This is a genomic window from Streptomyces sp. NPDC101166 (genome assembly GCF_044768125.1).
GTDB lineage: Bacteria > Actinomycetota > Actinomycetes > Streptomycetales > Streptomycetaceae > Streptomyces.
Genome location: NZ_JBIWPF010000015.1, coordinates 57303 through 249198 on the forward strand (window position 1 = coordinate 57303; position 191896 = coordinate 249198).

Here is a 191896-nt window from a genome sequence, read left to right on the forward strand (position 1 = left end):
GAAGCTGGGCGAGGGCGTCGACTTCGTCGACTACTTCACCGCCGGCACCGCCGTCTACGTGAAGAAGGGCAACCCGAAGGGCATCAAGTCCATCGAGGACCTCTGCGGCCAGACGGCGGCCGTGCAGCGGGGCACCACCTACGAGGAGGCCCTGAAGGCGCAGTCCAAGAAGTGCACCGACGGTGGCAAGAAGGCCATCACGATCGAGTCGTTCGAGAACGACACCGAGGCCCAGACCCGGGTGAAGTCGGGCGGCGCCGTGGCCGGCGTCAACGACTACCCGGTCGCCGTGGACATGGCCCGCAAGGCCGACGGCGGCAACGCCTTCGAGGTCGTCGGCGAGCAGTACGACGCCGGACCCTTCGGCATCGTCGTCGACAAGCAGAACACCCAGCTGCGCGACGCCCTCAAGGAGGCCGTCGACGGGATCATCAAGGATGGTTCGTACCAGAAGGTGCTGGACAAGTGGGGTGCCCAGAGCGGCGCGATCAAGGCCGCTCAGGTCAACGGCGGCAAGTAAGACCCCCAGCACCACTGAAGGGCAGTCCCCATGACTGACAAGCTCGACAAGTCCGGCGCGGGCGCGCCGCCGGCCGACCAGCCTCCTGTGACGAAGGACTCTGCGTTCGCCGGTCCGCCGGAGGCCATCAAGGCCGTCCCGGTGCGCCACTACGGGCGCTGGGTCAGCGCCGTCGTCGTCCTCGCGCTCCTGGCGCTGCTGGTCAACGCCTTCGCGCACGGCGACATCCGCTGGCAGTCGGTGTCCGACAAGCTGTTCGACTCGACCGTGATCGCGGGCGCCGGCCGGACGCTGCTGATCAGCCTCCTGTCCATGGTGCTCGGCGTCGTGCTGGGCGTGCTGCTGGCCGTGATGCGGCTGTCGAAGAACCCGGTCACCAACAGCGTGGCCTGGCTGTACATCTGGTTCTTCCGCGGCACCCCGGTCTACGTCCAGCTGCTGATGTGGTTCAACCTGGCGCTGATCTTCCCGATCCTGAACCTCGGTCCGATCTACAAGGACGAGATGACGGACGTCATGACCCCGTTCATGTGCGCCCTGCTGGGCCTCGGCCTGAACGAGGCCGCGTACATGGCCGAGATCTGCCGCGCCGGCCTGCTGGCCGTCGACGAGGGGCAGACGGAGGCGGCCCACGCCCTGGGCATGAGCCACGGCAAGACGCTGCGCCGGATCGTGATCCCGCAGGCCATGCGGGTGATCGTGCCGCCGACCGGCAACGAGTTCATCAACATGCTGAAGACCTCGGCGCTGGTGTACGCGGTGACCTACAACGAGCTGCTGCGCTCGACCTCGGTGATCGGTTCCCAGTCGTACGCCGTGATGGAGATGCTCTTCGTCGCCTCGATCTGGTACCTGGTCATGACCAGCGTGTTCAGCGTCTTCCAGTACTACCTGGAGCGCTACTACGCGCGGGGTTCCAGCCGGAGCCTGCCGCCGACGGTCTTCCAGAAGATCAAGGCGAACCTGTTCGGATCGAGGAGCGTGGCATGACCGCGATGGTGAAGGCCGAGGGCGTCCACAAGTCCTTCGGCGCGGTCGAGGTCCTCAAGGGCATCGACCTGGAGGTCCAGTCCGGCGAGGTGTTCTGCCTGATCGGCCCGTCCGGTTCCGGCAAGTCGACCTTCCTGAGGTGCATCAACCACCTGGAGAAGATCAACGCCGGCCGTCTGTACGTCGACGGGAACCTGGTCGGCTACCGGCAGAAGGGCGACAAGCTCCACGAGCTCAAGGACAGCGAGGTCGCGCTGCAGCGCCGGGACATCGGCATGGTGTTCCAGCGGTTCAACCTCTTCCCGCACATGACGGCGGTGGAGAACGTGATGGAGGCCCCGATCCAGGTCAAGGGCACGAGCAGGGCCCAGGCCAAGGAGCGCGCGACGCAGCTCCTGGACCGGGTGGGCCTGGCCGACAAGGCCGGGAACTACCCCTCGCAGCTCTCCGGCGGCCAGCAGCAGCGGGTGGCCATCGCCCGCGCGCTGGCGATGGACCCGAAGCTGATGCTGTTCGACGAGCCGACCTCGGCCCTCGACCCGGAGCTGGTCGGTGACGTCCTCGACGTCATGCGCGACCTCGCCGAGTCCGGGATGACGATGGTCGTCGTCACCCACGAGATGGGCTTCGCCCGCGAGGTCGGCGACAGCCTGGTGTTCATGGACGGCGGTGTGGTCGTCGAGTCCGGCAACCCGCGCGACGTCCTGACGGACCCGCAGCACGAGCGGACGAAGGCGTTCCTGTCCAAGGTGCTGTGACCCGGCCCGGGTGAGGGGGCGGTACGAGATCCTTCGTACCGCCCCCTCCGCGTGCGCGGGTGCTACTTGAGGGCGAGCAGCAGGGTGTCCGAGGGCGAGCACCACACCGGCCGGGCCTCGGCGAAGCCCTTCTCGCGCAGTACGCGCGCGTGCCAGGCGGCGGAGGGCATGTCGCCGTCGGCGTGCTCGCCGTAGATCTCGAAGCGGCGGGCGGTGGGTCCGGCGAGGACGGGGTCGGCGGCGGCGAGCTGCCACCACTGGGCCCAGTCGACGGCGCCGGCCGTCCTGGCCCGGTCCATGTGAGCGTGCCGGAGCGCCCGTTCGGCGGCGTTGATCCGGGGCGTGGTGTCGTCGATCATGTGGTCCGCGTTCATGAAGACGCCGCCGTCGCGGACGAGTCCGGCGATCTGGCCGTAGAGGGCCGCGAGGGGTTCGCTGTGCAGCCAGTGCAGAGCCGTGGCGGTCAGCACGGCGTCGTAGGAGTCGTACGGCAGCTTCGCCGGCCAGTGCGGGTCCTTGAGGTCCGCGGTGACGAGGCGGACCCGGTCGTCGCCGGCGAAGGTGCCCTCGGCGATGGTGAGCAGGGCCGGGTCGAGGTCGACGCCGGTGCTGGTGGCGTCGGGGAAGCGGGCGAGCAGCCGGGCGGTGATGGTGCCGGTGCCGCAGGCGAGGTCCAGGACGCGCGGGGCGGCGCCGACGAGCGCCTCCACCATGTCGAGCATGACGCGGAAGCGGTCCTCCCGGTCCGGCATGTACCACTCCTGCTGCCGGTCCCAGCTCTGCTGCCAGCGCTGCCAGTCGGTCCCGGTGTCCATGGCCATGAGAGCCCCCTCGTCGGTCGACACGTAATACCCTGAAAGCACGATCAGTCGTTACCTGACCGCACCACGACCATAGAGCCCTCCCGTAAGGACTACAAGTGGAACTGGCCCATTACTCGGACTACGCCGTCCGTCTCGTCAACAGCGAGGCGCCGACACAGGGCAAGGACTCGCTGACCTCGGTCCAGGCCGTCCGGGACCTCTTCGGCCCCAACGGGTCGGCGGCCCGCCGGGCCACCGACGCGGACGTGACCCGCTTCCGCGCGGTGCGGGGCCGGCTGCGGGCGGTGTTCGAGGCGGCCGACGCGGGCGACGAGACCCTCGCGGTCGACCTGCTCAACTCGCTCCTGCTGGAGTTCCCGGTCAGTCCGCAGATCTCCGGCCACGACACCCGGGACGAGGACGACCGCCCGCTGTGGCACATGCACCTCGCCGACCACCCCTCCAACGCGACCGCCGGCTACGCCGCCATCGCCGCGATGGGTCTGGCCTTCCACCTGACCGAGTACGGCGTCGACCGGCTCGGCCTGTGCGAGGCCGCGCCCTGCCGCAACGCCTACCTCGACACCTCCACCAACCGCTCCCGCCGCTACTGCTCCGACCGCTGCGCCACCCGCGCCAACGTGGCCGCCTACCGCGCCCGCAAGCGCCTGGAGGCCGACCGGTCGGCCGGCACCGGTCTGGCCGCGGAGAGCGCCCAGCGCACCAGCGCCAGCGGCGAGCGCTGATCCGGCCCGAGCGGCCGGTAGCGGAACCGCACCCTGCCCAGGATCAGCTCGTCGGGCACGGCGCCGTAGTCGGTGCTGTCACCGCCGGCGTAGGCGTTGTCCCCGAGCACCCACCAGCCGCCCGCGCGGCGCTCGACGGCCCGCTTGACCACCAGCAGGTCCTGCTGGAAGGGATGCCTCAGCACGACGACGTCACCGGCCCGGACCCTGGCCCCGTACCGGACCAGCAGCTGGTCGCCGTGGCGCAGCGTGGGCACCATCGACGGGCCGGTCACCTCCGCCAGCCCGAAGGGCGCTGCCGCCCTGGTGCGCTCGGTCTCACGCGACGACTCCGGCATCCCGGCACCTCCCCTGGTTGTTCCCCCACCAGTCTCGGTCCCGCCTCCTACTTTTGTCCCAAGCCCTAGGGGGCACTCGCGAAAACCTGTCCGGCGAGGAGTAATGTCCCACCTGAGAAGACGATCACGAGGAAGGAACGCTCCATGCTTTCCCGCCTGTTTGCCCCCAAGGTGAAGGTCAGCGCCCACTGCGACCTGCCCTGCGGCGTGTACGACCCGGCCCAGGCCCGCATCGAGGCGGAGTCGGTGAAGGCCGTGCAGGAGAAGATGGCCGCCAACGACGACCCGCACTTCCAGGCGCGTGCCACCGTCATCAAGGAGCAGCGCGCCGAACTCGCGAAGCACCACGTCTCCGTGCTGTGGAGCGACTACTTCAAGCCCCCGCACTTCGAGAAGTACCCCCAGCTGCACGAGCTGGTGAACGAGACCCTGAAGGCCCTGTCGGCCGCCAAGGGCTCCACGGACCCGAAGACCGGCGAGAAGGCCCTGGAGCTGATCGCCGAGATCGACCGCATCTTCTGGGAGACCAAGAAGGCCTGATCCCCGATCACGCCGTTCGACCTGCGCTCGGCCACCGTCGTCGCAGTGTCTTCGTGACCGCACCCGGTCCGCGGGGCGCCGATCCGGCGTCCGTCGCGGTCCGGGTGCGGTCTTGTGGGGGCCGGTCAAGTGCCGATCTACGATCGGTGGATGAGTTCACCTGCTCCTGCCGCCCTCGTCCGCTGGACGTACGCCTTCGTCGACCGGCCCGCCGGGGGCTTCGAGCGGGCCTGTGCCTTCTGGGCCGCCGTCACGGACACACGGGTGTCCTCGCCCCGGGGCGAGGACGGCGAGTTCGTCACCTTGCTCGCGGAGGACGCCGACGCGTGTGTGAAGGCGCAGGGCGTCGCCGGCGGCGCCGGTGGGGCGCATCTCGACTTCTGCGTGGTGGACGTGCCCGCGTTCACGGCAGCGGCGTGCGCCTCGGGCGCGGACACGGTCGCGGCGCACGACGGGTGGACCGTACTGCGGTCGCCCGCAGGGCAGTTGTTCTGCGCGGTGCCCTGGCACGGGGAGTCCGCGCGGCCGCCCGTGGTGGCCGGCAGCCGTCTGGACCAGGTCTGCGTCGACGTCCCGCCGTCCGCCTACGACGCCGAAATCGCCTTCTGGGGCGGCCTCCTCGCCGACGAGGGGTGGACGTCCCGGCCGGGCTCGCTGCCCGGGTTCCATGTGGTCGCCCCGCCCGCGGGGCTGCCGATCAGGATCCTGCTCCAGCGGCTCGGCGAGGAGCGGGGCGTGTCCGCCCACCTCGACCTGGCGTGCGGCGGCGGGATCGACGACGTGCGCGCCCGTCATGAGGCGCTCGGCGCGACCCTCGTCGCCGTCCACCCGCACTGGACGGTGCTGCGCGACCCGGTCGGCGGGCTGTACTGCCTGACCGGCCGCGCCCCTCAGGGGTGAGGGCGGCACCCGTGCACGACGGTCGCCGAGCCCGCGTGAACGCGAGCCCGGCGGTGGTCGGAGGTGACGGATATCCGGGTCAGGTCGTGGGGGCCGTTGGAGTGTCGGCCGGGTCCGGTTCGGAGGTGGGGTGGGTGTTCTCGGGGTGACCGTGCAGTTCGACGCCTCCCTCGTTGTACGCCGCGCAGCTGGGGTTGTGGCACGGACCCGCTACCCATCGCGGGACCCAGGCGCCCAGCGTCTTATGACGCCGGACGACGGTGTCTACGGCCTGCCCGCAGTCGGGACAGACGTGGTTTTCCCTGTCCATGTCCTCAGAGTAGGACGGTTCCCGCCGGCGTGAGTAGGTGTCGGCGGGCACCGCTCCCGCGTCAGGTGCTGCGCCGGGTGACGAACTCCGCCAGGGACAGCAGACCCGTCGCGGACTCCGGTTCCGGGACCGCCCGGGCCAGCTCGGACATCGCCCGGGCCATCCGGTCGGCCGCCTGTTCCTGCGCCCACTCGCGCCCGCCGGCCCCCTCCACGGCCCGCGTGGTGCGCTCCAGGTCCGCCGGGTCGTACGGCCGCTGGTACAGCTCGGCCAGTTCCGCGGCGGCCGGGGTGCCCGAGGTGAGCGCGGCGACCACGGGCAGGGACTTCTTGCGGGCGGCCAGGTCCGCGCCGGCCGGCTTGCCGGTGCGCCGGGGGTCGCCCCACAGGCCGATCACGTCGTCGATGAGCTGGAAGGCGAGCCCGGCCTGCCGGCCGAAGGCGTCCAGCGCCTCGACGTCCTCCCCGGACGCCCCCGCGTACAGCGCGCCCATCGCGCAGGCGCAGCCGAGCAGCGCGCCCGTCTTCGCCTCGGCCATGACGAGCACCTCGTCGAGCGTGACCTCGGCGGGGTGCCGCTTCTCCAGGGCCGTGTCCGCCTGCTGCCCGGCGCACAGTTCGACCACGCAGGCCGCGAGCCGGGCGGCGGCCGCCGGTGACGCCGGGTGCCGGTCCTCGGCGAGCATGCCGAGGGCGAGCGCCTGGAGGGCGTCCCCGCCGAGGATCGCGTCGGCGTCGCCGAACACGGTCCAGGCGGTGGGGCGGTGCCGGCGCGTGGCGTCCCGGTCCATCACGTCGTCGTGCAGCAGCGTGAAGTTGTGGACCAGTTCCACCGCGGCGGCCGCGCGGACCGCCGCCGTACGGGCCGCCGGACCGCCGAGCGCGGCGGCCGCGGCGAGGACCAGCGCGGGGCGGATCGCCTTGCCGGCGTTGCCCGCGGCCGGGGAGCCGTCCGCGTGCTCCCAGCCGAAGTGGTAGAGCGCGATACGGCGCATCGAGCCGGGCAGCGATTCCAGTGCCGTGCGCAGGGCGGGATCGACGACGGCGCGCGCGTCCTCCAGGATCGCCGCCGCCTCCTGCCCCTCGGCGGCGGCCGGCGCGGCGCCGGGCCCGCCCGGGGGGCCGCCGTCAGCACGGCTCGCGGCGGAGGAGCGCCGCCGCCGTGGCCCGCCCGGATGGGGCCTGGTCTCCGTCACTTCGGTCATGAGGCCCCCCTGCCCCTCGGACGCGCCCGCCCCCGACGCGTCAGGGCCGGCGTGGTCACCGCCAGCGACCGATCTCGACGTTCTCCAGGACGCCCAGCGCGTCCGGCACCAGTACCGCGGCCGAGTAGTAGGCCGTGACCAGGTACTTGATGATCGCCTGTTCGTTGATGCCCATGAACCGCACGGACAGGCTGGGCTCGATCTCGTCCGGGATGCCGGACTGGCGCAGCCCGATCACGCCCTGATCCTGCTCGCCGAGACGCAGCGCGATGATCGAGCTGGTCCGGGCCTCGGTGACGGGGATCTTGTTGCACGGGTAGATCGGCACCCCGCGCCAGGTCGGAATCCGGTTGCCGGCGATGTCGATCGTCTCGGGGACGAGCCCCCGCTTGTTCAGCTCGCGTCCGATCGCGGAGATCGTGCGCGGGTGGGCGAGGAGCATCTTCGTTCCTCGCCGCCTGCTGAGCAGTTCGTCCAGGTCGTCCGGGCTCGGCACGCCGTCGTGCGGCTGGAGCCGCTGGTCGTACTCGCAGTTGTGCAGGAGCCCGAACTCCCGGTTGTTGACGAGCTCGTGCTCCTGGCGTTCCTTGAGCGCCTCGACCGTCAGCCGCAGTTGCTGCTCGGTCTGGTTCATGGGCTGGTTGTAGAGGTCGGCCACTCGCGTGTGGATGCGCAACACCGTCTGGGCGATGCTCAGTTCGTACTCGCGCGGCCGGGCGTCGTAGTCGACGAAGGTGTGCGGGATGTCGGCCTCTCCCGCGTGGCCGGCGGCGAGGTCGACGGACTTCTCGCCGTAGCGGTTGGTCTGCTGCGCGGGGATCGACAGCAGCGAACGCAGGTGCGCGCGCAGGGAGTCGGCGCGTTCGGCGACCTGCTCGAAGTCGGCGCGGGACAGCGTCAGCACCGTGCAGGTGGTGTCGGCGCGCGCGGTGTACTCCCAGATGGACTCGCCGTCCAGGAGCGCCTGGTCGCCGAAGTACGCGCCGTCGGCGAGGACGCCGAGGACCTGGTCGTCGCCGTAGGGGCCGGTGCCGATTTTCTCCACCCTGCCGTGCGCCAGCAGATGGACCTCGTCGGTCTGGCTGCCGAAGGAGGCGATGACCTCACCCGGGGCGTACTCGCGCTGGCGGCAGCGCTGGGCCAGCTCGCCGAGCACCTGCTCGTCCTCGTAGGAGCGCAGCGCCGGCAGTTCGCCCAGTTCGGCGGGGATGACCTCGACGCGGTCGCCGGTCTTGAGGAACGTGACCCGGCCGTCGCCGACCGCGTACGTCAGTCGTCTGTTCACCCGGTACGTGCCACCCTGCACGTCCACCCAGGGCAGCGTCCTCAGCAGCCAGCGGGAGCTGATCTCCTGCATCTGCGGTGCGGACTTGGTCGTGGTGGCCAGGTTCCGCGCGGCCGCGGTGCCGAGGCTCTGCTGCGGCTTGCCCTGCTCGGCGCGGACCTCTTCGCCTACCGACATAAGGAATTGCCCTCCCAGTCATGCACGGACGCCGTGGTGCGCCGATGCACTGTTTCGTGGGCAAGCCTTCCATCACGCAGGGTGCTCGTGCTATTACACGAACGAGGGGGAATGGATCACCGAGCGCTTGGGAAGAGCGCTTTCCCCGCCCGAACGATGTTCGACAATGGGCTGGTGACCAGCTCCCTTCCGTTCGATCCCGTCGCGCTGCGCCCCCGGCTGCCCTCGCCCGTGCAGGAGGTGTCCGACGAGCGATTCACCCGGCGCGGAGTGCGGCTGAGGCTCAAGCGGGACGACCTGATCCATCCGGAGCTGATCGGCAACAAGTGGCGCAAGCTGGCCCCGAACCTGGCCGCGGCGCGGGGGCGGACGGTGGTGACGTTCGGCGGCGCGTACTCCAACCATCTGCGGGCCACGGCCGCCGCCGGCCGGCTCCTCGGCCTGCCCACGGTGGGGGTGGTGCGCGGGGACGAGCTGGCCGACCGGCCGCTGAACCCCTCCCTGGCCCGCTGTGCCGCCGACGGGATGCGACTGCACTTCGTCGACCGGGCGGCCTACCGTCGCAAGAGCGAGCCGGAGACTCTGGCGGCCCTTCTGCGCGCCGCCGACGCCGAGGACGCGTACGTCGTCCCCGAGGGCGGCAGCAACGCGGCGGCCGTCCGCGGCTGCCGGGCGCTGGGCGAGGAACTGCGGGGGCGCGGCGACGTCGTCGCCCTGGCCTGCGGCACCGGCGGCACCCTCGCCGGGCTGGCCGCCGGCCTCGGCCCCGGCCAGTCCGCGCTGGGCATACCCGTCCTGAAGGGGGGCTTCCTCGGCGACGACGTCAGGGCCCTTCAAGCAGAAGCGTTCGGCGGGCCGCGCGGCCGGTGGCGGCTCGACGAGCGCTTCCACTTCGGCGGGTACGCGCGCGTGCCCGAGGCCCTCGACGCCTTCGCCGACGACTTCGAGCGACGGCACGCCCTGCCCGTCGAACGCCTCTACGTCGCCAAGGTGCTGTACGCCCTGGCCGCTCTGGCGGAGGAGGGCGCGTTCCCGCGTGGCGCCCAGGTCACGGCGGTGATCACGGGCTCCCCGTTCCCCGCCTGACGTCACCCCGCTTCGCGGAAGGCGGCCGCCTCCTCCAGGTCCAGTCTGCGCAGCAGCGTGCGCAGCATCTCGTCGTCGATGTGGCGGCCGTCGCGGAGGCGGACGAACACCTCGCGTTCGGCGCTGATCATCTCGCGGGACAGCCGGCGGTAGGTGTCGTCCACGCTCTCTCCGGTGACCTCGTTGACCTGGCCGAGTCGCTCCCAGACGGCGTTGCGGCGGCGCTCCATGACCATGCGCAGACGGTCGGCGAGGGGTGGGGGCAGGGTGTTGCGCTCGTCGTCGAGGAGGGCGTCCAGGCGTTCCTCGGCGACCCGGGAGGCCTGCGCCTGAGCGTTGGCCTCGGCGAGCGTGGCCGCCCGCGGGTCGGCCCCGGGGAACTTCAGCAGCCGGATCAGCGGGGGCAGGGTCAGCCCCTGCACGACCAGGGTGCCGATGACGGTGGTGAAGGTCAGGAAGAGGATCAGGTTACGGTGCGGGAAGGGCTCCGCCCCGTCGTCGATGGTGAGCGGGACGGAGAAGGCGATGGCGAGCGAGACCACGCCGCGCATGCCGGCCCAGGCGACGACGATCGGCCCCCTCCAGGTCGGGTTCTCCTCACGCGCGCGGATGCGGGCCGACAGCAGCCGCGGCAGGAAGGTCGCCGGGTAGACCCACAGGAAGCGGACCGCGACGACGACGAGGAAGAGGGCGACGGCGTACCAGGCGGCGTCCAGGCCCTCGTACGCGCCCAGCCCCTTCAGGACGACCTGGAGCTGCAGGCCGATCAGCGCGAAGACCGCCGACTCCAGGATGAAGGCGACCATCTTCCAGACCGCTTCCTCCTGGAGGCGGGTGGCGAAGTCGACCTCCCACGCGCGGTGGCCGAGGTACAGGGCGACGACGACCACGGCGATGACGCCGGAGGCGTGGAACTGCTCGGCGGCGGCGTACGCGACGAAGGGGATCAGCAGGGACAGCGTGTTCTGCAGCAGCGGCTCCTTCAGGCGTGTGCGCAGCCAGTGCAGCGGCGCCATCAGGACGATGCCCACGGCGGTGCCGCCGACCGACGCGACCAGGAACTCCTCGACGCCGCCGACCCAGGACGCGCCCGTGCCGACGACGACCGCGAGGGCCACCTTGTAGGCGGTGATCGCGGTGGCGTCGTTCAGCAGGGACTCGCCCTGGAGGATGGTGGTGATCCGCGAGGGCAGTCCGACCCGGCGGGCCACCGCGGTCGCCGCGACCGCGTCCGGCGGGGCCACCACCGCGCCCAGCACCAGCGCGGCGGTCAGCGGCAGGCCGGGGACGAGCAGGTGGGCGGCGTAGCCGACGGCGACCGTGGCGAACAGGACGTACCCGACCGAGAGCAGCGCCACCGGTCGCAGCTGCGCGCGCAGGTCAAGGTAGGAGCTGTCGGTGGCGGAGGTGTACAGCAGCGGGGGCAGCAGCAGCGGCAGGACGATGTGCGGGTCGAGGGTGTAGTCGGGGACGCCCGGCACGTACGACGCGGCCAGGCCGACCGCCACGAGGAGCAGCGGGGCGGGCACCGGGGTGCGCCGGGCCGCCCCGGCGATCGCCGCACTGCCCGCCACCAGCAACAGCAGTGGCATCACGTCCATGTCGTCCCGCCCTCGATTTTCCGCGCGGTCGTCCGCGCGCGCGTCGTAACCTGGCAATCATGAAACAGTGCACGCACGCCGACGCGCTGCCGCACCCCCCACCGGACCCGCTCGGCGAGACCTGTCCGGAGTGCCTGCGCAACGGCACCCACCCGGTGCAGTTGCGGCTGTGCCTGACGTGCGGCCACGTCGGTTGCTGCGACTCCTCGCCGGGCCGCCATGCCACAGAGCACCACAAGGAGTCGGGCCACCCGGTCATGCGCACGTTCGAACCGGGTGAGAACTGGCGCTGGTGCTTCGTCGACCACGTCCTGGTGTGAGCGTCGCATGTTCGGCGAACTCCGCAGGTCGTGGTCCGAACCGCCCCTCGGCGGTCCGGCGGTCCAGCGGGTACGGTTCGAGCATCTGACGCCTGGGTACGTCAACCCGGCGCGCCCTGTTCCCATTTGGGCCGGCAGACCTCTAGACACGGAGCGTATTCACAGCTTTACTGTGAGTGACGCCATGGGGTTGGGGGTCCGGGGACAGGAGACTTGAGAGCGCGATAGCGTCACCGCTGCACCACACACGCGTTACCCCGGGGGGTGACCCTCGGCCCTGAAAAGCTTGTACCACCTTGGAGGTGAGGGTGTCCCAGATCGCAGGCGAGCCCGCGACCCAGGACTTCGTGGAAGTCCGGCTGCCGGCTGCGGGTGCCTACCTGTCGGTGCTGCGGACGGCCACGGCCGGCCTCGCGGCCCGTTTGGACTTCACCCTGGACGAGATCGAGGACCTGCGCATCGCGGTGGACGAGGCGTGCGCGATCCTGCTCCAGCAGGCCGTGCCAGGTTCCGTCCTCAGCTGTGTCTTCCGCCTGGTCGACGACTCACTGGAGGTCACCGTCTCGGCCCCGACCACGGACGGCCACGCCCCCTCGCGGGACACCTTCGCCTGGACCGTGCTGTCCGCCCTCGCGGGCAAGGTCTCCTCCGCCGTGGACGAGGACAAGACCGTTTCGATCAGCCTCTACAAACAACGCGGCGCGGGACCCGGGCCGGCGTGAGGAACGGGGACGGGCCGGTGCGGGACGAAGAGCGCGGCACACGGGGGCGGCCTGCCGAGAGCGCCGGGGCGCCGGTCTCCTCGGACGACTCCCGGCGCATGGGTGTCGACGGCATTCCCGAGCAGGCGCGGCCGCATCCGGAGGACGAGTCGGCCTCCGTGGGGGCCGTCCCGGCGGGCAGTGCCGTGCAGGAGCCGTCTCGGGAGAGGCGGATCGGGGGTACCCCCGGCCGGGCTGAGACAAAGGCTCGACAGAGGGCGACGGGCGGGACGATGAGCGAGCACGAGCGAGACGACGAACAGGGCGTGCCAGGCGCGCGGCACGAGCCTCAGCGCCGCGAGCCCCACCAGCGCGAGCCGCAGGACCGCAGCGGCGCGCGGGCGCTCTTCGTCGAGCTGCGCGGACTGAAGGACGGCAGCCCCGAGTACGCGGAGCTGCGCAACCGGCTGGTCCGCATGCACCTGCCGCTCGTCGAGCACCTCGCCCGCCGCTTCCGCAACCGCGGCGAGCCGCTGGACGACCTCACCCAGGTCGCCACCATCGGCCTGATCAAGTCGGTCGACCGCTTCGACCCGGACCGCGGTGTGGAGTTCTCCACGTACGCGACCCCGACGGTGGTCGGCGAGATCAAGCGGCACTTCCGCGACAAGGGCTGGGCGGTGCGGGTGCCGCGCCGGCTCCAGGAGCTGCGCCTCGCGCTGACGACGGCGACCGCGGAGCTGTCGCAACTGCACGGCCGCTCCCCCACCGTCCACGAGCTGGCCGAGAAGCTGGCGATCTCGGAGGAGGAGGTGCTGGAGGGCCTGGAGTCCGCCAACGCCTACTCCACGCTGTCGCTGGACGTCCCCGACACCGACGACGAGTCCCCGGCGGTCGCCGACACGCTCGGCGCGGAGGACGAGGCGCTGGAGGGCGTGGAGTACCGGGAGTCGCTGAAGCCGCTCCTGGAGGACCTCCCGCCCCGCGAGAAGCGGATCCTGCTGCTGCGCTTCTTCGGCAACATGACCCAGTCGCAGATCGCGCAGGAGGTCGGCATCTCGCAGATGCACGTCTCGCGTCTGCTGGCGCGCACACTGGCCCAGCTGCGGGAGAAGCTCCTCGTCGAGGAGTAAGGGCTACTTCTCCTCGTCACCGGGGCCGCGAGCGTCACGGGTGCCGCCCGCACGCCCCCCGTCGCCGCGGTCGGCGTTGCCGGGCCCCCGGATCCCGAGGGCCCGGGTCGTCTCGGGGTTGACGAGCAGGACGAGAGCGCAGACGGCGACGACCGCGAGGGCGATGCCCGCCGGGATCGCCATGCTGTCGGCCTGGAGCAGGTTGTAGGCGACGGGCAGCGCCAGGATCTGCGTGATCACGGCCGGGCCCCGGCTCCAGCCGCGGCGGCCCAGCAGCCCGCGGGCGGCCAGCAGCGGCAGCAGTGCGAGCACCGCCAGGGTCACCCCGCCGGTGACGGCCTGCCGCCGGTCGTCGGGATCGCCCGCCACCCCGAGGACGAGGATCCACACCCCGCCGACGAGCAGCGCCAATCCCTCCAGGGCGACGAGGCCGGCGGCATACGTCAGACGACGCGGGCGCGGGCCTGCGGTTTCCGGCACGACGGGCTTCTGCTCACCACTCACCCCCGAAGCGTATCCGCCGGCCCCGCGCGGCCCCCGGCGGCACCCGTGGCCACCGGCGGGCGCGGGCCCGTGGTGAGGGTCACGGCGGGAACTCTTACCTATCCCTTGATCGGCCTGTGCCCCGGTACCACCCAGTAGGTACGCTGCGGACCATGCGTGCACTCCTCGTCGTCAATCCGGCTGCAACGACCACCAGTGCACGGACGCGTGACGTCCTCATCCACGCGCTCGCCAGCGAGATGAAGCTCGACGCCGTCACCACCGAGTACCGCGGGCACGCCCGCGATCTGGGACGGCAGGCGGCACAGAGCGAGGACATAGACATGGTCGTCGCCCTGGGCGGCGACGGCACGATCAACGAAGTGGTCAACGGCCTGCTGCACGACGGGCCCGCCCCCGAGCGGCTGCCCGGCCTCGCCGTGGTCCCCGGCGGCTCCACCAACGTCTTCGCCCGCGCCCTCGGCCTGCCCAACGACCCGGTGGAGGCCACCGGCGCACTGCTGGACGCGCTGCGCGAGGGCAGGGAGCGCACGGTCGGCCTGGGCCTGACCTCCGGCACCCCTGGCACCGAGGACGAGGCGGTGCCGGCCCGCTGGTTCACCTTCAACGCCGGGCTCGGATTCGACGCGGGGGTCGTCGGCCGGGTGGAACAGCACCGCGAACGCGGCAAGAAATCCACACACGCTCTTTACGTGCGCCAGGCCGCGCGCCAGCTTTTCGGCGAACCGCAGCGCCGGCACGGAACGATCACTCTGGAACGTCCGGGCGCGGACCCGGTGACCGATTTGGTGCTGTCCATCGTCTGCAACACGGCTCCGTGGACCTATCTGGGCAATCGCCCGGTGTACGCGTCACCTAAGGCTTCGTTCGACAGCGGGCTCGACGTATTCGGTCTCAGCCGTCTGTCCACCGCCGCGGTTGTCCGGTATGGCACCCAGTTGCTCACTTCGTCCCCCGAGCGGGGACCCCATGGCAAGCACGCTGTCTCATTGCACGATCTGGACCGCTTCACCTTGCATTCGAAGGTCCCTTTGCCCCTCCAGATGGACGGTGACCACCTGGGGCTGCGAACCAGCGTGACGTTCACAGGCGTACGCCGTGCACTGCGTGTGATTGTGTGAGCAGAACTGGCTAAAGTCCTTTCACTCGAACGTTTAGGCCAGGATCCACCCCATGGAAGTACGGCTGTGACCTAGTCGACACCGAGGAATCAAAAAAAACTTTCCGGAAGGGGTTGTATCCGCCGCTGAGGTTTGCGAGTCTCTACGTGGCGATCGGGACAGCCCGCAACACCGGCATCCACTGATCACCGGAACCCCTCTACAAACACCAGGACCCACGCCAGGGAAACCCGGCTGGTGGCCCTTCACTTGTTGAGGGATTCGTGAAAGCGTTCACATTCACAAGCAACCTGCACGTAATACCAAGGAGAGGTAGCAGCCATGGACTGGCGTCACAACGCCGTTTGCCGCGAGGAAGACCCCGAGCTGTTCTTCCCCATCGGCAACACCGGTCCTGCGCTGCTGCAGATCGAGGAAGCCAAGGCCGTCTGCCGTCGCTGCCCCGTTATCGAGCAGTGTCTGCAGTGGGCGCTCGAGTCCGGCCAGGACTCCGGCGTCTGGGGTGGTCTCAGCGAGGACGAGCGCCGTGCCATGAAGCGCCGCGCCGCCCGCAACCGGGCCCGTCAGGCCTCCGCCTGACAACACCCGCCCCGCACAGCCTGAGCTTGGCGGCGCGTACACCGCGTACGCTTCTCCCGCCCCCGAGCCGCAGCGCGCAGTACCCCCGATGCGCAGCACAAGCTGGCAACGAGCATTCGAGCCCCGGACCCCTGAACGGTCCGGGGCTTCTTGCTGTGCACGGGGCTGAGCACGGGCCGATCGCTCACACTCCGTCAGCAACGCCCGCACCCACCGGACTTCACCCCCGGCAGCAGCTCACTTCTGCGCCCGCACCGGGATGTCCAGGATCACCTGCGTGCCGCGCTCCGGCGCCGGGACCATGTCGAAGGCGCCGCCCAACTCCCCCTCCACCAGCGTCCGCACGATCTGCAGTCCGAGGTTGCCCGAGGTGTGCGGGTCGAATCCGGCGGGCAGGCCCACGCCGTCGTCCTGGACGGTGACCAGGAGGCGGGCCTCCTTGGTGGAGCCGCCGCGGACCGCGGCGACCTCGACCGTGCCGGTCTCGCCCTCGCGGAAGCCGTGCTCCAGGGCGTTCTGGAGGATCTCGGTGAGCACCATGGACAGCGGGGTGGCGACCTCCGCGTCCAGGATGCCGAAACGCCCGGTACGCCGGCCGACGACCTTGCCCGGCGAGATCTCCGCGACCATCGCGAGGACGCGGTCGGCGATCTCGTCGAACTCCACGCGCTCGTCCAGGTTCTGGGACAACGTCTCGTGGACGATGGCGATCGAGCCGACGCGGCGGACCGCTTCCTCCAGGGCTTCCCTCCCCCGTTCCGACTCGATGCGCCGGGCCTGGAGCCGCAACAGGGCCGCGACCGTCTGGAGGTTGTTCTTCACCCGGTGGTGGATCTCCCGGATGGTCGCGTCCTTGGTGATCAACTCGCGTTCGCGCCGGCGCAGTTCGGTGACGTCCCGGAGCAGGACCAGTGAACCGATGCGCGTGCCCTTGGGCTTGAGGGGGATCGCGCGGAACTGGATGACGCCGTCGTGGGCCTCGATCTCGAACTCGCGGGGCGCCCAGCCGCTGGCCACCTTGGCGAGCGCCTCGTCCACCGGGCCCCGGGTGGGGGCGAGTTCGGCGGTGGTCAGGCCGAGGTGCTGGCCGACCAGGTCGGAGGCGAGGCCCATCCGGTGGTAGGCGGAGAGCGCGTTCGGGGAGGCGTACTGGACGATGCCGTCGGCGTCGAGGCGGATCAGCCCGTCGCCGACCCGGGGTGCGGCGTCCATGTCCATCTGCTGGTCGGGGAAGGGGAACGCGCCGGCCGCGATCATCTGGGCGAGGTCGGAGGCGCTCTGGAGGTAGGTGAGCTCCAGCCGGCTCGGGGTGCGCACGGTGAGCAGGTTGGTGTTGCGGGCGATGACGCCGAGGACGCGGCCGTCGCGCCGGACGGGGATCGACTCGACGCGGACGGGGACCTCCTCGCGCCACTCCGGGTCGCCCTCGCGCACGATCCGGCCCTCGTCGAGGGCGGCGTCCAGCAGAGGGCGGCGGCCCCGGGGGACGAGGTGGCCGACCATGTCGTCCTGGTAGGAGGTGGGCCCGGTGTTGGGGCGCATCTGGGCGACGGAGACGTAGCGGGTGCCGTCGCGGGTGGGGACCCACAGGACCAGGTCGGCGAAGGAGAGGTCGGAGAGCAGCTGCCACTCCGAGACCAGCAGGTGGAGCCACTCGAGGTCGGAGTCGTCGAGTGCGGTGTGCTGGCGTACGAGTTCGTTCATGGAGGGCACGTGTGCGAGCGTACCCGCGGGGGCGGAGGGCCCGGAAAACACCCGCGGGCCGCGGCGCCTGAGAGGGACCCTCAACCCTCCCGGCACCGCAGCCCGGAGCAATCTCGGCCGCTGGGGTGTGCGGTCCCGGTCGGCCGAAGGTGAGGACCCGGGGCAGTCAGGGCAGAGAGCTCCGGTCCTCGGTCCGCCTTCCTGTGCGGGGAAGGCGGAAGCTGTGGCAATGGTGTGCCCACCCCGCAGCCTAGCCTGTGCGGGTTCCCGAGCGGGCCGGATGGGCGGGGCAATTTCTCCGGACGCACACCTCGCGGCCATGTCGCGCGGGCCACCCCTCTGCTAAATTGGTCTAAACCACATATCGCACCCTTGCCCTCCAGTCCCCCGCGGTCCCTTCCAGCCCCTCTCAGGTCTCCCCCGGACCGTCAGATCTCCCCAGAACGGCAGGCCCAGCGTGGAAGTAGTCATCGTTCCGGACGCCGCTTCGGGCGGCGAGCTCATCGCCGAGGCCATGGCGCGACTCCTGCGGCGCAAGCCCGAAGCCCTGCTGGGCGTGGCCACCGGTTCCACCCCGCTGCCGGTCTACCAGGCGTTGACGGCGCGGGTGCGCGCGGGAGCCGTGGACGTCTCGCGGGCCCGGATCGCCCAGCTCGACGAGTACGTGGGGCTGCCCGCCGAGCACCCGGAGTCCTACCGTTCGGTGGTGCGCCGGGAAGTGCTGGAACCTCTCGGCATCACGATGGACGCGTTCCTCGGCCCCGACGGCACGGCCGAGGACGTACCGGGGGCGTGCGAGGCCTACGACCGGGCGCTCGCCGAGGCCGGCGGGGTCGATCTGCAGTTGCTCGGGATCGGCACCGACGGGCACATCGGCTTCAACGAGCCGTGCTCCTCGCTGGCCTCGCGCACCCGGATCAAGACGCTGACCCAGCAGACCCGGATCGACAACGCGCGCTTCTTCGACGGTGACGTCGAGCAGGTCCCGCACCATGTGATCACCCAGGGCATCGGGACGATCCTGGAGGCACGGCATCTGGTGCTGCTGGCCACGGGCGAGGGCAAGGCGGACGCGGTGGCGGCGACCGTCGAGGGCCCGCTCGCGGCGGTGTGCCCGGCCTCCGCGCTGCAACTCCACCCGCACGCCACGGTGGTCGTGGACGAGCCCGCGGCGTCCAAGCTGAAACTGGCGGACTACTTCCGCCACACCTACGCCGACAAGCCGTCCTGGCAGGGAATCTGACCCTGGCCCCCGGTCAGCGGGGGCCAGTCAGGGCCTCGGCTGCCGCCTGGGCGCACACCCTCGCCGCTCCGTGGGTGGCCACGTGCAGGGCTCCCCTCGGCGGGGACTGGGGGACGCCCATCTCCACCACGATCGTGTCGGGGCGGTCGGTCAGAAGGGCGTCCAGGGCCTTCGCCATCCAGGGGTGGCGGTGTTCGTCGCGGACCACGGCGACGATCCGGCTCTCCCCCGCCGCCGCCGACGCCGCCCGCCCCGCGTCCTCCCCGGTGAAGCCGCCCGTCCGAGTGCCGGGCAGCAGCCGGGCCAGTTCCGCGGCCAGGCCCCAGGGCGTCTCGTCGCCGACGGCGATGTTGGCGACCGGGGTGAGGGCGGCGACGTAGGGGGCTTCGGTGAGCGGGGTGAAGCACTCCGCCCCGGTGACGCTGAGCGCGCGGCGGGCCGCGTCCAGGCCGACGCCGGCGCACGTCGCCTCCCGCGGGGACGGGGGGACGGCCCGCGCCGAACCCGTCCAGCGGGCCAGCGCCCGCACCCGCTCCGCCGCGTCCGCGAGGCGTTCCTCGGGCAGCTCCCCCGAGCGGACGGCCGTGACGAGGGCGTCGCGCAGGCGTCGTACCGTCGCGTCGTCGGCGAGGCCGCCGCCCACGCAGATCGCGTCCGCGCCGGCCGCGACCGCGAGGACGCTGCCGCGCTCGACGCCGTACGTCGCGGCGACGGCCCGCATCTCCATGCCGTCGGTGACGATCAGGCCGTCGTAGCCGAGTTCGCCGCGCAGCAGATCGGTCAGGACGCGCCGGGACAGCGTCGCCGGGCGGTCCGGGTCCAGGGCGGGGACGAGGATGTGGGCGCTCATCACGGCCCGGCTGCCCGCGGCGACGGCCGCGTGGAAGGGGGCCAGCTCACGCCCGGCCAGCACCTCGGGACCGGCGTCGACGCGGGGCAGGGCCAGGTGGGAGTCGACGGCCGTGTCGCCGTGGCCGGGGAAGTGCTTGGCGCAGGCGGCGACGCCCGCTGACTGCAGGCCGGTGACATAGGCGGAGGTGTGCCGGGCGACCAGGTCGGGGTCGGCGCCGAAGGAGCGGACGCCGATGACCGGGTTGCGGGGGTCGGAGTTCACGTCCGCCGACGGGGCCCAGTTGAGGGTGACCCCGCAGTCGGCGAGCCGGCGACCGAGCTCCCGGGCCACCTCCCGGGTCAGCTCCACGTCGTCGACCGTGCCCAGCGCGAGGTTGCCGGGGAAGCTGGAGCCGGTCCGCACTTCCAGGCGGGTGACGTCGCCGCCCTCCTCGTCGATCGCGACGATCACGTCCTCACGTTCGGCGCGCAACCGCGCGGTCAGCGAGGCCAGTTGCTCGGGCGAGGCGACGTTGCGGCCGAACAGGCCGACCGAGGCGAGGCCTTCGCCGAGGCGGCGCAGCAGCCAGTCGGGGGCGGTGGTCCCGGGGAAGCCGGGCTGCAGGACGGTGAGCGCGTCCCGGGTGAGGGCGTCGGAGCCGCTCGCACGTGTCGTCATCGGGGGCGTCATCCCTTCACGGCGCCCGCGGTCAGACCCGCGGCCATCTTGCGCTGGACGAGGAGGAACAGGACGACGATGGGGACGGCCATCATGGTGGCGCCGGCCATCATCGGGGCGTACTCGGTGCCGTGCTTGGTGGTGAAGTTGCCGAGCCAGACGGTCGCGGTCTGGTTCTTCTGGCTGAGGAGCATCAGGGCGTAGAGGTACTCGTTCCAGGCCTGGATGAAGGCGTAGACCGAGGTGGCGACCATGCCGGGGGCGAGCAGCGGGAAGACGACGCGCAGGAAGGCGCCGGTGCGGGAGCAGCCGTCGACCATCGCGGCCTCCTCGAGCTCCTTGGGGATGTTGACGATGAAGCCGCGCAGCGTCCACACCGTGAAGGGGAGGACGAAGGTCAGGTAGGTGACGACCAGCCCGGTCAGCCGGTCGTACTGGCCGAGGTCGTTCAGCAGCAGGAAGACCGGGATGATCATGGCGACCAGCGGGATCGTCTGCACGGCGAGGATGCCGACGATCACGATCTTGCGGCCCCGGAAGGCGAACCGCGAGAGGGCGAGGGCGGCCAGCGTGCCGACGACGACGCCGATCGCCACGACGGCCAGCGAGACGGCCAGGCTGCGGCCGACCGGGCCCCAGAAGTCGGCGACGTCCAGCGCCCGGCCGAAGTTGGCGAGCGTGAGCCCGGTCGGCAGCAGGCTCGGGTCGGGGTCGATGGCGTCCTTGGCGGGCTTGAACGCCGTGTTGAGCATCCAGTAGACGGGGAAGCCGGCGATGACGAAGACCAGCAGGCCGAGGAGGTTCCAGCCGAGCCTTGACTTGTGGCGCCCGGCGGCGGGCGCGCTCACGCTGCTGATGCCGCTCACTCGACGTCTCCGATCTTCAGCATCTGGCGCATGTACACGGCGACCACGCCGAGCAGGAGCAGCACGGTGATCAGGGCGATCGCCGAGCCCTGTCCGTAGTCGTTGACGACGAAGGCGCGGTCGTAGGAGTAGGTCGTCAGGATCTGGAACTCGGGCTCGGGGTGGCCGCCCCGCATCACGAAGACCTGGGGGAAGACGCCCATGTCCCAGATGACCGACAGCGTGGTGAGCATGACGAGGACCGGCTTGAGGACGGGCAAGGTGACGTACCGCAGGACGCCCCAGGAGCCGGCGCCGTCCAGCCGTGCCGCCTCCTCGAGTTCCCTGGGCACCTGGGTGAGACCGGCGCCGAGCGTGATCACCACGAAGGGGACGGCTCCCCAGACCACCAGGAGCATGATGACGGCGAGTCCCTGCGGGCCGTCGGCGAACCAGTTGTGGCCGACGAGGTCGACGCCTGGGAGTTCGCTGAGGAGCGCGTTGAGGACGCCGTAGTCGGTGTCGAAGAGCCATTTGAAGACGGTGGTGGCGACGATGACGGGCATGCCCCAGCTCGCCACCAGGGCGACGTGGACCAGCGTCCGCACCCAGCCGGAGACCCGCTGGAGCAGCAGCGCGATCAGCATGCCGATGACCATCGTGAGGATCACGCAGCCTGCGGCGAAGACGATCGTGCGCAGGACGACCGTCCAGAACTCGCCGTCGCCCAGCACCCCGGCGAAGTTGTCGAAGCCGACCGACTCGGCCGGCTGGAAGCCCCAGAGCTGGGACTGGCCGAACTTCTGGAAGGAGAGGGTGACCAGCCGGACCAGCGGATAGCCCATCACCAGCAGCAGCACCAGCAGACAGGGGGCGAGCAGCAGCCAGGGGGCGCCGGCCGTGGCGGGCGTCCGCCGCGCGCGCGGCCGTCCTGGCGCGGGCGGTGGAGGCGCCGGCCTCGGCGGCGGCGCCTTGGCGGTGGTGGTCGTGTCTGCGGCACTCATCGGCGCGCTCCTCAGCGGTCCCTCGGTCGTACGGGAGGCGGGGCCCCGCCCGCTGCCCGGCGGCGGGGCCCCGCTCTCGCCGGTCACTTCGTGTTGATGACCTTGTCGATCGCGGCGTCCGCCTCCTTGGCGGCCTCCTCGACCGTCTTCTTGCCGGTGCCGATGCTCTGCAGCATGGTCTGGAGGATCTGCGCCTTCTCGACCTGGCCCCAGCCGGGGGCCATCGGGACGAACCAGTTGGACTCGGCGGCGGTGGCCGGGACGGCCGTGGCCGCGTCGTTCTTCAGCGTGGCGAGGTCGGTCTTGTTGTTGGGCAGGTTGCCCTTGGCCATCAGGGCCTTCTGGCCGGCGGGTCCGGTGAACGCGTCGATCCACTCGGCGGCGAGGGCCCGCGCGTCGGACTTCACCGGCACGGCGAGGTCGGAGCCGCCCAGGAAGACGGGGAGGTTCTTCCCGGACGGGCCGGGCATCACGAAGTTCTCGAGGTTGCCCTTGAGCTTGCCGCTCTTGTCGTTCTCGGGGGCCTCGGCGGTCGCGCCCTCCCAGGCCGCGCCGAAGATCATGCCGGACTTGCCCTGGCCGTAGACGATGTAGCGGTCGGACTCGTCCTTGGTCTTGTCGCCGTGCATGTACTTGTCGACGACGTTCTTGAACTCGGTGAGGCCCTTCACGGACTCGGGAGAGGACAGGTTCGCCTTCCATTCGCCGCCCGACTCCACGGCGATCGAGCCGCCGGCGTCGTGGACGAAGGACATGGCCGCGTACCAGTCGCGGGTGGGCTGGTACCAGGCGCTGAACTTGCCGCCCTCCTTCTTCTGCAGCTTGTCCAGGGCGGCGGTCAGCTCGGCGTAGGTCTTCGGGGCGGCCTTGACGCCGACGGAGGCGAAGAGGTCCTTGCGCCAGTTGCCGACGCGGCCGCCGGCGTAGTACGGGACGCCGTAGATCTTGCCCTCGTACGAGACCGAGGCCTTGAGGCCGTCCAGCCAGGCGGAGGAGCCCGCGAACGCGGAGGCGTCGAGCGGGGCGAAGGCTCCCTTGACCATGTAGCCGAGCATCTCGGTGTTGCCCATCTCGACCACGTCGGGGGCCTTGTCGGTGGCCAGGACCGCGTCGAGCTTGGCGTTCTTGTCGGGCCAGCCGTAGTACTCGTGGGTGATCTTCACGCCGGGGTGCTTCTTCGCCACCGCGGCGTCGGCGGCCTTCACCAGGTCCGGCCAGTTGTTCTGGGCGTCGACCGTCAGCCAGACCGTCAGTTCGCCGGCCCCGGAGGCCTTGTCCGCCCCGCCGTCCTTGCCGCCCCCGCACGCCGCGACGGAGACCGTCATGCCCGCGATGCAGATCGCGGCTGCCAGCTTGCGCTTCACGCCACCCTCCTCAGGGATGCTGCGAACCCCCCTGCCTCCCGTGGTGAACGTGGGGCCGGGACCTGGACCAATGGTGTAGACCAGTGCGCAGAGCCTGACCCAGGCCAACAGTGCTGTCAAGGGTGGCGGAAACCGCTTTGACCAGCCGTTATGGGACCTACATATGAAGGAACCTTTAAGTAAGAAGCCCTCGAAAACACGGCTCGCATGGCATGCTGGGCCGCTAGACCACTTGCCTTATGGACTAGACCAGCAAGGGTCGCGACGGTATACAGAGGGATCACGGCTCGACGCGGCGTACGGCGTCCGTCGCCGTACCACGATGCGATCCGCATCCGGAGCCGGAAGGCAGGCCATGAGCACCGACGTCAGCAGTGCGGAGAACGAGGGTGGGGCGACCGTCCGCACCGCGCGCGTGCCCAAGTACTACCGCCTGAAGAAGCACCTGCTCGACATGACGCAGACGCAGGAGCCCGGCACGCCCGTGCCGCCCGAGCGGACGCTGGCGGCGGAGTTCGACACCTCGCGCACGACCGTGCGCCAGGCCCTGCAGGAACTGGTCGTCGAGGGCCGGCTGGAGCGCATCCAGGGCAAGGGCACGTTCGTCGCCAAGCCGAAGGTCTCTCAGGCGCTCCAGCTCACCTCCTACACCGAGGACATGCGCGCCCAGGGGCTCGAACCCACCTCGCAGCTCCTCGACCTCGGCTACATCACCGCCGACGACACCCTCGCCGGCCTGCTCGACATCAGCGCGGGCGGGCGCGTGCTGCGCATCGAGCGGCTGCGCATGGCCAACGGCGAGCCGATGGCGATCGAGACGACCCATCTGAGCGCGAAGCGCTTCCCGGCCCTGCGCCGCTCGCTCGTGAAGTACACGTCCCTGTACACCGCGCTCGCCGAGGTCTACGACGTCCGTCTCGCCGAGGCCGAGGAGACCATCGAGACCTCGCTCGCCACACCGCGCGAGGCCGGTCTGCTCGGCACCGACGTGGGACTGCCCATGCTGATGCTCTCCCGGCACTCCCTGGACAAGGAGGGCGAACCGGTGGAATGGGTGCGCTCGGTGTACCGGGGGGACCGCTACAAGTTCGTCGCACGGCTGAAGCGGCCGCAGGACTGACCGCGGACGCCGGGTGAAGACTGCGGACCGATATCCGGACGGGGTCTTCCGCTGGGCTTTATCCGTCACCTACATTGCCTGCGCGTTTGCACAGGTGATCAACAAGGGGACGGAGTCGCCTGAATGTCTGAAGCCCCAGAGGTGTCGAGAGGTCCGGTGGTGACGCCCATGCGCGTCGTCATCGGCCTCTGCTTGTTCGCGCCCTTCGTGGCGATGCTGTGGGTCGGTTCGTACGCCAAGGTGGAACCGGCGGTCGCCGGCATCCCCTTCTTCTACTGGTACCAGATGCTGTGGGTGCTGATCTCCACCGCGCTCACGATGACCGCGTACAAGCTGTGGCAGCGTGACCAGCGCTCCCGCGGAGCCGGCGAGGGCCGGGACGGGGGTGCGGCGAAGTGAACGACGGCGTGAACGGCGTCGCGCTCGCCGTCTTCATCTTCTTCTTCCTGGCCGTCACGGTCATGGGCTTCCTGGCCGCGCGCTGGCGCAAGGCGGAGAACGAGCACAGCCTCGACGAATGGGGCCTGGGCGGCCGGTCGTTCGGAACCTGGGTCACCTGGTTCCTGCTGGGCGGCGACCTGTACACCGCGTACACCTTCGTCGCCGTCCCGGCGGCGATCTACGCGGCGGGCGCGGCGGGCTTCTTCGCGGTGCCCTACACGATCCTGGTGTACCCGCTGATCTTCACCTTCCTGCCGCGGCTGTGGTCGGTGTCCCACAAGCACGGGTATGTGACGACCTCGGACTTCGTGCGCGGCCGCTTCGGCTCGAAGGGGCTGTCGCTGGCGGTCGCCCTGACCGGCATCCTCGCCACGATGCCGTACATCGCGCTCCAACTCGTCGGCATCCAGGCCGTGCTGGACGTGATGGGCGTCGGCGGCGGCGAGGACACCAACTGGTTCGTCAAGGACCTGCCCCTGCTGATCGCGTTCGGCGTGCTGGCCGCGTACACCTACTCGTCGGGACTGCGGGCCCCGGCTCTCATCGCGTTCGTGAAAGACACGCTGATCTACATCGTCATCGCGGTGGCGATCATCTACATCCCGATCAAACTCGGCGGTTTCGACGAGGTGTTCGCCAAGGCGAGCGACGCGTTCAGCCAGACCAACCCCGCGACCGGAAAGCCGCGCGGGGCCCTGGTGCCTGCCGAGGCGGGCCAGTGGACGTACGCCACGCTGGCGCTCGGCTCCGCGCTGGCGCTGTTCATGTACCCGCACTCGATCACCGCGACGCTGTCCTCGCGCAGCCGTGAGGTGATCCGCCGCAACACCACGATCCTGCCGCTGTACTCCCTGATGCTGGGGCTGCTCGCGCTGCTGGGCTTCATGGCCATCGCGGCCGGCGTCAAGGTCACCAACGGGCAGCTGGCGATCCCGCAGTTGTTCGAGAACATGTTCCCCGACTGGTTCGCGGGCGTGGCCTTCGCGGCGATCGGCATCGGTGCGCTGGTGCCGGCGGCGATCATGTCGATCGCGGCGGCGAACCTGTTCACCCGCAACATCTACAAGGACTTCATCAAGCCGGACGCCACACCGAAGGAGGAGACGCGGGTCTCCAAGATCGTGTCCCTGCTGGTGAAGGTGGGCGCGCTGGTCTTCGTCCTCACCATGGACAAGACGGTCGCCATCAACTTCCAGCTGCTGGGCGGCATCTGGATCCTGCAGACCTTCCCGGCCCTGGTCGGCGGTCTGTTCTCCCGCTGGTTCCACCGGTGGGCGCTGCTCGCCGGCTGGGCGGTGGGCATGGTCTACGGCACATTCGCCGCGTACGGCGTCGCCTCCCCGACGCAGAAGCACTTCGGCGGCTCCGCCAAGGAGATCCCCGGCATCGGCGAGATCGGCTACATCGGTCTGACGGCGTTCGTGCTCAACGTCGTGGTCACGGTGGTCCTGACGTTCGCCCTGAAGGCCGCGAAGGCCCCGGACGGCGTCGACGAGACGTCCCCGACGGACTACACGGCCGACGCGGGCGACCCGGGCGTACAGGTGGAGCTCCCGCCGGCGACGGCGGGGACGAGCCACTGAGGCGAGGCGAGCGCCCCCGTCCCGACGCCGCTGTCGGGGCGGGGGCGCTCGCCTTCGCCGGCCGCGCCGGAATCCGCGCGCCATCCGGACCGGATCACTCTCCTCACCTGCCGGCTGACGCTCTGAAGCCGCCACGACACAACATCTGGGGGTGGCGTGGCGGGTGAGCACAAGATGTATGCTCGTGCTCGCTGTCGCCGCAGGGGAATCCGGTGCGAATCCGGAACTGTCCCGCAACGGTGTACTCGTGCTCACCGCACGCCAGTCCAGTCCGAGGACCTGCCGGCAGCGCGTCCGGCCCATCCGGTCCGGACGCCCGACGTCCGGGCCTCGCGGAGTGGGCCGGTGGACGCGACGCCGTGCGCGCTCGTGTGCTGCCCGCTGCCCTCCGCCAGGCTCCCGCCGAGCGAGGGAGAGCCCCACGTGACCATCGCGCCAGCCGATCCGGCTTCAGCAGTCACCCCCGTGGAGGACGACGGTCCCGGTGCCGCACTGCTGCGGACCCTGACCGAGCTGACCGCCGACCTGCCCGCCGCCGACCCCGGACGGGTCGCCGCCGCCGCGCTGCGCGGCCGCTCCTCCCGGGGCAGCCACGAGGAGGTCCTCGCGGAGCTGCGCGAACTGGCCACGGAGGCGGCCGCGGGCCTGATCTCCGAGGACCCCGCCTACTCCCGGCTGGCCGCCCGACTGCTGACCATCGGCATCCGCGCGGAGGCCGCCTCCCAGGGCGTCACCTCGTTCACCGAGTCCATCGCCGTGGGCCACCGCGAGGGCCTCATCGCCGACCGCACCGCAGAGTTCGCCCGCCTCCACGGCCGCCGCCTCGACGCGCTGGTCGACACCGGCGCCGACGACCGCTTCGGCTACTTCGGGCTGCGCACCCTGCACAGCCGCTACCTGCTGCGCCACCCGATCACCCGCAAGGTCGTCGAGACGCCCCAGCACTTCCTGCTGCGCGTCGCCGCTGGTCTCGCCGAGGACGACACCCCACGCTCGGTCGACGAAGTCGCCGCGCTGTACGGCCTGATGAGCCGCCTGGACTACCTCCCGTCCTCCCCCACCCTCTTCAACTCCGGTACGCGGCACCCCCAGATGTCGTCCTGCTACCTCCTCGACTCCCCGCTGGACGAGCTGGACTCCATCTACGACCGGTACCACCAGGTCGCCCGCCTGTCCAAGCACGCCGGCGGCATCGGGCTGTCGTACTCCCGCATCCGCTCCCGGGGTTCGCTGATCCGCGGCACCAACGGGCACTCCAACGGCATCGTCCCGTTCCTGAAGACCCTGGATGCCTCGGTCGCCGCCGTGAACCAGGGCGGCCGGCGCAAGGGCGCGGCGGCGGTCTACCTGGAGACCTGGCACTCCGACATCGAGGAGTTCCTGGAGCTGCGGGACAACACCGGTGAGGACGCCCGCCGTACGCACAACCTCAACCTGGCGCACTGGATCCCGGACGAGTTCATGCGCCGCGTGAACGCCGACGCGCAGTGGTCGCTGTTCTCCCCCGCCGACGTGCCCGAGCTGGTCGACCTGTGGGGCGAGGAGTTCGACGCGGCCTACCGCAAGGCCGAGGCGGACGGCCTGGCGAAGAAGACCATCCCCGCCCGTGAGCTGTACGGCCGGATGATGCGCACCCTCGCCCAGACCGGCAACGGATGGATGACCTTCAAGGACGCCGCCAACCGCACCGCCAACCAGACGGCCGAGCCGGGGCACGTCGTGCACTCCTCGAACCTCTGCACGGAGATCCTCGAGGTCACCGACGACGGGGAGACGGCGGTCTGCAACCTGGGGTCGGTCAACCTGGGCGCGTTCGTCGACACTGCCACCGGCGACATCGACTGGGAGCGGCTGGACGACACCGTCCGCACGGCGGTCACCTTCCTCGACCGCGTCGTCGACATCAACTTCTACCCCACCGAGCAGGCGGGCCGCTCCAACGCCCGCTGGCGTCCGGTGGGCCTGGGCGCGATGGGCCTCCAGGACGTCTTCTTCAAGCTGCGGCTGCCCTTCGACTCCCCCGAGGCCAAGGCGCTTTCCACGCGCGTGGCCGAGCGGATCATGCTCGCCGCGTACGAGGCCTCCGCCGACCTCGCCGAGCGGAACGGCCCGCTGCCCGCCTGGGACAAGACCCGCGCCGCACGAGGGGTGCTGCACCCCGACCACTACGGCGTGGAGTTCACCTGGCCGGAGCGCTGGGCGGCCCTGCGCGAGCGGATCGCCTCCGTCGGCATGCGCAACTCCCTGCTGCTGGCCATCGCGCCGACCGCGACGATCGCCTCGATCGCGGGCGTCTACGAGTGCATCGAGCCTCAGGTGTCCAACCTGTTCAAGCGCGAGACGCTGTCCGGCGAGTTCCTCCAGGTCAACTCCTACCTGGTGCAGGACCTCAAGGCGCTGGGCGTCTGGGACGCCCGCACGCGTGAGGCACTGCGCGAGTCGGGCGGCTCGGTGCAGGACTTCGCGTGGATCCCGGCCGACGTGCGCGCCCTGTACCGCACGGCGTGGGAGATCCCTCAGCGCGGTCTGATCGACATGGCCGCCGCCCGCACCCCGTACCTGGACCAGGCGCAGTCGCTGAACCTGTTCCTGGAGACGCCGACGATCGGCAAGCTCTCCTCGATGTACGCGTACGCGTGGAAGTCGGGCCTGAAGACCACGTACTACCTGCGCTCGCGCCCGGCGACCCGCATCGCCCGCGCGGCCGGCTCCCAGTCCCAGCCCGCGAAGACCGTCCCCGTCCAGCAGACGCCCGCCGAAGACGCCGTCGCCTGCTCCCTGGAAAACCCCGAGTCCTGCGAGGCCTGCCAGTGATGACCACCCAGAACCTTCTCGACCCCGGCTTCGAGCTGACTCTGCGCCCCATGCGCTACCCGGACTTCTACGAGCGCTACCGGGACGCCATCAAGAACACCTGGACCGTGGAGGAGGTCGACCTCCACTCGGACGTGGCCGACCTCGCGAAGCTGTCGCCGGCCGAGCAGCACCTCATCGGCCGGCTGGTCGCCTTCTTCGCGACGGGCGACTCGATCGTGGCGAACAACCTGGTGCTGACGCTCTACAAGCACATCAACTCCCCCGAGGCGCGCCTGTACCTGTCGCGCCAGCTCTTCGAGGAGGCCGTGCACGTCCAGTTCTATCTGACGCTGCTGGACACCTACCTCCCCGACCCGGAGGACCGCACGGCCGCCTTCGCCGCCGTGGAGAACATCCCCTCCATCCGGGAGAAGGCCGAGTTCTGCTTCAAGTGGATGGACTCGGTGGAGAAGCTGGACCGGCTGGAGACCCAGGCCGACCGCCGCCGCTTCCTGCTGAACCTGATCTGCTTCGCCGCGTGCATCGAGGGCCTGTTCTTCTACGGCGCCTTCGCGTACGTCTACTGGTTCCGCAGCCGGGGTCTGCTGCACGGTCTGGCCACCGGCACCAACTGGGTGTTCCGGGACGAGACCATGCACATGAGCTTCGCGTTCGAGGTGGTCGACACGGTCCGCAAGGAGGAGCCAGAGCTCTTCGACGACCAGCTGAGGCAGCAGGTCACCGACATGCTGTCGGAGGCCGTCGAGGCCGAGCTGCAGTTCGCGCGCGACCTGTGCGGCGACGGCCTGCCGGGCATGAACACCGAGTCGATGCGCCAGTACCTGGAGTGCGTCGCCGACCAGCGGCTGGTCCGGCTCGGCTTCGCCCCGGTGTACGGCTCGGAGAACCCCTTCTCCTTCATGGAGCTCCAGGGCGTTCAGGAGCTGACCAACTTCTTCGAGCGCCGGGCCTCGGCGTACCAGGTGGCCGTGGAGGGCTCGGTCGACCTGAACGAAGACTTCTGAGCCTTCTGAGCCTTCTGAGCCGTCCCCTTCAGCTGGCGGTCGATCCGGCGTTCGTGGGCCAGTCCCACGAGCGCCGGACCCGCCAGGAGGAGGAAGAGGACGAGGACCGGGAGGTAAGCGGTGAGTGCGTTCATGAGGTAAGCATCGTGCGCGGCTGACACTCCTGACAGTGGCAGGACTGCCGCATGACTTCGATTTCCTGCCACTTCCCCTCCCTTCCGGCCCGGTTCCGGGGCACACTGGCCGCATGCTGAAGAACGTGGCCGCGGTCCTTCTCGACGGCGTGCACCCCTTCGAACTCGGCGTGGTCTGCGAGGTGTTCGGCATCGACCGCAGCGACGAGGGGCTGCCGGTCTACGACTTCGCGGTCGCCTCCGCCGAGGGGCCGACGCTGTCGACCCACGCGGGCTTCACCCTGCGGACCGAACACGGCCTGGAGCGGCTGGAGAGCGCCGACCTGATCGCCGTGCCGGCCGGGGACACCTACACGGCACGGGAGTTCCCGCCCGAGCTGCTCGACGCGCTGCGCCGGGCCGTCGACCGGGGCACCCGGGTGCTCAGCGTCTGCTCGGGCGCGTTCGTCCTGGCCGCGGCCGGGCTCCTGGACGGCCGGCGGTGCGCGGTGCACTGGCGGCACGCGGAGCAGCTGGCCCGGCAGTACCCGCGCACGGTCGTCGAGCCGGACGTGCTCTACGTCGACGACGACCCGGTCGTCACCTCGGCCGGCACGGCCGCCGGCATCGACGCCTGTCTGCACCTCGTGCGCAAGGAGCAGGGCCCCGAGGTCGCCAACAAGATCGCCCGCCGGATGGTCGTGCCGCCGCACCGGGACGGCGGCCAGGCCCAGTACATCGAACGGCCGCTGCCCCGCTCGTCCTGCGACACCGTCGGCGAGGTGCTGGTCTGGATGGAGCGGCACCTCGACGAGGACGTCACGGTCGAGCAGCTCGCGGCCCGCGCGCACATGTCGCCGCGCACCTTCGCCCGCCGCTTCCAGCAGGAGACCGGCACCACCCCCTACCGCTGGATCCTGCGGCAGCGGGTGCTGCTCGCCCAGCGTCTGCTGGAGGGTACGGACGACACGGTCGACGCGATCGCCTGGCGCACCGGCTTCGGCACGGCGGCCGCGCTGCGGCACCAGTTCGTGCGGGCGCTGGGCACCACCCCCAACGCCTACCGGCGCACGTTCCGCGGCCCCGAGGCCGCGTGAGCGCACGCCGGCGGCGCGCGGTGCCCTGGGCGGGCCCTCAGCGGGGCACGGCCCTCAGCCGCAGGCCCTGGGGGCGCAGGGTGATGCCGACCCGGGGCTGGGGCCGGGACCCGGGGACCTGCTCGAACCGGAACGCCGTCGCGAGCGCCGCGGTGACCAGAGTGAGCAGGGCCATCGAGAAGTGGTCGCTGGGGCACTTGCGGTTGCCCACACTGAACGGCCGCATCGCGTACTTGGGGATGTCCTTCGACCGCTGCGGAAGCCAGCGGTCGGGATCGAACTCCTGGTGCCGTTCGTAGGAGCGCGGGTCGTGCTGGATCGCGTAGGGGCTGTACACGATGTCCGCCCCGGCCGGAATGCGATACCCGCCGAGTTCGGTGTCGGTGACCGCCCGCCGCGTCAAAATCCATACGGCCGGAAGCAAACGCATGGTCTCGACGACGACGTTGTTGGTGTGCGTCAGCTTGCGTACGTCGCCGAATGCGACCGGCCTGCCTCCGGTTACGGCATGGACCTCCGCGCGTACTTTGTCCGCGTGTTCCGGATGGTCGGCGAGGACCAGCAGCAGCGACATGATCGTGGCCGCGATGGTTTCGCTGCCCGGGGTGAGTATCGCGACGACCTGGTCGTGGATCTCCTGTTCCCCGATGGGGTCCCCATTGTCGTCCTTCGCTTCGAGCAATGCCGTCAGCAAATCGTCCGGCCTTTGACCCGACGCCCGGCGTTCGGCGATGATCTCGTCCACCAGGAGATGTAAATCGGCCAGGGCGCGGTTGAATTCGCGGTTGGCCGGAAGCGGCAGCCGGTACAGGGGGCCGAGAGGCACCACCATGCGGTGGTACATCCCTTGGAAGACGCTGGCGAGCGCCCCGCACAGCCGCTCGGCCCGCTCGTCCATGTAGTGCCCGTGCAGCAGGCAGCGGGCGGCGACGCGCACCGCGACGCGGAAGGACTCCGTGGTGCAGTCGATCGTCCCGCCCGCGCCCCCGTCCCGCCAGCGCCCGGCCAGTCCGTGCGTCTCCTCCTCCATGATCGGCCCGTAGCCCGGGATGGCGTCGAGCCGGAACGCGGGCTGGATGGTGCGCCGCTGACGGCGGTGGAGCGGGCCGTTGGCGGTGGCCACGCCCTCCTTGCCGAGCAGGCCTTCCAGGGACTCCCACAGGGGCCCGGCGATGATGTAGTCGGGGCTGAGGGCGAGGGCGCCGGTGAGGGCGGGCGCGGTGACGGCGTACACCGTCTTGGGGCCGAGCCTGAGGCGGACGACGTCGCCGTGGTCGCGCAGCCGGCTCATGAAGGCCAGCGGGTCGCGGGCGAGCCGCCAGCCGTGGCCGAGGAGCGGGATCCCGCCGCCGGCGAGCGGCGGCTTCCTCGGTGCGGACACCTCGTCCGTCCCGGTCGTCCCGGCCGCCTCCGGGGTCTCGGGTTTCATCGATTCGACGGTCATTTCTCACCTGCCGCTTCGTTGTTGACGTACGGGGGCGTGGACCGGTCGTCCCAGCTGTCGACCCGGTACCGGCCGGACTCGTGGTGGAACCAGTAGACGGAACTGAACCAGTTCCTCATGTTTGCCAGACAGGCCAGGACGGCGACGCTCGATTCCTTCCCGTGAACCGTCCCGTCGGCGAGCCCGTCGGCGAGGATCAAGACCTCCCGTTCGGCGTCGAGGAACTCGGACACGCTTTCCTCGACGCGTCGCCTGAGTTCTTCCACCGCCTCTTCCAGAGTCAGCCCCTCATGGGTGATGAGACTGATTCCGAGATTGTGGACCTCATCTCCGGCTATTTCCTTGGGAAGTGAGCAGAGGTCGTTGTACAAGGCGGCGAATTCCTGACTCAGCAGGGCCGCCCGGCGAAATGCGGGGTGTTTGCGCACATGCTCCGGGAGTTCACGGCCCGCGGCGAGTTCCAGCAGATCCGTCCAGATCCAGTGGGCGAAGGTGAGGCGGCGCAGCGCGAGATATTCGTCGACCGTGGGGACACGCCCTTCGACGCGGTTGCGGAATTCCCGGTCGTACGCCTCGATCACGGTGTGGAAGTGCCGGGTGAACCGCGCGTTCCATGTGTCGGGCAGGAACGCGAAGAGCCGGCCCGCGCTGTCCGCGAGTCCGGCGACCAGAGGGTCCTCGTGGTGCAGGTGACGGGCAGGGGAGTCCAGAGCGGCGTGCAGCCGGGTCCGTAACTTCCGCCAGCCGTCGGCCCGGTCGTGGACGACGTCGCGGTCGTGCCGGTCGTCCCAGACGAAGAACCAGGCGCTGTAGTCGGCTATGGCCTGGAGCACCTCGTCGGAGGCCCCGAGGTAGTAGCCCGCCATCAGATCCGTGTAGCACAGGCCGTCGGCATATTCCGCGACCTTGTCGGCCGGCATCAGCCGCTTTTCCAGCAGCCATGAGCGGGTCTTCTCCTGCAGCCGGGGCCAATACGGGTGCAGCCGCCGCGAAAACTCCTCCTCGACGACCGGTAGGAAGAGCGACGGCGGAACCGCGACGGCGGTCCCCGTCGCTGCGGTGCGGTTTGTGGTGCTGTATGGGAAAGCTGGCACGAACAACCCCTCTCAGCCGCCGGTGACGCACACCCCTCCCGCCGTGCCGGGCGTGCGCCGTTGCGTATCCCCGCACTCCCCATTCAGCACTACGACTGACCGTTCTGGGAACGGATTTGCTTCATTCACTCCCCCAACCTGCCGCGTATACGCCCCGGCGTGACTGGTTATGGATCAGCGGATGTGCATAAGCGATCGAACGTCCGACGTACATACGAACGACGCCTGACCGGGAGAAGATCTCGGCCAGGCGTCTCGTGCGGGGCGGGTCCGCTCAGTCGTTGGCGACCACGGGGTAGCGGGGCTCGTTCTCGGCCATCTGCCGCAGGGCGTCCTTGCGTTCACGCTTGGAGAGACGGTCGATGTACAGGTACCCGTACAGGTGGTCGGTCTCGTGCTGCAAACACCGAGCGAAGTATCCGGTGCCGCGCACCTTGATCGGGTTGCCCTTCTCGTCCTGACCGGTCACCTCGGCGTAGTCCGGCCGCGCCAGCGGCGCGTACGCGGTGGGCACCGACAGACAGCCCTCGTTGCTGTCGTCCAACCGGCGGCTGTCGGCGGGCAGTTCGACGAGCCGGGGGTTGCACACCACGCCGGTGTGCCGCACTCCCTCGTCGTCGGGGCAGTCGTAGACGAAGACCTTCAGGTCGACGCCGATCTGGTTGGCCGCCAGGCCCACGCCCTCGGCGGTGCGCTGCGAGGCGAACATGTCCGCCACCAACTGCTGGAGCTCCTCGCCGAACTCCGTGACGTCCTTGCACTCCTTGTGCAGCACCGGATTGCCGACGACGGTGATCGGCCGCGAGGTGCCCGCCTCGCACCAGGCCCGCTCACGCTCCTCCGGCTCCTCGGTGTCGATGACGAAGCCCTCGTCGTCCACGGGGAGCACGCCCGTGTGCTGCTGATCGGTGTCCTGCTGCGCCATGACCGACGATGCCTTCCTCAAAAAACCGGGGTGAAGTTGCGAATACAGGGTACGTGGACGCGCCCCGGGAGGGGCGCGTCCCCAGGGAGCGCGGGGCTGGGTCGAAGTACGGCTCCGCCGCGCGGGCGCGATGCGGCCACACGCGACCCGCAGCCGGGACACGAGGTCAGCAGACCTCTTCCAGATCCCGCCAGTCCCGGGAGTCGGGGCTGTCGGCGACCCACCCGTCCAGCAATCCCTTCACCAGCCCGGCCGGCGCAGCCACTCCGCACTCCCGCTCCGGCACCCACAGCTGCCCGTCCGTGCGGTGTCCCAGCGGCCCGGGGTGCCCCGGCTCGCTGTGGTCGTGCGGGTCCAGGTGCTCGCCGTCGCCCTCGTCCGACGGCATCCGGGACTCCGAGCACGTCCGGCACAACAGCCGCACCGACGACGACCAGTCCTCCGCGGCGAACCCCGCGTCGGCGGCGAGCTGCTCCAGCGCGTCGCGGTCGGCCTCCGTCGCCGCCTCCAGCAGCACCACCCAGGTGGGCACCGGGGAGGGCGCCCACAGCTCGATCTCGTCGAACACCGGGTACGCGTGGCCCGTGGACGTGGTGCGCTCCCCGTGCGGGACGCCGTCGTGCAGCACCACCTCGCCCCAGCGCCGCCCGGAGGACGGCAGCGGGATCGACAGCACCTCGATCCGGGCGGGGTCCAGCCGGCGCCCCCACACCACCTCCGCCTCGCCCTCGGGCGAGAGCCGTACGGCGGCGCTGCCCAGCTCCATGCCGACCGGCTCGCCGGAGCCGGTCAGGTCGCCCGGTACGCGCAACCCGTAGGCCTGCCAGGCGCGCCGGGCCAGCGGCCAGTCCTGGAGCGCGGTGGCCGCGATGCCGACGTTCCACCAGTCGGGGGCCCCGGTCTCCCGGTCGAGCAGGGCGACCGCGCGCAGACCGGCCGTGCGGGCCTGCTCCCAGTCGTGCCGGAACTTGTGCAGCAGGGCGAGGTTGAACCAGGACTCCGACAGCCAGGGCTCCAGGTCGGCGGCACGTGTCAGCAACGCGCCCGCGTCCTCGTAGCGGCCGTCGCCGATGAGCGTGAACGCCCGGTCGGTGGCCTGCCGCCAGGAGGCGGAGGGCCGGTGCCGTCCCTTGCCGAAGATCCTCACGATTCCCGCCTGCCAGTTCCGTGGTGTGGGCTGGCCGGTGCCCCCGGACACCCTGTCCCTCGCATCCAACCACGTGTGGCTGCGAGGACGCTCATTACCCATGGGTTACCCCGGGACGGGCAAGGTCAGACAGCCCTTGGACAGCACTCTGGCCAGCGCTTCGACCACTTCGGGGGCGTACTCCCCGCCCGTCCCCAGCCTCAGTTCCTCCAGCGCGGACAGCGGGCCGCCCGGCCCGGCGTCGCGCACCTTCTCCTCGTAGGCGTTGACCACCCGGACGATCCGGGCGGCCGGCGGCTGCTCGGGGTAGGGGTCGGCCTGCCGCTCCACGACCGTCGCGACCTGCTCGCCCGCCCCGGTCTGGCGGACGACGGCCCCGCCGAGCAGCGCGATCCGCCGCTGCCGGTCCGGCGGCAGACCGGCCGTGGCCCCCGCCGGGACCGGATCGACGAGGCTGAGCTGCCCGATGTCGTGCATCAGCGCCGCGTACTCCAGGACGGTCAGCTCGGGCTCGGTCAGCCCCAGGTCCCGGCCCACGGCCTGGCTGAGGGCGGCGACCCGGCGGGCGTGCCCGGGCGGGGTGCAGCCGGCGATCTCGGTGGCGCGGGCGAGGGAGGCGATGGTCTGCCGGTAGGTGGCGCGCACGGCGGCGTACCGGCGCAGGGACAGCTGGGTGAGCAGCAGCGGCACGCAGAACACGGGCAGCGCCCACAGTCCGACGACGGCGACCGCGAGTGCCATGACCGCGCCGGTCGCGCACACGGCGGTCCCGATCCCGGGCAGGCCTCGCAGTTCGTCGTGCAGCAGCGGGGCGAGGGGCCAGCCGGTGCGGGAGTGGGCGAGCACCGCGGCGAGGAGCGCCTCGCACAGGGCGGTGAGGACGAGCAGCGCGAGCAGCAGCAGCGCGTAGGCCGGGCCGCTCCAGGTGTCGAACGCCCCTCGGTTGTAGAGGGGTTGGAAGCAGGCGGCGGCGAACCCGACGGCCAGCACGCGCCGGACGAGGTGGTCGAGGACCGGCCCCTCCCCGCGCGCGATGTGCGGCACGCTGCCGAGCAGGGAAGCGGCGGCCACCACCGAGACGGCCTGCGCGAGCCCGTGGTGCGTGGCGTGCCCGGCATGCTCCCCGAGCAGCGCGTACGACAGCGAGCCGGCGGCCCCGAGCGGCGCGGCCTCCCGCAGCCCCGGCGAGCGCGGCCGGCACCGGGGCAGCGCCGACTCCCCCACGGCGACGAGCGCCCCGAACGCGAGCGCGACGCCCCGCTCCTCGACGCCGGCGCGCAGGGTGACGAGCAGGGAGCCCGCCACGAGCAGCGCGGCCCCGGTCCGCACGACCGCCAGACACCACCGGGCCCCCTTCACCTCGGCTCCGCGTGAGGTGCGCCGGGACGGCCGGGGGACGGGACGGGAGCGGGGGGTGTGGTCGTGGTGGCGGGGGTGCCGGCTGCGGAGGACGGCGGCGACGGCTGCTGCGGCGGGTGGGGTGTGTCGGCGGTGACCACCGGGCGCCAGCCCTCGCGGGTGATCACGTCGGTCAGGGCGGACACCATCCGGGGGTCGAAGTGCGCGCCCGCGCAGCGGTTCAGCTCCTCCAGGGCCGCTTCGACCGGCCTGGCCCGGCTGTAGCTGCGGGTGGAGGTCATCGCGTCGAAGGCGTCCGCGACGGCCACCACCCGGGCCGACTCGGGGATCTGAGCACCCGTCAGCCCGTAGGGGTAGCCGTTGCCGTCCATCCGTTCGTGGTGATGGAGGATGGCCGAGCGGGCCTCGCGGAGGAAGGCGATGCCCCGGGTGATCTCGTGCCCGTACTCGGGGTGGAGTTCGATGACACGGCGCTCCTCGGGCGTCAGCGGCCCGTTCTTGCGCAGCAGCCGGGTGGGGACGCCGAGCTTGCCGACGTCGTGCAGGATTCCGGCGAACCGCAGGGTCTCCACGCGCCGTTCGTCCATCCCCAGCTCGCGCGCGATCATCATCGAGGCCTGTCCGACGCGTTCGCTGTGGCCGCGGGTGTAGCCGTCCTTGATGTCGACGGCCTGCACCAGCGCGCGGATGGTCGCCTGGTGGGCGGTCCGCTCCTGGTGGTACTGGGCGAACACCCACCAGGACACGCCCATCGGGAACAGCACGAGCAGCGCGGCGACCGGCCCGTAGGGGCTGCGCCACAGCAGGGCCATCATCAGCCCGGCGAGCCCGTGCACCCCTACGGGGGCGAGCGAGCGCAGGAACAGCCCCCGTGTCAGCGGGCGCGGCGGCAGCCTTTCGGCGGGCGCGGACATTCTGCCGTCCGAAGCGGCGAGCAGCAGGCAGAACACGAACACGGCGGCCCCGGTCGGGGCGAGGGCCGCGGCGAGGTTCGAGTCCACGACCGCGTCCCCTCCGCCGAGCGCCCGGTGGACCCAGGCGGCGGCCCATACGGCGGTCGCGAGGTGGGCGGCCCGCCGGATCCGCCGCAGCGGGAAGGGGCGCTGCCCGGCCGGGGAGCACAGCGCCCCGGGCAGCGGCACGAGCGCGGCCGCTGACGGCGGCAGCAGGAAGGCCCCGGCGAGCAGTACGGGGTAGAAGGCGCCGGCGAACCGGCGGCGGGCGATCCGCTCCCCGCCGGCGTACAGCCCGGCGAGCGGCAGGACCGTCCACCAGGGCGTCCACGCCAGGGGCGGCGGCGTCAGACAGAGCAGGGCGCCGAAGGCGGCGCAGACGACGTAGCCGCGCGCCCGCGCCGGAACTGCCTCCATGTCGCCCTCCCCCGACCACACCTTGGTCCGGGCACCGGAGCCTAGGGGGGCGAGGGACGGCAACGTGGGCTCATCACCCGTGGATTAGCACATTCGGGTGACGGCACGGCCCCCTCGCGGGAGGCGGCGCAGGGTCAGGAGTCCTGGGGCGTGACCGTCACGTCGTGCTCGGGCACGGCCTGGCCGGAGCGGATCAGTTCGATCCGGCCCATGACCTTGGAGCGCAGGTCGGTCGGCACGTCGTCATGGCCGCAGCACCGCTTGACCAGCTTCTTCACGGCCTCTTCGAGCCCGTACTTCTCCAGGCACGGCGAGCACTCGCTGAAGTGCTGCTTGAACTTGTCGCGGTCGAGGTCGGGCATCTCGCTGTCGAGGAACTCGTAGAGATGGTCGAGGACCTCACCGCAGTCCGTCTCGTGCGGCTCTCCGCAGCTCATGAGCCCGAACCTTTCACTTCGTCCGACTCTCCGGCGCCGGCCGGGACCAGTCCGCGCTCACGGGCGTAGTCCTCGAGCATGCCGCGCAGTTGACGGCGGCCCCGGTGCAGCCGGGACATCACCGTACCGATGGGGGTCCCCATGATGTCCGCGATCTCCTTGTAGGCAAAGCCCTCGACATCCGCGAGATACACGGCGATGCGGAACTCCTCGGGGATGGCCTGGAGCGCTTCCTTCACGTCCGAGTCGGGCAGGTGGTCCAGCGCCTGCGACTCGGCCGAGCGCAGACCGGTCGACATGTGCGACTCGGCGCGCGCCAGCTGCCAGTCCTCGATCTCCTCGGCCGCGCTGCGCTGGGGCTCGCGCTGCTTCTTGCGGTACGAGTTGATGAAGGTGTTGGTCAGGATCCGGTACAGCCAGGCCTTGAGGTTGGTGCCCTCACGGAACTGGTGGAAGGACGCGTACGCCTTGGCGTACGTCTCCTGCACCAGGTCCTCGGCGTCGGCCGGGTTGCGCGTCATGCGCAGCGCGGCCGAGTACATCTGGTCGAGGAACTCGAGCGCGTCCCGCTCGAAGCGCGCGCTGCGCTCCGCGGCCGTCTCCGCGCCCGCGCCGCCCTGGCCCTCGGGCTGCTCCGCCTGGCCGTGTTCGGTCCCTGCGTCGGTCCCAGTGACCGGACCCACCTCCTCAAGTGTTCTCGTGAGACCGAGAGCGGTCTCACTCGAATCGGAGGATAGACGACGATCCGGTCCGCCCGCCGCCCGAACCGGGGCGGTCCTGGCCGCGTGCAGCACCGTCCAGTCCAGGTCAGTGCGGCTGCTGCGGGTCGGGCAGGTGGTCGAACCCATGCGGCGGACTTCCTCTCCTACGACGTCGGTGCTGGTCTCCAGCACGTACGTCCCGCACAACAGCGTCCGCCGCCCGCGCATTCCCGAAGCTTTACCCGAGTGAGCCGATCCACTTCACGACCGCCTCCGTGACGACCGCCACGGCCTCGTCCTGTGAGATCTCCGCCCGCTTGGGCACGGCGAAGCCGTGATCCGCGTACGGGACCTCCACCAGCTCGTACGCGCCCGCGGGGAACTCCGACGGCTTCCCGAACGGATCGTTGCCGCCCTGGACGACCAGGGTGGGCACCTGGGAGCCGAGCAGCTCCCGCGCGCGGGACTTCTCCGGCCGGCCCGGCGGGTGGAGCGGGAAGCTGAGGGCGAGCACGGCGTGCGCGCCGAGCTCGGCGGCGGTACGGCAGGCCACCCGGGCCCCGGCACTGCGCCCCGCGGAGACCACCGGCAGTCCGGGCGCGGCCAGCGCGGGCCAGATGCCTCGCCAGCCGGTGTCCAGGGTCTTCGGCGCGGGCGCGACCTTCTTGCCGGCCACCCTCCAGGGCTGCTCGACGAGCGCGACGGTGACCCCGTGCGCGGGGAGGGCGGCCGCGAGGGCCTTGAGGTCGCGCGCCTCGATGCCGCCGCCGGCACCGTGGCTCACAGCGAGCACGAGGCGCGCGTTCTCGGCGTGGCGCCAGGTGATGCGGGCCTCGCCCGCGTCGGTGGGGACGGTCTCGGTCGTCTGCCGGCGGATCGTCTCGTCGCTCGTCTCGTCACTCGTCACGTCAGAAGAGTGTGCCCTCCTCGGGCCCCTCCAGCTCCTTCAGCAGCTCCGGTCCGTTGTTGCGGACGTTGCTGACGGCCGTGGCGACGGGGTAGGCGCGCATCAGCCCGGTGGGCGGGGGCGCGAGGAGCGCGCGCAGGTCCTCGACGTCCGTGCGGGCGGGGTCCAGCCAGGCGTCCCAGCGGTCGGGGGTGAGCATCAGGGGCATCCGGGGGTGGATGTCGGACAGGGAGCCGGGCCCGTCGGCCGGGGCGACGGCCAGCGGTCCGCTCTCGGCCTCGGTGGTGATCACCGAGCAGGTCGCCCACCAGGCCAACGGGTGCTCGTCCGGCAGGGTGCGGTCCCGCCAGAACTCGTAGAGCCCGGCCATCGCGAAGACCGAGCCGTCGGCCGGCAGCACGAAGTAGGGCTGCTTGCGGGGCCGCTTCTTCTTCCCCTCGACCTCGAGGTCGCGTTCCTGCTGCCCGGTGACCCACTCGTAGTAGCCGTCGGCGGGGAGGATGCAGCGCCGGGAGGAGAAGGCGCGGCGGTAGGACGGCTTCTCGTGGACGGTCTCCGCGCGCGCGTTGATCATCCGGGCGGCGCCCTCGGGCGTCTTCGACCAGGACGGGACCAGGCCCCACTTCAGCTTGCGCAGCTGGCGAACCGGGCGCGGGTCGGCCACGTCCTTCAGGGGGCGGTCCAGGACGGCGTAGACCTCCTTGGTGGGGGCCACGTTGTAGTCGGGCTCCAGGGTCTCCTCCGGTTCCCACTTCTCGATCTCGAAGATCCCCGCCAGATCCTCCGGCCCGCGACTGGCCGCATACCGTCCGCACATCTCGAAGCACCCCTCCGTCAGCCACCCGGACACCTCCAAGAGTGGCAGACCGTCACTGACCGCCGACGGACGCCCGCCCCCGCCCCGTCGAAGATCAAGAGGGGCACAGCGTGCATCGACGGTCGTGGACGAGGGTGGACCGGGCGCCCGCCCCCGCCTCTTCACCGACGCGCCGGCCTCTCGGATGCCGCCCGCACACACGTGCCACACTGCCAGACTCCGATGACGACAGGGAGCCAGCAGGGGACATGGACGACACCGCCAGCATTGCCACCGCCACCGCCGCGCTGCCCGATCTGTGGGACCGGCTCACCGGCACCCAGCCCGACCCCGATCTGTGGGTGGTGCTGGCCACCATGGGCGCGGCCCTCGCCATAGTCGTCCCCCACGCTCTGTGGCGTGTCTCCCGCAGCGCCATCACGATCGCCCACGAGGGCGGCCACGGGCTGGTCGCGCTGCTGACCGGCCGGACGCTGACCGGCATACGCCTGCACTCGGACACCAGCGGTCTGACCGTCAGCCGGGGCAAGCCGCACGGCATCGGCATGATCCTCACCGCCGCCGCCGGCTACACCGCTCCCCCGCTGCTCGGCCTGGGCGGCGCGGCGCTGCTGGGCGCGGGCCGCATCACGCTGCTGCTGTGGGCGGCGACGGCGCTGCTGCTGGTGATGCTGGTGATGATCCGCAACGCGTACGGGGCCCTGACGGTGATCGTCACGGGCGGCACGTTCCTGGTGGTCTCCTGGCTGGCGGGCCCCCAGGTGCAGGCGGCTTTCGCGTACGCGGTGGTGTGGTTCCTGCTGCTGGGCGGCGTCCGGCCGGCATTCGAGCTGCAGGCGAAGCGGGCGCGCGGCGGGGCGGGCGACTCGGACGCCGACCAGTTGTCCCGGCTGACGCATGTGCCGGCAGCCCTGTGGTTCTTCCTCTTCCACGCGGTGAGCCTGTGCTCCCTGCTGGGCGGCGGACGGTGGCTGCTCGGGCTTTAGGCGCTCGCGGAAGCCGTGGCGCCGCGACGGCGGACATCGGCCCGGCCCCGCGGAGACTAAAGTGGGCGCATGCCCGTGAACTCCGCCCACACCGCCCTCTGGCCCGCCCCGCACGCGAGCGGAGCCGTCGACGCGACGGTCCAGGTGCCGGGGTCCAAGTCGGTCACCAACCGCGCGCTCGTCCTGGCCGCCCTCGCCTCCGAGCCGGGCTGGCTGCGCCGCCCCCTGCGCTCCCGCGACACGCTGCTGATGGCGGGCGCCCTGCGCGCGATGGGCGTCGGCATCGAGGAGACGGTGTCCTCCAGCTCCTCCGTCGGCGGCGGTCCCGGCGGCAGCGGCGAGGCCTGGCGCGTCCTGCCCGCGGGCCTGCGCGGTCCGGCCACGGTCGACGTCGGCAACGCCGGCACGGTGATGCGGTTCCTGCCGCCGGTCGCCACGCTCGCCGACGGCCCCGTCCGCTTCGACGGCGACCCCCGCTCCTACGAGCGCCCGCTGAACGGCGTCATCGACGCGCTGCGCGTGCTCGGGGCCCGGATCGACGACGACGGGCGCGGCGCGCTGCCGCTGACGGTGCACGGCTCGGGCGGGCTGGACGGCGGCCCGGTGGAGATCGACGCGTCGTCGTCCTCGCAGTTCGTCTCGGCGCTGCTGCTGTCCTCACCGCGCTTCAACCAGGGCGTGGAGGTCCGGCACACGGGCGGCTCCCTCCCGTCCATGCCGCACATCCGGATGACCGTGGACATGCTGCGCGCGGTCGGCGCCCAGGTGGACACCCCGGAGTCGGGCGGTGAGCCGAACGTCTGGCGGGTCACGCCGGGCGCGCTGCTCGGCCGGGACCTCACGATCGAGCCGGACCTGTCCAACGCCCAGCCGTTCCTGGCGGCGGCGCTGGTGACCGGGGGCCGGGTGCTGATCCCGGACTGGCCGTCCCGCACCACCCAGCCGGGTGACCGGCTGCGGGAGATCTTCACCGAGATGGGCGGTTCCTGCGAACTGACCGAGTACGGGCTGGTCTTCACCGGCACGGGCTCGGTGCACGGCATCGACGTCGACCTGAGCGACGTCGGTGAGCTGACGCCCGGCATCGCCGCGGTCGCCGCCCTCGCGGACTCCCCCTCCACCCTGCGGGGCGTCGCCCATCTGCGTCTGCACGAGACGGACCGGCTGGCCGCGCTGACGAAGGAGATCAACGAGCTCGGCGGCGACGTCACCGAGACCGCCGACGGCCTCCACATCCGCCCGCGCCGACTGCACGGCGGGGTGTTCCACACCTACGACGACCACCGGATGGCGACGGCCGGCGCGGTCATCGGGCTGGCGGTGGACGGCGTGCAGATCGAGAACGTGGCGACGACGGCGAAGACCCTGCCGGACTTCCCGCAGCTGTGGGCCGGGATGCTCGGGGTATAGGGGCTTCCGCCATGCGCCGCTACGGCAAGCACACCGACGAGGACGACATCCGCAGCCGCCCGAACCGCAAGGGCAACCGGCCCCGGACCAACATCCGGCCCAAGCACGAGGACGCCGCCGAGGGCATGGTCCTCACCGTCGACCGCGGACGCCTCACGTGTCTCGTCGGCGACCGGATCGTGATGGCGATGAAGGCCCGTGAGCTGGGCCGCAAGGCGGCCGTGGTCGGCGACCGGGTGGCCCTCGTCGGTGACATGTCCGGCAAGAAGGACACTCTCGCGCGCATCGTCCGCATCGAGGAGCGCACCTCGGTGCTGCGCCGCACCGCGGACGACGACGACCCGTACGAGCGGGTGGTGGTCGCCAACGCCGACCAGCTCGCGATCGTCACCGCCCTGGCCGACCCGGAGCCCCGGCCGCGGCTGATCGACCGCTGCCTGGTCGCCGCGTACGACGGCGGCCTGGAACCGCTGCTGGTCATGACGAAGTCGGACCTCGCCGCTCCGGACAAGCTGCTGGAGCTGTACGGCGACCTCGACATCCCCTACGTGGTCACCAGCCGCGAGGAGCTGGAGAACGGCGACGCGGCGGACCGGGTGCGCGAGTATCTGGCCGGGCGGATCACGGCGTTCGTGGGCCACTCGGGCGTCGGCAAGACGACCCTGGTCAACGCGCTGGTCCCGCAGGACCGACGGCGTCTGACGGGGCACGTCAACGCGGTGACCGGCCGCGGCCGCCACACCACGACGTCGGCCCTCGCCCTGCCGCTCGAGGGCACGGACGACTGGGCCATCGACACCCCGGGCGTCCGCTCCTTCGGGCTGGCCCACGTCGACCCGTCCCGGGTGATCCACGCCTTCCCCGACCTTGAGCCGGGGACGATGGGCTGCCCGCGCGCGTGCAGTCACGACGAGCAGGACTGCGCGCTGGACGCGTGGGTCGCCGACGGCCACGCGGACCAGGCACGGCTGTACTCGCTGCGCCGGCTGCTGTCGACGCGGGAGCGCACGGAGGGCGACTGACCTCCGCGTTGTTTGTCGGCGTGCGAGTCCGGTAAGTGCATAATCGCACCGAGCCGCACACACGGGAGGACAGCACATGGCGTGGCTGCTGGTCATCGTCGCAGGAGTGCTCGAGACCGGCTTCGCCGTCTGTCTGAAGCTGTCGCACGGCTTCACCCGGCTCTGGCCGACGATCGCATTCTGCGTGTTCGCGCTCGGCAGCTTCGGTCTGCTCACCCTGTCGCTGCGGAAACTGGACGTCGGTCCGGCGTACGCGGTGTGGACGGGCATCGGCGCGGCGGGGACCGCGATCTACGGCATGGTCTTCCTCGGCGACCTGGTGTCGGTTCTGAAGATCGTCTCGATCAGCCTGGTGATCACCGGGGTGATCGGCCTGCAGCTGTCGGGGTCGGCGCACTAGACGCGGCGAGCGCCCCGTGCGACGCGGGGATCGGACCGTGCTTCGCGGTGTTCGTGCCGGGAGCCGCGGCGGTCTTGGTGGTCGTCCCGGGAGCCGCGGTGCCCGGCCCGTGGGTCGCGGTGTTCACCCCGTCGGTCGCGGTGATCACACCGCGCACCAGTTCCGCGACCCCGCCCTCCCCCGGCGGGACCGCCACGCACGACACCGCCAGTCGTACGGCCAGTTCGCAGGTGCGGGAGAGGTCGGCGGTGTCCCGGGTCGCGCCGGGGCCGGCGAGGGCTGTCACGGCACGGTCGCGGACGCCCGCCAGGAGGTCCGCGGGCGAGGGCAGCGGCCCGTCCGCCCGCCGCTGCGCGGGCACGGCGGAGGAGGAGGGCACCGCGGCGAGCGTCGGGGCCGGCAGGCGCTCGCTCCAGCAGCCGGTGAGCAGGGCCCGTACGAGCGGGTTCCCGCGGGCGACGTTCGTCGTCCACTCGGCTGCCGCGGTGAGCCGCTCACGGGTGTCGCCGTGCGCGGACAGCGCCCGTTCGACGCCGGCGAGATAGCCATCGGCCTCCCGCCGGACGAGCGCCCTGGCCAGGCCGTCCTTGCTGCCGAACTCGTTGTAGAGGGTCTGCCGGGACACCCCGGCCGCCGCGGCGACGTCCACCATGCGCACCACGGCCCACGACCGTCGCGCGAGCGCCGTGAAAGCGGCGTCGAGTAGGCATTCCCGGGCAGCAGGCATCATCGCCTCCCTGGGGGTAGCGGCTCTGCGCCCAGGTTTGACGCGCGCCCGCGCACTGTCAAGAGTCCGCGGAGGGGGTGATGGTGAGTGCCGGCCATGAGTACCGAAGGGGTAGACGACGAGAAACATCTGAAGTACCCACCTCCGCGCTCCTCACTCCCCCCGAGCCCCCGTTGGCTCCGTCGCCACCTCGGCAGATAGGTTCGAGTCATGCCGGACTACCTCGACGACCTCCGCCTCGCGCACGTCCTCGCGGACGCCGCTGACGCCGCGACCATGGACCGCTTCAAGGCCCTCGACCTCAAGGTGGAGACCAAACCGGACATGACGCCGGTGACCGAGGCCGACAAGGCGGCCGAGGAACTCATCCGCGGCCAGCTCCAGCGCGCCCGCCCCCGCGACGCGATCCTCGGCGAGGAGTACGGCGTCGAGGGCACCGGCCCACGCCGCTGGGTGATCGACCCGATCGACGGGACCAAGAACTACGTACGCGGCGTCCCCGTCTGGGCCACCCTGATCTCGCTCATGGAGGCCGCCGAGGGCGGCTACCAGCCCGTCGTCGGCGTGGTCTCCGCCCCCGCACTCAACCGCCGCTGGTGGGCCGCGAAGGGCCACGGCGCGTTCGCCGGCCGCAGCCTGTCCCGGGCCACGCGCCTGCAGGTCTCCCATGTCTCGGAGCTCTCCGACGCCTCGTTCGCGTACTCCTCGCTGGGCGGCTGGGAGGAGCAGGGACGGTTCGACGGCTTCCTCGACCTCACCCGCGAGGTGTGGCGCACGCGCGCGTACGGCGACTTCTGGCCGTACATGATGGTCGCCGAGGGCTCGGTGGACCTGTGCGCCGAGCCGGAGCTGTCCCTCTGGGACATGGCGGCGCCCTCGATCGTGGTGACGGAGGCCGGCGGCTCGTTCACCGGTCTCGACGGCCGGCCCGGCCCGCACAGCGGGAACGCGGCCGCGTCGAACGGCCTGCTCCACGACGAGCTGCTGACGTATCTGAACCCGCGTCAGTAGGACGCGTCACCCGCCCGTCCGGGAGAGCCGCCCCCGCCCGGTGAGCACAGATGAGCGCGTGCGCCCTCAATTGACTGCGCGCGCCCCCTTGTTGACCCGCGCTTTACCTGCCACGCTGACAGCACCCCCACTTGTGAACATGTGAACCCTTGTTTCGGGGGTTCTTAGGAGGTGGCTCCAGCCCATGCTCGTCCGCGACGCCATGAGCACCGTGGTCCTCACCATCGGCCCCGCACACACCCTCCGCCAAGCCGCCGCCCTGATGTCCGCACGCCGCGTCGGCGCGGCGATCGTCCTCGACCCGGACGCCGGCGGCATCGGCATCCTCACCGAGCGGGACATCCTCAACTCCCTGGGTCTGGGCCAGAACCCGGACGCCGAGCCCGCCCACGGCCACACCACCGGCGACGTCGTCTTCGCCGCTCCGACCTGGACGCTGGAGGAAGCGGCGCGGGCGATGGCGCACGGCGGCTTCCGCCACCTCGTGGTCCTCGACCGCGGCGAACCGGCCGGCATCGTCTCGGTCCGCGACATCATCCGCTGCTGGGCCCCCGCCCGCCACCAGGTGCCTGCCTGAGCGCCGGCCCGGGCGACGGCGTCCGGGCACGCGGACGGGCCGGACCCCCCGAAGGGGACCCGGCCCGTCCGTTCACGCCGGCCCGTCCGCTCAGACGAGGTCGAACCGGTCCAGGTTCGAGACCTTGACCCAGGCGGCGACGAAGTCGTCGACGAACTTCGCCTTGGCGTCGTCGCTGGCGTAGACCTCGGCGAGGGCGCGCAGCTCGGAGTTGGAGCCGAAGACGAGGTCGGCACGCGTGCCGGTCCACTTCAGCTCGCCGGTGGCCGCGTCACGGCCCTCGAAGGTGTGCTGGTCCTCGGAGGTGGACTTCCAGGTCGTGCCCAGGTCGAGCAGATTGACGAAGAAGTCGTTGGTCAGCGTGCCCGGCTTGTCGGTGAGGACGCCGTGCGAGGACTGGCCGTGGTTGGCGCCCAGGACGCGCAGTCCGCCGACGAGGGCGGTCATCTCGGGGGCGCTCAGCGTGAGCAGGTTCGCCTTGTCGAGCAGCAGGTACTCGGCCGGCAGCCGGGTGCCCTTGCCCACGTAGTTGCGGAAGCCGTCCCAGAACGGCTCCAGCGCGGCGAACGACTCGGCGTCCGTCTGCTCCTCGGTCGCGTCCACGCGGCCCGGCGTGAAGGGCACCTCCACCTCGAAGCCCGCGTCCCCGGCGGCCTTCTCCACCGCGGCGGCGCCGCCGAGCACGATCAGGTCGGCCAGGGAGACCTTCTTGGCGCCGGAGTTGAACTCCGCCTGCACGCCCTCGAGGACGCTCAGGACGTGACGCAGCTGGTCGGGCTCGTTGACCTCCCAGCCGCGCTGCGGTTCCAGGCGGATGCGGGCGCCGTTGGCGCCGCCGCGCTTGTCGCTGCCGCGGAAGGTGGACGCCGAGGCCCACGCGGTGGAGACGAGCTGCGAGACGGTCAGACCCGAGTCGAGCAGCTTGGCCTTCAGGGCCGCGACGTCGGCCGCGTCGATGGTCTCGCCCTCGGCCTCGGGCAGCGGGTCCTGCCACAGCAGGGTCTCCTGCGGGACCTCCGGGCCGAGGTAGAGCGACTTCGGGCCCATGTCACGGTGCGTCAGCTTGTACCAGGCGCGAGCGAAGGCGTCGGCGAACTGGTCGGGGTTCTCGTAGAAGCGGCGCGAGATCTGCTCGTAGACGGGGTCGAAGCGCAGCGACAGGTCGGTGGTGAGCATCGTGGGCAGGCGCTTCTTCGACGGGTCGTGCGCGTCCGGGATGATCGCCTCGGCGTTCTTGGCGACCCACTGCTTGGCGCCGGCCGGGGACTCCGTCAGCTCGTACTCGTACTCGAAGAGGTTCTTGAAGAAGCCGTTGCTCCACTGCGTCGGCGTGGCGGTCCAGGTGACCTCCAGGCCGGACGTGATGGCGTCGCCGCCCTTGCCGGTGCCGTACGTGCTCTTCCAGCCCAGGCCCTGCTCCTCCAGGGAAGCGGCCTCGGGGTCGTCGCCGACATGGTCGGCCGGGCCGGCGCCGTGGGTCTTGCCGAAGGTGTGACCGCCCGCGATCAGGGCGACCGTCTCCTCGTCGTTCATCGCCATCCGGCGGAACGTCTCGCGGATGTCGCGGGCCGCGGCGATCGGGTCCGGGTTGCCGTTGGGGCCCTCGGGGTTGACGTAGATGAGGCCCATCTGGACCGCGCCGAGCGGGTTCTCCAGCTGGCGGTCGCCGGAGTAGCGCTGGTCGTCGAGCCAGGTGGTCTCAGGACCCCAGTAGACGTCCTCCTCGGCCTCCCAGACGTCGGCGCGGCCGCCGCCGAAGCCGAAGGTCTCGAAGCCCATCTGCTCCAGCGCCACGTTGCCGGTGAGGACCATGAGGTCGGCCCAGGAGATGCTCTGGCCGTACTTCTTCTTGACCGGCCACAGCAGACGGCGGGCCTTGTCCAGGTTGGCGTTGTCGGGCCAGCTGTTGAGCGGGGCGAAGCGCTGCTGACCGGCGCCGGCGCCGCCGCGACCGTCGCTGATCCGGTAGGTGCCGGCGCTGTGCCAGGCCATACGGATCATCAGCGGGCCGTAGTTGCCGAAGTCGGCGGGCCACCAGTCCTGCGAGGTGGTGAGCACCTCGGCGATGTCCTGCTTCACGGCCGCGAGGTCAAGGTTCTTGAACGCCTCGGCGTAGTCGAAGTCCGCGCCGAGCGGGTTCGCCACCGCGGGGTTCTTGGCGAGGATCTTCAGATTGAGCCGGTCCGGCCACCACTGGCGGTTCCCGCCACCCTGCGTGGGGTGCGCGGCGCGCCCGTGCGCGACCGGGCAGCCGCCCGTCTGAGCCGGCTTCTCGTCGGTGACGATCGCGTCGTGGTTCTCAGCCATGAAAATCCTCCGGGACTAGGCGGTTCACGGTGCTCAGGAACGACGGGGGCGGTCGTTCCCGCGGGCGGCAGTCGCTCGGGGGTCACTCAGGTCACCGACGTCACTTCTGCTGCTCCTGTCGCTTGGCCAAAGCCGAGACAGATCCTACAATGGACAATGTCTAAGTCAAGTGACACTCCAAAGTCACACACGTTCGGGACCTGGTCCCCTTACTGTTAGGCTGATCAGCATGAGTGACCTTCTTGAACGGCTGCGCGGACGCGGCTGGCGGATGACCGCACAGCGGCGCGTCGTGGCCGAGGTCCTCGACGGCGATCACGTCCATCTGACGGCCGACGAGGTCCACGCGCGGGCCGTCGCCAGGCTGCCCGAGATCTCCCGCGCGACCGTGTACAACACGCTGGGTGAGCTGGTCACGCTCGGCGAGGTGCTCGAAGTCGCCACGGACAGGCGCGCCAAGCGGTACGACCCCAACGCCCACCGGCCCCACCACCACCTGGTGTGCGGGCAGTGCGGCGCGATCCGCGACGTCCACCCGAGCGGCAACCCGCTCGCCGACCTGCCCGACTCCGAGCGCTTCGGCTTCGCCGTCTCCGACGTCGAGGTGACCTACCGCGGCATCTGTCCCAACTGCGCGGCGCTCTGATACACCCCCGCGCGGACCTGCCTTCACGAAGGCCGCGCGGGCTCGGCTTCGTGCAGGCTCGCTTCGCGCCGTTTCGCACAGTGAAAAACACCGAGGGCCGGAATCCCATGGATTCCGGCCCTCGGCCTTCAGTAGCGGGGACAGGATTTGAACCTGCGACCTCTGGGTTATGAGCCCAGCGAGCTACCGAGCTGCTCCACCCCGCGTCGATGAATGCAACGTTACGCGACCCCCTGCCGCAGAAGCAAATCCCTTGATCCCGGCCCGTGCAGCTTGCGGCGGCCGGGATTGAGGGGGGAGCCCTCTCGTCGGCACGGGCAAGCACCCCACACCCCCGCCCGCACCCGGGCAGGCGCGCAGGCACCGCTCTTGCGCCGCAGGTCGGGCGGACAGCACCTGACGCAACGCATCCCGCGACCGCGCCACCTGCGGCAGTCGCGCCGCTGCGGCGGCCGGGCGTGCCCTGGGCGGGCGCGGGCGGCACACCGCCGGAGCGGGGGACGCACACACCCCGCGCGGCGCTCCACCGATGCCGCCGATGCCGCCGATGCCGCCGATGCCGCCGATGCCGCCGATCCAGGCTTGCGGGCGCGCGCCCGGCACCGACACCGCACCGGCGCAGGCGCGACGGGTGTTCGCGTCGCAGATCAGATGGACCACGCCTCACGCAACTCGTCCCGCGACCGCGCCGCCTGCGGCAGTCGCGCCGCTGCGGCGGCCGGGCGGGCCCTGGACGGGCGCGGGCGACACACCGCCGGAGCGGGCGAACGCACACACCCCGCCCGGCGCTCCACCGGGGCCGCCGGGGCCGCCGGGGCCGCCGGGCCAGGCTTGCTGGCGCGCGCAGGGTGCCGTCGGCGCAGCCCCGCAGGCCGGCGTGGTGTCGGCGTCGTAGGTCAGGCCGACAGTTCCTGGCGGAGCGCGTCCCGCAGGCGGGCCGCTCGTTCGGCGACCTCCGCCGGTCCCAGGGATACCGCCCGGTCCGCCCACCGCTGGCCCTCGGCCAGCTCGCCCCGACGCGCGTAGACGAGGGCCAGCCGCAGCGCCGCCCGCCCGTGCCCGTCGTCGGCGGCCCGGGTCCACCACACCACCGCCTCCGGCTCGCTCCCCTCCCGGGCCAGCAGCAGTCCCAGATTGAAGGCCCCGTTGCGCGACCCCGCCTCCGCGGCCTCCCGGTACCAGCGCGCCGCCTCCACCACGTCACCGCGGGCGGCGGCCAGCATCCCGACCCGCACCTGCGCCCGCCGGTGCCCCTGGGAGGCCGCCCGCTCGTACCACTCCTCGCACTCGGTCTTCTCGTGCACGGTCTCCCCGAGCTCGTGCGCCGGCTGCGGCGGCCGGCGCGCGTCCAGCACGGCCGCCAGCCGGTACGCGGCCTCCGCGCTCCCCCCGCCCGCGGCGCACCGCAGATGCCGTTCGGCCCCCTGCTCGTCCCCGTCCCGCAGCCGGGCCATGCCCACCTGCAACGCCGCTTCGGTGTGCCCGGCGGCCGCGGCCCGCTCGTACCAGCGCAGCGCGACGACGTCCTCGCCCCGCCCGGCGAACAGGATCCCCAGGTTGAACGCGGCGTCGACGCTCCCCGCCTCCGCGGCCTTGGAGAACCACGGCTCGGCGCCCGCGGTGTCCCCGCCCTGGAGCAGCAGGATGGCCAGCGCGTTCGCCGCCTCCCGGTGCCCGGCGTACGCGGCGCGCCGGTACCACTGCTCGGCCTGCGCGACCCGCCCCTGCTCGGCGCAGAGCAGCCCGAGGTTGTAGGCGCCGTTGTCGTCGCCGGCGTCCATCGCGGTGCGGTACCAGCGCTCCGCGGTCTGGGTCTGGCCGCGCTCGGCGTAGAGCGCGCCCAGTGCGTTGGCCGCGTTGCCGTCGCCGTCCTGGGCGGCCCGCAGCCACCACACGGCGGCGTTCTCGGTGTCGCCGGCGTCGCGCAGCAGGAACCCCAGCGCGCAGGCGGCGCGCGGTTCGCCGTCCTTGGCGGAGGTCAGGTACCAGCGCCCGGCCTCCTTGAGGTCGCCCCGCTTCTCCAGGATCGTCCCGAGGTGCAGCGCGGCCCGCCGGTGGCCGCGCGCGGCTGCCTGCCGGTACCACTGCTCGGCCTCCGGCGACGCGGGGCCGCCGGTGTCGCTCACGCCGAGCTCGTCGTCGGTGGCGCGGGCGTCCCTGCGGTCGAGGGCGCGCGCGAGGCGGTACGACGCCTCCCGGTGCCCCCGCTCGGCGGCGGCCCGCATCCAGCGCTCGGCGGCGGGGTCCCCGCGGTGCTCCAGCAGGTCGGCGAGGGCGTAGGCGCCCAGCACGTGTCCCTGTTCCGCGGACTGGCGCAGCCAGTACTCGGCGGCCGGCTCGTCGCCGCGCTCACGGTGGTGGCGGCCGAGCGCGTGCGCGGCGGCCGCGGAGCCGGCGACGGCGGCGACCCGCCACCAGCCGGCGGCGTCGTCGGGGTAGCCGCGCTGGTGGAGGAGGACGCCCAGGTTGTTGGCGGCGGCACGGTCGCCGGCCGCGGTGGCGGCACGCAGATGAGGTTCGGCTCCGTCGAGCTCGCCGCGGCGCAGCAACAGGGCCCCGAGGACGCTCATCGCCTCGACGTCACCGGCCTCGGCGGCCAGCCGTCGGCGTGCTTCCTCGACGGCCTCCACCGTCTCGTCCCGCTGTTCGTCGCGGTGGTCGTCCTTCTCGTCCCGGTGTTCGTCGCGGTGGTCGTCGTCGTACTCGACCCGGTACCCGCCCCGGCTCGCGTCCGGGGTGGCCTTCTCGTCGGAAGGCTGCACAAATCGCCCTGTCTCGAACAGAGTTGCCTTGTCCCCCATAACGTCCATCGTCGCACCACCCGCAACCCGGATACACCTGGTATACCGCAGCCCGTAAGGTCACTTCAGCGTTTTGTCGACATGCCCACAGAGAGACAAGTCAAACACAGACACCCCCAACTCCCCGAGGCGGCGCGGCGATAGAAGCCGCGATTACCTGTGCCCGCACACCACGAAGGCCCGGATCCTCTGGAGGATCCGGGCCTTCGCTTTCAGTAGCGGGGACAGGATTTGAACCTGCGACCTCTGGGTTATGAGCCCAGCGAGCTACCGAGCTGCTCCACCCCGCGCCGTGTTCCACAACCGTATCACGGCGCGAGGTGAGCTTTTCCGATCAGCCGCTGGGGCTGGGACTCGGCTGCGCGCCGGCGCTGCCCGCCGGACTGCCGCCGGGCTTGGCGGCGGCGCTCGGAGTGCTGCCAGGTTTCGGGCTGCTGCCGGGGGTCGGCTTGGAGCCGCCGGCGGCTCCCGCCTTCTTGTCCGCCTCGGCCTGCGCCGCCTCGGCCCGCTTCAGCGCGTCCTCAAGGTCCTTCTGCGCCTTGGCGTACGCCTCCCAGTCGGGCTTCTTCAAAGCCTCCTGGCCGGCGGTGAAGGCCTCCTGGGCGTCCTTCAACGCCTCCTGGACCGTGGCGTTCTGGGACGTCGGCGGCGGCTTGGTGCCCTCGTCCGCGGGCGGCGGCGTCGTGCCCTCCGTGCCGAAGACCTTGTTGAGAGCCTCGTCGAGGGTGTCCTCGAAGGCGGTGTTGCCGCCGTAGGTCACCAACACCTTGCGCAGCAGCGGGTACTTGAGCCCTCCGCCACGCACGTACACGGGCTCCACGTAGAGCAGTCCTCCATCGAGCGGCACCGTCAGCAGGTTGCCGTACTCGACCTCGGAGTCACCGCCTCTGAGCAGCCTGATGGACTCGGCGATGTCCTGCTCGGAGTTGAACTGGCTCTGGACCTGCTTGGGTCCGTCGACCGTCGTGCTCGTCGGCAGCTTCAGGACTCTGATCTTGCCGTAGTCCGGTGTGCCGGCCTCGGAGTCGACCGCCATGAACGCGCTCAGGTTGTCCCGGCCGTTGGGCGTGAACGTCGTCGTCAGCGAGAACGCCTGCGCCTGCTGGTCGGGCATCTTCATGCTCAGGTAGTACGGCGGCACCGCGTCGCCCGACTTGTTGGTCGGGTCGTCCGGCACCTGCCACACCTCGCTGCCGCTGAGGAACGTCGTGGCGTCCTTCACGTGGTAGCGGGTGAGCAGTTCACGCTGGACCTTGAACAGGTCCTGCGGGTACCGGAGATGGGCCATCAGGTCGGGGGAGATCTCCGACTTCTTCTCCACCGTCCCCGGGAACGCCTTCATCCAGGTCTTGAGGACCGGGTCCTTGGTGTCCCACTGGTAGAGCTTGACCTCGCCGGTGTACGCGTCGACCGTCGCCTTCACCGAGTTGCGGATGTAGTTGACCTGGTTCTGCTGGGCCACCACCGCGCGGTTGTTGTTGGTGGCGGTCAGCGAGTCGGCGGTCGTGTCGCCGAGGGTCGTTCGCGAGGCGTACGGGTAGCCGTTGGTGGTGGTGTACGCGTCGACGATCCACTGGATCCGGTTGCCGACGACCGCCGGGTAGGCGTCGCCGTCGATGGTCAGCCACGGGGCGACCGCCTCGACGCGCTCCTTGGGCGTGCGGTTGTACAGGACCCGCGAACCCTCCCCGATCGCTCCGGAGTAGAGGATCTGCGGCTCGCCGAACGCGACCGCGTACGCCGCCCGGTTCAGCGGGCTGGAGAGGTTGACCCCGCTGTCGCCGGTGTAGCTGGTGGTCTTCTCACCGTCGTCGTCGGAGTAGTCGATCTCCTTCTGGGGACCGCCGACGATCGAGTACGTGGTCGTCTTCTCGCCGTAGTAGACACGCTGCTCGTACTTCCCGAGGACACCCTGCGAGGGCAGGTCGGACTCGGTGAACGCCGGACGGCCCTCGGGGTCGGCGGTGGTGCCCTTGGCGGCGACCACGCCGTAACCGTGGGTGTAACGGAAGTGGTTGTTGATCCAGTTCTGCTTGTCGACGCCCGCCAGGTTCAGCTCGCGCAGACCGATGACCGTGTCCTGGTCCTCGCCGTTGACCTTGTAGCGGTCGACGTCCAGGTTGGTGGGGAAGGCGTAGTACTTCCGCATCTGCTGGAGCTGCTGGAACGTGGGCGACACGATGTTCGGGTCGAGGACTCGGATGCTCGCCGTGGCCCCGACGTCGTCGCGCAGCGTCGTCTTGTCCTCGGTCTTGCTGACGCCCGAGTACTCGGTGACCTGCGTGCCGTCGATGCCGTACGCCTCACGCGTCGCCTTGAGGTTCTTCTCGACGTACGGCGCTTCCTTGGCCTGCTCGTTCGGCTGGACCTGGAACTTCTGGACGATCGCCGGGTACAGGCCGCCGATGAGGATCGCGGAGAGCACCATCAGACCGAAGCCGATCACCGGCAGCTGCCAGGTGCGCCGCCACAGGGTGGCGAAGAACAGCAGGGCGCAGATGACGGCGATGCAGAACAGGATCGTCTTGGCCGGCAGATAGGCGTTGGCGTCGACGTACCGCAGGCCCGTCCAGTTGTCCGTGGCCTTGAAGTCGCTGGACTTCACGGCCAGGCCGTACCGGTCGAGCCAGTAGGCGACCGCCTTCAGCGCGACGAAGACGCCCAGCAGCACCGACAGGTGGCCGGTGGCCGCCGCGGTGGCGCGCGCGCCGGGGCTGGTGACGCGCAGCCCGCCGTACAGGTAGTGGGTGAGCGCGGCCGCGATCAGGGACAGGATCGTGGCGGCGAAGCCGAAGCCGAGCAGGAACCGGTACCAGGGCAGGTCGAAGGCGTAGAAGGCCACGTCGAGCTTGAACTGCGGGTCCTTCTCGCCGAAGGGCACGCCGTTGACCCACATCAGCCAGGTGCGCCACTGGCTCGACGCCGAGGCGCCCGCGATCAGCCCCACCAGCGCGGTGATGCCGAGCAGCAGCCACTTCTTGTACGGCGCGATGCCCATGCGGTAGCGGTCGAGACTCTGCTGCTCCATCGACATGGCGCTCAGCGGCGGGCGGAGCCGGTGGGCCAGCCAGATGTTGAGGCCGACGGCGAACGCCATGAGCAGGCCGAAGACGAAGAACAGCCCGATCTTGGTCGACAGCGTGGTCGTGAACACGGAGGAGTAGTTCACCGACCGGTACCAGAGCCAGTCCGTCCAGAACCCGGCGAACATGGTGAACGCCATGCCGAGAACGGCAAGGACGCCCAGCGTCATGAGCAGGGTCCGGACGCGCCGGGACGGGCGGCCCACTCTGATCCGCGGTCCCGTCGGGCCTCCGCCGCGGTCCGGCATCTGGAAAGCCAAGGTGCGCACCTCGAAAGTCGCTGTTGTCGATTCGTCAGGTCCGCGTGTTCGTGGACCGTGTGGGGCGCCCCGTGATCGCGGGCCCCCACCTATGCAACTTACTCACCCTTTACTCGGTTCCCGATTCCGGCCAGGAACGAGGCAGGATTGTGACCATGTCCAACACTCCTATGGCAGCGAGCCCTCTCACCCGGGCCGTACTCGAGATCGACGAGTACGCCTCCGGCCTCGGCTGGGACCAGCCCGCCCGCCTCTTCGCCCTCGTAGACACCGCACGGTTGCGGACGCAGGAACCCTCGCTCGCCGCCCAGCTCGGTCTGGACGACGAGTCCGCCACGACCGGTCTCACTCCGATCGAGCAGGACGAAGTGCCAACGGACAAGCCGCTCGACGAGTTCCTCGCCACGATCGCCTGGCCGGACGCGGTGGTCGGCTGCGCGCTGACCGTGGAGCGTCTGATGCTGCCGCCCTCCGCCGAGGCCCAGGTCCCCCAGGGGCTGAGCGGGGCGAAGCTGACGCGGTGGGTGGCCGACCACCCCGACCGTCAGGAGGTGCGGATGACGGTGGCGGTCCTGCGCGACGGCACGCGTGAGTCGGCCCTGCGGCTGCGTGAGAAGGACGCCCCGTCGGAGGTCCTCACGGGCGCCAAACTGGTCCCGGGTCTCGCGGAGGCCCTGTCGGCGACCTTCGAGGAGTAGGAAGGGGCCCGCCCCGGCCCCGCGAGGCTCACCCGGTCGTGCACTTCGGCAGGCCGGCCGTGTCGCCGCCGCGGATGTCCGCCAAAGCGCCGAGGGCGTCGCCGATGGTGTCCACCTTGACGAGCGTCAGCCCGCCGGGGACGTCCTCGGCGGCCTCCGCGCAGTTGTCGGCGGGCGTCAGGAAGTACTGGGCGCCCTTGGCGCGCGCGCCGACCGTCTTCATCTGGATGCCACCGATCGGCCCGACCTTGCCGTCGTCGTCGATGGTCCCGGTGCCGGCGACGAACTTGCCGCCGGTCAGGCTTCCCGGAGTGAGCTTGTCGTAGATGCCGAGCGCGAACATCAGGCCGGCGCTCGGGCCGCCGACGTCGGCGAGCTTGATGTCGATGGTGAACGGGAAGGTGTGGTCGGTCCCGGCGGTGATCCCGACGATCGCGCGCTGCTGCCCCTTGTCGCCGGACCTGGCGGTGGTGATGGAGACCGTCTCCACCTTGTTCGGCGTCCGCTTCTCCTTCTCGGCGGCCGCCTGCTCCTTGGCCGGCACGATCCCGAAGGCGACCTTCTCTCCCGGCTTGTGCTTGGTGACCAGCTTCGCCACGTCCCCGGGCGCCTTCACGTCCGTGCCGTCGACGGTCTTGATGACGTCGCCGGCGTGCAGCCTGCCTTCGGCGGGCGAGCCCTTCACCACGGTGGAGACGATCACCCAGGACCGCACCGGCACGTCCAGTTCCTTCAGGGCGGCGACCTTGGCGCTCTCCTGGGACTGGCTGAACTCCTCGGCGTTCTCCTGGGTGGACTGCTCCTCGGTCTTGCCGTCCGGGTAGAGCGTGTCGTGCGGCACGACCTTGTAGTCGTGCGCGAGCCAGCCGTAGACCGTCTCGACGAGGTTCATCCGGTACTCGGCGCCGGTGACCCGCACGGTGGTCATGTTCAGGTGACCGGTCGACTCGTAGGTCTTGCGCCCGGAGATCTGCAGCACCGGCTCGCCGTCGTGCTCGCCGAGGGTGTTCACCGTGGGCCCCGGGGACATCTCCGAATACGGCACGGGGATGAGCACTCCCGCGCACAGAAGCGCGATCAGCATCAGGGTGGAGGCGAGCATCGTCGCGGTGCGGCGTGGCATGCCTCGACAGTACGGGACGCCTCTGTCAGCGCACCGTCAGGGCCAGTTGCCGGATCATGAACCGGTGTGGGACCTCTCCATGGCCGCCCGGAAGCGCGCGTAGCCGTCGAGTTCCGGCCCGTCGCCGCGGACCCTGCGGGTCCGGTTGGCCCAGCTGCCCCACAGACCGGCGCCGACCCCGGCCACCAGCGGAATCAACAACCAGGCGAGCACCGCCATGCCGACCTCCCGACCTGAAGTGAGCCCACAGCAACTGACTGATCAGCAGATTAACCATCCGCACTGACAACGCTCACGGCAGGGGTCGGGTTACGCAACCGGAAGATGATCGAGGCGTGGGCGTGCGTCGGCGGGCGGCCGTCAGCAGGCGCCGACCCATTCGTCCGTCCCGTCGGAGAACCTCTGGTGCTTCCAGATGGGCACCTCGTGCTTGAGGTCGTCGATCAGCTTCCGGCAGGCTTCGAACGCCTCGCCCCGGTGCGGGCACGACACGGCGACGACGACGGCCAGGTCGCCCACCTTCAGCTCCCCGACCCGATGCACGGCGGCCAGCGCCCGCACCGGGTAGCCGGCGACGACCTTCTCGGCGATCCGCCGCATCTCCGCCTCCGCGGTGGGGTGGGCGGAGTACGCGAGCGCGTCGACGTCGGCGCCCCCGTCGTGGTCGCGCACGGTCCCCACGAACAGGGCGGTGCCACCGGCCGCGTCGTCCCCGACGGCCCGGAAGACCTCGTCCAGGGAGAGCGCGGTGTCACGGACGGCGATCAACTTGAGCGGGTCGGAAGAGCCCTGCTCACCCGGGTGATCGTTGCTGGAAGCCATACTCCCCATACTGCCGCACCTGGGCCGGGCGCCCTCAGCCCGCTACCGCCGCCGGGCCTTCCGGGCCCGCCGCACCACGGCCGCCGCACCCAGCAGAGCGACCGTCGCCCCCGCCGCGCCCGCCGCCGTCGCGTCCTTGCGCCCCAGCCGACGCCCGGCCACCGTATGCCGCCCGGACACCTCCTCCAGCAGCTCCGCCAGGACCTCCTCGTTGGTCCACCCGGGCCGCCACCCCGCGTCGTGCAGCCGGCTCCCGCTCACCACCCACGGGTACATCGTGTACGCCAGGTCCCCCGCCGGGGACGGCGTCAGACCGATCCGGTGCAGCCGGGCGGCGGCCCCCAGCGCGACCGCCGACGGCAGCTCCATCCGCCGGATCCCGCTGAGCTCCTCCACCTCCTCCTGCTCCAGCCATCCGTCGCAGCCCACGGCCAGCTCCCCGTCCACCTTCTCCAGGACGGCGTACTCCAGCGCACCGCACAGGTCCTCGACATGGCAGAACTGCCACGCGGGCCGTGACCCGGCGACGACGAGCAGCCGGGGCGACTCGAAGTACCGGGTCAGAGCGGTGTCCGTGCCTCCCACCAGCACCGCCGGCCGCACCACGGTGACGTTCAGACCCGGATGCGCGCGTGGGGCGCGCCGCGCCAGCCGCTCGATCTCCAGCAGGTCCCCGACGCCGGTCGCCTCCGCCGTCGCCTTCAGCTCCGCGTCCTCCGACAGCGGCAGCTCGTTGTCGGGCAGCGCCCCGTAGACCATCGCGGAGGTGCACAGCACCACGCGGTGCACCCCGGCCGCCGCGGCGGCGGTGAGCACGGTCTGAGTACCGCGCACGTTGTACGCCGTCCGGGCGGCGGAGTCGCTCCCCAGGTCCAGGTCGAGCGCCAGGTGGACCACCACGTCCGCGCCGCGCAGCTTGTCGGCGATGGCCGGGTCCCGGACGTCGAGGATGTGCCACTGCGCCGCGTCGCACTCGCCGCGCCGCTCGTCGATGGCGACGACCTGCTTGATCTCGTCCGACGCGGCGAGCCGCTCGGTGAGGAGCGCGCCCACTCCCGTCGCGGCGCCGGTGACGGCGACGACGGGCCCGCGCCCCGCGGACGGGGCCGAGTGGTTTCGCGCTGCGCGAACCTGCGGATCTGGGGAACTCACCAGGTGTCTCCAGCGGTTGTTTTCCATACGAGCGCGAGTGGCGCGTACGTACCAAGTGGCATCCATCCTGCCGCAGGCCGAGAGTCGGCGAAGCACCGAGGCCCGATCGAGCCGGGGTGTCTACGCTGGGTGGTGTTGCAGGGCAGCCGCGCCGCCGGCCGAGAGCCGGTGGCCTTACCAGCCGAGGAACCCCGTGAGTGACACCCCATTCGGATTCGGCCTTCCGCCGGAGGAGCCGGAAGACGGCGACGAGGGCAAGAAGAAGGACCCGCAGAGCGGCGGTGGGCAGGGACCGGCCAACCCGTTCGGTTTCGGGCTGTCCGGCCCCGGCGGCTTCGGCGGCCCGGGAGGCCCGGGTGCCGACAATCCGCTCGCCGCCATGTTCGGTTCGCTGAACCCCAGCGACCTGGGCGCCGCGTTCCAGCAGCTCGGCCAGATGCTCTCCTACGAGGGCGGCCCGGTGAACTGGGACATGGCCCAGCAGATCGCCCGTCAGACGGTCGCCCAGGGCACCTCCGACGGCGTCAAGGACGCCAGTGTCGGCCCCGCCGAGCACTCCGCCGTGCAGGAAGCGGTCCGTCTGGCCGACCTGTGGCTGGACGACGCGACCTCCCTGCCGTCCGGCGCCGGATCGGCCGTGGCGTGGTCGCGCGCGGAGTGGGTCGAGGCGACGCTGCCGGCGTGGAAGGAACTGGTGAACCCGGTCGCCGAGCGCGTCGGCACGGCCATGGGCGACGTCCTGCCGGAGGAGATGCAGGCCATGGCCGGCCCGCTGATCGGCATGATGCGTTCGATGGGCGGCGCCATGTTCGGCTCGCAGATCGGGCAGGCCGTCGGCGTCCTCGCGGGCGAGGTCGTCGGCTCGACCGACATCGGCCTGCCGCTCGGCCCGGCCGGCAAGGCCGCGCTGCTGCCGGCGAACGTCGAGGCGTTCGGCAAGGACCTCGGCGTCCCGAAGGACGAGGTGCGGCTGTATCTCGCCCTGCGCGAGGCCGCCCACCAGCGTCTCTTCGCGCACGTGCCGTGGTTGCGCTCGCATCTGTTCGGCGCGGTCGACGGCTACGCGCGCGGGATCAAGGTCGACACCGCCAAGCTGGAGGACGTGGTCGGCCAGTTCGACCCGCAGAACCCCGAGCAGCTTCAGGACGCGCTCCAGCAGGGCATGTTCCAGCCGGAGGACACCCCCGAGCAGAAGGCCGCCCTGGCCCGTCTGGAGACGGCCCTGGCGCTGGTCGAGGGTTGGGTGGACGCGGTGGTGCACGCGGCGGCCAAGCCGCGTCTGTCCTCCGCGGACGCGCTGCGTGAGACCCTGCGCCGCCGTCGCGCCTCGGGCGGTCCGGCGGAGCAGACGTTCGCCACCCTGATCGGTCTGGAGCTGCGCCCGCGCCGGCTGCGCGACGCGTCCCGGCTGTGGGCGTCGCTGACCGACGCGCGCGGTGTCGACGGCCGTGACGGCTTGTGGGCCCACCCCGACATGCTGCCGACCGCCGCCGATCTGGACGACCCGGACGGCTTCGTCCACCGCGAGCAGCTGGACTTCTCCGAGCTGGACAAGATCCTCGGCGAGGCGGCGAGCGGCTCGACCGGCGGGAAGCCGGACCTGGACAAGGGGCCGGAGAAGCCGGAAGCGGGCAAGCCGGAGCCGGACGCGAAGGACGACGACACCGAGTGAGCCTGCACGACGAAGCGGTCCTCGTCCTGAAGGAGTACGAGGACCAGGAAGAGCTGCGCCAGACGTACCTGGAGCATCTCCAGACCCACCCGGACGGCATGTGGAAGGCCTGCGGGGCCGGCCACATCACCGCCAGCGCCCTGGTGATCGATCCCGCGCGCGGGCGGGTGCTGCTGACGCTGCACCGGAAGCTGCGGATGTGGCTCCAGATGGGCGGCCACTGCGAGCCGGGCGACGCGACGCTCGCGGCCGCCGCCCTGCGCGAGGCCACCGAGGAGTCGGGCATCGCCGGCCTGACCCTGCTCCCGGGCGGCCCGGTGCGCCTGGACCGGCACCACACGCCGTGCGCCTGGCACCTCGACGTCCAGTACGCGGCACTCGCTCCCGCCGGCGCCCTGGAGGCCATCAGCGACGAGTCCCTGGACCTGCGCTGGTTCCCCTACGAGGAGGTCGCGGACGTGGCGGACGACTCGGTCGTACGCCTGGTGGAGGCGACGCGCGCACGACTGTGAACGCGAACGTGTAAGGGGCGGCCACTCGGGTGGCCGCCCCTTACACGTTCGTCTTCCGGGACCGTCAGCTCCAGACGTTGCCCTGGTTCTGTGCCCGCGCCCCCTGCTGTCCCATGCCGTACTGCGCGGCGAGCCCGGAGCCGATCTGGGCGTTCTGCGGAGGCAGCAGTTCACTCGGCTGGACCAGTGCGAAGCCGGTGCCCATGAAGCTCAGCTCCCAGCCCTCGCCGGTGTTGCCGCGCCGCCGCCACACCCCTGAGGAATGCGTCTGGGCCTGCATCTGCACCCGCAGCCCGGTGGACCAGGCGACGATCGCGTCCGCGTCGCAGTTGACGTACTTGTCGGGCGTGACCTGCATCATCAGCGGGGCGCCGGACGTCATCAGGGCGACCCGGCCCCGGCCGGTGATGTTGAGCTGGTACTTCCCCGAGCCGGAGATGCCGTAGAGGCTGTCGACGGCGATCACCTCGTGGTGCAGCGAGGAGTCCATGGCGAGGACGTAGCTGCTGTCGACGGTGAGGCCGTCCTGTTCCACGTCCACGAGGTGGATGTGCTGGGCCAGGTTGGCGAGGTAGACGGTGCCCTGCCCATGACAGCGCATCAGGTCCAGGCCCTCGCCGGTGCGCGCACGCGCGCGTGCCTGGTTGCCGCTCCGGTACTCGGCGTCGAACTCCACGAGCCCCTGGTAGGCGACCATGGTGCCCTTGCGGGCGAGGATGTCGTCGTGGCCCTCCAGGGCGACGCGGAGCATCTGCTTGTTCTGCAGGCTCCAGCGCTCCTGGGTGGGCTGGTCGTTGTAGGCGAAAAGCGAACTCTGCATGGTGGCTCTGGCTCCCCCTCAGCCCCGGACCCGGAGACGGTCGGTGCTGTCCTCGCTGGGCTGGACGACGACGATGCCCTCACCGGAGAAGGCCATCTGGTAGGCCTCGCCGCTGCCCCGGCCGATGAGCGACTGCGCCTTGAAGCTGCGCTTGCCCTTGACCTTGAGGTTCGGCGACCAGGCGACCAGCGCGTCCGGGTCGACGTACGTCTCGTTCTCGCCGCCGCCGCAGTCCACGACGATCGGCTTGCCCCGGGAGGTCAGCGCGACCCAGCCCTGCCCGGAGATCCTCGTGTTCCACAGGCCCTGACCGGCGAACTTCGCCAGCCCCTTGACCCGCTCCACGCCCCAGGTGAGATGGGCGTCGAAGGCGAGCAGGTTGGTGGCGTTGACGGAGATGCCGTCGCCGTTGAGGTTGATCACGACCACGTCGGCGCCGTAGTCGGCGAGGTAGAGCAGACCGTCGCCGGAGCACTTCATCAGCGGCGCGCCCTCCCCGGTCATCCAGTCGCGCGCGATCTGGCGCACGGCCGGCGGGTTGGGCTCGTACTGGATGAAGCCCTCGTAGGCGATCATCGAGCCCACCCGCGCGAGGAGGTCGTTCCCGGTCTGGAGGGCGACCTTCAGCATGTGGTTGCCGTGGTTCTCCATACGGGCGGTGACGGGTGCGGGGGCGAAGCCCGCGAGCGGCTGGTTCATGACGGGCTCCCTCAGACCTCGTACGGCTGGACGACGATGAAGTTGCCGGGCGCACCCCGGAACTGGAGGTTGACGCTCTCGCCGGTGTCGCCGGGGTATGCGTTGCGGCGCATCCGCACCTGGCTGGAGACGACGACCTGGGAGGCAGCCGACCAGGCGACGACGGCGTTGCAGTCGGCGAAGGTAGTGGGCGTGACCGGCAGCACGACGGGGGTGCCGTGCGTCTTCACGACGATCGTCCCGGTGCCGGTGAACTGCATGGTGAACAGGGCGCCGCCGGGGATGCCGTGCCCCTCGACGCGGCGGACCTCGTACTGGAGGCTCTCGTCGAAGGCGAGGACGTTCTCGGCGGAGACGCAGAGGCCGTCTCCCTGGAGTTCGATGGGGTGCAGCATCGTGGAGTTGTCGGCGAGGAACACCTGTCCCTGGCCGGTGCAGCGCATCAGCTGCATCTCCTGGCCGGTCGCGTTGCCCACGATCCGGCCGGCGAACCCGGCGCCCTTGTAGCTGAAGTCGACCTTGCCCTGGTAGAGCACCATGCTGCCCTGGCGGGCCAGCACGGGCTGGCCGCCGACGCCGAGGTCGACGCGGATCAGCTTCTTGTTCTGCTGCGTCCAGCGCTGACCGGTGGGCGTCTCCTTGAACCGCTGGAGCGCGGCGGACACCCCGGCGCCGCCCTGGGGCGCGCCCTGCGGCACACCGTAGGGCTGCTGCTGGCCGTAACCGGTGGGGGCCTGAGGGGCCTGAGGAGGCTGGGCGTAACCGGGGGGCAGCGGTGCGGTCGGGGCGCTGGGGACGGCCTGGCCGTAGGACTGCTGGTGGGGCGGCTGGCCGTACGGCGGCTGCTGGCCCGGCTGGCCGTACGGCGCGGGGGCCGGGGCGGGCGGCGGGACGGGTGCGCCGCCCGGCGGGGTCAGCGGCGCGACGATGGTCGGTGCGGCGTGCATCGAAGGCGCCGGCGCGGGGGGCGGGGCCTGCGCCGGCGGTGTCGCGGCGGGCGGCGCGAAGCTCTGCGGGGCGGGATGGTGCGGGGCGGAGGGCGCGGCGGAGGGGGCGCCGAACGCGGGCGGCTCGCCGGCCTGGGCCGGCGGGGCGAAGCCGGGAACGGCGCCGGTCTGCGGCTGCTGGGGGGCGGCGGGCGCCTCCTCCTCCATGACCTCGCCGCCGAAGTTCTTCAGCAGCGCGTCCAGACCGCCGTCGAAGCCCTGACCGACCGCCGCGAAACGCCAGACGTCCTTCAGGTAGAAGTCACCGAGCATCACGGCTCGCTCGGTGGAGAACTCCGAACCGTCGAACGCGTACCGGGCCACCTCCTCGCCGCCCGCCACGATCCGGAGGTAGCCGGGGCCGATCTGCGACATCTGCCCGGCGCCGTCGACGGTCGCCGTGAAGGACAGCTTCTGGATCTGCGGCGGGATCCGGTCGAGGGTGACGCGGAAGGACTCCGTGTCACCCGCCTGGGCGCCCAGGAGCTGGATGGACTCCTCTGGGGACTTCGGCTGGTTGAAGAAGACGAAGTACCGGTCGTCGGAGAGCCGCTCGTCGGCGTCGAGGCCGAAGCAGCTGATGTCGAAGGTCAGGCCCGGACCGGAGATCTGCACACCGACGTACAGATCCGTGCCCGCGGTGAGGTCACTGATCCTGGCCTTGTGGCCGCGCTGGAATTGCCTGGTCATGCGTAACGACCGTCCCCCATCCCGATTCGAAGTGCGTCGCGCCAGGCTAACGGCAAACTCCGACATCGGACGATGTCGGTACAGACCCGGTACACAACGGGCTCAGTCCTCGCGCGGGCCGGGATCCTTGGGCAGCCGGGCGGCGGCCGCCACTCCTTCCAGATAGCCGCGGGCCCGCTCGGTGCGCGGATAGGCCTCCAGGAGCCGCCAGAAGTCGGCGCCGTGGCCGGGTACGAGCAGATGCGCGAGCTCGTGCAGCAGGACGTAGTCGATGACGTACTCCGGCATGCCCTTGAGCCGGTGCGACAGACGGATGCTGCCCTCGGCCGGGGTGCAGGAGCCCCAGCGGGTGTTCTGGTTGGTCACCCAGCGCACGGAGGCGGCCCGCGCCCGGCCGGCGAAGTACTGCGCCGACAGCCGCTCGGCACGCTCGGCCAGCTCGGCGTCGCCGGGGACGCGCCGGCTCTCCTGGGCGGCCAGCTTGTCGAGCATGACGCTCACCCAGCGCTGCTCCTCAGCCGCGGACATCCGGGCGGGGATGAGCACGATGGTGCGATCGCCCTCGCGGTACGCGGAGACCGTCCGGCGTCGGCGGGCGCTTCTGCGGACCTCGATCGCGCTCGCCCCCGAACCGCTCGGCGGCTGGTTCGTCGTGCTGTGCTGTGGCTTTTTGGCGCGGTGCAGTGGGTCGGCGGGCACGCCCAGACGTTACCCGCTGCACATGGCGGAAGTCCCGACTCCGGGGCGGTCGGGTTCCGAGCGCCGCCCGCTGCCCTGCCTCGTACGACGGATCAGTACGACGGATCAGTACGACGAACCTGTCCGCCTGTGGACAACTTTCGGCACCGATCGGCGAGGCCCCGGCATGCTGGCACGAGCCGGCGGAGCGAGGTCGTCCCCACGCCTGAAGCTCCGCCGGTGCGATGAGTTGCGGGCTGATCCCGGCGGGGGCCGTGATCTCAGGCTGACGGGGGTTTTCGATGCATCCGATGGTGAAGCCCGCGCTGCGGCGCGGCTGGCGCGATCTCAACACCGTGCAGTTCGGGATGACTCCGGCGCACGCGTTGACGCTCGGCCCGATGGACACCGCGACGGGGAGTTTCCTGGACCTGCTGGACGGCACCCGTGGTCTGCCGCTCCTGCGTCAGGAGGGCAGGCGGATGGACCTGCCCGACGATCATGTGGACCTGCTGGTGAAGCGGCTGGCCCGGGCTGGACTGCTGGACGACGCGCGCGGCGGTGGACCGGACGCCGACGCGTTGCGGGAGAAGAAGGACGTCATGGAGCGGCTGCGTCCCGACCTCGCCTCGCTCTCGCTGACCGTCTCCGAACCGGGTGAAGCGCTCGGCCGCCTGGCGGCGCGGCGGCGGATGCGGGTGCAGGTACGCGGGGCGGGACGGGTCGGCTCGGTCCTGGCTTCGCTCCTGTCGGGAGCCGGGGTGGGCGAGGTGGACGTGCGCGACGGCGGCCGGGTGGAGCCGGGGGACGTCGCACCGGGCGGGCTGGCCGTGGAAGCGGTGGGCGAACGCCGGGACGAGGCCGCCGGGCGCGCGGCCCGCGGGGCGGCTCCGGACCGCCCGCCGCGCAGAAGCCCGCGCTCCCCGGCCGAGACGGACTCGCCCGGCTTCTCCTTGGTCGTCCTCGCCCCTCGGGACGACGTGTCCGTGCACGCGCCCGCGCCTTCGGCGGCCGAGCCTCTGATCGCCTCGGGCACACCCCACCTGTACGCCGGGGTGGTGGAGGCGACGGGTGTCGTGGGCCCCCTGGTCCTCCCGGGGGAGACGGCGTGCGCCGGCTGTCTGCACCACGGGCGCACCGATCGTGATCCGGCCTGGCCGCGCCTGGTCGCGCAGTGGCACTCCGGGGGACGGCGGCGCCCGGCCCGCGCCTGCGATCTGACGCTGGCCGCGACCGTCGCCGGCCTGGCGGCGGCACACGCGGTCGCCTTCCTCGACGGCGGTCTCCCGTCGAGCGCGGGCGCGCGCTGGGAGGTCGCCCTGCCGACGCTCCAGTGGCACGCGCGACCGGTGTGGGCACACTCGGGGTGCTCGTGCGGGTCGGCGGAGAAAGGTAAGGAGGAACACACTCCCTCCGAGGAAGGGGTGTCGCGCGCGACAATGGCGGAGCAACGGCAGTCGACCGAGTTGGGCCGTACGCCACAAGCGACGCGGCCGGCTGGGACTTGGAGGGCGCATGTCTGATCTTCCCCGGAAGGCGGTCACCCGGACCGCCAAGCTCGCCGCGCTCCCGCTCGGCTTCGCCGGCCGGGCGACCTGGGGCCTGGGCAAGCGCATCGTGGGCGAGTCCGCGGAGATCGTCGGCCGCGAGCTGCAGCAGCGCACCGCTGAGCAACTGTTCAAGGTCCTCGGCGAGTTGAAGGGTGGTGCGATGAAGTTCGGGCAGGCCCTGTCCGTCTTCGAGTCGGCCCTGCCCGAGGAGATCGCCGGCCCCTACCGAGCGGCCCTCACCAAGCTCCAGGAGGCGGCGCCGCCGATGCCGACCCGCACGGTGCACGCCGCGCTCGCCGAGCGGCTCGGCGAGGACTGGGCGGACCTGTTCCTGGAGTTCGACGACAAACCGGCCGCCGCCGCCTCGATCGGCCAGGTGCACCGGGCGGTGTGGCATGACGGACGTGAGGTCGCGGTCAAAGTGCAGTACCCCGGGGCGGGCGAGGCCCTACTGTCCGACCTGACCCAACTCAGCCGATTCGCCCGTCTGTTGGGCCCTCTCGTCCCCGGTATGGACGTCAAGCCCTTGATCACCGAGCTGCGGGACCGGGTCTCCGAGGAACTGGACTACGCCCTGGAGGCGCAGGCCCAGCAGGCTCACGCCGAGGAGTTCGCCGACGATCCCGACGTCGTGGTCCCGGCAGTGGTCCACCAGGGCGACCAGGTGCTGATCACCGAGTGGATCGACGGAGTGCCGCTGTCCGAGGTGATCTCCGACGGCACCCAGGAGCAGCGGGACCGCGCCGGTCAGCTGCTGTCCCGCTTCCTGTTCTCCGGCCCGGCCCGCACCGGTCTGCTGCACGCCGACCCGCACCCCGGCAATTTCCGTCTGCTGCCCGGCGGCCCCGACGGCGAGGACGACTGGCGGCTGGGCGTACTGGACTTCGGCACCGTGGACCGGCTCCCGGGCGGCCTGCCCGAGCCCATCGGCGAATCCCTGCGGATGACACTGGACGGCGAGGCCGCCGCGGTCTACGAACTGCTGCGCAGGGAGGGCTTCGTCAAGGAGTCCATAGAGCTGGACCCCGACGCCGTCCTGGACTACCTCCTGCCGATCATCGAGCCGGCGCGGGTGGAGGAGTTCACGTTCACCCGTGACTGGATGCGCAGCCAGGCCGCGCGGATCGCCGACCCCCGCTCCCCCGCCCACCAACTGGGCAAGCAGCTCAACCTCCCCCCGGCGTACCTGCTGATCCACCGGGTGACGCTCAGCACGATCGGTGTGCTGTGCCAGCTCGGCGCGGCGGTGCGACTGCGCGAGGAACTGGAGGCGTGGCTCCCGGGGTTCGTCGTCGAGGCGGACACGGAGGAAGGGCTCGAAGAAGGACTCGAGGACGGCCTCGGGGCCGGCCCGGAGGAGGACGAGGAGGACACAGCGGCGGAGGCGTGAGGCGGCCGGCAGGTCGGCCTCGCGGCCGGGGCCGGGACCGGGACCGGCCGCCGCGGACAACGCACCGCGGGGGCCGGTCCGTTCGGACGGACCGGCCCCCGCGGGGAGAGCTTCGCCTCCCTCACCGGGAGGCCACCGCTTCAGGCGGGAAGGGCTACTGCATCACGGCCATCGCGAGCGCCCGGCGAGCGCGCAGCGAGGCGCGCTCGGCCCGGCGCTGCATCCGGCGGGCGGTCGCCAGGCGCATGGCCCGGCGTTCCCGCTCGGCCTCGTGCAGCCGGTCGTGCATATGCGCACGTGCCAGGGCTTCTGGGATGAGTTGCATCTCTCGGGTCCTGTTCTGACGCGAGTCGTTCGCGCCGGTGGTGGTGACGTCTTCGGTCGCGGAGCCTGCGGGCTCGCTGGTGGACGGCTTCATCGGGGCCTGCTTCTTGGGGTCGTGCGTGAGGGGACGGTCGATGGTTCCTGTGGTGTTCATGCTGTGACCGGGTTCTTGCGCGGGCGGCCACGCGGCCGCTTCCGGGCGACGACGACACCCTGGACGAACAGCTCGCCACCCCAGACACCCCAGGGCTCACGCCGCTCCTTGGCGCCGGCGAGGCAGGCCTCCATCAGCGGGCAGGTCCGGCAGAGGGACTTGGCGTACTCGACGTCCGCGGGCGACTCGGCGAAGAAGACCTCCGGGTCGTAGGAACGGCAGGGGACGGGTACGCCCAGGTTCTCGATGGCGTCGTCGAGCGCGGTGAGCGCGGTGAGCGGGGTCAAGGCGGAGTCCTCCGTGAGGCCGGGCGGGGGGATCGTTTCGGAAGGCGGTACGGACGGGGCGTGCGCTTCGAGTTGCACGGTTCGTCTTCCTCGTCTGGTCGGTCGGCCCTGTGGGGCCGGTGGCGGCTGGTACCGGGTTCTTTTCTTGTCCCGAGGCCCCTTCGCTTCGTCGTCCCCGTTGGAGGACAAACAGAAGGGCCGCGGATCCCGGATGGGGTTCCGCGGCCCTGAAGGCGCCGGCCTGATCGAAGATCAGGCTGGATCACTCCAGGGTTCTGGCCCACGGAAGGCCCACATCTGGTGGTGCTGCGTCGTCTGCTTCCGGAATCCGGCACCGGTCGCCGTAAAGGCATAGGCCTTCGCCTGTGCCACTACTGCCGCTTCCAGTGCCTTGGTCGGTCGCTCGCTGCGCTCGCGGACAGGGAGGCCCGCAAGAGCGACGGAGGACGCCGGCCGATCGGCACGAATGCCGGACAGACCGGTGCCCAGGTTGGAGGCGCCGAGCATGCACATGGAGACGATGGAGCGATCGGTCAGTTTGGCGGTGCTGATGGTGCTGGCGTTGTTGATGATCACTGGAATCGCCTCCTCTCGGCGTCTCGGGGGACCAGGGGTGAACCCGGTCCGGCGGATATGCAAGTACAGCACGGGATCAGGGCCTTCGAGAAGGCCTCTGTTCTCGTGCCTAAGAACCTATGGGGATTGCCGGGGCATGCGCAAACTATTTTTTCGACGAGTTCGGATCAGTCTCATTCGGCCTCTCCAGCCGGGTCCTGGCCTGCGCAGATGGCCAGTACATCGGCCCCGTAGCGGTGGAACTTGCGCATACCGACCCCGGGGATGCGCGCCAGCTCGGCCGCCTCCTCGGGGACGGCCTCGGCGATCGCGATGAGGGTCTTGTCCGTGAAGACGCAGTACGCGGGCTGACCGTTGCGCCCCGCCTGGATCGCGCGCCAGTCGCGCAACCGCTCGTAGAGCCCTTCGTCCATGTCCGAAGGGCAGTCCTCGCAGCGCATCAGCTTCATCTCCCCGGCGTCGGTGAGGCCGCGCCCGCAGACCCGGCAGCGGGCCGGGGTGCGCTGCGTCCGCCGCGGCACCGCGGAGACTCCCGCCGCCCGGCTCGTCGCACCGCGCTCGACGCCTCCCGAGGCGGCGGACCAGCCCCGCCCCGCCGCGACGCCGGAGCCGGGCCGCAGCCCGTCGAGGAAGCGGCTGGGGCGGCGGCTGGACCGTCCGCCGGGCGAGCGGGACAGCGCCCAGGAGATGTGGAGACGCTCGCGGGCGCGGGTGACCCCGACGTAGAGGAGACGGCGCTCCTCCTCGATCTGCTCGTCGGTCTTCGCGTAGGTGATCGGCATCATGCCCTCGGCGACACCGACCAGGAAGACGACGTCCCACTCCAGGCCCTTCGCCGAATGCAGGGAGGCGAGGGTGACGCCCTGCACGGTCGGCGCGTGCTGGGCGTTGGCCCGCTCGTCGAGTTCGGCGACCAGGTCGGCGAGGGTGACGCCGGGCCTGGCGGCACCGAAGTCCTGCGCCAGGTGGACCAGGGCGGCCAGCGACTCCCAGCGCTCTCTGACAGCGCCGGAACCGGCGGGCGGCTTGGGCGTCCAGCCCTCGCCGGAGAGCACGGCACGCACCTGGGAGGGCAGGTCGTCGGCGTCGTCGAGGACGGTGTCGTTGCCGCTGAAACGGGCTGAGCCGCGCAGGGAGACGATGGCCTTGCGCACCTCGGGCCGGTCGAAGAACCGCTCGGCGCCGCGCAGCTGGTAGGGGATGCCGGCGTCGGCGAGTGCCTGTTCGTAGGTCTCGGACTGGCCGTTGGTGCGGAACAGGACGGCGATCTCGGCGGCCGGGACGCCGGCGTCGAGCAGTTCGCGGATGCGGCGGGCGGCTCCCTCGGCTTCGGCGGGCTCGTCGGTGTACTCGCAGTACGCGGGTTCCGGTCCCGCGGCGCGCTGGGAGATCAGCTCCAGCCGGTGGTCGGCGGCGCGGCCACGAGCCTGGGCGAGCAGACCGTTGGCGAGATGGACGACCTGGGGCGTGGAACGGTAGTCACGGACCAGCTTGACGACGGTGGCACCGGGATGGCGGGTGCGGAAGTCCAGAAGGTGGTCGGGGGTGGCTCCGGTGAACGAGTAGATCGTCTGGCTGGCGTCGCCCACCACGCACAGGTCGTCCCGGTCGCCGAGCCACAGCTCCAGCAGGCGCTGCTGGAGGGGGCTGACGTCCTGGTACTCGTCGACGACGAAGTGCTGGTACTGGGCGCGGACCTGGTCGGCGATGTCGCGCCGGTCCTGGAGGACGGCGACGGTCAGCAGCAGCACGTCCTCGAAGTCGATGACGGCGCGCTGCCGCTTGATGTCCTCGTAGGCGGCGTAGAGCTGGGCGATCTCTGCGGGATCGCGGGGGGCGTCGCGGCCCGCCACGGCAGCGGCGGCCGGGTAGTCGGCGGGGACGGTCTGGGTGACCTTGGACCACTCGATCTCGGCGGTGGCGTCGCGCAGCTCCCCCCGGTCGAGTCGGATGCGGCAGGCGGCCGCCGCGTCGGCGACGAGCTGTATCTTGCGGTCGACTAGCCGGGGCAGGGAGCCGCCGACGGCTTTCGGCCAGAAGTACTGGAGCTGGCGCAGGGCGGCGGAGTGGAAGGTGCGGGCCTGGACGCCCTGGGCGCCGAGCTGGCGCAGCCGGCCGCGCATCTCGCCGGCGGCGCGGTTGGTGAACGTGACGGCGAGCACGCTGGAGGGCTGCAGGACGCCGGCGCGGACTCCGTAGGCGATGCGGTGGGTGATCGCCCGGGTCTTGCCCGTTCCGGCTCCCGCCAGCACGCACACCGGACCGCGCAGGGTGGTGGCCACCTCGCGCTGCTCGGGGTCGAGCCCTTCGAGCACCGCGTCGGCCGAGTCCGGTACCTGCGGGAAGAGGGGGGAATGCGTTGCTGCTGTCACACAGCCATGCTGCCAGGTCGCCGGAGACGGGCGGGACGGTTGTCCACAGGCGGGCCGCCGCAGTCGTACCAATGCGGCGGGCGTCACGCCGTGAGGGGCTCCCCGGGGGAATGACGGCGCGTGCCCGGACGTTCCTCCACTGCGACCAGACGTCCCCGAGCCCTTGAAGGAGCGCGACCGACATGCCGGGCACCGTGACGATGTACAGCACCACGTGGTGCGGCTACTGCCGCCGGCTGAAGAGCCAGATGGACCGCGAGGGCATCACGTACGACGAGATCAACATCGAGCAGGACCCGGAGTCCGCGGCATTCGTGGAAAAGGCGAACGGCGGGAACCAGACGGTGCCGACCGTGCTGTTCCCCGACGGTTCGACGCTGACGAATCCTTCGCTCGCTCAGGTCAAGCAGAAGATCGGCGCGTGACTCACCGCGGCGTGAGCGTGCGGCTCACGGCGGTGTGAGGAGGGCGGTCCCCGGCGGTTCGGGGGCCGCCCTCCTCTGTGTCGCGTCAGCCGGTGAAGCGCGTCACGTCGTGTCGGGTCGTGTCGTGTCGTGTCGCGTCACAGGAAACCGCGGGTCGGCAGGGGCTTGGCGTACCAGAGTTCGATCAGGCGGGCCGCGATGGAGATGCCGTAGGGCGGCAGGACCTCGCCGGATTCGAAGGCGGCGCCGAGTTCGTCGCGGGAGAACCAGCGGGCCTCGTGGATCTCGTCGCCGTCGACCTCGATGTCGGTGGAGGTGGCGCGGGCCGTGAAGCCCAGCATCAGGCTGGAGGGGAACGGCCAGGGCTGGCTGGCGATGTAGTCGACCCGGCCGACGCTGACGCCGACCTCCTCGAAGACCTCTCGGCGCACCGCCTGCTCTATGGACTCGCCGGGCTCGACGAAACCGGCGAGGGTCGAGAAGCGGCCCTCGGGCCAGTGAACCTGGCGGCCGAGCAGGATGCGGTCCTCCTCGTCCGTCACGGCCATGATCACCGCGGGGTCGGTGCGCGGGTAGTGCTCGGCGCCGCACGCCGGGCAGCGGCGGATGTGGCCGGCGGCGGCGATGACCGTGCGCTCCCCGCAGCGCGAGCAGAAGCGATGGGTGCGCTGCCAGTTCTCCAGGCCGACGGCGTGCACCATCAGGCCGACGTCCCGCGGGGACAGCAGCAGTCCGGCCTCGCGCAGGCCGGCCGGGCGGGCGGACTGGTCGATGCGGCCGGGCAGCGCGTCCTTCTGGAGAGCGAAGTAGCTGACGCCGTCCTCGTCAGTGCCGAGGAAGTACCGGTGGGCCTCGGTGAGGGGTGCTTCGAAGGACGGGGTCATGACGAGTTCGGTGCGCCCGTCGGACGTCTCGTCGATGAGGACCTGGCCGCCGGAGACGACGAAGCAGCGCGTCGTGGGGTGGCTCCACGCCGCGGCGAGCCAGGCCTCGTCGAGCCGGTGGTGGGCGGCCCGGTCGATGCCGCTCGGCGCTGTGAGTGAGACGGGCCGGTCGGCGTTCTGGTCGGTCCAGGTGGTCACTGGTGCTTCCAACTCCCCCGTTGAGCGGTGGTGTGGGCGGGCGATTCAGCAGGACGTGCGGCGGGCGACCGGGCCGGGAGCGGTGGAGCGGGACGGTTTTCCCGGTGTGCCCCGCGCGGCGCCGCTCCGGATCGGGCGGCGTCGTCAGGGTGCACGGCGCCAGGTCTCGGCGAGGTCGCCCCAGAGGTGTGCGGCGGTCTCGACGCCCTTGAGGAGGAGGCTCAGCTCGACCTTCTCGTTCGGGGCGTGCCAGCCGTCGGACGGGACGGAGATGCCCAGGAAGAGCACGGGAGCGCCGAGGACTTCCTGGAGGTCGGCGGCGGGGCCTGAGCCGCCCTCGCGGGTGAAGCGGACGGGGCTTTCGAAGGCGCGGCCCATGGCGCGGACCACGGCCTGCAGTGCGGGGTGGTCCAGCGGGGTCAGACACGGCCGGGTGGCGGGGCTGAAGGTGATCTCGTGCCGGATCCCGGCGGGCACCTGTGCGTCGGCCCAGGCGCGTACAGCCTTTTCGACCTGGTCGGGGTCCTGTCCGGCGACCAGCCGGAAGGACAGCTTCACGAAGGCGGAGGACGGGATGATCGTCTTGCTGCCGGGGCCCTGGTAGCCGCCGCCGATGCCGTTGACCTCGGCCGTGGGGCGGGCCCAGACGCGCTCCAGGGTGGTGTGTCCGGCCTCGCCGTGGGCGGCGTGGGACTTGGCGGTGCGCAGCCATCGCCGCTCGTCGAAGGGCAGCTCGGCGAAGAGGTCGCGTTCGCGGTCGGTGAGTTCGACGATTCCGTCGTAGAAGCCGGGGACGGCCACGCGTGCGTGTTCGTCGTGGAGGGCTGCGACGAGGCGGGCGACGGCGGTGGCCGGGTTGGGCACGGCGCCGCCGAAGGAGCCGGAGTGGATGTCCTGGTCGGGGCCGAAGAGCTGGATCTCGCACTCGGCGAGACCGCGCATGCCGGTGCACACCGTGGGTGTGTCCTCGGACCACATGCCGGTGTCCGAGACGATGACGGCGTCGGCGGCGAGCCGTGCGGCCTTGTCCTCGACGAGGGCGCGGAAGTTCGGGGAGCCGGACTCCTCCTCGCCCTCGATCAGCAGCTTGAGGTTGACGGCGGGGGCGGTGCGGCCGGTGGCGGCGAGGTGGGCGCGTACGCCCAGGGTGTGGAAGAAGACCTGTCCCTTGTCGTCGGCGGCCCCGCGCGCGTAGAGGCGGTCGTCGCGGACGACGGGTTCGAAGGGGTCGCTGTCCCAGCCGTCCTCACGGGCCGCGGGCTGCACGTCGTGGTGGCCGTAGACGAGGACCGTGGGCGCCTGGGGGTCGCCGGAGGGCCACTCGGCGTAGACGGCGGGGGCGCCGGGCGTGGGCCATACCTCGGCGGTGGGGAAGCCCGTCTCCTTGAGTTTCGCGGCGAGCCAGTCCGCGCTGCGCCGTACGTCGGGTGCGTGGTCGGGCTGGGCCGACACCGACGGGATGCGCAGCCACTCGGCGAGGTCGTCGAGGAAGGCGGCACGGTGCCGCTCGACGTGCGTGCGGACGGCGCTGACGGCACTGTCAACGGGATGGCTCATGGTCACGAGCCTATCGGCCCGCGCCGACATCCTCTCCGGGCGGTTGCGCTCACCTCTCGCGCGCGGCGGGCTGCCCCGGGGGGTCCTCGGCGGCCTCGTCCTGCGTCAACAGGCGCTCCAGCGCGGCTCGGTCCGGCAGCCCTTCGGGGTGTACGACCTCTCCGGTGCGCACGTACACGAAGGCCGCTGTGACGGATTCCACGGGCACGCCCTGCTGCTCGGCCCAGGCGAGCCGGTACAGCGCGAGCTGGAGGGGGTCGGCGGTGCGGCCCCGGTTGGTCTTCCAGTCGACGATCTCGTAGGTGGCCGTCTCGTCGTCGCCGTCTTTGTAGACGGCGTCGATGCGGCCCCGGACGACCCGGCCGGCGAGGGTGAGCTGGAAGGGCGCTTCGACGCGGTGGGGGGTGCGGCGGGCGTACTCGGTGCGTTCGAAGGCGTCCTTGAGTGCCTCCAGGTCTCGTTCGTCGGCGATCTCGGCGTCCTCGCCGGGCAGTTCGTCGGGTTCGAGCAGGGGGAGGGTGAGCTCCTCGAAGCGGGCTTCGACCCAGGCGTGGAAGCGGGTGCCGCGGCGGGCGGCGGGTTGCGGGGGCAGGGGCATGGGGCGGGCGAGTTCCTGGGCGAAGCCGTCCGGGTCGGCTGCGAGGCGCAGCAGTTGGGAGGCACTCAGTGTGGCGGGCAGGGGGACGTCGGTGACGCTCTGCCGGGCGCGCAGGAGTTCTCCTGTGAGCGCGTCGAGGTCGCGGTCCCAGGAAGCGATGGTGCGGGCTTCCTCGGGGGTGAGGGGAGTGTGCCGGGGCTCGGGCGGGTGGGGGCGTGCGGCGGGCGGTTCGGGGGGCGGGGCCTGGTGCGGGACGGTGGGGCGGGCCGGGGCCCACTCGTCCTCCCAGTGGACGGGGGCTTCGCCCGAGCCGTCGGGCCCTTCGTCGTCGAAGGGGTCGCCGGCTTCGTCGTACGGCGGTTCGTCGTAGAGGGTTTCCTCGTGGGGCGGTTCGTCGTGGGCGGGCGAATCCTCGTCCGGCGGGGGCCACTCCGGGTGGTCGGTGGTCTCGGGGCCGGGCGCGGCGGTGTCGCGCCGGTCGTCGGTCGCGGCGCCCGGCTGGTGGTCTGTGTGGGCGGCGAGGGCGTCCAGGTGGGCGAGGACGGTCGCGGCGGCGGCGCGGCGGTGGGCCAGGGCGTCGGCGTCCAGGGGCAGCGGCCAGGCGTGGTCGGCGGCGCCGTGGTGGAAAGCGGGGTTCTCGGTGTCGTCCTCGGGTTCGTCGGCCCAGACCTCGATCTCGCCGTGGCCGGCCGCGCAGTGGTCGTGGAGGGCCTGGAGGAAGGCGGAGGGTCCGCGGGGCTTCTTCTGGGTGGGGCCCCACCAGTGGCCGGATCCCAGGAGCAGCGAGCGGGGGCGGGTGAAGGTGACGTAGCCGAGGCGGAGTTCCTCGGTGTGCTGGTGGTCCTTCATGGCCTCGTGGAAGGCCTTCATGCCGCGCGAGTCCCAGTCCTGGATGTCGGGGAGCGTGTCGGCGTCGCCGCGCAGCGCGTGCGGCAGCACCTTGGCCTGGGCGGTCCACTTCTCGCGGCCCTGGCCGCTGGGGAAGGCGCCGTCGACCAGGCCGGGGACGGCGACGACGTCCCATTCCAGGCCCTTGGACTTGTGCGCGGTGAGGACCTTGACGGTGTTCTCGCCGCCGGGCAGGGCGTTGTCGAGGCCCTTCTCGTACTGGGCGGCGGTGCGCAGGAAGCCGAGGAAGGCGAGGAGGCTCGCCTCGTTCTCGCCGGCGGCGAAGGAGGCGGCGATGTCCAGGAAGTTGGACAGGGTCTCGCGTCGGCGGGCGGCGAGGGCGTGCGGGGAGGCCGACAGTTCCACTTCGAGGCCGGTGACGGCGAGGACGCGGTGCAGGACGTCCATCAGGGGGTCGGCCAGGGATCGGCGCAGGTCGCGCAGTTCGGCGGCGAGCCGGGCGAAGCGTACGCGCGCGTCCGGCGAGAAGGGCAGCCCGTCGTCGTCGCCGGTGCCCGCGGTGTTGTGGAGGGGTGAGTCCAGGAAGGTGTCGAGGGCGTCGGCGAGCGAGACCACTTCAAAGGGGTCGACGCCTTCGACGGCTTGGGCGAGGCGTCGGTCGGGGTCGTCCGCGTCGTCCCCGCGCGCATGGGTCACCAGCAGCCGGGCCCGCCGCCCGAGGAGGGCGAGGTCGCGTGGGCCGATGCGCCAGCGCGGGCCGGTGAGCAGCCGCACCAGTGAGGCATTGGCGCCGGGGTCCTGGAGGACCTCGCAGACGGCGACGAGGTCGGCGACCTCCGGCAGGTGCAGCAGCCCGGAGAGGCCTACGACTTCCACGGGCACGTCCCGGGCGACGAGTGCGCCCTGGATCTCCGCGAAGTCGGTGGCGGTGCGGCACAGGACGGCGATCTCGCCGGGCGCCTTGCCGGTGGCGACCAGGTGGGCGACGGAGTCGGCGATCCAGGCGATCTCCTCGGCGTGGGTGGCCAAGAGGGCGCAGCGCACGAGTCCGTCGCGTTCGGCTCCTGGGGCGGGGCGCAGGGCTTCCACGCCCGCGTGCATGGCGCGCAGGGGCTCGGCGAGGCCGTTGGCGAGGTCGAGCAGACGGCCGCCGCTGCGGCGGTTCTCGCTGAGGGCCTGGCGGGCGGCGGGGCGGCCGTCGGCGCGGGCGAAGTGCTCGGGGAAGTCGTCGAGGTTGGCGACGGAGGCGCCGCGCCAGCCGTAGATGGCCTGGCAGGGGTCGCCCACGGCGGTGACGGGGTGGCCGGTGCCGCCGCCGAAGAGGCCGGCGAGCAGGATGCGCTGGGCCACGGAGGTGTCCTGGTACTCGTCCAGGAGGACGACGCGGAACTCCTCCCGCAGGAGCCGGCCGACTTCGGGCACCTGGGCGAGTCGCGCCGCCAGGGCGATCTGGTCGCCGAAGTCGAGCAGGTCGCGTTCGCGCTTGGCGGCTCGGTAGCGGCGCACGAGGTCGGTGAGTTCGCGCCGGGCCGCCGCGGTGTCGGGCGCCTTGCGCAGGTCGGCGTTGCTGAGTTTCGCGCCCTCCAGGGTGTGCAGGAGTTCGGCGTCCCACGCGCGCAGGTCCTCGGGGGCGACGAGGTGCTCGGCGAGTTCGGCGTCGAGGGCGAGGAGGTCGCTGACCAGGTCGGCGAAGGAGCGGGTGAGCGCCGGGTAGGGGCCGGGTGCCTCGCGCAGCACGCGGGCGGCGAGCTGGTAGCGGGTGGCGTCGGCGAGCAGTCGGGAGGTCGGCTCCAGGCCGATGCGCAGGCCGTGGTCGGTGAGCAGCCGGCCGGCGAAGGAGTGGTAGGTGGAGATCACCGGCTCACCCGGCGGGTTGTCCGGGTCGATGACGTCCGGGTCGGTGACGCCGGCTTTGACCAGCGCCTTGCGGACGCGTTCGGCGAGTTCGCCGGCGGCCTTGTTGGTGAAGGTCAGGCCGAGGACCTGTTCGGGGGCGACCTGTCCGGTGCCGACGAGCCACACCACGCGCGCAGCCATCACCGTCGTCTTGCCGGAGCCGGCGCCGGCCACGATCACCTGCGGGGCGGGCGGCGCGGTGATGCAGGCCGTCTGCTCCGGGGTGAAGGGGATGCCGAGGAGCTCTTTGAGCTGCTCGGGGTCGGTGATGCGGGCGGGCATGGGGCAGAGGCTAGCGGCGGGCACTGACAGTCGATGGCAAATCGCCCGCCGTCGCGCCGGAAAGCGCAGGTCAGCGTGTGCGGTGCGGTCCGTCACACCGGGTCCGTCACACCGGGTCCGTCACACCGGTGTGCTCACTCCACGACGTGGCGTCCTTCCGGGCGTGCGCTGCACGACGCCCGGAAGGCGCAGTGGGTGCAGTGCTGCCCCGCGGTGGGCGTGAACCGCTCGTCGAGGACCTTTCCGGCAGCGGTGGCGAGCAGGTCGCCGACCCACTCCCCCGCGGTTCCTTCGAGGGCTTCCTGGGCCTGGACCTTGGGCAGGCTGTCGCCGCCGTCCCGTTTGGCGGCTCCTTGGCGCAGGTGGACGAGTTCGGCGCCGCCGGGCTCGGGGCGCGCCCCGTCGAAGGCGTCGTCGACGGCGCCCTCTCGGACGGCGAGCTGGTAGACGGCGAGCTGAGGGTGGCGTTCCACCTCGCGCGCGGTGGGCGCCTGTTTGCCGGTCTTGAAGTCGACGACGTAGGCGCGGCCTTCGCCGTCGGTCTCGACGCGGTCCATCTGGCCGCGGATGCGGACCTCGTACTCGCCCGCCTCCAGGGTGACGTCGAAGTCGTGCTCGCTGACCACCGGTGTGCGGCCGGCGCGCAGGCCCCCGGAGTCGACGTGCCAGGTCAGGAAGCGTTCGAGGGCCGCGCGCGCGTTGGCCTTCTCCTGGTCCGACTTCCAGGGCGCGTCGAAGGCGAGCGCGTTCCACACCGACTCCAGGCGCTCCATGAGGACGGCGAGATCGGCCGGGGTGTGCCCGGAGGCGACCTCGTCGGCGAGGACGTGCACGACGTTGCCGAAGCCCTGGGCGGCGGTGGCGGGGGCGTCGGCCTTCACCTCACGGCCCAGGAACCACTGGAGGGCGCAGGTGTTGGCGAGCTGGTCCAGCGCGCTGCCGGAGAGGGCCACGGGCCGGTCGCGGTCGCGCAGCGGCACCTTGCTCTCGGTGGGGTCGAACATGCCCCACCAGCGGTAGGGGTGCGCTGACGGAGCCAGCGGCCGGCCGTCCTCGTCGCTGAGCGCTGCGAGGCGGGCCAGGCGGCGGGCGGCGGCCTCCCTGAGGGCGGCGGACGCGCGCGGGTCGACCGTCGTGGCGCGCAGTTCGGCGACCAGCGCGGCGACGGACAGGGGGCGGCGGGGGCGGCCCGTGACGTCCTTGGGTTCGACGCCGAGTTCGGTGAGGAAGCGGGAGGGCTGGTCGCCGTCGTCGGCGGGGGCCTTCACCGCGGTGACGACGAGGCGGTCACGCGCGCGGGTGGCGGCCACGTAGAAGAGGCGGCGTTCTTCGGCGAGCAGGGCGCCGGGGGTGAGCGGTTCGGCGAGTCCGTCGCGGCCGATGCGGTCGGCCTCCAGGAGGGAGCCGCGGCGGCGCAGGTCCGGCCACAGCCCCTCCTGGACGCCGGCCACGACGACCAGGCTCCATTCCAGGCCCTTGGCACGGTGCGCGGTCATCAGGCGGACGGCGTCGGGGCGTACGGCGCGCCGGGTGAGCGTGTCGGCGGCGATGTCCTCCGCCTCGATCTCGGCGAGGAAGTTCAGGGCTCCCCGCCCTCCGGTGCGTTCCTCCGCACGCGCGGCGGTGGCGAACAGGGCGCACACGGCGTCCAGGTCACGGTCGGCGTTACGGCCGGCCGCGCCGCCGCGCCGGACCGCCCGTTCCAGGCGGGTGGGCCAGGGGGTGCCCTCCCACAGGTCCCACAGCGCCTCCTCGGCGGTGCCGCCGCCGGCGAGCCGCTCGCGTGCCTTGCGCAGCAGCGCGCCGAGGCGCTGCGCCCCGCGCGCGTAGGCGGGGTCGTGCGTGATCAGCCGTTCCGGCTCGGCGAGAGCCCGCGCGAGCAGTTCGTCGGAGGGCGGCGGCAGCGGGTCGCCGGCGGCGCGCTCCTCCTCGCGCAGGGCGCGTCCGAGGCGGCGCAGGTCGGCGGCGTCCATGCCGGCGAGGGGGGAGGCGAGGAGCGTGAGGGCGGTCTCGACGTCGAGCCAGTCCGGGGCGGCGCCGCCCTGGGGCGCGACTGCCCCGTCGTCGGTCCCGCCCCCGGGCGGCGCGGTGGTCTCCCGCGTCGCCGTGGCGCCCGCCTCCGCCATGGCCACCGCGCGCAGTGCCGTGAGCAGGGGGGCGACCGCCGGTTCGTGGCGCAGGGGGAGGTCGTCGCCGTCGATGTCGAGGGGGACGCCGGCGGCCGTGAGGGCGCGGCGGACCGTGGGGATGGTGCGTGCGCCCGCGCGCACGAGGACGGCCATCTCGCCCCAGGGGACGCCGTCCTCCAGGTGCGCGCGGCGCAGGATGTCGGCGATGTTGTCCAGCTCGGTGCCGGCCGTCGGGTACGTGTAGACCTCGACGCGGCCGCCCTCGCGCACGGGGGCGAGTTCGCGGTGGGCGCGGACCTTCTGGGCGGGGAGCCGCGTCAGGGGCATCCGCTGGGTGAGCAGCCGGGTGGCCGCCAGCAGGGCGGCGCCGGAGCGTCGGGAGGTCCGCAGGACCTCGACGGGGGCCGGGCGGCCGTCGGGGCGCGGGAAGGCCTGGGGGAAGTCGAGGATGCCGTTCACGTCGGCGCCCCGGAAAGCGTAGATCGACTGGTCGGGGTCGCCGAGGGCGACGAGGGTGCGGCCGCCGCCGGCGAGGGCGTCCAGCAGCCGCACCTGGGCGGGGTCGGTGTCCTGGTACTCGTCGACGTAGACGGCGTCGTACTGGGCGGCGAGCCGCTGGGCGACCTCGGGGCGGTGGGCGAGGAGGACCGCGCGGTGGACGAGTTCGGCGTAGTCGATCACGCCGTGCAGGTCGAGGACGTCGAGGTACTCGGCGAGGAAGGCCGCCGCGGCCTGCCAGTCGGGCCGGCCGGTGCGGCCCGCGAAGGCGTCCAGGGCGTCGGGCCCGAGGCCGAGCTCGCGGGTGCGGGCGAGCACCGCGCGGACCTCGTCGGCGAAGCCGCGTGTGGTGAGGCACGCGCGCAGCTCGTCCGGCCAGCGCACGTGCGTGAGGCCGAGGCGTTGCAGGTCGATCTGGCCCTCGAGCAGCTGGCGCACGGCCACGTCCTGCTCCGGGCCGGACAGCAGCCGCAGCGGCTCGGCGAACAGGTCGCTGTCCTGGTGGGCGCGGACGAGGGCGTAGCAGTACGAGTGGAACGTGGTCGCCTGGGGGGCGCGGGCGGCGCCCATGCGCAGCGCCATGCGGTCGCGCAGTTCGACGGCGGCCTTGCGGCTGAAGGTGAGCACCAGGATGCGCGCGGGGTCCGCGCCGCGGGCGACGCGGGCGGCGACGGACTCGACGAGGGTGGTGGTCTTGCCGGTGCCCGGCCCCGCGAGGACGAGCAGCGGACCGGTGCTGTGGTCAACCACGGAGCGCTGGGCGGCGTCAAGACGAGGGGGATCGACGAGGGCCGGCGGGGTACGTACCAGTCGGTAAGCGCCACGACTCCCCTGCCGCACCGGAGAGTGCGACAGGCGCCTGGTGGAGGAAGAGGAGCTCACGTGGTTCGCCGGTCCTGGTGGTTGTGCTGGTCGGAGCGCCGCTCGGGGAGAGCGGTGGTCGAGGGATGAGGGGCACGCGCGCGGGCGACGCTACGCCGGAAGGTCGCCCGGAGGGGTTACTTCCGCTTCGCCCCTCGTGCCCCGCACGGCCCGCGGGCCACGCAGGTCCCACACCCGTCGAACGTACGCCATGCCGGCGACGTGCCCCGATTCCCCCGAACGGGCCACAGGCTCCCGCACGGCGCGGTTCATGGCGGAAGCTGTCAGGTGTGACCCTCCGCACGTTCGCCGCCGTCCCATCGCGCGCGTCTCATGTCGAGGCGCGGCAGATGCCCCTGCGCGGTTCTGCCCGCCTCCTTCAGCGGCGTGCCCTCCGCGCGGTAGTGGTCCAGGGCCCGCAGTTCATGACCCGGCAGCAGCACCCCGTCGGCGCGCACCACACGCCACCACGGGACGGCGCCGCCGTAGAGGGCCATCACCCGGCCGACCTGCCGGGGACCGCCCTCCCCCAGCCACTCCGCGACGTCCCCGTACGTCATGACCCGGGCGGGTGGGATCGACTCGGCCACTTCGAGAACGCGCTCGGCGTACTCGGGCAGCGCGTCGTCCGGGTACTCCCCGCGGGTGGCTTCGTACTCCGCGCGGGCGTCGTCCGGAAGGCTCAGCTCGCTCACCCCTCCCATCCTGCCGCACGCCACCGACAACGCGACCGGCGATCGACGGTGAGTGACCCTCGCCCGAAGGCGACGCTTCGGGCAGACTGTGCGATCCCGCATTTGCACCCTGATGCCCCCGTGTGTCGGTGCGGCATGCCACCATCGTGCGGGCGGTGACCGGTGATACGAGACCAAGAAGAGACGATGAAGCAGCAGGGTGTGCGTCCCGAGGGAGCGGAGGGCACCTCTGACGCTGCGTCGCGCCCGGACCCCGCGCGAAAGGCGGAGCAGAACGCGAAAGCGCTCGCGGAGCAGACGGCGGGCCAGGACCCCGAGCTCGTCGAAGTGACGCACATCGACGAGGTCGAGGGCGACGAGCCGCTGCTCCCCGCGCGCGTGCACCGCCCTTCCGACCTCATGCGGCTTTTGGTGGGCGTCCTCGGCGTGATCGTCCTGATCGCCATCGCCGCCTTCGCCCACGGGACGACCTCCGGCCTCGAACAGGACATCAACAAGGGCACGGGGCAGGCCCCCGATCTCCTCATCAAGATCGCCGGCCTGGCGTCCAGCATCGCGATCCTGCTGGTCCCGGTCGCCTTCGCCATCGAACGGCTGATCAAACGGGACGGGCTGCGCATCGCCGACGGCGTGCTCGCGGCCGTCCTCGCGCACGGGGTCACCCTCGCCACCGACCTGTGGGTGGCCAAGGCCGCCCCTGAATCGATCCAGGAGGCGCTCACCCAGCCCTCCCCCGGCGACATCACCGCCCTCACCGACCCCGTGCACGGCTATCTCGCGCCCGTCATCGCGTACATGACGGCCGTCGGCATGTCGCGCCGGCCGCGCTGGCGGGCCGTGCTGTGGATCGTGCTGCTCCTCGACGCCTTCTCGATGCTGGTCACCGGCTACACCACGCCGTTCTCGATCATCCTGACGGTGCTGATCGGCTGGACGGTGGCGTACGGCACCCTGTACGCGGTCGGCTCGCCGAACGTCCGCCCCACCGGCCGGACCCTGATGGCGGGGCTGCGGCACGTCGGCTTCCGCCCGGTCAGCGCGGCCCGCCAGGAGGTGGCCGACACGCCGGAGACCGGCGACCGGGGACGGCGCTACTTCGTCACCCTGGAGGACGGCCCGCCGCTGGACGTCACGGTGGTCGACCGTGAGCAGCAGGCGCAGGGCTTCTTCTACCGCGCGTGGCGCAATCTGACCCTGCGCGGTTTCGCCACCCGCAGCAGCCTTCAGTCGCTGCGCCAGGCGCTGGAGCAGGAAGCCCTGCTCGCCTACGCGGCCATCGCGGCCGGCGCCAACGCGCCCAAGCTGATCGCGACCTCCGAGCTGGGCCCGGACGCCGTCATGCTCATCTACGAGCACACCGGCGGCCGCACCCTGGACTCGCTGCCGGACGAGGAGATCACCGACGACCTGCTGCGCGACGCCTGGTACCAGGTGCGCGCCCTGCAGTCCCGGCGCATCGCGCACCGCAGGCTGGTGGGCGACGCGATCCTGGTGGATCGTTCCGGCACGGTGATCCTCACCGACCTCCGGGTCGGCGAGATCGCGGCCGGCGATCTCCTGCTGCGCATGGACACCTCACAGCTGCTGGTCACGCTCGGCCTCCGGGTGGGCGCGGAGCGCGCGGTCGCCTCTGCGGTGGGCGTGCTCGGTCCCGACGCCGTCGCCGACTGCCTGCCGATGCTCCAGCCCATCGCGCTCAGCCGCTCCACGCGCGCGACGTTGCGCAGACTCGCCCGGGAGCGGGCGCAGCGCGAGCGTGACGCCGTGCTGGAGGCGTCCCAGCAGGCCAAGCTGGCCCGCCAGGAGGCCGCAGGCGACGCTCCCGCGGTGACCCTGGAGAAGTCCCCCAAGAAGGTCGAGCGCGCGGAGGCGCGGGCCGAGAAGCGGGCCATCGACGAGGCGCTGGAGGAGGCCCGCGAGGAGGACCTGCTGACGCAGATCCGGCACCAGGTGCTGCGGATCCGGCCCCAGGCGCCGGTCGAGCCGGCCCGGCTGGAGCGGGTGCGTCCGCGCACCCTGATCAGCTTCATCGCCGGCGCCATCGGTGCGTACTTCCTGCTGACGCAGCTCACGCACATCGAGTTCGGCCCACTCGTCGCCAACGCGGAGTGGGGCTGGGTCGCCGCGGCGGTGCTGTTCTCCGCGCTGAGCTACGTCGCCGCGGCGATGAGCCTGCTGGGGTTCGTGCCGGAGCGGGTGCCGTTCCCGCGCACGGTGGCGGCGCAGGTCGCCGGGTCCTTCGTGAAGATCGTGGCCCCGGCGGCCGTCGGCGGGGTCGCCCTGAACACGCGCTTCCTGCAGCGGGCGGGCGTGCGGCCGGGGCTCGCCGTGGCGAGCGTGGGCGCCTCGCAGCTGTTCGGGCTCGGCTGCCACATCCTGATGCTGCTGTCGTTCGGCTATCTGACCGGCACCGAGAAGACGCCGTCGCTGTCGCCGTCCCGCACCGTGATCGCGGGTCTGCTGACGGTGGCGGTGCTGGTGCTCGTGGTCACCTCCGTGCCGTTCCTGCGGAAGTTCGTCGCCACCCGCGTGAGGTCGCTGTTCGCGGGAGTGGTGCCCCGCATGCTGGACGTGCTCCAGCGACCGCAGAAGCTCGTCACCGGCATCGGCGGCATGCTGCTGCTCACCGCCTGCTTCGTGATGTGCCTGGATGCGTCGATCCGCGCGTTCGGCGACCAGAACGCCTCGATCAGCATCGCCAGCGTCGCCGTCGTCTTCCTCGCGGGCAACGCGCTCGGCTCGGCCGCGCCGACGCCGGGCGGTGTCGGCGCGGTCGAGGCGACCCTCACCGTCGGTCTCATCGCGGTCGGCCTGCCCAAGGAGGTCGCCGCGCCGGCCGTCCTGCTGTTCCGGCTGCTCACGCTGTGGATCCCGGTGCTGCCGGGCTGGCTGGCCTTCAACCACCTGACCCGCAAGGGCGCCCTCTGAGCGACGCGACGGCATGAGGGCGTCGCGGACCACGACGCCACCGGCGACCCGTACCTCGTACGGACCGCGTCCCGCGCGCGTGCTTCCGCGCGACCTCAGGATGGGAGCATGCCGACTCCCACCCGTGTGCGCGCCGCCGCCCTGACCGTCGCCGTCCTCGTGTCGTCCTGCCTGGTGGCGGGCTGCGGCGGCGACTCCCCGCAGGCGGACCTGACGACGCAGGAACTGCGGTGGGAGGACTGCCCGGCTCCGTCGCCGGCGGAGGGCGGCGGCAGCGCGCCGTCCCCGCTGCCCGACGGCGACGCGTGGCAGTGCGCCACGATGCGGGCGCCATTGGACTGGGCGAAGCCGAAGGGCGACACGATCGGCATCGCGCTGATCCGGGCCCGGGCCAGCGGCGAGGCGAGCCGGCGGATCGGCTCCCTGGTGTTCAACTTCGGCGGCCCCGGCGGCTCCGGCGTCGCCACCCTGCCCGCGTTCGGCGAGGACTACGCGACCCTGCGCACCCGCTACGACCTGGTCAGCTTCGACCCCCGAGGAGTCGGGCGCAGCGCCGGCGTGCGCTGCGAGAACGACCAGCAGCTCGACGCCTACTTCCAGCAGGACATGACACCGGACGACGCCGCCGAGCGCACCGCATACGTCGACAACGTCCAGGCGTTCAACGGCGCCTGCGAGAAGAACTCGAAGACGATGCTGCCGCACGTGCGCACCACCGACGCGGCCCGCGACATGGACCTGATGCGCCAGGTCCTCGGCGACGACAAGCTGCACTACTTCGGCATCTCCTACGGCACCGAACTCGGCGGCGTCTACGCCCACCTCTTCCCCCAGCGGGTCGGGCGGGCCGTCTTCGACGCGGTCGTGGATCCGACGCAGACGCCCGAGCAGGGCTCGCTGGGGCAGGCCAGGGGCTTCCAGCTCGCACTGGACAACTTCGCCGAGGACTGCACGTCGAAGGTCGAGGACTGTCCCGTCGGGGACACCGCGCAGGACGTCAAGGACAGGATCGCCCGCCTGCTGAAGGACCTCGACAGCAAGCCGATCCCGGGAATCTTCCCGCGCGAACTGACCCAGAGCGCAGCGACCAACGGCATCGCGCAGGCGCTGTACTCGAAGGACTTCTGGGAGTACCTGACCGAAGGGCTGGAGCAGGCCTACGACGGGGACGGCAGGACCTTGATGCTGCTGTCCGACTCGATGAACGGCCGCAGCGAGAACGGCGAGTACAGCAACATCACAGCCGCCAACGTGTCGATCAACTGCGCCGACGACAAGCCGCGTTACTCGCCCGGCTTCGTGCAGGGCAAGCTGCCGCAGTTCCGCGCCGCCTCCCCTCTGTTCGGGGACTTCCTGGCCTGGAGCATGCTCAGCTGTACGGACTGGGCGGTGCCGGGCGCGGCCGACCATCCCGACGTCAGCGCTCCCGGGTCGGCCCCGATCCTCGTCGTGGGCAACACCGGTGACCCGGCCACTCCGTACGAGGGGGCTCGGAAGATGGTGGACGCGCTGGGCAAGGGCGTCGGCGTGGAGCTGACCTACCGGGGGCAGGGGCACGGCGCCTACGACAGCAAGAACAAATGCGTGCAGACGGCCGTCGACGGCTACCTGCTGGACGGACGGGTGCCGCCGGCGGGAACCGTCTGCGCCTAGCAAAAGCGCAGGCCAGAGAGTTATCCACAGGCTCCGACGGGCTGGCGGTGATCCGCCTACCATGGCATGACCGCCGTTCGCGGACGCAGTCGGACGGCTTGTGAGGGGGGAAGAGACATGAGGCTTTTCGCACGGTGGACGGCGCTGGGGGCGGCGACCGCACTGCTGGTGACGGGCTGCGGCGACGGCTCGCCGTCCGACGGCAAGGGAGGTGACGGCGGGAAGGGAAAGGACTCCACCCGCCCGACTGCCACCGCGCCCTCCGGCGGCGCCGCTCCGGCCTCGGCGCTGCCCACGTCCCTCACCTCGCAGAAACCCGACTGGGTCCGATGCCGTTCCACCGGGGACGCCCCCGCACCGGGCGACGACTGGCAGTGCGCGACGCTGAAGGTGCCCCTGGACTGGGCCCGGCCCGGCGGCGAGACGATCGGCGTCGCCCTGATCCGGTCCAAGGCCAAGGGGAAGGACCGCATCGGCTCGCTGCTCTTCAACTTCGGCGGCCCGGGCGGATCGGGTGTGTCGACGATGCCGTCCTACGCCTCCACGGTCTCCTCGCTGCACGAGCGCTACGACCTGGTCAGCTGGGACCCGCGCGGTGTCGGCGCGCAGGGCGGGGTCCGCTGCCGCGACGACAAGGCGATCCAGGCCGCCGAAGCCGTCGACTCCACCCCCGACGACGCGGCCGAGGAGCGGGCGTTCCTGAAGGACGCCTCCGACTTCGCCGAGGGATGCCGGAAGGCCGCCGGGAAGAAGACGGCTCATGTCTCCACCACCGACACGGCCCGCGACATGGACCTGATGCGACAGGTCCTCGGCGACGACGAGCTGCACTACTTCGGCATCTCCTACGGCACCGAACTGGGCGGTGTATACGCTCACTTGTTCCCGAAGAACGTGGGGCGCGTGGTCCTCGACGCTGTGGTCGACCCGACCGCCGACACCGTGGGCCACGCCAAGAACCAGGCCAGGGGTTTCCAGCTGGCGCTCGACAACTACCTCAGGTCGACCGGCCAGGACCCGAAGCGGGGCAGTGAGAAGATCGCCGCGCTCTTGAAGCGGATCGACTCAAAGCCGCTGCCGACCTCGTCCGGACGCACGCTCAGCCAGACGCTCGCGGTCATCGGCATCGTGGTGCCGCTGTACAGCGAGGCGGCCTGGCCCAGTCTGACCAGCGCCCTCAAGTCGGCGTACCAGGGCGACGGTTCCGAGCTGCTGCGCCTCGCCGACGCCTACAACGACCGCGACTCCGACGGGCACTACGGCACGTCGAACCACGCGCAACGGCTCATATCGTGCTTGGACGACAAGCAGCGGCCGACGGTCGGGGAGACCAAGAGGCTGCTGCCGGAGTTCGAGAGGATCTCCCCTGTGTTCGGCTCGTTCCTCGGCTGGGACACGGCCGGGTGGTGCCACGACTGGCCGGTGGCAGGCCAGTTCGACACACCGGAGGTGAGCGCGGCGGGCTCGGCGCCGATCCTGCTGGTCGGCAACACCGGGGACCCGGCGACGCCGTACGAGGGCGCGCGCAGGATGGCGGACGAACTCGGCCGGGGCGTCGGGGTGTTGCTCACCTGGAAGGGCGAGGGACACGGCGCCTACGGGAGCGGGAGCAACTGTGTCGACTCGGCGGTGGACGGCTATCTGCTGAACGGCACGACGCCGAAGGACGGCACGGTCTGCTCATGACGACGGCGGGGGTTCCACACACCCGTGGTGCGCGAAACCCCCGCCGTCAAAGCCGGTGGGCCGGATCGGCCGGCCGGTCAGTAGACCGGCTTGTCCGGCTCGATCTGGTTGACCCAGCCGATCACGCCGCCGCCGACGTGCACCGCGTCCGCGAAGCCCGCGGACTTCAGGACCGCGAGGACTTCCGCACTGCGGACACCCGTCTTGCAGTGCAAGACGATCTTCTTGTCCTGGGGCAGGCTCTGCAGGGCGGCGCCCATGACGAACTCGTTCTTCGGGATCAGCTTGGCGCCCGGGATGGAGACGATCTCGTACTCGTTCGGCTCGCGGACGTCGATGATCTCGATGTTCTCGCCGTCGTCGATCCACTCCTTGAGCTGCTTGGGAGTGATCGTCGAGCCGGCGGCCGCCTCCTGGGCCTCCTCGGAGACGACGCCGCAGAAGGCCTCGTAGTCGATGAGCTCGGTGACGGTGGCGTTCTCGCCGCAGACCGCGCAGTCCGGGTCCTTGCGGACCTTGACCTGGCGGTACTGCATCTCCAGGGCGTCGTAGATCATCAGGCGGCCGACCAGCGGCTCGCCGATGCCCGCGAGGAGCTTGATGGCCTCGTTGACCTGGATGGAGCCGATGGACGCGCACAGCACGCCGAGCACGCCGCCCTCGGCGCAGGAGGGGACCATGCCGGGGGGCGGGGGCTCCGGGTAGAGGCAGCGGTAGCAGGGGCCGTGCTCCGACCAGAACACGGACGCCTGACCGTCGAAGCGGTAGATCGAGCCCCAGACGTACGGCTTGTTCAGCAGCACGCACGCGTCGTTGACCAGGTAGCGGGTCGCGAAGTTGTCCGTGCCGTCGACGATCAGGTCGTACTGGCCGAAGATGTCCATCACGTTGTCGGCCTCGAGCCGCTCCTCGTGAAGGACCACGTTCACGTACGGGTTGATGCCGAGGACGGAGTCGCGTGCGGACTCGGCCTTGGAGCGGCCGATGTCGGCCTGGCTGTGGATGATCTGACGCTGCAGGTTGGACTCGTCCACCTCGTCGAACTCCACGATGCCGAGCGTGCCCACGCCCGCCGCGGCCAGGTACATCAGCGCCGGCGAGCCCAGGCCGCCGGCGCCGACACACAGCACCTTGGCGTTCTTCAGCCGCTTCTGCCCGTCCATCCCGACGTCGGGGATGATCAGGTGGCGGGAGTACCGGCGGACCTCGTCTACGGTGAGCTCGGCGGCCGGCTCGACCAGGGGTGGCAGCGACACGGGGACTCCGTTGGTCGGTCAATCACTACGGTTGTTCTTCTCGTAACACTGCCATGGGCTTCTTCATTCCGAGACACCTGTTCCGATCCGCGAGACGATCTCGTCCCAGTAGCCGGGCATGGTCTCCCAGGGGTCGGCCAGTCCGCCGCCGTCGCCGCGGTCGGTGAACCAGATGGTCGCCGCGCCGTGCCAGCGGGCGATGCGCAGCGCCTCCTCCAGATGCGCGCCGGGCACGCCGTGGACGAAGTGGCAGAAACGCTCGGGCGGGTAGGCGGCGGTCCACTCGGCCGCCTGGGACCAGCGGTAGTCGCTCCACGCGCCGGAGAAGGTGACGAGCTGGTCGGCGTTCTCGGCGTAGCCCGGGTAGGGGTGGATGCCGTGGCCGAGGACGATGTGGGGGCTGTCGCGGAGCGTGCGCAGGGTGCTGACCGTGCGGCGGATCCCGGGGAGCGCCGTGCGGTCGGCCGGGCAGCGGTCCAGGAGGAAGCCGTCGACCTGGTACCAGTCGACGTGCCGTTGCGCGTCGGAGACGACCTCGGGCAGGGCACGGGCGCCGTGGGCGAGGTCGAGGTGGCCCAGGACGCGGACGCCGGCGTTGCGGAGCCGGCCGGCGGCTTCGAGGCAGTGCGGGTCGGGGCGGACGCCGGGGCCGCCGGCGACGTCGAGGACGACCCAGTGCAGGCTTCTGCCGGGGCGGGTGAGTTCGCCCCACTCGGCCTGCGCGAGGAGGGGATGCGCGATGCCGGGCACGCCGAAGCCCGTGCGCACGTCGGTGTCCGCGGCGCCCGCCCGGGCGCCGGTCAGATACGACACGCGGCCTCCATCCAGATGTCGGCGAGGGACTCCTCCAGGTTGATCCGGGGCCGCCAGCCGAGCCGGTCGCGGGCGGTGCGCACATCGGCCTGCTGCCAGCTGCCGCAGCCGTCGGGGTACGGGTACGCGACCGGGACCGCGTGGTCGGCGTCGGCGCGGGGGTGGCCGATGGGCGGCCGGAAGTGGCCGCCGGGCGGGCCGTCGAGTTCGTGGAGGGCGCCGCCGTACCCGGCCACGCGGGCGAGGATCGCGGCGGCGTCCCGCAGCCGGACGGCCCGGCCGGAGCCGATGTTGATGACGCCTTGCGCGGCGGAGAGGGAGGCGGCGTGCACCGCGCGGGCGACGTCGCGGACGTCGACGAAGTCGCGCTGGGCTCCGAGTCCGCCGAGTTTGAGCTCCCCGTCGCCGGACTGCATGGCACGGCGCATGGCTTCGGCGAGCCGGCCGAGCGGCGAGCCGGCGGGGGTGCCGGGCCCGGCGGGCGAGAAGACCCGGAGCACCACCGCGTCCAGGCCCGAGCCGAGGACGAGTTCGGTGGCGGCGAGCTTGCTGACGCCGTACGGGCCGCCGGGCCGGGGGACGGCGTCCTCGGCCGTGGAGGAGCCGGGCTGGCTCGGGCCGTACTCGGCGCCGCAGCCGATCTGGACGAGCCGGGCTCCGCAGCCGCTGCGGCGCAGGGCCTCGCAGACGGTGGCGACGGCGACGGTGTTGTGGCGGGTGAGTTCGCGGGCGCCGCCGCGGGTGGCGCCCGCGCAGTTGACGACGACCTGGGGGTGGACCGCGTCGAGGAAGCGGGTGAGCGCGCCGGGGCTGCCGGACGCCAGGTCGAAGCGGACGTCCGCGTCGTCGCCGCGGCCGAGCGCGGTGAGCTGGACGGCCGGGTCGGCGAGCAGACGGTCGGCGACGAAGCGCCCGACGTAGCCGTTGGCTCCGATCAGCAGGACTCTCATCGTGCGGCTCCCGGGGTGTGCGCTCCGGTCGTTCCCGTGGCCGCGAGGGCGCCTGCGGCCGCCGGGGCCCCGGCGGTCCCGGTCGCTCCGGATCGGGAGGTGGTCATCTGGTCTCTCCTTCGGGTGTCGCGTGGATGGAGGAGCGCGTGCGTCGTGCGGTCCGTGCACGGTGGGGGTGGCGCTGCGCGCGGAGGTCGTGGGACGGCCGGGGCCGGGAGGGCGCCGCGACCGGCGCGGTTCGGTCTCAGCACGGCTGGTCCGTTCGCGCGTGGGCGGACGCTCTGGGAAGCGTGTGGCTCGCGTGGATCAGCAGGGCCAGCGCGGCCGCACCGCAGATAAGGGTCGGCACGCCGGCCGGCCCCCAGGCGGCGACGAGGGTCTCGACAGGTACGGCGAGGAAACCACAGCCGGGCAGACGGCCCGCGAAGACCGTGGCCACGGCGATCGTCTCGGCGGCGGCAGCGGCGCCGAGGAGGAGCGCCGGGGCCCGGGGCGAGCCGTGCACGACGAGGAGACGGGCGAGGAAGAGCAGCATGCCGAGGGTGAGGGTCCGGGCGTGGTCGGCGGTCTCGCCGAGGGCCTTCGCGCAGAGTCCGGTCAGAAGGGTGAGGGCGCACAGGAACAGGGCGAACACGCCGAACACCAGGGGGCGCACGGAGGCGGTGAACTCCTCGAGGCCCCGGCTGGCCTCCAGACGGCGGCGGGCGCGCACGGCGAGGAGGTGCGCGCTCCAGGCGGCGGGGGCGCAGGCCAGGGCGAGGGTCAGCGGGGGTGCGACGGAGAGCGGCCAGGGACCGTCGGTCGCCCCGGTGGGCAGGCCGTCGGGACCGCCGTTCATGGCGGCGCGCAGAAGGCCGTCGCCGAGGGCCGCGTAGGCGAGCAGCGCGCAGGTCCAGCCGGCGGCGCCGAGTGTGCCGGGGTGCGCGTGGCCGTGCGGGCTCAGCGGGCCGCGGCGCAGCGCCGCGCACAGGGCGAGGAGGACGGCGAGGACGCCCGCGGTCGTCAGGCAGAGGCGCGTCTGGCCGTCGGTCAGGCGCAGTCCGGTGACGGTCGCGGCGCACAGGGCGCCGGGCATGAGGGTGAGCAGCGCCCAGTCCGAGCGTGCGCGGGGGGCGGCGGTGAGGGCGGGGCGTGCGGGGCGGTCGCCGTCGCGTGGGACGCGGGCGTACATCTCCTCCGCGAGGGAGAAGACGTCCCGGTGCCGGAAGCGGGCGGCGGTCCGGTCGGTCATCCCGTGCGCCTCGAGACCGGCGGCGATCTCCAGAGGGTCGACGGCGCGCTCGCAGAGGTCACGGTGACGGTGCATCAGCGCCTTGACGGGGTCGCCGGCGCTGCGACGGGGGACGGGTGCCGACGCAGGGGCGGATGCGGGCTCGGATAAGGGCGGTTCCCCCGCCGCGCCCGTGTCGTCGGCGTGCCGCTCGAGGCGCGGTTCAGCATCGTCCTGCGGGGTCGTGCCCTCGGAGGGCGCGTCCTGCGGGGCCGCTTCGAAGGCCGCGTCCTCGGGGGCGAGCCACTCCTCCGATCGGTCGTCCCATGCTCCTGGGCTCGCCGGTGTGCCGGGGCGGTCCAGTTCACCGAGGTCGCTCATCGTGCCCCCTCCGCCGCGGCGACCCGCCCCGTGGCCGCGTCCCGCTTGCGTGCCCCCGTCCACGGGCCCGCCAGTCGGGCCTCGGCCGGGACGGCGAACGGCCGGGGCTCACCGGAGCCGTCGAACGCGGGGCGGTGCACGGGGGTGCGGGAGACGGTCTCCAGGTAGATGTCGTGGAACGCCGTGACGTTCTGTTCGACCGTGAACAGTTCGAGGGCGCGTGCGCGGGCGGCCGCGCCCAGGCGCGCACGGCGCTCGGGATCGCGCAGCAGCGCGACGCAGGCATCGGCGAGCGCCCTCGGATTGCGCGGCGGCACCACCAGCCCCGTGCCGCCGATGATCTCGACCACCGCGCCGACGTCCGTCGACACGGTCGCCCGCCCGCAGAACATGGCCTCGACCAGGCCGGCGGGGAAGCCCTCGACGACGCTGGAGAGAACGACGACCGCGCCCGCCGCGTACGTCTCGGCGAGGCCGGGCGCCCCCGGCCGGCCGATGTCCTCGAAGGTCACCGGGTTGTCGCCGATGCAGTGCGGCCCCTCTGCCTCGTCCGGGAAGAGCTGTGCTGCCAGCGCGCGGCAGTGGCCGAGATACGCCCGGCCCTCCGATGAGCTCGACGCGCCGATGATCCGCAGGCGTGTCCCGGGCTCCTCCCGGCGCACCTCAGCGAACGCGTGCAGCAGGGACACCAGGTCCTTCGCCGGCTCCACGCGGCCGACCCAGACCAGGGTGCGCGGATCGGCGGTGTCCGGGGAGTCGCCCACCTCGGCGAAGGGGGCGGCGTCCATGCCGGGGTGGACGGTGCGCAGCTTGGCCCGGTCGGCGCCGCAGCGCTCCTGCCAGCGCCGGGCGTGCGCGTTGCCCGCCGTGAGACAGGTGGCACGGCGGTACACCTCGGCGGCGAGCCGCCCGTGGAAGGCGGTGACGAGCGTCCGTACGGCGGGGGACGCCTCCCCGGAGGCGAGTGCGTCACCCCTTGCGTGCGTGCCGCTCTCCCCTGACGCCTCCACCGTCGCGAAGCCCAGATAGTGCGACCGCAGCCGCACACCGTACTCCGTGACGATCAGTGGCACCCCGAAGAAGTGCCGCGCCAGCAGCCCCACCAGGGCGGCCGCTCCCCCGGAGGTCGCGTGGCACAGGTCGACCGCACCGAGACCGCCCCCGCCACGGCCCCCATGACCCCGTTCACCGCGCGTCCCGTCGCCCTCCTCCTCGTACCAGCCGAGCGAAAGAGGCCGCAGGAGGCGTTCCACATGGGCCGCCACCGCGAGCAGTTCGGGCACGCGCGCCTCGCGCGCGGCGCGGGTCGCGCCGGGGGCGTGGCAGGCGCGCTCCAGGGCGCGCAGCGCGTCCTCCGAGCGGAGCGCGCGCACCAGTGAGCCCTCGTCGCGGGCCAGCTCGGCGAGCCCGTACAGCGCGCTGCCGAAACGGTCCGCCTGAACGTCCGGGGCACTTCCTCCGGAGATCCCGGCCGCCAGTTCGCCGTAGCACTCGGTGAACCGCCGGCGCGCACGGCGGCCGTACGCGACCCCGTCGTCCTCGGTCGTCCACAGTCGGGCCGTGCGCACGCTGCGGACCTGGGCGGGCAGTTCGACCCGGCCGGCGGCGTCCTGCCGTTCGCTGCGGCTGAGTGCGAACAGGGCGAACTCGTGCTGTCCGAGCCCCTGCACGAGCCGGTCGCACCAGGGTCCGTTGTCACCGCCCACATACGGATAGCCACCCTCCGTAAGCAGTCCGATGCGCACGTGTGCACCCCCGATCTCCCGTTTGAGGAGCTGCCGTTGTCGGCGGCTCGCAGCGGGACGAAGGTATGCGGACGAGGGCGTGGCGCGACGGACGGTTGTCCGTCGCACCACCAAAAGGGGTGAACGCTCGTAACTTTCCCGCGCGGCTCGCGTTGCGCCGCGCTAGGGACGGCCTACCGGGCCGGGTACGGCCACGGGTTGGGCAGACAGCGGATCCCGTCGTGATCCAGGAACTTCGTCTGCTGCTGCATCACCGGTGCGAGGTCGCCGTTCTTGTCGCAGGTCACATGGCTGTAGCCGAGCCGGTGGCCGACCTCGTGATTGATGAGCATCTGCCGGTAGGCGTACATCTGGTCGCCGTAGGTCTGCGAGCCCTGCGCCCACCGGTAGGCGTTGATCATCACGCGTTCGGTGGAGGCCGAGTCGCAGGAGACGTTGTCGACGGTGGTGTCCAGACCGGACTTCGCGCACCAGTCGGCGGTGGTGCCCGGGCTGGCGAGGGTGATGACGAAGTCGGGCTCGCCGGAGTGGATGCGTTCGAAGGTGCGCGCGCCGTTGTGCGCCCAGCTGCGCTGGTCGTTCAGCGTCTTCTGCACGGCCTGCGCAAAGAGCGCGGCGTCGAGGCCCAGTCCCTGTTCGACGTCCACGCGGTAGGTGTACTTGCGCCCCTTGCCGGGCGCCTTGTCGATGCCGGGCACGGCGTCGAACTCGCCCGAGCCGGTGAGGGTGGCGCCGAGGGGGTATTTCTGGTCCATCTGCTGCGCGTACGTCAGCGGCGCCGCCTCGGGGGCCGCGGCGGAGGGGCCCGGGCGGCCGCCGCCCCGGCCGGTGGAGTCCCGGGTGTCGCGCGCGGACTGGCCGGCGGCGGACTGCGTCCGGGCTGAGTCCTCGTCACGCGCGTCGGTGACCTGTCCGGCCACGACGATCGCCAGCACGGTGGTGACGGCGGCGGCCGCGATACCGGTGAAGGCGCGTCCCTTGCCGCCCCTGGCGGCCGCGGGCGTGCCGGAGGGCGGCACGTCGTCCTCGCCCTCGTCGGCCGAACGGGGTTCCGGGTCCCGTTCGGTGACGGAGGCGTACGGGTCGCCGCTCGTGTGCGAGGAGGCGGCGCCGGACAGGGGCCTGCGGCGGGCGAAGACGTCGTCCTCCTCAAATGCGTCGAGGTAGTCCTGCCGGGGGCCGCCCGGGGACGCCGGTCGCTGACGGGGGATCAGCGGCCCGGCACCCTGCGCCGGACGCCCCGTCAACTCACCCCATGCTCCCCCGGCTTCCCGCTGCTCGGGGTGACCGCCACGAGCCACCCGGGGGAAACCGTGCGCGGGAGTGCCTTCGGGCAGCATGGGCGAGCCGTGGGCAGGGGGTCTGTCGGAAAGCTTGGGAAAGCCGTGGGCGGGGGTTCCGCCGTCGGGCCGACCCGCCGCTTCTTGATCGCGGCTGCCCCGCGCGCCCGCCTTCGAAACCCCTCCGGGCGCACCCGCAGGAGCGCCCCCTTCGGCGCTCGTGGTCGTTCCTCGCGGCGCGCTGCTCTGCGCCGGCCCCCGTCGGCTGTGCCGTCCCACGTCCCCCCTCAGCTCCCCGCGTCCACGGACCCGGCGCGGTCGACGGCCGTCCCCGTCCCGGTTCCCGCGCCCGGGGCGCGGGTCTGCGCCAGCAGTTCCCGGAACGCCGTGGCCACCGTCTCCGGGTATTCCATCATCGCCACGTGTCCGGCGTCCGGCAGGGTGAGCAGCCGGGAGTCGCGGAAGGCGCGCGCGGACCGCTGCGCCATGCGGAAGCCGACGAGTTGGTCGCGGCCGCCGTAGACGAGGAGGGTGGGAGCGAGGACGCGTTCGGCCTGGCGCCACAGTGAGTGCTGGCCGCCCAGTGTGTAGGCGTTGACCAGCCCGCGCGCGGAACGTGTCATGGCGTCCCAGAAGTACGGCAGCCGCAGCCGCCGTTCCATCTCCTCCACCGCGTGCGCGAAGGACTCCGGCGCGACCCGCCCGGGGTCGCCGTAGCAGAGGGCGGTGACGCCGCGGACGCGCTGTTCGGCCGTCCACTCCCGGGTGAACCTGCTGAACAGCGCGGCGACTCCGGGGACGCCGAGCAGTCCCGTGGGCACCGCGGTGCGCTGTATGCGCAGCTCCGGCAGTGCGGGCGAGACGAGCGTGAGGGTGCGCACGAGGTCGGGCCGTACGGCGGCGACGCGCGTGGACACCGCCCCGCCGAGGGAGTTGCCGAGGAGGTGGACGGGTCCGCGGGCCGAGGCGTCCAGGTAGCGGATGACGGCACGCGCGTGTGCGGTGACGGAGTAGTCGCCGTCGTCCGGGGGCGGGGAGTCGCCGAAGCCGGGCAGGTCGACGGCCTCGCTGTCGACGACGCCGTCGAGCAGGGCCATCAGCGCGGACCAGTTCTGCGAGGAGCCGCCGAGACCGTGCACGTACAGCGCCGGTTCCAGCCCCTCGCGCGCGGGCGGCCTGGAACGGATCTTCAGCGTGACGCCCGGCAGTCCGACCGACCGCAGCCGCTCGCCCTCGGCGACCCTGACGGACACCGCCTTCGGCAGCACACTGGCGGGCGGCACGGAGGGCAGCTCGGTCGAAGACATGCCGCAATGTTACGAGACGATCACGCCGCGACTTGTGTGTTCGCCGTCACAGCCGGCGGTACGGGGACCGCGCAGATGAGGGCACGATTCGTGGGCACATCGCATAGCGTCCGAAAAGGGTGTCTCCTAGGCTCGTAGAGAGGGCACCCGCGTGTGGCCCCTGCATTCTCAGGGACGTTCGTAGGAAGGGAGCCCGCCATGGCCGTCGACCCCACCGACCCCGAGACGTTCGTGAACGACGACGAGGTCTCGGAGTTCGACGTCGAGGCGCCGGAGAACGACGCCGCGGAACAGCACGCGGACGTCACGCCGCACCGTGACGATCCCCTGGAGGGCGTCGACCCCGCCCGGGCGAACGAGGCCGACCTCGTCGAACAGGCCCGCGTCGTCTCGCTCGACGAGGACGACTACCGCTGACACGCACCGCCGACGGACCTCCCGCCGGCGCAGGGCGAGACGGAGGCGCAGTCTGCCCACTGCATACCGGTAGCAAACGTTCTGTACTGCTTTTACCATCGTCCGGTCCGTGAAATTCTGCGCTCGCACCGCGCGCGCCACGGTTACCGAAAAGTACGATGGCCGCGCGGCGGCACACCGCATGAGGACGACATTGGGAGGCGGCGTGACAGCCATCGAGCAAACTGAGGCGGCGCGCCCGCGAGGCACGCGCTTGCCGCGCCGTGCCCGACGGAACCAGCTGCTGGGCGCCGCCCAGGAGGTCTTTGTCGCGCAGGGCTATCACGCTGCCGCGATGGACGACATCGCCGAGCGCGCCGGCGTCAGCAAGCCGGTGCTCTACCAGCACTTTCCAGGCAAGCTCGACCTCTATCTGGCGCTGCTGGACCAGCACTGCGAGTCGCTCATCCAGGCGGTCCGGGGCGCGCTCGCCTCGACGACCGACAACAAGCAGCGCGTGCGCGCCACGATGGACGCTTACTTCGCGTACGTGGAGGACGACGGCGGCGCGTTCCGGCTGGTCTTCGAGTCGGACCTGACGAACGAGCCGGCGGTGCGCGAGCGCGTCGACAAGGTGACCAACGAGTGCGCCGAGGCGATCTGCGACGTGATCGCCGAGGACACCGGCCTCTCGCGGGCAGAGTCGATGCTGCTGGCTTCGGGACTGGGCGGTCTGGCCCAGGTGGTGGCCCGCTCCTGGCTGCACAGCGACCGTACCGTCCCGCGTGACCAGGCGGTGCAGTTGCTGGCCTCGCTGGCCTGGCGGGGCATCGCCGGTTTCCCGCTGCACGGCATCGAGCAGCACTGAGCGCACACGCCCGCGTGCGGGCCGTCGGCTCTTTGTTCCCGTCCGCTGTTCGCTCCTGGCGTGGACGGCCGCGGCTTACCCGTCCCCTCACCGGGCTAATGTGTGCAGCGTACGGCGCGGACGCCCGCGCACCACTGACCGTCGGAGGGACATAGCCGTGGAGGTCAAGATCGGCGTGCAGCACGCGCCCCGCGAGATCGTTCTGGAGAGCGGTCAGAGCGCCGAGGAGGTCGAGCGCCTCGTCTCCGAGGCGCTGGCGGGGAAGTCGCAGCTGCTCAGCCTCGTGGACGAGAAGGGCCGCAGGGTCCTGGTCCCGGCCGACCGCCTGGCCTACATCGAGCTGGGCGAGCCCGCCCCGCGCAAGGTGGGCTTCGGCACCCTGTAGGCGGCGCGTGACGAGGGGCCCGGCAGCCGATTCCGATTCGGCGGCCGGGCCCCTCGTCGTGCACTGCGGCCGGGCCCTCGCCCGTCGGCGGCGACGGCTGCCGGGCCGTGACCGCCGGGCGGCGGCCGGTTCTCCACGGATGGAGCACGACTTCCTCACAGAGGAGGATTGCCTTTCGCAGGTCACGGGTAAGACGGGCTACGACCTTGATGCACAGCCCGCCGCCTGGGAGGGACCCGCATGATCTTGGAAGCGCTCGGCTCCGCTGTGCTCGGTCTCGTGCTCGCGTGGACGGCGTTCCACCGCCTGTCCCACCGACTGCCCGCACCCACCATGGTGTTCGCGACGGGCGTCGCAGGAGCCCTGTTCGGCGACTTCGTCACCCACAGCGCGCTCGGCCCCGGCACCGCGCTGCTGAGCCTGCTCGGAGCGGCGGTCGTCTCCGCCGCCTCGCTGTCCCTGCTTCTGCGTCCCACGGGCCGGGGCCTCCGCCGATCAGCCCCCGCATAGCCGACGCGACGGCAACACCCCGAAGGGGCGCGGGGAACCGCGCGACCAGCCTCCACGGGCCGGCAGCCGAAGCGGCCTCCCCCGCCCCCGCGGCGCCCGACGGCGCCATTCGGCGGAGCGCTACGCGGCGAGTCCCAGAGCCGCCATCCGCTTGGTGTGGGCCTCCGTGATGCGGGAGAACATCCGGCCGACCTCGGCGAGGTCGAAGCCGTCCGCGACCCCGCCGACCAGCATCGTCGACAGCGCGTCGCGGTCCGCGACCACGCGCTGCGACTGGGACAGCGCCTCGCCCATCAGCCGCCGCGCCCACAGCGCGAGCCGTCCGCCCACGCGCGGGTCGGCGTCGATCGCCGCGCGCACCCGGTCGACGGCGAAGCCCGCGTGGCCGGTGTCGTCGAGGACGGCGAGCACCAGTGCGCGGGTGTCGGCGTCCAGACGCACGGCGACCTCGCGGTAGAAGTCGCTGGCGATCGAATCGCCCACGTACGCCTTGACCAGACCCTCCAGCCAGTCGGAGGGGGCGGTCTGCCGGTGGAAGCCGTCGAGCGCTGCGACGAACGGCTCCATCGCGCGCGTGGGCTCCTCACCGATCTCGGTGAGCCGGCCGCGCAGCCGCTCGAAGTGGTGGAACTCGGCCGACGCCATCTTCGCCAGCTCCGCCTTGTCCTCCAGGGTGGGCGCCAGCTTGGCGTCCTCAGCGAGCCGTTCGAACGCCGCCAGCTCGCCGTACGCCAGCGCGCCGAGCAGGTCCACGACCGCGGCCCGGTACTGGGGGTCGGCGGCGGCCGTCGCCCAGTCCTGGGCGGCGATGCCGGTGGCGGCGTTCTCGTTCTCAGGCTTGTCAGAGGTCGTCATGAAGCGCACAATAACCCGCTCCCCGCGCGAGGGAAGGCCCTGGTCGATGTGTGCGGCGACGAAGCCGCGCAGGACCGTGCCCGTCGATGTGACAACCACAACGTGACCGAATCGGCCATCGCATGTGCGCGGATCCAAGGTATGGTGGTAATGCGCCTGCCGAGTATTCGACGGGCCGCATGTATGAGGATGCCCGGTCGGTGGCCCGATCGGCTCCGACCCGACAGCCCACCCTGACCGTACGGCTCTGCGCGTACGACGATCGGCGGGACACCCTCAGCGGTACGAACGCTGGAGCGTCGGATGAGGTCCCGTGTGCTGACGGCTCGCCCGTGAGAGGCGGCCGCGCCCCCGGCACGGTCCGACACGACCCCCGCGCTCGCCTCGCACCGCGCACACAGAAGAGGCAGCACCCTGACTACGACGTTCCGAGAGCTCGGAATCCTTCCCGAGACCGCCGAGGCCCTGGAGGCCGTCGGCATCACCACTCCCTTCCCCATCCAGGAGATGACGCTCCCCGTGGCCCTGTCGGGCACGGACGTCATCGGTCAGGCCAAGACCGGCACCGGCAAGACGCTCGGCTTCGGCCTCCCGCTCCTCGAGCGCGTCACGGTCCCCGTCGACGTCGAGGCCGGCCGCGCCCTCCCCGAGGACCTCACCGACGCCCCGCAGGCGCTCATCGTGGTCCCCACGCGCGAGCTGTGCACGCAGGTCACCAACGACCTGCTGACCGCGGGCAAGGTGCGCAACGTGCGCGTCACCGCGATCTACGGCGGCCGCGCCTACGAGCCCCAGGTCGAGGCCCTGAAGAAGGGCGTCGACGTCGTCGTCGGCACCCCGGGCCGGCTGCTGGACCTGGCGGGCCAGAAGAAGCTCAACCTCAAGCACGTCAAGTGCCTGGTCCTCGACGAGGCCGACGAGATGCTCGACCTGGGCTTCCTCCCCGACGTCGAGAAGATCATCGGCATGCTGCCGGTGAAGCGGCAGACCATGCTGTTCTCCGCGACCATGCCGGGCGCGGTCATCAGCCTCGCGCGCCGCTACATGTCGCAGCCCACGCACATCAACGCCACCTCGCCCGACGACGCGGGCCGTACGGTCGCGAACACCAAGCAGCACGTGTACCGCGCGCACAACATGGACAAGCCCGAGATGGTCGCGCGCATCCTGCAGGCCGAGGGCCGCGGCCTGGTGATGGTGTTCTGCCGCACCAAGCGCACGGCGGCCGACCTCGCCGACCAGCTCAAGCAGCGCGGCTTCGCCTCCGGCGCGGTCCACGGCGACCTCGGCCAGGGCGCCCGTGAACAGGCGCTGCGCGCCTTCCGCAACGGCAAGGTCGACGTGCTCGTGTGCACCGACGTCGCCGCGCGCGGCATCGACGTCGAGGGCGTCACCCACGTCATCAACTACCAGTCCCCCGAGGACGAGAAGACCTACCTGCACCGCATCGGCCGTACCGGTCGCGCGGGCGCCAAGGGCATCGCGGTCACGCTGGTCGACTGGGACGACATCCCGCGCTGGCAGCTCATCAACAAGGCGCTGGAGCTCGACTTCAGCGCCCCGCCGGAGACGTACTCCACCTCCCCGCACTTCTACGAGGACCTCGGCATCCCCGCGGGCACCAAGGGTGTTCTGCCGCGCTCGGAGCGCACGCGCGCCGGGCTCGACGCGGAGGAGCTGGAGGACCTGGGCGAGCCGGGCGGCCGCGGTGGGCGCGGGCGTGGCGACCGCCGGGGCGGACGGGAGGACTCCCGTCCCGCCGAGCGCGAGCGCTCCAGCCGTACGCCGCGTCGCCGCCGTCGTACGCGGGGTGGCGCCACCGTCGACGGGACGCCGGCGCCCGAGCAGGCCGGGACCGAGCAGGCCGGGCAGGCCGCCGCTCCCGCGGTCGAGGAGGCGACGTCTCCTCGTACGCCGCGTCGCCGCCGCCGTACCCGGGGCGGGGCCTCGCAGGACGCCGTCGCCGCGTCGGCCGCCGTGGCCGTCGAGCCCGCCGCAGCCGAGGCCGCGGAAGCGGCCGTGACCACGGCGGAGGGCCCCTCGGAGGTCGCGTCCGCCGACGCCGAGAAGCCGCGCCGCCGCCGCACCCGCCGCAACGCGGTCGCGTCGGACGCGCCGGCGACCGTGACGGAGCCGGCCGAGCAGCCGGCCCCCGAGGCGCCGGCCGTGACGGAACCGGCCGCCCCGGCCGTCGAGGCGACCCCGGCGGCAGAGGCCGTCGTCGTTCCGGAGCCCGCGGAGACCAAGCCGCGCCGCCGCACCCGCAAGGCGACGGCCCCGGCCGAGGCAGCGGTCGACACGGCCGAGGCAGCGGAGACCAAGCCGCGCCGCACCCGTAAGGCGACCCAGTCGGAGACGGCCGCCACGCCGGTCATCCCGGCCCAGGCCGCGCAGGAGCCGGAGGCCGAGCCGCGCCGCACGCGCACGGCCGCCGCCCCGGCGGAGGCAGCCGTGGACACGGCGGAGACGGCCGAGGCCAAGCCCCGCCGCACCCGCAAGACCGCCGCCGCCAATGCGGAAGCCGCCGTCGACACGGCCGAGGCCACCGAAGCCAAGCCGCGCCGCACCCGCAAGACGGCCGCTACGACCGCCGCCGCGGCGGAGGCCGCCGTGGACACGGCCGAGGCCGCGGAGGCCAAGCCGCGCCGCACCCGCAAGACCACCGCCGCCAAGGCGGAGGCAGCCGTGGACACGGCGGAGACGGCCGAGGCCAAGCCCCGCCGCACCCGCAAGACCGCCGCCGCCGCAACGACGGCCGCCGACACGGCCGAGACGACGGAGGTCAAGCCGCGCCGCACCCGCAAGACCGCGGCCGCCCCGGCGGAGGCAGCCGTGGACACGGCCGAGGCCACTGAGGCCAAGCCGCGCCGCACCCGCAAGACCACCGCCGCCAAGGCAGCCGCAGACGCGGAGACCGCCGAGGCCAAGCCGCGCCGGACCCGCAAGACGGCCGCCCCCGCAGAGGCCGCCGCCGACACGGCCGAGGCTGCGGAGGCCAAGCCCCGTCGCACCCGCAAGACCGCGGCCACGGCGACCGGTACGGCCGCCATTCCGGCGCAGGTCTCGCAGGAGCCCGAGGTCAAGCCGCGCCGCACCCGCAAGACGGCCGCCCCGGCGGAAGCCGCCGCCGACACGGCCGAGGCGCAGCCGAAGCCGCGGCGTACGCGGAAGGCGACGGCCGCCGCGAAGCTCGCGGAGAGCTGATCGCCGCACGCGACGACAGCGACCGCCGACGGCCCGGTTCCCCTCGGGGAGCCGGGCCGTCGGCGTGGTGAGCGGCCCCGCCACGGGCCGAGGGGCGCTCTGCACCTGGCCTCCGCATCCCGGTAACCTCAGCCCGTGACCACGCCGATCAGCTTCACCCCGCCTCCCGGCGCACGCGCGTACCCGCTGCGGACCGCGCGCGGTGAGTTCGCCGTCGTCGACGCGCCGGCGGCGCCCGGAGTCGAGCCGTTGGGCGTCGCGCTGTTGCTGCCGGGGTTCACCGGGAGCAAGGAGGACTTCCACTTCCTGCACGAGCCCCTGGCGGCCCGCGGCTACCGCACGGTCGCCGTGGACGGACGCGGGCAGAACGAGTCCCAGGGCCCAGCACGCGATGAAACCCCCTATGCCCAGGTGGAGTTGGCGCGTGACGTGCTCGCGCAGGCAGCCGCCCTCGACGCTCCCGTGCATCTCGTCGGTCACTCCATGGGCGGCCAGGTCGCGCGGGCGGCCGTCCTCCTGGACCACTCCCCCTTCGTCTCGTTCACCCTCGTCGCCTCGGGTCCGGCGCACATCTCCGAGTCGCAGCGGCAGCGCGTGCAGCTGCTGCACGACGCCCTCGCGGTGATGGAGATGCCCGAGGTGTGGGAGGCGATCCTCGCGATGGGCCCGCCGGAGGAAGTCGGCGGCCCCGCACGGGGTTTCGGCGAACTGATGCTGATGCGGCTGCGCTGGCTGAACCACAAGCCGGCGCAACTCCTTGCCACCGGACGCCAGTTGCTCATCGAACCCGACCGGGTCGCCGAACTCGCTTCCGTGCCACTGCCGTTGCACGTGCTGTCGGGCGCGCGCGACGACACCTGGCCGGTGAGCGTCCTGGACGACATGGCCGTGGAGTTGGGCGCGGCCCGTACGGTGATCCCCGGCGCGGAGCACTCCCCCAACCTGGACCAGCCCCTGGCCACGGCCCACGGCCTGGCGGACTTCTGGGACAAGGTCGTACGCCGGCGCCCGGACCACTGACGGGGCTGCCGCCGGTCCGGCGGCAGCTAGTACTGCGTCTGAAGGTGCTCCCAGAAGCCGTCCCGCAGTACGCGCCGCAGGTCCGCCTGACCGCGGAGCGAGTACTGCAGGATTCCCTCCGCCTCCACCAGGAGGTCCTGGTCGACGGAGCCGGGCAGGTAAGGGTGGCCGGGCAGGAGATCCGCCAGGGACTCCCGGCCGCGCGCCGCGAGCCACTTGGCGGCGATCTGCGCGCCGACGAAACGGACCTCCTCGCGGGTGGGCCGCTGCACGCCGGCCGGCTCGTACGCCGGGGCGGTGCGCCGTGAGACGTACGGCTTGAAGAAGTCGAGGTCCAGGGTGCGCTGGCTGTCGACCTCCCACAGGAGCGGCTCGGCCTGGTTGCGGCCCTCGGGAGCCTCGATGCCCCAGAGGTGGACCCGGGCGCCGTACCCCTGGGCCGCCTCCACCGCCGAGACCAGGTCCTCGTCGCCGCCGAGGAGCGCCGCGTCGCTGATGGCGCGATGCCGGGCGAGGGACTCCAGGTCGGTGCGGATCAGGGAGTCGACGCCCTTCTGCTGGTTGTTGGCGTTCAGGTTGCCCAACCGGACCTTGACGTCCGGGAGCTCGGCGATGGACTGCTGCTCGGCGGTGTGGATGCGACGCCGGGCGCCGTCGTACCAGTAGACCCGCAGCAGCCGGCTGTCGGCGAAGATCGTGCGGGCCCGGTCGATGAGCGCCTCGATCAGGCCCTCGGCGTCCAGGTCGAATGCCCTTCGGTCCTCGGTCCCGGCGACCAGCCGGCCCGCCGCCGCATACAGATAACCGGCGTCGACGAAGATCGCGTGCGTCGACGGCGTCTTCGCCACCTCGGCGAGCATGCGCGTCAGCAGCTCGTTCGTGCGGTCGATACGGGCGGCGAGGGCCGTCAGGTCGTCGTTCATCCCTTCCATTCTCTCGGCGGTCACGTTACGAACACAACCGATCCCGTTCAGTCCCGTCCGGTCCCGTTTCATCGCGACGACCCGGCCTACCCGTCGGTAGTTAGGCGTTCGAAAAATTTTATTAGCGTAGGGAATGTTCGTAACAAGCGCCGCGTTGAATACGTATGGAACAGGGGGCACCGTCGTCCCGTGGGCCTCACATCAGTAGTTCTCCTCAGGAGGATGACCAGACGAAGGGAGAAGCCACCATGCGCTTCGAAATCATGCGACTCGACGACGTCGACGGCACGCCCGTGGACAGCACCGTCGTGGACGCCGCCTCCGTCAACCGGATCGTTCAGCAGGCCGCCGCCATCGGGCAGCGACTGTGGATCCGTCCGGCCGACACCTCGGCCTCGTAGCACCTCGACCCCCCTCTACGGGCGCCCCTCACATGCGTTCCGGAGCCCCGCACCGCGTCGACATGACGCCGCGCGGGGCTCCACCCATGTCCGGCCGAGGCCGCGGGGGCCGCATCCGGAGTTCACCCGAACGGGTGAAGGTGGGCGGGTCGGAAATCCTCGGGAGCGCGAGGGAGCGAGAGTGAGGAAGTCGCCCGGGGTGATCCCGTCCGGCCCGGGTACCTGATGAGCACCCGGCGTCCCACGCCGCCCCGACCGCCACTTCACGGGAAGGCTCTCTCCCTGTGCTCGTACACCACGCGGAACCCGCTCTGGCCGCGGCGGCCGCCACCGGCGTCATCCTGGCGGCACGGTTCGCGGCCACGCGCCCCTATGCGCGGCGCCGGGCGGTCGGCGCCGCACGCAGGGGCGGGTGGCGCGTCGCGGCCTCCCCCACGGCTCCCGCCCGCCACGACCAGCCGGCTGCCCGGTCCCGCCCCGGGAGCCCGCCGCCCGCTTCGGTGCGACGCACGCACACCCCGGCCGCGACCCCGCACATCTCGGCGCCCCAGGGCGACGGCCGCCCCGCCGAATCGGCCGTGCTGGAGGCCGAGCGCCATGTGCACCGCTGCTGGCAGCGTCTGCGCGCCCACTCCGATCGCCACGAGGCCTGAGGGGGCCTTGAGCGCGCCGGCCGCACGGATCGGCCGTGCCGCAACCCCGCGTCAGCCGCCCTGGACGACCTGGGTGACGCCGTTGATGATCTGCTGCACGGCGATCGCGGAGAGCATCATGCCCGCGAGCCGTGTCACCAGGACCACGCCGCCGTCCTTGATGACCCGGATGATCAGCAGCGAGTAGCGCATCACCAGCCACAGCACGACGTGGATGGCGAGGATCGCCGCCCACACCGACACCTGCGTGGCGACACTGCCGGCCTTCTGCACGGCGAGGATGACGGACACGATCGCGCCCGGTCCGGCGAGCAGCGGCATGCCCAGCGGCACCAGCGCGACGTTGACGTCCTTGGTCTGCTTGGGCTCGTCGGACTTGCCCGTGAGCAGGTCGAGCGCGATCAGCAGGAGCAGCAGTCCGCCCGCGATCATCAGCGCGGGCACTGACACGTGCAAGTAGTTCAGGATCTGGTGGCCGAGCAGCCCGAAGACGGTGATCACGCCGCCGGCCACGCAGACGGCCTGGAACGCCATCCGCTTCTGCACCTTGCCCGGGCGGCCCGAGGTCAGGGCCAGGAAGATCGGGGTGATGCCGGGGGGATCCATGATGACGAACAGGGTGAGGAACAGGGAGCCGAAGACGGCGACGTCGAACATCGGTAGGGAGGCCTTGCGCGAGAGGGTGGAAGTGGACGTGCGGGGCTGAGCCCGGGGTCGTGACGGCCTCAGGCTCGTCGGGCCTCGGGCCCGCCGGTCCCCGGGACGGGGAACGCCCCGGTCGCCCGTCGCGTGATCTCCCCGTACACCTCGGGGTCGGTCGTGTACTCGCCGAGCGCACAGGTCTTGCGGCTGCCGTGGTAGTCGCTGGACCCGGTGACCAGCAGACCCAGATCGCCGGCGAGCGCCCGCAGTCGCGCGCGGGTGTCCGGGTCGTGGTCCATGTGGTCGACCTCGACGCCGTCGAGGCCGGCGGCGGCCAGTTCGGCGATCACGGACTCGGGGACCGTGCGCCCCCGCTTGCTCGCGGCCGGGTGGGCGAAGACGGTCACGCCGCCCGCGGCCTTGACCAGCCGGATCGCCTCGAAGGGGTCGGTCTCGTGCTTCGCGATCCAGACCCGCCCGCCGTCGCCCAGCCAGTCCGGGGTGAACGCGTCGCTCACGGTGGGGACGACGCCCAGCTCCACCAGCGCGGTGGCAACGTGCGGCCGGCCGACGGAACCGTCGCCGGCGATGCGCGCGACCTGCTCCCAGGTGACGGGGACGCCCAGCTCGTTCAGCTTGGCGACCATGCCCCGGGCGCGCGGCACGCGGTCGTCGCGTACGAGCTCCCGCTCGGCGAGCAGCGCGGGCTCCTCGGGGTCGAACAGGTAGGCCAGCATGTGCATGCTGATGCCGTCGATCCGGCAGGACAGTTCGGCGCCGGTGACGAGGGTGAGCCCCTCGGGCAGCGCGGCGATCGCCTCGGCGTGCCCGCGGGTGGTGTCGTGATCGGTCAGCGCGACGACGTCCAGACCGGCCGCGGCCGCGCCCCGGACCAGCTCGGCAGGGGTGTCCGTACCGTCGGAAGCCGTGGAGTGACAGTGCAGGTCGATGCGCACGGCACGGGCTCCAGACGGCGAGAGAGCGGAACGGGACGCTCCAGCATAACGGGAATCGGGACGACCTCTGTCACACCCGCACACCGGGAGCGCCCCCTACACACCGGAAGCAGACCCGGATGCGCCCGGCACCCCCGATTGACCCTCACGGCTTGAGCAGGCGCGGCGACAACGCCCCGCAGGGCACCAGCTCCACCTCGGCACCCGCGTCCCGCAGGTCCGTCAGCACCAGCTCGTCGTACATCAGCAGCCCCGACTGCTCGGGCCACGCAACCGCCCACAGCCACAGCCCGCGCGCCTCGCCCGCGAAGACGGCGCGGTCGCCGGGGGCGCCGGTGACATGCCACAGGGGGGTGGGGCGGCCGGCGGCCAGGACCTTGGCCTCGGGCGGCTTCTCGACGTTCAGATACGGGCCGGGGTCGGGCCCTTCCGTGCCGGCGTAGCGCGCGCCGAGGCCGACACCGAGCTCCTCGGCGACGAGGATCAGCTCGCCCATGCCGCCGAGCGGACCGGGCCCCGAGCACGCGACGGCGCTCGCGCGTCCGCCGCTGCGGTCGTCACCGGCATACGCCACGCCCGTGAACAGCCAGCCGACCGGCAGCGGCCACGGCATCCACACCGGTACCCGGGTGCGGTGCACGACCACATCGAGGGCCTCGACGCTGGGCGGGATCACGGGCTGCAGCGGATGCACCGTGCCGTGCACATCGCACTGCCAGGAATCGGCGAAGAGTCCGGGAGCCCTGACCCGACCACCGCACTTCGGGCAACTGGGTTCGCCCCTCATAGAGCCCCACGGTCCTACCCGATCCCGTCCACGTCAAGGACGATCACCCGTCCGGGCCTCCCGAGTTAGATGTAGCTTGCATTAGTTAGTCACGCTAACTTAGTATGTGTAAAGGCCAACCATCACAACGGGATCGGAGAACCGGCATGCAGCAAGACACGGAGTCCCCCCTGGAGGCGCCCGCGGGAGCCGGCGGCCTGCTGCGGCAGCCCAAGGCGGTCTGGGCGACCGCCGGCGCGTCCGTCGTCGCCTTCATGGGCATCGGACTCGTCGACCCGATCCTGCCGTCCATCGCCTCCGGACTGAACGCCACGGCCGGCCAGGTCTCCCTCCTGTTCACCTCGTACTTCCTGATCACCGCCTTCGCGATGCTGGTGACCGGGTTCGTCTCCAGCCGGATCGGCGGCCGCAAGACGCTGCTGCTCGGCCTCGCCCTCGTCGTCGTCTTCGCGGGCCTGTCCGGCACCTCGGACACCGTCGGCCAGCTCGTCGGCTACCGGGCCGGCTGGGGTCTGGGCAACGCGCTGTTCGTCTCCACGGCCCTCGCGGTCATCGTCGGCGCGGCGGCGGGTGGCAGCGCCGCGGCGATCCTGCTGTACGAGTCCGCCCTCGGCCTCGGCATGGCCTGCGGACCGCTGCTCGGCGCGCTGCTCGGCGACGCCAGCTGGCGCTACCCGTTCTTCGGCACCGCGGCCCTGATGGCGGTGGGTTTCCTGTGCATCACGGCGTTCCTGAAGGAGCAGCCGAGGCCCGCCCGCAAGACCTCGTTGTTGGACCCGATCCGGGCGCTCGGCCACGGCGGTCTCGCCTCGGCGGCGGTCTCGGCGTTCTTCTACAACTACACGTTCTTCACCGTGCTGGCCTTCACGCCGTTCGTGCTGGACATGACGCCGTACAAGTCGGGCGCGGTGTTCTTCGCCTGGGGCGTGCTGCTCGCCGTCTTCTCGGTCGTCGTCGCGCCGCGCCTCCAGGAGCGGTTCGGCTCGCTGAAGGTGCTCGGCGGCTCCCTGGTGCTGCTCGCCGCCGACGTGCTGGTCCTCGGCTACGGCGACCACGTCACGGCCGTCGTCTGCACGATCCTGTCGGGCGCGTTCATCGGCGTGAACAACACCGTCTACACCGAGCTCGCGCTCGGGGTCTCGGACGCCCCTCGCCCGGTGGCCAGCGCGGGCTACAACTTCGTGCGCTGGTTCGCGGCGGCGGCCGCGCCCTTCTTCGCGCCGAAGATCGAGGAGTGGACCGACGTCCACATCCCGTTCGTGGTGGCGGCGGTCACCGCGGCCGTGGGCGCGCTGGTGGTCGTCGTACGCCGTGAGGCACTCGCGCACGAGGCCGAGGAGCTGGCGCCGGCGCACGCCACCGAGGACGGGGTCGCAGTCTTCGCCAACTGACCGCGGCGGCAGGCGGACCGCACCCGACACCCGGTCAATCCGGTTGCCTCGGCCGCCAGTTGGTGACCTTGGTCACGCGTCGTCAGTCCAGCGGTACGGACCTGCGGGAAGGATCCCGCAGGTCCGTGCCGTGCGTCAGCCAGCGTTCCTGGAGCGCCTGCGCGCCGTGCACCCGCTTCCAGGCGGCCTCGTTCGGCGTCATCGGCAGCAGCGGCAGGAAGCGGACCGGGTCGAGCGGCTCGTCGAGCTCCAGGTCCTCCACCAGACCGCCCGGCTCGGCGACCAGCACCGAGGTGAACGGCGCGCCCGGCCACAGCGGCTCGCCGACGTCCAGGGACGCGCCCGGCGCCACGACCACCCCTTCGACCTGCGGGGACGCGGCGAGCACGGCGAGCGGGCGCAGCACCTTGCCGGTGTCGGCCAGGCCGGAGCGCACCGAGAGGACCAGCTCGGCGCGCGGACCCCGCACCGCGTCGGTGAGCATCGCGGTGGGGTCGCTCATCGGCTGCGCGGACATGCCGAGCGTCGCGTAGCGGACGATGTCGCCCTCCTGGAAACGCAGGACCTCGATGCGGTCCGTGCCGAGGAAGGTGACGGCGGCGCGGGCGTCGGGCTCGCCGAGCGCGGTACGCAACCGGGCCTCGACCAGGGGAAGAACATCTGCCATGCCGCGAGCATAGAACTCGTCAGTACCGGGCAAAGCAGCGCCTTGACACTGCGGTCGGCTGATACTCTTGCCCGGTGGTTCGGGGCAGCACGCAGAGCGTCGCGATCAAGCCCCGACGCCGATGAGCATCCCCCACGGGGGACCGGCCGGAGGAGGTGGGGCTGTCATGGATCGAAGTCGACCGTGCAGTACCACTCGCTCTTCCCGCCGCTGACGTAGCTGACCCGGCTCCGGCTGACCGCCACCTCTCGCATCTCCACACCGCGCGGAAGAGCGCTGCGTTTCGTTTTGCCTGATCCGTCCGACCCGGCCGAACTCCTCGGCCCCTCCGGTCCGACCGATCCATCCGATCAGAAGCAGTAGCTGTACCAGCAACGAGAACGCCACCGCGACGGTGCGGTGCTCCCCGCTTTGTGGACGTGCCAAACATCCGCACTCAGGACGTCCCCATTCCGGGCAGTTCCACCCGTCGCCGGCCTTCCGTCGCCCCGTAGCGAAGGAGCCTGCCATGTCGATGATCCGCGACCTGCGTGCCGTGGTCCGCCCGTCCCGTCCCTCCCTGCGGGGGGACAGCGGCGCGTACGACACCACGCGCGACCCCGCCACCCCCTCGGCCGTCGTCGACTGCGCCGTCTACCGCGACGGGGCCCGGGTACAGTACGCGACGCCGCTCACCCCCCAGGAGGCGATGCGGCAGGTGCGGCGCGACGGGGGCTTCGTGTGGATCGGGCTGCACGAGCCGACGGAGAGCGAATTCGCGGGCATCGCAAGGGAGTTCGGGCTGCACCCGCTCGCCGTGGAGGACGCCGTGCAGGCCCACCAGCGGCCCAAGCTGGAGCGCTACGACGACTCCCTGTTCACCGTCTTCAAGACCATCCACTACATCGAGCACGACCGGCTCACCGCCAACAGCGAGGTCGTCGAGTCCGGCGAGGTGATGTGCTTCACCGGCAAGGACTTCTTCATCACCGTGCGGCACGGCGGCCAGGGCTCGCTGCGCGCGCTGCGCCACCGTCTCCAGGACGACCCCGAGCTGCTCGCCAAGGGTCCCTCGGCCGTGCTGCACGCCATCGCCGACCACGTCGTGGACGGCTACATCGCGGTCGCCGACGCCGTCCAGGACGACATCGACGAGGTGGAGACCGAGGTCTTCTCCCCCGGCCGCAAGGGCGCCCCGCGCGGCACCGACGCCGGGCGGATCTACCAACTCAAGCGTGAGGTACTGGAGTTCAAGCGGGCGGTGTCGCCGCTGCTGCGGCCGATGCAGCTGCTGAGCGAGCGGCCGATGCGGCTGGTCGACCCCGACATCCAGAAGTACTTCCGGGACGTCGCCGACCACCTCGCGCGGGTCCAGGAGCAGGTCGTCGGCTTCGACGAGCTGCTCAACTCCATCCTCCAGGCCAACCTCGCGCAGGCGTCCGTCGCGCAGAACGAGGACATGCGCAAGATCACGTCCTGGGCGGCCATCATCGCCGTGCCGACGATGGTCTGCGGTGTGTACGGCATGAACTTCGACTACATGCCGGAGCTGCGGTGGCGGTTCGGGTACCCGATGGTGCTCGGCGTCACCGTGCTGACCTGCCTCGGCATCCACCGCATGCTCAAGCGCAACGGCTGGCTCTGAGCGGCCGCGGTGCCCCGGCGGGCACTGGATAGGGTGAGGCCATGACACGCGAGCCGCAGGACCGGGCCCTCGCCGAGCAGGCGCTCGTCGAGGAGGCCACGAAGAAGTCCGGCCTGATCTGGGTCAGGGGCGCCGGGGCCCCTGCCGCGCGGGCGCTGTGGCACGTGTGGCACGACGGCGCGGCCTGCCTGGTCGGCGACGGGAGCGGCGAGCAGCCGCTGCCGCACCTGACGGACGGCGACTCGGCCGAGGTGACCGTGCGCAGCAAGGACAAGGGAGGCCGGCTGGTCTCCTGGACCGCGACGGTCGTCCAGCTCGCCCCCGGCACCGAGGCGTGGGAGGCGACCGTCGCCGAGCTCAAGGGCAAGCGGCTGAACGCGCCCGACGGCGAGGCGATGACCGGACGGTGGGCGGCCGAGTGCCGGGTGCTGCGGCTGGAGCCGGCGGGCGGCACCGCACCGCTGCCCGACGGCTCCCTGGCCGAGGCCCCGCTGCCGTCCCCGGCCACCACCCGCGAACCGATCCCCGCCGGGCTCCCGCGCCTGCTGCTCAGAAAGCGCAAACGGGCCGGGCGCTGACACCCCGGGGCGCGCCCCGCCCCGGCCCGGGTCAGGACGTCGGCAGTTCCTTGCCGTAGTCCACCGTCTCGTCCTTCGCCGGCTCGGCCAGGGCGAAGTTCTCGCCCCACGCCGAGAAGCTCAGCGTCCCGGCGTCGCCCGCGCGCACCAGGCGCAGCGGATACGGCTGCCCCTCCAGGGCGACGTCCAGCGTGCCGCCGGAACCGCCGCCGCCCGAGATCCGGATGGTGCGCGCCCCGGAGGCCGGGTCCTCCTGGTGCCCGTCCTTGCCCAGCGAACCGTGCAGCGTCAGCAGAGAGTCGAGGAGGAGGTCCTTGTCCGTGAAGCCGCTGAACTTCTTGTACGAGGGGTCGCCCGTCGGCACCTTCACGTACTTGCCGTCGAGCTTGTCCGCGGCATCGGTGTCCTTCCCGCCGCCGCCCTCGGAGTCCTTGGAATCCTCGGAGTCCTCTGCGGACTGGTGCTTCCAGAACCCCGCGTCCGCCTTCAGATACAGCTCCTCGCCGACCCGCAGCAGTTGGAAGGACGATCCCTGCGCGGTGACCGTCCCGGAGCCCCCGTTCGCCTTCAGCCGCATGTCGAGCTTGTACGACCGGCCGCCGGCGACCACGGTCCCCGACAGCCGCACCGCGCCGGCCGCGCCGGCCGCGGCCTTCGCCTTCGCCTGGATCTCGTCCGCGGCCAGCTTGCCCACCCCGTTGGTGCCCGCGTCCGGATCCTCGTCGCACCCCGAAAGTCCCGCGCTCGTCACGACCAGCGCGCACACGGCGCCCGCCAGCACGGTCCGGCGACGGGTACGGCCCTGGGGAATCGCGGTCACAGAGGGGGCTGCCTTTCTGAGGGGGTTTCCTGAACGGCGTACCGCAGCGTACCGGGGGCGCGCGAGCCCGGCGGAGGCAGTCCGTCCGGACCGCTCACCAGGGCGGCGCCGATCGGGACGGGCTAGCCTGAAGCCCGCGCGAACGGGCAATCGGGGAAAGAACCCCACCGGAAACTCCTCACCGACCACTCAGTTCACCGGCCCGTACGCGCGCGTACGAGAAGGAGGTGCGGCCATGGCCGCGGGCGTCCCCCGGATCTTCGTCTCGCACCTCTCCGGTGTCGCCGTCTTCGACCCCAACGGCGACCAGGTGGGACGCGTGCGCGACCTCGTCGTCATGCTGCGCGTCGGGCGCAAGCCGCCCCGGCTGCTCGGGCTGGTCGTCGAACTGGCCACGCGCCGCCGGATCTTCCTGCCCATGACCCGGGTCACCAGCATCGAGTCCGGACAGGTCATCACCACCGGCGTGCTCAACGTCCGGCGCTTCGAACAGCGGCCCACCGAACGTCTTGTCGTCGGCGAGCTCCTGGACCGGCGGGTCACCCTCGTGGAGACCGGCGAGGAGGTCACCGCCCTCGACGTGTCCGTGCAGCAGCTGCCCGCCCGCCGGGACTGGGAGATCGACCGGGTCTTCGTCCGCAAGGGCCGCAAGGGGGGCGCCTTCCGGCGCGGCAAGGGCGAGACGCTGATGGTGGAGTGGTCCGCCGTCACCGGTTTCTCCCTGGAGGAGCACGGACAGGGCGCGGAGAACCTGCTCGCCACCTTCGAGCAGCTTCGCCCCGCCGACCTCGCCAACGTGCTGCACCACCTCTCCTCCAAGCGCCGGGCCGAGGTCGCCGCCGCCCTCGACGACGACCGCCTCGCCGACGTCCTCGAGGAGCTGCCGGAGGACGACCAGATCGAGATCCTCGGCAAGCTGAAGGAGGAACGGGCGGCGGACGTCCTGGAGGCCATGGACCCCGACGACGCGGCCGACCTGCTCGGCGAGCTGCCCGAGGCGGACAAGGAACGGCTGCTGAGCCTGATGCAGCCCGACGACGCCGCCGACATGCGGCGCCTGATGGCGTACGAGGAGCACACCGCGGGCGGTCTGATGACGACCGAGCCGATCGTGCTGCGCCCCGACTCCACCGTCGCCGACGCCCTCGCGCGGATCCGCAACCCCGACCTGTCCCCCGCTCTCGCCGCCCAGATCTACGTCTGCCGTCCGCCCGACGACACCCCCACCGGCAAATACCTCGGCACCGTCCACTTCCAGCGGCTGCTGCGCGACCCCCCGTACACCCTGGTCGGCTCGATCCTCGACGCCGACCTGCAGCCCCTGGAGCCGGACGCGGCGCTGCCCGTCGTCGCCGGGTTCTTCGCGGCGTACGACATGGTCGCGGCACCCGTCGTCGACGACTCGGGGTCGCTGCTGGGCGCGGTGACCGTGGACGACGTCCTGGACCACATGCTGCCCGAGGACTGGCGGGAGACGGAGTTCCACCTCGACGAGACCTCGACGGGGGGTGGTCCGCAGTGACACCCGAGCGTGAGGGCGGGCGCACCGAGCGCACCCCCGTCGGCGCCACCGCCGCCCGGACCCGCGTCCGCCTGGACCAGCCGCGTCCGCCCCGCCGCCGGATCGTGCCCGAGTGGGACCCGGAGGCCTTCGGACGGCTCTCCGAGCGCATCGCGCGCTTCCTCGGCACCGGTCGGTTCATCGTCTGGATGACCGTCGTCATCATCCTGTGGGTGGTGTGGAACATCTTCGCGCCGGGCGGGCTGCGCTTCGACGAGTACCCGTTCATCTTCCTGACGCTGATGCTGTCCCTCCAGGCCTCCTACGCCGCCCCGCTGATCCTGCTCGCGCAGAACCGGCAGGACGACCGGGACCGGGTCAACCTGGAGCAGGACCGCAAGCAGAACGAGCGGTCGATCGCGGACACCGAGTACCTCACGCGGGAGATCGCCGCCCTGCGCATCGGGCTCGGCGAGGTCGCCACCCGCGACTGGATCCGCTCCGAACTGCAGGACATGGTCAAGGAACTGGAGGAGCGGCGCGACGGACACCGCGAGCACGTCGTATTCCCGGCAGAACGGTCGCGTGGACGTGACGTAGACGACCGGTGACCGGCATCCCGGGGCCCCGGCCGAGCGCCGTACCATCGTCCTATGGTTACGGAAGACGCGGTGCGCGAAGCGCTGGCGACGGTGAACGACCCCGAGATCAACCGGCCCCTCACCGAGCTCGGCATGGTCAAGTCGGTGGAGATCGGCGCGGACGGAGCGGTCGCGGTCGCCGTGTACCTGACGGTCTCCGGCTGCCCGATGCGGGAGACGATCACGCAGCGCGTGACCGACGCGGTCTCCGGGGTCGAGGGCGTCACCCGCGTCGAGGTCACGCTCGACGTGATGAGCGACGAGCAGCGCAAGGAGCTGGCGGGCGCGCTGCGCGGCGGCCAGGCCGAGCGCGAGGTCCCCTTCGCCAAGCCCGGCTCCCTCACGCGCGTGTACGCCGTGGCGTCCGGCAAGGGCGGCGTCGGCAAGTCCTCCGTGACGGTCAACCTGGCGGCGGCGATGGCGGCCGACGGCCTGAAGGTCGGTGTCGTCGACGCGGACATCTACGGTCACAGCGTGCCGCGCATGCTGGGCGCCGACGGGCGTCCCACCCAGGTCGAGAACATGATCATGCCGCCGTCGGCGAACGGCGTGAAGGTCATCTCGATCGGCATGTTCACCCCGGGCAACGCCCCCGTGGTGTGGCGCGGCCCGATGCTGCACCGCGCGCTCCAGCAGTTCCTGGCGGACGTGTACTGGGGCGACCTGGACGTGCTGCTGCTCGACCTGCCGCCGGGCACCGGCGACATCGCGATCTCGGTGGCGCAGCTGGTCCCGAACGCGGAGATCCTCGTCGTGACGACGCCTCAGCAGGCGGCCGCGGAGGTCGCCGAGCGGGCCGGCTCCATCGCCGTGCAGACCCACCAGAAGATCGTCGGCGTGGTCGAGAACATGTCGGGCCTGCCCTGCCCCCACTGCGACGAGATGGTCGACGTCTTCGGCACGGGCGGCGGCCAGAAGGTCGCCGACGGTCTGACCCGCACCACCGGCGCGTCCGTGCCCGTCCTGGGCAGCATCCCCATCGACGTCCGGCTGCGCGAGGGCGGCGACGAGGGCAAGCCGGTCGTCCTGACCGACCCGGACAGCCCGGCGGGTTCCGCCCTGCGGGCCATCGCCGGAAAGCTGGGAGGACGGCAGAGGGGCCTTTCGGGACTGGCCCTGGGGATCACGCCGAGGAACAAGTTCTGATCCCACGGGATGCCGCCGGCGCTCTCGCTGAGCCCTGCGACGAGGGGGCGCCGGCCGACCTGCGGCGCCCCTTTTCCCATGCCTGGGCGGCGATGGACCTCACGCGTACGCGGCGAGGTCCTTGATCATGGCGAAGCCGAGACCGTACGCGCTCATCCCCCTGCCGTACGCCCCCACGTGCACGCCCTGCCCCGTCGAGCCCGCCAGGACCCAGCCGAACTCGGACTCGCGGTAGTGGAAGGGCGCGGAAACGCCGTCGACCGGCAGGGACAGCGTCGACCAGGCGGAGCCGGCGAGGTCGTCCGCGAGGGCCCACGCCGTCTCGGTCTGCTGGTCCAGCCAGTCGTCGCGCAGGCTGTGGTCCAGCTGGCCCGGCCAGGTGTGCGACAGCAGCCCCAGCCCCGCCAGCCAGGCCGCCGAGGACACCGACGTGGCCTCCAGCAGCCCCGTGCCGTCCCCGCTGCGCCGCACCGGGTTGGCGGCGACGGTCACGACGACCGTGAACTTCCCGCGGTCCTCGCCCGAGGTCTCGTGCCGCACCGACGGCTCCTCGCCGTGCCCGATCGCGCCGTGCTCGACGGCCCCGTCGGCCGCGGTGCCGACCTGCATCAGCCAGCGCGGCCCGGTGAAGGCCTCGTCGAGGCCGTACCACGGGAAGGGCGCCTCCAGGTAGCGGTCGACCGCGCGCCGGGTGGAGGGGACCTGTTGTCCACCCTCCGCGGCCGGCGCCTCTTCGACTGCCCGACTCGTCGTCTCCATGTGCCCGACGCCTCCTCGCTCTCGCCGGACCGCCCCGGCCCGCCGCCCTTCGGGTGGCGTCGCCTCACTGGTACGGCCCGCACAACAACCAGGCAGCATAGCCACCCCGCCGCCGACCGCGGGGAAACCACCCGGTGCGCACGACGTGCGCCCCCTCACATCGGAGGGGGCGACGCGGGGCGCGTGACGCTCAGGTGGCGTCCGCGTCGAACGGAGGACGGTCGTCCTTGCCTGGCTCCTCAGGCTTCTTGGTCATGTCCAGCCGGCCGCCGGACGAGGAGGAGGATGACGACGAAGCGGCGGCGGTGTCCGGCTCGTGGCCGTGGACCGCGTCGGTGACCTCGGCCATCTCCTTCTTCAGGTCGAAGCCGTTGCGGATCTCCTTCAGCCCCAGGTCCTCGTTGTCCAGCTGCTTGCGGATGAACGTCTTGGGGTTGAGGTCCTCGAACTCGAAGTCCTTGAACTCCGGGCCGAGTTCGGCGCGGATGTCCTGCTTGGCGCTGTCGGAGAACTCACGGATCTTCCGGATCGTGCGCGTCATGTCCTGGATGACCTTGGGGAGCTTGTCCGGACCGAAGACGAGCACGGCGAGGACGGCGAGCGTCACCAACTCGAGCGGGCCTATGTCATTGAACACCTGAAGCTCCTTGCGATGTCCGCGGTCCTCGGCCCTCGGCGGTCAGTTCCGGTCTTCCGTGGTCCGGGCCGGGTCCACGGTACCTGTCGCACCTGTCCGACCGGTACCGCCCCACGGCGGACGGGCGCCGGTCGGCGGCCGGTTTTTGACGTTGTTTGCCTTGGGGCGCCGCGGGTCGGCGGCCCTCTGTGAGGGTGCCGTCAATCGCTGCTCCCGGAGGAACCGAGGACCAGGGTGAGCGTGCGGTCCCCGCCGCCGCGCCGGACGGTGAGTTCCATGCGGTCTCCGGGGCGGTGGGCCCGCGTCTTGACGATCAGTTCCTCGCCGGAGTGGACGCGCCGGCCGTCGATCGCCGTGATGACGTCGCCGGCGCGGATGCCGGCCCGGTCGCCGGGGCCGTCCGGGGTGACCGGGAGGCCGCCGTCGCCGCCCTCGGCGCGGACCCGGGCGCCGTCGCCCGTGTAGTCCATGTCGAGGGTGACGCCGATGACGGGATGGGTCGCCCGGCCGGTGTTGATCAGTTCCTCGGCGACCCGCCTGCCCTGGTTGACCGGAATGGCGAAACCCAGGCCGATCGAGCCGGCCTGACCGCCGTCGGCGTCGGAGCCGTCGACGGCGGAGCGGATGGCGGAGTTGATGCCGACGACCTGACCGCGCGCGTCGAGGAGGGGGCCGCCGGAGTTGCCCGGGTTGATGGGCGCGTCGGTCTGCAGCGCGTCCACGTACGACACGTCGCTGCCGTCGCCGCTCTCGCCGCCGGCGGTGATGGGCCGCTCTCTGGCGCTGATGATGCCGGAGGTGACGGTGCCCTCCAGGTCGAAGGGGGCGCCGATGGCGACGACCGGGTCGCCGACCCGGACGTTGTCGGAGTTGCCGAGGGGCAGCGGGGTCAGCCCCCGCACCCCGCTCACCTTGACCACGGCGAGGTCGTACCCGCTGTCCTTGCCGACGATCTCGGCACGGGCGGTCTGGCCGCCGTTGAAGACGACGCTTATCTCGCCGTCGGATCCGGCGGGCGCGACGACGTGTTCGTTGGTGAGGATGTGGCCCCGGCTGTCCAGCACGAAGCCGGTGCCGGTGCCGGACTCCGCGCTTCCGCTGACGTGCAGGGTGACCACGCTGGGCAGGGCCCGGGCGGCGATGCCGGCGATGCTGTCGGCGTCCCGCCCGGCGGGCGCGGCGGAGGCCTGCGGCAGCTTCACGGCGTCGAGCCCGCCGTTGCGCTCCAGTTGGACGCCGACGAACCCGCCGAGCAGCCCGGACAGCAGGGCGATGCCGAGGGCTCCCCCGACGAGCGCCTTCCGCGCCCGGCTACGGCGCTGGTCCTGGCTGAGCACGGCGGCGCCGGTCTGCTGCAGCGGCCCCGCGGGCGCTGAGGCGACGCCACGGGCTGCCCAGGGGTCGTACCGGTACCAGGGGTCACCGGCTTCGGGGGACGCGTCGGCCTCGGGGACGGGGGCCTGGGCGGGGGCGTCCGGTGCGGGTGGGGGGGCTGACGCGGCCGGTGGCACGTCCTGGGCGTGCGTGGCCGCCGGGTGCTGTACGGGCGGTGCGGAAGCCCAGGGGCCGGGCTCGCCGTAGGGCGGGGTGCTGTACGCGTCGGGATCGTGCAGCGGCTCGGGACGCACGTCGTCGGCGGGGTCCTGGGCTTCCGGAGCGGCCGCGGCCGGCTCGCCCACGGGAACCGTCTCGGACACGTCGGCGGAACGCGCCACCGGAACCCCGGCAAGCGTCCCCGCCTCGGGCACCGGATCCCCCGCGAGCGCCTCCACCCGGTGCGCCGAAGCCCCCGCGAGCGCCCCCGGCTGGTCCGCCGATACGTCCCCCGACGCCTCCGCCTGGCCCTCCGAAACCCCGGCGAAGGCCTCCGCCCGATCCCCGGGGACCCCCGCGAGCGCCGCCGATTGTTGCGCCGATGCGCCCGCCGACGCCTCCGCCTGGCCCTCCGAAACCCCGGCGAAGGCCTCCGCCCGATCCCCGGGGACCCCCGCGAGCGCCTCCGGCTGGTCGGCCGGAGCCCCCGCGTACGATCCCGGCTGGTCCGCCGATGCGTCCCCCGACGCCTTCACGAGTGGCTCCGCCTGGGCCGGCGGCTGCCCCGGCTGGGCCGGTCGGCTCAGTTCGTAGTCGCCGTCGGCTTGGGCCGGAGGGCTCGGGCTGGCGAGTTCGAAGTCGCCGTCGGGGGTCTCCCCGGCCTGAGGGCGCGGGCGGTTCCACCACTTCGCCTTGGTCGGCTTGCCCTCGTCCATGCTCTCCCCGCTCGGCCCCCGTCGCGCCCGGTTCCTCGCACGGGCGCGATCCTCCCTGGATTCAACCAGGTCACGGCGGCCCGGTGGCAGGGTTCGGTCAGCGGGCGATCTGCGGAGAGAAGGGAGAGCGGCTGGGAGCGGGCGCGTCGTCGGGGACGGAGGCGGGGGCGGCGAGCAGGTTGGGCGCGCCGGTCGAGGGCGCGGCGTCCCAAGCGGTGAGCGCGATCGGCGGGGGCGTGGCCAGCGGGCGTATCAGCGGGGACATCGCCGCCGCGCCGGCCACCATGGGCGTGGTGAGCCGGTGCAGCACCTGGGGCTCCACCGGGGCGCCGGCCGGGGCCGGAATCCCGGGCAGCAGCGGGGCGGACACCTGGGTCGGGGCCACCGGAGCGTCGCCGAGGGTCGTCCCGGCACTCTGGGAGAGGAGGGGTCCGGCGGTCCGCCGCCGTTGGTTCTCCGGGACCGCCGTCGAACCGGCGCCGCCCGGCGTGCGGGCCGGGGTCACATTGCTCCCGGCGCCCGCCCCACCGCGTGCCTCCGCGTCGGCCGGGGCGCCGGTGTTCATGCCGCCGAGGGCGATCGCGGCCAGCGACACCGCGCCGGCGGCGACGAACGCGAGCCGCAGCCCACGGGAGCGCTCGGCGTCGCCCCGGCCCACCGGGTGGATGCGGAAACCGCGGTCCGGGGAGGGCGGGAGCACCGAGCCGTGCTCACGGGCGGGGACGTAGCCGAACTCGAACGGCTCGTCGCGTCTCACCCCGAAGACGGAGGAGGCTCCGGGTCGGGCGGCTGGGAACCGGTCCCCGAACGCTCCCCCGAGCGGCGGCATGCCGCCGCCGCCCCCCGGATCACCTCCCCCGGGGAGCCCCTGGAGTCGGGCCAGGAAGCTCTCGGAGGGGGTGGGTGGGGCCACTTCGGCGAAGACGTTCTTCAGCCGGCGCTGCGCGTCGACCTCCGTCTTGCACTTGGCACAGGTCGCCACATGCGCGAGCACCCGCTCGCGCGCGTCATGACCGAGCTCGCCGTCCACGAGGGCGGAGAGTCGGTCGCCGAGGTGCTGTTCCGCAGGGGTAGGACGGGATCCACTCACGCCGTCGCGCCCCCTCCCCCCAGAGCGGGCACCCGGGCCATGAAGGAGCGCCGCTCCGCGCGCGCCTCGGGCGAGCGGTGGGCCAGCGCCTTGCGCAGCTGCGAGCGGCCGCGGTGGATGCGCGAGCGGACCGTGCCGAGCTTGACGCCGAGGGTCGCGGCGATCTCCTCGTACGACAGTCCTTCGATGTCGCAGAGGACGACCGCGGCGCGGAACTCGGGCGCGAGGGTGTCCAGGGCCTGTTGGACGTCCGCGTCGAAGTGGGCGTCGTTGAAGAGCTGCTGCGGGGTGGGCTCCCTGCTGGCCAGCCGCTCGGCCGCGTCCTCGCCGAGCGCGTCGAAGCGGATGCGCTGCTTGCGGCGGACCATGTCCAGGAAGAGGTTGGTGGTGATGCGGTGCAGCCAGCCCTCGAAGGTGCCCGGCGTGTACGTCGACAGGGAGCGGAAGACACGGACGAAGACCTCCTGGGTGAGGTCCTCGGCGTCGTGCTGGTTGCCCGTGAGGCGGTAGGCGAGCCGGTAGACCCGGCCGCTGTGCATGCTGACGATCTCCTCCCACGTGGGCGGAGTCCACGCCTGCCCGTCCGCGTCGGTGGAGAAGGTCGCGGTCGGAGCGTGGCCGTCGGTGGGACCGGCGGCCCGGCTGTGGTCGGCAGCGGTGTCGTTCACGGATTTCGGCCTGCCCGCCGATCCGAGGAAGCGCCGCAGCACTCCTCCCCGATCCACAGGTGCAGCCGCACCTCCCCTGTCGGCTCTGGTGGTGTCCAGTGGAGCCCCTACCATAGCCACCTCGCCCGTTAGCTCCGGATAAGCGGTTTTACGAGAATTTGATGTGCGCCGGCGCCGCTCATCCGGCTGCGTCAGCACTTGCTCGACGTCTCGTCCCTGGTCGTGATCCAACTGTGTCCCCCGTCGTCTGTCCCACCCCTTCAAACGCGCGGTCCCATCTGCGGGTTCCCGACGCCAACGGATACAGTCACGCCGAGGCAACCACGGGGACAGGAGAGGGACATCACCGGCAACCGGCAGACGAGCTGGGCGTTCGCCGACGCCTATGTCGCCGAGGACGAAGCGCTGCGCTGGGCCCGGGAGCGAGCCCGCGAGGCAGGGCTGCGCTCGGTGTCGCCCAGCACGGGCGCCGCGTTGCGCCTGCTGGCCGCCACCGTGGACGCCAAAGCGGTCGCCGAGATCGGCACCGGCACCGGCGTCTCCGGGATACACCTCCTGCACGGCATGCGCCCGGACGGCGTGCTGACGACCGTCGATCCCGAGCCGGAGCACCAGCAGTTCGCCCGGCAGGCCTTCCGCGCCTGCGGCTTCGCCAGCAACCGGGCCCGTTTCATCCCGGGCCGCGCGCTCGACGTCCTGCCCCGGCTCGCGGACTCCGGATACGACCTGGTCTTCTGCGACGGGGACCGGCTGGAGGTCATGGACTACCTCGCCGAGTCGTTGCGTCTGCTGCGGCCCGGCGGCCTGGTGGTGTTCGAGGGCGTGTTCGCCAACGGCCGCACGATCGACTCCGGTCCGCAGCCCACGGAGGTCATAAGAGTGCGTGAGCTGTTGCGGGAGGTGCGGGAGAGCCTGGAGTGGGTGCCCTCGCTGCTGCCGGTGGGCGACGGGCTGCTGTGCGCGGTCAAGCGCTGACGGGCGAGGCTCCCTCTTCCCCTGGGCGCCGCGGCCCGGAATCCCGTGGAGAAACAGTCGCCCCGGCACCCGTGAGGATGCCGGGGCGACTCAAAGGGTGTGGTCGCTTGCGCGTCAGCCGACGACAGGCCCACCCCCGCATGGGCAGCAAGCACGCTCTCGCGACCTGCGCCTCATAGCTCGCTCGCGGTCAGCCGACGACCTTCTTGAGGGCGTCGCCCAGCGCGTCGGCCTCGTCAGGGGTCAGCTCGACGACGAGCCGACCGCCGCCTTCGAGCGGAACGCGCATGACGATGCCCCGCCCCTCCTTGGTCACCTCGAGCGGGCCATCGCCCGTCCGCGGCTTCATGGCCGCCATGCTCGTTCCCCTTCCTGAAACCAGCTCATCGTCAAGGCCGACGGCCCGTGAAGGGCACGCGCACTCCGTCAGGGGACACGCGACACCGGCATCGAACACATTGCTTCCAGGCCATTATCCCGCATCTCAGGACCCGATGACCAACATCAGTAGGCATCGCTTGGGCAACGCACGCGAGCAAAACCACTCATTTCGGCGATGTGGATGCCATACTTCGCGTCCGCACGCGCTCGAGCCTGCCGTAAATCGCCGCGGATTGTTTGACGCAGGTCACACGACCACCGCCCCCGCGTCCTTCATGCTGTCCTGGGCGAGGGCGTACCGGTCGGTACGCCGCCGCCCGCAACCACGGACCGCGACCGACGACGGAGGGGACAACCCATGGCCGACACCGTGCTCTACGAGGTGAGCGACGGGCTCGCGACGATCACTTTGAACCGCCCCGAGGCGATGAACGCGCTGAACATCGCGACCAAGGCCGCCCTGCGGGACGCGGTGCGCTCGGCCGCGGAGGACGACGCGGTACGGGCGGTGCTGCTGACCGCCGCCGGCGACCGGGCGTTCTGCGTCGGCCAGGACCTCAAGGAGCACATCGGGCTGCTGGCCGCCGACCGGGAGACCGGGTCGGGGCAGACGATGAGCACGGTCAGGGAGCACTACAACCCGATCGTGCGCGCGATCACCGAGGCGCCGAAGCCGGTGGTCGCCGCGGTGAACGGTGTCGCGGCCGGGGCCGGCTTCGGTTTCGCCCTCGCGGCGGACTACCGGATCGTCGCGGACACGGCCGCCTTCAACACGTCGTTCGCGGGAGTGGCGCTGACCGCCGACTCCGGCGTCTCGTGGACCCTGCCGCGCGTGGTGGGGCCCGGGCGGGCCACCGACCTGCTGCTCTTCCCGCGCACCGTCAAGGCGCAGGAGGCGTACGAGCTGGGCATCGCCAACCGGGTCGTGCCCTCGGCGGAGCTGCGCGCCGAGGCGGAGAGCGTCGCGCGGACGTTGGCCCAGGGGCCGACGGTCGCCTACGCGGCGCTGAAGGAGGCGGTGGCGTACGGGTTCTCCCACTCGCTGGCCGAGACACTGGAGAAGGAGGACGAGCTCCAGACGCGGGCGGGACAGTCCGAGGACCACACGATCGCCGTGCAGGCGTTCGTGCAGAAGGAGAAGCCGAAGTACCTGGGCCGGTAGGGCGTTCTCTCGAAAGGACGGCGTCAGCGGCTCACGCAGGTCTCCAGATGGTCGTTGACCAGGCCGCACGCCTGCATCAGGGCGTACGCCGTCGTCGGGCCGACGAAGCGCAGCCCCCGTTTCTTCAGCGCCTTGGACAGCGCGGTCGACTCGGGGGTGACCGCCGGGACGTCGGCGAGGGTCCTGGGGACCGGGCGGCCCGCCGGGTCGGGGGCGTGGGACCAGATCAGGTCGTCCAGGTCGCCCGGGGCCCAGTCGGCGAGCACGCGCGCGTTGGCGAGGGTCGCGTCGACCTTCGCGCGGTTGCGGATGATGCCGGGGTCGGCGAGGAGGCGTTCGCGGTCCTCGTCGGTGAACGCGGCGACCGAGCTGATCGCGAAGTCCGCGAACGCCTTACGGAAGCCGGGGCGGCGGCGCAGGATCGTGATCCAGGACAGGCCGGACTGGAAGGCCTCCAGGCTGAGGCGTTCGAAGAGGGCCTCGTCGCCGTGGACCGGGCGGCCCCACTCCTCGTCGTGGTACGTCACGTAGTCCGCGGTGGACAGGGCCCACGGGCAGCGCAGCGCGCCGTCCGGGCCGGCGAGGGCCGCGCCGTCGCTCATCGCTGGTCCTCGGGCGCGGACTCGTCCGTGGAGACCTGGCGCTCGGGCGGGCGGGCGGCGGTCAGGGCGGACTCCAGTTCGGCGATGCGGTGGTCGCGTTCGGCGAGTTCGGCGCCGAGGCGGTTGAGCACGTCGTCGACCTCCCCCATGCGGTAGCCGCGGGCGGCGAGGGGGAAGCGGAGGCGGTCGACGTCGGCCCGCTGGACGGGGCGGTCCGGGGGCAGGGGGTCGCGCAGCCGCTGGGGAACGGCTTCCGGCAGCGGGCCGTCGCCCTCGCCGCCGCCCACCACGGCGAGCGTCACCGCGGCGACCACGACGGCGAGCGCGACGACCAGGAAGAAGAACATAACCATCGGTGGGTCCCCACGCTCGCTGTGCTCGTATCGGATGTGTCAGGGTCCGATCGTGCCATGCGGGCGCGGCGGTTAGGGTCGCAGGCGGTAGATGTGCAGGACGTATCAGGAGAGGTCACAGCGGATGCTCAGGCTCGGCAGGCGTGAATTCGGCACCCACGAGCCGGTGATCATGGCGATCGTGAACCGCACCCCCGACTCCTTCTACGACCAGGGGGCGACCTTCCTCGACGAGCCGGCCCTCGCGCGCGTGGAGCGGGCGGTGGCGGAGGGCGCCGCGATCATCGACGTGGGCGGCGTCAAGGCCGGGCCGGGCGAGGAGGTGTCCGCCGAGGAGGAGGCACGGCGCACGGTCGGTTTCGTCGCCGAGGTGCGGCGGCGTTTCCCCGACGTCGTGATCAGCGTGGACACCTGGCGGGCGGAGGTCGGCGAGGCCGTGTGCGAGGCCGGCGCGGATCTGCTGAACGACGCGTGGGGCGGCGTCGATCCCCATCTGGCGGAGGTCGCCGCGCGGTACGGGGTGGGGCTGGTGTGCACCCACGCGGGCGGCGCGGAGCCCCGGACGCGGCCGCACCGGGTGACGTACGACGACGTCATGGCCGACATCCTGCGGGTGACCGTGGGGCTCGCGGAGCGGGCGGCGGCGCTGGGCGTGCCGCGCGAGTCGATCCTGATCGATCCCGGGCACGATTTCGGGAAGAACACGCGGCACAGCCTGGAGGCGACGCGGCGGCTGCCGGAGATGGTGGAGACGGGGTGGCCGGTGCTGGTGTCGCTGTCCAACAAGGACTTCGTGGGCGAGACGCTGGACCGGCCGGTGAAGGAGCGGGTGGTGGGAACGCTGGCGACCACTGCCGTGTCGGCGTGGCTGGGGGCCCAGGTGTACCGGGTGCACGAAGTGGCGGAGACGCGGCAGGTCCTGGACATGGTGGCGTCCATCGCTGGGCATCGGGCGCCGGCGGTGGCGCGGCGGGGTCTGGCGTAGTCTCCCTCGCCCCGCCGCCCTTTCCCGTCCCGGCCCCGGGGGCTGCCGCCCCCGGACGGCCCGCTTAGCGGCCCGCTTCCTTCGAGACCAGTGCCACCGCCTCTTCCACGTCGTCCGTGACGTGGAAGAGGAGGAGGTCCTTCTCCGCGGCCTTGCCCTGGGCGATGAGGGTGTTCTGCAGCCAGTCGATCAGGCCGGCCCAGTACTCCGTGCCGAAGAGGACGATCGGGAAGCGGGTGACCTTCTGGGTCTGGACGAGGGTCAGGGCCTCGAAGAGTTCGTCGAGGGTGCCGAGCCCGCCGGGCAACACCACGAATCCCTGCGCGTACTTGACGAACATCATCTTGCGGACGAAGAAGTACCGGAAGTTGAGTCCGATGTCGACGTAAGGGTTCAGGCCCTGCTCGAAGGGGAGTTCGATGCCCAGCCCCACCGAGACGCCGCCCGCTTCACTCGCGCCCTTGTTGGCCGCCTCCATCGCGCCGGGACCGCCGCCCGTGATGACGGCCCAGCCGGCCTCGACCAGCGCCCGGCCGAGCCGCACGCCCGCTTCGTACTCCGGAGAGGTCGCGGGCGTCCGGGCGGAGCCGAACACACTGATGGCGGGCGGGAGTTCGGCGAGGGTGCCGAACCCCTCGATGAACTCCGACTGGATGCGCAGCACCCGCCAGGGGTCGGTGTGGACCCAGTCGGACGGGGCCCGTTCGTCCAGCAACCGCTGGTCCGTGGTGCTCGCCTGCACCTGGTCCCGCCTCCGGAGGACCGGTCCCAGGCGCTGTTCCTCCGGTGGCTGCTTCTTGCCCTCGGGGTTGCCTGTAGCCATGTGAGCTCCCTCCGCTTGCGCGTCGTTCGTACCTCAGCGTAGATCTACGCGGGTTACGGAGGGGGGACGTCGGCGTGTTCGGTCCCGTGACGGTTCAGCCGGTGAGCCAGTCGCGCAGGCGCTCCTCGCCCGCGAGGATCTTCGCCGTGTCCACGCGTTCGTCCCGCTTGTGTGCCAAGTGGGGGTTGCCGGGGCCGTAGTTGACGGCGGGGACGCCGAGCGCCGAGAAGCGGGAGACGTCCGTCCAGCCGTACTTGGGCATCGGGGCGCCCCCCACCGCCTCGATGAACGCGGCGGCGGCCGGGTGGGAGAGGCCGGGCAGCGCGGCGCCGCTGTGGTCGTCCACCACGAACTCCTCGACCCCGCACCCCGCGAAGACCTCACGCACGTGGGCGATCGCCTCATCGGACGAACGGTCCGGCGCGTAGCGGAAGTTGACGGTGACCACGCACTCGTCGGGGATGACGTTGCCGGCGACGCCGCCGCTGATGCCGACCGCGTTGAGGCCCTCGCGGTACTCCAGGCCGTCGATGACGGGGTACCGCGGCTCGTAGGCGGCGAGGCGGGCCAGGATCGGGGCGGCCGCGTGGATCGCGTTGGAGCCCATCCAGCCGCGCGCGGAGTGGGCCCGCTCGCCCCGGGTCTTCAGCAGGACCCGCAGGGTGCCCTGGCAGCCGCCCTCGACCTGACCGTCGGACGGCTCCAGGAGGATCGCGAAGTCGCCCTCCAGCCACTCGGGGCGGGCCTCGGCGACGTGCTTCAGACCGTTGAGGTCGGCGGCGACCTCCTCGTTGTCGTAGAAGACGAAGGTCAGGTCACGGTTCGGCTCGGGGACGGTCGCCGCGATGCGCAGCTGGACCGCGACGCCGGCCTTCATGTCACAGGTGCCGCACCCCCACAGCACGCCGTCCTCGTCCAGCGTGGAGGGGACGTTGCCCGCGATGGGGACGGTGTCGATGTGGCCGGCGAGGATCACCCGCTCCGGGCGGCCCAGTCGGGTGCGGGCGATCACGTTGTTGCCGTGGCGGTCGACCGTCAGGTGCGGCAGCGCGCGCAGGGCGGTCTCGATCGCGTCCGCGAGGGGCTTCTCGGCGCCGCTCTCCGACGGGAAGTCGACGAGCCGGGCGGTGAGCGCAGCGGCGTCCAGCGTGAGGTCAAGCGGGGTCTCGGCCATGCCGTCGACCCTAACGCGCCGACTGCGGCTCCCGCCGATCCCTCCCTTCCCTTCGGTCTCCCCGGTTTCCGTACTCTCCAGTACCTTGTACGCGTGCCAGAGCCGTCCCCCTCCCGCAAGCGTCGCGGCCGCCTCCTCCGTTTCGGGGCGGCCTGCGCGGTCCTGTCCGCCGTCGCGGGCTATGTCGCGGTCCAGTACGTCACCGGCGGCGCCGGCGACCCGGGGTGCAGAGTCGTCTCCGCCGAAGGCGGTGGCCCGGAGTACGAGTTCACGCCCGAGCAGGCGGTGAACGCGGCCACGATCGCCGCCGTCGGCACCGACCGGGGCATGCCGCAGCGGGCGGTGACGATCGCGCTGGCGACCGCGCTCCAGGAGTCGGCGCTGCGCAACCTCGACCACGGCGACCGGGACTCGCTCGGCCTGTTCCAGCAGCGGCCCTCGCAGGGCTGGGGCACCGAGCGGCAGGTCACGAACCCGACGTACGCGGCGGACGTCTTCTACGCGCATCTGGCGAAGGTGCGCGACTACACGGAACTGCCGCTGACGGTCGCCGCGCAGCGCGTGCAGCGCAGCGGCTACCCGGAGGCGTACGCCAAGCACGAGCCGGACGCCACGCTGCTGGCCGCCGCACTCACGGGCACCTCGGCGGCCACGCTGACCTGCGAGGGCGTGCCGGCGAGCGCGACGGCCACCGGGCCGGAGGCGGTGCGCGCGGCGCTCGCGCGCGACTTCGGCCGGGAGGCGGCGCAGCGAGCCCGCGCGGAGGGCGCGGAGTCGGAAGGCTCGAAGGCCGGCGGCTCCGACGCCGACGACTCCAAGGCCGGGGCGTCGAAGCCGGAGGCATCGGCCACCGGTGCGGACGTGCCGGCCGCCGAGACCAGCGGGCGGACCGTGACGCTCCCCCTGTCCGAGGGCGGGCCCGCGGGTGGGCGCGCCGTCGGCGAGCGCGGCTGGCAGCTCGCGCACTGGGCGGTGGCCAACGCCTCGGCGCTGCACATCGAGCGCGTCACGTACGCCGGGCGGGAGTGGACCGCCGGGCACACCGACAGCAAGTGGCACCCGGCCGAGGAGAGCGGGACGGAGGCCGCGGGCGCGACGGGCTCGGGCTCCAGCGCGGGTTCCGGCGCGAACGCCGTGCGGATCGTCACCGCTCGGTAGTACGGGGGCTCACCCGTGCGGGTAACGGTGAGCCGCTGCGGGGCGGCGGGCGGTCGGGGGCTCGCGCCACCGCTCCCGTGGCCGGACGGACCCCTGGGAGAACTGGGCTCCGAGCGGTCGACGGACCATCACACCGGGCACCTTTCGCCCCGTTTCGTCCGCAGGCGATTATGCGACGCATTGCCAACTCTTTACGGCGGCGGTCCGCAACCTTCGTGGATCTCGAGCGGTAGTCACTGCGACCGAGGCGGACGATCGACCTCCTGGTGATCGTCCGGCGTTCCCCTCCGTGTAAGGAGCATCATGACCCTCCCCCTGACCCGCAGGATCGCCCGTGCCGCGCTGCTCGTCGCTGCGGGAGCGGCCGCCGGGGTCGGTGCGGCCGGCTCCGCCGGCGCGGCCCCCGCGCTGCCCGCCGCCCCGAACGTGGGCGGACTGACCGCCCTGGACGGGGCGAACGTCGGCAACACGCTCGACGGCGCGGCGCGAGGCGTCACCGGGACCGCGGGCGACACCGGCGGCAAGGCGGTCAAGCAGGCGGTGCCGGCGGCGGGCAAGGCCGGGGGCAAGGCCCTGAAGAAGGCCACGCCGGTGGCGCAGAAGGCGGCCGGCGAGGCAGCCGGGTCGGCCGGCGGGATCCTCGGGGACACGGCTTCCTCGGCGGCCAAGGGCGGTCTGCCGGGGACGGGCACGCTGCCCACGAAGGGGCTGCCGACGAAGGGCCTGCCGCTGGGCTGACGCCCGCGACGCGGAAGGGGCCCGGCGATCACGCCGGGCCCCTTCCGCGTCTCCGCCGCGTGCGCGGCGTCAGCGCCGGGTCAGACGGGCCACCGCCGCTGTCACCCGCTCGTCCGAAGCCGTCAGGGCCACCCGTACGTGGTGGGCGCCCGCCGTGCCGTAGAAGTCGCCGGGGGCCACCAGGATGCCCAGGTCGGCGAGATGGGCGACGGTGGCCCAGCAGGACTCGTCGCGGGTGGCCCACAGGTAGAGGCTGGCCTCGCTGTGCTCGATGCGGAAGCCGTGGTCGAGCAGTGCGGCGCGCAGGGCGGTGCGGCGGGCGGCGTAGCGCTCGCGCTGCTCGTGGACGTGGACGTCGTCGGAGAGGGCGGCCACGACCGCCGCCTGCGTGGGCGCCGACGTCATCATGCCGCCGTGCTTGCGGATCTCCAGCAGCGGCGCGAGGACCGCCGGGTCGCCGGCCAGGAAGGCGGCGCGGTAGCCCGCGAGGTTCGACCGCTTGGACAGGGAGTGGACCGCGACGATCCCGTCATAGGAGCCGCCGTTGACGTCCGGGTGGAGGACGGAGACGGGGTCGGCCTCCCAGCCCAGTTCGAGGTAGCACTCGTCGGAGAAGACCAGGACGCCGTGCTCGCGGGCCCAGGCGACGATCCGGGTCAGCTCGGCCTTGCCGAGGACCTTGCCGGTGGGGTTCGACGGCGAGTTCAGCCAGAGGAGCTTCAGCCCCTCGGGGTCCAGCTCGGTCGGGTCGTCGTAGACCTCGTGCCCGGCGCGCGCCAGACGGGCGCCGACCTCGTAGGTCGGGTAGGCCAGGCGGGGGAAGGCGACCCGGTCGCCGGGGCCGAGGCCCAGCTGGGTGGGGAGCCAGGCGACGAGTTCCTTGGAGCCGACGATCGGCAGCACATGCCGGTGGGTGACCTCGCGGGCGCCCAGTCGGCGCTCCACCCAGCCGGTGATCGCGTCCCGCAGCGCCGGGGTGCCCCAGACGGTGGGGTAGCCCGGGGAGTCCGCCGCGTCGACCAGGGCCTTCTGGATCAGGTCCGGGACCGGGTCGACCGGCGTGCCGACGGACAGGTCGACGATGCCGTCGGGATGGGCGGCGGCCGTCTTCTTGTACGGCTCCAGCTTGTCCCAGGGAAAGGCCGGAAGGCGGTCGGAGACTGCGGACACTGCGGACACGGTCAGTGGCTCACTTTCGTCGGTGCGACGCCCCGTACAGCGGACGGCTCGGCCCCGCACGGCCGCGACAGGGCCGTACGGGGCAGAGGGGGCACGGAGCAGTACGGGCCGCTCGTGCGCTTACCCGGCCTGGGGCGGCAGCGCGGCGATGAAGGGGTGGTCACGCTCGATCAGCCCCAGCTTGCTGGCGCCGCCCGGCGAGCCGAGCTCGTCGAAGAACTCGACGTTCGCCTTGTAGTAGTCCTTCCACTCCTCGGGAGTGTCGTCCTCGTAGAAGATCGCCTCGACCGGGCAGACCGGTTCACAGGCGCCACAGTCGACGCATTCGTCCGGGTGGATGTACAAGGACCGCTGGCCCTCGTAGATGCAGTCGACCGGGCACTCCTCGATGCACGCCTTGTCCTTGACGTCGACACAAGGCTGCGCGATGACGTAGGTCACGCTGTCGTTCCTCCTCGATAGGGCGCTGGCGGGCCTCTCTCAGGCTCCGCCGCCTGGCGCGCGGGAGCGCGGCGTCGTCGATGCCCGCCCCTAGTATCTCCGTTCCTGGCAATGATCCGAACAGGAGGGGGGAGTCGACCCGTGGAAATCTCGGCCGCCGGACGCCTCGAAGTCCGAATCACCGCTGCTGACGTGGGCAAACGCGTCTCCGTACGACGCCTTGGCGAACCCGGAGTGACACAGGGGAAATTCACCGACACGGTGGGTGTTCTCACATCATGGGACGACGATGTGCTGGTGATCACACGCAGGAGCGGTGAGAGCGTCCGCATCCCCGCGTCCTCGCTGGTCGCGGGGAAGGTCGTGCCGGCCGCTCCGGCCCGCCGCCGGGGGCCGGCCGCCTCCTACGAGGAGCTGGCCCGGACCGCCTCCCGGGCGTGGCGGCCGCTGGAGAGCGAGCCGCTGGGCGGGTGGGAGCTGCGGGCGGCCGCCGGGTTCACCCGCCGCGCCAACTCCGTGCTGCCCCTCGGCGACCCGGGGCGCCCCCTCGACGAGGCGCTGGACGCCGTACGGCACTGGTACGGCGTCCGGGGGTTGCCCGCCTATGTGCAGACCGCGACCGGGGCCGAGGGCACGCAGGAGCTGCTCTGCGCGGAGCTGGAGCGGCGCGGCTGGGTGCGCGAGGTGAGCGCCGAGCTGTGGATCGGAGCGCTGGCGCCGGTCGCGGACCGGGCGGACGCTGAGGGTGTGGTGCTCGCCCGGGAGGCCGACGAGGCGTGGCTGGCGCGGTACCAGCGCAAGGGGGTGAGCGAGGTGGCGTTGAAGGTGCTGGGCGCGGGGCCGTCGGTGTGGTTCGCGTCCCTGCCCGGCGAGGCGGGCGTTCCCGCCGCCGTCGGCCGGTTGGTCGTGGACGGGCGGTGGGCCGGGTTCGCCGCGGTCGAGGTCGATCCGACGCGGCGGCGGCAAGGGCTGGCGACGCGGGTGATGGCCGCGCTGGCCGGGCGGGCGCTGGAGGAGGGCGCCTCGGCGGCCTGGCTGCAGGTCGAGGACGACAACGCGGGCGCGCGCTCGCTGTACGCGGGGCTGGGCTTCGGGGCGCACCACGCCTACCACCACTACCGGCAGCCGGCGGGGGGTGCGCCGTGACGGGGCCGGAGTTCACCGAGGTGCGGCGGCGGTTCGCCGAGGAGGCGAGGTCCGAGCGGCCCGATCTGTCGTTGCTGTGCCTGCTGGTGGGCGCGGAGGCGGACGGGGCGCTGGACGAGGCCGGGATGGACGCGGCACAGGTCGAGCTGGACCGGCTGGCGGGCCAGGTGCCGTTCCGGCCGGGCGGGCCCCGGTCGTGGGCGGTGGCGGTGCGGGAGCTGCTGGGCGAGCGGCAGGGGTTCCGCGGTTCGGCGGCGGACTACCAGCGCTTGGAGTCGTCCCTGCTGCACCGTGTGCTCCAGCGGCGCAGGGGGCTGCCGATCCTGCTGTCGGTGGTGTGGATCGAGGTGGCCCGGCGGGCGGGCGCGCCGGTGTACGGGGTCGCCCTGCCGGGGCACTTCGTGGTCGGGTTCGGGCCGCGGGACGATCCCGGTCGGCAGGTGCTCGTCGACCCGTTCGACGGGGGCCGGCTGCTGTCCGGGCGGGACGCGGAGCTGCTGGTGACGGGGGCGACGGGGGCTCCGCCTGCCCCGGAGATGCTGCGGCCGGCGGAGACGGTGGACGTGGTCGCGCGGATCCTCAACAACGTGCGGGCGTGGGCGTCCGCCCGGCCGGAGCGCTCGGATGTGGCGCTGTGGGCGGTGGAGCTGGCGCTGCTGCTGCCCTCGCATCCGGCCCGGTTGCGTTACGAACGAGCGCAACTGCTGGTGGAGCGGGGGGAGTTCGTCGCCGGCGCGGTGGAGATGGAGGAGTACGCGGGGCTGGTGGAGGTGGTGGACGAGGGGACGGCCGACCGGGTGCGACGGGAGGCCCACGCGGCCCGGTCGATGCTGAACTGACCGGGAGATCCCGGGTGAAGGCGTTCGCCGCTCCGGCTGCCGCCGGGCGGGGTCAGAGCCAGCCCTTCTCCCTCGCTATGCGCACCGCTTCGGCCCGGTTGCGGGCGGTCAGTTTCTGGATGGCCGTGGACAGGTAGTTGCGGACCGTGCCCTGGGACAGGTGGAGGGCCGCCGCGAGTTCCGCGTTGGTGGAGCCGTCGGCCGCCGCGCGCAGCACCTCGCGTTCGCGGTCGGTCAGCGGGTTGGCGCCCTCGGCGAGGGCCGCGGCGGCGAGCGTGGGGTCGATGACCCGCTCCCCCGCGAGCACCTTGCGGATCGCCTCGGCGAGCTGGGCGGCGGGGGCGTCCTTGACCAGGAAGGCGTCGGCGCCGGCCTCCATCGCGCTGCGCAGATAGCCGGGACGGCCGAAGGTGGTGAGGACGACCAGCCTCACGCCCGGCAGGGCCGCGTGCAGCGTGGCCGCCGCCTCGATGCCGGTCGCGCCGGGCATCTCGATGTCGAGGAGGGCCACGTCGACGCCGTGCTCCCGCGCGGCCGCCAGCACCTCGTCGCCGCGGGCGACCTGGGCGACCACCTCGATGTCGTCCTCCAGGCCGAGCAGGGCGGCGAGGGCCTCGCGGACCATGGACTGGTCCTCGGCGAGCAGGACTTTGATCGTTCGGGTCGTCATGCGCGGGATCCTATGTCGGCGGCCGGGGAGCCTGCCGGGGCACGGGCGACCAGGCGGAACCCGTGCCGGGCGCCGCCCGCCTCCAGGGAGCCGCCGGCCTTCTCCAGACGTTCGGAGAGGCCGGTCAGCCCGTTGCCGGGGCCCTCCCCCGGGCCGCCCGAGCCGTCGTCCTCGACGCTGAGCTCGATGACGGCGCCGTCCAGGGTCTGCCGTCGGGCGAGGCCGACCGTGCAGCGCCGGGCCCCGCTGTGCCGTACGACGTTGGTGACGGCCTCGCGCAGGGCCCAGGCGAGGGCCGCCTCGCTCTCCTCGGGGACGCCGGACAGGTCGGGTTCGCCGGGCAGGTCGGCGGTGACGCCGGCGGCGGCCAACGCGACCTTGGCCCCGGCCAGTTCGGTGGGCAGCCGGCGCCTGCGGTATCCGGTGACGGCCTCGCGGACGTCGACGAGCGCCTGTCGGCTGACCTGTTCGATGTCGGCGACCTGCTGGGCCGCCCGGTCGGGGTGCTCGGGGAGCATACGGCCCGCGAGTTCGCTCTTCAGCGTGATCAGCGACAGCGAGTGTCCGAGCAGGTCGTGCAGGTCCCGGGCGAGCCGCAGCCGCTCCTCGTTGGCGGCGAGCTGGGCGACGGTGGCGCGGGCCTCGCGCAACTCCACGGTCGTACGGATCAGTTCGCGCACGCCGGTCATCGAGAAGCCGCCGAGGAGGGCGGGGAAGAGCAGCGCCGCCAGAAGGGTGCTGCCGCCGGGGACGGCGAAGGCGACCCCGGTCAGCAGGGCCGAGACGGCCGGGACGGTCCAGCGGGACAGGCGCAGCGGCAGGGCGGCGCCGGAGGAGATCGCCACGTACACGAAGAGCACGAGCCATTCGCGGCCCAGTGAGAGGGCGAGGACGGTCGACTCGGTCGCCAGGACCGCCAGCGAGGCGAGCACCGCGCCGTTGCGCTCGCCCCGCCCGGTGCGGAAGACCAGGGCCAGGTACCAGGCGACGAAGGCGACCAGCCCCGTCCAGCCGAGGACGCGGGCGACGGTGCTGTGCCCGCCGTGCAGCAGGTCGCTGACGGGTGCGCCGAGGTACGCCAGCCAGATGCTGGTCCAGAGCAGCTTGACGTATCTCTGCCGGTTGTTCTGCGGGCGCTGCCCGATGCGGATGCCGCTCACGCCTTCAGCGTGTCCTTCCGGTACAGCCAGGCCGCGCCGCCGGTGAACAGGGCGAAGTAGACGGCCAGGACGGCGATGTCCTCGGCGTGCGGTGCCTGGTTCTGTTCGATGGCCTGTCCGAGAGCAGCGTACGCGTGCGTGGGGACCCACTTGGAGATCTGCTGGAGCCATTCCGGGAAGGTCGCCGTGGGCATCCACAGACCGCCGAGGATCGACAGGCCGAAGTAGGTGATCATCGTGATCGGGCGGACCGCGTCGCCGCTCGCCAGGTACCCGAGGGCGACGCCGAGCGCGGCGAAGACGAGGCTGCCGGCCCAGATCGCGGCGGTCAGGACCAGCCACTGCCAGGCGTCCAGGCGTACGTGCTTCACGGTCGCGGCGACGACGAAGACGACGACGATGGACGGCAGGCTGACGACGGCGGCGCTCGCGGTCTTGGCGAGGACGAAGCCCCGGCCGGGCAGCGAGGTCAGCCGCAGCTGCCGTACCCAGCCGTTCTGCCGCTCCTTGGCGATGCGCTCGCTGTTGCCCATCAGGACGGCGGTGAGGGCCCCGAAGGAGGCCATGGAGACCATCATGTAGGTGGGGAGGGTCAGCCCGGTGCCGTCGATCTTCGTCGTGCTGTCGGCGCTGCCGGCGATGAGCAGGAAGAGGACCGAGGGGTAGATCACCGAGAAGAACAGGAACTTGCGGTTGCGCAGGGCGCGGGTCAGTTCGAGCTTGATGAGGCCGTTCATGAGGTGTGCGCCTCCTCGGCGGCGGTGAGGGCGACGAAGGCCTGTTCCAGGCCGAGACCGGCGACTTCGAGGTTGCGGGGGTAGAGCCCGAGGCCGTAGAGGGCGTGGACGGTGGCGTCGGCGTCGGTGGACTGGATGCGGACCGTGTGGCCGGAGACGTCCAGCGTGGTGAGGAAGGGCAGGCCGCGCAGGGCGCTCTCGGTGGCCTCGCCGACCGCGTCGTCGGCGAGGTCGAAGGCGATGCGCCGGGCGCCGGCCTTGGCCTTGATCTCGGCGGCGGTGCCGTCGGCGAGGAGGCGGCCGTGGCGCAGGACCAGGACGCGGTCGGCTGTCGCGTCGGCCTCTTCCAGGTAGTGGGTGGCGAAGAGGACCGTGCGGCCCTGGTCGGCCTGTTCGCGCATGGTGGCCCAGAACGCCCGGCGGGCGGTGACGTCCATGCCGGTGGTGGGCTCGTCAAGGACGATCAGGTCGCTGTCACCCGCGGTGGCCAGGGCGAAGCGGACCCGCTGGGCCTGGCCGCCGGAGAGCTTGTCCACCTTCTGGGCGGCGATCTTGGTGATGCCCGCGCGGGCCATCACGTCGTCGGGGCGGTAGGGGCGGGGGTGCAGCCGGCAGGCGAGCGTGACCAGTTCGGCGACGGTGACCTCGTCCATCAGCCCGCCGCTCTGGAGCATCGCGCCCACCCGCCCGGCGACGATCGCCTCGCGCGGGCTCGCGCCGAACACGCGGACCGTGCCGCTGTCGGCGTGCTTGAGGCCGAGGAGGAGGTCCAGCGTGGTCGACTTGCCGGCGCCGTTGGGCCCCAGCAGCGCCACGGTCTCCCCCGGGTGCAGGGCGAGACTGAGCCCGTCCACCGCCCGCACGTCCCCGAATCCCTTGTGCACCTGGTCGAACTCGACCACCGGTGTCGTCGTCGTCATGCGTCGATGGTGGCCCGCACGGTGCCTTCGACGGCAGTGCCGGGCGTCCGGACTGCCGCATGACAGATGTCATGGCCCCTACGGACGACGGGACGCACGAAGGGGCGCCCGGCGGTCAGGCCGGACGCCCCTTCGTGAACCCACTGGTCAGCTCGGGTCGGTGTCGATGATTCCGATCCGGTTCGTCTCGCTCTTGAGGGCCGGGCGCAGCGCGTTGATGACGTCCTCGACGGTGACGGGCGTCTTCTGGCCGGTTCCGCGGGTGATCAGGACGCCGTCGAAGGCGTTGCCGTACAGCTCCTTGAGGGCGGCCTTGTCGTAGTACTCGACGAGCTTGCCGTTGACCGCCTTGACGCCGAGGAACTTCCACAGGGAGTTCTTCGGGCTCAGCGGGACGGAGTGCGCCGCGTCGGTCTGGACGGTGACCTTGCCCGACATCGCCGGAGTGGCGAACTCCTTCATCATCCGGTCGACCTCGGCGTCGGGCACCGTCGGCCGGCGGGTGGTCGTGGGGACCTTCACCGGGGTCGTGGCGCCGCTCTCCACCTGGGCGCGGTAGGCGTCGGCGACGGCCGTCCCGGCCTTCGCCGCGTCGATGCCCTTGCCCGCCTTGCCGTAGACGGCGACGGCCTTGCCCGACTCGAACTTGATGGTGCCGTCGCTGGACGATCCGGAGCCGCCCGCGGCGCTCTTGAGGGCGGCCTGGAGCTTCTCCTCGTCGACCGGCATGACCGGGTCGACGACGCGGTGCTGCCCGAACAGCGAGCCGATCACGGAGACCGGGTTGTAGTCGCTCCCGGCGGCCGCGTCGACGGTGGCCTGCATGTCGAACTGCAGGCCCGCCTGGTCCGGCTTGAGGGTGACGGCGGCGCCGTCCACGGACAGCTTCATCGCCTTGTCCACCCGGCCGTCGAAGGCCTCGCCGAGCTTCTTGACGGCGTCGTCACGGGTGCCGCCGCCGATCTCGACGCCGAGCACGGTGGTGCCCTTGGGCACGTCGGAGTGGTTCATCAGCAGGCCCGCGCCGTAGGCGCCGGCCGCGCCGACGACGAGCAGACCGCCGACCAGGACCAGCTTGCTGCGGCCCTTCTTCTTCTTGGGCTTGGCGGCCTTCTGGTTCTTCTTGGAGCCGCCCGCCGGCGCGTTCTGGCCGGCCGGCTCGGACACCTGCGGCGGGGTGTTCGGCAGCGGCCCGTCGCCGGGGCCGGCCGGCGCGAACCGGTCGCCGGGGCCCGGCTTCTGCCCGGAAGAGGGCACGACGGGGATACCGCTGGTGACGGTGTCTCCGGAGACGTTGTCGTGACGGGGGTAGCCGCCGCCCGCGCCCGGCTCGGGGGCCGGCTTCTGCGGGGTGAGGATCGCGGTGTCGTCGCTGAGCCCGCCGCCGGGGTACCGGCCGGCGGGGGCGCCGCCGCCCGCGGGCGCACCGGGGCGACCGTGACCGGCGGGGCCCGCGGGGGCGCCGGGGCCGCCGGGACGGCCGGGGCCGGCCGGGTTGCCCTGACCGCCGCGGGGACGGCCCTGACCTGCGGGCGCACCGGGCGCGTGAGGCGCCTGCGGCGAGCCCACCGCACCGGCGTGCGCACCGGGCGCTCCGCCGCGCACCGGCGGCACGACGGGGCCGTCGCCGGTGACCGGACCGCTGGTCGGGCCTGACGGGTGCTGGGGGCCGCCCGCACCCCCGCGGCCGCGGGGGCTGTCCGGTCCGTTGAAGTCGTGGGGGTCACCGGGACCGCCGGTCGGGCCGTCGAGCACGCCCTGGCCGTCGCGCGCGCCGCCGTTGTCGGAGAAGTACGGCAGGTCGTCGCGGCGCGTCTCGGGGCCGCCGCCCTGCGCGGGTCGCGCGCCGCCGCCCAGCGGGCCCGCGGCGAGCGCCTCGGTGACGTCGAAGGAGCCGGTGCCGCCGCCGTGCCCCGGAGCGACGGGGCCGCCGGTGGCGCCGGGGAGTCCGGCGCCGTTGGTCCCGCCCGAGCGAGCGCCGGGCATGCCCGCGCCGTTCGTGCCGCCCGAACGCGCGCCGCCCGGCACGCTCATGGAGCCGACCACGCCGCCGGGGCGTCCCGCGCCCGCACCGGGGCGGCCGCCGGGCGCACCCGCGCCGGAACCGCCCGGACGCGCACCGCTCTCGGCGGGACCCGCGGAACCGGGACCCACGCCCGCGGCGGAACCACCGGGCAGACCCGCCCCGTTGCTGGAGCCGGAGCCCTGACCGCCCTTGCCGCCGCCGGACTTGCGCGGCGCGAACCAGTCGCTCTGCTTCTCCTCCGCGCCGGGCGGCTGCTCGGCGGACGCCTCGACGGCGCCGGCGGGGGCGCCGGCCCCGGCCGAACTCCCGCCTCCTGGCACACCGGACGGCGTGGACGCGGGGCCCGCGCCGCTCCTGGCGGAGCGGGCGGCCTGCGCGTCGGCGCCGTCGCCGCCCTTGCTCTCGGCGTCCGCGACGGGCTTGCGCACGACGACCGGCGGAATGGGCCGGGATCCGGGGATGTTGATGCGGATCCGCGTCGTCAGTGTGGTCTCGGTCTTGCGTTCCTCCGGCTGCGCGGCCGAACGGCCCGCGTCCGCACCGCCGTCGGACACCACGGGGGTGCCGTACGGCGGGGTGCCCGAGGGGTATGCGGCTCCGCCGCGCCCGTTGGGCCCGGAGGACGGACTGTCAGTTTCACGACTCAAGGCAGGTTCTCCAGGTTGGCTCCGCCGCCCGCCACAACCTCACGGGCGGCTCGGCGGCGCGCACCACCATACTGGCCACTTCTGGCCTGTATCCCACGACCGCCGGGGAAACCCCCACGGGACTCCCACCGTCACGCCGGGGAGAAGTGGTACGTCACTTGCCAAGTCGGGCGTCGTCGCCGATCGGTTGCCGCCCCGAGACAAGGGTGGCGCAGATCACAGCGAGGGCCATGCCGCCGAGCAGGAAGAGGTAGGAGCCGCTTCCCGCGGCGAAGAGGAAGTCGCCTTCGGGCCGGCCCGAGGTGAGCAGTACGACGGAGATCATCCAGCCCGCGGCGGGCGCGACGGCCCCGGCGCGGCCGCCGAGAGCGCGGGCCCCGCCGACGAAGAGGCCGGCCGCGCCGACGAGCGCGAGCAGCAGCCCGCCGGGGAACCAGCCGGCCTGGACGAGGGCCCCGGCCACGCCGGCGGCCGCGCCGAGCAGGAAGAGGCCCAGGCAGGCGGCGACGCGTCCGGCGGAGGGCCGCTTGAAGGGCTGGGCGAGCGGGGAGCCGTGGTACGTCATCACGCCTCCGCCTCGACCCCGGCGAACAGGTCGTCCTCCCTGCCGGGCCCCTGCGCCCTTTCCCCGCGCACGAGTTGGTAGTACTCGGTGGTGAAGAGGGGTTGTGCGAGTTCGTTGGAGAGGACGAAGGAACTGTCGTCGGGGGCGACCTCGATCTGGGTGGCGTGCGCGCGCATCGCGGCGGCCTTGGCGGCGGCGTGGGCCGTGCCGTCGATCTCGGTGGTGACCAGGGCGTCGTCGACCACGCCGGGCACGTCCAAGACGGCGGCGCTCTTGGCGAAGGGGAGCCCGGGCAGCCGCTCCTGGAGGCGGCCGAAGGCGGCCTCGGCTACGGAGCGCGGGACGCGGTTCCAGTAGACCTTGGGGACGCTCCAGCCGGCGTCCCCGGCGAGCTCGACGGCCCGCATGGCGACGCGGTGGGCCTGGATGTGGTCGGGGTGGCCGTAGCCGCCCTCGTCGTCGTAGCTGACGACGACCTGGGGACGCACGTCGAGGACGACCTCGGCGAGGGCCGCCGCGGCGGCGTCGACGTCGGCCTGCCAGAAGCAGCCGGGGTCGTCGTTGTCGGGCAGGCCCATCATCCCGGAGTCGGCGTAGCGGCCGGTGCCGCCGAGCAGCCGGACGTCGGTGACGCCGAGGGCGGCAGCGGCGTCGGCGAGCTCACGCCGCCGGTGCGCGCCCAGGGCGGCGCCCGCGAGATGCCGCAGCCCGGACGGGATGACCTCGCCGCGCTCACCGAGCGTGCAGGTGACCAGGGTCACCTGCACACCCTCGGCCGCGTACCGGGCCATGGTGGCCCCGTTGTTGATCGACTCGTCGTCGGGATGCGCGTGGACCAGCAGCAGACGCCGCGCGGGCAGTTCCGTCATGGAGCCAACCCTACGAGGCAGGACTACTTCTCTCGCGCGGGGGCAGACGCAGGGTCGGCCCCCCCGGTCAGAACTTGATGCTGCCGATCATGCTGGCCACGCTCGTCGTCAGGTCGTTGATCGTGCCCGCCATCGTCGAGGAGGCGAGGTAGAAGCCGAGCAGGATGCAGACAACCGCGTGACCGCCCTTCAGACCTGACTTCTTGATCAACAAGAAGACGATGATCGCCAGCAGCACCACCGCCGAAATCGAGAGTGCCACGGCGGCTCACCTCCAAGAACCCGGGTACGTGGGGGAACAGGGCTAGGGAACTTGTAAATCCATACAACTGCCAGCAGGTTCATACCCACGTAGCGCCAGTGATCATAACTTCGGGTGCGCGCGCATCTCTCGGCGCACAGCCGCACAAGGGGGCGCATGGCCAATATGGTCGGGGCATGACGACCGAGTCCGACTCCTTTCCCCGACGGCACGCCCGCACCCAGCGGTTCACGCTCGGCGCGCCGCGGTCTTTCACGGTGGCCCCCGACGGCTCCCGTGTCGTGTTCCTTCGCTCGGCCTCCGGCACGGACCGGGCGAACGCGTTGTGGGTGCTCGACCCCGCCGGTGCCGGGGAGCGCGTGGCGGCGGATCCGCGCACCCTCCTGGGCGGGGCCTCGGAGGATCTCTCCCCTCAGGAGCGGGCGCGGCGTGAGCGCAGCCGCGAGGGCGGGGCGGGGATCGTCGCCTACGCCACCGACGACGCCGTCGAGTTGGCGTCTTTCGCCTTGTCGGGGCGGCTGTTCACAGCGGAGCTGCGGGCCGGCACGGCGCGTGAACTGCCGGTCGCCGGGCCGGTGATCGACCCCCGTCCCTCGCCGGACGGCCGGCTCGTGGCGTATGCGGCGGGGGGCTCGCTGCGGGTGGTGGGCGCCGAGGGCGAGGGCGACCGGGCGCTGGCCGAGCCGGAGTCGGAGTCGGTTTCCTATGGATTGGCCGAGTTCATCGCGGCCGAGGAGATGGGTCGTTCGCGGGGTTTCTGGTGGGCCCCCGAGTCGGACCGGCTGCTGGTGGCGAGGGTCGACGACACACCGGTGGAGCGGTGGTGGATCTCGGATCCGGCCCAGCCGAAACGTGACCCACACCACGTGCCGTATCCAGCTGCCGGTACGGCCAACGCGGAGGTCCGGCTGTTCGTCCTCGGTCTCGACGGGGTGCGCACGGAGGTCCGCTGGGACCGGGCGCGCTATCCGTACTTGGCGCGAGTGCACTGGTCAGCGGCGGGTGCGCCGCTGCTGCTCGTACAGGCGCGCGACCAGCGCAGTCAGCTGTTCCTGGCGGTGGACACCGACTCCGGGGCCACTCGTATGGTGCATGCCGACGAAGATCCGATTTGGCTGGATCTTTTCCCCGGGGTGCCGTGCTGGAGTCCCTCCGGGCATCTGGTGCGGATCGCCGACGAGGGCGGCGCCCGGGTGCTCTCGGTGGGCGGGCGGCCGCTGACGGGGGCGCAGCTGCATGTGCGAGCGGTGCTGGACGTGACGGCCGAGGACGTGCTGGTGGCGGCGTCGGCCGGGGAGTCCGCGGAACGCCCGGAGACCGGCGAGGTGCACGTCTACCGGGTCAACGAGCTCGGCGTCGAGCGCCTTTCGGAGGAACCGGGCGTGCACTCGGCGGTGCGCGCCGGGGGCGTGACCGTGCTGGTGTCGGCGACGCTCGACCGGCCGGGGAGCCAGGCCCGGGTGCTGCGCGTCGGCGGTCGGAGGCAGACGGGGGCACAGGCCGCCTCAGGGGCGGCCTCGGGCACCACGATCCGGTCGTTCGCGGAGGATCCCGGGCTGTCCCCCCGCGTGTTCCTCACCGAGGGGGGCGCACGGCGCATCCCGTGCGCCGTGGTTATGCCCACGGACTACCCCGGTGACGTCTCGCCCGCCTCCGCTCCCCCGCTTCCCGTCCTGCTGGACCCCTACGGCGGCCCGCACGGCCCCCGGGTGCTCGCCGCGCACAACGCGCACCTGACCTCGCAGTGGTTCGCCGACCAGGGCTTCGCGGTGGTCGTCGCGGACGGACGCGGCACGCCCGGCCGCTCCCCGGGCTGGGAGAAGGCGATCCACCAGGACTTCACCGTCGCCCTCGACGACCAGATCGAGGCGCTCGAGGACCTCGCGAAGCGGTACCCGCTGGACCTGTCCCGGGTGGCGATCCGCGGCTGGTCCTTCGGCGGCTGGCTGGCCGGCCTGGCGGTGCTGCGCCGCCCCGACGTCTTCCACGCGGGCATCGCGGGCGCACCGGTCACCGACTGGCGGCTGTACGACACCCACTACACCGAGCGGTACCTCGGCGACCCGGCCACGGCGGCGCGGACGTACGCCGAGAACTCCCTCGTGACCGACGAGGGGCTCTCCTCGCCCGCCGAACCGCACCGCCCGCTGATGATCGTGCACGGCCTGGCCGACGACAACGTGGTCGTCGCGCACGCCCTGCGGCTGTCCTCGGCCCTGCTGGCCGCCGGCCGGCCGCACGAGGTGCTCCCGCTGTCGGGGGTCACCCACATGACGCCGCAGGAACAGGTCGCGGAGAACCTGCTGCTGTTCCAGGTGGACTTCCTCAAGCGCTCGCTGGGCCTGGCGTAGACGAACGGCGGCGGGCCGGGACGCATGATGCGCCCCGGCCCGCTTACGGCACCCGCACGGCCGTACGCCGTTCAGCCTGACGCGTCCGTATATCGGAACGGCGTCAGCCAAGTTGCCTGCTTGTTAACGCAGTTGCAGCGCAAACACACCGCAGTGCGCCCCTGGGTCACTCCTTCGCGGCGCTGCCCGGCTCCGCGGCCGCCTCGGCCTCCAGGGCCTTCAGCGCCGGGTCCAGGACGACGTCCTCGGCACGGGCCTCCGTGGTCGGGTCCTCCGGGAAGTGGCAGGCCGTGAGGTGGCTCTCACGGTTGCCGGAGAGCTGCACCAGCGGCGGCTCCTCGGTCGCGCACTTGTCCTGCGCCTTCCAGCACCGGGTGCGGAACCGGCAGCCGGACGGCGGGTGGATCGGCGAGGGGACGTCACCGGCGAGGCGAATCCGCTCCCGGCTGTCCTCCCCGTCCAGCTCCACCTCCGGCACCGCCGACAGCAGCGCGTGCGTGTACGGGTGGCGCGGGCGGTTGTAGATGGAGTCCCGGTCGCCGACCTCGACCACCTTGCCGAGGTACATGACCGCGACGCGCTGCGAGAAGTGCCGGACGACGGCCAGGTCGTGGGCGATGAAGAGGAAGGCGATGCCCAGCTCCTCCTGCACCTGCTTGAGCAGGTTGACCACCTGGGCCTGGATGGAGACGTCGAGCGCGGAGACCGGCTCGTCCGCCACGATCAGCTTCGGGTTCAGGGAGAGCGCGCGGGCCACGCCGATGCGCTGACGCTGACCGCCGGAGAACTCGTGCGGGAAGCGGTTGTAGTGCTCGGGGTTGAGGCCGACGAGCTCCAGCAGCTCCCGGACCTTCTTCTCCCGGCCGCCCTCGGGCTCGATCCCGTTGACCTCCATCGGCGACTTGATGATGGTGCCGACGGTCTGCCGCGGGTTCAGCGAGGAGTACGGGTCCTGGAAGATCATCTGGATCTCGGACCGCACCGGCGCCAGCTGCCTGCGCGAGGCATTGGTGATGTCCTGGCCGGCGTAGGTGATCTTTCCGCCGGTCGGGTCCAGCAGGCGGGTGATGAGCCGGCCCGTGGTCGACTTGCCGCAGCCGGACTCGCCGACGAGGCCGACGCTCTCGCCCACGCCGACCGTCAGGTCGACGCCGTCGACGGCCTGGACGGCGCCGACCTTGCGCTTGATCGGGAAGCCGCCGTAGATCGGGAAGTGCTTGGTGAGGCCCTCCACCGTCAGCAGCGGCTCGGACGCGGTGGTGCCGGCGGAGTCCTGCGGCGTCGGGAGGGTGAGGTTGTCGCTCATGTCTCGGTTCTCCCTAGCGCAGCCGGGGCTGGATCTTGTCGATGAAGATGGCCTGCTTCTGCTCGGCCGTCAGATGACAGGCGGACGCCCGGCCTTCGGCCAGCGGCGGGCGGCTGTCGGTGCACAGGGTGCCCGGCACCTCGTCCTTGAAGGCGCACCGCGGGTGGAAGGGGCAGCCGGTCGGCGGGTTGAGCAGCGAGGGCGGCGAGCCGGGGATCGGCACGAGCGCCTCGTCCACGGCGCTGTCCAGCCGCGGCATCGAGCTGAGCAGACCCCAGGTGTAGGGGTGGCGGGGCGCGCTCATGACCTCGCGCACGGTGCCGCGCTCCACGGCCCGGCCCGCGTACATCACCAGCAGGTCGTCGGCCATGTTGGAGATCACGCCGAGGTCGTGGGTGATGAAGATGATCGCGGAGCCGAACTCCTGCTGGAGGTCCTTGAGCAGGTCCAGGATCTGGGCCTGCACGGTCACGTCCAGCGCGGTGGTGGGCTCGTCGGCGATCAGCAGCTGCGGGTCGCACATCAGCGCCATGGCGATCATCGCGCGCTGGCGCATGCCGCCGGAGAACTGGTGCGGGTAGTCGTCGAAGCGCGCCTTGGGCTGCGGGATGCCGACCTTCTCCAGCATCTGGACGGCCCGGTCCTTCGCCTCCTTCTTGGAGGCGCCGGTGTGCTTGATGAACGGCTCGGACAGCTGCCGGCCCACCGTGTAGTACGGGGAGAGCGCGGTCAGCGGGTCCTGGAAGATCATCGCCATCTTGTTGCCGCGGAGCCGCTCCAGCTCCTTCTCGGAGGCGGTGACGAGCTCCTGGCCGTCGAGGACGATCTCTCCGTCGACGGTGGTGGTGCGGGAGTTGTGCAGGCCCAGGATCGTCAGGTTGGTGACGGACTTGCCGGAGCCGGACTCGCCGACGATGCCCAGGGTCTTGCCGCGCTCGACGTCGAAGGAGAGGCCGTCGACCGCCTTGACGATGCCGTCCTCGGTGGAGAACCGCACCTTCAGATCACGCACCGACAGAAAGCTCTCCGGGCCGGTGGGGGCCGGGGCGTCCTCGGTCTTGGTCAGTGTGGTCACGGTGGTTCGTTCTTCCTAGGAGAGCCGGACGCGCGGGTCGATGTAGGCGTACGCGATGTCGGTGAGGATGTTGAAGATCAGGATGAAGAAGGCACCGAACAGCATGACGCCCATGGTCAGCGGCAGGTCCTTGGTCTGCGCGCCTTCGACGGCGAGGCGGCCGATCCCCTGGAGGGAGAAGGTGATCTCGGTGACGACGGCGCCGCCCAGCATGCCGCTGATGTCCATACCGAGAACGGTGACGATCGGGATGAGGGAGCCGCGCCAGGCGTAGCGGAAGAACACGTACTTGCGGGGCATGCCCTTGGCGCGGGCGGTGCGCACGTGTTCCTCGGCGAGCTGCTCGATCATCGACGAGCGCGCCATACGCGTGTACTGGGCGGTGAAGATGGTGGCCATCACCAGCGTGGGCAGCAGCATGCCCATGAACCAGCCGAACGGGTCCTCGGTGATCGGGCGGTACTGGGGGTTCTCCATCCAGCCCGTGCTGTAGACGAAGATGATCAGGACGATCGGGCCGAGGAAGTAGATCTGGAACGAGCTGAGGACCATCGACCCGCCGGTGGCGATCTTGTCGACGAACGAGCCGCGCTTGTACGCGGCGACCATGCCCGCGCCGACACCGACGACGAGGAAGACGACCGCGCCGCCCACGGTGAGGGTCAGGGTGGTCGGGAAGCGGTCCAGGATCGTGGACCAGACCGGGTCGCCGGAGTAGAACGACATGCCGAGGCAGGGCGCGTTGCAGTGCCCGGTCGGGAAGTCACGGCCCATCACGATGCCGGTCATGAAGTCCCAGAACTGCGTGTGCAGCGGCAGGTTCAGGCCGAGAGCCGCGCGGATGTCCTCGAGTCGCTGCGGAGAGCAGTCCTTGCCACAGGCCAGGGACGCGTAGTCGGAGGGCGCGGCGACGAACAGGAAGAACGTGGCGGCGCCGATGAGGAACAGGGTGACGACGGCACCGACCGTGCGCCGGAGGATGAACTGAAACATGGCGGGGGGCTGCTCTCTGCGGAGACGGTGGGAGGTTTCACGGAGGTGCGGGGGCGCGCTCCGCCTGGTGCGCGCCCCCGCCGATCAGCCGTAGAGAGTTACGACTTCAGGAAGATGCGGTTGATGTCCAGCAGGCTGGACACCGAGCCGTAGCGGGTTCCGCCGACGTTGGAGCCGGAGAGCTGGAACTGCTTCGTGTACCACAGCGGAGCGGACGGCAGGACGGTCTCCAGCAGGTAGTGCTGGGCCTCCTTCCAGGTCTTCGCGGCCTCGACCGGCTCCTGGGTCAGGGCCTTCTCGATGAGCGCCTTGACCTTCGGGTCCTTGGTGTGCGAGTAGTTCGGCGAGCCGTCGGAGACCTGGTTGGGGTCGTAGACGGGCGTGATCACGGTGCCGGCCGACGGCCAGTCCTGGCCCCAACCCGTGATGTAGATGTCGTACGGGTTGTTGACCTTGCCGATCTGCTCGTAGTAGCTCGCGGAGTCGACCTCCTTGGAGACGACGTCGAAGCCGGCCTTGGTCAGCGCGTCCTCGATGGCGACCTTGCGCTTCTGGCCGGCCGAGGTGCTGGAGTAGGCGAAGACGAGCTTCTTCTCGGCGGCCGGGACGTCCTTCAGGAGCTCCTTGGCCTTGGCCACGTTGCCCTGGGGGGTCTTCAGACGGCCGTACGGGTCGTACTTGGCCTCGTAGCCCGGCAGGGTCGGGGCGAAGTAGTTCGGGGCCACGTCGCCGCCGTAGACACCGCCCTCACCGGCGATGAGCGACTTGGAGTTCACCGCGTAGGTGACGGCCTCGCGGATCGCCTTGTTCTTCACCCGGTCCAGGTTGAAGGTCAGCTGCATGACGTAGGGCTGGTAGCCCTTCACCGTGCGGGAGTTGACCGACGGGGTGCCGATGACCTTCTGGATCTGGGTGGCCTCGACCGCGCCGGTGAGCTGGATGGCGTTCTTGTCGGCGCCCTGGTCGGCGATCAGACGCTGGGTCTGGGTGGCCTCGGTGACGCCGAACTGGAAGTTGAAGCCGTCCGGGTACTGGTGGCGCACGGAGTCGGTCTTCGGGTCCCAGTTGGTGTTCTTGACGAGCACCAGGGACTTGCCGGCCTTGTACGAAGCGATCTTGTACGGGCCGGTGGCGACCGGGGCCTTGTCGTACTTCTCCTTCGTGTCCGTCTTCGCCGGGACGATGCCGTAGCCGGCCATGGCCAGCGTCTGCGGCAGGTCCGGGCGGGCGGTGTCGAAGTGGAAGACGACCGTCTTCGCGTCCGGGGTGTCCAGGACGGTGGCCGGCAGGTGCTTGCCGTCGAAGCCGCCGCCGGGCAGGAGCTTGCGGTAGTCCGCGGCGTACTGCTTGCCCGCGAGCCAGGTCTGCAGGTAGGGCGGGCCGTCGAAGATGAACTTCGCGAACTGGCGCTCGACGGTGTGGCGGACGTCGGCGGAGGTGATCAGGTTGCCGTTGGCGTCCTTGATGCCGTCCTTCAGCGTGAAGGTCCAGGTCTTGCCGCCGTCGGAGGACTTGCCCGAGTCGGTGGCGAGGTCGCCGGCGACCGAGACGTTGCCCTTGTCGTCCTCCTGGAACTGCGTCAGGCGACGGAAGAGCAGGTTGGCGACCTGACCGGCGTCCGAGACGTAGATCTGGCTCGGGTCGAGGTGGGAGAGGCCCGCCTCCTGGTAGACCTGGACCGTGCCGCCGCTCTTGGCGCCGGCGATCTCCTTGGCGGGACCGGTGGAGCCTGCCGCGTCGACGTAGGCCACCGGCTTCGACTGGGTCGCGGCTTCCGCCTGGTCCTTCTTGGAGTCGCCGCTGGACTTGCTGCCCTTGTTCTCGGAGCAGCCCGTGAGCGCCAGCGAGCCGGCCGCGATGGCGACCACGACGGCACGCGCTCTGCGTGAGGTGAACGGCTTCATGATGGCGAAAACACCTACCTGTCGGTTGTTATCCATGAGTACTGCCTGACGCGGCTGGTAGGCCGACGCGGGGGCGGCAGTCACCCCCCACCAATGGACGGTTACCGCCCGGACTTGGGGTCGAAGGCGTCCCGTACCGAGTCTCCGAGGAGGTTGAAGGCCAGGACGAAGATCACCAGCGCCACGCCCGGGAAGAAGATGAAGGCGGGGTCCTGCTGCGCGTAGTTGGAGCCGGCCGCGAACAGACGGCCCCAGTCCGGAGTCGGCTCGACGAAGCCGACGCCCGCGAAGGACAGGAAGGCGATGGTGAGGATGGTGCTGGGCAACTGGTACGTGAACTGCACCAGGATCGGCGTCACCACGTTGGGCAGGATCTCCTTGCGGACGATCCGGCCGGGCGAGGCTCCGGAGACCTTCGCGGCCTCCACGAACTCGCGCTCCCGCAGGGACAGCACGGTGGAACGGACCAGTCGGGCCATGCTCATCCAGCCCAGCAGCCAGAGCACGATCAGCATCGCCAGCGCCCGGAAGTAGGTGGGCGTCTCCTCCCGCGGGTCCACGAAGAACGAGGTCACCACGGGCATGAAGGCGATGAAGAACAGCTGCTGCGGGAAGGACAGGAAGAAGTCCGTGACCCGGCCGATCCAGTAGTCGGTACGGCCACCGAAGTAGCCGCCGATCAGGCCGATGACGATGCCCGTCACCATCAGCAGGGTGGTCACCCCGAGCGCCATGAACAGCGAGGTGCGCATGCCGTAGACCAGCATGGCGAACACGTCACGGCCGAACTGCGGCTCCACACCGAACCAGTGCTCCCCCGAGATCCCCCCGAACCAGCCCAGGGGCAGCCCGAACTCGTCCAGGACGGGCTTGTCCGAGTAGGTCGGGTCCTGGCCGTACAGCGTGTACGGGTCGGTCCCGCTCAGCTTGACCAGCAGCGGCGCCGCCAGCGCGATGACGAAGTAGATAATCACTACCCACGCGCAGATGACACCGGTACGGTCACGCTTGAAGCGCTGCCACATCAACTGGCCGGGAGAACGGCCCTCGAGCTTCTTCTCGTCCTTGGCGGGAACGGGGTTCGGCTCGAGCTCGGGCTCCAAGGCGATCGACGGCCCGGTGCCCTCAGCCTTGGCTGGACTGGTCATGTTTGTTCTTCCCCCGGGGGGTTGAGAGTTGAGCGCAGCACAGATACCGGCAGGTTCTGTGGTTTGGGGGAACTTTCGCCAAAGTGTTCAACGCGCGTCAAGGGCGGAAGACATAGGGATCTCCCTACCGCCGATATTTTGAGGAAAAATTGCGCAGACCGACACCTGAGCGCGCTTGACAGGCGGAATGAACAACCGTCAAAACGGACATTAACTGACAGGTTTCGGTTTACATGTCCGAAACGCGATCGCTGATTCACCGGTATCCGGACTGCGCCGTCCGAGTGACGGTGCGTCACCCGGACACGCCGTCACCCACCCCTGGGAACAACCGCCGGCCGGCTGCCCGCAGGCGCGCCTCAGGCCCGGCCCGCCGAACAGGGCGGGCCGGGCTCGGGACAACCGGTCAGAGCTCCCTTGCGGGGCGTCAGCCGTGCTTGGCGCGGCTCGCGGCGCGGGCGCGCTCGCGGGCGTCCAGGTTCACCTTGCGGATGCGAACCGCCTCGGGCGTCACCTCGACGCATTCGTCGTCGCGGCAGAACTCCAGCGACTGCTCCAGCGACAGCTTGCGCGGCGGCACGATCGACTCCGCCACGTCGGCCGTCGAGGACCGCATGTTGGTGAGCTTCTTCTCCTTGGTGATGTTGACGTCCATGTCGTCGGCGCGCGAGTTCTCGCCGACGATCATGCCCTCGTACACCTCGGTGCCGGGCTCCACGAACAGCACGCCGCGCTCCTGGAGGTTCGTCATCGCGAAGGCGGTGACGGCGCCGGAGCGGTCGGCGACCAGGGAGCCGTTGTTCCGGGTCTGCAGCGTGCCGAACCAGGGCTCGTGGCCCTCGTGGATGGAGTGGCCGATGCCGGTGCCGCGGGTCTGGGTGAGGAACTCGGTGCGGAAGCCGATCAGGCCTCGGGATGGCACGACGAACTCCATGCGGACCCAGCCCGAGCCGTGGTTGGACATGTTGTCCATCCGGCCCTTGCGGACGCCCATGAGCTGCGTGACGGCGCCCATGTGCTCCTCGGGGACGTCGACCGTCATGCGCTCGACCGGCTCGTAGACCTTGCCGTCGACGTCCTTGGTGACGACCTGCGGCTTGCCGATGGTCAGCTCGAAGCCCTCGCGGCGCATCTGCTCGACCAGGATGGCCAGCGCCAGCTCACCGCGGCCCTGCACCTCCCAGGCGTCCGGGCGCTCGGTGTCCAGGACGCGGAGGCTGACGTTGCCGATCAGCTCGCGGTCGAGGCGGTCCTTGACCTGACGGGCGGTGACCTTGCGGTCCTTGACGGCCGCCTTGGCGTCGGCGCCCTTGCCGGTGCCGCCACGGCCGACCAGCGGGGAGGTGTTGGTGCCGATGACCATGGAGATCGCGGGCTCGTCCACCGTGATCAGCGGCAGCGGAATCGGGTTCTCCGGGTCCGCCAGCGTCTCGCCGATCATGATGTCGGGGATGCCGGCCACGGCGCAGATGTCACCGGGGCCTGCCTTCTCGGCCGGCTTGCGGGTGAGCGCCTCGGTCATCATCAGCTCGGAGATGCGCACGTTGGTGACGGAGCCGTCGCGCTTCATCCAGGCGACGGTCTGCCCCTTCTTCAGCTCGCCCTGGTGGACGCGCAGCAGCGCGATACGGCCGAGGAAGTTGTCGGCGTCCAGGTTGGTGACGTGCGCCTGGAGCGGGGCCTCCTCCTCGTAGGTGGGGGCGGGGATGTGCTGGAGGATCGTCGAGAAGAACGGCTCCAGGCTGGTGGAGTCCTCCGGGACGGTGCCGTCGGCGGGCTTGGTCAGCGAGGCGATGCCGTCACGGCCGCAGGCGTAGACGATCGGGAACTCGATCTGCTCCTCGTCCGCGTCCAGGTCGAGGAAGAGGTCGTACGTCTCGTTGACGACCTCGTCGATCCGGGCGTCGGGACGGTCCGTCTTGTTGATGCACAGGATGATCGGCAGCCGGGCCTGCAGCGCCTTGCGCAGCACGAAGCGGGTCTGCGGCAGCGGCCCCTCGGAGGCGTCGACGAGGAGGACGACGCCGTCGACCATCGACAGGCCGCGCTCGACCTCACCGCCGAAGTCGGCGTGACCGGGGGTGTCGATGATGTTGATCGTGATCGGGTCCCCGCCGGCCTTGGGGTGGTACTTCACCGCCGTGTTCTTGGCGAGGATCGTGATGCCCTTCTCACGCTCCAGGTCGTTCGAGTCCATCATGCGGTCGTCGACGGAGTCGAGCTGGTGGGCGGCGAAGGCCCCGGCCTGCTTCAGCATGCCGTCGACGATGGTCGTCTTGCCGTGGTCGACGTGGGCGACGATGGCTACGTTGCGGATGTCGTGACGTGTTGCGGACACGGCCATAAAGCGGCGTTCTCCCGGAGTGTGAGGAAGGCCTGCACGTACGTCTGTGTTACGCGGGCCCTGCCGGGCTTGACATGCCACGGCCTCACCCCATGGTACGTGGCCCGGCGGGGGGCGTTCTCCGCAGGGCCACGGGGGGTCACTTCGCCGACGGGTTCGCCGGACCGGCGGCGCCCTTCTTCAGGAAGCCCATGTCCTCGTAGACGGGCGTCTGGAAACCGAAGGCGCCGGCGTTGGCCAGGTTCTTGCGCACCGCCGTGAGCTGGGGGCGCTGGTAGAGGGGGATCGATCCGGCGGCGGCCCAGATCCGGGAGTCGGCCTTGCGGATCAGCGACCGCCGCTCCTCCTCGTCCAGGGTGGAGATCGCCTGGTCGAACAGCTGGTCCACCTGGTCGGTGCCGACCCGGGTGTAGTTCTGCTCGACGCTGAGCGACCCGTCCGCGGCCGGGACCGGCTTGGCGTAGATCGGCCGGGCGTCGGTGGCCGGGAACGCCGAGGCCGGCCAGGAGTACAGGGCGAGGTCGTACTGCCCGGAGGCGATGTGGTCCTTGAAGTAGCTCTCGTCGGCGACCTTGGTGATCTCGGTCCTGATGCCGACCTTCTCCAGCATGGCCACGATCCGCCCGGCGACGGTGTGCAGGGGCGCCGAGCCCGGTCCGGACGGCAGCACGAACCGCAGGGTGAGCGCCTTGCCGTCCTTGGCGAGCCCGCCGTGCGCCGTGCCGGCCGGGGCGGCCGTGCCCCGGGGGGCGTACGCGCCGGGCGCGCCGTGCTTGTTGACGTACTGCTTGCCGTCCTGGGCGAGCTGCCGGCCGCCCTCCTCGCCGGCCGCCGTGCCGTGCCGGCGCCCCTGGGCCTGTTCCCGGCCCGCCTTGTCGTCCTCGCCGACGATGTACGTGCCGTCGTCGCCGCCCGCGGACTGCTTCTGCGAGGACCCCGCGCCGGCCTTGCCGCCCTCGGAGCCGGCCGCCTTCTCGGCCTTCTTCTCCTCCTTCACCGGGCCGCCCGGCACCCAGCCGGCGTCCGCGAGCAGGGCCCGCGCCTCCTTGGCGTCCTGCCCGCCGAGGGCGCCGCTGCTGTCGGCGTACGCCTCCTGCCCGGACAGCGCGAGATGGCTGCCGACGGGCACGGCGGGCAGGCCCAGCGGCTCCAGGACCGCCTTCGCCAGATCCGCCCGGTTCAGCGCCCGGGCCACCGCGCGGCGCACCCGTTCGTCGGCGAGCGGGCCGTCGGCGCCGTTCAGGGCCAGCTGGGTGTAGGCGGGCTCCAGTGACTTGCGCACCTCGTACTCGCCCAGCGTCTCGCTCGCCGCGTCGCGCCGCGCCGGGGGGTTCGGCGCCTTCGCGGCGGTGCGTCCGGAGCCGGTGGTGGTCAGCGGTCCCGCCGCCCCCCGGGCGGCCTCGTCGACGCGGCGGGCGGCGGCCGGGTCGATCTCGGCCAGGTCGACGGAGCCGGCGGCGAGGGCGTCGGCGCGCCGCTCGCGGGGCACGGCCGTCAGCGCGATCTCGGAGAGCTTGGCGGGCTCGCCCCACCAGCGCGGGTTGCGGGTCAGCCGGAGCCGGCCGCCGGGGCGGTCCACCTGCTCGATCCCGAAGGGCCCCGCCGTCACCTTGAGCTTGCCGCGCGCCCCGTCGTTGAAGGAGTCGGGCGTGCCCATGACGTCCTTCGGGTAGAGCGGGGTGAACAGCGAGCGCCAGTCGGCGTAGGCGCGGCCGAAGGTGACGCGCACCTCCAGATCGTTCTTGCCGCGTTCGACCTTCTCGATCCGGTCGTAGCCGGCGTTGCGGGCGGTCCAGTAGGCGCTGTCCTTGCCGGACAGGGCGCGCCACTGGGCGGCGAAGTCGGCGGCGCCGATCTCCCGGCCGTCGCTCCACACGGCCTGCTGGGCGAGCCGGTAGAGGACGACCTGCTTGGGCTCGGTGTCGACGACCTCGGCGGACTCCAGGTAGTCGGTGTTCAGCCGCGGCCGGCCGTTCGCGTCGAGCCGGAACATCGACGGCAGGACGGCCTGGGCGACCCGGGAGGTGGTGGCGTCGGCGTCCGCCTGAAAGGCGTTGAAGGTCTCCGGCACGGTGTCGACCGCCCAGCGCAGTGTGCCGCCGTCGGCGACCTGGGAGCGGGCGGCCGCGGCGATGTCCTGCACGGCCAGCGGCTTGCCGGCCGGGTCCTCGGAGCCGCAGGCGGTCAGCGTGGTGACCGCGAGGACGCCCGCGGTGAGGAAGGCGACCGAGCGCATGACCGCGCGGGGGCCGACGCCGTCATAGGACATATCCGGTACCTCCGGGAGCCGCTGCCGCCCGTGACACGCGTGCGTTATGTTCACATTCGGCGGTATTTTGGAGTTGATCAGATCTACGGCCCACTGAAGAGGAAAGGCTTCCTCCGCCGGGGGCGACACGGCGGCACGGGGGCGCAAGCCCACCCGTGCGGAGCAAACGCGCTCCCGGCGCACACAGAGCGCGTACGGGCGTGCGGCGTGGCGCACTATCCGCCAATCGCCGCACACGCCTTCACATCACCGGTGTGACGCGCAACACTCGCAGGCGCATGAGCGTCGCCGTCCAGGGCCCGCGGGTCCGCGGAAGTGAGGTCACGTCATGTCCGTGCACGACGATCTGACATCGGTACAGCGCTGCCTCGACGACCTGTCCCGGTCGGTGGGCCGTCTGGAGCAGCAGCTCGGCAGCCAAGGGCTGGAGATGCGCCGCGTCCGCGCCGACGCCGACCATCTGCGGGAGAGCGTCGCCCTGCTGCGCACCGCCGCCGCGTCGCCCGCCACGGCGGCCAAGCCCCCGCTCGTCACCATCTCCGACACCCCCTACGACGACAGCCTGTGGGTGGACACCGACGACGAGGGCTTCGGCGCGCGCCGGCACGCGCCCTGATCCGACCCGGCCGGGCCGTTCCGCGCCCGACGCCGGCTGCCGCGCTCCGGAGACGAACCGATCCCCGAAAGGTGCGTCCTTACGTTGGCCACAGGCACGGAACCCCGTCCCCCGAGCGGCGTGCGCACCCCCACGCGCGCCGCCATCACCGCCCCCCATCTGCGCACCGACCGCTGGTGGCTGGCCCCCGCGGTCACAGCCGCCGGACTGCTGGCCTTCGTCGTGTACTCGACCTGGCGGGCCTTCTCCGACGCCCACTACTACGCGGCGCCGTACGTCTCGCCGTTCTACTCGCCCTGTCTGGCCGAGCGCTGCGAGCCGATGCGCGCGGGCCCGAACTGGGAGATCTTCGGCAGCTGGTGGGGCGTCTCGCCCGCGATCATCATCCTGATCTTCCCGCTGGGCTTCCGGCTGACCTGCTACTACTACCGCAAGGCGTACTACCGGGGCTTCTGGGCCTCCCCGCCGGCCTGCGCGGTCGCCGAACCGCACCGCGGGTACACCGGCGAGACCCGCTTCCCGCTGATCCTGCAGAACGTCCACCGGTACTTCTTCTACGCGGCGCTCCCCGTCGCGGGCATCCTCACCTACGACACCGTGCTCGCCTTCCGCGACGAGCACTACGCGTGGGGCCACATGGGCCTGGGCACCCTCGTCTTCCTGGTCAACATCGTGCTGATCTGGGCGTACACGCTCTCCTGCCACTCCTGCCGGCACATCGTGGGCGGCAAGCTCAAGCACTTCTCCAGGCATCCCGTGCGCTACCGGCTGTGGCAGTGGGCGGGGAAGCTCAACGCCCGCCACATGCAGCTGGCCTGGGCGTCGCTGATCAGCGTGGCGCTCGCCGACTTCTACGTGTACCTGGTCGCCTCGGGCGCCTTCGCCGATCCGCGCTTCTTCTAGACGAGTGGGGCTTTGTGATGTCCGTGGTCGACCGGCAGGAGTGGGACGTCGTCGTGGTCGGGGCCGGTGGCGCCGGTCTGCGCGCCGCCATCGAGGCGCGCGAGCGGGGCGCGCGCACGGCCGTGATCTGCAAGTCGCTGTTCGGCAAGGCGCACACCGTGATGGCCGAGGGCGGCATCGCGGCGGCCATGGCCAACGCCAACGAGCACGACACCTGGCAGGTGCACTTCCGCGACACCATGCGCGGCGGCAAGTTCCTCAACCAGTGGCGGATGGCCGAGCTGCACGCACAGGAGGCGCCGCAGCGGGTGTGGGAGCTGGAGACCTGGGGCGCCCTGTTCGACCGCACCGCGGACGGCCGGATCTCCCAGCGCAACTTCGGCGGCCATGAGTACCCGCGCCTGGCGCATGTCGGCGACCGCACAGGTCTGGAGCTGATCCGCACCCTCCAGCAGAAGATCGTCGCCCTCCAGCAGGAGGACCACCGCGAGAGCGGCGACCACGAGTCGCGGCTGAAGGTCTTCCAGGAGTGCACGGTCACCCGGATCCTCAAGGACGCCTCCGGCCGGGTGTCCGGCGTCTTCGCCTACGAGCGCGAGAGCGGCCGCTTCTTCGTCCTCGAAGCCCCCGCCGTCGTGATCGCGACCGGCGGCATCGGCAAGTCCTTCAAGGTGACCTCGAACTCCTGGGAGTACACCGGCGACGGCCACGCCCTCGCCCTGCTCGCGGGCGCGCCGCTGCTGAACATGGAGTTCGTGCAGTTCCATCCGACGGGCATGGTCTGGCCTCCGTCGGTGAAGGGCATCCTCGTCACCGAGTCCGTGCGCGGTGATGGTGGGGTGCTCAGGAACTCCGAGGGCCGGCGGTTCATGTTCGACTACATCCCGGACGTGTTCAAGGAGAAGTACGCCGAGTCCGAGGACGAGGCCGACCGCTGGTACGACGCCCCCGACGACAACCGGCGGCCCCCCGAACTGCTCCCCCGCGACGAGGTCGCCCGCGCCATCAACGCCGAGGTGAAGGCGGGCCGGGGCTCCCCGCACGGGGGCGTCTTCCTCGACGTGTCGACGCGGATGCCCGCCGAGGCCGTCAGACGACGGCTGCCGTCGATGTACCACCAGTTCAAGGAGCTGGCCGACGTCGACATCACCGCGGAGGCGATGGAGGTCGGCCCTACCTGCCACTACGTGATGGGCGGTATCGCCGTCGACTCCGACACGGCCGCCGCGCGCGGGGTGCCCGGTCTGTACGCGGCCGGTGAGGTGGCCGGCGGGATGCACGGCTCCAACCGGCTCGGCGGCAACTCCCTCTCCGACCTGCTGGTGTTCGGCCGCCGGGCGGGACTGCACGCCGCCGGGTACGCGGCGGGGCTCGCCGCCGGCCGGCCCCCGGTCGACGACACCCAGGTCGACCTGGCCGCCGCGGAGGCCCTGCGTCCCTTCTCCGCCGAGGAGCCCTCGGGGGCGCCCGCGGAGAACCCGTACACCCTCCACCAGGAACTCCAGCAGACCATGAACGACCTGGTCGGCATCATCCGCCGGCAGGGCGAGATGGAGCAGGCCCTGGAGAGACTGGCTCAGCTGCGGGCAAGGGCCCGGCGGGCCGGCGTCGAGGGCCACCGCCAGTTCAACCCGGGCTGGCACCTCGCCCTGGACCTCAGGAACATGCTGCTGGTGAGCGAGTGCGTGGCGCGGGCCGCGCTGGAACGCACCGAGTCGCGCGGCGGCCACACCCGCGAGGACCATCCGGCGATGGAGCGCGCCTGGCGCAACGTCAATCTGCTGTGCCGGCCGGCCGAACCGGCCGCCGGACCGGAGGGCGCCGACCCCTCCCACGGGCAGATCGCCCTGTCCCGCGAGACCACCGACCCCGTCCGCCCCGACCTGCTCGCCCTCTTCCAGAAGGAGGAGCTGGTCAAGTACTTCGCCGAAGAGGAGCTCTACCGATGAGCGGCTACCAGGCCCACTTCAGAGTGTGGCGCGGCGATGTCGAGGGCGGCGGCCTGAAGGACTTCGAGGTCGAGGTCAACGAGGGCGAGGTGGTCCTCGACATCGTGCACCGCCTCCAGGCCACCCAGGCCCCCGACCTCGCCGTGCGCTGGAACTGCAAGGCGGGCAAGTGCGGTTCCTGCTCGGCGGAGGTCAACGGACGGCCCCGGCTGATGTGCATGACCCGCATGTCCGTCTTCGACCGCGACGAGACGATCACCGTCACACCGCTGCGCGCCTTCCCGGTCGTCCGCGACCTGGTCACCGACGTCGGCTTCAACTACGACAAGGCCAGGGAGATCCCGTCCTTCGTGCCGCCGGAGGGGGTGGCTCCGGGCGAGTACCGCATGTTCCAGGAGGACGTGGACCGGTCGCAGGAGTTCCGCAAGTGCATCGAGTGCTTCCTGTGCCAGGACACCTGCCATGTGGTCCGCGACCACGAGGAGAACAAGCCGGTCTTCGCGGGGCCCCGCTTCCTCATGCGCATCGCGGAGCTGGACATGCACCCGCTGGACGCAGCCGAGGAGAGCGGCCTCGACCGCAAGAAGACCGCCCAGGACGCCCACGGCCTCGGTTACTGCAACATCACCAAGTGCTGCACGGAGGTCTGCCCGGAAGGCATCAAGATCACCGACAACGCCCTGATCCCCTTGAAGGAGCGCGCCGTCGACCGCAAGTACGACCCCCTGGTGTGGCTGGGCGAAAAGATCCGCCGGCGGAGCTGACGCTCAGCGCACCCAGCCGTCCTGGTAGGCCCGCCAGTCCTCCTCGTGCGCCGCGAAGTCGACGTAGGCGGCGACGCCGAAGTTCCGCCGGTCCGCGTCCGTGCGGGACAGGCCGAGGCGGACGCCGCGGACGGCGCCGGCCACGGTCTCCGCGTGCTCCCAGTGGCCGAACCCCTTCTGGTGGTAGAAGGGCAGGCCCATCAGCAGGTCGGTGGTCTCCGGGGTGACCTCCAGGGCGAGGGAGGTCTGCTGGGCCACATAGCCGCCGTACGTGCTCTCCAGGGGCTGCATGGTGTCGTACGACATGAGCGCGATCTGGTCCACACGGCGGGCGACCTGGCCGAAGAACCGCTGCGACCACCACTTCGGGTGGCCGGTGAGCGCGCCCCGGGCGGTGTGCAGGCCGGGCAGCGGGTCGATCTGGTGGGCGGCGACGGAGAGCGGGACGCCCCGGGCGGCGGTGACGCCGTGCAGGGCGTCGAGCAGGGTGAGGTAGTCGGCGTCGTCGGAGTGCAGGGGCTCCAGGTCGAAGTGGGCGCCCTCGAAGCCGGCGGCGAGGACCTCGCGGGTCGACCGCACCACGGCGGCCCGGGTCGGCGCGCTCTCCAGCCGCATGCCGCCGGACCCCTCACTGGCGAGGACGTCGCCCAGCCAGGCCTGGACCCTGATCCCGGGCATCTCGCGGTGCACGGCGGCCAGGAACCAGCGGACGTTCGAGTACGCCGACGCGGGAAGTGTGCCGTCGTGCTCCAGGGGGCCGGCGTGGACGTAGAGGTCGCGGATGCCGGTGCGCTTCAGCCGGGTGGCGAGCGCGGTGACGTCGGCGTCCTTCTTGCGGCCGTCGACCCAGGCGTGGCCGAGCCAGAGGGCGTCCTTGCCCCGGGTGAACGTGCCGTCGGCCGGGTCGCCCATGTAGTTCACGCGCAGGACGGTGAGGGCGGTGAGGAGGGGGACGAGGAGGATCAGGGGGACGGCGAGGGCGAGGCGGCGGATCCAGCGGCGGCGCTTGCCCGGCCGGGGCTCCGGCGGCTGTGCCTCCTCGCCCTGCTGTTCCTCCCCGGCCGGTCGCGCCTCTTCCTCCCGTCGCGCTTCCTCGGCCGGTCGTGCCTCCTCGGCCGTGGGCGCGTCGGTGTGCGGTGAGCGGTCCATCTCGGGTCCCCCTTCTGGCGCGCGTGCGTGCGGGTGGCGCACGACGTGCTGCCCGGCGGTGCGGCCCAGGTGGTGTGGCCGACGTTGCCGAAGAGGACGAGGGGAACAGATGTTCCGGTTGCGATCATGCGGGATGTTCGCGGGTCAGAACAGGCTGAGCAGCGCCTCCGCGGGGTCCGTGAGCGTCGTCTCCCCGTCGGGAAGGGGGAGTTCGAACCAGACGGTCTTGCCGCGCGGAGTGCGCCGTGAACCCCAGGCCGCGGAGAGCAGGCCGACCAGTTGGAGGCCCCGGCCGCCCTCGTCGGTGTCGCGGGCGCGACGGCGGCGCGGCTGGACCAGACCCGCGTCCCAGACCTCACAGACGAGGGTGCGGTCGAGCAGCAGCCGCAGCCGGATCTCGCCCTCGCCGTACCGCAGCGCGTTCGTCACCAGTTCGCTGACCAGCAACTCCGTGGTGTCGACGAGCTGTTCGAGCCCCCATGCCAGCAGCTGGGTGCGCGCGTGCTCCCGGGCCCGGCCCACGCTGCGCGGCTCGCGCGGCAGGGTCCAGTCGCCGACCGAGTCGACGGGCAGGCCCTGGACACGTGCCATCAGCAGGGCGATGTCGTCCTCGCCGTGGTGGGTGTCGAGGGTGTTGAGGACGTGGTCGCAGACGTCCTCCAGCGGACGGGACGGGTCGGTGAGCGCGCCCACGAAGGCCTGGAGCCCCTCGTCGAGCGGATGGTCGCGGGACTCGACCAGGCCGTCCGTGTAGAGCGCGAGCAGCGCGCCCTCGGGCAGGTCGACCTCCACCTCCTCGAAAGGCTCGCCCCCGACGCCGAGCGGCATCCCCGGCGGCACGTCGAGCATCAGCGCCGCCTCGCCGGGTTCGACCAGCACCGGCGGGAGATGGCCGGCGTTGGCGAAGGTGCACCGGCGGGTGACGGAGTCGTAGACCGCGTACACACAGGTCGCGAGGTACACCTCGGACAGATCGGCCTCGCGGGGGCGGCGGGCCGCGCGGGTGGCCTGCTGGACCCCGCCGGGGGTGCCGAGGCCGCGCGCGATCTCGTCCAACGCCGAGAGCACTTCCGCCGGTTCGAGGTCGAGCAGCGCCAGCGTGCGGACGGCGGTGCGGAGTTCGCCCATGGCGACCGCCGCGCGCAGCCCGCGCCCCATCACGTCGCCGACCACCAGCGCCGTACGGTGGCCCGGCAGTTCGATGACGTCGAACCAGTCGCCGCCGACCTCGCTGGGGCGGCCGGTGGAGACGCTGCCCGGCAGGTAGCGGCAGGCGATGTCCAGCCCGGAGGCGACCGGGTCGCCGGGGGGCAGCAGGGACCGTTGCAGTATCAACGCCCGCTCGTGTTCACGGCGGTACAGGCGCGCGTTGTCGATGCACACCGCCGCCCGCGCCGCGAGCTCCACCGCCAGATCCCGGTCGCGGTCCCCGAACGGCTCGCTGCCCTTGGTCCGCGAGAACTGCGCGAGTCCTACGACGGTGTCGTGCGCGACCATCGGGATGGCGAGCGTGGACTGCACGGCCCCGCCCTCCTCGCCGGGGAGGTATTGCGGACGTGCGGTGCGCAGGGCGTCCGCGCACTGGGAGTTGAAGGGGTAGTGGTGGACCGCGCCGACGGCGACGGGGGTGCCGCCGGCGGCGAACGGGGCGTCGGAGACGGCGGACGCGAAGGCGACGCGGCGCAGTTCGGCGCTGCCGTCGGCGAGGCCGGGCGGGGTCTCGTCGCCGACCAGCAGGCCCTGGTAGAGGTCGACCGTGGCCAGGTCGCAGAAGCCGGGCACGACCACGTCGAGGAGTTCGCGCGCGGTCGTCTCCAGGTCGAGGGAGTTCCCTATGCGGGCCCCCGCATCGTTGAGAAGGGCGAGATTGCGCCGGGCGGCGGCGGCCTCGCGGGCGGCCTCGCGGCGGGCGGTGATGTCGGTGCCGAGCCACGCGATGCCGATCGGCCGGCCCGAACCGCTGTGCACGCGGTAGAGGTTGATGGACCAGTGGCGGCGCTCGTCGGAGTCCGGCACGAACCCGGTGACGTGCATGTCCGTGATGGAGTCGCCGGTCTGCAGCACCCGGCGCAGGATGGCGCTGACCCGCTCGGCCTCGGAGCGGGGCAGATAGTCGTGCACGCCCTTGCCGCGGTGGTCGTCGGGGGTGCCGCCGAAGAGGGAGGCGAAGCGGTGGTTGGCGCGCCGGACCCGCAGGTCGGGGTCGATCAGCAGGAAACCGAAGGGCGATTGACCGAAAATCGCCTGCGAGGCGGCTAGGTCGGTCTCGATGCTGCGCAGGGTGCGGACGTCGACGACGATGCAGACGGCGGCCTTCTCGCCCTCCAGGGTGCGCGTCGGCATGACGTACACCTCGGCGAGTCCGTCCTCGCCGCGCCGGCCGTCGGCCGTGTCGGGCACACGGAAGGGGACGACGCCGGTCCACTCGCGGCCGTCGAGGATTTCGGCCATCTTGCGCTGGCCGTGTTCGCGCAGGTCGGGGTCGATGAACGCGTCGATGGGGTCCATGCCGACGGCCCGCCCGGCGGGGATGCCGAAGATCTGCTCGGCGCGCAGGCTCCACTGGTCGACGAGCCCGTCGGGGCCGATCGAGAACGAGGCGACCTTGATGTAGTCGTAGATCGAGCCGGGCGGGCTGCTCTGCCACATGGCGTCCCCGGGCTGGGCGTCACCGCCGAGTGCGCCGAGACCGCCGAGGCCGTCATGGCCGTGCGGGGTGCGAGCGGCGTGTCCGTCGCGGTCGGCGTCTTCCACCCGGTCGGCGTGATCGCCCCGGCGTTCCCGGCCGCGGCCCTCGCGTTCGCCGTCGCCGTCGCTCACGTCGGCGTGTCCGGCGCCCCGCCCGGCGTCGCGACCGACGCCGGCGGCGAGTTCACCCGCGGCCTTCGCCCTCGCGCCGTCCGACGGGTCCTCGGACTCCGTGGCCTTCGCTGGTATCTCGCTCACGCGAACCGTCCCCTCCAGCTCACCGCGCCCGGTACCGGTCACCGGGGGCGGCTGCCCGCAGTATCCAGCACTACGGCGCCGCGCGGCACGGTGTTCACGATCACAGCTCGGTCCCGCTGTTTTCCGGACCGCTCCGTGACAACACTGCCAGTCTTCTAACCAGCGGACCCGTGGTCGAACCACACCTTCCGGCACGGGTCGCCGGGGAGGCGTCCGGGAGCCGCCGGCCGGGGCGCGACGCATGGGCGGCCGCCGGCGCGACGGACCCGGCGCGCGGACCTCCGGAGCCCCAGCCTTCCAGACGCGGCCCCGCCCTCGTGGGCTTCCGGCTCAACCGGGCACAGCCAGTTCGAACCACACCGTCTTGCCGATGCCGCCGGGGCGGGTGCCCCAGCGGCGCGAGGAGGAGGCGACCAGCTGAAGCCCGCGGCCGCCCTCGTCGTCGGGCTCGGCGACGCGTTCGCGCGGCGGATCGGGCAGCGGGTCGGAAACCTCCACCAGCAGAACGCCGTCCAGTCCGGCCGGGCGGATCAGACAGACGACGATCGGGCCGGTGGCGTGCCGCAGCGCGTTGGTCACCAGTTCGCTGACCAACAGGGCGGCGAGGTCGCCGAGGCTGTCGAGACCCCAGCCGCGCAGCTGGCCCCGGACGGCGCCGCGGGCCGTGCGCACCGCTCCCGGATCCGCGGGGAAAGTCCACTCGGCGCGCTCGCCTCCGCTGTCGGTCACGCCGATCACTTCCCAGGACCCGCGAGGAACACCCCTGTCCGATTTCTTGGGGTTAATGGGCCCATACCCGATATCCCCCGCGCCTTACCGCGCGAGATCCCCGCACCTCACTGCGCGAGCAGCCCCAGTCGGGTCGCCGTCTCCCGCACGGCGGGCACGTCCTGGTCCAGCCAGTCGACGTCCCAGAGTTCGGCGGGGGCGAGCCAGCGCAGGGCGTCGTGGTCCTGGAGGGGCGCGGGGCCGGCGGAGCCGGGGCGCAGACGGGCGCTCCAGACGTGGAGGACGTACGGGGCCCTCAGGGGCCACTCCCCCGGGACGCGCTCCACGGTCTCGGCGTCCACGCCGAGTTCCTCGCGCAGTTCACGCACCAGGGCGTCCTCGGGCCGCTCGCCGGGCTCGACCTTGCCGCCGGGCAGCTCCCAGCGTCCGGCGAGTTCGGGGGGTGCGCTGCGGCGCGCGGCGAGCAGCCGGTCGCCGTCGAGCAGGGCGGCCGCGACGACCACGTTCCGTTCGGTCATGCGCCGGAGCCTACGGGACGGCGGCCGCGTGCTCCCGGCGCGGTGTCAGGCCCGGACGGCGCTCCCGTTCGGCCCGATGCGCTCCACCCAGTAGAGCTGCTTGTGCCCGCGCCCGTCGAGGCTGTCCGCGATCTTCTGGGCCTCCGCGCGCGTGGCGTACTGGCCGACGCGATAGCGGTTGCCGTTGTCGTCCTGCCGTATGACGAGCCATGGCAGAGAGGTGGTGCTGTCGTTCGTCACGCCCCGCGTCTCCTTCCCTCGGCGGCCCGCTCGGATGTCGTCCGCGGCCCGCTTCGCGCCCCACCCTCTGAAGAAACCGCAATCCGCATATGCCCGAGCGTACGCCTTACCTTTACGCAGCGAACACGGCTTTTCACAAACAGGTACGCAACCAGCCAAGACGCAGGGGGCGCACGGGGCCGAACGCGCCGTGCGCGGGGCATGACGCCTCCGGTCGGCGCGTTGCCGGGCATCCCGGGGGCGACCTGCGGGAACAGCGCGAAACGACCGGATTACGTCGACCGCGGAGCGCCCGCGCGGCGGGCGGTTTCCAGGGGCAACTGCCGCGGGGGTGTGCGCCGCACGCGCCCCGGCCGGCTCACCTCACCGGCAGGTGGTACGCGACGCGGTAACGGTCCGCCGGGATGACCACGTCCGCCGTCTCGACCGGGCGGCCGGAGGCGTAGTAGGTGCGCTGGACGACCAGCACCGCATGGCCGGGGACGCCGCCCAGGGCGAGGAGTTCGTCGGCGAGGCCGGGGCGGGCACCCACCTCCTCGGCGACGTTGTCGACGATGACGTCGATCGCGCGCATGCGCTCGACGACGCCCATCCCGCCCAGCGGGCCCTCCTCCGGCAGCATGACCGGGGTGCGGCCGGTGACGGCGAGGGGCTCCCAGGAGGTGGAGAGCATCATCGCCTCACCGGCCTCCCGGAAGACGTACTTGGTGCACATCACGCGGTCCCCGGGCTGGATGCAGAGCCGCTCGGCGACCGCCCGGCTCGCCTCGGTCTGCTCGCTGCTGGACTCCCACGTCCCGCGCGCGCACCCCTCGGACTGCTCCTGCCGGAACGGCGTCGCGCCGCTCGCCGGCCGGTAGCCGGAGCGGGCGATCCGGCGGGGGACGGGTTGCTCACGCACGTACGTGCCCGAACCGGAGCGGCCCTCGACCAGCCCCTCCGCCATGAGCACCTTGCGCGCCTCCAGCGCCACGGTGTCGGAGACGCCGTACTCCTGGCGGATTCTGGCCTGGGAGGGCAGTCGGGTGTGCGGTGGCAGTGAGCCGTCGACGATCTTCTTGCGGAGATCACCTGCGACGCGCAGGTAGGCCGGCTGCTCACCGAATGTCACTGGCCACTCCCATCAGGTTGTACAGACAGCTACAGCCTGGCAACCGTGGGTTCCGCCATGCAAGCAAAGGCCAGAGAATCACTCGATGTGATGACTTCCTCCGGCGGGGGGCTTTGCGCAGGCACTTTCTGCCCACTATGGAGGTGATCACACGTCAAGGCCGCCTCCGCCGGTGCCACCGCCCGCACCGCCACTGTCTCCGTCGTCATAGGAGGGCCGCGTGGTGGTAAGCCCCAGAGCCTTGCGCGCGGTGACGGTGGCGTCGCCGTCCACGTACGCGTACGCGTTCTCGTAGTGCTCGTAGAAGGTGTCGACGTCGGAGGCCTCGGCAGCCGCCGTCCACTGCCCGGCCGCCTTCTGAAGGTCCGTCACCAGGGCGGTGAGGGGCTTCCGGGTCCCGGCCGACCAGGGGTGATCGCTCAGCGTCCGCGCCTGCACGCTCGTCATGTCGCCCACGTCGGCGGCCCAGCCGCGATTGGCCTTCAGGTCGTCCTCGGCGAGGTCCTCGGGCTCCAGGAGCAGCGCGTCGTCGACGGCTGCCATCGCGGTCAGGAACGCCAGCTGGTCGGGGTCGAGGGTGGTCTCGTCGGTGCGCAGGGAGCCGGTGAGGGCGCCCTTCTCGTCGGTGTGGGCGAAGACGCAGGTGATCTCGTGGTCGCCCCACTCCCAGCTCTCGCGGGTCGGCGTGAGGTGGTACACCTCGACGTCCTCGGTGAGGGACCAGGAGTCCATCGCATAAGCGGACTTGAGCGTCCAGCACTGGTCCTCGGCCTCGTGCGTGACGCTGCTGTCGCCGGGGTAGGAGTCGCCGCCCAGCGGGACGACCCCGAACACCTCGGCGTCGTGCTCGCCGGCGCAGGGAACCTTGTCGACGTCGTAGACGTTCTTGTCGAAGGAGGCTCCCGGTACGTCGAAGCAGTCGCCCTTGGCGAGCGACAGGCTGGTGTTGCGGGCCGCGCCCTCCCTGACCCCCTCCATGAACGCGGACCCGCCGGACGTGGCCAGGAGCAGGATCCACATCGCGAGGCCGAGGCCGGACAGCACCGCGCCCCCGATCGCCATCCCCTTGCCGCGCTCGCCCCGCTTCTTGATCTGGACCAGCGCCACGATCCCGAGGATCAGCCCCACGGCCGGCAGGAAGCAGAGCACCCCGAGGACGAGGGCGGCGATGGCGACCCCGTTGACGGGCGCGGGCCGGTTGAAGGGCACGTACCCCTGCCCCCAGACCGCGTACGGGGGCGCGCCGTAAGGCACTTGGGAGGCAGTGGGGTACGGGGCGTGCGGGGAGGCGCTCTGCGGATACGGAGGTTGTCCGTGCGGGGCGTGGAGGCTGGGGGCCTGCGGCTGCGGAGGCTGGTACGGGTCGTCCTGGGGCCGCTGAGGCCCGGGGGGCGGGGGTATGGACACGAGTACCGTGCTCTCCTGGATCGGACGGGTCGGCGACGCGGACAGAACTGACGTACGACTGGGCGCATGGTAAGCGTGCGGCGCACGGACGGGGCATGCGGGGCGCGAAGGCGACCCGAGGGGGTGCGGTCCCGGCGGGAAAGGGCTCTCCCGAAAGGCTGTCAACCGGCCTCGAGGTGGGCATGATGGCCACTGTCAGCAGTTCTGCGCGCTCGAGGTGCCTGCGCTGTGAGGGGGATCAGCAATGACACGTGTGGTGGGGATCGACTTAGGAACCACGTACTGCGCCGTCGCGGTCGCCGACCGCTCGGGGAGCCCGTCCATCGTCCGCAACCGGGAGGGCGAGAACATCACGCCGTCGGTGGTGATGTTCCAGGGAGACACCGTCGTCGTGGGCTCCCAGGCGAAGCGGTCCGCGGCCACCGCTCCCGACCATGTGGTGCAGTTCGTCAAGCGCTACATGGGGGAGACCAACCCCGTCTACCGGTCGGAGTCGGGCACGCCCTACCGGCCCGAGGAGATCTCCGCCCTGCTGCTCAAACGCCTCAAGGAGGACGCCGAACTCGTGCTCGGCGAGCCGGTGGAGCAGGCGGTCATCACCGTGCCGGCGTACTTCGACGACGCACGGCGCAGGGCGACGCTGGACGCCGGGCGGCTCGCCGGGCTGGAGGTGCTGCGCATCGTCAACGAGCCCACCGCGGCAGCGCTCGCCTACGGCCTCGACCGCTCCGCCGCGGACGGCCCGGACGACGGGGAGGCCGGCGCGCCGATCGGCACCGTGCTCGTCTACGACCTGGGCGGCGGCACCTTCGACGTCACCGTCATGCGCGTCGAGGACGGCGACTACACGGTCGTCGCCACCGACGGGGACCGCAACCTCGGCGGCTTCGACTGGGACGGCGCGCTGATGAACCACCTCAACGGGGCGTTCATGGCGGCGGGCGGTCAGGACCTCAACGAGGACAGCGGACTTCAGGCCGAGCTGCGCGACAAGGCGGAGATCGCCAAACGCACCCTCTCCACCGCCGCCCAGACCGTCGTGGTCCTCTCCGCGGGCGGCCGGCACGAGCAGATCCCGGTGACCCGGGAGGAGTTCGAGGGGATCACCGCCGAACTCCTCGACCGCACCCGCATCATCACCGAGGGCGTGCTGGAGGAGGCCGGGCTCGGCTGGGCCGACGTCGACCGGCTGCTGCTGGTCGGCGGGTCCACCCGGATGCCCATGGTGGAAGGGCTGCTCCGGCGGCTCTCCGGCGCGGAGCCGGAACGCGGCATCGCCCAGGACGAGGTGGTCGCCCTCGGCGCGGCGCTGGTCGCCCTGGACGCCGCGGTGCGCGCCGAGGAGGCGCAGGACAGACGCAAGTACGTCGGCAGCGGGGCGAGCGTGGACTCCGCCCCGGGCGACGGCCTGGCCCGCCTCACCCAGGGGAGGGTGAAGTCCATCAGGGACGTCACCTCGCAGTCCCTCGGCATGGTCGCGGTCCACGACGAGGACCACACCCTCGAGTACAACGCGGTGATCATCCCGCACAACACGCCCGTGCCGGCCAAGAAGAGCGACACCTTCCACACCCTGGCCGACCGGCAGCCGCGGCTCAGGGTGCGGGTGACGGAGGGCAACGACGAGGACCTGGCGTATGTGAAGACCGTCGGCGAGGGCGTCATCGAGATCCCGCGGTACCCGAAGGGCGCGCCGTTCGAGGTCATCTACTCCTACGACGTCGACGGGATCATCCACGTCGAGGTGAAGGACGGCACGACGGGCAGATGGCTCGGCGAGTTCGAGCTCGAACGCCCCGACAACCTGGACCCGGCCGAACTGGCCGAGCTGGGCGACCGCGTCGCCCGAATCCCGACCCTGTAGTCGCCGGCGCTGGGAGCGGCAGCGATGACGCCGGACGGCATCCCCGACGACCACCACGCAGTACCCGACTACTACAAGGAGTTCGACATCGACCGGTCCGCCACCGCGGACCAGGTCACGCGCGGGCTCGACCAGGCGTTCCGCCTCTGGTCGAGCCGGGCGAGCCGGGCCCCCGACGCCGCGAAGCGGCGGGAGGCCGAGGACAAGGTCGCGCTGATCTCCCGGGCGCGCAGGGAGCTGCTCGACCCCGCCCTGCGCACGGCCTATCACCGCAGGCTGGACCAGTCGCGCCGGCGCGTCCGCCCGTCCGGTCCGCGGCAGGACCCGGCTCCCCGATCCCGGCGACAGCCCCCGCGGGACGGCCGGGACTGGGTCGGCCACGCCCGCACGCTGATCGACCAGGGCAACCACGAGGGCGCGCTGTACGAGCTGCGGCAAGCCGTGCACCACGACGACGGCAACGGCGACGCATGGCGACTGCTCGGCGCCGTCCACGCCACCCAGGGTCAACTTCTGGACGCCTTGCAGGAGTTCCGCCGTGCCCTCACACTGCACCCCGGCGACGCGCTCACCCACACCCTGATCGCCCGGGTCCACGAGCGGCGCGGCGACCCCGGCACCGCCGCCGACTGGCATCTGGCGGCGGCCCGGCTCGCTCCCGGCGACGTCACCGCGCACATCGCCGCCGCCGACAACCTCTACCGGGCCAAGCGCTACGACGAGGCGCTGAGCGCCTATGAACAGGCCCTGCGGTGGCGGCCCGGCGACCCTGACCTGCGCGACCAGATCGCCCGGATCTGGTCGCTGCGCGCGGAGGGCGCCATGGCGTGGCACCCGGGCCGGCAGCGGTACACGGTCGCCTCGCCGGACGGCGCGTCAGTCGTCCGGCACTGTGTGGATCAGGCCCTCTCCGTCGGCGTCTCGGACGTCGCCCTCGTCGGCCTTCTGCACACGTACCGGTCGGACGCGGCCCGGGCGTTCGGCAGGACCTGGCGCTGGGCCGCGACCATGGCCCCGGTCGTCGTCGTCTGCCTGGGGCTGTCGTTCGCGCTGTCGTCGCCGTTCGACCTGGTCGCCCTCGCCTGCCTGTTCGGGCTGCCGATCGTGATGGGCGTCAAGCCGCGCTGGCGGCACGCCTACAGGGCCCTGCCTCCGCAACTCAGGCCGCAGATCAGGAGAGTCACATGAGTTCGCCGAGTTCCCCGAATTCGAGTTCACCGAGTTCGAATTCGCCCAGTTCCATGAGCACTCCCCCGCCCGCGCCCCGGCAGCAGCCGGCTGAGGCGCCCGCCTCACCGCCGGCGGAGCCACCACCCGCCTCCCCTCCGGCGGCTTCCTCGACCCCGGGGTCCGACCCGTTCGCCGTCGTGGCCGACGCCGTCGACGGCATGCGCGACGAACTCGCCGCCCTCGGGGATCAGTTCCGCCGCCGACTGCTCAACGACCGTGAGGTGCGCCGCAGTGTGGACGGCCTGCTGAACGAGCTCAACCACGCGCGTAAGGCCGCCGAGGGACGGATCACACAGCCGCTCCTCTACGACCTGATCCTCCTCGTCGACCGGATCGAGGGGCAGGCCGCACAGGACGACGCCCTCACCCGGTCCGTGGCCACGGAGTTGCTGACGATTCTGGAGAGATACGGCATGACCCGCGTCCCCTTCACCCTGGGTCCGTTCGACCCGGAGACGCAGGAAGCCGTCGAGGTGCTCGCGGCGCCCACCCCGGAGCGGCGCGGCGACGTCGCCGAACTGGTGCGGCACGGGTACCGGACGGGCGAGCGTCTCGTGCGGCCGCAGCAGGTCCGCGTCTACACCGACCGGTGAGCGGCGGCAGCCGGACGGGCGCTGTCCACGCCCTGCTCGTCGGCATCAACGCCTACCCGGGAGGCCGTTGCCCCCCGCTCGAAGGATGCCTCAACGACGTGGAGACCGCCGAGGAGGCTCTGCTGCGGCGCACCGGCAGACGGCTCGAACTCCGGCGGCTGCTGGACGGCGACGCCACCGTGACCGCCGTCGAGTCGGCGGTGCGCGACCATCTCGGGCGGGCCGGCCCCGGGGACACGGCGCTGTTCTGGTTCTCCGGCCACGGCACGGAGAAGCCGGCCACCGAGCGCGTACACCTCGATGTGGAGGCGACCGGCCGCTGGCAGGCCCTCGTCTGCGTGGACGGGCTGCTCGTCGACAAGCGTCTGGGCGCGCTCCTCGACGAGGTGGCCGCGCGCGGCGTCCACACGGTCGCGGTCCTCGACTGCTGCTACGCCGGCGGCGCCACCCGCGGCCGCCATCTCACCCCGCGCTTCGCCTCGCCCGACCCGGCCTGGTTCGCGGCGGCGGCACGTGACGCGCGCGTTCCCGCGCGACCGGCCCGGCATGTGCTCCTCGCCGCCACCCGCCTCGACCAGCCCTCCTACGAGGGCCGGTTCGGCGGCCGGGCGCACGGCCTGTTCACCTACGCCTTGCTGGGCGCGCTGCGCGCGGCGGGCCCGGAGGCGACCTACCGCGAACTGCTCGCCGCCACGCGTTCCCGACTCCAGGTCTCCTGCGCGTACCAGCACCCGACGCTGGCGCCCTCGGAACCGGGCGGCGCAGCCGACCACCCGTTCCTGGACGGCGCCGGGGCCCGGGACCCCAGCCCGTTCCTGCTGCGGGAGGACCGACGGGACGGCTGGCAGGTCGACTGCGGCGCCGGCCACGGCCTGCCGTTCGAGCCGGGCACCGAGTTCCGTGTGACCTCGCCGAACGCCGCCCCCGGGCGACCGGCTGAGCGGACGAAGGCGGCGGGCCGGGTGACCACCCCGGAGCCCACAGGCCACGTGGTCAGGGCAGTTGCCGTGGGTTCCGAGCGCACCCTCGTCACACCCGCGGGCTGGGAGCCGGAGCCCTCGCGGGTCTACCCGGTGGCGCTCTCCGCACTGGCCGTGCCGCCCGCCTCCGTCGCCCTGTCCGCACCCGGCGACCGCGCCGCCGCGCGGGCCCTTCGCCGTGCGCTTGCCGAAGCCGGGCCCGGCCGCGGGCCCTCTCCGCTGCTGCGCCTGGTCGAGCGGCCGCAGGAGCAGGCCGGCGACCTGCTGTTCCGGGTCGAGGCCCGCGAGGGCCGCGCGCATGTGCTGCGGCGCGACGGTTCCCCGTTCGTACACCCGCTGCCGCTGGCCCGGCCCGAGGACGCGGACCGGGTCGCGGCCTGCCTCGTCCACCTCACCCGCTGGCACCAGCTCCGCGACCTGGAGGCGCCGCCGGGCCCGGTGACGGGACATGTGCGCCTGGAGATCACCCCGTGGGGCGGCGACACCCCGCTGGCGGCCGACGAACACGGGGAGATCGTCTGCCGGTACGACCTCGGCCCCGGCGGGCCCGTGCCGCCTCAGGTCTCCGTACGGCTCCGCCACACGGCCCCCGAAGGCAGGCGGCTGTGGTGCCTCCTGCTCGACCTCACCGACAGCTTCGCCTCGCACACCTCGCTCTTCGACGACGGCCGGTTCGTCGGCCCCGGCCGCACCGGGTACGCCCTGGACAACAGGCCCGTCCAGCTCTCCCTGCCGCCGCACCGGCCGCCGCGGCCGGGGGCGTTCGCACTCGACTGGCTCAAACTGATCGTCTGCGAGGGCGAGTTGAACACGGTGCCCTTCCACCTCGACCGCTGGAATCCGCGCGCGCCGCTGAGCAGCCGGGACTCCGTACTGCGGCACGCGGACGGAGCGCTGCGGCTCGACCCGCCGGAACGGAGCGCCAGGGACGCCGGCCCGGCGCAGACCGGTGGGCCCGGGCAGTGGGCCACGCAGACCGTTCGGGTGCGCACCGTCGTGCCCGGGTGGTGAGGGCGGCCCGCATGCCTGACCGCTACGACCGCTACGACCTCGAGTCCCTGGTCCGCTTCATGGAGGAGGCGACCGGCGGGAGAACATGGCTCCCCGCGACGGCCCCGTTCAGCACGATGGTCGCGGAGCAGGCGGGCACGACCGACGCCGCGGCCGCCTTCGACGTCTACTACGCCCACTGGCGGAGCATGCCCGTCGACGATCCGCGCCGGCCGACCTTCGCCGGTCATCTGCTGCAACTCGTCCCCCTGATGTGCCAGAGCGGGCCGTGCTGCACCCGAGAACAGGCGACGGAGCTGGCGGCGGAGGCGTTGACCGTGCCGGAGCCCAGGTGGCAGGCGGTCGTCACGGGCACACTGGCCCTGCTGGAGGAGTACCGGCGTCCCGGCACGTTCACGGATCCGGTGCAGCTGGAACAGGCGGGGCAGGACCTCGATTCGGTGTCGCGGCTGCTGACGGCCGATGGCGACGCTGAAATGGCCGCCGCCTTGGTCGTCAACCGCGCGGCGGTGCGGGTGGAGGAGGCGCGGCTGCGGGGCGGCGCGGCCGAGATCGATCTGGCCGTCGAAGAGCTGACCGCCGCCCGGCGGGCCCTGGCCGACCGGCCTGACGACCAGGTGTACCTCACGTGCGTCATCTCCTGCTTGCGAGCTGAGCGGGCGCATTTCGACCGGGACGAGACGGCCCTGGCCCGTCACTTGCGCGAGCAGTACCTCGCCCTGGCCCGGCTGCCGCGCAACCACCCGGGACGGCAGGTCACCGAGTCGTGGGTGGCCACAACCCGGCTGAAACTCCGCGGTCTGACGGCCCAGCGGCCGGACGGGCGGGAAGGGGAGCCGCCGCCCCGGCGGCCCACGCGCCGACAGCCTGATCCGACCGACCCCTACGCGCTGGCGCTCGCCGCGGCCCTGTCCCTGCCCGAGGCCGTCTACTACGACGACCCGGATTCGATGACCGAGACGTGCGGCCTGCTCCGTGACGCGCTCGCGCTGTGCGCCGAAGGGGACGACCACTGGGTACGGTGCGCCAGTTTGCTGGCCACCGCCCACCTGCTGCAGGCCGGCCTCCACCCCCTGTGCCCGAAACCGTTCAGTCACCTGTCCCACGGGGGCCGGAAGGTCATCGGCCACATCGACGAGGCCGTCTCCCTGCTGCGGGCGGCCTGGCGGGCGGCCGAGGGGCCGGCGCACCCGCTGTGGATGTCGATCGGCTGCGAACTGGCGGACGCGCTGCGCGGGCGATCGATGATGCTGCCGCGGATCCGGGCGGCCACAGCGGCCCGGCTGCGGAAGGAGTCACGGGAGGTGGCCCTCGCCGCGCTGTCCGGCCTCGCCTGGAGCGTCATCCTCCAATCGGGCACCGCGCACGCCATGAGGGCGGGCACCGGCGCGATGGAGGAGCGCTGCCTCGGCATCGCCCGCTGGTGCGTCGCGGACGGCGAACTCGACGAAGCCGTGCGCGCGTTGGACAGCGGCCGGGGCCTGGTGCTGCACGCGGCGCAGGTCAGCGCCACAGTGCCGGACATGCTGAGCCGGCTCGGCGAGGACGAGCTGGCGGGTCAGTGGCTCACGGCCGGCCCGCTGCCGCCCGAGCCCGGCGGACTCGGGCACCTGGACCCGGCGCACCTGCTGGGTCCGGCCGCCGGGCCCGGCGTACCGCTGCGGCGGCGGGTGCTGAAGGTGCTGGCGGCCTCGCCGTACCGCGACAGACTGCTCTCGTCGCCGGCTCCTGCCGAGATCGCCGGGGCACTGCGCACGCTCGGCGCCGACGCGCTGATCTACCTGGCGCCCACGGGCGAGGCGGTGATGCCGACCGGCCTGAGCCTCCCTGCCTCCGGCGCGGCGCTGATGGTCGGCGCGGACGGAACGCTGCGCTCGATCCCATTGCCCGAACTACGCCTAGATGCACCGGAGTTGATGGAGTACCGGACGGTCGGCGGAGCCGGCAGGGATGCGCGGCGACGCAGGGACGCCGGCCCGGTGACGGACCCTCAGGGGACGTCGGCGCCGGGGGCCGGCGAGGCGCTGGACCGGTTGTGCGGGTGGGCCTGGCGAGCGGTCATGGGACCGCTGACGACACAGCTGTACGGGAACGGCTTCGCGGACGCCCGCGGCGACCGCGTCCCGTCCGTCGTGCTGGTCCCGCTGGGGGCGCTCGGCGTCGTACCGTGGCACGCGGCGTGGCGCGCGGAGGGGCAGGGTCGGCGCTACGCGCTGGAGCGACTGCGGGTGTCGTACGCGCCCTCGGCCCGCACACTGTGCGAGGTCGCCGGACGCAGGCCGCCCGACGCCGGGCGAAGCGGCGGCGGCCCGGCGCTGGTGATCGGCGACCCGACCGGGGACCTGAGGTACGCGGGCGAGGAAGCCGAGGCGATCCACCGGGTGTTCTACCCCGACGGCGTCTGTCTGGACGCGGACACCGCCGGCGCGGCGGAGGTGTCGGCACGGCTGGCGGACCTGCGCGGGGGCGTGCTGCATCTGGCGTGTCACGCACGGGTCGACCCCGGTGAGCGGCACAGCGCGTACCTGGAACTGGCCGGGGGAAGCAGGCTGGCCGCGGAGGAGCTGACCGAGGGCGCGGGACTGCGGATCGAGCCGGGTCTGGTGTGCCTCGCGGCCTGCTGGAGCAACGTCTCCAGCCGTGGCTACGACGAGGCGTACAGCCTGGCCACCGCGTTCCTCGCGGCCGGGGCGCGCACGGTGCTGGGCTCGCTGTGGCCGGTGCCGGACGAGGCCACGTCCCTGCTGATGTACATGACCCACCACTTTCTGCGCCGCGAGGCGCTGCCGCCGAGCCAGGCCCTGCGCCGCGCGCAGCTGTGGATGCTGGACCCCCACCGCAGAACCCCGTCCGACATGCCGGCCCGCCTGGCCGTGCGTGCCCGCCGCATCCGCCCCGACGACCTGACCGGCTGGGCGGGCTTCACCCACCAGGGGTGGTGAGCGGGGCGGCCGGACCGCCCCCGGTCTCGTGGCCCGGGCCTCCCCGGATCGCTACCGTTGGACCATGACCGCACTGCCCGACTGGATGCGCCCGCCGCGCGCGGAAGGCTGGTTCGCGGAGGACCTGGACCACCTCCCGGAAGCGCCCCGCCACACCGAGCTGATCGACGGAGCCCTCGTCTTCGTGATGTCGCCGCAGAGGTGGTGGCACGGCCACCTCGTCACCATGCTCACCGTCGCGCTCATGGAGCAGGCGCCCGGCGACGTCGAGGTCGGCCGCGAGATGACCATCAAGCTCGACGAGCGAAACCGGCCCGAGCCGGATCTGCTGCTGACGACGGCGGCGTACGACGGAGACCGCACCTGGTTCGCCCCGAACGAGGTGCGACTGGTCGTCGAGGTCGTCTCGCCCGAATCCGCCCACCGGGACCGCACAGTCAAGTTGCGCAAGTACGCGGAGGCCGGCATCCCGCACTACTGGTGCATCGAGGACGAAGACGGCGCCCCGGTCGTCCACGTCTACGAACTCGACGAACCGACGGGATCCTACGCACCCGCAGGCATCTTCCGGGGCACCCTCAAGCGCCCGGTGCCGTTCGAGATCGCCCTGGACCTGGACGAACTCACCCCGCCGAGGGGCCGCAGCGAATAGAGCCGCACCGCGGTCCCGGGGGGCGTCTCACTTGAGGTACGCGAGAACCGCCAGGACTCTTCGGTTGTCCGCCTCCGAGGGGGGCAGGTCGAGCTTGGTGAAGATGTTGGACGTGTGCTTGATCACCGCGCGTTCGGTGATCACCAGTTCCTGGGCGATCGCGGCGTTCGAGCGGCCCTCCGCCATCAGGCCGAGGACCTCGCGCTCGCGGGGGGTCAGGCGGGAGAGCGGGCCGTCCCGGTGGTACTCCTTGGCGAAGAGTTTGGCCACGACGTCGGGGTCCATCGCGGTGCCGCCGGACGCGACACGGCGCACCGCGTCCACGAAGCCCTCGGGGTCGAAGACCCGGTCCTTGAGGAGGTAGCCGATGCCTCCGCTGCCGTCGGCGAGGAGTTCGCGGGCGTAGAGCTGCTCCACGTACTGGGAGAGGACCAGGACCGGGAGGCCGGGGATCTGGCGCCGGGCCTCCAGGGCGGCCCGCAGGCCCTCGTCCGTGAACGTCGGCGGGAGCCGGACGTCGACGACGGCGACGTCCGGCTTGTGGTCGAGGAGGGCCTGGAGGAGTCCGGGCCCGGTGTCCACGGCGGCGACCACCTCGAAGTCGTAGGACTCCAGAAGGCGGACGAGGCCGTCCCGCAGCAGGAAGAGGTCTTCGGCTAAGACAACACGCACGGCAGCTCCATGGTGAGGGTGGTCGGTCCGCCCGGCTTGCTGTTGATGGCGAGGAGGCCGTCGAAGGCGGCGAGCCGGCGCTCGATGCCGCGCAGCCCGGTGCCGCGCGAGGGGTCGGCGCCGCCCTGACCGTCGTCGATGACCTGGCCGCGCAGCGCGCCGCCCTCGTACCAGAGGTCGATGCTCACGCTGTTCGGCGCGGCGTGCTTGGCGGCGTTGGCGAGGGCCTCGGCGACCGCGAAGTACATGGCGGACTCGACGGGCGCCTCGAGGCGGCCGGGCAGGTCGGCGTTGACGGTGACGTCGAGCGGGCTGTCCATGGCGAGGGCGCGCACCGCGTCGGCGAGGCCGCGGTCGGCGAGCACCGGGGGGTGGATGCCGCGGACGAGGTCGCGCAGCTCGGTCAGGGCGGCGGCGGAGGCCTTGCGGGTGTCGGCCAGGATGGCGCGGACGGCCTCCGGGTCCTTGCTGAGGAGCTGCTCGGCGACGCCGAGGTTCATGCCGAGGGCCACCAGCCGGGCCTGCGCGCCGTCGTGCAGGTCCCGCTCGATGCGGCGCAGTTCGGCCGCGGAGCTGCTGACGGCGTCGCTGCGGCTGTCGGTGAGGCGGCGGACGCGCTGGGCGGTGCGGGTGGGGGCGAGCAGGGTGCGGGCGAGGGAGGCGTGGGCTCGCAGCAGGGCGGGGCCGGTGGCGATACCGGCGGTGAGGACGACGGCGCCGAGGAAGGCGCAGTACCAGGCGGAGGTCAGGTCGCTGATCTGGACCCACAGGTAGTAGTTGGTGCTGGCGTCGGCGATGGGGCGGTAGATCGCGGGCATCAGGATGCCGCCGATCCCGCAGGCGACGAGGGCGAGGGGCAATAGGGCGACGACCACGCCGACCACGGGGTTGACCAGCATCCAGGCCAGGTCGCGCCAGGTCGCCGGGTCGGTGAGCACCCAGTGGGTGCGCTGCCACTGCCCCTTGAGGCCCGCTTCGGCGGCGGGGGCGGGGAGGTACGGCTCCTCGATCGGGCGGCCCGACCAGCGTTCGGCGGTCCTGCGGGAGGCGTCGGCCACGGACCGCACGGCGACGGCGAGCGCCGGGACGAACAGGATGCCCAGGCCGATGCCGATGAGCGAGACCGCCGTCACGAAGAGGCATAAGAGGACGAGCTCCGCGACCGCGAGACCGAGGACGGTCGTTCCCTTGCCGGCGGCGCGGAGGCCGCTGCGGATGTTCAGGTTGTCCACGGTCGTCCCGTTCCCCTCTGTGCACGGCTCCCTGCCGTGATGATGCCCTGAGTCTTCTCCCTGTGAGCACCGTGCGCAGGGGACGTGGGTCCCGGCCGCGATGGTGTACCCAGGTACCCCTCGGAACGCCACCGAGGTGGCTGTCCCGTCCTCGTCGTGACGGGTTGGCTGTATCCATGACGAAGCGACTGCGACTGCGACTGCGGCACCTGGCCCTCCCGCTCTGCGTGCCGCTGCTGCTGGCGGGTGGCGTCGGCGCCGCCGCCGCGACGCCGGCGGTCCGGGCGGAGACCCGCGCCTCGTCCGAACTCCCCGCGGCCTCCGGGCCGGCCGGTCTCCCGGGGGCCGTCGACGCGCTCGTACGCCGGCAGCTCGCCGACTACCGGATCCCCGGCGCGTCGGTGGTGGTCGTCGAGCACGGCCGGCCGGTCCTCACGAAGGGGTACGGCGTCGCCGACGCGGCCTCGGGGACCCCGGTGGATCCGCGGCGCACCGGATTCTTCCTGGCCTCCGACGCCAAGCTGTTCACGGCCGTCGCGGTCCTGCAGCAGGTCGAGCGCGGTCGCCTCGACCTGTCGGCCGACGTCAACCGCTACCTCACGACCTTCAAGGTGAGGGACACGTATCCGGGGCACCCCGTGACGGTACGCGATCTCCTCACGCACACGGCGGGCTTCGACAACAACATCATCGGGCGCGCCGCCACCCGGCCCGAGGACGTGCGCCCGCTCGGCGAGAGCCTCGCCGCGCACCAGCCGCGCCGGGTGCGTCCGCCGGGTGAGGTCGCCAGCTACGACAACTACGGGGTGGCGCTGGCCGGTTACCTGGTCGAGCGGGTGACGGGCACGCCGTTCGCCACATACCTGGACCGGTCGGTGCTGCGGCCGCTCGGGATGACGCGGACGAGCTTCGCGCAGCCGCACCCCCCTGCGATCGCGGCGGATCTCGCCCGCGGCCACCGCCCGGAGGGCGGCCACCAGCGGTTCCAGGACGGGCAGTACGGCGACTGGTCCCCGACCGGCGCGGGCGCGGTCACCACGGCGGCCGACATGGGCCGGCTGCTCAGCGCGCTGCTCGACGGCGGCGGTCCGGTGCTGACCGAGCGCTCGGCCGACGCCCTGATGAAGCGACAGTTCGGTAATGACGACCGGCTGCCCGGCCTCGGCTACATCCTGGAGGAGCGCGTCCGGGACGGGCAGCGGATGCTGGTCAAGGACGGCGACCTGCCGGGCTTCCACGGCAACCTGGCCCTGCTGCCGAACCGGGACGCGGCGGTGTACGTCGTCTACGACGGCGACGGCGAGAACGGCGTCGCCGCCTACGCGGGGCAGGAGGTCGTGGACCGCTTCGCCGACCACTTCGGCACCGCCGCCGGCACCCGCAGCTCCACCTCGCAGGCCGACGTCACGCCGTACGAGGGCGAGTACCGCTCGACGCGCACCAGTTCCTCGGAGCTGACCCGGGTCAGCGCCCTGATCGGCTCGGTCCGGGTGAGCGCGGGCGAGGGCGCGACGCTGACCACCACCGGGCTGTCCCGCAACCCCGAGGTGAGCGAGCGGCATTGGGTCCAGCTGAGCCCGGGGCTCTTCCAGGAGCGGGGCGGCCAGGACCGGATCGCCTTCCGCGACGGGCGCCTCTCGGTCGCCTCCGACGCCTCCGTCTCCTACGAGCGGCTGCCCTGGTACCTCTCCCCCGCCCTGCACCAGCGGGTGCTGCTCGGCTCGCTGGGCTTCCTCGCCCTGACGGTGCTCGCGCTGCCGGTGCTCGCCCTGGTGCGCCGTCGTTCGCCGGGCGCGCCGGCCGGGGCACGCGCCGCCAAGCTGCTGCTGTGGACCTCCGGTGCGCTGATCATCGCGGCGACGGTCTGCTTCCTGCTGCTGTCCGCCGACCCCAACGCCCTCAACCGCACGATCATCGTGGGCGACTCGCCGCTGCTGACCGCGGTCCCCGCGCTGACCGGCATCGCGCTGGCGACCACGGGCGCCATGGTCGTGTGCGCCTTCCTCGCCTGGCGGCGGCGCTGGTGGCGGGTGACCGGCCGGGTGCACTACACGTGCAGCACGCTGGCCGCGCTGGTCTTCCTCGGGGTGGCCGCCTCGTACCGGCTGGTGGGCTAGGACCTGCGAAAGCAGCGTCCTCTGCCCGTCAGGGCCGGGTCGGGGGGTGGTCACGAGCGCTCCTTCGTCGGACGCGGGAGGGCCCGGGCGGGAGAACCTGCCCGGGCCCCTTCGTGCGTGCGGGTGGTGGCGGACTACCAGCGGCTGGTCTCGCCGAAGAAGTCCGCGATCTCCACGGCCTCGCCCGCCGCGCGCGCCGCGCGGAAGACGTGCAGGCCGACCGCGAGGTCGAGGACGCCGAGGCCGAACGGCGAGAAGATGACCGGCTTGTCGTCGCCGGTGGTGACCTCGCCCTGGATGAACTGGGCGAGCGTGCCGGTGACGAAGTGCCGGTCGCCGTACTTCTGTTCCGCGAGGTGCGGCGAGGTGTTGGCCTTCATGCAGTGCTCGACGTCGTCGAGGATGTTGTACGCGCCCTCGATCAGCTCCGGGCCGATGTCCCGCAGCGAGATGTTGAGGACGACCTGACCGGGTGCGAAGGCGCTCGGGTCGGTGATGTACGGCTCGGCGGCCGTGGTGGCGAGGACGATCACGTCGGCGCCGGTGAGGGCGGAGGAGAGGTCGGACTCGGTGCCGGCCGGGTAGCCGAGGGCGTCCGTCGCGTGGGCGGCGAGCGCGGCGCCGTACTCCTCGTTCTTGTCGTGGACGGTGACCGATGCGACCTGCCAGTCGCGGGACGCGAAGAACTCCAGGATGTTGCGGGCGATGATGCCCGCGCCGACGACGGTCAGCTTCCCGGCGGTGCGCCCGCCGGTCAGCCGCTCCGCGGCGAGGACCGCGGAGGCGGCCGTGCGGGCGGCGCTGATCTGCGACGCCTCCAGGCAGGCGAAGGGGTAGCCGGTCTCGTGGTCGTTGAGCAGCAGGGCCGCCGAGGCCCGCGGTATGCCGCGCTCGATGTTGGCGGGGAAGCTGCTGATCCACTTGATGCCGGAGACGTCGGCGCCGGCGCCCAGGTGCGCGGGGAGCGCGATGATGCGGGCGTCGGGCTTGTCGGGGAAGCGGAGGAAGTAGCTGTCGGGGTTCACCGAGTCACCCGCGTGGTGGGCGAGGTAGGTGTCGCGGACGACGTCGACGATGTCCTGGCGGGAGGCGGCGATGATCTCCCGCGCGGTCTTGCCGCCGACGACGCTGAACTCGTACATGGAAGAGGGTCCTTGGGATCGTGAGCGGATGGTGAGGGTGCGGGCCGCCGTCGCTCGGCGGCCCGCGAGGGTGTGCTCGCCCGGTTCAGCGGCCCGCGAGGGTGTGCTCGTCCGACGCGGTCTGCCGGTGCTCGAAGGACGCGGCGTGCTTCGGGGCCGGGGCCGGCGCCTCCTCGCCGTGCGAGAGCTCGGGGAGCCACTTCAGCCAGGAGGGCAGCCACCAGTTGGACCGGCCGAGCAGGGCCATGACGGCGGGCAGCAGGACGGCGCGCACAAGGGTGGCGTCGAGCAGGACCGCGACGGCGAGGCCGACGCCGAGCTGCTTGAAGTCCTGCATGGACAGGGTGCCGAAGACCGCGAAGACGGCGACCATGATGAGTCCGGCGCTGGTGACGACCCCGGCGGTTGAGCGGATGCCGTGGGCGACGGCGGCGCGGTTGCCGACACCCTGGTCGTAGGCCTCACGGATTCGGGAGACCACGAAGACGTGGTAGTCCATCGACAGGCCGAAGAGGACGACGAAGACGAAGAGCGGCATCCAGGACTCGATGGCGCCGACGGCTGTCGTGCCGACCAGCTCGTCGCCCCAGCCCTTCTGGAAGACCGCGGTCATCACGCCGTAGGCGGCGAGCACGGACAGGAGGTTGAGGACGATCGAGGTGGTGGCGATGACCGGGGAGCGGAAGCAGAGCAGCATCAGCAGGAAGCTGACGCCCATCACGAAGGCGAAGACGGGCACGATCGACGACTTGAGCTGGTCGTTGTAGTCGGTCGAGAAGGCGAGGTCGCCGCCGACCAGCGCCTGGTCCGCCGCGTCCTTCGTCAGGGTGGCGGGGATGATGTCGTCGCGGAGCGCCTCCAGGGCGCGGACGGAGGTGGCGTTGCGGCCGTCGCCGGCGAGCGGCGCGCTGATGACCGCGATGTTCTCGTCCTTGTGGACGGTCACCTCGATGGGGTTCTTGACGTGGCCCGAGGCGAGGGCGCGCTGCTTGAAGCCGGCGATGGCGCCGGTGGCCCCGGGGGAGCTGACATCGGCGGTCTTGAAGACGATCTGGGCCGGTGCCGGGGCGCCGGGGAAGACGTTCTCGATCCGCTGGGCGGTCTGGGCGGTGATGTTGTCGGCGGGCAGCAGCTGGTCGAAGCCGAGCTTCTCGGTCTTCATGGACAGCGCCGGCGAGGCGAGGGCGAGGAGGAACACGACGCCGAGGACGGCGAAGACGGCGGGGGCCTTCAGGACCGCGCCGAGCAGGCGGCCCGGCTTGTCGCCCGCGGTACGGACGATCGCCTTGCGGCGCAGGCCCGGGATCCGGCCGGCGTCGATCTTGTCACCGAGCATCGCCATCACGGCGGGCAGCACCGTCATGGAGCCGAGCACCGCGATGAGGACGACCTCGATGGTGGCGATGGCGAAGCCCTCGAAGACCGTGAGGCCGGAGAGGAACATGCCGGCCATGGCGACGGCCACGGTGAGGCCGGAGATCAGCACCGAGCGGCCCGAGGTCGCGGCGGCGATGCGCAGCGCGCTCTCCTTGTCGCGGCCGGCGGCGCGCTCCTCGCGCTCACGGCGGATGTAGAAGAGGCAGTAGTCGACGCCGACGGCGAGGCCCATCAGGAGCAGCACCGAGTTGGTCATGGCGTCGACCGGGACGAGCTGGCTGGAGAGCGCGAGCAGGCCCATGGCGGCGACGCACGCGGTGATGGCGAGGGTCAGCGGCAGGACGGCGGCGAGGAGCGCGCCGAACACGACCAGCAGGATGCCGAGGGCGACGGGCACGGCGGTGAACTCGGCGCGGGTGAAGTCCTCGCCGAGGGAGTCGTTGATGCCCTTGAGACCACTGGCGGCGCCGTACTGGCCGAGGGTGACGCCGGGGTGGGCCTCGTCGGCCTTGGCCAGCGCGTCGACGACGGGCTGGATGCGGTCGGCGGCCGTGTCCGGGTCGCCCTTCACCGCGAACTGGATCAGCGCGTCGTGCTTGTCCTCGGAGACCGCGCCGGTCTTGTACGGGTCGCCGATGCTCTGAGCGAGGCCGGTGCCGTCCACGGCGGCGATGGCGTCGGCGACGGCCTTCTTGAACTCGGGGTCCCCGGCCGTGAGGTCGCCGCCGTGGACGAGGACCATCTCGGGCGCCGGGGTCTTGATGCCGGCGTCGACGAGGACCCGGGCGGCGCGTCCGGACTCACCGGTGCCGTAGTCGGCCTCGGTCAGGCTCTTCTGCCCCGCCATGCCGCCGAGGACCGTGAGCGCGATGACGGCGAAGAGCCATCCGAAAAGCGCGGTCTTGCGGTGCCGGGCGCTCCAGGCGCCCAGCGAAGCCGCCAGATTTCGTTGCCTTGCCATTACCTCTCCCAGTGGGACGTCAGCGGGGAACCTTTGATGAGCGACGCCTCTCACTGTAGATATCCGCGACCTTTATCCTCCCTTCTCCTTATGGCAGTTGAATGCCGCTGCAGCATCCTGCCAGCCGACCGGGGACAAGCTCTGCAGCATGCTGCAGCGGCAGCCTGTGGCCAGCAGGAGCGGCGTGATCCGGCCATCGCGCCGGTTAGGTTCCTTCTCGTCGGGAGTTGTCCGGACGGCGTGGACCGCGATGCGTCCGCCGACCGTCACCCATTCACCGGAACCCCGTCCTGCATTTACCCACATCACCGATTCAATCCCCAGTCCACAACCAGCCAACAATTCACCTGAGGCGTGAAAGGGGGAATTCCGTGAACATCGCGATCGAGGCGGCCGGCCTGACGAAGCAGTACGGCGGCCACCGCGCCCTGGACGGCGTGGACCTGTCGGTCGAGGCGGGCACCGTGCTCGGCCTGCTCGGGCCCAACGGAGCGGGCAAGACCACCACGGTCCGCACGCTCGCCACCCTGCTCGAACCCGATGCCGGCACGGCTCGCGTCGCGGGCTTCGACATCGTGCGGCAGCGGCGCGAGGTGCGCCGCCGGATCGGTCTCGCCGGGCAGTACGCCGCCGTCGACGAGCTGCTGACCGGGCGCGAGAACCTCGTGCTGCTCGGCCGGCTGCTGCGACTCGGCCGCAAGGGCGCCACCGTCCGGGCCGCCGAACTGCTGGCGCAGTTCGAGCTGGAGGCCGCCGCCGACAAGCCCGCCAAGGAGTACTCGGGGGGCATGCGGCGCCGACTCGACCTGGCCGTCAGTCTCATCGCCTCACCCGAGGTGCTCTTCCTCGACGAGCCCACCACCGGCCTGGATCCGGCCAGCCGGGCCACGCTGTGGCGGATGGTGCAGGACCAGGTCGACCGGGGCGTCACCGTCCTGCTGACCACGCAGTACCTCGAGGAGGCGGACTTCCTCGCGGACCGGATCCTGGTCGTCGACCGGGGCCGGGTGATCGCCGAGGGCACCTCCGACGAGCTCAAGCGGAAGGTCGGGGGCGAGCGCCTGGAGGTGGCCGTGGCCGACGCCTCGGCGCTCGCGCAGGCCGCCGCCGTGCTGGCGCCGCTCGCGGTGAGCCCGCCGCAGCTGGACGAGCGGCAGCGCACCGTCCACGTGCAACTGCCGGACGGCATGGGCGCGCTGGCGTCCGCCGCGACGGCGCTCGAGTACGCGGACGTCACCGTCGAGGAGTTCGCGCTGCGGCGCCCCTCGCTCGACGACGTGTTCTTCCATCTGACCGGCGAGTTCACGGGCGCGCCGGCCCCGCACCCCGACGCAGCGAAGGCGGAGGCGTCCCTATGAGTTCGGTGCTCGCCCACGGCGGTGACGTCGCGGCCCTCACCGGCCGGCACCTGCGCCATCTGCGGCGCACCCCGGAGAAGATCATCGGCGTGGCGCTCACGCCCGTCGCGATGGTGGTGATCCTGGGCTACCTCTTCGCGACGGTCGTCGAGGTGAAGAACACCGGCGGCAGCTACCGCGAATACATCATGGCCGGGGTCTTCGCCCAGGTCGGGCTCTCCTGCATCGGCATCACCGCGATCGGTGTGGCCGGCGACCTCGGCAAGGGCCTGATCGACCGGTTCCGCTCGCTGCCCATGGGCCGGGCCACCGTCCTGGTCAGCCACACGCTCGCCGACCTCGCCGCCGCGGCCCTGAGCATCGCGCTCGTCGCGGTGACCGGCCTCGCCGTCGGCTGGCGGGTGCACGGCTCGTTCGTAGAGAACGCCGCCGGCTTCCTGCTGCTGCTCGGCTTCGCCTACGCCATGCTCTGGGTCGGCGCGCTCCTCGGCATGGTGATGCGCAACCTGGAGGCGATCAGCGGCGTCTCCGCCCTGCTGCTGGTCCTTCTCTCCTTCCTCTCCAGCTCTTTCATGCCGCTTTCCGGACTTCCCGGATGGCTGCAGACGGTCGCCGAGTGGAATCCGGTCAGCGCGGTCTCCGAGGCCTGCCGGCAATTGTGGGGAAACACCGAACCCGTCACGTCGGGAAGTTTCCCGGTGGAGAACGCGGTGCTCGTCTCGGCGGTCAGCATCGGAGTGCTCGTCGCCCTTCTCATACCTCTCAGCCTGCGCGTGTACCGCATTTCGGCAACGCGATAGCCTTGTCTTTCTGGGGGAATCATGCCGGTCATATCGGCTCCGCACGAATTCAACACCGAAGATCTCTACGTCGATCTCCGGACGTTGTACGGATACCCACTGCACCTCAAATGTGAGGGCTTCAACTTCGCCGGTTCCATCAAGCTCAAGGCCGCCGCGAGCATGATCGAGGCGGCCGAGCGCAGCGGTGCGCTCACCAAGGGCTCGACGCTGGTGGAGTCGTCGTCCGGCAACCTGGGGGTCGCGCTCAGCGTGATCGCCGCGGCCAAGGGCTACCACTTCATCTGCGTGGTCGACTCGCGGACCAACGTCGCGACGCGCAAGCTCATCGAGGCGCTCGGCAGCGAGGTGCACACCGTCACGGAGCCGGCCGAGGAGGGCGGGTTCCTGGCGGCCCGGCTGGCGTACGTGCGGACGCTGCTCGCCGGCGACCCGCGGGTGGTGTGGCTGAACCAGCACGCCAACCCGGACAACTGGCGGGCGCACTACCGCACCACGGCCCCGCAGATCGAGAAGCAGTTCCCCGATCTGGAGCTGCTGTTCATCGGCACCGGCACCACCGGCACGCTGATGGGCTGCGCCCGCTACTTCAAGGAGCTGCCGCGGCCGGTGACGGTCGTCGCGGTCGACAGCGTCGGCTCCGTCACCTTCGGCGGGCCGGCCGGTCCGCGCATGATCCCCGGGCTGGGTGCGGGCGTGCGCCCTGCGCTCCTCGACACCTCGTACATCGACGACGTGGTGCACGTCCCCGAGGCCGACACCGTGAGCGCCTGCCACGCCCTGGCCCGCGGCGGATTCCTCTTCGGCGGCTCCACCGGGACCGTGGTGAGCGGTGCGCTGCGCTGGCTCGCCGACAACCGTCCCGGCGAGAACGGCACGGCGGTCGCGATCGCCCCGGACCTCGGCGAGCGCTATCTGGACACCGTCTACCAGCCGACCTGGGTGCGCGAGGTGTACGGCATCGAACCGACCGAACTTCCCACGGGAGCGACGCAGTCATGACCCCCACACCTCCCGCCCGGCAGCTGCCGCTCTCCGCCGCTCAGCGCGAGATGTGGTACGGGCAGCAGGCCGACCCGGGCAACCCCGTCTTCACCATGGGCGACTTCCTGGAGCTGCGCGGCCCCCTGGACACCGCCCGGTTCACGGCCGCGTGGCAGGGGGTGGTGCGGGAGGCCGGCGCCCTCCGCGCCCTGTTCACCGAGCACGACGGCGAGCCGCTCCAGGAGCTCGCCGACGCCGGGGACTTCCCCGTCGAGACGCTCGACCTGTCCGGAAAGCCGCGGCCGCGCGAGGCCGCCGAGGCGTTCATGCGGCAGGACCTGCTGGTGCCGCCGGACCTGACCGCAGGCACGCTGCGGTCGGTCCTGCTGCGGCTCGGCCCGGAGCACCTGCTGTTCTACATCCGGGTCAACCACATCCTGGTCGACGGATTCAGCCGCGTCCTCATCTACAACCGGCTCGCCGCGCTGTACGCGGACCCGGAGGCCGAGGGCGCGTTCCCCGACCTGCGCACGCTCACCGACGACGAGGCCGCCTACACCGAGACGCCCAAGTACCTGAAGGAGCAGGCGTTCTGGCGCGGCCGCTTCGAGGAGCAGCCGGAGCCGGTGAGCCTCTCACCGCGCCCCGGCGGCCCCGCCCGCAGCTCGCTGCGGTGCGAGGCCGTGCTGCCCGCCGCGACGGTCGAGCGGCTGCGGTCGCTGGCCTGGGACGCCCGCGTCACCTGGCAGACGCTGCTGATCGCCGCGACCGGCGCGTACGTGCAGCGCGCCGCCGGCGTGGACCGCGCCCTGCTCACCCTCGCGGTGCCGGCCCGTGCCACGGCGGCCGCCCGCGCGGTCCCGGGGATGCGCGCCAACTTCGTGCCGCACCCGGTGCGGGTGCTGCCCGGCCGTACGGTCGCGGACTTCCTGAGCGACAGCGCGGGCGAGCTGCGCGCCACCCTGCGGCACCAGAACTACCGGGGCGACCGGATCCGCCGCGACCTCGGCTTCGCCGGGGACGCGGGCCGCTCGCTCGGCCCGACCGTCAACGTCCTGGAATCGGGCTTCGACTACGCGTTCGGCGCGTGCACCGGTCTGCTGCACAACCTGTCGACCGGCCCGGTCGAGGACATGCAGATCATCTATCTCGACGCGGCCGAGGAGGGCTACGCGGTCCGTCTCGACGCCAACCCCTCGCGCTACACGCCCGAGGAGCTGGACCTGCACCAGCGTCGGCTGTTCGCCTGGCTGGGGACGCTCGCCGAGGCGGGGCCCGACGCGCGCGTCGACCAGCTCGACGTCCTGCTGCCGGAGGAGTCGGCGGCGGTCCGCGCGGGCTGGGGCGCCACCGCGATCGAGGCGACCTACACAGGGGTGGTGGAGCGTGTCCGGGCACTGGCTGCCGACGAGCCCGAGAAGACTGCGGTCCAGGATCCGCAGGGTTCTGCTTCGTACGGTGAACTGGTTTCCCTCGCCTCGGCGTTGAGCCGTCGTCTGGTCGCGGCCGGGGTGGGCCCCGGCTCACGGGTGGCGATGCTCTGCGAACCTGGCATCCCCTTCGTCACCGGCATCCTCGGCATCCTGGGCGCCGGAGCC

General features: G+C 72.0%; 166 protein-coding genes, 2 tRNA genes, 1 pseudogene and 1 riboswitch (1 of these 170 running past the window's edge). Of the genes and pseudogenes, 72 read left to right on the forward strand and 97 right to left on the reverse strand.

Annotation, left to right across the window (positions count from 1 at the left end):
* The 3 genes in view from ACIRS4_RS25590 to ACIRS4_RS25600 are tightly spaced (at most 30 nt apart) and all read left to right on the forward strand, a layout consistent with a single transcriptional unit that may run on beyond the window.
* Window positions 1–520, forward strand: the 3' portion of a protein-coding gene (locus ACIRS4_RS25590; RefSeq protein WP_404200255.1) for an ABC transporter substrate-binding protein. Its footprint begins 449 nt before the window's first position; the window shows 520 of its 969 coding nt (coding positions 450–969); its start codon lies beyond the left edge, outside the window; the stop codon is at window positions 518–520.
* Between the two features lie 30 nt (window positions 521–550).
* Complete coding sequence (locus tag ACIRS4_RS25595; RefSeq protein WP_130443624.1) at window positions 551–1510, forward strand: amino acid ABC transporter permease; 960 nt, start codon at window positions 551–553, stop codon at window positions 1508–1510.
* Window positions 1507–2268, forward strand: a complete 762-nt coding sequence (locus ACIRS4_RS25600; RefSeq protein ID WP_404200258.1) for an amino acid ABC transporter ATP-binding protein — start codon at window positions 1507–1509, stop codon at window positions 2266–2268. The genes ACIRS4_RS25595 and ACIRS4_RS25600 overlap by 4 nt, the downstream gene beginning before the upstream one ends.
* A gap of 62 nt (window positions 2269–2330) precedes the next feature.
* On the opposite strand, the gene ACIRS4_RS25605 is transcribed toward ACIRS4_RS25600, so the two are convergent.
* Window positions 2331–3089 (reverse strand): class I SAM-dependent methyltransferase, encoded by a 759-nt coding sequence (locus ACIRS4_RS25605; protein WP_404200261.1) that lies wholly within the window; start codon window positions 3087–3089, stop codon window positions 2331–2333.
* A 98-nt stretch (window positions 3090–3187) separates the two neighbouring features.
* Between ACIRS4_RS25605 and ACIRS4_RS25610 the strand changes: the two genes are divergently transcribed.
* Complete coding sequence (locus ACIRS4_RS25610; RefSeq protein ID WP_404200263.1) at window positions 3188–3817, forward strand: CGNR zinc finger domain-containing protein; 630 nt, start codon at window positions 3188–3190, stop codon at window positions 3815–3817.
* Here the strand turns inward: ACIRS4_RS25610 and sodX are convergent.
* Window positions 3721–4155, reverse strand: a complete 435-nt coding sequence (gene sodX, locus ACIRS4_RS25615) for a nickel-type superoxide dismutase maturation protease (protein WP_404200265.1) — start codon at window positions 4153–4155, stop codon at window positions 3721–3723. The two genes, ACIRS4_RS25610 and sodX, sit on opposite strands and share 97 nt — an antisense overlap.
* A gap of 144 nt (window positions 4156–4299) precedes the next feature.
* Between sodX and sodN the strand changes: the two genes are divergently transcribed.
* Both sodN and ACIRS4_RS25625 read left to right on the forward strand, forming a co-directional pair.
* Window positions 4300–4695: a superoxide dismutase, Ni gene (sodN, locus tag ACIRS4_RS25620; RefSeq protein ID WP_404200268.1), complete on the forward strand. Its 396-nt coding sequence runs from the start codon at window positions 4300–4302 to the stop codon at window positions 4693–4695.
* Window positions 4696–4845: 150 nt separating this feature from the next.
* Window positions 4846–5595, forward strand: coding sequence for a VOC family protein (locus tag ACIRS4_RS25625; RefSeq protein WP_404200270.1), 750 nt, complete (start codon window positions 4846–4848; stop codon window positions 5593–5595).
* 79 nt (window positions 5596–5674) lie between these two features.
* On the opposite strand, the gene ACIRS4_RS25630 is transcribed toward ACIRS4_RS25625, so the two are convergent.
* The 3 genes from ACIRS4_RS25630 to ACIRS4_RS25640 all read right to left on the reverse strand — a co-directional run bounded on the left by ACIRS4_RS25630 (window position 5675) and on the right by ACIRS4_RS25640 (window position 8571).
* Window positions 5675–5905, reverse strand: coding sequence for a hypothetical protein (locus ACIRS4_RS25630; RefSeq protein WP_404200273.1), 231 nt, complete (start codon window positions 5903–5905; stop codon window positions 5675–5677).
* A gap of 61 nt (window positions 5906–5966) precedes the next feature.
* On the reverse strand, window positions 5967–7109 hold the full coding sequence (locus ACIRS4_RS25635; RefSeq protein WP_404200276.1) for a family 2 encapsulin nanocompartment cargo protein polyprenyl transferase: 1143 nt from the start codon (window positions 7107–7109) through the stop codon (window positions 5967–5969).
* A 55-nt stretch (window positions 7110–7164) separates the two neighbouring features.
* Complete coding sequence (locus ACIRS4_RS25640; protein ID WP_404200279.1) at window positions 7165–8571, reverse strand: family 2B encapsulin nanocompartment shell protein; 1407 nt, start codon at window positions 8569–8571, stop codon at window positions 7165–7167.
* A 156-nt stretch (window positions 8572–8727) separates the two neighbouring features.
* Between ACIRS4_RS25640 and ACIRS4_RS25645 the strand changes: the two genes are divergently transcribed.
* On the forward strand, window positions 8728–9657 hold the full coding sequence (locus ACIRS4_RS25645) for a 1-aminocyclopropane-1-carboxylate deaminase/D-cysteine desulfhydrase (RefSeq protein WP_404200282.1): 930 nt from the start codon (window positions 8728–8730) through the stop codon (window positions 9655–9657).
* 2 nt (window positions 9658–9659) lie between these two features.
* Here ACIRS4_RS25645 and ACIRS4_RS25650 read toward each other — a convergent pair whose 3' ends face one another.
* On the reverse strand, window positions 9660–11258 hold the full coding sequence (locus tag ACIRS4_RS25650; protein ID WP_404200285.1) for a Na+/H+ antiporter: 1599 nt from the start codon (window positions 11256–11258) through the stop codon (window positions 9660–9662).
* A gap of 59 nt (window positions 11259–11317) precedes the next feature.
* On the opposite strand from ACIRS4_RS25650, the gene ACIRS4_RS25655 reads away from it, so the two are divergent.
* The 3 genes from ACIRS4_RS25655 (at window position 11318) to ACIRS4_RS25665 (ending at window position 13412) form a co-directional block, all read left to right on the forward strand.
* On the forward strand, window positions 11318–11578 hold the full coding sequence (locus ACIRS4_RS25655) for a UBP-type zinc finger domain-containing protein (RefSeq protein WP_404200288.1): 261 nt from the start codon (window positions 11318–11320) through the stop codon (window positions 11576–11578).
* 308 nt (window positions 11579–11886) lie between these two features.
* The gene (locus ACIRS4_RS25660; protein WP_004925829.1) at window positions 11887–12300 is read left to right on the forward strand and encodes an anti-sigma regulatory factor; all 414 of its coding nucleotides are present in this window, start codon (window positions 11887–11889) and stop codon (window positions 12298–12300) included.
* Complete coding sequence (locus ACIRS4_RS25665) at window positions 12297–13412, forward strand: SigB/SigF/SigG family RNA polymerase sigma factor (RefSeq protein WP_404200291.1); 1116 nt, start codon at window positions 12297–12299, stop codon at window positions 13410–13412. Before ACIRS4_RS25660 ends, ACIRS4_RS25665 begins: the two co-directional genes overlap by 4 nt.
* 3 nt (window positions 13413–13415) lie before the next feature.
* On the opposite strand, the gene ACIRS4_RS25670 is transcribed toward ACIRS4_RS25665, so the two are convergent.
* Complete coding sequence (locus tag ACIRS4_RS25670) at window positions 13416–13916, reverse strand: hypothetical protein (RefSeq protein WP_404200294.1); 501 nt, start codon at window positions 13914–13916, stop codon at window positions 13416–13418.
* Between the two features lie 152 nt (window positions 13917–14068).
* On the opposite strand from ACIRS4_RS25670, the gene ACIRS4_RS25675 reads away from it, so the two are divergent.
* Both ACIRS4_RS25675 and ACIRS4_RS25680 read left to right on the forward strand, forming a co-directional pair.
* Window positions 14069–15037, forward strand: coding sequence for a diacylglycerol/lipid kinase family protein (locus ACIRS4_RS25675; RefSeq protein ID WP_404200297.1), 969 nt, complete (start codon window positions 14069–14071; stop codon window positions 15035–15037).
* Window positions 15038–15358: 321 nt separating this feature from the next.
* The gene (locus ACIRS4_RS25680; protein ID WP_003992873.1) at window positions 15359–15616 is read left to right on the forward strand and encodes a WhiB family transcriptional regulator; all 258 of its coding nucleotides are present in this window, start codon (window positions 15359–15361) and stop codon (window positions 15614–15616) included.
* Window positions 15617–15853: 237 nt separating this feature from the next.
* Here the strand turns inward: ACIRS4_RS25680 and ACIRS4_RS25685 are convergent, their stop codons facing one another.
* A complete protein-coding gene (locus ACIRS4_RS25685; protein WP_404200673.1) occupies window positions 15854–17320 on the reverse strand; it encodes a PAS domain-containing sensor histidine kinase in 1467 nt (488 codons plus the stop codon).
* A gap of 457 nt (window positions 17321–17777) precedes the next feature.
* On the opposite strand from ACIRS4_RS25685, the gene nagB reads away from it, so the two are divergent.
* Window positions 17778–18563 carry a glucosamine-6-phosphate deaminase gene (gene nagB, locus ACIRS4_RS25690; protein WP_404200300.1) on the forward strand — a complete coding sequence of 262 codons (786 nt, stop codon included), beginning with the start codon at window positions 17778–17780 and terminating at the stop codon, window positions 18561–18563.
* 13 nt (window positions 18564–18576) lie between these two features.
* On the opposite strand, the gene ACIRS4_RS25695 is transcribed toward nagB, so the two are convergent.
* From ACIRS4_RS25695 to ACIRS4_RS25710, 4 genes are all read right to left on the reverse strand, one after another.
* Window positions 18577–20073 carry a glycoside hydrolase family 3 protein gene (locus ACIRS4_RS25695; protein WP_404200303.1) on the reverse strand — a complete coding sequence of 499 codons (1497 nt, stop codon included), beginning with the start codon at window positions 20071–20073 and terminating at the stop codon, window positions 18577–18579.
* An 8-nt stretch (window positions 20074–20081) separates the two neighbouring features.
* Complete coding sequence (locus ACIRS4_RS25700) at window positions 20082–20930, reverse strand: carbohydrate ABC transporter permease (RefSeq protein WP_404200675.1); 849 nt, start codon at window positions 20928–20930, stop codon at window positions 20082–20084.
* Between the two features lie 5 nt (window positions 20931–20935).
* Complete coding sequence (locus ACIRS4_RS25705) at window positions 20936–21922, reverse strand: carbohydrate ABC transporter permease (RefSeq protein WP_404200306.1); 987 nt, start codon at window positions 21920–21922, stop codon at window positions 20936–20938.
* An 83-nt stretch (window positions 21923–22005) separates the two neighbouring features.
* Complete coding sequence (locus ACIRS4_RS25710) at window positions 22006–23286, reverse strand: extracellular solute-binding protein (RefSeq protein WP_404200309.1); 1281 nt, start codon at window positions 23284–23286, stop codon at window positions 22006–22008.
* Between the two features lie 355 nt (window positions 23287–23641).
* Between ACIRS4_RS25710 and ACIRS4_RS25715 the strand changes: the two genes are divergently transcribed.
* From ACIRS4_RS25715 to ACIRS4_RS25740, 6 genes are all read left to right on the forward strand, one after another.
* Window positions 23642–24406: a GntR family transcriptional regulator gene (locus ACIRS4_RS25715; RefSeq protein ID WP_404200312.1), complete on the forward strand. Its 765-nt coding sequence runs from the start codon at window positions 23642–23644 to the stop codon at window positions 24404–24406.
* A gap of 123 nt (window positions 24407–24529) precedes the next feature.
* Complete coding sequence (locus ACIRS4_RS25720) at window positions 24530–24805, forward strand: DUF3311 domain-containing protein (protein ID WP_404200315.1); 276 nt, start codon at window positions 24530–24532, stop codon at window positions 24803–24805.
* On the forward strand, window positions 24802–26430 hold the full coding sequence (gene mctP, locus ACIRS4_RS25725) for a monocarboxylate uptake permease MctP (RefSeq protein WP_404200318.1): 1629 nt from the start codon (window positions 24802–24804) through the stop codon (window positions 26428–26430). Before ACIRS4_RS25720 ends, mctP begins: the two co-directional genes overlap by 4 nt.
* A gap of 165 nt (window positions 26431–26595) precedes the next feature.
* Window positions 26596–26732: riboswitch (cobalamin riboswitch) on the forward strand.
* A gap of 121 nt (window positions 26733–26853) precedes the next feature.
* On the forward strand, window positions 26854–29244 hold the full coding sequence (locus ACIRS4_RS25730) for a ribonucleoside-diphosphate reductase subunit alpha (RefSeq protein WP_404200321.1): 2391 nt from the start codon (window positions 26854–26856) through the stop codon (window positions 29242–29244).
* Window positions 29244–30251, forward strand: a complete 1008-nt coding sequence (locus ACIRS4_RS25735; protein WP_404200325.1) for a ribonucleotide-diphosphate reductase subunit beta — start codon at window positions 29244–29246, stop codon at window positions 30249–30251. The genes ACIRS4_RS25730 and ACIRS4_RS25735 overlap by 1 nt, the downstream gene beginning before the upstream one ends.
* A gap of 247 nt (window positions 30252–30498) precedes the next feature.
* Complete coding sequence (locus ACIRS4_RS25740; RefSeq protein ID WP_404200327.1) at window positions 30499–31461, forward strand: GlxA family transcriptional regulator; 963 nt, start codon at window positions 30499–30501, stop codon at window positions 31459–31461.
* Between the two features lie 37 nt (window positions 31462–31498).
* Here the strand turns inward: ACIRS4_RS25740 and ACIRS4_RS25745 are convergent, their stop codons facing one another.
* The 10 genes from ACIRS4_RS25745 to ACIRS4_RS25790 form a co-directional block, all read right to left on the reverse strand.
* Window positions 31499–32905: a cytochrome P450 gene (locus ACIRS4_RS25745; RefSeq protein WP_404200330.1), complete on the reverse strand. Its 1407-nt coding sequence runs from the start codon at window positions 32903–32905 to the stop codon at window positions 31499–31501.
* Window positions 32902–33999 carry an epi-isozizaene synthase gene (gene cyc1, locus ACIRS4_RS25750; RefSeq protein ID WP_404200333.1) on the reverse strand — a complete coding sequence of 366 codons (1098 nt, stop codon included), beginning with the start codon at window positions 33997–33999 and terminating at the stop codon, window positions 32902–32904. Before cyc1 ends, ACIRS4_RS25745 begins: the two co-directional genes overlap by 4 nt.
* A gap of 274 nt (window positions 34000–34273) precedes the next feature.
* A complete protein-coding gene (gene def, locus ACIRS4_RS25755; RefSeq protein WP_404200336.1) occupies window positions 34274–34924 on the reverse strand; it encodes a peptide deformylase in 651 nt (216 codons plus the stop codon).
* A 166-nt stretch (window positions 34925–35090) separates the two neighbouring features.
* On the reverse strand, window positions 35091–36071 hold the full coding sequence (locus ACIRS4_RS25760; protein ID WP_404200339.1) for a tetratricopeptide repeat protein: 981 nt from the start codon (window positions 36069–36071) through the stop codon (window positions 35091–35093).
* A 105-nt stretch (window positions 36072–36176) separates the two neighbouring features.
* Entirely contained in the window at window positions 36177–37430 is a 1254-nt protein-coding gene (locus ACIRS4_RS25765; RefSeq protein ID WP_404200342.1) for an HD-GYP domain-containing protein, read from the reverse strand.
* The gene (locus ACIRS4_RS25770) at window positions 37427–38800 is read right to left on the reverse strand and encodes an HD-GYP domain-containing protein (protein ID WP_404200345.1); all 1374 of its coding nucleotides are present in this window, start codon (window positions 38798–38800) and stop codon (window positions 37427–37429) included. The genes ACIRS4_RS25765 and ACIRS4_RS25770 overlap by 4 nt, the downstream gene beginning before the upstream one ends.
* A gap of 134 nt (window positions 38801–38934) precedes the next feature.
* Entirely contained in the window at window positions 38935–39237 is a 303-nt protein-coding gene (gene rsrA / locus ACIRS4_RS25775) for a mycothiol system anti-sigma-R factor (protein ID WP_404200348.1), read from the reverse strand.
* Window positions 39234–39920: an RNA polymerase sigma factor SigR gene (gene sigR / locus ACIRS4_RS25780; protein WP_404200351.1), complete on the reverse strand. Its 687-nt coding sequence runs from the start codon at window positions 39918–39920 to the stop codon at window positions 39234–39236. Before sigR ends, rsrA begins: the two co-directional genes overlap by 4 nt.
* A 256-nt stretch (window positions 39921–40176) precedes the next feature.
* A complete protein-coding gene (locus ACIRS4_RS25785) occupies window positions 40177–40845 on the reverse strand; it encodes an alpha/beta family hydrolase (RefSeq protein ID WP_404200354.1) in 669 nt (222 codons plus the stop codon).
* Window position 40846: 1 nt separating this feature from the next.
* A complete protein-coding gene (locus tag ACIRS4_RS25790; RefSeq protein WP_404200357.1) occupies window positions 40847–41662 on the reverse strand; it encodes an SOS response-associated peptidase in 816 nt (271 codons plus the stop codon).
* Window positions 41663–41910: 248 nt separating this feature from the next.
* Between ACIRS4_RS25790 and ACIRS4_RS25795 the strand changes: the two genes are divergently transcribed.
* From ACIRS4_RS25795 to ACIRS4_RS25810, 4 genes are all read left to right on the forward strand, one after another.
* The gene (locus ACIRS4_RS25795) at window positions 41911–42648 is read left to right on the forward strand and encodes a M50 family metallopeptidase (protein ID WP_404200360.1); all 738 of its coding nucleotides are present in this window, start codon (window positions 41911–41913) and stop codon (window positions 42646–42648) included.
* A 69-nt stretch (window positions 42649–42717) separates the two neighbouring features.
* Window positions 42718–44058 carry a 3-phosphoshikimate 1-carboxyvinyltransferase gene (gene aroA / locus ACIRS4_RS25800; protein WP_404200363.1) on the forward strand — a complete coding sequence of 447 codons (1341 nt, stop codon included), beginning with the start codon at window positions 42718–42720 and terminating at the stop codon, window positions 44056–44058.
* Between the two features lie 11 nt (window positions 44059–44069).
* Entirely contained in the window at window positions 44070–45080 is a 1011-nt protein-coding gene (gene rsgA / locus ACIRS4_RS25805; RefSeq protein WP_404200366.1) for a ribosome small subunit-dependent GTPase A, read from the forward strand.
* 76 nt (window positions 45081–45156) lie between these two features.
* Window positions 45157–45480 carry a multidrug efflux SMR transporter gene (locus ACIRS4_RS25810; protein WP_358795919.1) on the forward strand — a complete coding sequence of 108 codons (324 nt, stop codon included), beginning with the start codon at window positions 45157–45159 and terminating at the stop codon, window positions 45478–45480.
* 142 nt (window positions 45481–45622) lie between these two features.
* Here ACIRS4_RS25810 and ACIRS4_RS25815 read toward each other — a convergent pair.
* Window positions 45623–46210: pseudogene (locus tag ACIRS4_RS25815) on the reverse strand (TetR/AcrR family transcriptional regulator); the annotation flags it as partial.
* A gap of 207 nt (window positions 46211–46417) precedes the next feature.
* Between ACIRS4_RS25815 and hisN the strand changes: the two are divergent.
* A complete protein-coding gene (gene hisN, locus ACIRS4_RS25820) occupies window positions 46418–47218 on the forward strand; it encodes a histidinol-phosphatase (protein WP_404200369.1) in 801 nt (266 codons plus the stop codon).
* A gap of 184 nt (window positions 47219–47402) precedes the next feature.
* Window positions 47403–47795 carry a cyclic nucleotide-binding/CBS domain-containing protein gene (locus ACIRS4_RS25825; RefSeq protein WP_404200372.1) on the forward strand — a complete coding sequence of 131 codons (393 nt, stop codon included), beginning with the start codon at window positions 47403–47405 and terminating at the stop codon, window positions 47793–47795.
* Between the two features lie 90 nt (window positions 47796–47885).
* On the opposite strand, the gene katG is transcribed toward ACIRS4_RS25825, so the two are convergent.
* Window positions 47886–50102, reverse strand: a complete 2217-nt coding sequence (katG, locus tag ACIRS4_RS25830) for a catalase/peroxidase HPI (RefSeq protein WP_404200375.1) — start codon at window positions 50100–50102, stop codon at window positions 47886–47888.
* A 229-nt stretch (window positions 50103–50331) separates the two neighbouring features.
* Between katG and ACIRS4_RS25835 the strand changes: the two genes are divergently transcribed.
* A complete protein-coding gene (locus tag ACIRS4_RS25835; protein WP_130443706.1) occupies window positions 50332–50748 on the forward strand; it encodes a Fur family transcriptional regulator in 417 nt (138 codons plus the stop codon).
* 132 nt (window positions 50749–50880) lie between these two features.
* Here the strand turns inward: ACIRS4_RS25835 and ACIRS4_RS25840 are convergent.
* The 4 genes from ACIRS4_RS25840 to ACIRS4_RS25855 form a co-directional block, all read right to left on the reverse strand.
* Window positions 50881–50954, reverse strand: a tRNA-Met gene (locus tag ACIRS4_RS25840).
* Window positions 50955–51644: 690 nt separating this feature from the next.
* Window positions 51645–53558 (reverse strand): tetratricopeptide repeat protein, encoded by a 1914-nt coding sequence (locus ACIRS4_RS25845; protein WP_404200378.1) that lies wholly within the window; start codon window positions 53556–53558, stop codon window positions 51645–51647.
* Between the two features lie 207 nt (window positions 53559–53765).
* Window positions 53766–53839 (reverse strand) — tRNA-Met (locus tag ACIRS4_RS25850).
* A gap of 44 nt (window positions 53840–53883) precedes the next feature.
* Window positions 53884–56880 carry a UPF0182 family protein gene (locus ACIRS4_RS25855; protein ID WP_404200677.1) on the reverse strand — a complete coding sequence of 999 codons (2997 nt, stop codon included), beginning with the start codon at window positions 56878–56880 and terminating at the stop codon, window positions 53884–53886.
* 167 nt (window positions 56881–57047) lie between these two features.
* Between ACIRS4_RS25855 and ACIRS4_RS25860 the strand changes: the two genes are divergently transcribed.
* Window positions 57048–57590 carry a PPA1309 family protein gene (locus tag ACIRS4_RS25860; protein WP_404200381.1) on the forward strand — a complete coding sequence of 181 codons (543 nt, stop codon included), beginning with the start codon at window positions 57048–57050 and terminating at the stop codon, window positions 57588–57590.
* 28 nt (window positions 57591–57618) lie between these two features.
* Here ACIRS4_RS25860 and ACIRS4_RS25865 read toward each other — a convergent pair whose 3' ends face one another.
* From ACIRS4_RS25865 to ACIRS4_RS25880, 4 genes are all read right to left on the reverse strand, one after another.
* Complete coding sequence (locus tag ACIRS4_RS25865) at window positions 57619–58713, reverse strand: PDZ domain-containing protein (protein ID WP_404200384.1); 1095 nt, start codon at window positions 58711–58713, stop codon at window positions 57619–57621.
* A 54-nt stretch (window positions 58714–58767) separates the two neighbouring features.
* Entirely contained in the window at window positions 58768–58932 is a 165-nt protein-coding gene (locus tag ACIRS4_RS25870) for a hypothetical protein (protein ID WP_404200387.1), read from the reverse strand.
* 141 nt (window positions 58933–59073) lie between these two features.
* Window positions 59074–59535: a molybdenum cofactor biosynthesis protein MoaE gene (locus tag ACIRS4_RS25875; RefSeq protein WP_404200390.1), complete on the reverse strand. Its 462-nt coding sequence runs from the start codon at window positions 59533–59535 to the stop codon at window positions 59074–59076.
* A 42-nt stretch (window positions 59536–59577) separates the two neighbouring features.
* A complete protein-coding gene (locus ACIRS4_RS25880; RefSeq protein ID WP_404200393.1) occupies window positions 59578–60687 on the reverse strand; it encodes an SDR family oxidoreductase in 1110 nt (369 codons plus the stop codon).
* Window positions 60688–60880: 193 nt separating this feature from the next.
* On the opposite strand from ACIRS4_RS25880, the gene ACIRS4_RS25885 reads away from it, so the two are divergent.
* Together ACIRS4_RS25885 and ACIRS4_RS25890 are read left to right on the forward strand one after the other, a co-directional pair.
* Window positions 60881–62359, forward strand: coding sequence for a zinc-dependent metalloprotease (locus ACIRS4_RS25885; protein WP_404200396.1), 1479 nt, complete (start codon window positions 60881–60883; stop codon window positions 62357–62359).
* Window positions 62356–62871, forward strand: coding sequence for an NUDIX hydrolase (locus ACIRS4_RS25890; RefSeq protein WP_404200399.1), 516 nt, complete (start codon window positions 62356–62358; stop codon window positions 62869–62871). Before ACIRS4_RS25885 ends, ACIRS4_RS25890 begins: the two co-directional genes overlap by 4 nt.
* 64 nt (window positions 62872–62935) lie before the next feature.
* Here ACIRS4_RS25890 and ACIRS4_RS25895 read toward each other — a convergent pair whose 3' ends face one another.
* From ACIRS4_RS25895 to ACIRS4_RS25910, 4 genes are all read right to left on the reverse strand, one after another.
* Window positions 62936–63691 (reverse strand): AIM24 family protein, encoded by a 756-nt coding sequence (locus ACIRS4_RS25895; protein ID WP_404200402.1) that lies wholly within the window; start codon window positions 63689–63691, stop codon window positions 62936–62938.
* Window positions 63692–63709: 18 nt separating this feature from the next.
* On the reverse strand, window positions 63710–64390 hold the full coding sequence (locus ACIRS4_RS25900; protein WP_404200405.1) for an AIM24 family protein: 681 nt from the start codon (window positions 64388–64390) through the stop codon (window positions 63710–63712).
* Window positions 64391–64401: 11 nt separating this feature from the next.
* Window positions 64402–66066 carry a TerD family protein gene (locus ACIRS4_RS25905; RefSeq protein ID WP_404200408.1) on the reverse strand — a complete coding sequence of 555 codons (1665 nt, stop codon included), beginning with the start codon at window positions 66064–66066 and terminating at the stop codon, window positions 64402–64404.
* 102 nt (window positions 66067–66168) lie between these two features.
* Window positions 66169–66765 carry a M48 family metallopeptidase gene (locus ACIRS4_RS25910; protein ID WP_404200411.1) on the reverse strand — a complete coding sequence of 199 codons (597 nt, stop codon included), beginning with the start codon at window positions 66763–66765 and terminating at the stop codon, window positions 66169–66171.
* A gap of 281 nt (window positions 66766–67046) precedes the next feature.
* Between ACIRS4_RS25910 and ACIRS4_RS25915 the strand changes: the two genes are divergently transcribed.
* Together ACIRS4_RS25915 and ACIRS4_RS25920 are read left to right on the forward strand one after the other, a co-directional pair.
* Window positions 67047–68267 (forward strand): TOMM precursor leader peptide-binding protein, encoded by a 1221-nt coding sequence (locus tag ACIRS4_RS25915; RefSeq protein ID WP_404200414.1) that lies wholly within the window; start codon window positions 67047–67049, stop codon window positions 68265–68267.
* The gene (locus ACIRS4_RS25920) at window positions 68260–69684 is read left to right on the forward strand and encodes an ABC1 kinase family protein (protein WP_404200417.1); all 1425 of its coding nucleotides are present in this window, start codon (window positions 68260–68262) and stop codon (window positions 69682–69684) included. The genes ACIRS4_RS25915 and ACIRS4_RS25920 overlap by 8 nt, the downstream gene beginning before the upstream one ends.
* Before the next feature lie 154 nt (window positions 69685–69838).
* Here the strand turns inward: ACIRS4_RS25920 and ACIRS4_RS25925 are convergent, their stop codons facing one another.
* From ACIRS4_RS25925 to ACIRS4_RS25940, 4 genes are all read right to left on the reverse strand, one after another.
* Window positions 69839–70162, reverse strand: a complete 324-nt coding sequence (locus ACIRS4_RS25925) for a hypothetical protein (protein WP_404200420.1) — start codon at window positions 70160–70162, stop codon at window positions 69839–69841.
* Window positions 70159–70527 (reverse strand): WhiB family transcriptional regulator, encoded by a 369-nt coding sequence (locus ACIRS4_RS25930; protein ID WP_030784068.1) that lies wholly within the window; start codon window positions 70525–70527, stop codon window positions 70159–70161. Before ACIRS4_RS25930 ends, ACIRS4_RS25925 begins: the two co-directional genes overlap by 4 nt.
* 174 nt (window positions 70528–70701) lie before the next feature.
* Entirely contained in the window at window positions 70702–71025 is a 324-nt protein-coding gene (locus ACIRS4_RS25935) for a hypothetical protein (RefSeq protein ID WP_404200423.1), read from the reverse strand.
* Between the two features lie 173 nt (window positions 71026–71198).
* On the reverse strand, window positions 71199–73397 hold the full coding sequence (locus ACIRS4_RS25940) for an ATP-dependent DNA helicase UvrD2 (protein WP_404200425.1): 2199 nt from the start codon (window positions 73395–73397) through the stop codon (window positions 71199–71201).
* 182 nt (window positions 73398–73579) lie between these two features.
* Here ACIRS4_RS25940 and ACIRS4_RS25945 point away from each other — a divergent pair, with 182 nt between their 5' ends.
* Window positions 73580–73822: a mycoredoxin gene (locus ACIRS4_RS25945; RefSeq protein ID WP_351094991.1), complete on the forward strand. Its 243-nt coding sequence runs from the start codon at window positions 73580–73582 to the stop codon at window positions 73820–73822.
* A gap of 137 nt (window positions 73823–73959) precedes the next feature.
* Here ACIRS4_RS25945 and nudC read toward each other — a convergent pair whose 3' ends face one another.
* The 5 genes from nudC to ACIRS4_RS25970 form a co-directional block, all read right to left on the reverse strand.
* Window positions 73960–74904 carry an NAD(+) diphosphatase gene (gene nudC / locus ACIRS4_RS25950; RefSeq protein ID WP_404200428.1) on the reverse strand — a complete coding sequence of 315 codons (945 nt, stop codon included), beginning with the start codon at window positions 74902–74904 and terminating at the stop codon, window positions 73960–73962.
* A 144-nt stretch (window positions 74905–75048) separates the two neighbouring features.
* Window positions 75049–76461 carry a dipeptidase gene (locus ACIRS4_RS25955; protein ID WP_404200431.1) on the reverse strand — a complete coding sequence of 471 codons (1413 nt, stop codon included), beginning with the start codon at window positions 76459–76461 and terminating at the stop codon, window positions 75049–75051.
* A gap of 49 nt (window positions 76462–76510) precedes the next feature.
* Window positions 76511–80086: a UvrD-helicase domain-containing protein gene (locus ACIRS4_RS25960; RefSeq protein WP_404200434.1), complete on the reverse strand. Its 3576-nt coding sequence runs from the start codon at window positions 80084–80086 to the stop codon at window positions 76511–76513.
* A gap of 134 nt (window positions 80087–80220) precedes the next feature.
* Window positions 80221–83595 carry an ATP-dependent helicase gene (locus ACIRS4_RS25965; RefSeq protein ID WP_404200437.1) on the reverse strand — a complete coding sequence of 1125 codons (3375 nt, stop codon included), beginning with the start codon at window positions 83593–83595 and terminating at the stop codon, window positions 80221–80223.
* A 263-nt stretch (window positions 83596–83858) separates the two neighbouring features.
* Complete coding sequence (locus ACIRS4_RS25970) at window positions 83859–84269, reverse strand: MGMT family protein (protein WP_404200440.1); 411 nt, start codon at window positions 84267–84269, stop codon at window positions 83859–83861.
* Window positions 84270–84455: 186 nt separating this feature from the next.
* Between ACIRS4_RS25970 and ACIRS4_RS25975 the strand changes: the two genes are divergently transcribed.
* The 3 genes from ACIRS4_RS25975 (at window position 84456) to ACIRS4_RS25985 (ending at window position 90536) form a co-directional block, all read left to right on the forward strand.
* Window positions 84456–87197 (forward strand): lysylphosphatidylglycerol synthase domain-containing protein, encoded by a 2742-nt coding sequence (locus ACIRS4_RS25975; protein WP_404200443.1) that lies wholly within the window; start codon window positions 84456–84458, stop codon window positions 87195–87197.
* 108 nt (window positions 87198–87305) lie between these two features.
* Window positions 87306–88850 (forward strand): alpha/beta hydrolase, encoded by a 1545-nt coding sequence (locus ACIRS4_RS25980; protein WP_404200446.1) that lies wholly within the window; start codon window positions 87306–87308, stop codon window positions 88848–88850.
* A 117-nt stretch (window positions 88851–88967) separates the two neighbouring features.
* Window positions 88968–90536, forward strand: coding sequence for an alpha/beta hydrolase (locus tag ACIRS4_RS25985; protein ID WP_404200449.1), 1569 nt, complete (start codon window positions 88968–88970; stop codon window positions 90534–90536).
* Between the two features lie 77 nt (window positions 90537–90613).
* Here ACIRS4_RS25985 and moeZ read toward each other — a convergent pair whose 3' ends face one another.
* The 7 genes from moeZ to ACIRS4_RS26020 form a co-directional block, all read right to left on the reverse strand.
* Window positions 90614–91792, reverse strand: coding sequence for an adenylyltransferase/sulfurtransferase MoeZ (moeZ, locus tag ACIRS4_RS25990; RefSeq protein ID WP_404200452.1), 1179 nt, complete (start codon window positions 91790–91792; stop codon window positions 90614–90616).
* Between the two features lie 63 nt (window positions 91793–91855).
* Window positions 91856–92605, reverse strand: coding sequence for a spherulation-specific family 4 protein (locus ACIRS4_RS25995; protein WP_404200455.1), 750 nt, complete (start codon window positions 92603–92605; stop codon window positions 91856–91858).
* Window positions 92593–93555 (reverse strand): NAD-dependent epimerase/dehydratase family protein, encoded by a 963-nt coding sequence (locus tag ACIRS4_RS26000; protein WP_404200458.1) that lies wholly within the window; start codon window positions 93553–93555, stop codon window positions 92593–92595. The genes ACIRS4_RS25995 and ACIRS4_RS26000 overlap by 13 nt, the downstream gene beginning before the upstream one ends.
* Before the next feature lie 244 nt (window positions 93556–93799).
* Window positions 93800–95146: a hypothetical protein gene (locus ACIRS4_RS26005; RefSeq protein ID WP_404200461.1), complete on the reverse strand. Its 1347-nt coding sequence runs from the start codon at window positions 95144–95146 to the stop codon at window positions 93800–93802.
* Window positions 95143–96891, reverse strand: a complete 1749-nt coding sequence (locus ACIRS4_RS26010) for a DUF3492 domain-containing protein (protein WP_404200464.1) — start codon at window positions 96889–96891, stop codon at window positions 95143–95145. Before ACIRS4_RS26010 ends, ACIRS4_RS26005 begins: the two co-directional genes overlap by 4 nt.
* A 173-nt stretch (window positions 96892–97064) precedes the next feature.
* The gene (locus ACIRS4_RS26015; protein WP_404200467.1) at window positions 97065–98450 is read right to left on the reverse strand and encodes a DUF3152 domain-containing protein; all 1386 of its coding nucleotides are present in this window, start codon (window positions 98448–98450) and stop codon (window positions 97065–97067) included.
* An 8-nt stretch (window positions 98451–98458) separates the two neighbouring features.
* Entirely contained in the window at window positions 98459–99478 is a 1020-nt protein-coding gene (locus ACIRS4_RS26020) for an alpha/beta fold hydrolase (protein WP_404200469.1), read from the reverse strand.
* A 198-nt stretch (window positions 99479–99676) separates the two neighbouring features.
* Between ACIRS4_RS26020 and ACIRS4_RS26025 the strand changes: the two genes are divergently transcribed.
* The 4 genes from ACIRS4_RS26025 to ACIRS4_RS26040 all read left to right on the forward strand — a co-directional run bounded on the left by ACIRS4_RS26025 (window position 99677) and on the right by ACIRS4_RS26040 (window position 101637).
* Window positions 99677–99895 carry a hypothetical protein gene (locus tag ACIRS4_RS26025; protein ID WP_404200472.1) on the forward strand — a complete coding sequence of 73 codons (219 nt, stop codon included), beginning with the start codon at window positions 99677–99679 and terminating at the stop codon, window positions 99893–99895.
* A 205-nt stretch (window positions 99896–100100) separates the two neighbouring features.
* Complete coding sequence (locus tag ACIRS4_RS26030; protein WP_404200475.1) at window positions 100101–100742, forward strand: TetR/AcrR family transcriptional regulator; 642 nt, start codon at window positions 100101–100103, stop codon at window positions 100740–100742.
* A gap of 157 nt (window positions 100743–100899) precedes the next feature.
* Entirely contained in the window at window positions 100900–101127 is a 228-nt protein-coding gene (locus ACIRS4_RS26035; RefSeq protein ID WP_404200478.1) for a DUF3107 domain-containing protein, read from the forward strand.
* A 240-nt stretch (window positions 101128–101367) separates the two neighbouring features.
* Complete coding sequence (locus tag ACIRS4_RS26040; RefSeq protein ID WP_404200481.1) at window positions 101368–101637, forward strand: hypothetical protein; 270 nt, start codon at window positions 101368–101370, stop codon at window positions 101635–101637.
* A gap of 120 nt (window positions 101638–101757) precedes the next feature.
* On the opposite strand, the gene ACIRS4_RS26045 is transcribed toward ACIRS4_RS26040, so the two are convergent.
* On the reverse strand, window positions 101758–102501 hold the full coding sequence (locus tag ACIRS4_RS26045; protein ID WP_404200679.1) for a ferritin-like fold-containing protein: 744 nt from the start codon (window positions 102499–102501) through the stop codon (window positions 101758–101760).
* 498 nt (window positions 102502–102999) lie between these two features.
* Between ACIRS4_RS26045 and ACIRS4_RS26050 the strand changes: the two genes are divergently transcribed.
* Window positions 103000–105696: a DEAD/DEAH box helicase gene (locus tag ACIRS4_RS26050; RefSeq protein ID WP_404200484.1), complete on the forward strand. Its 2697-nt coding sequence runs from the start codon at window positions 103000–103002 to the stop codon at window positions 105694–105696.
* A gap of 135 nt (window positions 105697–105831) precedes the next feature.
* Window positions 105832–106716 (forward strand): alpha/beta fold hydrolase, encoded by an 885-nt coding sequence (locus ACIRS4_RS26055; RefSeq protein ID WP_404200486.1) that lies wholly within the window; start codon window positions 105832–105834, stop codon window positions 106714–106716.
* A gap of 26 nt (window positions 106717–106742) precedes the next feature.
* Here ACIRS4_RS26055 and ACIRS4_RS26060 read toward each other — a convergent pair whose 3' ends face one another.
* A complete protein-coding gene (locus tag ACIRS4_RS26060; protein WP_404200681.1) occupies window positions 106743–107648 on the reverse strand; it encodes an NYN domain-containing protein in 906 nt (301 codons plus the stop codon).
* Between the two features lie 239 nt (window positions 107649–107887).
* Between ACIRS4_RS26060 and ACIRS4_RS26065 the strand changes: the two genes are divergently transcribed.
* On the forward strand, window positions 107888–108040 hold the full coding sequence (locus ACIRS4_RS26065; RefSeq protein WP_007384531.1) for a hypothetical protein: 153 nt from the start codon (window positions 107888–107890) through the stop codon (window positions 108038–108040).
* A 284-nt stretch (window positions 108041–108324) separates the two neighbouring features.
* Window positions 108325–108693, forward strand: coding sequence for a hypothetical protein (locus ACIRS4_RS26070; protein WP_404200489.1), 369 nt, complete (start codon window positions 108325–108327; stop codon window positions 108691–108693).
* A 51-nt stretch (window positions 108694–108744) separates the two neighbouring features.
* Here ACIRS4_RS26070 and ACIRS4_RS26075 read toward each other — a convergent pair whose 3' ends face one another.
* The 3 genes from ACIRS4_RS26075 to ACIRS4_RS26085 form a co-directional block, all read right to left on the reverse strand.
* The gene (locus ACIRS4_RS26075) at window positions 108745–109350 is read right to left on the reverse strand and encodes a MarC family protein (protein ID WP_404200491.1); all 606 of its coding nucleotides are present in this window, start codon (window positions 109348–109350) and stop codon (window positions 108745–108747) included.
* 68 nt (window positions 109351–109418) lie between these two features.
* Window positions 109419–110291: a PHP domain-containing protein gene (locus ACIRS4_RS26080; RefSeq protein WP_404200494.1), complete on the reverse strand. Its 873-nt coding sequence runs from the start codon at window positions 110289–110291 to the stop codon at window positions 109419–109421.
* Between the two features lie 145 nt (window positions 110292–110436).
* A complete protein-coding gene (locus ACIRS4_RS26085) occupies window positions 110437–111078 on the reverse strand; it encodes a DUF6758 family protein (RefSeq protein WP_404200496.1) in 642 nt (213 codons plus the stop codon).
* 146 nt (window positions 111079–111224) lie between these two features.
* Here ACIRS4_RS26085 and ACIRS4_RS26090 point away from each other — a divergent pair, with 146 nt between their 5' ends.
* Window positions 111225–112469: an MFS transporter gene (locus tag ACIRS4_RS26090; RefSeq protein ID WP_404200499.1), complete on the forward strand. Its 1245-nt coding sequence runs from the start codon at window positions 111225–111227 to the stop codon at window positions 112467–112469.
* An 82-nt stretch (window positions 112470–112551) separates the two neighbouring features.
* Here ACIRS4_RS26090 and ACIRS4_RS26095 read toward each other — a convergent pair whose 3' ends face one another.
* The gene (locus tag ACIRS4_RS26095; RefSeq protein WP_404200502.1) at window positions 112552–113136 is read right to left on the reverse strand and encodes a suppressor of fused domain protein; all 585 of its coding nucleotides are present in this window, start codon (window positions 113134–113136) and stop codon (window positions 112552–112554) included.
* Window positions 113137–113644: 508 nt separating this feature from the next.
* Between ACIRS4_RS26095 and ACIRS4_RS26100 the strand changes: the two genes are divergently transcribed.
* Both ACIRS4_RS26100 and ACIRS4_RS26105 read left to right on the forward strand, forming a co-directional pair.
* Window positions 113645–114760, forward strand: coding sequence for a magnesium and cobalt transport protein CorA (locus tag ACIRS4_RS26100; RefSeq protein ID WP_404200505.1), 1116 nt, complete (start codon window positions 113645–113647; stop codon window positions 114758–114760).
* 41 nt (window positions 114761–114801) lie between these two features.
* Window positions 114802–115338, forward strand: coding sequence for a hypothetical protein (locus ACIRS4_RS26105; protein ID WP_404200508.1), 537 nt, complete (start codon window positions 114802–114804; stop codon window positions 115336–115338).
* Between the two features lie 31 nt (window positions 115339–115369).
* Here ACIRS4_RS26105 and ACIRS4_RS26110 read toward each other — a convergent pair whose 3' ends face one another.
* A complete protein-coding gene (locus ACIRS4_RS26110; RefSeq protein WP_404200511.1) occupies window positions 115370–116158 on the reverse strand; it encodes a hypothetical protein in 789 nt (262 codons plus the stop codon).
* A 235-nt stretch (window positions 116159–116393) separates the two neighbouring features.
* Between ACIRS4_RS26110 and ACIRS4_RS26115 the strand changes: the two genes are divergently transcribed.
* Genes ACIRS4_RS26115 through ACIRS4_RS26125 form a run of 3 tightly spaced genes read left to right on the forward strand, consistent with a single transcriptional unit; the run spans window position 116394 to window position 119446 of the window.
* Window positions 116394–117680, forward strand: coding sequence for a magnesium transporter MgtE N-terminal domain-containing protein (locus ACIRS4_RS26115; RefSeq protein ID WP_404200513.1), 1287 nt, complete (start codon window positions 116394–116396; stop codon window positions 117678–117680).
* Window positions 117677–118270 (forward strand): DUF1003 domain-containing protein, encoded by a 594-nt coding sequence (locus tag ACIRS4_RS26120; protein ID WP_404200516.1) that lies wholly within the window; start codon window positions 117677–117679, stop codon window positions 118268–118270. The genes ACIRS4_RS26115 and ACIRS4_RS26120 overlap by 4 nt, the downstream gene beginning before the upstream one ends.
* Before the next feature lie 42 nt (window positions 118271–118312).
* Window positions 118313–119446, forward strand: coding sequence for an Mrp/NBP35 family ATP-binding protein (locus ACIRS4_RS26125; RefSeq protein ID WP_404200518.1), 1134 nt, complete (start codon window positions 118313–118315; stop codon window positions 119444–119446).
* 99 nt (window positions 119447–119545) lie between these two features.
* Here ACIRS4_RS26125 and ACIRS4_RS26130 read toward each other — a convergent pair whose 3' ends face one another.
* From ACIRS4_RS26130 to sigE, 5 genes are all read right to left on the reverse strand, one after another.
* On the reverse strand, window positions 119546–120205 hold the full coding sequence (locus tag ACIRS4_RS26130) for a hypothetical protein (protein WP_404200521.1): 660 nt from the start codon (window positions 120203–120205) through the stop codon (window positions 119546–119548).
* Window positions 120206–120395: 190 nt separating this feature from the next.
* Window positions 120396–120842, reverse strand: coding sequence for a sec-independent translocase (locus ACIRS4_RS26135; protein ID WP_404200524.1), 447 nt, complete (start codon window positions 120840–120842; stop codon window positions 120396–120398).
* A 200-nt stretch (window positions 120843–121042) separates the two neighbouring features.
* Complete coding sequence (locus ACIRS4_RS26140) at window positions 121043–123091, reverse strand: trypsin-like peptidase domain-containing protein (protein WP_404200527.1); 2049 nt, start codon at window positions 123089–123091, stop codon at window positions 121043–121045.
* A gap of 97 nt (window positions 123092–123188) precedes the next feature.
* Window positions 123189–124181 carry a zf-HC2 domain-containing protein gene (locus ACIRS4_RS26145; protein WP_404200530.1) on the reverse strand — a complete coding sequence of 331 codons (993 nt, stop codon included), beginning with the start codon at window positions 124179–124181 and terminating at the stop codon, window positions 123189–123191.
* Window positions 124178–124963, reverse strand: coding sequence for an RNA polymerase sigma factor SigE (gene sigE / locus ACIRS4_RS26150; RefSeq protein WP_404200533.1), 786 nt, complete (start codon window positions 124961–124963; stop codon window positions 124178–124180). Before sigE ends, ACIRS4_RS26145 begins: the two co-directional genes overlap by 4 nt.
* Window positions 124964–125125: 162 nt before the next feature.
* Here sigE and ACIRS4_RS26155 point away from each other — a divergent pair, with 162 nt between their 5' ends.
* Entirely contained in the window at window positions 125126–125824 is a 699-nt protein-coding gene (locus ACIRS4_RS26155) for an O-methyltransferase (RefSeq protein ID WP_404200683.1), read from the forward strand.
* A gap of 190 nt (window positions 125825–126014) precedes the next feature.
* Here ACIRS4_RS26155 and ACIRS4_RS26160 read toward each other — a convergent pair whose 3' ends face one another.
* Complete coding sequence (locus ACIRS4_RS26160; RefSeq protein WP_003966491.1) at window positions 126015–126182, reverse strand: DUF3117 domain-containing protein; 168 nt, start codon at window positions 126180–126182, stop codon at window positions 126015–126017.
* A gap of 381 nt (window positions 126183–126563) precedes the next feature.
* On the opposite strand from ACIRS4_RS26160, the gene ACIRS4_RS26165 reads away from it, so the two are divergent.
* Window positions 126564–127367 (forward strand): enoyl-CoA hydratase/isomerase family protein, encoded by an 804-nt coding sequence (locus ACIRS4_RS26165; RefSeq protein WP_404200536.1) that lies wholly within the window; start codon window positions 126564–126566, stop codon window positions 127365–127367.
* 23 nt (window positions 127368–127390) lie between these two features.
* Here the strand turns inward: ACIRS4_RS26165 and ACIRS4_RS26170 are convergent, their stop codons facing one another.
* Complete coding sequence (locus ACIRS4_RS26170; RefSeq protein ID WP_404200539.1) at window positions 127391–127969, reverse strand: DNA-3-methyladenine glycosylase I; 579 nt, start codon at window positions 127967–127969, stop codon at window positions 127391–127393.
* Window positions 127966–128316 carry a DivIVA domain-containing protein gene (locus ACIRS4_RS26175; RefSeq protein WP_404200685.1) on the reverse strand — a complete coding sequence of 117 codons (351 nt, stop codon included), beginning with the start codon at window positions 128314–128316 and terminating at the stop codon, window positions 127966–127968. Before ACIRS4_RS26175 ends, ACIRS4_RS26170 begins: the two co-directional genes overlap by 4 nt.
* A 130-nt stretch (window positions 128317–128446) precedes the next feature.
* Here ACIRS4_RS26175 and folP point away from each other — a divergent pair, with 130 nt between their 5' ends.
* Entirely contained in the window at window positions 128447–129307 is an 861-nt protein-coding gene (gene folP, locus ACIRS4_RS26180; protein ID WP_404200542.1) for a dihydropteroate synthase, read from the forward strand.
* A 64-nt stretch (window positions 129308–129371) separates the two neighbouring features.
* On the opposite strand, the gene ACIRS4_RS26185 is transcribed toward folP, so the two are convergent.
* Window positions 129372–130130: a TIGR00730 family Rossman fold protein gene (locus ACIRS4_RS26185; protein WP_404200545.1), complete on the reverse strand. Its 759-nt coding sequence runs from the start codon at window positions 130128–130130 to the stop codon at window positions 129372–129374.
* Between the two features lie 94 nt (window positions 130131–130224).
* Window positions 130225–131304 carry a succinyl-diaminopimelate desuccinylase gene (gene dapE / locus ACIRS4_RS26190; protein WP_404200547.1) on the reverse strand — a complete coding sequence of 360 codons (1080 nt, stop codon included), beginning with the start codon at window positions 131302–131304 and terminating at the stop codon, window positions 130225–130227.
* Between the two features lie 93 nt (window positions 131305–131397).
* On the opposite strand from dapE, the gene ACIRS4_RS26195 reads away from it, so the two are divergent.
* Both ACIRS4_RS26195 and ACIRS4_RS26200 read left to right on the forward strand, forming a co-directional pair.
* On the forward strand, window positions 131398–132462 hold the full coding sequence (locus ACIRS4_RS26195) for a heavy metal transporter (RefSeq protein ID WP_404200550.1): 1065 nt from the start codon (window positions 131398–131400) through the stop codon (window positions 132460–132462).
* A gap of 303 nt (window positions 132463–132765) precedes the next feature.
* On the forward strand, window positions 132766–133200 hold the full coding sequence (locus ACIRS4_RS26200) for an ATP-binding protein (RefSeq protein WP_404200553.1): 435 nt from the start codon (window positions 132766–132768) through the stop codon (window positions 133198–133200).
* Between the two features lie 69 nt (window positions 133201–133269).
* Here the strand turns inward: ACIRS4_RS26200 and ACIRS4_RS26205 are convergent, their stop codons facing one another.
* Window positions 133270–134370: a bifunctional succinyldiaminopimelate transaminase/glutamate-prephenate aminotransferase gene (locus ACIRS4_RS26205; protein WP_404200556.1), complete on the reverse strand. Its 1101-nt coding sequence runs from the start codon at window positions 134368–134370 to the stop codon at window positions 133270–133272.
* A gap of 129 nt (window positions 134371–134499) precedes the next feature.
* Window positions 134500–134820 carry a ferredoxin gene (gene fdxA, locus ACIRS4_RS26210; protein WP_130443832.1) on the reverse strand — a complete coding sequence of 107 codons (321 nt, stop codon included), beginning with the start codon at window positions 134818–134820 and terminating at the stop codon, window positions 134500–134502.
* A 141-nt stretch (window positions 134821–134961) separates the two neighbouring features.
* On the opposite strand from fdxA, the gene ACIRS4_RS26215 reads away from it, so the two are divergent.
* Together ACIRS4_RS26215 and ACIRS4_RS26220 are read left to right on the forward strand one after the other, a co-directional pair.
* Window positions 134962–135966, forward strand: coding sequence for a GNAT family N-acetyltransferase (locus tag ACIRS4_RS26215; RefSeq protein WP_404200559.1), 1005 nt, complete (start codon window positions 134962–134964; stop codon window positions 135964–135966).
* Window positions 135963–136805 (forward strand): transglutaminase-like domain-containing protein, encoded by an 843-nt coding sequence (locus tag ACIRS4_RS26220; protein WP_404200561.1) that lies wholly within the window; start codon window positions 135963–135965, stop codon window positions 136803–136805. Before ACIRS4_RS26215 ends, ACIRS4_RS26220 begins: the two co-directional genes overlap by 4 nt.
* Before the next feature lie 52 nt (window positions 136806–136857).
* Here ACIRS4_RS26220 and ACIRS4_RS26225 read toward each other — a convergent pair whose 3' ends face one another.
* From ACIRS4_RS26225 to ACIRS4_RS26260, 8 genes are all read right to left on the reverse strand, one after another.
* Entirely contained in the window at window positions 136858–137475 is a 618-nt protein-coding gene (locus tag ACIRS4_RS26225; protein ID WP_404200564.1) for a response regulator transcription factor, read from the reverse strand.
* The gene (locus ACIRS4_RS26230; RefSeq protein ID WP_404200567.1) at window positions 137472–138635 is read right to left on the reverse strand and encodes a sensor histidine kinase; all 1164 of its coding nucleotides are present in this window, start codon (window positions 138633–138635) and stop codon (window positions 137472–137474) included. The genes ACIRS4_RS26225 and ACIRS4_RS26230 overlap by 4 nt, the downstream gene beginning before the upstream one ends.
* Entirely contained in the window at window positions 138632–139372 is a 741-nt protein-coding gene (locus ACIRS4_RS26235) for an ABC transporter permease (RefSeq protein ID WP_404200570.1), read from the reverse strand. The genes ACIRS4_RS26230 and ACIRS4_RS26235 overlap by 4 nt, the downstream gene beginning before the upstream one ends.
* A complete protein-coding gene (locus tag ACIRS4_RS26240) occupies window positions 139369–140292 on the reverse strand; it encodes an ABC transporter ATP-binding protein (protein ID WP_404200573.1) in 924 nt (307 codons plus the stop codon). Before ACIRS4_RS26240 ends, ACIRS4_RS26235 begins: the two co-directional genes overlap by 4 nt.
* 147 nt (window positions 140293–140439) lie before the next feature.
* Window positions 140440–142965, reverse strand: coding sequence for a hypothetical protein (locus ACIRS4_RS26245; RefSeq protein WP_404200576.1), 2526 nt, complete (start codon window positions 142963–142965; stop codon window positions 140440–140442).
* Between the two features lie 154 nt (window positions 142966–143119).
* On the reverse strand, window positions 143120–143530 hold the full coding sequence (locus ACIRS4_RS26250) for a DUF6113 family protein (RefSeq protein WP_404200579.1): 411 nt from the start codon (window positions 143528–143530) through the stop codon (window positions 143120–143122).
* Window positions 143530–144399: an N-acetyl-1-D-myo-inositol-2-amino-2-deoxy-alpha-D-glucopyranoside deacetylase gene (gene mshB / locus ACIRS4_RS26255; RefSeq protein ID WP_404200582.1), complete on the reverse strand. Its 870-nt coding sequence runs from the start codon at window positions 144397–144399 to the stop codon at window positions 143530–143532. The genes ACIRS4_RS26250 and mshB overlap by 1 nt, the downstream gene beginning before the upstream one ends.
* 67 nt (window positions 144400–144466) lie before the next feature.
* Window positions 144467–144661, reverse strand: a complete 195-nt coding sequence (locus ACIRS4_RS26260) for a hypothetical protein (protein ID WP_030783885.1) — start codon at window positions 144659–144661, stop codon at window positions 144467–144469.
* A gap of 176 nt (window positions 144662–144837) precedes the next feature.
* Between ACIRS4_RS26260 and ACIRS4_RS26265 the strand changes: the two genes are divergently transcribed.
* Window positions 144838–147012 carry a prolyl oligopeptidase family serine peptidase gene (locus ACIRS4_RS26265; protein WP_404200585.1) on the forward strand — a complete coding sequence of 725 codons (2175 nt, stop codon included), beginning with the start codon at window positions 144838–144840 and terminating at the stop codon, window positions 147010–147012.
* A gap of 166 nt (window positions 147013–147178) precedes the next feature.
* Here the strand turns inward: ACIRS4_RS26265 and ACIRS4_RS26270 are convergent, their stop codons facing one another.
* From ACIRS4_RS26270 to ACIRS4_RS26300, 7 genes are all read right to left on the reverse strand, one after another.
* Window positions 147179–148318: an ABC transporter ATP-binding protein gene (locus tag ACIRS4_RS26270; protein ID WP_404200588.1), complete on the reverse strand. Its 1140-nt coding sequence runs from the start codon at window positions 148316–148318 to the stop codon at window positions 147179–147181.
* Window positions 148319–148331: 13 nt separating this feature from the next.
* On the reverse strand, window positions 148332–149393 hold the full coding sequence (locus tag ACIRS4_RS26275; protein WP_404200591.1) for an ABC transporter ATP-binding protein: 1062 nt from the start codon (window positions 149391–149393) through the stop codon (window positions 148332–148334).
* 15 nt (window positions 149394–149408) lie between these two features.
* The gene (locus tag ACIRS4_RS26280; protein WP_404200594.1) at window positions 149409–150386 is read right to left on the reverse strand and encodes an ABC transporter permease; all 978 of its coding nucleotides are present in this window, start codon (window positions 150384–150386) and stop codon (window positions 149409–149411) included.
* A gap of 98 nt (window positions 150387–150484) precedes the next feature.
* Window positions 150485–152290, reverse strand: coding sequence for an ABC transporter substrate-binding protein (locus ACIRS4_RS26285; RefSeq protein ID WP_404200597.1), 1806 nt, complete (start codon window positions 152288–152290; stop codon window positions 150485–150487).
* A gap of 101 nt (window positions 152291–152391) precedes the next feature.
* Window positions 152392–153438 carry an ABC transporter permease gene (locus ACIRS4_RS26290; protein WP_404200600.1) on the reverse strand — a complete coding sequence of 349 codons (1047 nt, stop codon included), beginning with the start codon at window positions 153436–153438 and terminating at the stop codon, window positions 152392–152394.
* A gap of 427 nt (window positions 153439–153865) precedes the next feature.
* A complete protein-coding gene (typA, locus tag ACIRS4_RS26295) occupies window positions 153866–155782 on the reverse strand; it encodes a translational GTPase TypA (protein WP_404200603.1) in 1917 nt (638 codons plus the stop codon).
* Between the two features lie 139 nt (window positions 155783–155921).
* The gene (locus tag ACIRS4_RS26300; RefSeq protein WP_404200605.1) at window positions 155922–158051 is read right to left on the reverse strand and encodes an ABC transporter family substrate-binding protein; all 2130 of its coding nucleotides are present in this window, start codon (window positions 158049–158051) and stop codon (window positions 155922–155924) included.
* 328 nt (window positions 158052–158379) lie between these two features.
* Here ACIRS4_RS26300 and ACIRS4_RS26305 point away from each other — a divergent pair, with 328 nt between their 5' ends.
* The 4 genes from ACIRS4_RS26305 to ACIRS4_RS26320 all read left to right on the forward strand — a co-directional run bounded on the left by ACIRS4_RS26305 (window position 158380) and on the right by ACIRS4_RS26320 (window position 162283).
* Window positions 158380–158667 carry a hypothetical protein gene (locus tag ACIRS4_RS26305; RefSeq protein WP_404200608.1) on the forward strand — a complete coding sequence of 96 codons (288 nt, stop codon included), beginning with the start codon at window positions 158380–158382 and terminating at the stop codon, window positions 158665–158667.
* Between the two features lie 84 nt (window positions 158668–158751).
* Window positions 158752–159570, forward strand: coding sequence for a hypothetical protein (locus ACIRS4_RS26310; RefSeq protein ID WP_404200611.1), 819 nt, complete (start codon window positions 158752–158754; stop codon window positions 159568–159570).
* A gap of 17 nt (window positions 159571–159587) precedes the next feature.
* A complete protein-coding gene (locus ACIRS4_RS26315; RefSeq protein WP_404200614.1) occupies window positions 159588–161519 on the forward strand; it encodes a fumarate reductase/succinate dehydrogenase flavoprotein subunit in 1932 nt (643 codons plus the stop codon).
* Window positions 161516–162283: a succinate dehydrogenase/fumarate reductase iron-sulfur subunit gene (locus ACIRS4_RS26320; protein WP_404200617.1), complete on the forward strand. Its 768-nt coding sequence runs from the start codon at window positions 161516–161518 to the stop codon at window positions 162281–162283. The genes ACIRS4_RS26315 and ACIRS4_RS26320 overlap by 4 nt, the downstream gene beginning before the upstream one ends.
* Before the next feature lie 3 nt (window positions 162284–162286).
* On the opposite strand, the gene ACIRS4_RS26325 is transcribed toward ACIRS4_RS26320, so the two are convergent.
* The 7 genes from ACIRS4_RS26325 to ACIRS4_RS26355 form a co-directional block, all read right to left on the reverse strand.
* Window positions 162287–163432, reverse strand: a complete 1146-nt coding sequence (locus tag ACIRS4_RS26325; RefSeq protein WP_404200620.1) for a hypothetical protein — start codon at window positions 163430–163432, stop codon at window positions 162287–162289.
* A gap of 144 nt (window positions 163433–163576) precedes the next feature.
* Complete coding sequence (locus ACIRS4_RS26330) at window positions 163577–166378, reverse strand: SpoIIE family protein phosphatase (RefSeq protein WP_404200623.1); 2802 nt, start codon at window positions 166376–166378, stop codon at window positions 163577–163579.
* Window positions 166379–166708: 330 nt separating this feature from the next.
* A complete protein-coding gene (locus ACIRS4_RS26335; RefSeq protein WP_404200625.1) occupies window positions 166709–167116 on the reverse strand; it encodes an ATP-binding protein in 408 nt (135 codons plus the stop codon).
* Window positions 167117–167214: 98 nt separating this feature from the next.
* The gene (locus tag ACIRS4_RS26340; protein ID WP_404200627.1) at window positions 167215–167625 is read right to left on the reverse strand and encodes a (deoxy)nucleoside triphosphate pyrophosphohydrolase; all 411 of its coding nucleotides are present in this window, start codon (window positions 167623–167625) and stop codon (window positions 167215–167217) included.
* 45 nt (window positions 167626–167670) lie between these two features.
* Complete coding sequence (locus ACIRS4_RS26345) at window positions 167671–167865, reverse strand: SPOR domain-containing protein (protein ID WP_404200629.1); 195 nt, start codon at window positions 167863–167865, stop codon at window positions 167671–167673.
* 358 nt (window positions 167866–168223) lie between these two features.
* Window positions 168224–168976 carry a GntR family transcriptional regulator gene (locus tag ACIRS4_RS26350; protein ID WP_404200631.1) on the reverse strand — a complete coding sequence of 251 codons (753 nt, stop codon included), beginning with the start codon at window positions 168974–168976 and terminating at the stop codon, window positions 168224–168226.
* Between the two features lie 147 nt (window positions 168977–169123).
* On the reverse strand, window positions 169124–170383 hold the full coding sequence (locus tag ACIRS4_RS26355; protein ID WP_404200633.1) for a DUF4190 domain-containing protein: 1260 nt from the start codon (window positions 170381–170383) through the stop codon (window positions 169124–169126).
* A 244-nt stretch (window positions 170384–170627) separates the two neighbouring features.
* Here ACIRS4_RS26355 and ACIRS4_RS26360 point away from each other — a divergent pair, with 244 nt between their 5' ends.
* The 6 genes from ACIRS4_RS26360 (at window position 170628) to ACIRS4_RS26385 (ending at window position 179655) form a co-directional block, all read left to right on the forward strand.
* Window positions 170628–172247, forward strand: coding sequence for an Hsp70 family protein (locus ACIRS4_RS26360; RefSeq protein ID WP_404200635.1), 1620 nt, complete (start codon window positions 170628–170630; stop codon window positions 172245–172247).
* Window positions 172248–172271: 24 nt separating this feature from the next.
* A complete protein-coding gene (locus tag ACIRS4_RS26365; protein WP_404200637.1) occupies window positions 172272–173435 on the forward strand; it encodes a tetratricopeptide repeat protein in 1164 nt (387 codons plus the stop codon).
* Window positions 173436–173488: 53 nt separating this feature from the next.
* On the forward strand, window positions 173489–174070 hold the full coding sequence (locus ACIRS4_RS26370) for a nucleotide exchange factor GrpE (RefSeq protein ID WP_404200639.1): 582 nt from the start codon (window positions 173489–173491) through the stop codon (window positions 174068–174070).
* Window positions 174067–176061 (forward strand): caspase family protein, encoded by a 1995-nt coding sequence (locus tag ACIRS4_RS26375; RefSeq protein WP_404200641.1) that lies wholly within the window; start codon window positions 174067–174069, stop codon window positions 176059–176061. The genes ACIRS4_RS26370 and ACIRS4_RS26375 overlap by 4 nt, the downstream gene beginning before the upstream one ends.
* A gap of 11 nt (window positions 176062–176072) precedes the next feature.
* Window positions 176073–179003: a CHAT domain-containing protein gene (locus ACIRS4_RS26380; protein ID WP_404200643.1), complete on the forward strand. Its 2931-nt coding sequence runs from the start codon at window positions 176073–176075 to the stop codon at window positions 179001–179003.
* A 64-nt stretch (window positions 179004–179067) separates the two neighbouring features.
* Window positions 179068–179655, forward strand: a complete 588-nt coding sequence (locus tag ACIRS4_RS26385; protein ID WP_404200645.1) for a Uma2 family endonuclease — start codon at window positions 179068–179070, stop codon at window positions 179653–179655.
* Between the two features lie 27 nt (window positions 179656–179682).
* Here the strand turns inward: ACIRS4_RS26385 and ACIRS4_RS26390 are convergent, their stop codons facing one another.
* Window positions 179683–180327, reverse strand: coding sequence for a LuxR C-terminal-related transcriptional regulator (locus tag ACIRS4_RS26390; RefSeq protein ID WP_404200647.1), 645 nt, complete (start codon window positions 180325–180327; stop codon window positions 179683–179685).
* Window positions 180312–181559 (reverse strand): sensor histidine kinase, encoded by a 1248-nt coding sequence (locus ACIRS4_RS26395; RefSeq protein ID WP_404200649.1) that lies wholly within the window; start codon window positions 181557–181559, stop codon window positions 180312–180314. Before ACIRS4_RS26395 ends, ACIRS4_RS26390 begins: the two co-directional genes overlap by 16 nt.
* 176 nt (window positions 181560–181735) lie before the next feature.
* Between ACIRS4_RS26395 and ACIRS4_RS26400 the strand changes: the two genes are divergently transcribed.
* Window positions 181736–183676: a serine hydrolase domain-containing protein gene (locus tag ACIRS4_RS26400; protein WP_404200651.1), complete on the forward strand. Its 1941-nt coding sequence runs from the start codon at window positions 181736–181738 to the stop codon at window positions 183674–183676.
* Window positions 183677–183810: 134 nt separating this feature from the next.
* Here ACIRS4_RS26400 and sbnB read toward each other — a convergent pair whose 3' ends face one another.
* Together sbnB and ACIRS4_RS26410 are read right to left on the reverse strand one after the other, a co-directional pair.
* Window positions 183811–184818, reverse strand: coding sequence for a 2,3-diaminopropionate biosynthesis protein SbnB (gene sbnB / locus ACIRS4_RS26405; protein WP_404200653.1), 1008 nt, complete (start codon window positions 184816–184818; stop codon window positions 183811–183813).
* Window positions 184819–184903: 85 nt separating this feature from the next.
* The gene (locus tag ACIRS4_RS26410) at window positions 184904–187156 is read right to left on the reverse strand and encodes an MMPL family transporter (RefSeq protein WP_404200655.1); all 2253 of its coding nucleotides are present in this window, start codon (window positions 187154–187156) and stop codon (window positions 184904–184906) included.
* Window positions 187157–187527: 371 nt separating this feature from the next.
* Between ACIRS4_RS26410 and ACIRS4_RS26415 the strand changes: the two genes are divergently transcribed.
* The 4 genes from ACIRS4_RS26415 to ACIRS4_RS26430 form a co-directional block, all read left to right on the forward strand.
* Entirely contained in the window at window positions 187528–188514 is a 987-nt protein-coding gene (locus ACIRS4_RS26415) for an ATP-binding cassette domain-containing protein (protein WP_404200657.1), read from the forward strand.
* Complete coding sequence (locus ACIRS4_RS26420; protein WP_404200659.1) at window positions 188511–189314, forward strand: ABC transporter permease; 804 nt, start codon at window positions 188511–188513, stop codon at window positions 189312–189314. Before ACIRS4_RS26415 ends, ACIRS4_RS26420 begins: the two co-directional genes overlap by 4 nt.
* Before the next feature lie 21 nt (window positions 189315–189335).
* Window positions 189336–190316: a 2,3-diaminopropionate biosynthesis protein SbnA gene (gene sbnA, locus ACIRS4_RS26425; RefSeq protein ID WP_404200661.1), complete on the forward strand. Its 981-nt coding sequence runs from the start codon at window positions 189336–189338 to the stop codon at window positions 190314–190316.
* On the forward strand, window positions 190313–191896 hold a 1584-nt coding region (locus ACIRS4_RS26430; protein WP_404200663.1), incomplete at its 3' end, for a condensation domain-containing protein. The genes sbnA and ACIRS4_RS26430, both read left to right, overlap by 4 nt.

Bases quoted from the DNA above. Each gene is read 5' to 3' on its own strand.
- ACIRS4_RS25685 (WP_404200673.1), bottom strand. From the start codon at position 17,320: ATGAACGAACTCGTACGCCAGCACACCGCACTCGACGACTCCGACCTC.
- ACIRS4_RS26085 (WP_404200496.1), bottom strand. From the start codon at position 111,078: ATGAGGGGCGAACCCAGTTGCCCGAAGTGCGGTGGTCGGGTCAGGGCT.
- ACIRS4_RS25895 (WP_404200402.1), bottom strand. From the start codon at position 63,691: ATGCAGAGTTCGCTTTTCGCCTACAACGACCAGCCCACCCAGGAGCGC.
- ACIRS4_RS26175 (WP_404200685.1), bottom strand. From the start codon at position 128,316: ATGTTCTTCTTCCTGGTCGTCGCGCTCGCCGTCGTGGTCGCCGCGGTG.
- ACIRS4_RS26090 (WP_404200499.1), top strand. From the start codon at position 111,225: ATGCAGCAAGACACGGAGTCCCCCCTGGAGGCGCCCGCGGGAGCCGGC.
- ACIRS4_RS25640 (WP_404200279.1), bottom strand. From the start codon at position 8,571: ATGTCGGTAGGCGAAGAGGTCCGCGCCGAGCAGGGCAAGCCGCAGCAG.
- sodN (WP_404200268.1), top strand. From the start codon at position 4,300: ATGCTTTCCCGCCTGTTTGCCCCCAAGGTGAAGGTCAGCGCCCACTGC.
- rsrA (WP_404200348.1), bottom strand. From the start codon at position 39,237: ATGAGCTGCGGAGAGCCGCACGAGACGGACTGCGGTGAGGTCCTCGAC.
- sodX (WP_404200265.1), bottom strand. From the start codon at position 4,155: ATGCCGGAGTCGTCGCGTGAGACCGAGCGCACCAGGGCGGCAGCGCCC.
- katG (WP_404200375.1), bottom strand. From the start codon at position 50,102: ATGGCTGAGAACCACGACGCGATCGTCACCGACGAGAAGCCGGCTCAG.
- rsgA (WP_404200366.1), top strand. From the start codon at position 44,070: ATGCGCCGCTACGGCAAGCACACCGACGAGGACGACATCCGCAGCCGC.
- ACIRS4_RS25855 (WP_404200677.1), bottom strand. From the start codon at position 56,880: ATGCCGGACCGCGGCGGAGGCCCGACGGGACCGCGGATCAGAGTGGGC.
- ACIRS4_RS26290 (WP_404200600.1), bottom strand. From the start codon at position 153,438: ATGACCAGTCCAGCCAAGGCTGAGGGCACCGGGCCGTCGATCGCCTTG.
- ACIRS4_RS26200 (WP_404200553.1), top strand. From the start codon at position 132,766: ATGACCCTCCCCCTGACCCGCAGGATCGCCCGTGCCGCGCTGCTCGTC.
- ACIRS4_RS25650 (WP_404200285.1), bottom strand. From the start codon at position 11,258: ATGGACGTGATGCCACTGCTGTTGCTGGTGGCGGGCAGTGCGGCGATC.
- ACIRS4_RS26000 (WP_404200458.1), bottom strand. From the start codon at position 93,555: ATGAGAGTCCTGCTGATCGGAGCCAACGGCTACGTCGGGCGCTTCGTC.
- ACIRS4_RS26040 (WP_404200481.1), top strand. From the start codon at position 101,368: ATGATCTTGGAAGCGCTCGGCTCCGCTGTGCTCGGTCTCGTGCTCGCG.
- sigE (WP_404200533.1), bottom strand. From the start codon at position 124,963: ATGGTAGGGGCTCCACTGGACACCACCAGAGCCGACAGGGGAGGTGCG.
- ACIRS4_RS25945 (WP_351094991.1), top strand. From the start codon at position 73,580: ATGCCGGGCACCGTGACGATGTACAGCACCACGTGGTGCGGCTACTGC.
- ACIRS4_RS25680 (WP_003992873.1), top strand. From the start codon at position 15,359: ATGGACTGGCGTCACAACGCCGTTTGCCGCGAGGAAGACCCCGAGCTG.
- ACIRS4_RS25960 (WP_404200434.1), bottom strand. From the start codon at position 80,086: ATGCCCGCCCGCATCACCGACCCCGAGCAGCTCAAAGAGCTCCTCGGC.
- ACIRS4_RS26105 (WP_404200508.1), top strand. From the start codon at position 114,802: ATGACACGCGAGCCGCAGGACCGGGCCCTCGCCGAGCAGGCGCTCGTC.
- ACIRS4_RS25985 (WP_404200449.1), top strand. From the start codon at position 88,968: ATGAGGCTTTTCGCACGGTGGACGGCGCTGGGGGCGGCGACCGCACTG.
- ACIRS4_RS26280 (WP_404200594.1), bottom strand. From the start codon at position 150,386: ATGTTTCAGTTCATCCTCCGGCGCACGGTCGGTGCCGTCGTCACCCTG.
- ACIRS4_RS25630 (WP_404200273.1), bottom strand. From the start codon at position 5,905: ATGGACAGGGAAAACCACGTCTGTCCCGACTGCGGGCAGGCCGTAGAC.
- ACIRS4_RS26420 (WP_404200659.1), top strand. From the start codon at position 188,511: ATGAGTTCGGTGCTCGCCCACGGCGGTGACGTCGCGGCCCTCACCGGC.
- ACIRS4_RS26370 (WP_404200639.1), top strand. From the start codon at position 173,489: ATGAGCACTCCCCCGCCCGCGCCCCGGCAGCAGCCGGCTGAGGCGCCC.
- ACIRS4_RS25795 (WP_404200360.1), top strand. From the start codon at position 41,911: ATGGACGACACCGCCAGCATTGCCACCGCCACCGCCGCGCTGCCCGAT.
- ACIRS4_RS26020 (WP_404200469.1), bottom strand. From the start codon at position 99,478: ATGTCTTCGACCGAGCTGCCCTCCGTGCCGCCCGCCAGTGTGCTGCCG.
- ACIRS4_RS25705 (WP_404200306.1), bottom strand. From the start codon at position 21,922: ATGAGTGCCGCAGACACGACCACCACCGCCAAGGCGCCGCCGCCGAGG.
- ACIRS4_RS25655 (WP_404200288.1), top strand. From the start codon at position 11,318: ATGAAACAGTGCACGCACGCCGACGCGCTGCCGCACCCCCCACCGGAC.
- ACIRS4_RS25865 (WP_404200384.1), bottom strand. From the start codon at position 58,713: ATGCCACGCCGCACCGCGACGATGCTCGCCTCCACCCTGATGCTGATC.
- ACIRS4_RS26160 (WP_003966491.1), bottom strand. From the start codon at position 126,182: ATGGCGGCCATGAAGCCGCGGACGGGCGATGGCCCGCTCGAGGTGACC.
- ACIRS4_RS26270 (WP_404200588.1), bottom strand. From the start codon at position 148,318: ATGAGCGACAACCTCACCCTCCCGACGCCGCAGGACTCCGCCGGCACC.
- ACIRS4_RS25595 (WP_130443624.1), top strand. From the start codon at position 551: ATGACTGACAAGCTCGACAAGTCCGGCGCGGGCGCGCCGCCGGCCGAC.
- def (WP_404200336.1), bottom strand. From the start codon at position 34,924: ATGGCGCAGCAGGACACCGATCAGCAGCACACGGGCGTGCTCCCCGTG.
- ACIRS4_RS26140 (WP_404200527.1), bottom strand. From the start codon at position 123,091: ATGGACGAGGGCAAGCCGACCAAGGCGAAGTGGTGGAACCGCCCGCGC.
- sbnA (WP_404200661.1), top strand. From the start codon at position 189,336: ATGCCGGTCATATCGGCTCCGCACGAATTCAACACCGAAGATCTCTAC.
- ACIRS4_RS26365 (WP_404200637.1), top strand. From the start codon at position 172,272: ATGACGCCGGACGGCATCCCCGACGACCACCACGCAGTACCCGACTAC.
- ACIRS4_RS26300 (WP_404200605.1), bottom strand. From the start codon at position 158,051: ATGTCCTATGACGGCGTCGGCCCCCGCGCGGTCATGCGCTCGGTCGCC.
- ACIRS4_RS25715 (WP_404200312.1), top strand. From the start codon at position 23,642: ATGAGCACCGACGTCAGCAGTGCGGAGAACGAGGGTGGGGCGACCGTC.
- ACIRS4_RS26225 (WP_404200564.1), bottom strand. From the start codon at position 137,475: ATGACGACCCGAACGATCAAAGTCCTGCTCGCCGAGGACCAGTCCATG.
- ACIRS4_RS26400 (WP_404200651.1), top strand. From the start codon at position 181,736: ATGACGAAGCGACTGCGACTGCGACTGCGGCACCTGGCCCTCCCGCTC.
- ACIRS4_RS26130 (WP_404200521.1), bottom strand. From the start codon at position 120,205: ATGGAGACGACGAGTCGGGCAGTCGAAGAGGCGCCGGCCGCGGAGGGT.
- typA (WP_404200603.1), bottom strand. From the start codon at position 155,782: ATGGCCGTGTCCGCAACACGTCACGACATCCGCAACGTAGCCATCGTC.
- ACIRS4_RS25825 (WP_404200372.1), top strand. From the start codon at position 47,403: ATGCTCGTCCGCGACGCCATGAGCACCGTGGTCCTCACCATCGGCCCC.
- ACIRS4_RS25625 (WP_404200270.1), top strand. From the start codon at position 4,846: ATGAGTTCACCTGCTCCTGCCGCCCTCGTCCGCTGGACGTACGCCTTC.
- ACIRS4_RS26340 (WP_404200627.1), bottom strand. From the start codon at position 167,625: ATGACCGAACGGAACGTGGTCGTCGCGGCCGCCCTGCTCGACGGCGAC.
- ACIRS4_RS25675 (WP_404200297.1), top strand. From the start codon at position 14,069: ATGCGTGCACTCCTCGTCGTCAATCCGGCTGCAACGACCACCAGTGCA.
- ACIRS4_RS26115 (WP_404200513.1), top strand. From the start codon at position 116,394: ATGGCCGCGGGCGTCCCCCGGATCTTCGTCTCGCACCTCTCCGGTGTC.
- ACIRS4_RS25905 (WP_404200408.1), bottom strand. From the start codon at position 66,066: ATGACCAGGCAATTCCAGCGCGGCCACAAGGCCAGGATCAGTGACCTC.
- ACIRS4_RS26095 (WP_404200502.1), bottom strand. From the start codon at position 113,136: ATGGCAGATGTTCTTCCCCTGGTCGAGGCCCGGTTGCGTACCGCGCTC.
- ACIRS4_RS25720 (WP_404200315.1), top strand. From the start codon at position 24,530: ATGTCTGAAGCCCCAGAGGTGTCGAGAGGTCCGGTGGTGACGCCCATG.
- ACIRS4_RS25925 (WP_404200420.1), bottom strand. From the start codon at position 70,162: ATGAACACCACAGGAACCATCGACCGTCCCCTCACGCACGACCCCAAG.
- ACIRS4_RS26250 (WP_404200579.1), bottom strand. From the start codon at position 143,530: ATGACGTACCACGGCTCCCCGCTCGCCCAGCCCTTCAAGCGGCCCTCC.
- ACIRS4_RS25875 (WP_404200390.1), bottom strand. From the start codon at position 59,535: ATGGCTTCCAGCAACGATCACCCGGGTGAGCAGGGCTCTTCCGACCCG.
- ACIRS4_RS26100 (WP_404200505.1), top strand. From the start codon at position 113,645: ATGTCGATGATCCGCGACCTGCGTGCCGTGGTCCGCCCGTCCCGTCCC.
- ACIRS4_RS26165 (WP_404200536.1), top strand. From the start codon at position 126,564: ATGGCCGACACCGTGCTCTACGAGGTGAGCGACGGGCTCGCGACGATC.
- ACIRS4_RS25740 (WP_404200327.1), top strand. From the start codon at position 30,499: ATGCTGAAGAACGTGGCCGCGGTCCTTCTCGACGGCGTGCACCCCTTC.
- ACIRS4_RS26360 (WP_404200635.1), top strand. From the start codon at position 170,628: ATGACACGTGTGGTGGGGATCGACTTAGGAACCACGTACTGCGCCGTC.
- ACIRS4_RS25845 (WP_404200378.1), bottom strand. From the start codon at position 53,558: ATGGACGTTATGGGGGACAAGGCAACTCTGTTCGAGACAGGGCGATTT.
- ACIRS4_RS25790 (WP_404200357.1), bottom strand. From the start codon at position 41,662: ATGTGCGGACGGTATGCGGCCAGTCGCGGGCCGGAGGATCTGGCGGGG.
- aroA (WP_404200363.1), top strand. From the start codon at position 42,718: ATGCCCGTGAACTCCGCCCACACCGCCCTCTGGCCCGCCCCGCACGCG.
- ACIRS4_RS26125 (WP_404200518.1), top strand. From the start codon at position 118,313: ATGGTTACGGAAGACGCGGTGCGCGAAGCGCTGGCGACGGTGAACGAC.
- ACIRS4_RS25770 (WP_404200345.1), bottom strand. From the start codon at position 38,800: ATGGAGGCAGTTCCGGCGCGGGCGCGCGGCTACGTCGTCTGCGCCGCC.
- ACIRS4_RS26320 (WP_404200617.1), top strand. From the start codon at position 161,516: ATGAGCGGCTACCAGGCCCACTTCAGAGTGTGGCGCGGCGATGTCGAG.
- ACIRS4_RS26305 (WP_404200608.1), top strand. From the start codon at position 158,380: ATGTCCGTGCACGACGATCTGACATCGGTACAGCGCTGCCTCGACGAC.
- ACIRS4_RS26380 (WP_404200643.1), top strand. From the start codon at position 176,073: ATGCCTGACCGCTACGACCGCTACGACCTCGAGTCCCTGGTCCGCTTC.
- ACIRS4_RS26285 (WP_404200597.1), bottom strand. From the start codon at position 152,290: ATGAAGCCGTTCACCTCACGCAGAGCGCGTGCCGTCGTGGTCGCCATC.
- dapE (WP_404200547.1), bottom strand. From the start codon at position 131,304: ATGGCCGAGACCCCGCTTGACCTCACGCTGGACGCCGCTGCGCTCACC.
- ACIRS4_RS25645 (WP_404200282.1), top strand. From the start codon at position 8,728: ATGTTCGACAATGGGCTGGTGACCAGCTCCCTTCCGTTCGATCCCGTC.
- ACIRS4_RS25860 (WP_404200381.1), top strand. From the start codon at position 57,048: ATGTCCAACACTCCTATGGCAGCGAGCCCTCTCACCCGGGCCGTACTC.
- ACIRS4_RS25980 (WP_404200446.1), top strand. From the start codon at position 87,306: ATGCCGACTCCCACCCGTGTGCGCGCCGCCGCCCTGACCGTCGCCGTC.
- ACIRS4_RS25975 (WP_404200443.1), top strand. From the start codon at position 84,456: ATGAAGCAGCAGGGTGTGCGTCCCGAGGGAGCGGAGGGCACCTCTGAC.
- ACIRS4_RS25635 (WP_404200276.1), bottom strand. From the start codon at position 7,109: ATGACCGAAGTGACGGAGACCAGGCCCCATCCGGGCGGGCCACGGCGG.
- ACIRS4_RS25835 (WP_130443706.1), top strand. From the start codon at position 50,332: ATGAGTGACCTTCTTGAACGGCTGCGCGGACGCGGCTGGCGGATGACC.
- ACIRS4_RS26060 (WP_404200681.1), bottom strand. From the start codon at position 107,648: ATGGAAGGGATGAACGACGACCTGACGGCCCTCGCCGCCCGTATCGAC.
- ACIRS4_RS26005 (WP_404200461.1), bottom strand. From the start codon at position 95,146: ATGAGCGACCTCGGTGAACTGGACCGCCCCGGCACACCGGCGAGCCCA.
- ACIRS4_RS25915 (WP_404200414.1), top strand. From the start codon at position 67,047: ATGCATCCGATGGTGAAGCCCGCGCTGCGGCGCGGCTGGCGCGATCTC.
- ACIRS4_RS25955 (WP_404200431.1), bottom strand. From the start codon at position 76,461: ATGAGCCATCCCGTTGACAGTGCCGTCAGCGCCGTCCGCACGCACGTC.
- ACIRS4_RS25900 (WP_404200405.1), bottom strand. From the start codon at position 64,390: ATGAACCAGCCGCTCGCGGGCTTCGCCCCCGCACCCGTCACCGCCCGT.
- ACIRS4_RS26315 (WP_404200614.1), top strand. From the start codon at position 159,588: ATGTCCGTGGTCGACCGGCAGGAGTGGGACGTCGTCGTGGTCGGGGCC.
- ACIRS4_RS26185 (WP_404200545.1), bottom strand. From the start codon at position 130,130: ATGGCTACAGGCAACCCCGAGGGCAAGAAGCAGCCACCGGAGGAACAG.
- hisN (WP_404200369.1), top strand. From the start codon at position 46,418: ATGCCGGACTACCTCGACGACCTCCGCCTCGCGCACGTCCTCGCGGAC.
- ACIRS4_RS26075 (WP_404200491.1), bottom strand. From the start codon at position 109,350: ATGTTCGACGTCGCCGTCTTCGGCTCCCTGTTCCTCACCCTGTTCGTC.
- ACIRS4_RS26065 (WP_007384531.1), top strand. From the start codon at position 107,888: ATGCGCTTCGAAATCATGCGACTCGACGACGTCGACGGCACGCCCGTG.
- ACIRS4_RS25810 (WP_358795919.1), top strand. From the start codon at position 45,157: ATGGCGTGGCTGCTGGTCATCGTCGCAGGAGTGCTCGAGACCGGCTTC.
- ACIRS4_RS25735 (WP_404200325.1), top strand. From the start codon at position 29,244: ATGACCACCCAGAACCTTCTCGACCCCGGCTTCGAGCTGACTCTGCGC.
- ACIRS4_RS26240 (WP_404200573.1), bottom strand. From the start codon at position 140,292: ATGACGACGACGACACCGGTGGTCGAGTTCGACCAGGTGCACAAGGGA.
- ACIRS4_RS26325 (WP_404200620.1), bottom strand. From the start codon at position 163,432: ATGGACCGCTCACCGCACACCGACGCGCCCACGGCCGAGGAGGCACGA.
- folP (WP_404200542.1), top strand. From the start codon at position 128,447: ATGCTCAGGCTCGGCAGGCGTGAATTCGGCACCCACGAGCCGGTGATC.
- ACIRS4_RS25745 (WP_404200330.1), bottom strand. From the start codon at position 32,905: ATGACCGTCGAATCGATGAAACCCGAGACCCCGGAGGCGGCCGGGACG.
- ACIRS4_RS26235 (WP_404200570.1), bottom strand. From the start codon at position 139,372: ATGAACGGCCTCATCAAGCTCGAACTGACCCGCGCCCTGCGCAACCGC.
- ACIRS4_RS25695 (WP_404200303.1), bottom strand. From the start codon at position 20,073: ATGACGACACGTGCGAGCGGCTCCGACGCCCTCACCCGGGACGCGCTC.
- ACIRS4_RS25600 (WP_404200258.1), top strand. From the start codon at position 1,507: ATGACCGCGATGGTGAAGGCCGAGGGCGTCCACAAGTCCTTCGGCGCG.
- ACIRS4_RS26410 (WP_404200655.1), bottom strand. From the start codon at position 187,156: ATGGCAAGGCAACGAAATCTGGCGGCTTCGCTGGGCGCCTGGAGCGCC.
- ACIRS4_RS26025 (WP_404200472.1), top strand. From the start codon at position 99,677: ATGGCCGTCGACCCCACCGACCCCGAGACGTTCGTGAACGACGACGAG.
- ACIRS4_RS25920 (WP_404200417.1), top strand. From the start codon at position 68,260: ATGTCTGATCTTCCCCGGAAGGCGGTCACCCGGACCGCCAAGCTCGCC.
- ACIRS4_RS25605 (WP_404200261.1), bottom strand. From the start codon at position 3,089: ATGGCCATGGACACCGGGACCGACTGGCAGCGCTGGCAGCAGAGCTGG.
- mshB (WP_404200582.1), bottom strand. From the start codon at position 144,399: ATGACGGAACTGCCCGCGCGGCGTCTGCTGCTGGTCCACGCGCATCCC.
- ACIRS4_RS26050 (WP_404200484.1), top strand. From the start codon at position 103,000: ATGACGCTCCCCGTGGCCCTGTCGGGCACGGACGTCATCGGTCAGGCC.
- sbnB (WP_404200653.1), bottom strand. From the start codon at position 184,818: ATGTACGAGTTCAGCGTCGTCGGCGGCAAGACCGCGCGGGAGATCATC.
- ACIRS4_RS26170 (WP_404200539.1), bottom strand. From the start codon at position 127,969: ATGAGCGACGGCGCGGCCCTCGCCGGCCCGGACGGCGCGCTGCGCTGC.
- ACIRS4_RS26385 (WP_404200645.1), top strand. From the start codon at position 179,068: ATGACCGCACTGCCCGACTGGATGCGCCCGCCGCGCGCGGAAGGCTGG.
- ACIRS4_RS25870 (WP_404200387.1), bottom strand. From the start codon at position 58,932: ATGGCGGTGCTCGCCTGGTTGTTGATTCCGCTGGTGGCCGGGGTCGGC.
- ACIRS4_RS26265 (WP_404200585.1), top strand. From the start codon at position 144,838: ATGACGACCGAGTCCGACTCCTTTCCCCGACGGCACGCCCGCACCCAG.